A 230,686-nucleotide genomic window follows, 5' to 3' on the forward strand; every position below is an offset into this window, starting at 1 on the left:
ACGCAAGTGATTTACTATTTTCTAAGCGAGTAATTTTTTCAAGGAGTTTAATTTTATCTCTTGGCTCACATAGAAAATAAACATGTTCCACTTCTCCGGAAGAAGCCAGTTCATCCTTTTCGATGCGAAGAACTTCCGGGTCCTTCGTCATTTCCTTAGCCAATTTTTCCGTTGCCGGTTTCATGGTAGCAGAAAACAAAACAACTTGGCGATCATTCATGGTAGATTTTACAATATTTTGCACTGTATTCAGATGCTCGTGAATGAGTAGCTGGTCTCCTTCATCGAGAACAACCAATTTTACTTCATGCATTTTTACTTTTTTCTGTTTGATCAGTTCAAATAAACGCCCAGGTGTTGCAAAAATAACGTGTGGGCGCTTTTTTAATTTTTCAAGCTGGCGCTTTATGTTTGCCCCGCCAATAATTGAAGTGCCTCTGACTCCACTGCCTTCAGACCATTTTTGGAATTCTTGAAAGACCTGCATGACCAGCTCTTGGGAAGAGGCTAACACAACAGCTTGCAGGGATTGTAAACTAGGGTCGATTTTATTTAATAATGGCAGTAAATAAGCGAGCGTTTTACCGGTACCTGTCGGTGACTCGGCAATTAAATTCTTGCCTTCAAGGATCATTGGAATGGCAGCCTCTTGAATGGAAGTCGGTTGTTGAAACCCCGATTTATTCCAAGCTTCCTGCAAGAAGGGATTTAAGGTATTTAACATATTGAACTCCTTTAATTAAAAATCATTTTACTTATTATTTGTCTTTCCATATCGTATTGATACTAACTGAATTACCTTGGAGTGTCTAGTGAATGAGGGTCATAATCATGATGCAGAATTAAAATAGAGGGCAATCCAAACCAGATGATAAACCAGGATGGAGAGATAAAGAACACAGGTGGAAACCAAAAGAGTCTTAATCCACCCTTTTAATGGACGCAGGTAAAACAAACCAAGTAACAGCAGAGGCAGAAAGATTTTTATGATGTAAAAATAGGACCAACTTTTTTCAATAACAAGCTTCATCATCGGATTTCCCTCTTCTACATAACCCGATACAATCCCAAAATGGGTCAAAACGGCATCCAACAATCCGGCAAATAGCAGGAATAGACAGAGTCTCATCATTTCACCTCAAATGAATTAGTTTTATAGTTACCATTATTTCTAGTAATTCCCATGCTGATACTTATAGATTTCTTCATTCGTTCCAAAAAATGAAGCACCGAAAAGATATAAAAGAGCTGCATATGATGGCAGCTCACATTTCTTCAAAATAACTAATTAACATATTTACCACTTTCAGGCCGGCCAATTTCCTCAAAGTGATCCACCAAATATGCTAGGTTCTCGGCTAGTTCAGCGCCGCTCATTGGAAGTCCATGCCCTGTCACCGCAGTTCCAGGCTTGAGTGCCTCTAACTTTTTCACGGATTCAAAAGCAGCATTCCAATCAGTCGTGTAATATTTTGGCGGACCGCTTATCTCTTGTGTTTGCGTTATAACTTTATAAAGCGATTCTTGTTTTACCGTAACAAATGCATCCCCGGCAATCAGAGCCCGGTCCTGTTCTCGGAATAAGGAGATATGTCCGGGGGTATGACCCGGTGTATGTAGCCACTTCCAGCCAGGCATATTTGGAACCGTTCCATCCTCAGGCAGCACATGAACATGAGCACTAATATCAATCCCATGATTTGGGAACAGCGGCGACAACTTTGCCACCAATCCACTAGCAACATTCGGGTCACCTGGCGGATAATCGCGCTCCCCTGTTAAATAGGGAAGTTCCAGTTCATGTGCATATACTGGAATATCCCACTCCTCTAACAATTCAGCCACTGAGCCGACATGGTCAAAATGCCCATGCGTTAATATGATCGCTTTAGGCATGACCCCCTCGCCAAATCGTTCTTCCACCATATCCCTTATTTCTAATGCAGATTTCGGCATACCCGTATCAATTAGCACAAATTCCTCCGACTCGATCGGATTGCCTATGAGGACTAGGTTCACTATTTGGTCGGTGTAACAATAAATATCCGGTAAGACCGCTATTCCAACGCCACTGCCCATCGAGGTCATTGGCAAAAATGTATCGTCAAATTTGCTATCCTGATTACGCTCCAAAACTATCCCTCCCTTTTAGCTTATTATTTAACTGAAAGGGGAATTTATTACACCTGCTCATCGCAGGTTTGTTTTTACAACAGGATACATAATATTATAACGAATCATCCGTTCTTAATAAAGGTTTTTATTTCCAAAAAAAAACTGCCCTCAATGAGCAGTATATTAATCAAAAGTTCTAAGTGTCATTTTATAAAGGTTCCGATTGATTTCCTCCGATTGAATAAGATTCTCGTTAAAGTTTATTTTAATTTTCCCACTACCTGATAGAATCTTTACTTTTTCAATCCCATTCGTCCTTTGCATCTCTCGTTTAATCTTCCCAATGCACCCTGAGCAAGCCACCTCATTTAAAGCTAATTCAATCATACTCATTAGAGCAGAACCCCTTTCATTTTAGAAATGATTTTTCTACAAATAACTTTCCAAATACACTACATTGTTCTATTTCTGCAGTAGTGGGTACGAGATCAATCTTTAAACCATCAAGAACAACATCCGCACCCAATTCCACTAATTTTTCAGTTAAAATTTCAACGGCCCTGCCCCAATGCTCATACGAAGAGTCACATGAGCCGAATGCGGCAGCTGCTTTTCCTGTTAAATTTAATGAATCCATTTCATGATAAAAATCAAGAAACTCATCTGGAAGATCGCCATCTCCCCAAGTGTAGGCTCCTAAAAGAATGGCATCATAGTTCCGAAGTTCTTCCACATCTATTTCTAAAATATCTTTAATAACCACAGTTAAACCCGCTTCTTCAATACCTTTTCCTATATGACAAGCAATTTCTTCTGTATTTCCAGTCATACTTGCATAGACAATTAAACAAGCTGCACTCATAATTCAATCACCTCTTGTTTTTCTTTTATTATATTGGGAATCATTCTCATTAACATTGATCTACATCAAGAAATGCATATTGATGTAAATCACTACAAAGCTGGATCAAAGCAGATACTATAAAATCATAAGTAATGTGGAGGAGTGACTTAATCATGTGTTGTGATCATTGCTGCGCTCGTGAAACATCATGTATTGCTACGGTACCGGTTTTTAAAGGGATGGATGAATCAGATTTACAACCATTACAAAAGGTGACCAGAAGTCGGAGTTTTGATAAAGGGGAGTTTATTTTTCGGGAAGGAGAACGTTCGGAGACATTATTCGTTGTCAATAAAGGGCTTATCAAGTTAACAAAAATGTCCTCCGAGGGGAAAGAGCAAATTGTCAGAATACTATTTCCCGGTGATTTCTTCGGCTTATTTTCATTATTAAAACAGGAAAATCACTATATGAATGCAGAAGCCGTCGGATCATCAACGGTTATTTGTTATATCGAGAAAAAGGATTTTCTAAATACCATGGAAAAAAATGCGGGATTGTCCTACCGATTCTTATTAGCTGTAAACGATCGGCTTTATGAGGCGGATGAATCTGTTGGTTTTTTAAGTTTAATGGAGGTGGAACAGCGGCTGGCAAGGGCACTTATCCTCTTTCATGATAAAATGAACGCCAATAACGGGGTATTTACTCTGCCAATCACGAAAAAGGATTTAGCCAGTTATATTGGAACAACTCCAGAATCGGTAAGTAGAAAGCTACTATCGTTCGTTTCGCAAAAATTGATTAGCATGAACGGTCGCCGACAAATACAGATTCTAGAGGTGGGCCAACTTAAAAAGATCGCAGGGATTAGTTAGTTAATTTCCTCGAGCTTTATTGCCATTAATCTAAAATGCATCGGTTCCATTTCATTGACAATTACATTCATTCCAAACGATTGTAAACTGGCAATAAGCGGCTCCCCACGATGTGGTAAGTGAATTTCAAATATAGTTCCTACCGGTGCAGCCTTTATAAAATTCATTATTTCTCGGCGTGGATGTTCACCTTTTGCAATTCGCTCCCGGATATCCATGACTGCTTTTTTATCAACGATTTCAAACATTATTCCCGTCCCCTTTTATTAAGAATTTCAGATTATTATTAGTTTATCACCCTAGGATTCTAATGAAATTGATTTATATCAAGTTTAGATTGGGCTATTCCTTACACTGAAGGTCCATATTTTGGCTTATATCAGGATTATTTTCAAGAAAATCATAATTTCGAAAGCTTTGTGAACATTACCTTCAATTTGATATCTCCCCAAGGAAACGGTGATAGAATGACAACAGTGAGATTTCATTATAGTGGAGTTGGTAATGATGTTTAATAAGATTTCTCTTATCGCATCACTGTTGTTATTTTTATTAGGAACAAATGTCTTTGCCGATTCTCAATCAGAGGTACCTTCCCCTCAAAATAATCCAGGATTAAGCCAAACAACTCAAATAGTTACCTTAAATTCAGATAGACATAAAATTGTAGCAGCAAATAAAAAGGCCACAACACAAAAGGAGCATGCCACATCCACTCTTTTTCAAGAGAAAGATGATCAGCCCTCCTGGAAGAATTACGTTATTCCTGTTTTAGTTGGTTTATTTTTTATCTTCGGATTTGGGAGTTACTGGTTGATTATTCGCAGGAAACATATTAAAAACGATGAAGCGTGAATCGAGTTTAAGATTCACGCTTCTGTTTTAATCCATGATCATTATCCATCATCCATTTTGGTGCCTGACAACAAATCTACTACTTACGTAGAACTGCGCGAACGGGGCTGCCATCTCCTTCTACTAGTGGGAGTGGCAGGGCAATGAGTTCGTAATCACCAGGTTCGATTTCATCTAACATGAGTGATTCAAGAATGTGAATGCCATGTTCATTTAAGCTATGATGGGCAGGCAGCTCTTTGCTGTCAATTGGATCGACGGATGGAACATCCAAACCTATCAGTTTAATCCCTTTGCTTTCTAAAAAAGGGGCTAAATTCGGCTCAATATGTGGAATCCTTTCAGGGAATTCATTGGGATTTTCCCACGCAAGGGTCCGAAACAACACCCGTTTGCAGCCATCAAGATCAGCTCCTATTAAATCAACCGCACCAATGCTTTCTTTACCAATCACATTTATCACTTTAGCAGGACCGATGTAAAGATTAAGGTCCAGATCAATGATTTTTTTCCCTTCATTATCAAAATGAAACGGAGCATCCACATGTGTTCCCGTATGGGTACTTAATTCGATCCTGCCCACATTAACAGAACCGCTTTCCTCCATTGGCCACGAGACCTCATATTGAAATGCCGTATCACCCGGCCAAACGGGCATTCCATTGATTAATATTCTAGAAACATCAAAAATCTTCATCTCACACACTCCTTAGACAATATCTTGCGTTTGTCACCATTATTTCATATTTCCGTTTCTATTTTCATTAATTTTCATGAAAAAAGGCAGGACTAGTTCCTGCCTCCTCAATGAAACGTATTCCAAAATTCGCTGTTGGTATTAATGATATCTACTAGGTCGTCAAACCGGATGGTAAAGGTAGGAAAACCTGCGGCAAATGCTGCGATTTCATATGGAAGAAAGTAGATATTCAGTCCTGCCTCACTAATAAAAAATGGTTGATCTGCCTTTATGCCATGGTATTCTTCAGGAAATAGGTAGGAGGCATATTTCTCATTATTTTTAATTTGATCGCCAATCCTATCGCTGATTATTTTCACATAAGAACTTCCAGGCTTAAAAAGGTCTTTTAATTGGTACATGGAACCAGTCTTCAGGTTCATGTGAACATATCTTTCCACTGGCATACCATGTGCCGCACAAAACGGATAGTCATACCCTGTAATTTTGATGACCAGTAGATTTTTCTTGTAAAAAGGAATCTCATAATCACCCGTATAATTCGATTCCAACTGTGCGTGTGCGGAAACAGGTTTTACACCCGCTAGTTCTTTTAAAGCTCGATTTACACGTTCAGGATTCTCCATTCCTTCAATCTGTGGATAGTAGACTAAATAGTCCTTATTCGGTTTGTATTTATGCTCGACCACAGAATACTGGTTATTTAGGGGCAAGATCGTTGCTTGTTTCCAGAGTAAATCACCTGTTCGATTAAAATAGAGGAGGCGGTCGTCAATATGACCCTTAATTAGAGTTTTCTCAAAGCGAAGCAAGCCGCTGCCACTGACCATCGGTAGATGTTCGTTTCTTTTTCCATGCTTGTCGATAAAGTAAGTATTCTGATCATCGGAGACAGAGGCAAGACCGTCCTGAAATTTATTAATCACAGTAAATATAAACCCTGTGAGGATTTGCCCTCCTGAATCTGCTAAGGCGTAAATGGACCTCATACAAGGCTGTTTCGGATCGATCTCTTTTCCGATGGCAAAGCGTCCCTCGTCAAGATATAAGATTTGATTATAGTTTGGCTTAATCACAAAATGACCTGTTCGATCAATTACACCATATCGGTCGTTATTATTCTCCGCCAAACTGACAATCGCCCGCCCTTCAACAAATGCCTCCCCATTTGAAAATTGCGGTTCTATGACTATTTTCCCCTGCTCATTGGTATATCCAATCTTTCCTTCATTACTTTTCTTATATGGGAGCAGACCTTCACCATAATTCCCTACATATGGAAAAGAGTACGTTTGAATAACCGTCCCGGTAAGGTTGATTAATTGGAACCTGCCTTCTTTTGTTTTTACAACCGCTTTCCCCTGGACAAAATCACTGGCCGTTTCATAGATGATCGGAATAACCTCTTTCCCGCGTTTATTCAAATAACCATATAAATACTGTCCATGCTCATCTAATTTGACCGCTCGGACACGTCCTTCCTTATACTCCCCAACAATGATCGAATACGCCTTTTCCGTGATTTCTTTGCCACTCTCATCTATCACCTTAAATCCACGAAGATCATTGACAACGGCCCGTCCTTCGGAAAATGGGTCAATCGTGTCGTATATAGGTTTTACTATAAAATACCCATTATCATTGATCACTCCTGATTTATCCATTAAACCAACAATAGCTAAACCATTCTCTTGAAAATCCTCGGCACGATTGAAGTTTTCAGGAAGAACCATTTTCCCTTTGGCATCCATATAGCCCCACTTGTTTCCACCTATTACCTTCCTAACAAAAGGGAAAAGATAAACGGCCCTAGTCTCTCTATAATCGTAAAGCGCTATGACTGCTTTTCTCTTCATTTCTGGAGGTATAGGATAATAATATATTAATTGACCATAGTAATTTTTAAGCACAAATAAATAGGGCTTTGTATTAAGACGATACACCCCAAAGATTTCAGGTAATCCATCACGATCGATATCCATATATTGAAGGGTTGCTTGTTGATCTCGATATTCCAGTTCTGCTCCAATTGGGAGATATGGCAATATCCAATTGATTAATTCTCTGTTCGTTCCAAGCATCATAACTCACTCATTTTAGTTTTCTATATTTATATGATAAATTGTGGGCGATGTGTTTAGAGCAGAGTTAAAGTCCGAATTTCTGAATCCTTTTGTAAAAAGTACTTCTTGGGATATCAAGTAGTTTGGCAGCGGCTGTAACATTTCCTTTGGTCTTTTGCAACGCATCAAGTATTAGATCTCTTTGAATTTTTTCACGGGCTTTCAGTTTTCTTTCCTGGCCATCAATTGGAACCTGTTCAGTAGACTTTGATTGTTCCTGTATAACCTCAAAATAATCTATTAATGTATCTTGGTTTGCCAATCCACTCGAGAACATAATATGTAACCTTTCTAATACATTCAGTAATTCTCTGACATTGCCCGGCCATTCATAGTTACTTAATTTATATAAAAATCGGTTCGTATCCGGCAGATTCCAGTTATGATTTTGACAAAAATATCGAACAAGATACGGGATATCCTCTTTCCTTCTCCGCAATGCAGGCACTTCAACAGGGTAGACATTGAGGCGATAATATAAGTCCTGACGAAATGTTCCTTCATTAATAAGCTCATTCATATCACGGTGAGTAGCGGTAATGATACGAATGTCTAATGGAATTTCCTTCGACCCGCCAATCGGAACAACCTTCCTTTCCTGAAGCAGGCGCAATAACGCTACCTGCATCGCCTCCGGTATTTCTCCTATCTCATCAAGAAAAATGGTTCCCTTATGGGCCAGTTCAAATTTCCCTTTATTTCCTTGGCGCTTCGCTCCTGTAAAGGCACCTTCTACATAACCAAAAAGCTCACTGCTCATTAAATCTTTAGGAATGGCCCCGCAGTTTAATGAAATAAAAGGCCCATTTTTGCGAAGGCTGTTGTCATGGATAGCTCGTGCAATCAGTTCTTTTCCTGTTCCCGTTTCACCCGTGATAAAAACAGTCGCATCCGTGGAAGCAACTAACTCTACTTGTTTTAAAGTATTTTGAAATACCTCACTTGTTCCTCGTACTCCTTTAAATAAAAATGATTGTGAAGGGGTTGCAGCAGCAAACAAGGAGTGTTGATTATAGCTCACCACTTCTGACAAAAATACAGATATCCCCAATATCCTATTATCTTCTTTTGAAAGGATTGGTGTTTCTCTATCAATTTGATAACCCTTTTTTATAAAATCGCGAAGTTCCATGCCATTTGCGTGGGGATGTTTTTCCCTGACTGCTTTACTAACGGAAATAATTCTGTGCCCATGATCACATACCACAAATGGGCGATGTCGATATGTATCTACTAATTCAACTGCGTGTTGGACAAGATCAATTTCATTTCTCCTATAGACCCTGCTAATATCGCGTTCAATTGCATAGGCAATCGAGGTGACCATGCCTATCATAAAAGGATGCGAACGTTCAACAGGGCATGAAACATCAATAACCCCCATTAAATTTCCTTTTTCATTTAGAATGGGAGTGGCCGTGCAGCTCCATTGGTGGGAAGCGACTGAGTAGTGTTCTGCACCATTGATGATGACTGATTCTGCCGTCTTTAATGCAGTCCCAATTGCATTTGTTCCAACCTCATTCTCTGTCCAGCAAACTCCCTCAATAAAATTGATATTCCGTGCATCCTTGAGAGTTTGTTCATTGCCGGTTAAAGACAGGACATATCCATCCGGGTCTACTAAAAGTGCCATCATTCCTGATTCAATAATTGCCTGGTTCATCCTACTTAAATGGGGCAGTGCCGTTTCCATCAGAAGTGAATGCTTGTCCTTTTGAAGGGAGAGGAGATCACTAGTTAATACACGGAGTCCTTTATTTAGGTAGGGATTTACCTCATCTTTCCTGCAGCGGTACCATGATTCAATAATTCGTTTGTTCAAACGTGCCGGGTCTAGCACTCCTTGTTTAATAAACCGTTTCCATGTATCTAAATAAAATGTAGTTGTAGTCACTCGAATCCTCCTCTAACCATTTGTTCATGAATTTCCAAATTGATTTGAGATAGACTTCTTGTTGTTTCCAGCGGAGAGCGTTATGTACGTGGATATTGAATGGCTTTATTCCTGAGGTTAATGCCCATCTATAATTATATTAGATAATGTTTACGCTTTCAATCATCATCGAAAACTTATTAGAAGATTCAAAATAAAAAAAAGCCTCGCGGATGTTTTCGCGCAGCTTCAATTTTCTTTTATGATTGTATTTTTATCAAATAATAGGCTCTTATTTAACAGACATGCCGTCCTTAAACATGAACGGCATGTCCTACAGCACTTAGCAACGCTTCATGAAGCGCTTCAGATAAAGTAGGATGAGCGGCAATTAAATCCACCATTAAATCAGTTGTTAATTCGGCTTGCAGCATAACCGTACCTTGGCCAATTAACTCCGTGGCATGCGGACCCACAATTGAAATACCTAGGATTTCACCAAATTCCGGTTCTATTGTTACCTTTACTTTGCCTATTTGTTCATTAGTAATTAGCGCCTTCCCGTTGGCGGAAAATGGAAATTCCCCGACCCTTATATCCCCATATTGCTCGCGCGCTGGTTTTTCCGTTAATCCAACACTTGCGATCTCAGGCGATGTATAAATACAGCGCGGAACAGCACGATAATTCACTTGTGTTTCTAACCCACAGGCATTAAGTGCAGCAACTTTTCCTTCATGAAAAGCAACATGGGCTAACTGGATACCACCTATAACATCACCACAGGCATAGATATTGGGTATATTTGTTTGCATTCGCTCATCGATATGAATCCCTTGCCGGGAGTACTGAACTCCAATATTCCCTAAACCTAACGCTTGAATTCTTGGCCTCCTGCCAATGGAAACTAGGACGAATTCAGCTTCCACTTCATGAATAGCCCCATCGTTCTCTAAAATGGCTTTCTTTTGAACGGCATTCAAATCGATAACCGTAGTGAAAGTATGAATCTTCACTTGGTCCTTCTTCAACTGCTTATGCAGGATCGATGCAATATCATCATCTTCACCCGGGAGCAGCTGCTCAGCCATCTCAACTATCGTCACTTTCGTTCCTAGCCTGCTAAAGATACTAGCAAACTCACAGCCTATTACACCTCCGCCAATAATCAGCAGCGAGGATGGGATCTTCGTAAGCGACATCGCTTGACTGCTATCGATGATCCACTCCTTATTAAACGGAGCAAATGGCAATGAGACTGGTTCTGAGCCTGAAGCTATGATAATTTTGTCTGAAGTCAATTCTTCTTGTTTGTCTTCAGAATCAATTCGTAAAACCCTGCTTGATAAAAATGAGGCCGTACCATTTATTACCTTAATTCTATTTTTCTTCATTAAATATTGGATTCCTTGAACAAGGCTTGAGACAACGGTATTTTTACGCTGCTGGACTGTGTCCCAGTCAACTTCGATTTGATTAGATGCTATCCGAATTCCAAACTTATTAGCTTGTTTAACAAGACTATAAACGCCTGCACTTTCTAGTAATGATTTAGTAGGCATACAGCCTTCGTTTAAACAAGTCCCTCCCAATGGTCCTTTGTCAATCAGCGTTACTTGCTGACCATGCTGGGCTGCAGTAATTGCCGCTACATACCCAGCAGGTCCACCACCTATAATTGCGATAGATGCCAATTATCTCACTTCTTTCTATATAAGCATGGTAATAGGCTCTTCTAAGTACTTTTTCACAGTTTGTAAAAATCCAGCCGCCGGAGCTCCATCAAGGACTCGATGGTCAAAAGTCAGACTAAGTGGCAGGATACTTCTTCTTTCTATCTTTTCACCTTTATAGACTGGAATATCATTAACTGCACCCACTCCAAGAATCCCTGTTTCAGGTGAATTTAAGATAGGTGTAAAGTGATCAATACCGTAAGCGCCAAGATTACTAATTGTAAAAGTGGAACCTAGCATTTCTTCATTCGAAATTTGACCTTGCCTAGCGCGCGCAGCACAATCTTTAATATTTCCGGAAAGTTCGATTAACGAACACTTATCCGCATCTCTAATTACCGGAACGACTAAACCTTTCTCCAGGGCGACCGCCATCCCAAGGTGGACGGATTTATGGAGATGAATTTTACCATCTAGATATGCACTATTCATTTGCCCATGCTCCTGAAGGGAGAGTACCACTGCACGAGCAATAAAATCAGTCACGGTTAATTTGTTCTGATAACGACTTTGTACGGTTTCAGCTGTTTGCTTTTGTAACGTAATTAAATCTGTTACATCCACCTTCATATTCATTGTCAGTTGGGCGCTATTTCGAAGACTATTATACATTCGTTCTGCAATCACTTTACGTATTCCACTTACAGGAATCTGCTTAGACTCTATAATTGGCTGCGCTTGAACCACAATATTTACTGGCTCCGGCCTAGGGGGAGTATCGAGTTCACGAGAATTCTTTATTGCCTCCTGAACATCTTCTTTTGTAATTCTTCCTCCAGGACCCGTTCCTGAGATCTTTTCAATATCCAGTTTTGCTGCTTCTGCCATTTTCTTGGCAACCGGTGAGATTTTGACTCTTCCCGGAAAGGTTTTGGTAGTTACACTTGACTCTGATTGTGGTATTGGAATTGCTTTGTTTTCTTTTACAGGCTCTGAAATTTCTTCAACAATGGTAGCATCTATATCTTCCCCTGGGGTTCCGATATAACAGATGACTGTACCAGGTGGGACACCTTCACCCTCTGGTACGGTAATTTTTAAGACGGTTCCTTCAGATGGGGACTCAACATCTATTTCAATTTTTTCAGAATTGACACTAGCAATCGGTTCCCCCTTGCCAACGCTATCACCAACTTCCTTATTCCAAATAGAAACAGTACCTTCCTTCATAGCCATTCCCAACTTTGGCATAACTACTTCTACTGCCATGAATATCTCTCCCTCCGTCTTTCTTCCTTATACTTCAAGAGCTGCTGCTTCACCTAATAGCTCTAGTGTTACTTCAATAACCTTTTCAGGAGTTGGTAGATAGATATCCTCCAAAGCAGGTGAGAATGGCACAGGCGTGTGTGGTGCAGTGATTCGTTTAATTGGTGCATCCAGGGTGTCAAAGCCTTTGTCTGCCACAAGTGCTGCAATATCGGTGGCGATACTGCATCTTGGATTTGCTTCATCTATTACAATTAGTCGATTCGTTTTTGCCACAGATTCAAGAATGGTATCTTCATCCAGAGGCGATAAGCTTCGAGGATCGACGATTTCTACTTCGATCCCTTTTGCCGCAAGCTCTTCAGCAGCTTGCAGTGCTGTATGAACCTGTTTTCCAATCGCAACAATAGTTAGGTCAGAGCCTACCCGCTTAATATCGGCCTTACCCAATGGGATGGTGTAGTATTCTTCTGGGACATCTCCAATCATATTGTAAAGTGTCTTATCCTCAAAGAAGACAACGGGATCATTATCTTCTATTGCTGCAAGCAGTAGTCCTTTTGCTTCATATGGGGTAGACGGTACGACCACTTTCAATCCCGGAATTGCAGTAAATAGAGCATACAGGCTCTGTGAGTGTTGGGCAGCCGCTCTGAATCCCGCACCATGCATTGTCCGGATGGTAACAGGTACCTGTGCTTTGCCTCCGAACATATATCGGAACTTAGCCCCTTGATTTAAAACTTCATCTAAACAACTGCCAATAAAATCATTAAACATTAACTCCGCAATTGGTCTTAAACCTGTCGATGCCGCAGCCATTGCCGCTCCCATATAACCCGCTTCTGTAATCGGAGTATCTAATATACGGTCACGGCCAAACTCCTGTACCAATCCTTTCGTAACACCAAGAACTCCTCCCCAGGCATCCTCATCCTGCAAATGGTCAACTTCAGCTCCACCGGCTACATCCTCACCCATTAAAATGACATTTTCATCTTTTCTCATTGCTAGTTTCATTGCTTCATTAATAGCTGCTGACATACTCAATTTTCTTGTCATGATTTGTTCCTCCTTATTATTTGCTGCAGGAATTTATCCTTATAAACTCTGAAATTATTTCAAACTACACCCTATCCTGCACACTATAGGAATGCTTGTAGAATCAGATCTTATTTATAGGAAACATAAACATCGGTTAACAGCTCAGAAGCATCCGGAAAAGGACTTTCTTCACTAAATTTAACGGCTTGATCAACTGCTCTATCAACGGATTCTTCTAGAGATACGATAGTTTCTTCAGACAAAATCTGTTCGTTCAACAAATATTGTCTAAAGAAAATAATCGCATCTTTCTCTACTTTATGTTCAAGCTTTTCTTGTTCTGTTTTATATTTTTGCGCATCTCCCTCAAAGTGGCCATAATTCCGATATGTAACACATTCAATTAGGGTTGGCCCTTCTCCTCGGCGTGCTCTTTGTACTGCTTCTTCAGCAGCTTGATAGACTGCCAGGACATCTTTCCCATCCACCTTAATCGCAGGGATATTATATCCAACTGCACGATCGACAATTGATTTACAGCTAGAAGCGTATGTGAATGGTGTAGCCTCTGCGTATCCATTATTTTCTGCAATGAAAACCACAGGAAGCTTCCAAATAGCTGCTAAATTCACTCCTTCATGGAATGTCCCATGGTTTTGAGCACCATCCCCAAAGAAGCAAATGCTTACATTATCAGTCTTTTTATACTTTGCTGTTAAGGCTGCCCCTGCAGCTAATGGAAAACCTCCACCTACAATTCCATTTGCACCAAGCATTCCTTTGTCGAGGTCAGCAATATGCATGGAACCGCCTTTCCCCTTGCAGAGACCTGTAACTTTTCCATATATTTCTGCCATCATTCCATTTAAATCACAGCCTTTTGCAATACAGTGACCATGGCCGCGATGGGTGCTTGTAATGCTGTCACTATCTGTTAAATGAGCGCATACTCCGACAGCAACGGCTTCCTCTCCTGCATATAAATGAACAAAACCTGGCAGGATTCCTGTTGCAAATAACTCATGGACCCTGTCTTCGAACTTACGGATTTCGAGCATTTTTTGGTACATCCACCGGGCCTTTTCAATCGTTAATAATACCTCTTTGCTTTCAACTGTTTTCATCATTTCAGCCTCCTATCAAAAATTTCATTCATCTATTTATAATGCAAGTATCGTACCAAAAAAGAATGGTGAGATTTCCACCTGTTTGCGATCTGAACCAACAAAAAAAGAGACAAAATGAGACGAGAGTCTCGTTTTGTCTCTTTTTGAACATATCTGTCCATTATATTTATGTATTAGCTCTTACAAAACACTTTTTATATTGTATTTCTTCACAATGCTTTCAATTTTAAAGCCTGTGCTAATATCTCCTTTAACCTTGACTTTTCCTGTCAATAAAGCCACCGAACCGTTTAGTTTACCCAATAAGGATTTTTTGAAATTATCAAATGACATCTGCATGGTAACGACTGGAGTAGTTTCTATTCCTTCCTTAATCGTTAATTTTCCATCATGAAAAAAGTGTTGATAGGTTCCTTCGGCATCCCCGTGAATATCGTATTGAACAATGGATTCAAAGCCTTGAATCGGGCCGGGATTTTCATTAAATATTTCTTCGATTCTGCACATGAGTTCAGTTAAAGAATATTCATTAATTGCTTTTGCCATTTACAAGTCCTCCCTAAGGTACCAAAAATTTCTTCTATTTTCATGATACTAATACGAATCCATGTCGTACAATGAAAACTTTTCGAACCTTTTTGACTTTTCCATACTTATTGCTTTTTAACATCTTCCCAGAAAAAAATAGCAACTGATATCAGCTGCTATGAATCAATTATTTTATGTTTTTTGCTTCCGGGATTAGTTGTTTCCATTCTTCATAGGAGATAATTGAATCCCAGTGACCGGTTATTTTTGCAAAAGTAATAATTACAAAAAACAATACGAAAAAGGTGACTGGAACAAACCATTTATTTACCTTTTTGCGAGCAACCGTCAAATTGAGTGTGTCTTTGACGGGACATGCTTCCACACAGGACATACAAGCGGAACAGTTAAGAGAATTTACCTTTTCAACTTTGTGGACCTTTAATCTTTGCGGACATACCTTTGTGCACATTTCGCAGTTCGTACAAGTATCTTCATTACGTTCAATTTTGGTAATTCTAAAGATGCTGCCTAGACCAATCAATGCACCATACGGGCACAAGAATCGACACCAAAAGTTTCTAAAGAATAACGACAAGATGAAGATTACAATGATAAACTTCAAGGCAAAGCCGCCAAGATTGACGAACATTAGAAGCATCTTTACATCCGAAATCTTATTATATGGCTCCTCAAGAAAGTTTTTCGCTGTAAAGACATCCATTTGAACCACCATAAGTACAAAAAATAGCATTAATAAGTATTTAATAGGAGTTAATAGCCAGGTTAACCATTGTGGAAGTTCAAAATTCCTTTTAAAAATCTTCCTGCCAACCCACGCAAGCAATTCATTTGCAGTACCAACAGGACAAATCCAGCTGCAAAACGATTTACGAAGGATAAGCCCCGCACCTACGAAAAATGCGATGAGGACAAGCCCAGCTGGATGAATAACATCAAAATCACCACTCACCAGCCAAACTTTCAAAGCGACTAGCCCGCTAATAGGCAAAAAACCTTCAACCGCAGATGGCCGTTCAACAAATGGAGTTTTTCCGAGCGTTTCAAAATGTAAATAAAATTGATAGAACTGTAGTCCAACATATAATAAAAACAATAAAAACAAGCCCTGAACGGTATATCTAGTAATCTGGACAGGCTTACGTTTCAACTGTTTTTGATACCATGCTTTTGATTTCATTACGTTTCCTCCAATCTTACTAATTCAACTATAATGAACTAACAAATCATGGCATGTGATAAAAGTCATTGAGAATATTGAATTCATAAATAGTTCACATTACCTGTTTCAATATTGACAAATACGTATTGGAGGAACTTAAACTCTCTTCAAAAACAGAGCAAAATTATAGAACTTCAGAAAACACGGACCACTTATCGGTTGGGAGATCAGGTTAAGATCCCGGGCTGATAAATAGACGGAAAAACTCCGCTTAATTGGTAATTATTATTAAAAAAGGCCTAAATAGACGGAGAGATTCCGCCTATTGACTCGAAAAATTCGAAAATGGGAGACTTTGCTTTGCATAGACGGAAAAACTCCGCTTATTTACCCCGAAACGAGCTTCATTCTGCAATTAACCGGAAAATCTCCGCTTATTTTACTTTTGCTGGTTACTCGATTAAGGACAAAACATCTTATTTATAAAGGAATGAGTTTTATCTCAAAAACCCAAGAGAACCTCATTTTGTCGCATTACGGTGAGGTATTATATAAATAAGGTATTTGTATTCCTACTAAAGAAACTCGCCAATTTACTATGGCGAGTTTTACTTTTATCCAAGTCATAACGATGCCAATACGACTGTCATTTCGGCACGAATTTTAAGAACAGTACCTATCATAAAATCAAGACTAAAATAATTAAAATGTAAGGAAATAAAAGGCTCTCACGTTGTGTATATGTACACAACGTGAGAGCCTTTCTTCAAATTTTCGTAATAAAGTTGTCTCCTAAAAGTTTTCATATAGCTTACCGTTAACTCTTTTAATTTCCTCTTTTAATTGCTTGTTTTCCTTTTCTAATTCTCGAATGCGTTCGCGAAAGACTTGAATTAAGCTATCTTTATTCTCAACATTCATATTCTTCTTTATATTCTTTGGAGATGCCACTTCTCGTTGTTGCTGACGAAGGGTTTCAATCCTTTCCCTTAGTTCAGTTTGGTTGTATAAATAAGACTTAGAAACTCCTGCTGCGATTGTAACAGTATTGAAATTTATTTTTTCATTCTGCTGGATCAATTGTTTAATCGTTTGTTCAACCTTATCAACTGTTTCTTCTTTTTTCTTTTTTGCATATGCAACGACTGCCTCAGTATTTCTTTTGTGTTTCATTATTTCACCACACTATCTTTTCTTTCCTGAGCTTGTAGTAATATTCTTTTGGCACTAGAACCACGGTGAGCTTTACCCTCGGTAAGTTGATCCCTAACTCTTGTTAGATTGTTCAATTGTTCTAGCGTTTTTTCGTTGTATATTGGGTAATGCCTCGTCATTTCTATATGTTCTTCAACCTTTTTGATTTCTCTGTTAAAATCGGGAAGATTTTCGGGGGTTCTACAAAAATTAGGACATGTTAAACAAGGTGTAATTACATATGGACAACCCTCTTTTTTAGAAGCCAAACAATAGCCTAAAGGAACACGTACTGCCTCAATATTACTTTGAATATATTCCCAATGGATAAGGTCCTCATCCAAATTCATTTCTGATACTCTCGCCATACCAAGGTCAACTCGTAAGAGTGGACCCTTTTTTTCTTGTGCCTTTAACCATTCTTTTCTAAGGGTATCATCGGCAATTTTGGCATACCTCATTGTCATTTCAGGTGAAGAATGGGCAAACCATTTCATAATGTGAGTTAAATTCATTCCAAGGTTGATTAATTCTACACCTTTTGTATGCCGGAATGCATGGTTTCCAAAGTGATAGACAGTTCCGTTTTGATCTACAATGGAATATCTTTCAGCCCAACGATTTAATGCATCGCGAATACTTTGGTCAGTGAAAGGTTTTCCCTTCCGTTTTCCTTTTGTTCGAACAAATAAATACCCTTCGGGATTGTTCTTATGTGTTGTTTTGTCTTTTGTTTGCTCTATAATGACTTGTAAAACTTTAGCTAGTTCCTTATCAATAGGCACTCGGTGTTGTTTCACATCTGTTTTTGGAATATCTCCTTGTAAATAATAACCATTGTTTGTGGGTATCAAACAATTTTGGAACCGGAGGTTCAAAATATCACTTATTCTCCATCCGGTAGCTATAAGTAATATCACAATTGGTACATATTCTTTTTCATTATCCTTCATAGGTGGATTAACGTCTTCTGGATTCAGGTTTATAAGAAGCTCCAACTGATTCATGACGGTTTCAGGAATATATTTAATTTGATTTTCATTTTGCTTCGGTTGCTTCAAAAAATCCTCCCTAAAAAATAATGTGCCGATATGCTTTAACGGAGCTTCAGATCGTTCAGAACGTTGAAGATACTCTAAAAAGTATTTAACAGATGAAATCAAAAAATTCCTATAATATGGGCTATAAGAGGAGTTACTCTGATTAAAATAAATTAAATACTTTTCAATGTCTTCTCTTTTTAATTGGCTAAAATCTTTCCAATCTGGATGTTGTCCCTTAACGTAGTTTAAATAACTACTGATCCCTATAATATGACCAGCTAATTTACCCTGACTTAAATAGGTTAATGCATAAGCACAATATTCCTTTACTATTTTTCGAAATGGTGTAGGGATTTTCTCAAAAGAAAGGAGATAATGGGTTCCGTTTATTGTATACCTTGCATTCGGTATCTTTCTCAAATCCCATACATCCTTCTCAAGCTCTTCCCGTGTATCATAGAAGTGAGATAAATATTTAATAATTGAATTAAAAACTGTAATATGTGAGGAGTTATTGCCACTCTTTGTTATTATTCTGATACCTGTATTGGTCAAAAAAGTTTTGTATTTCATTAAGCCCTGATTAAAAGGTATATCTACCAAACTCTCAATCTTAGAATAATATTTCTCCAAGAAATGACTTAAGTGTACAAGTGAAAATGAATACAACACTAATGTACTAAGGGATAAACTCTCATTCACCAATTTATTAGCGAAGAAAAATTTAATTTCATGTCTAATTGAATTAGATAAGAATGTAAAATCTATTTTTGTTTTCGAGGCGGACCAAGAACTACCACCACCGTATACCTTAAAAAAGGAGTTTGTTAAATCCCATACATCATTTTCAAAATACCCACACAATTGCTCTTGAATCACTGCCGTTTTCTCGGATGTTACGCAGGGTTGATAAGCAACAGTGTTACTCTTCATTTTTCTCCTCCCTTAATTGTTTTTGCATCATAGCTTTCTCCCAATCATTCCGTATATCATCTTCAGAAGGGTGAATATACATTTGAATTGTTGTTTGCACATGGGCATGTCCTGCTCGCTTTTGAAGAGTTTCAGGACGCATTTCACCTGTTTTCCATAACTCCGTTATATTTGTATGACGTAACATATGGGGTGTCGCATCTATTCCAGTTTTTGCTTTAAGACGATTAAAAAGTGCTTGAATGCAATGATAATCGAGGGGGCTCCCTTTTTGTTCCCCGCGAAGTTTTATAAAAACAAAATTTGTATCAATCTCGTCTGTATGAATATCTATGATATAAGCCCGGTAAAGGTTAGCTAATTCATTTGATATATCAAGCGTGCGGGGGCTACATATTGTCTTAATCTCTGCACCATTAATAAGTTCTCCACGATCTCGTATTGTGATCTTTTTTGCTGCTGGAACAATATCAGAAAGGTGAAGTGATAGGGCTTCACCAATCCTAATGCCTGTCTCATAAAGAAGTGCCAATAAAAATTTATCCCTGACGTTCCGACATGCATCAACTAATTTTTGTACCTGTTCTGATGTCAAAACTTTTAACTTTTCCCTTGGTTCCTTAAGTTTCAAAATCATAATATTTTTTGATTTATTTTTAAGTGTGTGGTGGAGAAAGCCCTTGAAACTACCCCTAGAGGCGAGTATCTGACTTTTCAGACGCTCAGATAAATCCAAAGCGTAGTCTTCATGCCTCATCAAATAATCATAAAATGAGTAGACCTTGTCAAGATAGATATTAATTGTACAAGCCTTTCTCGTTTTAACATCTGTTTGTTTTATATTAATTACCTTTAAATCCCGATAGGGATTCTGAAGCCACCTAACAAACTCCGCCATATTGTCAATTCCGATATCCCTGTAATCTGCCTGCTTTTGCTCCAGAAACTCAAAAAATAATTTCAATGCAAAGCAATAAGAACGGAGTGTATTTCTGGAAGATCCAGTGTTGTCCATATACTTGAGGAATTTTACTACTGGTTTTACAAATTCCCCATGGTTATCTTGAAGTAAATATCTCTTTCTATTACCTGAGACAATGATCTCTTGGACTTTCATAACCAACCATCCTCTTTTACTTATTTAATGGGGAATTTACTCCATTAGTAAATTTCAATCATATTGGACTTATCCTAATTTCAACAAAACAGAATGTACCTTCGTAGTATACTTTGACTACTATAATTATGAAATAGGGTTTTACTGTCAATAAAGTACAATAAAAAGGGATAAACCCCACGTAGAATACGTTAAGGTCTATCCCTAATTATAGTTGTGTTTTAAAAACGGAACCCTTTATTAGATCCCCCCCTGGCCCTGTGTTTATTTTTCTTGATCAAATATAATGTTATTTTGTTTCCTTGCCTCTTCTGTGATTCGGAGAACTATTTCACTCCAGCTTTTTAATTGCTGATATTCTTGATCATTTTTCGTTTCAATAATCCTGACTATATTCGTACATTCATAAACCATGTTTTGTTCTTCAAGTTCAACACCCAAGATTTCGCGCTCTAATCCACGGTTGTCAACGAAGGTGATGTTTGAAATCGGGGCCGCGTCATCAAGGACAAAGGTTCCCTTTTCCCCGTGGATTTCACATGGTAATTCCGAATGAGATATTTTCGAACAAAGGATTGTACAAACAAACTCGTCATACGTTAAGACAAGCGTCCCGCTTCCATCTACACCGCTGCGAAGGAGAATCGGATGGTAGGTTACCTGCTTCGGTTCCCCAAATAATCCGACCGCTAAATAAAGCGGATAGACACCCAAATCTACAAGCGCACCACCGGAATACTTAGCAGAGAAAATATTCGGATCTTCCCCTTGTAAAAATAAATCATAGCGGGAGGAATACTTCATGTAAGGTAACATCGTGCTCCGAAGCTCTCCGACCAGATGGAGATTGTCCTTTAAGATGTTGAAATTTGGGGTATGAATATTACGAATTGCTTCAAATAAATAAACGCCATTTTCCTCCGCGGTCTGGTAGGCCTTCGACAACTCTGCGCTAGTTGAAAAAATCGGTTTTTCACAGATGACATGTTTTTTATTTTTCAAAAATGTTAGGGTTTGTTCAAAGTGGACAGAATTGGGTGATGCTATGTATACAGCTTCTATTTCTGAACTTCTCGCCATCTCCTCGAGGTCTGTATATAAATAGGATGCATTATATGTATCAGCTAATTGTTTTGCTTTATCCTCAGTTCTAGAATAGACACTTGTTAATTGTAACTGCCCGCTAAGCTGTGCTGCTTGGATAAAGGATTCTGTAATCCATCCTGTTCCAACTGTACCAAAGTTAATCATTAAATTTCCCCTCTCATATAGATCTTCAAGAAACCATTGTAGTCTTTTTCCACTATACTTTCCAATTCAAACAACCAAAAAATGAGTAAATATTCCTTTTCATCTGTGTTTTTCAGTTGATTTGTTGGGAACAATGGAAAAATATCAGTATTTATGTTATTTATAATGTAGGAAGAAAGATGAAATGCATAAGGCGCCTGCTTATCGGCGACAAGCATAAGACGAGCCGGCAGGAAGGTTGTTCTTTAACCTTCATGACGGATTGGCTTGTGCCTCGAGCCGATGGCGCCTGGAGCTAGACAGGATGAAAGAGGTTGAAAAGGGTGGACAATCACAATTCAAATTTTATTAAAGATATTATGATAAAAGATTTAGAATCCGGTAAGCACAGCAAAATCGTTACTCGGTTCCCGCCGGAGCCAAACGGTTATTTACATATTGGACATGCAAAATCGATCTTAATCAATTTCGGCTTAGCCGATGAGTTTAACGGACTGACCAATTTACGTTTTGATGATACCAATCCGTTAAAAGAAGATATCGAGTATGTTAACTCGATCAAAGAGGATGTAAAATGGTTAGGTTTTGAATGGGATAACTTATTATTTGCTTCCAATTATTTTGAAGAGATGTATAAACGCGCGGTTTTATTAATCAATAAAGGATTGGCCTATGTTGATGACCTATCAGCAGACGAAATTCGCGAATACCGTGGAACACTTACTGCGCCTGGGAAGAATAGCCCCTATCGCGATCGCTCCATTGAAGAAAACTTAGAATTATTTGAAAAAATGAGAAGTGGAATGTACGATAACGGTCAAAAAGTCTTGCGGGCAAAGATTGATATGTCCTCACCAAATATCAATTTACGTGATCCCGTTATTTACCGAATTGCACATGCAACCCATCATAATACGGGAGATAAATGGTGCATTTATCCGATGTATGCCTTTGCTCATCCACTCGAGGATGCGATTGAAGGGGTGACCCATTCGATCTGTACGATTGAGTTTGAGGACCAACGTCCCCTTTATAATTGGATTGTTGAAAACTGTGAAATGGAGAGTGTCCCACAACAAATAGAATTTGGCCGCTTAAATGTAACCAATACTGTAATGAGCAAACGAAAGCTCAAACAGCTGGTTGACGAGGGCTTTGTTGATGGCTGGGATGATCCGCGTATGCCGACCATTTCCGGAATGAGACGAAAAGGATTCACACCAGAATCGATCCGTGCGTTTGTTAGTGAAACCGGAGTTCATAAGGGTTCAGGCGCAGTTGATTCGCAAATGCTTGAACATTTTGTCCGGGAGGATTTGAAATTAAAAGCACCAAGGACGATGGGAGTCATCAACCCATTAAAGGTTGTGATTACGAATTATCCAGAAGGCCAAATTGAATTGCTGGATGCGGAAGTCAACCCAGAAAATCCTGAAATGGGCTCAAGGAAAATTCCATTCTCCCGTGAGATTTATATTGAACAAGATGACTTTATGGAAGAACCACCGAAAAAGTACTTCCGTCTGTTCCCTGGCAATGAGGTTCGCCTTAAAAATGCCTATTTCATTAAATGTGAAGAAGTAGTCAAAGACCCAAATGGTAATGTCGTTGAACTACGCTGTACCTATGACCCTGAAACAAAAAGCGGTACAGGTTTTACGGGAAGAAAAGTAAAGGGCACGATCCATTGGGTCGAAGCTGCCCATGCAGTTCCTGCAGAATTCAGACTATATGAACCACTAATTTTGGATACAGCAGAAGATGCTGACGGAGTTGAAAAGTCCTTCCTTGAAAATGTTAATCCGAATTCACTTGAGGTGCTACAAGGCTTCGTGGAGCCAAACATGAAGGAAAGCAGGCCACAGGAAAAATTCCAATTCTTTAGACACGGCTACTTCAATGTCGATCCAAAACATACAACCGTCGATAAACTTGTATTTAATCGGATTGTTTCGTTAAAGAGTTCATTTAAAATATAAAGTGAAAGAACCAAGCGCATGAAAACGCTTGGTTCTTTTTTATTCAGAAATTGAATCGGGTACTTCTAAGATAAGTTTGGTTCCTTGACCTGGTGAGGAGTTTATTAATAGTTCTCCGCCGACAGAACGAGCACGCTCATCCATACTGAACAAACCTACACCAAGGGATTGATTTTTAAAATCAAAACCTCTCCCTTTATCTTCAATCATTACTCTGACTACATCATCCAACTCTCTAATCGTGACAGTTGCTTCAGTGACTTCTGCGTATTTCCGGATATTTGTTAGTGCCTCCTGAATGATTCGGTAAATCGTCAGCTCAATGCGGATGTTTAAGCGACGATTTAACACACACTCAAAATAGACATCAATATGATAATGATCAGAATAACGGGAAAGAAATGAGCGGATCGCCGGAACTAAACCTAGATCATCTAGCACGGACGGCCTCAGCTCCCATGAGATTTCGCGGATTTCTTCGATTAATTGGGTTGCTTCCAATTGCATCTGCTGCAAAAGCGGATGGTCCATTTCAGCTAGAAGGCGATTGATGGTAATCAAATGGCTATAAAGATTTTGACCGATGCCATCGTGTAAGTTTCTGGACAAGCGCTTCCGTTCGTCTTCTTGAACATTGATGATGGTAGTCATCATTTTTTGAAGTTCTCGTTCGACTCGCTTTCGCTCAGTAATTTCATAGCGAATCGCTAAGTATTGGTACGGTTTTCCTCTTTCATTTAAAAAAGGAACAATTGTGGTATCCATCCAATAAAAGGTACCATCCTTAGCCTTGTTACAGATTTCACCCTTCCAAACTTCACCAGTTCCAATGGTTTTCCACATCTTATTAAAAAACGCCTTTGGATGGTAACTGGAATTTACAATTCGATGATCTTGTCCCAGTAGCTCTTCTCTTGAATATTTAGAGATATGACAAAATTGATCATTCACATATGTAATGATGCCCCGCGAATCTGTGATAGCAACGATAGATGATTCATCGAGGGCAAACTTTATGTCTACCAATTCTTGCAATGACCTTTTTAATTCTAACTCAAGGTTTGCGTGATTGTTTGCAGGCTGGTCCATTTCCTTTTCCATTAGTATCCCCCTGCGCCTTTCATAGTTTCTGAGCCTTTAATATCTGTTCCAAGGATTGAGCGGCTTCACTTACCTGCTGCTGATCCTCTTCAGAAAACAAAGTGGTTTTTCTATTCCCAATGAGCAAAACTCCTTTGGGAACATCATTGAAAAATAATGGGACGGCATAGGTAGAAACAAGTTTTTCAGCAAGCATAATTGGATGGTCAGTTACTTTACCGATAACATCTTTTGGGAAATCCTTCATCAACATTGGACTTCCGCTTGAAATGATTTTCCCGGCAATCCCTTTTCCGAAACGGACCGTTATTCGTTTGTATTTATCATTCAAGTTGCCGCTTGCATAATGCCACCTAACATCCGGGCCCACTTCATTTTGCATGGCTAGCGCAACAAAGTCACACCCAACATTCGCCATCAGCCGGTCGCACATCAGGGTAACCGCTTGGAGTTCCTTAATCTCTTTCATCCCATATAATTCTCCTTAGATACCATAACCTAATAGGCCTTTTCTAACGGCATATTCCACTAACTCAGGTCTGGTTTTCATTTGAAGTTTTTCCATCAAGTTTCCTTTATGGGTCTCAACCGTTTTAACACTTATAACCAGTTGTTCTGCTATTTCTTTATTAGAATAGCCCTTTGCAATCAATGTGAGAACTTCTTTCTCCCGGTCTGATAATAGATTGTACGTATCATTTCCATCATTTTTAACGCTGCCCAAATATTCCTCCATTAACCGTTTCGTTGCTGATGGATGAAGATAGGCATCCCCATTTGCAACTGATTCAATCGCTGACATTAGTTCATCATGTGGGGCACTTTTTAAAATGCAACCTGAAGCTCCCCCTTGAATGGCTCGAAAAAGGTATTCCTCATCGTCATGCATCGTGAGAATCAAGATGTTTATTTCTGGCTTTAGCTTTTTTAATTCGGTTGTTGCGGATAATCCATCTTTTCCATGTGGCATACTTAAATCCATAACAACCACATCAGGTTTTAACTTTAATGCCTTTTTGATTCCTTCATTACCTTCTGACGCTTCACCAATTACTTCCATTTCGGGATTTGTATTCAACAGCATTTTCAAACCCATTCTAACTACGGCATGATCATCAACCAACAGGATCTTTATCACTCTTAACTCCCCTTTACTCCCTACTTACTAACGGAAGGGATAGCACTATCGATGTTCCTTCTCCTATTTTAGATGAAATGTGACACTGTCCGCCAGTTAGAAGCATTCGTTCTTTCATGGCCGCAAGACCGTAAGAGGGATTTATATTGTCTTGTCCATCAGGGTGGAAACCTTTGCCGAAATCATCAATAGTAATTTTCAAATCTTTCTCAGACCAGAAAAAGTTAATATTAACATTGGATGTATCTGCATACTTGGCAATATTAGCAAGGGCTTCCTGGCATACTCGAAATACCGTGATCCTATTTTTTTCTGATATCCACTTTTCTTCTCCGATAGAATCTAAATCCACAAGGATCCCAAACGTAGATGTATATAACTTAATATAGCTCTTGATGGCCGGCAGTAAACCAAGTGTTGTCAGTGTAGGAGGATGCAATTCAACCGAGAGCAGCCTAATTTCTTGGATGGTCTTTTCAATCAACTGAGACATTTCGCGGACATAATTTTTCATAGGCAGCTCTTTTGCACCAGATTCGATAAACTGTAAACCGGTAAAAATACTGTATAAATTTTGTCCGACACCTTCGTGAAGTTCTAAGGCAATCCGCTTTATTTCTTCCTCTTGGGAATGAATAATATAAGAACTTATATGTTGTTTTGAATTTAATGAATCCATCCCGCACCTCCAATTATAAAAAAAGGCAGGTTCTTGTTAGAAGACCTGGACCTTTTTTACAGTATATGTTAAGCCGCTCTCCGAATCAAAAGCCGACCAATATCCTTCCGACTGACTGAGACTGACTCGACTATTTAGCGGTACAGCAAGAAAATAAAAATCATCAAAATATAAGCGAATATGGGTTTTATCTGGACAAAACTGTACCTTCTTGATGGTTTTCTGTACAATAGGGGCCTGGTCTCCACCATCCCCATCTTGAATAGCAATCGCAACAGGTTCACCAACAAAAGTATTCAAGTCTTCTAATTTAATGAGTTCCACAGCTGTTACATCCTCTCTTCACCGGATAGATGAACATCTTATAGCCCTGCAAATATTCCCAAAACTTCTCGCCGGCGTTTTCCTCGATGAATTGAATCGTTTCTTCTTCCGAACTCCAGTCACTCATTCCCTTCACTTCCGCAATGACCATTTCCGCACCATCAATTGACTTCTTTTCAAGAAACCAATTTAACCGTTTTTTTGCAAAGGTATTCTTCAATAACTCATCAATTTCTGCGGAAAAATCACCAGCCTCTGGGCGGACAAAACAAAAGTCAATATAGGTCTCACTAGTCATGGACATTCACACCTTTTTTATAGATAAGGAATGCGACTGGAAATAAAATAACATTGATGACCGCAGCGATGATGGTATTTGAGTAATTTTCATAGAAATATTGATGTACCATATATTGAGTGAAAATAATATTTAACATCAACACCACAAGTAGTAACGCAACAGGCAGATAACTACGCTTCATAACGTTTCACCCCTACTGCATATACTGCATCATTTTCAACCTTTACATAAATTTCAGGAAGCGGACGGCGCGGTGGTCCAGCAATTGGTGCACCAGTTTCCACATCGAATTTCCCGTGATGGCAAGGACACAGCATTTCACCTTCATCCTTTTTCCAAAACACAGGGCATCTTAGGTGGGTACAGGCATTTTGGTATGCAACGTATTTCGTTTCCGATAATCTAATTAAAATCGCACTGTCATGCTCACCCGGAAAGGCAAAGTCAACGGCGTCTCCGATTGGTAGCGCTTTGACATCGGTAATTTTATGCTTTGGATATTTTTTATCTCCCAATCCCGATAATTCTTTCGCAGCCAAGGCTCCCCAGGGAAGTGAGGAAACAGCAAATACTCCTGCCGCACCCACCAGTGTTTTCATAAAGCCGCGACGGTCAAGCTTTCTTTCATTATTTCGGTTTATATTATGTGTGTAATTATCTTCATTGAATGGGATTTTATTATTTTTATCGGTCATGCGAATCCCTCCTAAAACAATTTAGTGACGCCCTGCAGGATACCAGGAAGATTCACTTTTACATTGGTTTCGCCTTCTAAGTAAGGCATACTTGTTACCCATTTACCGTTATCTAGGTTAAATTGCTTTTGTTTGGCTTCAATTTCTTCATCTGTCAACCATTGCAAGGTATTAGACGGGCACACACTCGCACACATTGGCGGGATGCCATCCTTGGTACGGTCAATACATAGGTCGCACTTGTACATTAAATTTTGCTCAGTATCAAACTTCGGTATTCCATATGGGCAAGCAATCGTACAGTTTTGGCAGCCAATACATTTTTCAACAAGCGCCGAAAGCACCGCTCCTGTTTCGTGAATTTGGATCGCCTGTGCTGGACAGCTTCTCGCACAAGCTGGGTTCACACAATGAAGGCACATAAGAGGCATGGTTTGACGGTTAACAAGCGGGTTAACGTCGTAAACATAGTTACGGTTACGTTCCTCATGCCCACCGCACTGTGTACAAGCCGCTAAACAAGAACGGCACCCTATACAGTTTTCAAGTTCAAGATATAGCCTCTTTTTCATTTACTGCACCTTCTTCATTTCTAGTTTTTCTATCTGTGCGGCACACGCTTTGAATTCCGGCATCCGTGACATCGGGTCAAGCGCGGCAATTGTTAATAGATTAATAGATTTATCGTGGCCAAAATGGTAGGGAACGAATACAGTATCTTTTCGAATCGCTTCCGTGATTTTGACTTTATATTCAGCCTCACCTCTACGGGTAAACAGGCGCACAAACTCTTCATGTTCAATGTTATATTTTGCAGCCGTTTCTGGATGCACTTCTACATACGGCTCTGGGCACATATCTCGTAAAAACTGAATCCGGCGAGTTTGATTCCCAGAAAGATAATGGTAGACGACACGTCCGGTGGTTAAGCGCAATGGATATTCTTGATCCGGTTCTTCAGCGGGTGGACGGTATGGAAGTGCACATATTTTAGCTTTCCCATCTGGATGATAGAACTTTTTATCTAAGAACATATGTGGTGTTCCTTCGTCGGCTTCATCTTTACAAGGCCAAAACACACCATCTTGTTTGTCGATTTTATCCCAAGTGGCCCCGTAATAATCAGCGTAGCCACCCTTAGAAGCTAAACGGAATTCGTCTGCCACGTCTCTTGCTGTTTTCAAATGAGAGAAATATTTCCCTCTTCCAAGGTATTCTGCAAGCTCTGCTTGAATCTGCCAATCAGGTTTTGATTCACCAAGCGGCTCTTGAGCTTTATTGATTTTTATGATCCGTCCTTCTAGGTTTGTAACTGTTCCTTCATCTTCTGACCACGTAACTGTTGGAAGTATAACATCGGCAAATTCAGCTGATTCAGAAAGATAGAAGTCTGCACAAACCATGAAATCTAAACCCTTCATAGCTTTGCGGACAAAGTTTAAGTTTGGTGCAGATACTGCTGGATTTGAACAGAGCAAATACATAGCTCGGATTGTTTTTTGTTCCATTAATTCAAACATTTCGTAAGCAGACACACCTGGCTGAGGCATTTCTTCTGGAGTAATTCCCCAAACCTGACATACTTCTTCAACGTGTTTCGGATTCGTAAGTTTACGGTAGCCCGGAAGTAAGTCTGACTTTTGACCATGTTCACGGCCGCCTTGACCGTTTCCTTGACCTGTAAAAGTAGCAACCCCTGATTTTGGACGGCCAATTTTCCCAGTTACTAATGCCATGTTTGTGTAAGCCGATACGTTGTCGACCCCTTTATGCTGCTGCTCGATCCCGCGGGCAAACATTACAACAGCATTTGGTGCTTTTCCGTAAATTTCAGCGGCACGAATGATCTTTTCAGGTGCAACGCCAGTAATTTCACTTGTATATTCTGGTGTAAATTCCTTTACTAATTCTTTGGTTTCTTCAAAGCCATTTGTATGATTATTTACAAATTCTTCATCGGCATAGCCGTTTTGAATTAGTAAATTTAATATTCCGTTTGCAAGTGCAAGGTCTGTTCCTGGTCTTAAATCTAAGTGAACATCTGCCCTTCTGGCAATTGGTGTTTCACGAGGGTCTGCTACAATTAAGTAACCTCCCCTTTCCTGGACGGCCCACACTCGGAACATCGAAGTTGGGTGACACTCTGCTGTATTGCTTCCTGCAATAAACAAACAATCTGTTTCATGAAGATCTGTCCAAGGTAATGTTGAACCGCGGTCAACTCCAAAAGAACGGAGGAAGCCACCAGCTGCACTCGACATACAGAAACGGCCGTTATAGTCGATATAGCGAGTTTGCATCGCAACCCTTGCAAACTTCCCAGTTAAATAACATTTTTCATTGGTCATTGATACACCACTGAAGACCGATAAACTATCTTTTCCGTATTTGCTCTGAAGTTCAGCAAACTTTTTCGCAATTAGGCTGTAAGCTTCATCCCAGGTTGCTTCACGGAATCCTTCTTTTGTACCCTTTAGTGAGGCATCATCCCGGATTAATGGTTTCAAGATTCGATCATCATGGTTTGTTTGCTGGTACGCAGTAACCCCTTTCGGACACATTTTTCCGACGGTAACTGGCCAATCATAACGAGGCTCTACCCCGATTATTTTATTTGTTTTTGTATTTACACGTAAATTCATCCCGCATTGCATTCCACAATAGCTGCAGTGCGTTTTAACGAGTGTTTCATTTGGATGACGTAGATTCTCTATCTCCTTGAAAAACTTATCCCTTTGCATTCTGGTTTGCCTCCTTGACTTTAACTTGATGTGTTGCGAAGCCTGAGAATCTAGAGATTCTATATTTTCTGCGACATGGCAGGCATAGCTCTGCAAGATTAAAACCATCCTGCATGTTGAATTCCATTTCATTAACACCCAATACTTGGATGACATCGTTTGACTGTTCTACAGAGACAAAATGATCTCCGCACACTTTACATTCTTTCATGTGCTGCTCACCATAATGTTCACGGTAGTTTCTAGCAAATACGCTCATTGGACGGAATGGAATATGCGCTAGCTTTCCAAATGGTAAATAAATTAATGTTACGATCACAGAAAATTGGTGAATCAGTGACATTTGCGGCTGCATCCAGCCATGCAGGACAATATTTTGGAAAGTTAATAATAGTCCAGTAATCGAAATAAATAACAATAAGTATAGCGGTAAAAAATCATACATGAATTTTTGTTCTGCTCTCGCCTGCATATTACTTAAGCGGCGGTAAAGCGCCATGCACACACCCGCAGTCACCATAATTGCTGCGATATTTAGTGCATTATAGGAGAACCAGGCAATAATTCCTTCGGCTTTGACATTCATTACGTTCATTCCGAATAACACAATTGTATAGTATCCATTATCCTCCATCGTAAAATACATCCAGCTGAACACAAGCGGGAAAGTTACCAAGCAAGCGAGGACACAGCCCCAGCCGATTAGAATATGCTGTACCCACCGGTAAAGCCCGCGATTTCGAATAAAATCGTAAATAGCTAAATGATTAACAGCTGTTTTCGGTGTACTTTTTCGAAATAAAAGCTTTAAGCCCTTTTTGATCATAATTTTGGTTGGCGGTCTCTCCCCCAAGCAATAAAGCGGTAGAAAAATCCGCCAATAAATACGATTGTTCCGACCATGTATCCGTATAGATTTAAGTCAATGTGCGTGAACATTCGTGTGCCAATAAACATTAAAATCGCGATTCCGACAACCGTTAGAAACATTGATTTAGCAAAATGTGAAGCAAAAGCTTGATTGACCGATCTTCCTAACTTTTTATTCGTTGCAATATTTGCTTGCATCCTAAGTCCCTCCTAAAAAAATAACACCACCGTTTTTCTTACTCTAATTGTAAGAAAAATGGTGGTGTTATATATATCAGGGAGTTCCCCTATCATGGGGGAGAAAAACCCTTAGAAATGTTATTTTAGACAAATGTCTGTCACATTTAGTATTGGCACCTATTTTTGCGTGTATTTTTTGCGCCATGAATAGAATAGAAGCATGAACCCAATTAGTATTTGCAAGGTAAATAGGATGGCATCCCAAAACGGAAGAGAGGTCGGTCCTTCCAAGTAGCCTGGAATAACTTTTTTCACTGCAAACAATACTTGCGGGATATAAAAAATGGTATATAGGCTAACAGTCAAAGCTACACCTACGAAATAGAATATGGAATAAGCGAGAACGGTTTTTCTTTCCCCTGCAAAAACCATATCTTCTGTTGAGAGGGTTTTTAAAAATGGAAACCACTTTCTAATCACCTGCTGAGCATTTTCCATCAAGTTATAGCAACCAGAAACATTTTCAAACAAGTAATATAAATCGGTCTTCATATAAATGCAGCATTGGTAAACGAAACGAATAAATATATCTAAGACCACTACTGCCATGATACTCCGGAAAATCCCTGACCCATTAGCAAAAATTAATTGACTAATTAATGCAAATGAAAGAATAACGGTATCAAAACAAAGACCTGCTAAATATAAAACATTTCGATCTTTAGAGGGCAATTTCCATATCGATGACATATCCGTCTCAAGAACAACCAAGAATAAACGATGGCCTAGCTCCAATTTAGTTGGTAGATTCAGGGCTCTCATTGCTAAAATATGGCCAAACTCATGGATTAGAACAAGAAGGATTGTTATTCCCATCCATGCTGGGATATTCAAAACCATTAAATTAAAGATAAACATATCCTTATATTGAGGAAACAATGATGGATAATTAATAAAAAGTATAATATCGATGATTAATAATACCAGATAGATAAGTAACATGATTCTATTAAAAAAGAATTTTCCTAGCTGAGTCGGAATAAATAAAAAGCCTAAGTTTTCTCTTTCCTTAACCTGAGCATCTACTCTTACGCCATTCATTTCAGCAATCAACTGCAGTTCAAGTAACTGTTCTGAAAAACTAAGCAAATCCACTTCTTCTTTTGGGTATTTCACTTTAAGAATCTGCTCAATTACCCCTAATGTTTGTCCTTTATTAATTAAATTGATTGCGTCAATACAAACCTCTGGCATCTCATAGAACTCCCCTGAAGTTTTATCTTCAACAATGAAATGTTTTTTTTCTTTGCGAATCTTGATTGGAACTAACAATAGCGTCGAATTAAATGTCAGGCTCATTTTAACACCCTTTAACTTTTAATAAAAATAAGAAGGATGCCAGCTTTTCGCTAACATCCCACCTCCATATGGTTACAATCCTACCCAAGGACACCACCAGCAAGTTGTCTTTACTTTCTTCAGCTTACGAATTTTCATAATTCCACCTCCTTTGTTAATTCCCTTTCATTTGTCCACGGATATTTTTCATGAAATTCAACCCAAGCAGGGAATACTTTCTTAAATTCTTCCACTAACATTGGATCAAATTGGGAACCCTTACCATCAATAATACGTTGATAGGCTTCTTCAACTGGCATTGCTGCTCGATAGGACCTTGAAGATGTCATGGCATCAAAAGCATCTGCAATGGAAGTAACTCTGGCGAGCAATGGAATCTCTTCTTCCTTTAATTGATCAGGATATCCTTTACCATCCCAACGTTCATGATGGGAACGAATAACACAAATACAATCCTTGATTCCCTCAACATTTTTGACAGCTTCAGCACCTACACTAGGATGTGATTTAATAATTTCAAATTCTTCTACATTCAGTCTCTCAGGTTTCATTAATATTTGATCAGGAATATGTACTTTCCCGATATCATGTAATAAACAAGCATAATAAAATGACTTTTGTTCCTCTTTTGAAAACTTATCAATTTCTTTCGCTAAAAATAAAGCATAGCTGGCAACCCGTTCACTATGTCCTCTAGTATAAGGATCCTTCAACTCTAGGGTAGCAATTACCCCTTTCACAATGCCTTCCAACTGATTATCGTAAGAAATCTTAATTGCTCGAACATAGCCTTGAAAACGAACTAACAAGAAGAATGACATAATAGATATTATTGTAAATATTATAATTGGAAGAATAAGGTAGGTGTTATTCAAAATAATAGCAGTTAAAATGTATTTTGCAATAACTCCTAAACTCACTAACCAAAAGTATCTTGTATTTAGGAAAATAGGTAATGTAAAAACCAAAAACACTTCTACCACATTCCCACTTGTATAGGTTCTCCCGCTTCCATAAAAGGATAAAATATCAACAGTAAAAGCAGTCAGTAAATAACTAATAAAAAAAACATATTTGATCCAAAACTGCTTATTCATCTTATTTAAATAAATGATAACTGGAATCAATATTGCAAGTACGATATAGTTGAGATACCAAAAATTGCTAGGTAACCCGCTATTCTCATTCTTTACATGGACTGGCAAAAAATAATAATAGAAAAAGTCATAGCCCACCAGAATAATATAAAAAAATATAAGAAACCATTTGATGGTTCGTTGCTCTTCATGTCGTAACATATAAACCTCCAAGTGTGTCTAACACACTTACCTAATAAAAATTTAGACTAACTTTTATTAAAAATGTCATTTTATCACAAAATCTACTAATGTTCCGTATTACTCTACATTATATATTATTAAGATATCTCTTGAAACAATATATTTTGTTGAATTTTGTATAATTATAGAACTAATTATTGGCGACTGTTTTTCTGTGAAAGTGGTAAAGTTACATTAACCCCCGTCCCTTTTCCAATCTCACTTTCTATTTTTACAACACCATTGTGATCCTTAATGATTTGACTCGAGACCATTAAACCAAGACCTGTCCCATCCTTTTTCGTTGTAAAAAACGGTTCTCCAAGATTAAGGATGTTCTCATCAGCAATACCGCCACCTTCATCCTGAATAGAAACGGACATTTTGTTCTTTTCTAGGATTTTAACACGGATCTCAATCCTTCCACCCTCTGGCATGGCTTCAATAGCATTTTTTATTAAATTTATAAACACTTGCTTCAATTGTTTTTCATCACAATCAATAGGTGGTAATGGTCCTGCCATTATTGTTTCAACAGTGACTTCTTGTCTCTCAGCTTGTTGTTGGGTAATAGATAATGTATAAGCAATTATTTCTTCCATACTAGCTTTTTCAAATTGGATGACTCTTGGTTTACCAATATACATCAAATCATTAACAATAGAATTAATCCGGTCGATTTCTTGAATCATTATTGGATAAAATTCATTTGTATTTGGGAATCGTTCCTGCTGCAGTTGTGTAAATCCCCTTAAAGACGATAAGGGATTACGGATTTCATGACCGATACCGGCAGCCATTTGACCAATAATAGCAAGCTTTTCTTTTTGACGAAGTTCTTCGTGGACAGTAGTTATTGAATTAATATATGAATTAAAACGCAAAACTAAAATATAGGCTATCACAGTTAAGATAATGTATATAACTGTGGGGATTAATACGTTTAAATCTTGTAAAATTATCCCTAATAATACTTCCTTTCCTATCATCCCTAGTGAAACAACCCAAAAATACTTTTTATTTACAAAAATCGGGCTGAATAGGATAAATAATACCTCCACGATATTACCTGCACCATACGGTATCGATGTTCCCCAAAGTTTCAAAAGATTATCAATAATATCAATACCTAAATAACCAACAATGTAGATATATTTTACAATATAAGGATTTCCCTTTTTTATAAAATAAACCCCAATAGGTAATAATACAAATACTAGAATATACAACCATATTCCTAAACCAGTCTCGTTTGTATCAAAACGATTTTGTCCATTGGTTAATTTAGGCTTAATAAATAGACCATAGTATTCAAAAGAATAGTACATTAAATTAAATAGCCATAAAAATAATATTATTGCCTTTCTCTCTTCAAAAATAAGCTTTGGATTCTTGATGCCTTCTTTCATTTATGTTCTCCTCAATCTGATAATCTGGAAAAATATTAATTATAAAACCTGCTCCTATTTTACCATCATTCTTTCAATTAAATGACTTTATTTTTGTAAAAATGATGAATTTCGACATTTTTCGATAAAACCCAACAAAAAGGAGCTTACGCTAGGTAAGCTCCTTCACTGTTTATCATTTAGCTAACTTTTTCCAATGGATCCACTGTTTTATTCAAGGATGAATGTTTACGGCCATATCCGAAATAGACAAATAGTCCGATCACAAGCCAAACTCCGAAGCTAATCCACGTTGTTTTTGGTAACTGAATAATTAAATACCCACAGAACACAAAAGCAAGAATTGGAATATAAGGTACAAATGGAACCCGGAAGCCTGTTTTCGGTGCTTGTTTATTTTTGCGAAGATATAAAATCCCCACTGAAACCGTCATAAAGGCAAAAAGAGTTCCGATATTTGTTAGTTCTGCAAGTTTGTTTAAAGGAACTAAACCTGCAAAAATCGATACTAGTAAACAAATAATCCATGAATTTGTCATTGGTGTCTGCTTGTTCTTATCTACTTTTGAAAATACTTTTGGTAATAGGCCATCACGGCTAATCGCATAAAATAAACGAGATTGTCCATATAGTAGAACTAATAATACTGTGGTGATTCCTGCAATTGCACCAAGCGAGATAAAGCCGGCCACCCAATCCTGATGGATATAGTTAAGAGCAAATGCCACTGGGTTTTTTACGCCTAGCTCTTGGTAAGGAACGATTCCTGTTAGAATGGCCGAGACAGCAATATATAACACCGTACATACTAGTAATGAAACGATAATACCAATTGGCATATTCTTTTGCGGATTTTTCACTTCTTCCGCTGCAGTTGATACGGCATCAAAGCCAATATAAGCAAAGAATACCGTCGCCGCACCGGCAGTTACACCTGAAAATCCAAACGGCATAAATGGCGTCCAGTTGGAAGGCTTTACATACCAAGCACCTACACCGATAAACAACAAAACAATAGCTAACTTAATAATTACCATAATCGTGTTAAAGCGAGCAGACTTCTTCACACCCTGCGTTAAGAGTAAAGTGATAATTACTATGATAAGGACAGCCGGAACATCCACAAATGTTCCGTTTGCCGGATCATACGCACTTGTTAATGCCTTAGGAAAATGAATACCAAAGCCAGCAAGTAGTCCTTGTAAATACCCGGACCAGCCACTAGCAACAGCAGAGGATGCGAACCCGTATTCGAGGATTAAATCCCAACCCAATATCCAGGCAATTAACTCCCCAAAGGTCGCGTAACTATACGTATACGCACTACCTGATACTGGAACAGTGGAAGCAAATTCCGCATAACAAAGGGCTGCGAATGCACATGCGAATCCTGATAAAATGAAGGATAAAATAAGTGCTGGTCCTGCATGCTCTGCAGCTGCAACCCCTGTTAATACAAATATTCCCGTTCCTATAATAGCGCCAATTCCCAGCATGGATAAATCAAAGGCTCCTAAGTCTTTCTTTAAGACTACATCTTTTTGACCAGCCTCTTGAATGAGTTCCTGGATTGACTTTTTTCTAAATAAATTCATTATACTTACCTCCATAAATTCATGTCGGAATGTTCTGAAAAAATAACCCACATAAAATTGTATATCGAAATAATATAACCATTTTACTAAAAAAGCAATATATTTTGAAATTTTTAATTATTTGAAGATTATTCCATGGAAAATATAGTTTTTTCATCTTTATTCTTTCTGGCGAGTATCAGTAATGCTATTTAAATATAATAAAATTATATTCCAAGTTAACTTTATTCATGCACAAAAAAACCGATGGCTCCAAAATACTTTGAAGTCATCGGTTTCTATTTGTTATCATATTTTTCTCACCTTTAAAACGAAAATAGCACACGCATGTGTGCTATTTCCGCTTTAACGAGATTTCCCCGTATAACTCCCATAATAAACATAACATTTTCGATCTTCGTCAATTTCCCTCGAATCTAGGGTGAATTCCAGAAACCTACCATCATTCTGAATGTAAATGAAATCGGAGTGCAGAACAGCCAGTACTTCTTCATGGTTCCAAACTTCTTTTCTCTCGATAAGAACAGAGCTGTTTCTCTGAAGCTCTCTCACTTCAAAACCTATATGAGAATACTTATCATCCGTTTCCTCAGTAAATGACTTTTCTTTTTTTACATACAAGACAGTCGTGCCATCAGGGTCAATAGCAGTTGCCGTTACCACATACGTTTCAGCCTCTTTGACGAAGTATTCACAAGTCATTCTTGCTACTGCCTCACTAACTGTTAAATTTAAATAGCTCCAAAGGGCAGGAAACTTTTGATATTCATCATCCAGACGGTATTCCAACCTCAAATTTCATCCCTCTTTCATTTTTCTTTTATTTTACCATTGTTTTCCTATGGTTTAATTTTATAATAAAAATATAAATTCAATTAGGAGCGTGAAATGGTGAAGAAAACCCAATGGTTAGTGACTGGTGTTCTTACTTCCCTTATAGCTGGAACACTTTCTGGTTGTTCAGACGATCGTCCTCCCAAACCCAATGACACGAGCTGCCGAGATTGGGACTGGGATGATGATCAAGGGGTATGGCAATGTGACGATACCCGTTCAACTCATTATGGTCACTTTTTTTATGGAGGAAGCTATTTTCGAAGTAAATCATCTCTCTTGAAATCCTCGGCTTACAAGTCATACAAATCCTCCTCAAGCTATAAGAGTGGATTTGGCAGTGGCTCTAAGGGTGGATTTGGAGGGTAATATGTCGCTTTATTCTAAAAAACGAAAGATTTTTTATTCGCAATTTCCAACCTTTTGGTCAGATTTATACGATAGCGAGTATAGCCTTTATCATGTTTATTTGATTTCGAAGCATACCTCCTTACTTTTAAAGGAAGCAACGGAACGATTAGGCAGCATTTTTTTCAAAACTGCCCGACTGTTACGGAATCTGACTGATGAGCAACTCCTAGAACTTGGGTTCCCAACGGTTTGCCTTCCATTTTTAAGGCTGAAAAACTTTTCCCCTGAAAGCATTATCGCCCGGTTTGATTTTGCGTTAACCGCAGATGGTTTAAAATTGCTGGAATTCAATAGTGATACACCGACGTTTATTGTGGAGTGTTTTCATATCAATGGAAAGGTTTGCTCAGAATTGGGATACCTTGACCCCACTGAAGGAGGGGAACGTCTGCTTTCTTCCGGAATCACTCGAGCAGTAAAAGAAGCATCAAATGGGAAATTGGAGCCTAATATTGTGTTCACTGCCCACGCTGACCATAGTGAGGATTGGAATACGATTCAGTACCTAAGCAGGCTTTGTCAGGTTAACAATCGGACGGTTCCCTTGTCTGCACTGCGAATGATTGACGGTATTCTTGTCGACGATGAGGGTATCCCTATTGATGTGTTATACCGACAAACCTATCCTCTTGAACACCTAGTTGACGATTTAGATCCACTATCAGGTGACCCGGTTGGAATCGAGTTGTTGCAGCTGGTCAAAGACGGCAAACTGTCGATCCTAAATCCAGTCTCTGCCTTTTTGCTGCAGCCGAAGTCTATCCAATGTTTAATTTGGGGATTAGCGGAACAAGGGGCTTTTTATACAAAAGAAGAGCAGGGCTGGATTAAGGAATATATGCTGCCTACATACCTGGAAGCCGATTTATTCAAGGGACATCTTGCCTATGTTCAAAAACCGACTTTCGGCAGAGAAGGAGACACGGTAACCATATGGGATTTACACTCCAATGTTACCGACCAAAATTCTTTTCAAACCTATAAAGAGGAGCTTTCAGTCTATCAACAATACGTACCTCTCCCTACAGTTTCATTGGAAACTGAAAAGGGAATCGAGGAGCTTTCATTAGTGTTCGGCTCTTTTCTTATTGCGGGAAAGGCCGGAAGTATCGGCATTCGGGCAGGCGGAAAAATCACCGGAAACGAATCTTATTTCTTACCGGTGGGTATTAAAAACAAGGGGGAATGTAAATGACAAGTTTTTTATTATATTTATTGGTTTCACTGGTCCTTTTATTCGTTGGTCTGATTCTTATGGAAGTAACAACCAAGGTCAAGGAGTTTTCCTTAATGGCCCAAGGGAATAAAGCAGCAAGTTATGTCCTTGGCGGCAGACTTCTGGGGCTTGCGATCGTGTTATATTCTTCTGCAGCGAATTCGATTTCTCTTACTGATATGGCCATATGGGGTGGAATCGGAATTGTCGCACAGATTGTGGTGTTTTATCTTGCTGAGTGGCTTACACCTCGTTTTAATGTCAGTCAAGCAATCGAGAAAGATAACCAGGCAGTCGGACTTTTCCTATTGTTACTATCAGTCTCTATAGGAATCGTCATTGCCGGGTGTTTAACCTATTAAAAAAGCGCATCCTCGAGATGCGTTTTTTTACTTCATAGCGATTGGTATGTATTCTTATCGCAAATCACAAATAAGCGAGCTTCTTTTGGTATGGTTTCATCCCATTTTTTCAATATATTTAAATCACTTCGGTCCGCAATGAGCTGGGCCCCTTTTTGCTTTAAGTACTCATGCGCATCTCCGTATGTTTCCCAGTCGGAACGTAGGTCAACTTCCCATAAGTCACTACCCGCATCCCCATCCTTACGGCTTAATAATTGCGTAAATAAATGGCTTGCCCCATTTGTCTGTGCTGATTTCGCCATCAGGTTTGACACGGATTCATAGGAAAGGATAAATTCATCTATTTTGACATGCTTGAAATTGCTAACATGCTTTTCATTTAAAATTTCTGCAATGGTATAAATATTTTTTTCCGTTCCTTCATCATATCGCTCGATCGAGGACGCGGTTAATAATGTTTTTCCATCAGCTAAATCCGGGTTATCTATTCCATCAGGTGCAAAAAGCAAAACTGCTTTTGAACTTTCAATTTTTGCTCTTCTTAATGTGTCATCATCAGTTGGACTTCCCTGGATAAATAAAAACCGCTCATGTTCATAGGGTGACTTCTCTAATTCATCAATTAACACGATTTCTGTTTTTTCGTCGCCAATAAAAAGCTCTTTTATTGTATTTTTACTTTTGGAAGTCCAGCCAATTATGACGTAATGGTTTTCTCCTTTAAAAGTCATTTTTCCTTCCTCCTTCATCCGTTTGTACTGTGACACAGCATCGACAATCATCCCAATTACCACACCAAAAAGTCCAATCCCTGCTGTATAGACGATGACCATTGCCCAAATTCTGCCCAGTTGTGTGGTCGGGTACACATCCCCGTAGCCTACAGTAGTCATTGTTGTAAGAATCCACCAAACGGCATGAAAGGTATTTTCAAATGTTTTCGGCTCTAGTACTCTCATAACCCCTGCATTTATAAAAATATAAATGGTCGTAACAAATAAAACAGTCCGAAACCGATATTTCGCAGCGGTAAGGAACAACCTTCGAAAAAATATCATCGATTGACCTCCATTCCAATTTATTCTTAGAGTTAATTTTACAACCACTTCCATTCGAATCATCTATAAATATATTTCTGCTATATCTTTAGTTATTCCTTTAAGGAAGAAAGTTTTATTATTTTTATTGACAAACATCATATAGTCCTGTAGTATTAGTCTTTGTGCTTCACATTTAATTGTAACTTGTAAAAGAGAAAATAACGCAAAGTAAGAATTTTTCTGGCATTCTGCTTATGTTTTAAAATTAAAAACTTATTCACACTGGATCGGCTTCGGAGCCGTTAGGATGTAAGAGAGGTAGGGCTTACGTCGTTTAGGTATAAAACCTTCAGGTGGAAAAATAACCGCGGCAAACTTGTTTTTACAAACAATGATTATAATATAAGTTTTTACCTTGCGATGGCTGATTACACAGACAACCGTTCACAAGTTACGATATATGAATTCATAATATGAATAAAAGCTAAGAAGGCAGAGGGATATTTCATTCCTCTGCCTTCGCCCATTTTAGAGCATATTTTACGAAACTTACAATATTTGTTGGATATTAACTGGAAATCCCACAATTTAAAAGGCCTGATTCCTGATCAGCCTTTTCGTTTTTACTTTTTGATAACAATCGCTTGCTTCCCCATTTGCTCCCAAGCTTTAATAAAACTAGCCCGATTTAACTTCTGATTTTTTTCACCGTATGGATTATTAATATAGATATTCTTTTCATCGTACCCCGTGATCACAACACTATGTTCACTAAAGGTAATATTAATTTTTCCCTGCGGAGTATTCCACGTTTGAAACACAGAGACAGGTGCAAAACTTGATGTCGTAATAATCCAGACAGGAAGCCCTTGCCCTACTTGTTCTAAAACTTCATCAAACGAATGATTGGTTAAATTAACCGCTCGGTCACCAACGTATTTTTGCGCAAGCTCCAAAACGGGACCATTATAAACTCCTAATCCTGGTCCATTGGCCATATCACCGACAAACCCAGCATTTGGATTACCTTTTTTTCCGTTATTATAGGTTAACGGAACGGTTTTCACCTTTTTTGCTAACTCATTTTTCGTTACTTTTAGACCGTGAAAATTAAGAATCATCGCTAGGCTCGTTATTTCACAGCCGTTGTAGAGTTTTGGAGCGTCCATTTGATTAATTAACGGAACATCTAACTTGATACTATCAGGCAATTTCGGTGCCTCTTTTGAAAAAAGAGCCAAGGTCCGTGTTTTTAACGATGCAGCTTCAGTGACTTTTTCAACGGTTTGACGGTCAAACTTTCCCTCATAAATTGTTTGAGCACTGATACCTAGAATGAAAACAACAGTAATTGCAATTAATATTTTATTCATATATAAACGTACCATTCCTTGTTATAGACTTTGTTGAATGATAATTAGTACTAGTAATATACTACTATACTACCTTACTAAAAAACAATAAAGGAAACCAATTACCAATTCATGATACTATTTAAAACTTAAATTTTCCTTAAAAAAAATTCCCTTTAGTAGTTTGAACTAAAGGGAGTAGGTTAAATTCGTACCTTATTATGGTTAATTTTTCGAATGACTTGATTGATTACCTCTGAAAAGACTAACCCAAAGGCAATTGAGCCTGCCAGCATCAGAACTTTTGCAGCTAAGGCAAGTGCCAAATTATAATCGTTCTCAACAAAATTTCGCATCGCATCATAGGCAAGACCTCCAGGAACAAGTGGAATAATTCCAGCGACACTATAAATAATGACAGGGGTTTTATAGAACTTTGCTAATTGTTGACTGAGAACAGCGATAAAAACAGTCGCTGCAAGTGTGGCTAAAATCGCATTATTTGAGTAATCCTCCAGTAGATAATAAATTAACCAACCGCCCATTCCAATCAGCCCGCACCTCACTAAAGTTTCTTTCGGTGCATTAAATAGAATTCCAAAGGCTCCCGTTGCCAAAAAGCTTGTTATTGCCTGAGCAAGAACTGCCATCATAAATACACCACCCCCTTATAAAAATGATAAGACGACTGCAATTCCTGCTCCAATCGCAAATGCGGTCAGAAACGCTTCCGCCCCCTTCGATAACCCTGAAACTAAGTGTCCGGCCATTAAATCACGAATCGCATTGGTCAATAAGAGTCCGGGAACCAATGTCATCACCGACCCGATTATAATTTTATCTAATTGCTGACCGACTCCCATTTTCACAAACAAAAAAGACAGCAATCCAATCACAAACGATGCCAAGAATTCCGAGAAAAACTTGATGGGGACAAAGCGATGGAAGTATACAAAGCTTAGATACCCCATTCCCCCTGAAATCATTGCTGGAATAAAATCATTCCAGCCTCCCTCAAACATAATCATAAAACAACCGCTCGCGAGCGATGCTGCTGCCACTTGGACACGAAAAGGGAACGTTACATCTAAAGAATCTATTTCTTTTAGATGCTCCATTGCTTCTTCAAGGGTCACATCTCCACTCGTAATTCTTCTCGAGATGCTATTGACCATTGAAACTTTTTTCAAGTCGGTTGATCGCTCCGATATTCTAATCAGCTTCGTCTTTGTTGGCTCTGTACCTTCTGCTGAAAAGATAATGCCGGTCGGAGTTACATAGCTATGTGTCCGTTCTATCCCAAAGGCTGCAGCAATTCGCATCATCGTATCTTCGACCCGGTAAGTCTCCCCGCCGCTTTGGAGCATGATTTTGCCCGCGAGCAGGCAGACCTCCATAATTTCATAAGTTCGTTCTACTGGTTTTTCCATTATCTCACCACACACAATTCTGCACATTTTTTTCTTAGTTTAAATTAAAACTCAGGTTTAATCAAAATTGATATACTATAAAGCAAAATATGCATGCACAATTTAAAAATCCAATATTTTATAATTATGATAAATATTATCAAGTATTTCTATACAGTATAAGTAAACTTGTTATATAATATTATATAATGACTTATTGTTCGAAAGGAAATTTTATCATGAAATTAAACAATTCAATTTCCACTCCCTTATATGACCAGTTAAAACAAATTTTAAAAGAAGCTATTGACCAAGGGGTTTATAAATCGGGTGAAAGGCTGCCGAATGAAACCGAATTATGCGAGTTATATGGCGTTAGCCGAATAACCGTAAGAAGAGCCATTCAAGATTTAGCCGATGAAGGGTTTTTAGAGCGAAAACAAGGGAAGGGAACATTCGTCACAAGAACCAAAATTGCACGGGAACTGGTTTCCATTGATGGATTCACCGACTTTAGTAAGCAAATAGGAAAAAATCCTTCCAAGCGAATTCTCGCCTGTGAAGAAATGAAAGCGGCTCCCGATATTGCTGAAGCACTTCAAATCGCTATTGATTCACCAGTATTAAAGTTGGTCAGGATCATGTCGATCGACCAACAGCCGTTTGTTCTAGATGTAGCCCATTACTCGTTAGAACGTTTCCCAAATTTAATGTCACACTTTACCGAACATGAATCTACTTATGAAGTCTTGAAAAATATTTACCAAATCAATATTAAATCTGGCTCAAGTAAAAAAATTATCACTGTCATACCAGCTTCCACATTAGAGGCAGAATATTTGGATTGCGAAATAGGCGCGACACTATTTAATATTGATAAAACCGTCTACGACGAAACAGGAGTACCCATTCATATTTCAAACTTCAAGACACAAACCCAACTGATTGCACTTACGATAACAACGTAAAAAAATAAAAGGAATGAATATGGGTATCCATATCATTCCTTTTATTTTTATGTTGTTAATTGTTTACCATGACCGAATGCACCATTCACTTCACAAGTTCTTGCCGCAATTTGTGCCGCTGCTTTCAATGATTCTTCAATAGTTAACCCATTAAAATGATGGGTTAAAAACCCTGCAATAAAAGAATCACCCGCTCCTAGTGTATCAATCACATTTGCTTCAACTATTCCCTGTTCGTATCGTTTGTTATTATGAGACATAACTACGCCCTTTGAACCTCTCGTGATAATGATAAACGGCGTTCCAAGTCCATGTATTTTAAGGAATAACTCTTCTAATTCAACTTCAGTCAAATCACTTCCTGAAATAAACGCAAACTGGATATGTGGACAAACCCTTTCTAAAAGTACCACCGAAAAATGATTTGAAAAATCATAGGATACCGGTAAGTATTGTTTTAGCAATGGTAATTCTTCATCTAAATGACTATATAGACTGGTATGTACCACATCATTCGATTTGATGTATTCATAGTCATCCACTGTTAGATTAAGCTTGAGTTTAGCCTGTACTCCGCCCTTATTTGATTTAACAAAGATTCGGTCTCCTTCCTTATTTAGATCGACAAAGGCCTTTCCGCTATCCCCAACTGCTCTTCGTACATGACTCGCATCTACTAAGTTCTTGCTTAAAGAATCTAGAATATGATCTCCTTCAATATCCGTACCCACAATCCCTATATAAGCCGCGGACTCCGCTCCACTTTGTTTGGCTAATACCGCAACATTTAAGGCATTTCCACCTGGAAACATTTCGTTACGATCCTGGTAAATATCAACAACACTATCACCTATTCCAATAATTCTCATAATTTCCCACTCCTTTTTTATCCTTTAACACTTCCTGAGGATAAACCTCGAATAAAATACTTCTGCATGAACATAAATAAGAGAATAATCGGTAAAGCTGAAATCATTAGCCCGGCCATAAGAACCCCCCAATTGGTTTGCAAGGCATCCCTAAATTGCATCAATCCGGCAGGTATTGTTTTTAACGCATCTGAATCAACAAAGATTAACGCAAACATAAATTCATTCCAAGTATAATAAGCAGTTAACACAACAGCTGTTAGTAATATCGGCCTATTTAAAGGAATAAATATTTTCGTAAAAATGGTCCACGTATTACAGCCATCCAAAAAGGCAGATTCCTCTAATTCTCTTGGAACCTCTAGAAAAGCTGCTCTTATCAAAAGAATTGTGATTGGAATTCGGTAGGCTACATATGGAAAGATCATCGCAAAGTAGGTATCATGAATTCCTAATAATTGAATCAGTTTATATAGCGGAACTAAGCTGACTTGTGGGGAGAGCATCATTCCGCCCATACAGAAAACTAGCAGGATATTCTTCCCCTTAAATTCAAATCTGGATAAACTATAAGCGCCAAGTGCACTTATTAATACTGTGATGAAGCAGGTCGTAGCTGTAACAATTAAACTATTAACAAAATATCCAGAGATTCCAGTGTTCCAAGCCTCCGTATAATTGGAAAACAACCACTCCTTCGGTAATGCCCAGCTGCTGGAGAATATTTCTGAAGTGGACTTAAATGAGTTAATCACCATCCAAAATAGAGGATAAGCAATTACCACAAAATACAAGATTAGGATAGTAAAGATGGGCAAACCTTTAACAATTTTCGTCTGCTTCCTATATTTCGTTGTGATTGGAATCGAATGATGATAGTCCATTACTTTGCTTGTCTCCACTCTAAACATCCTTTCCTGTTTTAAATACTTTCAGCTGAACCAAGGAAACAATTAAGGTAATCATTAAAATTACGGTCGCCACAGCAGAGGCATAGCCCATTTGGTCTTTCCCAAAAGCGGAATGGTAGAGTAATGTTCCTAAAACTTCACTTGAGTTACCTGGTCCTCCGCCAGTCAATATATACGGTTCATTAAAAACGGTAAAGGCACCGGTTAAGGTGATAAGTGTTGTAACGAAGAACATCTCTTTTACTTGAGGAACAGTAATGGAAAAGAATTTACGAATTTTCCCTGCCCCATCAATCTCGGCAGCCTCATACAACTCTTGGGGGATATTTTGAATCGCAACAATAAATAACATCATAATGTAACCAATACTTTGCCACTGCGAGACTGCAATAACAGCGAAAATAGCTGTTTCAGATTCTCCCAGCCAAGCCCTGGTCAAATTTTCAAGTCCTAATATATTTAGGAGTCCATTTAAAATTCCGATATCCGGGTTATAAACAAAAGTAAATAGTAAAGCGATAACCGTCATTGATATCACAACCGGAAGGAAAAACACGGTTCTGAATATCCCACTAACGAGTCGAATCAATTTATCTTCAAGGATAGCTGCTAAAATAAGTCCGCCAAATACCTGAAAGATAATCGAGATTACTGCATACCAGAGATTATTTTTTAAAGCTATATAAAAAACATCATCTTTAAAAAGATTCAGGAAATTTTCGAAGCCAACAAATGTTTTTTCTACTGAAAACGCAGAGAAATCATAGAAACTATAAAAAAAGTTTTCAACGATTGGATAATAAACAAAAAGGGCCAAAAAGATTAAGCAAGGTGCAATATATAGGTATGGTAACCATTTGTTTGTATTTTGCATAATAACTCCCCTTTTTTTAAAAGGCGTATCTTTGGAAAAAAGGTGGTCAACTTACAACCACCTTTCTGGCTTCCTATTTTTTTGTTGACGCCTTCACTTCTTTTGCTGCTGCTCTGACATCCTTCATCACATCTTCAGGACTTTTCTTTCCGTCTAACATTAGCTGCGTCCCATTTAAATAAGCATCAACGATTTTAATATCAACTGCCGTATCAAACCATAAGTACGTTTGCTCGGCATTAACAATTAAATTGATGGCATCCTGTTGAAGCTTAGACGCATTCGCTTCTGTTGTTGTCCCTTTAACTGCACTATACTCACTAACTTCTTTTAATTGTTCTGTTCCTTTTTCCTTAGAGGTTAAGAATTTAACAAATTCCATTGCTTCTTTCGGATGCTTTGTTTTCGAAGAAATCATGATTCCTTCTGGGGCTGCTGTGATGGAGTTAGCATTTCCTTCTCCACCTTCTACTCCCGGTACATTAAATACACCTAAATCTTCTTTTAAAGATGGTTCAATCAGTCCGATTTCTGCAAGCTGGAAGAAGCCGATTGCTGCTTTACCGCTGTTAAATAACTCACGCGAATACTCATGGTCTACAGAGTTAACGCCTTTATTAAAGTACGGCTTAAGCTCCATGAATTTCTCTAATGCCTTTACGTAACCTGGGTGCGAGAAATCACCTTCTGAATTTTTAGGATCATAATCTTTATCAAGAACGTCCTGCGGTACCATCAATTGATTTAATGTTCCAATATAATGGGAAATCGTCCAAGGTGCTTTACTTCCAAATGCAATTGGTGTAAGTCCTGCGGCCTTTACCTTTTTAGAGACCTCAATAAGCCCAGACCATGTAGTTGGAACCTCAAGATTTAAATCCCTGAAAATTTTCTTATTATAAAAGAAGGCCTTACCGTCAGTGGACCACGGAATCCCATAAATTTTACTATCTAATGTGAAGGCATTGAACTGGGAAGCAATAATTTGATCCGACCATGCCTTATCTTCCTTAACATAGTTAGTTAAATCAAGCGATTGTCCTTGACGTGCGAAGTTATAAGCAAATTCTCCACTCCAAGAAAAGAATACATCTGGAGGGGTACTTGAGCCTAAGACAACACGAATCTTTTCCTTATAAGAGTCGTTCAAGACCGCTTCTGTTTTAATTTTAATATTGGGATGCGTCTTCTCAAACTCTTTTACTGCTTTTTCAAAATACTGCTTTTTAGGTTGATTCGGCCAGCGATGGAAAAACTTGAGTTCAACGATATCTTTTCCGTTCGTCGAACTAGAACTCTTAGAACAGCCAGCAAACAAAGATAGAAAAAGAATAGAAATAATACTTAAAATCAATAACTTCTTCATTAAGCTTCCCCTCCAGAAAGGAATACGTTTCTATAATTTAGCAGTCTAATGGTTATTTTATCTTGTATTAGTATTCAACTGTCCACATATATCTTCTTTTTGATAGCGGATGATTTCGAGCTTCCGCCAACTGATCCGCATATTTTCTTAATACGTAATTTAAGACTAATGGAGCAATGTATCCCTGTACTTCTTCTGCTACCCCAGTGAAATCGAAGTCTTTTGCGTCAAGGACAACCAATTTCTTGCCGTAACGCTTAGAGAATTCTAGTGCTCTTTCTTCTAATGGTCTGGTTTCATCTAAACCAAGCAAGATTATGAAAGGTGTTTCTTCATCAATAATTTCAAATGGACCATGGAAGTATTCTCCTGCATGGATGGCATGGGAATGAACCCATTGCATTTCCATTAGGATACAAATCGCATAGGAGTAGGCAACACCATAATTTACTCCGCTTGCCATTGTGTAAATGATTTTTTCATCTTTATAATCTTGTCCAAATACTGCTGCTTTTGATTGGTAAAGCGCTGCTGCTTTTTCGTAAACATTTTGTAAATTCTCAAGACTTTCTTCTACTATACTAGCTTTTTTGTTATTTTCAACAACTTTCAGTACACCAAATACTAGTTGATATAAAACAGAATAGTTAGTAGTGAAAGCGTTTGCTCCTTCACCCCATTGGTACTTCAACACGACATCAGAAGCTAGTGCTAGTGGTGATCCTTCCACATTTGTTAAAGAAACGGCCAATGCCCCTTTTGATCTAGCAAATTTTGCTGCTTCTACTGTTTCAGGTGTGGTTCCTGAATGGGAGCACAGGATAACCAAGGAACCGCTTCCAAGTTTTGCATGATTACGATAGATAAATTCATTTGCACTAAAAAGATGGGCATCAAGAACCTTTGCTTCACGGTCAATTACATACTTACTTGGATACATAATGGCAGAAGATCCTCCACATGCTACAAAGAAAACATTTGAAATATTTCTTTTTTCTACCTCTGCTAAAGCATGTTGCACTTGATTTTTAACGTCAACTACTAATTCAGTCGTCATTTTTGTTGCCTCCCTGATTTAATATTTTAGTGAATGAACACCAGTAATCCACCTAAACAACATACAACTTCATATAACGTTATATGTTGTTATATATAAATTACTATATTCTAAGACTACAGTCAATGTAATTGTCAGAAAAATGAAACGACATTTCTCGACAAAGAAACACCTTCCTCGTTGGAAGGTGTTTAAAAATTAGTAGATATTCGTAGTTAATAAACCATTATTGAATAATCCTGCTTATGCTACTTCAATATTCTGGTTTTCAGCTTAGTAAAATCAACATCAGGATAATAGTTGTTTTTCACAAGGATATTAGGTCCTAAACAAGCAACAGCCGGGCAATGACAGCTTAATTCTTTTGCTAAGGCTGATGACTGCCAGGTTTCATATGCATGTAACAGATTTGTACTCTGAATATTTCCAAGTGGTGGTGTATCACCGAAATCTGTCACAATAATATCTCCGTTAAAAATATTTACATTTAGTCGCGAACGACCATCAGGGTCATTTCTGACGGTGACATTTTTACTTGTATACAAGCGTTGAAGGAGAGTTAAATCCTCCTGTTCACTGCTGCATGCATAAAATGGGAGCGTGCCAAACAGCATCCACACCTTTTCATCTCTGATATCTAGTAAGTGATGGATCGCTTCTCTTATTTCATTAAGTGATAAGGTTTCGAGATTGCTAGCAAAATCGCTTGGGTACATAGGGTGTATTTCATGTCTCTGGCATAGCATTTCATCAACAATTTGGCGGTGGATTTTCTCTAAATACGGTAGGGTCCGCCTGTTTAACATCGTTTCAGCAGATACCATCACTCCTGCTTTCACCAGTTCACGGCTATTTTCTATCATTCTTTTAAAATATTTTTCGCGTTGAGCATAATCCGGCTTTCGTTCCATTCTCGCAAAGCCGCCCTCGACAAAATCATCAACGGTGCCCCAGTTATGCGAGATATGTAACACATCTAAGTAAGGAACGATTAATCCATACCGATCTAGATCAAGTGTTAAATTGGAATTAATCTGTGTCCGTACACCGCGCTCATGGGCATATTTTAAAAGGGGTACAACATAATCTTTTACCGAGGATAAGGATAACATCGGTTCTCCTCCGGTAATGCTAAGTGACCTGAGTGTCGGAATTTCCTCTAATTTTTGGATGAGCAAATCAAGAGGAAGCGCCAGTGGATCCTTTGTTTGGAGTGTATAGCCTACAGCACAATGCTCACAACGCATATTACAAAGGGTCGTTGTGGTAAATTCAATATTGGTTAACTGAGGCTTTCCATATTGCTCAATATCTAAATAGGCCTCCCATGGGTCATGTGAAGGGGTAATTTTTTTCAATTTCAACATAATGACTCCTTAAAATCAGAATTCAAAAAACTTCTACATTATAACTGAATTACGGGTGTTATTGCTATTTTTAACCATTACAAATGTTTATGTTTTAAAAAATGTAATTATTCTAAGCTTGTTTAATGAAAAATTTACCTACTAATACATAACCACCGCACTTTGGATAAAAAATAAAAGGATAATATCTAATTACGAATGGTGGGTGGGATTGACATGGAAATGCAGCCTTTAGGAGAAGCCGAGAAACTCGCCCTCAAAAAGATGAAAATCTTTCGGCAAAGCATCCTTCGTTATATTTTACGAGCGGCGCTTGCCAGTATGTTTATTGGCTTCGGGGTCATTGTAGCATTTAAAACAGGGAATTTCTTTTATGTTAAGGATAACCCGCTTGCCTATCCGATGGCAGCACTTACCTTCGGGGCAGCCATTATTTTAATTGCCTATGGCGGTGGTGATTTGTTTACCGGTAATACGTTTTATTACACCTATGCCGCCCTGCGTAAGAAAATGACCTGGATAGACGTTGTAAAACTTTGGATTTGCAGTTACGCGGGAAACATTCTCGGTGCAGCGGTTTTTGCCTTTATTATTTTTACTACGGGACTTTATGAAAGTTCCGAGGTTAACGGCTTTTTACTCCATGTTGTGGAAATAAAGATGCAAGTGCCAATAACACAGTTATTTTTCCGAGCTATTCTCTGTAATTGGCTTGTCTGCATGGCCTTTTTTCTTCCGATGGGGTTAAAAGGAGACGGACCGAAAATGTTTGCGATGATGCTATTTGTCTTTTGTTTCTTTATTTCCGGATATGAACACAGCATCGCTAATATGTGTACGTTTGCCATCGCCTTAGTTTTAAATCATCCGGGCACGATTTCGTGGGGTGGGGTCATTCACAATTTAGTCCCAGTGACAATCGGCAACCTGATTGGCGGCGCTGTTTTCATGGCGATGATGTACTATTATGCCAATAAGCCATTTTTAGATGAATATGATAAAGAACAGGGCAGCTAAGTTTATTCGCTGCCCTGTTCTTTAATAAAGTGTGATATCGACAAATTCCCGGGGAAATATCAACAATATAACAGGGATATCGACAACAATTATGAATATTCTAAAAATACAATTAAATGTAATATTTCTCAGATATGTGCCTTTTCTTTAGCAAAACCTATTTCTTTTTACTGATAAAATAAACATAGGCTTTGATCATAAAATAACTTACTTCCTCTGGAAGCAGTTCCTTGATAGGTTTGAGACGGTCTCTTCCTGCTTCTACCAAAGCATTTTCTAAAAGCGGCATATATTCTGCTGGAATATATTTGCTAAAATCGACGGCTAAACCTTGTTGCGCACATTGAAGTAGGTGGGTCTCAACCGTGCTAACCGCTAAATCCCGCTGCTCGGCAATCTCCGCAATTGAGAAATTCCCCTGATGTAGTTTTAATGTCTCCAAATGAGAGTCAGTTACCCCGGCTTTTTTTGCAGGTTTCTTTGGAGCTTTCTCAACAGGAACCAACTCACTTTGATAATCTACATTAGTTTCACAAAAGGTACGAATGGCTTGAATAAATTCAAGACCATATTTTTTAAGCTTCAGTTCTCCTACACCGCTGACGTGTAAAAATTCTTCTGTCGACTTCGGCAGTTTCGCACACATATCCTTTAGGGAAGCATCAGAGAAAATCACAAACGGAGGTACCTTTTCTGTTTCAGCAATCTGCCTCCGCACCTCTCTTAATACTTCAAACAATGGGTCATCCTTCGATACTTGTTTAACCTGTACCGTTTCACGGCGATGAACCTGCTCCTTACCTAACAAGATATCTTTCCCTTTTGGTGAAACGAATAGGGTTGGAAATTGCCCTTGTTCAATCGCAATTAACTCCTGTGATATCAGAAATTCAATAAAGTCACTAACCTCCTTTGAACTTCTATCCTTCATGATTCCATAGGTCGGAAGCCTGTCGAAGCCCATTTCTGTGACTTTTTTATTTTTCGATCCGGTTAACACTTGTGCCGTGATCGTTTTTCCAAACCGCTGCCCCATCCGGATCACGCAAGACATCACCATTTGTGCTTCTTTTGTTACATCGATGCTTGTCCTCGTGTCCAAGCAGTTGCCGCATCTGCCGCACGGTTCAGTCTCAGTTTCGCCAAAGTATTTTAAAATAAATTCCTGGAGACAGTTTTCCGTATGGCAATAATCAACCATTTGCTGGAGCTTTGCTAACTCTTGTGTTATTCGGCTCCGGTCACTAGACTGATCAATGAGGAAGCGCTGAATTTGCACATCCTGTGAGGAATGAAGAAGTATACATTCACTTTCGAGTCCATCCCTGCCTGCACGACCCGCTTCCTGATAATAGCTCTCCATGTTTTTGGGCTGCTGATAGTGGACTACAAAACGGATATTGGATTTATCAATTCCCATCCCAAAGGCAGAAGTGGCGACCATAACCGTTGCTTTATCCTCTAAAAATCGTTCTTGTTCCCTGTTCCGCTCGACATCCCCCATCCCGGCATGATAACGAGCCGCCTTAATGTTGGCTTTGAGTAATTTTTCGTATATTTGGTCAACATTTTTCCTAGTTGCTGCATAAATAATGCCTGCTTCTTTTTCATTCTTTTTTAGATAGTCTTTTAGATACTTATCCCGGTCCTGTCCCTTGATAACGGTAAAAGATAGATTTTCCCGCTCAAATCCGGTAATTATCGTATTTTCTTCATTAATGTCTAAGAGATTGCAAATATCCTCACGAACCTTTGGTGTCGCGGTCGCAGTTAGGGCTAAGACTATTGGCCTTTGCGGCAGGCTGTTAATTAATTGTTGAATATGGCGATAGCTTGGCCGAAAATCATGGCCCCATTGCGATATACAGTGGGCCTCGTCCACAGCTACAAGCGGGATGTCCATGCTGTAAAGGTCTTCCATAAATTCTCGTGATTCCAATCGTTCAGGGGCAATATATAGTAGCTTGTAATTTCCCTGAATGGCTTCATGCATCCGCTTATTTGCTTCACTGTAACTTAACGAACTGTTGATAAATGTGGCGGGAATACCGACTTGAATGAGGGCATCTACCTGGTCCTTCATTAAAGAAATCAGTGGGGAAATGACAATCGTGGTACCTGACAAAACAAGTGCAGGAATTTGATAACAAATGGATTTCCCTCCGCCCGTTGGCATGACAGTAATAGTGTTTTCGCCGGACAAAACGGAACGAATGGCCTGCTCTTGGCCTGTCCTGAAGGAGCTATAACCAAAGTGGGATTCTAGTAAGGGCAGTGCTTTTTCAAACAACATTTTTCCTCCTTTCGAAACATAAATAACCTATCAAACTTTTGATTAACTTACTCTATTATACTGCTTGTTCTTGAATTTTCAAAAGGCATTTATGATCCTAGGATGGTCATTATATAAAAGAAAAAACGTTTAACAAAGAAAAGACTGCCAAATTTTTTTGGCAGTCTAGTTTCTCTTTTTAAATCAAAATATTATTTAGTATTTCATCCCTGTGCTCATTTTTTTGAGGCGGCGGGGCAACTGACTCCAACTCAAGGTCACTGTGCATTTTCACCTGATAGTCTCCCCATGAAGAAGCAAAGATAAGCTCTTTTTCTCGAAAGTAGGGATTCGTGCGTAATTCCCCAATCTCCAATACTGGTGCCATACAGCAATCTACCTTTTGGGCAAATTCAATCCATTCATAAAAGGTTTTACTTTTAAAAAGTACCGTGAGTTCCTGAAAAACAGGGTTGGCATCATCTGTAGCGGAAAAATGTGCACTGTTCCAATCCTCATGTCCGTGAGCCTGGCAAAAATTAGCCCAAAATTTGGGCTCAAGTGCGCCAAGGCTCATGTAGCGTCCATCCCTTGTTTCATAAAGGGCGTAGGAAACGATGCTGCCGTTAAGAACCTTAATGCCAGTTCCCTCACCGTCTTCTTTTTCAACCATAATATGGTTGCCTAATAATGACACCAGTTGGTCAGTGATGGAAATGGAATGATAGCTTCCTTTTCCTGTTAGGACTCTTGAAACGAGCCCTGCTAGAATCCGTTCATTAGCAGCAAAACCACCTATATAATCGCCAAGCGTAATCGAAGGATGGACCGGTTTGCAGGTTCTATCCTTGAATTGGGTTAAAACTCCGCTTAATGCCATATAATTGAGGTCATGGTTCCCCAGTTTACTTAACGACCCCTTTTGTCCATATCCTGATATCGAGCAGTAGATGATATCAGGCTTTACAGTTCGAACGGCCTCATATCCTAAACCAAGCTTTTCCATGACACCTGGTCTAAAGCTTTCAAGAACGACATCTGCATTTGCAATTAATTTAAGCGCGGTGTCATAACCTTCCTTCTCCTTTAAGTTAAGGCTGATGCTTTTTTTCTGACGATTGTTTGCAATAAAAACTAGGCCATTCCCCTGTCCGGAAATTCCCATATGCCGGGCGGGATCCCCTTCAGGCGGCTCCACTTTAATAATTTCTGCACCTAGTTCTGCAAGTCGTAAGGTTGCGAAAGGACCAGGCAAATAGTTGGTAAAATCAATGACTTTTATACCTTTTAACATAGTCAGGACCCTCTTTTACGAATTTGTAGTGCCTGGGGTAAATAGCTCCTCCAATTGTTTTCTCAAGACAAACTTCATGATTTTTCCACTGGCATTCCGAGGCAGCGCATCACAGAAAATGTATTTCCGCGGGCGTTTGTAATTGGCAAGCTGATTGCTGTTTATGCAGTATATATCCAGTTCTTCATCAGTTACCTTCGAATCCTTTTTCACTACAAAGGCAGTTACAGTCTCGCCCCAGCGGTCATTTGGCTGGCCAACGACTGCCACATCAAGGACTGCTGGGTGAGCATGCAAGAGGTCTTCGACTTCCCTCGGATAGATATTCTCCCCGCCACTGATAATCATGTCATCAACACGGTCATTGACATAAAGATAGCCCTCGTCATCGAGATAACCGATATCTCCCGAATGGTACCAACCTTTATATAATGCTTTTTCCGTCGCTTCTTCACGGTTGAAATAACCAACCATCATACATGGTCCTTGAACAATAATCTCACCGGTTTCACCGACAGGAACGACATCATCAGGATCCGATGGACCGTCCTCCCTCGTGCGGACGACCCGAATATCGTGACTTAGGGCAGCCTGCCCTGCAGAACCTGCCTTCCTTAGTTGATCCATCTCCGATAAGAAGGTTATCGCCGGACCCATTTCGGTCATTCCATAGGCTTGAACGAGCGAAATTCCCAGGTTGTCATGGAGCGCATGAACAAGTGATGGGGCCATAGGAGCAGCGCCATATAAACCAAGCTGTATGCTGGATAAGTCATACTTGCTTAGGTCTTCTTGGAGGAGCATGTTCCACATCGTTGGTGCCGCAAAGAATTTTGAAATTTTCTCTTGTTCAATTAATTGAAGGATCGATTTTGGATTAAATTGATGCAGTATGACATTACTTGCCCCTGCATGAATCCGTGGCAGAAAGGCGCAATGGAGTTCCGCGCAATGGAACATAGGCGCAGTAACAAGTCCCACGTCCTCCGCACGAAGCTTGCACGAAGAAATACAGAAGACACTTTGATCCACCATATTGCGGTGGGTATGCATGACCCCCTTCGGCCTTCCCGTTGTCCCGCTGGTATAGATGAATGCATATAGATCGGTTTCCTTTACGTCCGCCTGGACATCCTCGGTTGATGAAGCGGTTAGTTTTTCCTGATAGCTAGCCGCATACGCGGGTGCTCCCGAATCAATGAACCAGAAGGTGGTCTTGTCGAAACGATTGGCAATTGCTGAAATAACAGGTTCTAAAGCTTGTTCAAAAAGAACAACCTTTGGGGTGGCATCCGAAAGAATATAGGCAACTTCTTCAGGTGTTAACCTAAAATTAATTGGATTGAATATCGCACCGATTTTCGCACAGGCGAAAAAGGTTGTCCCTAATTCTTCGGTGTTAAACATGAAGGTGGAAACACGGTCGCCTTTTTGTACACCCTCTTTCAGGAGGGCGTTGGCAAGACGATTCACCTGCTCGCTCCATTCCTTATAGGTGTAGCGGACATTTTTTCTGACATCGTAAATCGCTTGTTTGTTCGGATACTTTTTTACCGTTAAATCAAAGATTTTTCCAATTGTTGTCGTCATTGAATCGCCTCCATTACTGAAACTTTTATTGTCCTTCGTAAGTTTTGCTGGTTTATCAGCGAATCTAAATAACTCTCTTATTCTAAACGCTCAATGATTGTTGCATTTGCCATACCATGACCTTCGCACATCGTTTGTAAGCCGTAGCGTCCGCCGGTCCGCTCCAACTCATGCATCATCGTCACCATTAGACGCGCACCACTGCCGCCTAACGGATGACCAAGGGCAATCGCTCCGCCATTTGGATTTAGTTTTGCAGGGTCAGCACCTGTCTCTTTCAGCCAAGCAAGCGGGACAGAGGCGAAGGCTTCATTAACTTCAAACACATCAATTTCATCAATCGACAAGCCAGACCTTTCCAGTGCCTTTTGTGTAGCCGGTATCGGTCCTGTCAACATCAAAGTTGGGTCCGATCCTACCACCACCCGGGTGTGAACACGGAAGCGCGGTTTCAAACCAAGCTCTTCAGCTTTTTCGCGGGACATAAGTAATAAGGCAGCCGACCCGTCACTTATTTGACTGGAATTTCCGGCATGAATCACTCCATCTTCTTTAAAGGAAGTGCGGAGGCCGGCCAAGGCTTCTAAAGATGTTCCTTTTCTTGGACCGGAATCATCCTTGACGATAGTCGTTGTCCCGTCTGGAAGCTTTACCTCAAGTGGGAAAATTTCTTTTGAAAAATAACCTTCCTCCTGTGCCTTTAGTGCTTTTTGATGACTTTCAAGGGAAAATCGATCAAGTTCTTCACGGGTAAATCCATAGTTTTCAGCAATCCGCTCGGCCGACAATCCCTGATGAATCATTTCATACTTCGACCGTAAATTAGGACTAAATGGTTCCTCGACACCTTTGTAGTTGGACCCCATCGGAACACGGGACATGCTTTCGATACCGCCGGCAATCACCACATCCATATCACCAGCAAGAATGGCTTGAGCAGCGAAATGCACGGCTTGCTGACTTGAACCACATTGACGGTCAATCGTTGTACCCGGCACTTCGATTGGAAATCCGGCAATTAGCGCAGCCACTCTGGCTATATCGCCTGCTTGTTCCCCCGCTTGGGTAACACACCCCCAAATGACATCCTCCACGATCGCCGGGTCGATCCCCGCTCGATTGACTAGTTCCTTTAATGTGAGCGCTGACAAATCATCGGGACGGATATCTTTCAACACGCCATTTCTTCTTCCTACCGGTGTACGTACAGCTTCAACAATGACTACTTCACGCATCAATTTCATCCTCTCTATAATCCTAGATTTTTCGCAATGATTGTTTTCATTATTTCGTTAGTGCCGGCGTAAATGCTGGAAACTGGAATATCACGGAATCTTCTCGCAATCTCGTATTCTTCCATATATCCATAGCCGCCATGAAGCTGCATACATTCTGCGGCAATCTTCTTCGCGATATCGGTCAGCTTCCATTTTGCCATCGAGACCTTCGTTACGACGTTTTTCCCTTCAATATGCTCAGCAATTAGCTGATCTAAAAAAACTCTGCCCATTTCAATATCTGTAGCCATTTCCACAATTTTAAATTGTGTGTTTTGGAACTGGCTGACTGGTTTTCCGAACGCTTCTCTTGATTTTACATAGTCCATTGTCATTTTGAGCATCACTTCTGAGGCTGTTTGAGCTCCAATCGCAACAAGAAGCCGTTCCTGTTGGAGTTTTTCCATTAAATAAAGAAACCCTTTGCCTTCCTCCCCAAGCAGGTTCTCCTTCGGAACTCGGCAATCTTCAAAAACCAATTCCGCCGTATCCTGGCAATGGAGGCCAACTTTGTTTAACTTTCTCCCCCGTGAAAATCCGGGTGCATCTCTTTCAATAACGAGAAGGCTTACCCCTTTATGCTTTGGAACGGCATTTAGATCCGTTTTTACCGCGACAACGATGAGGTCGGACTGAATCCCATTCGTAATGAACGTCTTTTGTCCATTAACGATATAGTGGTCACCATCCAACTTTGCCGTTGTTTTAATATTGGCAAGGTCTGAACCTGTACCCGGTTCCGTCATCGCAATTGCAGTAATGATTTCTCCTGTAACGCACTTTGGCAGCCAGCGCTGTTTTTGCTTTTCCGTTCCATAGGCGGTGATGTAAGGGACAACAATATCATTGTGGAGACCAATTCCGATTAGCCCTGAGCCCACTCGTTCCAGTTCCTCATTAATGACGACCGCAAATCCCCAATCAACCTCGCTCCCACCGTATTCCTCATCGATATCTGGACAGAGGAAACCCTGTTCGCCCATCTTTTTCCAGAAGGAGCGCGGAATCATTCGGTCCTCCTCCCACTGCTCATAAAAGGGATATGCTTCTTTGTCCAAAAACTTGCGTAATGACTTACGAAAAATTTCATGATCTTCATTTAAATAGGGATGTTTCATTCAAATGTGCCTCTCTTTCGATTTGATAACGGTTACATTTTTTTAAAGTACGTGGAGCTTTTCCACAAAAATATGATTTTTCTACGTAATATTGGGGCTTTTTTACAAGTTTCCGTATTTTTAGACGTAAACTTGGGCCTTTTTTACAAAATTATGTTTTTTTACACATAAAATCGGATTTATTTTACAAATCACCACTGTTTTTATACAATTATTGTAAAAATATCCCAATTACACCTCTAAATGGTTACATTTCTCATCTTCTCACGAAGTTGATATTTCAGTACTTTCCCGGAGGCGTTCCTCGGCAGCTGCTCTTCGAAAAAAATCCGCCTTGGAACCTTATAGCCCGCTAGCTTCTCCCTACAGAAGTTCTTCAATTCCAACTCATCAATCACCGCACCTTCCTTTGGCACAATGATCGCACAGACCGCCTCTCCCCAGACCTCATCGGGTAAGCCTATAATGGCCGCATCGAGGACATTCGGATGTTCAAAAAGAACACCTTCAACCTCAACGGAGTATACATTTTCTCCACCCGAGATAATCATGTCTTTTTTTCGATCGACTAGCGTGATATAACCTTCTTCATCAATCATCGCTAAGTCACCGGTATAGAGCCAGCCATTTTTCAAGGTGTTCCTCGTTTCCTCCGGTTTTTTATAATATTCCTTCATCACCATGTCACTGCGGACAATAAATTCACCAATCACTCCAGGTAACACTTCATTGCCTTCTTCATTGACCACCCTTGTTTCCGTCAAGAAAATAGGTTTCCCCCCCTTGCCGAGATGACGTTTATGCCCTTCTGGATCAAGGAGAATTCCGCCTGGACCTGCTTCGGTTAGGCCGCAAAGGTTATAGAATTGATCTGTTTTAAAGAGCTGAATACTCTTTTTGACAAGCTCGGGTGCCATTGGGGCTGCCCCGTATCCGACTCTTTTAATAGAAGATAAATCATAATCGGCCGCATTAGGAACTTGGAGTAAAAAGTTATACATGGCTGGAACTGCAAAAAGGTGGGTAATTTTATGTTCTTGAATCGCTTGGAGCGTTTTAACCGGATGAAAGTCGCGATGAATGATATGGGTCGCACCTAGTGCAACTCCAGAAATAAGAAAAAGGTTCAATTGAGCTGAGTGAAACAGCGGTGCAAGGTGGAGAATTCGTTCATGCTGCCGAATCTCCATATTAATAACGACAGCAATCCCTACCTTAAAAATTTGACTATGGTCAAACAGCGCACCCTTCGGACGTCCTGTTGTCCCCGAGGTGTAGAGAATTTCTAAATCATCCCGCTCGGAAACCTCCACATTCGGTTCCGCCAGGTTATCCGATAAAATACCTTCATATGAGTAGTATCCCGTTGTGTCAGGTTCCCCAATGGTAATGACGAAGCGAACATCCGTACCTAGCTTTGCAGCAGGAATAGTTGGCTCGAATTCCTTATCACACACAACCAAGACCGTATCAGATTGGTCTAAAATATAGTGAACCTCTGAAGCAGTGAGGCGGAAGTTAACCGGTACAGCAATCGCACCAATTTTAGCAGCGGCAAAAAAGGTAAAGACAAAGTGATCCGAGTTTTTCATCATCAATGCCAGCTTGTCACCTTTATTTATCCCAAGCATCAACAGACCGTTTGCGAGCTTGTTAACTTCTTCATTAAATTGCCGATACGTAAAGCCTCGTCCTTCGCATTCAATAGCTAGTAATTCAGGGAACTTTCGAGCACTTTGCACTAATAGACTTCCAATATTCATAGAAGGCATCCTCCTCCAAAACAAGACTTCCCCAATTTTAATGCAATTTTTATGCCAATATACGGGAAGTCATAATGTAGTCCATCATCCCTGAAAATACATCTGTTTAAAATAACAAACTGTATTCCCTCCAAACAAAGAAGACACTAACGTGTCCAATTTCTGGACACTCTTCTCCTTAGGTTGGCAGTTTATATTTTTTGATTTTTTCATATAAACCTGAGCGGCTGATTCCTAGTAATCTAGCTGCTTTAACCTTATTTCCCTTCACTTGGACCAGCGCCTTTTTGATCGCCTCAAGTTCAGCATTTTCGACTAGTGATACATGAAGCGAAGGATCTTTCATAGAAACCTGCTTCACCATATATTCGGGAAGATCCTCAAATCTAATTTTTCCATTTTCAGCAAAAGTCATTGCACGCTCCATGACATTCCGCAGTTCGCGGACATTTCCGGGCCAAGCATAATCTAGTATCACTTCTCTTGCTCTATCTTCCATTCCAGTGATGCTGGTTCCTAAAATTTGATTCAACTCAATCATGAATTGACTAATCAAATGATCCGTATCATATAGCCGTTCGCGCAGTGGAGGGACGTTTAATGAAATCACATTGAGTCGATAATATAAATCCTCTCTAAAAAGGCCCTCTTTGACCATTTCTTCAAGGTTACGATTGGTAGCTGCAATGATTCTGACATCGACTTGAATTCTTACCGTTCCTCCGACTCGGTAGAATTCTCTTTCTTGAAGCACACGCAGCAGTTTGGCTTGTAATGAGAGGGACATATCTCCTATCTCATCAAGGAAAAGGGTTCCACCATTAGCTAAATCGAATTTTCCCAGTTTTCCTTTTTGCCTCGCACCCGTAAAGGCCCCTTCGTCATAGCCAAAAAACTCTGATTCTAACAAATCCTCCGGGATTGCTGCACAATTCACGACAATAAATTTCCCGGTACTTCTTGCACTGCTATTATGAATGGCTTGGGCAAACAATTCTTTACCCGTCCCGCTTTCACCGCGGATAAGAATGGTTGACCTGCCTTTTGCAGCTTTGGCTCCACTTTTTTTCAATTTTTCCATATATGGGTCAACTGTAAATAGATGCTCCCAAGTAAACTTGGCAGACGCTGAATTTTGGAATTGCTGGTGATAAAAGCTCGCCTTATTCTCTGCCTTCTGGAGTTTTTTAAATAACTCACTGACCTCGTTTAATTGCCGGAACACTATTTTCCCAATCGCTCCGATGACTTTTCCATCCTCTAAGATAGGAATTCGGTGGACTATGTATTTAATCCCATTAATTTCAAGGAAACCGCTAATCTCGGCTGTTGCTGATTGATACACGTTGTCTAGATGAAGGTGCGGCAATACTTTCATAACCGGTTTGGAAAGAACGGATTCTGGTTGAAGATTAAATAATTCGAGCAGGGGAGGACTGACCATCTGGATGTTTTTCTTTTCATCTGTCATAACAATTCCGTCATAGGCATGATCTAATGCCGTTTCTAAAGTTCTTTTTAAGATCTTTACTGTTTTTAATTCTTGTGATGTTTGTAGGAGGGACATGACCATATCTGTTTTCGTGAGGATTCCAACGACATGGTGGTGCTCATCAATGACCACACCGGTACCCACCGGACTGTTTTTCACAATCGTTTCAATATTTTCATAGGGAGTGTCAATTGGCAGCGTTTCAACATGTTCTTTAATATATGATTTGATTGGGGTGATTAAGGGCTTTCTATCCATGATCATTTGAAATAAACTGCTCCGCGTAAAAACGCCAACCAGTTTTCTGTTTGTATCTGTAACCGGGAGCAGGTTCCACTTCCTACTGTTCATCAGACTGATTGCTTCAGATAATCTCGTCTCCTCGGTGACGATGCAGTCGACTGGCGTAATCAACTCGTTAAATTGGCTCATTTCATCCCCCCTTTTCTATATATCTATATTGTAACAAAAGTAAGGGATATTTTAACAATATCTATTTCGACTTATTCTTCGGAGGATAATGAGCTGAGGGGATTCTGAATTCCCCTCAGCTCCAACTTTTACTGTTTCCTAAGTTTATTTCGGCTGCATTCGAATGGCTCCGTCGAGTCGGATGGTTTCTCCATTTAGCATCGGATTTTCGACGATACTTTGGACAAGTTGTGCGTACTCACTCGGGTATCCAAGCCTTGATGGGAATGGCACCATTTTTCCAAGCGAATCTTTCGCCTCTTGCGGAAGTGTATTAAACATCGGTGTGTGGAACAGCCCAGGTGCAATCGTCATTACGCGGATTCCGTAACGGGCTAACTCTCTTGCGATTGGCAGGGTCATTCCAACAATTCCACCCTTTGAAGCACTATAGGCAGCCTGGCCGATTTGTCCGTCAAAAGCGGCAATTGAAGCGGTATTAATAATTACACCTCTTTCACCTTGTTCATTCACTTCATTACGGGTCATCTTCTCCGCAGCAATCCGAGTTACATTAAAGGAACCGATTAAATTCACTTGAATGACTTTTGAAAAATGGGATAGATTATGTATGCCATTACTGCCAATCACTTTCTCCGCAATACCAATCCCCGCACAGTTTACAACAACATTTATACTACCCATATATGCCGCTGCTTTATTTATTGCCTCTAGAACGTCCTCTTCTTTCGTGACATCTGTCTTTATAAACAAAACTGCGTCGCCTAATTCGGTTTGGATTCGCACACCATTTTCTTCAGATTGGTCAAAAATTACCGCTTTTCCTCCATTTCTTATAATATTACGAACCGTTGCTTCTCCCAAACCCGAAGCCCCTCCTGTAATAACTGCACGACATGCCTTTATTTGCATACAATAGCCCCCTCTATCAGAATTCTAAATTCTTATTTTGCAAGTATTATGCCAAAGATATTTTCTTTAAAAATAAGTTACTGATAACGAGGCTTACTATACTAATGTATAGTGTTTGGACAAAAAATGGAGAAAAGTGACCAGATATTGAACAGTTACTGAAAGGAAAAGCCTTATCATTTCCTAAAAATTCAGTTATCATTATTAATAGTAAAAATTGTTAGACGGAGGAATACTCACCTATGAAAAAAATGGTTATTACCCGCAATATCGAACCACATTATCGTGAACAAATCCAGGCGATTATTCCTGATTGGGAATTGATTGCCGGCAAAGATAAACATATTTGGCAGGACCATGCTAAGGATGCCGAAATCATCGCCGGTTGGAAGAACGGGTTAGAAGAATATTGCCTCACGCCGGAATCAAAACTAAAGTGGTTCCAATCTTGGAGTGCCGGTATTGATTACTTGCCTCTTCAAGAAATGAATTCCAGAGACCTTTACCTGACAAGTGCTAACGGCGTTCATGCCTACCCAATTTCTGAGACTATTTTTGGATTGATGCTCGCCTTAACACGAAAGATTCATACCTACGTCAAAAATCAGCAAAAGAAAACTTGGCATCATGCCCATATGGGACTAGAAATACATGAAAAAACGATTGGAATTATCGGTGTTGGAACAATTGGGAAAGAAACAGCGAAAATCGCAAAAGCATTTGGCATGCGCGTACTTGGTGTCAGGCACTCCGGACAGCCTGTTGACTATGTCGATGAAATGTATACTCCGGACCAATTAGACCAGTTGCTGCCAAACTGTGATTATGTGGTCGTTACTTTACCACTTACAAAGGAAACCAATCGATTGTTTGGTGCAGAACAATTTAAGCAAATGAAGGCTTCCGCATTCTTTATTAATATCGGCCGGGGTGAGATCTTAGTAGAAACTGACCTTATCCAGGCACTAATGGAAGGCGCGATTGCCGGGGCAGGACTCGATGTATTTGAAACAGAACCGTTAAGTCCAGAGAGCCCGTTCTGGGAGATGGAAAATGTGATTGTCACCCCACACACCTCCGGATCAACCGAAAACTATAATCAGCGGGTGATTGAAAATATCTTGATTCCTAACTTAAAAGCCTATCTTTCAGGTGAGGTTCCACCGATTAATCTTGTTAATTTTTCAAAAGGTTATTAACATAAACTAGGGTACCTCGAACATGAGGCACCCTAGTCTGGTTATTTTTTATATTTTCCAGGTGTATACTTTTCACTAGCTTTAAAGTTATAAACCGGTTTAATGAATTCAGCAATCCTAACGGTTTCTTCTACTTTTTCTACAATTTCTTTCATGGACTTATAGGCCATTGGCGCCTCATCTAAGGTTTCTTCTGAAACAGATGTCGTCCACACACCCTCCATTGTTTTATGAAAATCGTCCATATTGAGAGTTTTCATCGCTTTCGTACGGCTCAAGACGCGCCCCGCTCCATGAGGGGCCGAGTAATTCCACTCCTCGTTTCCTTTACCGACTGCTAAAATCGACCCGTCTTTCATATTTATTGGAATAATAAGTCGTTCGCCCCTTTGCGCGGAAACGGCCCCTTTTCGTAAAATCAGGTTATCGGTGTCGATATAATTGTGGACCGTATCGAAGCGGTCATCCTCCTCAAATCCCATATTTTCCGTAATTGCTCTAGCTATCTCTTCACGGTTTGCTTTTGCAAAAGCTTGAGCTAATTTCATATCATGTATATAGTGATTAAAATCTTCGCCTTCTAAATAGGCAAGATCATTCGGAATGACCGGATTTTTTTCTTTATAGCTTTGGATAGTTGCTTGGATTTCCTTTTGGCGTCCTTCAACCTTTAATTGGTCAATAATACCCGTTAAATCTTGCTGACGAAGGTTTGAGATTGCTACCTTTTGATAGTAGGTGGCAATCTTCGCTCCAACATAGCGGCTGCCCGTGTGTATAGTTAAATAGTGATAGCCATTGGAATCAACAGAAACCTCAATAAAATGATTGCCGCCGCCGAGTGTCCCTAAGCTATAACGGCTTCGATTCTCACTCAATATATGCTCTGCTTTAAATTCTTGAATGGCAGGAAAATTTGTGTGAATAAACCCGACTGTCTCATCTGTATGAATCTCCTGCCCACTCGGGACATGGGTTCGGATCACTTGATCCAACTTATTAAAATCGACTTTTTTATCCTGCAGCTTGACGGTTAATACGCCGCAGCCAACGTCCACTCCGACAAGGTTGGGAACAACCTTATCTTGAAGCTGAATGGTGGTTCCTATCACACAACCTTTTCCAGCATGATAGTCTGGCATAATACTAATCTTTGTATCCTTCAAAAAAGCTTGATTGCATAGCTCTTTAATTTGCTCCAGCGCCGTTTCCTGCGGATAGTTGGAAAATACTTTAGCCACTGTTTGAGTACCCGTTACCTTAATCACTCATTTCCCCTCCTTTAAAGCAGATTATGACTAGGCTACCATTTTATTGGAATTTGGGCAAAGGATTTTCAACGACAATTTTTTCTAAAATGAAGAGAAGGAGGATGTATGTGGACATCCTCCTTCTTCTGGACATTAGTATATGGTTTGCATGCCTTTGCCTGCTACGGTCATCCATTCAAACTGACGCAGCCTAACTTCAAACAGCGTTAAAGGATCGCGGAACATTTCAGGATTGGTATTCATATTCGTCAGCATTTCCTGGTTCGTCTGAATTCCTGAACGAGCTTCTTCCGCTGAACGATTTAACAAATTCAATGGTTTCTTAAAAAATAGGATAACATCTCGCTCCAATGATTTTTCAAACAGCTCAAATTGCTGGAAGAACTGGTGATTGACTGCTAAAATAGCCTCAATATAATCCTCATTTTCTACAAAAGCTTTGTATTTATTAAAGAGGAGTGCCTTATTTTGTGACAGGGCACCAAACAACTTCCCGGCGCTCTTTAGTAAAAATTGCGACGGTGTTCTGCGCAGTAGAATATTGATCGTTTCCAATTGGAAGCGACTTGTCATTCGATCGGTATCACGGTGCCAATCATCGAGCACCTTGAAATCACAATCAAGGACGAGGCGCTCTTCCCCATACATATGATTAAAACTTTCACCGATTTCATTCAAAAATTCCTGACTCTGCACAAACTCCTCTTTACATCCCTCAATCCAATCTTGGAGCAAGCGGTAATATTTAGGCAGTACCGTCTGATCTAGGTACTTCTCTAGTCTTTTGTTCATATCATCATTAAGTTCTAAGTGAATCTTGCTAAAATTGCTATCTTCCTTTATGAATGTAGAACACTCTTGAAGCATTTTTGGAACGGTCTCTGAAATATCCTTTTCGATTGTCTCTTTGATGGCACGGTATGACTGTATAACGTCTTTTGTTTTTTGTGTCTCCGTATCCTTCAATTGATTAACTGCACCTGTTAACTTCTGTAGCATTTCCTCGTTCCAGCGCACCGATTCTACTAATTGATTTTCAACATCCAGCCGTTTTTGCATAAGACCGGCGATTGTGGTGCGGATAAAGAATAATAGCTTTGCCAGACGTTTGTCTTCGATGTTTCTTGTATTTTTAATCGATTGGATAAACTCTTTTAAGTCCTTTAACTGTTGGCTGCTTTCATATTGTGAAGAAAAAGCAAACACTTCCGCATCAGGTAAATAGGATTGAATCCTCGTCCTGGTTTCATCAAAAACTCTTATCGCTTCTTGCTCATTGACTAGCGTATCCGTCTTACTGAGCAGAAAATGGACTGGAATATCAGGTGCTAACTCTTGGATTTTCGCAAGGACTGTCCGTTCCTTATCTGTAAACGGGGCATTGGCATCGAGCACAAACAAAACGGTATCGGCCAATTGCAGATTCTTCAATACTTCATAGGAGTCATTATAGTTTCCTTTTAATCCGGGAGTATCAATGAGCGCGATCTTATTTTCCTGCAAAAAGGTATTTGGACGCTTAAATTCAATCATCGACTCCAAGGCATTACGGCGGCGGTCCATCCGTTCCTGAAAATCAGAGAAACCGGATAAACTGGTAATCTCTCGGTCTGTAATTTCCAAGATTTCTTCTTCCGTTGAATCTTTAAACATCACTAACGAAGAGGTTGGACTGTCCTGTAAATCTTCTCCAAGCACCAAGTTAACAAACGTCGATTTCCCACTTCCGCCTAACCCGGTAATAAGGAGATGCTGCGTGTCAAAATCAACTAACTGCCGGACAATCCATTTTACACGATGATTCTCACCCATCTCATTGGCTTGTGCCCAATTCGTTATCGCATGAAAGAGTGTCAGGCACTCTTCTAATTCGTCCATATCAGATTCCGTCATGCTAATTAGTTTTTCAGCCTCACTTACGATTGACATGCTTATGCTAGCCGGAAAAAGCTCATTCCAGGAGAGAACGGCCGCAGCTGCAAGCACGGTATCTTTACGATCCGCTAGTCGTAACCAGTTGGTCAGGAAGTCGGGAATAAAATCCTGCAGACTTTTAATGAAAAACCTTCCATCAATTATGTTAAAAAAGGCTTCCTTATGAAGGCCCGAAAGGACAGATAAGTTTCCTGATTGGTTGATATCCAGATTTAATAACAGTTGGTTCATTTCTCTAATCCATGTAAAATACGATTCATCATTCTTATAACTGTCCCAAAGTGCAGAAACAAGTCTTTCAAATATTGGTTTATTCAGGCTGAACAATTCAAATAATGCTTGGGAAAAATAACTCGGCGCATGATTTCTTGTCACACCCTTTTCCACATAAGAAATGAGCATTTCATACCAGTCGAACGATTCCGTTCGTTTTGCTTCGTTAATTGCCAGTTCAACTGCATGATTCCAGTCCTGCTGTTCCTCAAAAAAGTTCCGCGCGATTTCCGTTACATTCGGATAATCCGGGTTTGTGCTGATTGTTTTTTTAATCACGGCTAAGGCCAAGTCGAGCTTTCCACGTTCGATATACAACGAAAATAATTGTAAGGCTACTTCTGTATTTAAAGTGAGATTATTAGTCGCAATCGCACAATAGAGATCTTCGGCCGTTGATAATAGACCTAACTCATAATAAGCATCGGCTGTATTTTTCTTCGCCCACGGCTCCAGTTCATTGATAATATTCTCCCATTTAAAAATGGCAGCCTCATAATCTTTATGATGGAAATACACTTCACCCTGCGCGTAGCGAATCGTGGATAAATCAGGTAGGTCTTTTACTGCTTCTTCCTGAAACAATTCACCAAGCACCTGAATCGGATGAATATTTTCATGTTCATTAATGAACATTTCATAATAGGTTTTCTGTTTTAATTGTGTCTCTAACGTCATATCTTTCCCTCCAATTACAACCACTCTCTGTCATTCTTATGGAAAAGAGGCCTAATTATTCTATATACTATTCGACCGATTATCTGATTATAAGTCCCAATTATACGATTCTAACAGAGCAATTTTTAAAAAAGATGTCAGTAGTATTTCATTTTGGAGACATATTACATATTTTTATTGAACTTATTACATATTCTCGGACTCTTATTACATATTTTTCGGAACTTACGACATTCACTGGATAATAATTGAAAATCGAATCAATTATTAGTCAAAAAATAAGCCTGCCATCATAATGGCAAGCCTAACTTGCGTTCATTTATCTTGCAGTCACTGGTTTCTCACTCTTTGCATCCAAAACAATTTCATCAAAATAATTGACAGTTCTCATTTCTTCATTGAATAAGTAAGCAGACTTCCAGGTTTCCTCTAAAAATACCTCCATTACCTTGATGGCACGACGTTCGCCGCTTGCTGCCTGTTCCAGCGCGCCAATGCTCTCAAAAATCTTCACCATAAGTTCGGATGCTTTTTTCGAGTGAAAGGTTTTATGGTCAGTCGATGCCGTACGTAATGATTTCGATAGGTTTTGTAATTGAATTAATTTATTTTCTACCAAGTTAGTCCACTCAGAAGGCAAATGAGCAACTCCCCGTAGGCGTTGAGTCATCTCTTCTAAAAACAGTTCATCTGCTTTATACTTCTCGATTAACCTTAGAACCTCTAACCCTAGAATATTGGCGGTTCCTTCCCAGACAGTCAGGACCTGGGCGTCCCGTAATAGTCTCGGCGTAACGAAGTCTTCGATATAACCATTCCCACCGTGAATCTCAATCGCTTCATGCGAAAAGTGAATTGCTTGTTCAGCTGTTTCTTTTTTCAAAAGGGCGATATAGAGACGATTAAGAATGGTCTCTTTCTGATTTGCCTGATTGTTCATGACCCGCTCAAATAATGGCAAATAGGTAAAAACGGTCCGGGTTTCCATTTCCAATTTTACGGCCAGACGGGTTAGCGTGTCCTTGACCATTGGATAGTCAGCAAGCTTACTTCCAAACGCATCCCTTCTAAAGGCATATTCTTTCGCTTCATGATAGGCCCGTCTCATAATTCCTAACGAGGCAACGGCATTGCAGACTCTTGATAGATTAAGAGCTTCCATCATATAATAAAATCCCTTCGTAGGATCGCCAACTACAAAAGCATCTGCACCATCAAATTCTACCTCCGCAGAAGGGACGGCCCTGACACCGAGCTTATCCTTTAAGCGGCGAATCCGAATTCCATTTAACGAGCCATCCTGGTTCCGCCATGGTACGGCAAATAAAGTCAGCCCCTTCGTTCCGGACGGTGCCCCTTCGTTCCGTGCTAAAACCATTGCCACCCCGCACATACCAGCGTTTGAGGCGAAATATTTTTCACCATAAAGTTTGAAATGGCCGCCTTCTTCCACAGCCTTTGTCTCATTTGCACCGACATCGGAGCCGCCTTGGCGCTCTGTTAAAAATGTCGCCCCCTCATAGAGTGGTACTTCACCTGTTGAAAGAACATGTGGCAAAAAGCGCTCCTTCATTTCGTCTGAAGCATATTGGGTAAGTAAATAAGCTGTTGCCATTGACAAAGTTACAGGGCAATAGAAACCAGGTTCTGTTTGTGAGAGGAGATAGCCTTGCGCATAAGAGTAAATGTAATTTCCCTTTTCCCCGAGCGCTGGAATTTCTTTATGAACATATCCGACAATTCCGGTATTGTAAGTTTCCTCAACCGTTCTCCTATAGCCTTCGTTCACCCAAACTTCAGAAATATCTTCACCGTACGCATCGTATTTGTTTAAGCGCGGCTGTCCTTCCCGGTCCGTAAACCTGGCTCGCGAATCAATGTCAGTGGCGCATTTCTCCCCAAAGATTGTCAGTTCCTGGTTTGCAAATTCGAAAAAGGCTGGATCGAGTAACTCTTTAAGCAATTCTTGAAAATGTACATCCTCTTTATAAAAATTCATCCTGAAGAACCTCCCTTTAGTTAATTTTTCAGAATAGTCAATAAATATATTATATCACTTTCTATTGCAGTTAAAAATAAGTTTACGGTAAATTGGGACATTCTTTTCTTTTTAATCAACTTTCAAAGTATAATTGGTCCAAAGACATAAAGGGGATATCAAAGTTGGAAAAGGACCAAGCTATTTTTTTAGCAAACTGTATCGAGACCTCTAATCCATCGCACTTTGGGATTAAAAAACTTGAAATTATTAATGGCAGCTTGCCGAAGTTCCATCAATGGACAAACGGGAAACCCACATTAGCAGCATATGAGGTAACCCGGCCAGATAACGATACGGGCTATTACTTTGTATTCATTGATTGGCATCGTAATGACAACTATTATTTAGTCATTTATGCGCATGATCGGTCCACGACTTGTGCAGAGATACGACAAACTCAGGAAATTGACGGAGTTCCACATATTATCTGGGCATACAAGCCATTTAAACGTGATGGAAAAAATGACCAAAGAAAAGCCTATTTTAAGCAAATGTTCGGTTCAACAACCGTTCAAATCCAACTGCCTTCTTCATCACTTGATGTGGAGGTATTTTTATCACAAATGTTTAAGCTCTGCCAGAACCGGATAAAAGCAGACCGAATCGTAGAAGTGTTTGACTAAGAATAAAGATTGGAGTGTTTTGAAGATGACTACATACAAAAGCTGTCAAAGCTGCGGAATGCCGTTGGCAAAAGATGAACTTGGGGGCGGAACGGAAAAGAACGGAACGAAAAGCGCCAAGTATTGCAGCCACTGCTATATAAACGGAGAATTCACTTTACCGAATATTACAGCTGATGAAATGAAAGATAGAGTAAAACAAAAGATTGTTGAATTTGGGATGCCGAAGTTTATCGCGGGGGTGTTTACAAGGAATATACCGAAGCTAGAAAGGTGGAAAATAGGGAAGTAGGAAAAAGGAGGCACCTGCGCCTCCTTTTAGTTATAAAACTTTACTTAAAAACGCCTTCGTTCGCTCTTCTTTTGGGTGATCAAATAATTCAACTGGAACATTTTCTTCGACAATCAATCCGCCATCCATAAAAATCACGCGATCGCCCACTTCTTTTGCAAAGCCCATTTCATGGGTGACGACTACCATTGTCATGCCTTCTTTAGCCAAATCCTTCATAACCTCCAATACTTCACCAACCATTTCTGGGTCGAGTGCTGAAGTTGGTTCATCAAAAAGCATGATTTTTGGCTCCATGGCTAGCGCTCTTGCTATTGCAACACGCTGCTTTTGCCCTCCGGATAAAGAGTCGGGATAAGCATCTGCCTTATCCTCTAAGCCCACTTTTCGTAAAAGCTCCAAACCCTTAGCTCTTGCTTTTTCTTTGGGAGTATTTCTTACTTTCATGGGTGCGAGCATAATATTTTCAATGACGTTTTTATGCGGAAAAAGATTGAATTGCTGAAACACCATGCCCACTTCTGTTCTTACTTTATTGATGTCGGTATTTTTATCAGTTAAATCGATGCCTTCAATTAAGACATGACCACCGGTAATCGTTTCCAGCATATTTATGCAGCGAAGGAAAGTCGACTTTCCGGAACCGGATGGTCCGATTACTACGACTACCTCTTGATTCTTGACCGTCACGTTGATGTCCTTGAGGACCTCGTTTTTACCAAAGGATTTTTTTAAATTCTTCACCTGGATCATTCGGTTGCCAACCTTCTTTCTAGGCGGGATAACAAGTAGCTTAGGGAAAGCGTTAACACTAGATATATGAGAGCTGTGGTAAGATACGGCTCCCACACACGGTAGTACTGTCCTTGCATCGCTCGGCCCCAATACATTAGTTCTGGTGCTGCAATAAGAGCTGCAAGGGAGGATTCCTTAATTAGAACAATAAATTCATTACCCAAAGGCGGGATCATTCTTTTGAAAGCTTGTGGCAGAATGATGTATCTCATAGCTTGTACATGATTCATGCCGAGTGAACGTGCAGCTTCCATCTGGCCCTTCTCAATCGATTGGATCCCTGCTCGTAATATTTCTGCTATATAGGCTGCTGCATTTAAGGACAGAGTTAAAATCGCTGCTGTTATCGCATTTGTTTCACCTAGAAATAGTGGTACAACCGCAAAATGAATTAACAATATTTGGACCATAAAGGGTGTACCGCGGAAAAATGTAATATACCATCTAAAAGGTAAGGCATAAACCTTTTTTTTCAACATTTTTCCTAATCCTATAAACAACCCAAGAATGGTTCCTAGTAAAATACCAGCAAGTGAAAGCCCAATCGTCAGTAACGTTCCTTTAACGAAAAATGAGCTATATTCAGCTAAAAGATCCCAACGAAAATCCATGAATCAATCCTCCTCATCAAAAACTATTACTTTTCTGTTAATAGGTTTAAATCAGGATTTACCTTGAACCACTCATTGTAAATTTTCGTATATGTTCCGTTTTCAATTACCTTTTTGATTGCTTTATCAAATTCTTCTTTTAGCTTGCTCCCCTTTGGGTACATAAGACCATAGAGTTCCTTTTCAAAGTTTACTTCGTCTTTAATTAGAACCACGTTCTCTTTCGGATTATTTTTCACATACTCCTCTACTACGGTGTTATCTGCGACAACTGCATCGGCACCGCCGCCTTTCATCTCCATAATAGCTAAGTTTGTGCTTTCAAATTTTTTAAGATTAGAGCTGTTTTTCCCAAGAATTGCTTCAACCACTTCTTGACCAGTAGTTCCATTTTGAACGCCGACTACTTTATCCTTCAAATCCATAGCATCTTTAATATTACTGCCTTTTGGCACTAGAATTTCATTCATAGAAATAAAGTACGGAATAGAAAAATCATATGTTTGTTGACGTTCTTCATTAATAGTAATGGCAGAAATCCCTAGGTCTGCAGTTTTCCCTTTAATTTCGACAAATAAAGGATCCCAGCCCACGTGCACAATCTTAATCTTATAACCTGCTTCCTTTGCAATCGCCTCCATCAAGTCAATATCGAACCCTTTTATCTTCCCTTTATCCAGATACTCAAACGGAGCATATTCGGCATTAGATACAACTTTCAGAGTCTTCTTTTCACTAGTATTTCCACTATTAGTTTCACTGCCATTCGTCTTACTTGTCCCACATGCGGATAGAATAACCATCAAAGAAAAAACCATAACAATAGATAATAATTTAAGCGCTTTCATAATTAACCCCCTCGTTTCTAGTAGAATGGTAGAAAGAATCATTAGTCCATCAAAACAAGTGACTAGAATTATTCTTATTGTGGAGCTGCCCTAAGCTTATTTTGGCAATGGGGCAGGTCTCCGCAGTTTGTCTAATTTAATACATTTTCACGCAAAATATATTGTGCAAGTTCCTCCATTTCATCTGAGATTGCTCTATCTCCTTCAAGCGGCGGACAAATTTCACGGATTTTCTCTAGGTATCCCCTTGTCGCTGGTGCTAATTCCTTTTCTGCTTTTTCCAAGTAAATCGCTTGCGAGGCACAGATCATCTCAATGGCAATTACTCGGGCTGAGTTGTGAATGATCTCCCGTGCTTGACGTGAGGCAATGGTACCCATGCTGACATGGTCTTCCTGATTGGCAGAGGTCGGAATAGAATCAACACTTGCTGGATGCGCAAGCACTTTATTCTCAGAAACGAGTGAGGCGGCTGCATACTGTGCAACCATCAAGCCGCATTCTAACCCTGGGTCCACTGCTAAGAATGGTGAAAGTCCACTTAATTGAGGGTTAACGAGCCGTTCCGTTCTTCGCTCAGAAATATTCGCCCATTCCGCTGCAGCAACCTTCAGAAAGTCCATTGACAGTGCAATCGGCTGACCGTGGAAGTGCCCCCCTGAGATGACCTCTCCGCTTTCTAAAACAATTGGATTGTCTGTTGCTGAGTTCATTTCAACTAGCAGTCTTTCATCTACATAATTAAATGCTTGCCATGATGCACCATGTACTTGTGGGATACAGCGGATGGAGTACGAATCTTGAACACGGATTTCGCCTTGATGCGTGATTCGTTTACTGCCTTCAAGCCATTTTCTCATTCGTGATGCCACGAATTCCAACTCTGGATGCGGGCGGACGGCTAATAATTCGCTGTCAAAAGCAGAAATAATCCCTTTTAGTGCCTCCATTGTTAAGCACGCAGCCATATCAGCAGCGAGGCCCACACGCTCTGCTTCGTTAAGGGCGATTACACCCACACCTGACATACACTGTGTTCCATTAATTAGGGCTAGCCCTTCCTTTGCCTCCAGCACAACTGGTCGAAGCCCTGCTCGTTTAAGCGCTTCGCCCCCAGGAAGGATTTGTCCTTTGTATTCTGCCTTCCCTTCCCCAACTAATACGATTGCGATATGTGAAAGTGGAGCTAAATCACCACTTGCACCAACGGAACCCTTACTAGGAACAACTGGATGAACACCTTCATTAATCATATCAACTAGAAGCTTTAGTGTTTCTTCTCTAATTCCTGAGAATCCTTTCGCCAGTGAGTTTGCCCTTAATGTCATCATTGCCCTCACCACTGGAGTTGGGAGCGGGTCACCTACACCTACCGCATCTGCCCGTAATAAATTCAGCTGCAACTTTCCTATATCTTCTCTATCTATCTCGATATCACTTAGTTTACCGAAACCAGTATTAACACCGTATACTACTTTCCCATCATTGATTTGTTTTTCAATTCGACTACGACTGGCCCGTACTCTCACAAGGCTTTTCTCCGGTATGGCGACCTTCGCATTTCCTTTAGAAACGTTTTCTACCTTGTGACGATCAAGCGTAAGACCATCTAACTCTATCAATTTTAATCCGACTAATTCGCTTTTACTCATCCTATGTCCAACTCCCTTGAAGAATAATTATCTGACTTTATAAAATGTTTTGAAGATACCGTTATAATAGCATAAAGAATATATTAGGATAGCGAGCACAAAAATTTTCATAGTTTACTATCAGTATCTAATCCAGGAACCCGGTTAAAATGTTCTAGATGACACCCTAAGTTCCAAATCCTTAAGAGTTTTTATGGTTGGCATACCACTGTTCAATTAAAGCCGCTGTCAATTTCCCTGTGTTAACAAGGTTTTCAATGCTTATACACTCTCTAAATGAATGGATATTTTGAAAACCTAGACCGAGTGTTATGCAGGTTAATCCATTTTCATTTAGTACATTTGTATCTGCACCACCCAATGTTTCTGTTAAATAGGAATTCACCTTAATACTTTTCGCCGCTTCTTCTACTGTTTTCACTAAAATGTCATCCTTAGGAATATCAAACCCAAGATATTTCTTCTCAATTCTGACCTGCACCTTCCCACCGTTCTTTTCAGCCACTTGCTCCATCACTTCTTCCATCTGTTTCAGTTGAGCATCTAACTTCTCTTTTGAAAAACTACGCACTTCCCCGGCAATGGTTACACTACCTGGAATAATCGATGTAAGTTCTCCACCCCTGATAATCCCGATATTTGCGAGCGTCTCATCATCAATTTCACCAAGTCTCATTTTTGCCAATCCTTCGGCTGCAATCAGAATTGCACTATTCCCTTCCTCCGCATTTAGGGCAATATGAGCGGCCTTCCCTTGAACTTCCATCCAGATCCGGCTGCTGTAAGGTCCCTTTAGAATGATTTGGCCGACATCGCCGCTGCTGTCGAAAATATATCCAGTTTTACTTTTTGCTTTGCTGTAATCCATATAGGTTGCCCCGACAAGACCAGGCTGTTCATTGACGGTTAGGATAAATTCGATCGGACCATGTGGAACCCCGCTGTCGATGATTGCCTGAATCGCTTCTAAATAAGCGGCCAATGCGGCACGATCATCGGCACCCAAAATCGTCGTTCCGTCCGAATAAATGATGCCATCTTTAATAACTGGCTTTAAGCCTTCGGTTGGGAGAACGGTATCCATATGTGTTGAAAAAAATAACGGTGGGATTGTTAGATCTGTTCCTTCACGCCAGGCAATCAGGTTACCAACTTCTCCATCAAATTTTTCATGTGCGTTATCAAATTCCAGGGTAAAACCGAGTTTTGGCAGTGCGTCTTTTAGATACTCTGCCACAAGTTGTTCCTTTGTGCTTGGTGCATTTATTTTTGCTAATTCTAAAAATAGCTCCTGTAATCGTTCTGCATTTACATATTCAGCAGCACTGGTTACTTGATTCATTTTCATTTATATTCCCTCCTATGAATCTATTAACTTACTGGCCGACGACGACTTTCCCGTTTTTGATAACAGTCTCAACGATATTTGTTCCAAGTTCGTAAGCGATGTGCTTATAAGTTGGTACATCCCAAATTTGCAGGTCAGCTATTTTTCCTGCTTGGACTACACCTCTATCATCGAGATCAAGTGCCTTTGCTCCTCCATACGTCGCTGCCTTTATCGCTTCCTCGACTGAGAATTTATATAATTTGCACGCTAAATTTATAACAAACTGCATAGATTCTGTGTAGCATGCGGGACAGAGATCTGTTGCCAGTGCGATATTCATGCCCAAATCGAGCATCTCCCTAGCGTCAAATGGGCGCTTATGCCCCACTGCGAAATCTAATGCCGGCATTAATACTCCCGTTACATTTGCCTCTGCCAGTTTTTTCATTACTTCTACTGGTGTATAGTTTAAATGGTCTACTGATACCATTTTCATTTTTGCTGCTAAATCTGTTCCACCAATATAAGAGTAGGCATCGGCATGAATTTTTGGTTTCATCCCGTATTCCAAACCAGCTTTCAAGATGATTTCAGATTCTTCAGCTGTAAAATAGCCATCATCACACCAAACATCACAAAATTCCGCTAATCTCCGCTCGCCTACTTGCGGGATCATCTCGTTAATGATTACTCCAAGGTATTCACTTTTTGTTAAATTCTCAGGAAAACCATGCGCTCCTAAAAATGTATTTAATACATCAAGAGGTGTTTCTTCATTCAGTCTCCTACTTACCTCTAGGATTTTAATCTCACTTTCAGTCGTTAATCCGTATCCGCTTTTGCTTTCAACAGTGGTTATCCCATATTCAAGCATTTTCAGTACGCGCTTCTTTGATTGATTAAATAACTCATTTTCCGGGGTATTTCGTGTGAGTTCAACCGTTCTATTCGGACCGGTTGTGATCCCTAGTTTCGCCAACTTTTCGGGGGTATCTCCGGCTAGTTTTGCTGCATACTCTTCAACACGTGTGCCAAAGAAAACTAAATGTGTGTGGGCATCAACAAATCCGGGGGCAACAACTTTTCCTGAGGCGTCAATGATAATTGATTGCCCTAAATCAAACTCTCTTTTAATCTCTGTTTCGGATCCAACACCAGCAATTTTGCCATCGTTAATGGCAATCCAGGCATTTTCAATGAGTCCGAGATCGCCCATGCCTGCCCCAGTACATGTAACGAGTTCCGCAGCATTGGTTATTAGTAAATCAATCTTTGTCTTCAACATAGTTTCCACGATCCAACACTCCTCTCTTTTCAAAGTATTCTATGTAGATTTGTCCTTTAGCCATATGGCCTAAGGGTCCAGAATACATAGATAGAGATCCTACTTTTTTAGAATCTCTACCTATATTTTTAAAAGTATTAAGACTTTATGTTTTCAGGCTTTAAATCTTTCGGTCCAAACGTCGCCTTTGGTGACCACCATAATGGAATTTTGATGCTTTCCTTCGTAAGTTTCCCTTTTCCATTAGCAACATCTTGAGCCGTTTCATAACCGGCTTGGGCATGGCGGACAACACCAATTCCAGAGTCCACAGTCATCGCCACTTCCAACCTCATGTCCGATTCTGCTGTTCCATCTGCAACCATCGTTACCCCCGTATGGACCGCTTCACCCATTGAATAGTTCGCTTGCAGTGCAATAAGATCACACATACCTACGGCGTTCAATAAACCATTCAATACCGGCCAGTCAGAGATGAGGTCCCCGCCATCTTTCATATTTTCAGACTCAAACGTCGGATTCACAATGGAACCGGAATCTAAGTTATCTCGTGAGAATGCTACAGGACCGGCAAGCTCGCCGCGTCTGATCATATCATTTACTTCCAATGCAAATTCCTTGCGCTGACCAAAGCCCATGTAACAAATACGTGCAGGTAATGCTTCAATTGGAATATGCTCCTTAGCAAGCTTAATCCAACGGGTAACAAGTAGATCATCATTAAACTTTTCTAAGATCATATCGTCAATTTTTCTTAAATCCTCTGCTTCACCAGAGAGACAGATCCAGCGGAAAGGTCCACGGCCTTCACAGAAGAGCGGACGAATATATTCTGCTACGAATCCTGGAAGACGCTTGGCTTCCTTCGCATCCATACCTGCGTCCATACACTCTTTGCGATGACTAGTTCCATATTCAAATGAGTGGACACCTAAATCCATAAATTTGATCAATGCTTTCAACTCACGGACCATCGTTTCCCGCGCTTTTTCTAAGTAAAGGGTACGATTAGTATCACGAAGTTCATCTGCTTCCTGAACAGTGTAACCAGAAGGTAAGTAGGAAATTGGATCATGACCAGGAGTCATCGATGTGGAAATATCCGGCAGGAATCCTTTTTGAATGACTTCTTCAAAAATATCAGCTGCGTTACCAACGACTGCAATGCCTAGCGGCTTTCCTGCAGCAGCATATTCCTTGGCCAATACAATTGCTTCGTCCAATGAATCTACTAAAACATCAATAAATTTCTTTTCAATACGGCGCTTTATAATTTCCACATTCGAATCACATAGAATAGCCACACCGCCGTGCATGGTCATTGCTCTTGTCTGATTTCCGCCCATTCCGCCAGCGCCAGCTGTTAGAAGAATTTTCCCAACTAGCGAGTCATCATAATGAAGGCGTGCAATTGCGGACAAAGTCTCAAATGTTCCTTGGATAACACCTTGTGTTCCGATATACTCCCAAGGGGCAGCTGTATAGTTCGCATACATTGTTAAGTTTTTATCTTGAAGATCGTAGAAAGTCGGCCAGTCTGCTTTCATAATATTTGTCGTTGCCATTACAACCGTTGGGGCATATTTATGAGTTTTGAAGATTGCTACAGGCATACCTGATTGAACAACAAGTGTTTCGTTATCTTCAAGTTCTTTTAAAGATTTCACAATCGCATGGTAGGACTCCCAGTTACGTGCCGCTTTACCAATCCCGCCATAAATGACAAGCTCTTCTGGTTTTTCAGCATTCTCCATATTGTTTTCAAGCATTCTTAAAATCGCTTCTTGTCTCCAACCCTTACAACGAAGTACAGGACCTCTTTGCGCTTTAACTGAATATAAGATTTCCGGATTTGACATGAGTGATTCCTCCTAAGATAAATGTTGTTTTGTTGTACTCACATTTATATTTTGCAAGTACCGTGCCAATTTGGCCGAATTGGCTAAATTCCTCTTAATAAACACGCTACTAGCTGATTAGACAGTCTATTTGATTCTTCCTATCTATTAAAAGAAGATTTGTTTTCCAAAACAAGCGCAGATACTTTTTGCATGGGTTATATTCATATCTTTCGACTTTGGATTTTTATATATAAACAGTTACAACTTTATAAGTGCAGATAGATTTTGCATGCAGGCTATTTATAATTTTTAAAATAAATGATATATTCTGAATATAGTGTTGTGAACTATTTATAGGGGGGCTGATAGACTTGGTTGAAGAATCAATAGGGTCGATAATTAGAGGATTTGTAGATGGAGTCATTGTATTAAACGATACCTACGAAATTTTATGGTATGACATCAATGCCGACATCCAATTAGACATTGAACTTGGCCTAAATTTCATAGATCTGTTTCCTTGCAGCCACGAACAAATAATAACGAATGGGAAATTTCTGCTTACAGTTACCGAGAAAAAACTTATGGTGGAAGTTAAAAAGTTCACCATGGATCATGATTATTTCATTCTCTGTGTTGAAGAAACTACGAATCTAACAGCAAATCTGAAAAATAGATTATATTGCCTTGAAAAAATTGTTGATACGCTTAATGAAGGCGTTATGATGAGTGATCATGAAGGTAAGATTATCCTTTACAATGATGCCCAGGAAAAACTAGAGGGGTTAGAAAGCCGTGAAATTATTGGCAAGCATCTATGGTCAGTCTATAATTATAATCCGCAATATTCCGAGCATAAACATACATTTAAAACGGGAAAACCAATTTTCTCAAGGTATCGGGCTCACTCCACTATAAATGGCGTTCCTAAGTATGTTAATTACAGTACGTTTCCTATCAAGAAGGATGGAGAAACGATTGCTGTTTTTTCACTAAGCACGAACGAATCAAACCTCAAGGATCGGTTGCACCAAACCATTGAGCTTAAAAGGCAAAACGTTCATTCGGAATCAAATAATCGTCCAAATAAAAATGGCACCTCTTTTACCTTTGATCATATTAAAGGCACTAGCCTTGCCTTAAAAAATTTAATCCATGAAGCGGAAAATATTTCAGTACATAATACAGACGTATTAATTGTCGGAGAAACTGGAACAGGGAAAGAGCTATTTGCCCAGAGCATGCACAATCACAGTCCCAGAGCAGCAAATCCCTTTGTTGCCATTAACTGTGCAGCCATTCCGGAAACCCTCTTGGAAAGCACCCTGTTCGGAACAGTGAAAGGAGCTTTTACGGGGGCGGCAAATCAAATAGGTCTGTTTGAATTTGCCAAGAATGGTACACTTTTTCTAGATGAAATTAACTCGATGCCCGTGACATTACAATCCAAGCTAATGAGAGTTCTGCAGGAACGTTTGGTTCGCAGGGTCGGTTCCAATGGAGTGACACCTGTGGAGTGTACAGTGATTAGCGCATCCAACGAAGATCCGGAGAAACTGATTGAGGAAGGAAGGATGCGCCTTGACTTATTCTATAGAATTGCGCCCACAAGCCTATATATAACTCCCTTAAGGGAACGAACGGAGGATATACTATTTTTCATTGATTACTTTCTTCATACATTCCAGAAGAAGTTCAATAAACAAGTCCCAGCTCTATCTAAGACATTACTTTCCATGTTACTGCAATATCATTGGCCAGGGAACACACGTGAATTAGAGCATTTAATTGAGAATTTAATTATTAGGTTTGGCGATACGGAGCAGGAAATTGACGTTGAACATCTCCCTGCATATATAAGGGGAAAAATCATTACCGATCGACCAAATAAAAATAAACAAAAGGAAATGAAAAAGCATCCATTTAAATCTATCTTTTCTACTTCCCAAGAACACTATATCCAGAAGGTTTTAGATGAAACAGAAGGGAACATCTCAAAAGCAGCCAAAAAGCTAGGAATCACCCGGCAAAGCTTGCAATATCATATTAAAAAACATGGTCTTAAAAAACAATAACTTGGAGGAAATTGGTAAGGTACGAATTTTCTACTTATTTTTGACTTATGGGTCGTTAATAAGTAAAAAAATACCCGGATTTCGAACACTTTTTACGGTGTGTGCAAAATCCGGATTTTTTTACATGTTTACAACACCTTGCTTAAGAAGGCTTTTGTTCTGTCTTCTTTTGGGTGATCAAATAATTCGACTGGAACATTTTCTTCGACAATCAAACCGCCATCCATAAAAATCACGCGATCGCCCACTTCTTTGGCAAAGCCCATTTCATGGGTGACGACTACCATTGTCATGCCTTCTTTAGCCAAGTCCTTCATAACCTCCAGTACCTCACCGACCATTTCTGGATCGAGTGCTGAAGTTGGTTCATCAAAAAGCATGATTTTTGGCTCCATGGCTAGCGCCCTTGCTATTGCAACACGCTGCTTTTGCCCTCCGGATAAAGAGTCGGGATAGGCATCTGCCTTATCCTCTAAGCCGACTTTACGTAAAAGCTCCAAACCCTTAGCTCTTGCTTTTTCTTTGGGAATATTTCTTACTATCGTGGGTGCGAGCATAATATTTTCAATGACGTTTTTATGCGGAAAAAGATTGAATTGCTGAAACACCATGCCCACTTCTGTTCTTACTTTATTGATGTCGGTATTTTTATCAGTTAAATCGATGCCTTCAATTAAGACATGACCACCGGTAATCGTTTCCAGCATATTTATGCAGCGAAGGAAAGTCGACTTTCCGGAACCGGATGGTCCGATTACTACGACTACCTCTTGATTCTTGACCGTCACGTTGATGTCCTTGAGGACCTCGTTTTTACCAAAGGATTTTTTTAAATTCTTCACCTGAATCATTCGGTTGCCAACCTCCTTTCAAGACGGGATAACAAGTAGCTTAGGGAAAGCGTTAACACAAGATAAATTACTGCTGCCGCAATATACGGTTCCCAGACACGGAAATACTGTCCTTGCATCGCTCGTCCCCAATACATAAGTTCAGGAGCTGCAATTAAAGCTGCCAGCGATGACTCTTTGATTAAGACAATAAATTCATTTCCAAGTGGTGGAATCATCCGTTTAAAGGCTTGAGGAAGGATAATAAACCGCATAGCTTGTACATGATTCAACCCTAAAGAACGAGCTGCCTCCATCTGCCCCCGATCAATCGATTGAATTCCTGCGCGGAAGATTTCAGCAATATATGCCGCCGCATTTAAAGATAAAGTAAGTATAGCAGCTAAAATGGGATTTGTTTTTCCTAGAAAAAGAGGTACAACGGCAAAATGGATTAATAATATTTGAACAAGTAACGGTGTGCCTCGAAAAAAGGTAATGTAAATGGTAAAAGGCCAAGCGAGGAGCTTATTTTTCATAATTTTCCCTAATCCGACTAATAAGCCAAGAATGGTACCAATCAAAATACTGGCGATTGAAAGCCCAATGGTTAGTATCGTTCCCTTAAGAAAAAAAGGAGCGTATTCGACTAAAATATCCCAACGAAAATCCATACGTAAATCCCCCTATTAACAACAAGCTACTTATATGAATCTTACTAGCAAAAATTGCGTAACTGCTATAATAAGAGTTACGCAATTTATTCACCAATGATTATTGTTGATCCTTCAAATTTTGTGTATCTGGCTCAACTTTAAACCACTTCTTGTAAACTTCTGCATAGGTTCCGTTATCAATAACTGCTTTCACAGCCTTATCAAAGTCTGCTTTAATCTTGCTGTCTTTTGGAAACATGAGTCCGTAAAACTCCTTAGCAAAAGCAGATGAATCCTCAATTACCACGAAATTATCTTTCGGGTTATTTTTTACATATTCCTCGATAACCGTGTTATCCGCAACGACCGCATCTGCTCCGCCGCCTTTAAGTTCTAAGATTGCTAGATTATTATTTTCAAACTTTTTAATTTTATCGCTATTTTTACCTAAAAGTCCTTCAACCGCTTCTTGTCCAGTTGTCGCATTTTGAACAGCTATCGTTTTATTATTTTTTAAATCTGCTGCACTCTTAATATCGCTATCTTTTGGAACGAGAATTTTGTTGGTCGATAAAAAGTATGGCACTGAAAAATCATAGCTTTGTTTTCTTTCATCATTAATCGTGATAGCGGAAATTCCAATGTCGGCGATTTTCTTATCTAATTCAACGAAGATTGGATCCCAGCCAACATGCTCTATATTAATTTTATAGCCGGCTTCCTTTGCTACTGCATTAAGAAAGTCGATATCAAACCCGACAACTTCCCCTTTATCCTGGTATTCAAACGGTGCATAGGCAGCATCTGTTACAACGCGTAATGTTTTCTTTTCTGCATCCCCACCCGTTGTTTTAGTACCACTTGTGCTTGTACTTTTACTCGTTCCACAGGCTGAAAGTACTAAGAGAAGTGCCACCACCAATACAGTCGAAACTAATTTTAATTGCTTCATTTTCCTACCTCCAATACTTTTTTTAAAAAGTAATTTTTTAAAAGATTGATAATATTTTGAATATAAATGATTATAACTTGTTTCGACTAAATATTCAATAAATTTAATATTTCACTATATTAATACTGTAATTAACTAAAGTGCCGTACATTTTAGAATAATAAAAATAGGGTGATTTCCAATTTTAAGAAATGGATGAATTTATTCCAAGTTAACGGGAATGATATTGGTTAGAATTTCCTACACAGGGAGTTCTATAGAAGCTAAATAAATCAGGAAAATAAATTCGGAGGTGTATGCATGCGTTATACAAGATTGTGGATTAGCTTAGCAATCGTATTTATTGTTTCTTTTGCAATTCTTGGATATTACGGAGGCAGACTTTATCAAACTATGCCGCCGATTCCAGATCGAGTTGTTTCTTCTGACGGTACTGTCCTATATACAAAACAAGATATTCAAGATGGACAAAATGTTTGGCAGTCCATTGGAGGACAGGAACTGGGAAGTATTTGGGGGCACGGTGCCTATGTGGCCCCGGACTGGAATGCGGATTGGCTCCATCGGGAATCGATGTGGCTGTTAAATTACTGGGCCCAGAAAGAACGCGGGAAACAGTATTCAGCCCTTGATGATGAAACAAAGGCCGCACTAAGAGCTAGGTTAAAAAATGAAATTAGACCTAACACTTATAATAAAGAAACAAAGGAAATTACCTTATCCCCTTTAAGGATTCAAGCGATTCAACAAGTGAGTAATCATTACGCTGCATTATTTACAGATGATACTTCAGTTGATAAATTGCGAGATGCCTATGCGATGCCAAAGAATGTCATCAAGGATGATACCCGCTTAGGTGCGTTTATCAGCTATATTTGGTGGACAACCTGGGCTACTGAAACCAATCGACCAGGCGATAATGTTACTTACACAAATAACTGGCCAAATGAGGACCTTATTGAAAATAAAGCGACTGGTGAAATGCTTGTCTGGTCGGTTGTCAGCTTTGTACTTCTGCTTGCAGGAGTTGGCGCTCTAGCGTGGTACCACGCCACTCAAAATCATCATGATGAGGAGGAGTCCTTTCCGAAAAAAGATCCGCTATTAGCTCTGGCTGCTACCCCATCGATGAAAGCAACACAGAAATACTTCTGGGTAGTTGCTGCTTTATGGCTAGTCCAAGTGTTACTAGGTGCCGTTACCGGTCATTATCAGGTCGAAGGAAGTGCCTTTTATGGCATCCCCATAGCTGATTATATTCCCTATTCTTTGACTAGGTCTTGGCATACTCAATTAGGTATTTTGTGGATTGCGACAGCCTGGCTAGCCACCGGATTGTTTATTGGACCTGCCGTCTCTGGCTATGAACCAAAATTCCAGCGTTTTGGCGTGAACTTCTTATTTATTTGTTTATTAATTATTGTTGTTGGCTCGATGATTGGACAATGGATGGCTGTTCAGCAAAAACTCGGGCATGTAACCAACTTTTGGTTTGGACATCAAGGCTATGAATATACCGACACCGGTCGCTTTTGGCAAATATTTCTAACCGTCGGATTATTTCTCTGGTTATTCCTGATGGTCCGGTCCATCTGGCCTGCTTTTAAAAATTTAAAAGAAAGCCGCCATTTACTGGCCCTATTTTTAATTGCTTCTACGGCCATTCCAGTATTCTATATACCGGCCTTATTATGGGGGCAGCATAGTAACCTGGCTATTGCTGAATACTGGCGCTGGTGGGTTGTCCACCTTTGGGTTGAGGGCTTCTTTGAAGTTTTCGCTACCGTGGTCATGGCCTTCCTGTTCACAAGAATGGGCTTACTGGGACTTCGGACTGCCACTACCTCTGTCCTATTTTCAACAATTATCTTCCTATTTGGGGGTATTATCGGTACGTTCCACCATTTATATTTTAGTGGTACACCTACCGGAGTCATCGCTTTCGGCGCAACATTTAGTGCACTTGAAGTCGTTCCACTCGTGTTAATTGGATTTGAAGCGTACGAAAACCTGACCCGGAGTCGCGCGCGGAAGTGGGTTTCGGCCTATAAATGGCCCATCTATTTCTTTATTTCTGTTGCATTTTGGAATTTAGTCGGGGCTGGATTATTCGGGTTCTTTATCAATCCGCCAATTTCCCTTTATTATATGCAGGGTCTTAATACGACAGCTGTTCACGGTCACACGGCCTTATTTGGTGTATACGGTATGCTCGGTATTGGTTTAATGCTCTTCTGCCTCCGTGGTTTGACTGTCAAGAAAGAATGGAGAACAGGGCCGCTTAAACTTGCCTTTTGGGCTATAAATATCGGGTTGGCCTTAATGGTCTTGATTAGCCTGATACCAATTGGATTAATGCAAACATGGGCAAGCGTCCAACATGGCATGTGGTATGCTCGATCTGCTGAGTTCATGTCACGGGATATTGTTCACTTCTTTGTCTGGATGCGCATCATCGGCGATACAATCTTTTCAATTGGGGCACTTGCCCTTGTATGGTTTATCATCGGTCTCAAAACAGGCTGGTCACTTACCAAGGACAGACTTGATTACGCTGAAACGGATAACAAAAACGTATAGAAATAGCCCGCCCGCCTTTAGGGATTTAACTCTGAAGGCGGCTTTTTTTATGTTATGACAAACGTCAGCCTTATACTTGTCATCTCCTTGTCATTGAATAGTTGGAGGTGTTTAGATATATTAAACTAATTGAGATTTCTTTGGAGGTTAAAAAATGAACGAATCATTTAAGGCATTTGTAGTCGACAAAACAGATAGTGACTTCACTGTAAACATAAAAGAATTAACCCTTCAAGACCTTCCGGCGGGTGACGTCCTAATCAAGGTCAGTTATTCAAGTATCAACTATAAGGATGGATTGGCTAGCACCCCTGATGGGAAAATTGTCAGAGCCTATCCCTTCATTCCGGGAATCGACCTGGCGGGTGTGGTGGTCCGTTCGAATGATACCCGTTTTAAAGAAGGCGATGAAGTGATTGCTACTAGTTATGAGATTGGTGTTTCCCATTTTGGCGGCTATAGTGAATATGCCCAGATCCCTGCTGATTGGGTTGTACCATTGCCTGAGGGTTTATCGTTAAAAGAAGCGATGGTTTATGGTACCGCTGGGTTTACAGCAGCATTATCGGTTCAACGCTTAGAGGAAAATGGAGTAACACCTGATAAAGGAAGTGTTCTTGTTACTGGGGCTACAGGCGGGGTTGGCAGTATTGCTGTGGCCATACTTGCGAAACGCGGTTATCATGTAGTTGCAAGTACCGGTAAACAATCCGAACATGATTTCCTTATTGACTTAGGAGCAAGCGAGATTCTTTCCCGTGAAGATGTGACTGGTGAAAAAATAAGAGCGTTAGATAAGCAGCTTTGGGCGGCCGCAGTCGATCCAGTTGGCGGCAAAACACTTGCCTCCATCCTTAGCAAAATATCTTACAACGGCTCGGTGGCAGTTAGCGGTCTTACCGGTGGCGGCGATGTCCCTACCACGGTATTCCCTTTCATCCTAAGAGGAATCAATTTACTCGGTATCGATTCTGTTTATTGTCCAATGGAAACAAGAATTGCCTTGTGGAAGCGGATGGGTTCTGACTTTAAACCAGATCATTTATTAAACGTTATGACAAAGGAAGTAACCCTTGAAGAATTGCCAAATTATTTATCAGCAATTCTTAAAGGTGAAGCACGGGGCAGAACCATCGTAAAATTATAAAAATTCGATTCTGAGATGACTTTGATCATCTCTTTTCTATTCTTTTAGGACAATCAGACATGGGCAGTCTATAGGCATTCGCCGTTACTCCTTTCAAACACCTACATAATCTATATGGTATTTACCACATAAGGAGAGATGCCTAAATGAATCCGTATGGTTATTATCAAATGCCTCAAATGCCGATTGATCAAAATGTCTATGTCCAACCAGAACAAATGAATTACTATGGTCAACCGGAACATGTAAATTACTACGAGCAACCAGAATCATTTAATCACTTTGTACAGACTGAGCAATTTAATCCCTATTTACCGGAACAATACGATCCTGCAAGACAGCCACAGCAGATTGAACGCAGGCTGAATCAACTGGAGAGGGCTAATGAACGCCAAGAACGGGAGATCAATCAACTACAACGCCAAGTAGCCCAACTTGACCGCCGGCTTCAACGGGTGAATCAACGCCTGCGTGCCGTTGAAAGAAGATTTAACTTCCCATTCACACCATTTGACGGAGATTATTAAGAAAAGCTTGAAGAACCGGACACGCGCCTAACGGGATCCGTTAACTATCGTAAACATTAAAAATGTAATGCAAAAAGACCTTCAAATTGAATGGTAATTTGGAGGTCTATTTTTGTTTTCGATAATTATTTTGGGGGGATTTGTAGTGCGATTTGTATTTTAAAATGTGGGGGTACAATAGCCAGTGTACCTCAGCAAAATACACTACATTTTTACTTACAAATTGATATACAGAAAATATTGGTTAGGCTCTGCTCTAACTGAATGTTGATTTCACTGTGTTTGAAAAATAAACGGAGAAAATCCGGCTAAATTGGGAAATACCCATATTTCCTTAAAAATAAGGGGAGTTTTTCCGCTTATATGATCCAAATCTTTAGATTTTGTCTTAGTTAGAGGAGTTAACAGGAATATCTCCGCTTATATCTGCTTCTTTAGCTTCCTCTCTAAACATTAGACGGAAATTTTCCGCCTATGATTTCTCATACCTAGGAAAAATCGATACGATAAGGCGGAAATGGTTTGCATTTCCCTGTGCAAATTGACATTTTACGATAGGAAACGGAACCCTTTAACACGCGTCCCGGTTCTTATTACGTTCCTTAACCTACATTGTCAGATTCTTTTCGTATTCTCAACCTACATCGTCAGATTTTTTCCCCACCCCAAGTTAAGAAATCAAATATCCTGTCAGTTTATCTAACAATACCCCTGACAGGATGTGAAAATTCAGTTAATTTCTTATTATAAACCTCATGAAAGAAAGGAAGATTTCAAATGTATCGAAGAAACGATATAAAACTCGCTGAAAGAATCCTTCAATTAGATAAATTAAGAGATGAGCTGTATGAAGAACTTATGAAAACAATGGGCTCGCAAGCGAACGAACTTTTAAGGAGATTACAAAATTATTAATTTCCGTTTGAAAATACTAGTCCCATGTAAGGAAATCTAACATATAATATAATAAAGAGAAAAATATGTAAAAATTAGGGTGTGGTGAGCAAATAAAATGGGAAAAGATATGTCTTATAAAGATAAAAAGGTTATTACCATCGGAATCGTCAGGGACCTCACTGGTCTCTCCGAACGACAAATACGGTATTACGAAGAACGGAAGCTTATTTTTCCTGAAAGGTCTGCTGGAGGAAGCCGCAAATTCTCCTTTTCAGATGTGGAATTACTGATGGACATCGCCAATAAGATTGAAGACGGAGTTCAAACACATGATATTAGGAAAGAGATGCTTCGCGAACAAAAGAAGCATAATCAAGAAGATGTCCGCAGAAAGATGATTCAAGGACAGCTAAACGCCCAATTTGGTTTACGGAAAAAGTAAAGAACTCATCTTTCTTCCCATTCCTTCTATAAAAAGGGATGGGCTTTTTCATTCCTTCCTCTCCAGCAACGAACAAGATGGTATTATCCCCCTCTTTTAAAAACCATGTTAGATTTCCTTCCAAACTTATAGAAACCATCACAGAATCATGTAAGAATACTAACATACCGAATGTTAAGAAAATTAACATCATTTATAAGGGGGAGAATAAATGGATACTTTATTCTTAATGAACAGTCTTTGGGTAATGCTAGGTGCGATACTTGTCATTTTAATGATCGGCGGGTTCATCCTATTAGAAACAGGTTCCACCCGCATGAAAAACGCAGGACATATTGCCGGTAAAACTATTCTCACATTTAGTATAAGCTCGATCGTATTTTGGGCAGTTGGATTCGGATTAATATTCGGTAAAGGAAATACACTCATAGGATTTTCGGATTTCTTATACTCCGGCTATGATATCGATACTTTATCACTCTCTGGGTCAGTTTTCTTTTTATTCCAATTAGCTTTTGCAGGGATTTCCTTAACGATTGCTTTTGGCGGTTTTGCTGAACGAGCAAAATTAGGAGTTTATCTCGTATTCGCAGTGTTATTTTCTGTCATTGTCTATCCTCCAATTGCCCACTGGATTTGGGGCGGCGGCTGGTTAGCTGGGATGGGCCAACAAGACTTTGCCGGTTCAACAGTTGTTCACTTAACTGGTGCCATGGCGGCATTGGCAGCGACGATTCTATTAAAACCACGGATTGGAAAATTTAATAAAGATGGTTCCGCCAATAATTTAGCGGGGCATAACCAAGTATTTACGGCATTAAGTGTTTTACTTTTATGGGTTGGCTGGTTCGGATTTAACGCAGGCAGTACATTATCCGTTGACAAAGGCTTCTTCGGTTTCGTCGCACTAAACACAAACCTTGGTGCTGCTGCTGGTACTGTTGCAGCCATGATTATTTCTTGGATCGTATTGGGTAAGGCTGATGTTCCAATGATGTTAAACGGGGCATTAGCAGGGCTTGTAGCCATTACAGCATCCTGTGCGTTTGTTGATACCTGGGCCGCTGTGCTGATTGGTTTTATCTCTGGAATTCTTGTATTTTACAGCATTATCTTCTTTGAGAAAAAAGGAATTGACGATCCGATTGCGGCCCTCTCTGTCCACGGTACAGCTGGTGTCTGGGGAACATTATCCACTGGTTTCTTTGCAACCAAGGAATTAGCCACAGTTGGAAAACCCGGATTATTTTATGGTGGCGGCTTCCACCAATTAGGGGTTCAAGCATTAGGCGTTATTGCCTCCGGTGCCTTCGCTCTCATTGCATCCTTTATCCTACTTGCTATTATTAAAAAAGCAATGAATGGCTTGCGTGTCACAGAGGAAGAAGAGATTATCGGCTTAGATATGAGCGAGCATGGAAGCTATGGTTACCCAGAGTTACTTAAAGCAGAACAAACAAATGCTCTTTAAATAATTCAAAAAGTGTGCAAGACCCATTTAGGGCTTGTACACTTTCTAGACTTTTTTAAGCGGAGGTGAACAATATGACCTATTCAGGAATTACTGATTATAAAAAGAATCATATGAAGGACGCTGCCAAGGATCATTTTAAACTAAACAAACTCCATGACATTTTAATCAAACAAGTTTTGGATATTTCCCTAAAAGAAGTGATCGCCAGATATGGTCCCCCGCCTGCAGCCTTTTCCTTTTTTGTAATGGGGAGTGCAGGACGTTTCGAACAATCCATATGGAGCGACCAGGACCACGGCATCATTTATCTCGATTCAACTACGGAAGCAAAGACTTACTTTTTATCATTAGGCAAGGAAATTTCAAGAGGCCTCTATCAGGTTGGTTATCCTTATTGCGACGGGGGTGTCATGGCCGGGAATCCGTTCTGGTGTAAATCAAATACCGAATGGCAGAAACAAGTAAAAAGCTGGGCACTAGACGCGTCTTGGGAATCGTTACGCTATCTACTTATTTTAATTGATGGACGTTCAATATATGGGCAGCATCAGCTCTTGGAACAACTAAAGAGCTTGGTTTATCAAACCGTTCAAAAAGAACAGCTTTTACCTAGACTGACAACCAATACGCTTCATATCAAAAAAGGAATTGGCGTATTAGGTCAGCTTTTAGTAGAGACACACGGGGCACATACCGGATCTCTCAATATTAAAGAGACTGCCCTCTTTCCATATGTGAATGCTGCTCGTTTAATGGCGGTGAAGGAGAATCTACAGGAGACCTCTACTCTATCAAGGCTCGACAAACTACAAATAGATAACAGGGGCTTATATAAAGCGATGTTTTTAAAATTATTAAACTATCGTCTTCTTCATGCCAGCCAGACAGACTATGACTCTGGTCACTATTTACCGATAGACATCCTAGCAAAAGAGCAAAAAAATGAACTAAAAGACATCATAAAGCACGGGGTGACTCTTCATCAACTCGTAAGAAAATTAGTCGAAAAGGAGGGATAACATGAGAATGAATGATTTGGCACAATATTTCAGGCAAATCTCCGGCAAAGTTAGTTCTAGTATTTATGCCGGGATTCAAGGGCAAGGCAATCTACAACATCGCTCATTCATCCGGCAGCTTCAGAAAGAAATGAAAGAAAAAAATAACTTAGATACCCCGCTTAACGAATTAGAAGTCGTCATATTTGATTTAGAAACGACTGGTTTTTACCCAGAAAAAGGAGATCGGGTCCTATCAATTGGAGCGGTTAAAATGATTGGTCAGCATATTGAAGAGGATGACACATTCTATTCTCTCGTAAAGTCAGACCTCCCCTTATCCGAAGAAATCATAAATTTAACCAATATTGATGAGAAGCATTTATGTGAGGCCCCGGAAGCCAAGGATGTTTTAATTCAATTTTTCAACTATGCAGAAAGCCATATTCTGGTCGCGCACCACTCAAAACACGAAAAGTCCTTTATGCAAAAAATGACATGGGATTTATTAAAGACTCGGTTTGAACATCGAATCATCGATACGTCTTTCTTAATTCGTCTATCAGATCCTGCCATGAAGTCATTGTCACTTGAGGAAGTTTGCAATAACTGCGGAATTACCATTAAAGACCGCCACCATGCACTTGGCGATGCGATCATGACAGCCCAAATTTGGGCAAACTATTTAAACATAGCTCAAAAAAGCGGATATAGTAATTTACGAGAAGTGTATGAACATCTTGCAAAGCTTTGAGCCTCAAAAAACTATCTTAAACTAGTTTTTTCTTGTAATGGAACGCACATTTTAGTGGTGAAATTCAAAAGGGTTTCTAACACGTTTATCTTACTTATCTCTGAATATTTCCCCCGTTTCAATCTATCCCATTGACAAAATAACCTCAAAATAAAAAAATTTCAAAAAAATTATTTTTGCTGTTTTCCTTATCACAACAATGATGTAAACGCTATCAATATTTTTAATTTATTTGAATTGTCAGATTTTTATGTTGACCATGTTTTCGATTGGTTGTATGATTATCGAAAATAATCATCTATTCAATCACTGCTATAACACCTCACCATTGGTGTTGGTATAGCAATTAATTTTAAAAATTTGGTTTAGACACTTAAAGCGTTCTATCACAAAAGAGGAGTGGTTAGGTTGGGGAGTCAATGGATTTTCCTTGGCGGCGAATTCGTCAAGAAAGAAGATGCTGTAGTCTCAGTTTTTGATCATGGTTTTTTATATGGTGATGGTGTGTTTGAAGGCATACGCGTTTATAGCGGAAACGTCTTCAGGCTCGATGCTCACCTGAAAAGACTATTTGAATCAGCACAATCCATTATGCTGAATATTCCATACACACAGGAGGAAATGACACAGTTAATCGTCGATACAATAACAAAAAATCAGCTGGATAGCGCCTATATTCGTGTCGTTGTTTCTCGTGGAAAAGGGAATCTCGGCTTAGACCCATCATCCTGCGCGAAGCCAAGTGTCATCATTATTGCTGAAGAATTAAGAATGTATCCTAAAGAGTATTACGATCGTGGAATTAAAATTGCATCTGTTCCGAGTCGAAGGAATCGTCCAGATGTGCTAAGCCCACAGATTAAATCGTTAAACTACTTAAATAATATTCTTGTTAAATTAGAGGCTAATCAAGCTGGGGTTGAGGAAGCATTAATGCTCAATGATCAAGGTTATGTTACCGAAGGCTCCGCTGACAATATCTTTATTGTAAAAAATGGTGTCATCTATACCCCTCCTGTTTATTTAGGGGCATTAGAGGGAATTACCCGGAACGCCATCCTTGATGTCGCAAGAGTCAAGGGATATGACGTAAAAGAATCACCGTTCACAAGACATGATGTGTATGTGGCTGATGAGGTGTTCTTAACAGGAACAGCCGTAGAAGTTATTGCTGTCATTGATGTGGATGGACGGAAAATTAAGGATGGAAAACCAGGCGTAGTTACGAAAGATTTATTAGAAGAATTCAGAAAAATTGTAACAACAGACGGTGTGGCTTGTTACCCAACAGGTACGAACCATGCAATTGTCAGTTAGGAGCTAAATAAATGCGTAGCGATATGATTAAAAAGGGAATTGACCGTGCACCCCACCGCAGCCTTTTATATGCAACAGGGGTAAAAACGAGTGACCTTGAAAAGCCATTTATTGGTGTCTGTAACTCGTTTATTGAAATTATTCCAGGACACAAACACCTTAATCATTTCGGTGAGATTGTAAAGGAAGCCATTCGTGAAGCTGGCGGAATTCCATTCGAGTTTAATACGATTGGGGTCGATGACGGCATAGCGATGGGACATATTGGAATGCGCTATTCCCTTCCAAGCCGTGAGCTGATTGCCGACTGTGCTGAAACTGTAATTAATGCTCATTGGTTCGATGGTGTGTTTTACATTCCAAACTGTGACAAGATTACACCGGGAATGCTAATGGCAGCGGCAAGAACCAACGTCCCTTCTGTATTTGTATCAGGCGGACCGATGGAAGCCGGCGTTTCACCTTCAACTGGAAAGAACCTTTCACTAACTTCTGTATTTGAAGGGGTCGGCGCTTACCACAACGGAACTATCAGCCAACAAGAGCTGCTGGAAATTGAAAACAATGCCTGCCCTACTTGCGGATCTTGTTCAGGAATGTTTACAGCCAACTCCATGAACTGTCTAATGGAAGTATTAGGTATGACCATTCCAGGAAATGGAACAATTATTGCAACTTCTGATGAAAGACATGAATTAATTCGTCAAGCTGCAAGGCACTTAATCGAACTAGTGAAAAAGGATATTCGCCCACGAGACATTATTACAAGAGAATCCATCAATAATGCTTTTGCCTTAGATATGGCGATGGGTGGTTCAACGAATACCGTACTTCATACATTGGCAATTGCCCATGAAGCCGGGATTGATTATGATTTACGCGAGATTAACAAAATTGCTGAAAGAGTTCCATATCTGGCAAAAATTATGCCGGCATCCGATTATTCAATGGAAGACATTCATCATGCGGGCGGAGTTAGTGCCATTATTAATGAACTTTATAAAGTAGAAGGCGCCTTACATGATAATTGCTTAACCATTACCGGGAAAACTCTTTCTGAAAATGTGAAGGAAGCAACAATTACGAATGAAAATGTCATCCGGACCAAAGACAATCCATATAGCCCAGTTGGTGGACTATCCATCCTTTACGGAAACATTGCTCCAGATGGCAGTGTAATCAAGGTTGGTGCCGTTGACCCTTCAATCAAAACCTTCCTAGGTGACGCTATCGTTTTTGAAAATCAGGATGACGCACAAGAAAACATCAATAACGGTACTGTTCAAGCAGGACACGTGGTGGTTATCCGCTATGAAGGACCAAAAGGCGGGCCAGGAATGCCTGAGATGCTTGCTCCTACTTCCGCCATTATGGGGCGTGGATTAGGGAAAGAAGTTGCCTTGATAACAGATGGACGTTTCTCAGGAGCAAGTCGCGGAATTTCCATCGGTCATATTTCACCGGAAGCAGCCGAAGGCGGTCCAATCGCCCTAGTTGAAAATGGTGATAAAATCTTAATCGATCTGGAAGCACGCTCAATTGAGCTTCTTGTAGATGACAAAGTTTTAGAAGAAAGACGGAAGGCATGGGTAAAACCAGAGCCAAAAATCAAAACTGGTTACCTTGCAAGATATGCAGCACTCGTTACATCTGCTAATACAGGCGGGGTCTTAAAAATTTAAAATCGTAATACCACTGGGAATCAGTAGTACTCCTCCCCTTCCCAAGGAAGCTAAGGTACTAGCGTTAAATGATAGTCATTTGACAAAAAAATATTCATAAATCGATGACGGGAATAAAGGAATAAGATTTCGTATTTTCAGAGAGCTGGGGTTGCTGGAAGCCCAGTAATACAACTTATTCCGACATCATCCCTGAGTGTTGAGCCGAACAGTCCCGACTTTAGTAGGCTCAACCGGGTGTCCAAATACTTTTAGGCACCTGTTACAAAAAGAAGCGTTCTTACCTTTAGTAGTTCGCTTCATAAGGCAGTATTCGTAAGGATACTGTAAAAACGGGTGGTACCGAGAAAAAAGAAAGGCCTTTTCTCCCCGATTATTCTGCTTTTGAGGTTCTTGACTGCAGTTTATTAGGGAGATTGGGCCTTTTTACTATGTATTAGCTGAATCTTTAATATATTCATAACCCTAAGGAGGGATTACGACGTGAAAGTAGAAGCAAAAAAGCTTGAGGTCCAAACTAGTACCGAGCCAAAGACCGGTGCAGACCTTCTCATCGATTTATTGAAAAAAGAAGGTGTGGAAACACTGTTTGGATATCCCGGTGGTGCCGTCCTTCCAATATACGATGCCATTTATCGCGCCCAGGGTACAATCGAGCATATTCTCTTCCGACATGAACAAGGAATGATCCATGCTGCTGAAGGGTATGCCCGAGTTACCGGAAAACCTGGTGTTGTCATTGCTACCTCAGGACCCGGAGCAACCAACCTTGTAACTGGGATCACGGATGCAATGATGGATTCCCTGCCTCTCGTTATATTTACCGGGCAGGTTGCACGAAGCGTGATTGGAACAGATGCCTTCCAAGAAGCGGATGTTATGGCGATTACCACACCAATCACCAAACATAATTATCAGGTACAATCGATCGAGGACTTACCACGCATCGTCAAGGAAGCATTCCATATCGCTTCTACCGGACGACCTGGACCAGTCTTAGTCGATGTTCCTAAAGATATTTCTGCAGGGTTTTTAACTGCAGAACCTGAAGAAGCGAGCATTAATTTACCTGGATACCAGCCAACAACAAAGCCAAATCCATTACAAATTAAAAAGCTTGCCGATTCGATTTCAAAGGCGATCAAGCCTGTCATTCTTTCAGGCGCAGGAGTTCTCCATGGGAAAGCGTCTGCTGAACTAACTGCTTTGGCAGAAAAATACCAAATTCCAGTGGTCACAACATTACTTGGACTAGGTACTTTTCCGGCAGATCATCCCCTTTCGTTAGGAATGGGTGGAATGCACGGAACCTATGCAGCGAACATGGCTATTTATGAATGTGACCTGCTTATCAACTTTGGAGCCCGCTTCGATGACAGACTAACAGGTAACCTTAAACACTTTGCACCTTTTGCGAAGGTTGCCCATATTGACATCGATCCAGCCGAAATTGGTAAAAATGTTCCAACAAGTCTCCCAATTGTTTCTGATACAAAAGAGGCGCTTACTGAATTGCTTGATCAAGAAATTGAATCACCCAATTCCGCTGAATGGCTGGTAAAACTGGGCCAAAACAAGCAGGAGTATCCACTTTGGTATAAACATGATCCAAACGGAATGTGTCCGCAATGGGTCATTGAAGCAGTCCATAAAGTAACAAACGGTGACGCCATCGTTGCAACCGATGTTGGCCAGCACCAAATGTGGGCAGCACAGTATTACACCTTTAAAGAGCCGCACCGTTGGATTACTTCTGGCGGACTTGGAACAATGGGCTTTGGCTTCCCTGCTGCGATTGGGGCACAAATTGCTGAACCAGACAGCACGGTCGTTGCGATTGTTGGGGATGGCGGTTTCCAAATGACACTTCAAGAATTATCGATTGTTTATGAAAGAAATCTTCCAGTAAAAATCATCATCGTCAACAATGGTGCACTCGGAATGGTTCGCCAGTGGCAAGAGCTATTGCATGGTAACCGCATATCTGAATCGATTCTTCACACTCAACCGAATTTTGTTAAATTGGCAGAAAGTTATTCCATTCGTGGCTATCAGGTGAACAATCAAGAGGAACTGATCACGATTCTTCCTGAAGTATTCGCCCATAATGGTCCTGTCCTAGTGGATGCACGTGTTCTTCAACAGGAAAAAGTCTTTCCAATGATTGCCCCTGGCAAAGGGATTCATGAAATGATAGGGGTGAAACCATGAAACGCATTATAACTGCAACCGTTCAGGACCGAGCAGGTGTACTCAACCGCGTAACAGGACTATTGCAAAGGCGTCAATTCAATATTGAAAGTATCTCCGTTGGTCCAACAGAAACGGAAGGTGTTTCAAGAATGACCCTGGTTGTCGAGATTGAAGATGAACAGCGTCTCGAACAAGTAACAAAGCAGCTTAATAAACAGATTGATGTTTTAAAAGTTTCTGATATTACGGATAAAGCAGTCGTTGTCCGCGAATTGGCCTTGATTAAAGTAGCCAGCAGCAGCCAGCTTCGCAGTGAGATTAACGGAATTATCGACCCATTCCGTGCCATCGTTATTGATGTAAGCAAGGAAAGCTTAGCTATTCAAATTACCGGCAAACCTGAAAAAATCGATGCTTTACTAGAATTGCTTCGCCCTTATGGAATTAAAGAGATTGCCAGAACAGGGTTGACCGCGCTATTGCGTGGGCACCAACCGCAAGTAAACGAACTAGCTCAACACACCCTATTAAAATAATAACTTACCTTGAAAGGATGATCGATAATGGCAAAAGTACTATATAACGGAGATATTCAAGAAGAGGTTTTAAAAGGAAAGAAAATCGCAGTAATTGGCTATGGTTCCCAAGGTCATGCACATGCTCTAAATTTAAAAGAAAGCGGCTTTGATGTTGTTGTTGGCTTGCGTGGAGGAAAATCATGGGATAAAGCAGTTGAAGATGGTGTTGATGTTCGCACTGTTGCTGAAGCAACCGCTGAAGCTGATGTAGTAATGGTTCTTCTTCCTGATGAAATGCAGCCAAAAGTTTACAAAGAAAGCATTGAACCAAACCTTGAAGCAGGTAATTCTCTTGTTTTTGCGCACGGCTTCAATGTTCATTTTAACCAAATTGTCCCTCCTGCTGATGTAGATGTATTCCTTGTAGCACCAAAAGGACCAGGGCATTTAGTACGTCGTACGTATACTGAAGGTGCTGGTGTTCCTGCCCTTTATGCAGTGTATCAAGATGCTACTGGTCAAGCACGTGACCTTGCCCTTGCCTACGCAAAAGGAATTGGTGCTGCTCGTGCGGGAGTTCTAGAAACTTCCTTCCAAGAAGAAACAGAAACAGATCTTTTCGGAGAACAAGCTGTCCTTTGCGGTGGTACGACAGCCCTTATCAAAGCAGGATTTGAAACTCTTGTTGAAGCTGGTTATCAGCCTGAAGTTGCCTACTTTGAGTGTTTACATGAATTAAAACTAATCGTAGACCTTTTATATGAAGGTGGCTTTGAAAATATGCGTTATTCCATTTCCGATACTGCACAATGGGGAGATTTCGTTTCAGGACCACGTGTCGTAAATGCGGATACAAAAGCTCGTATGAAAGACGTATTAACAGATATCCAAACTGGAGTGTTTGCAAAAGGCTGGATCCTTGAAAACCAAGCAAACCGCCCACAATTTAACGCCATTAATCGTGCTGAAAACAATCACCAAATTGAACAAGTTGGCCGTGAGCTTCGTGCATTAATGCCGTTTATTAAAAACAAACCAGTAAATGCAAAGAAGGAAGTGGTGGTAAATGGTTCACGTTAACATCTTCGATACGACATTACGCGATGGCGAACAGTCCCCTGGTGTGAATTTAAACCAGCTTGAAAAATTAGAAATCGCAAGACAACTTGAACGGTTTGGTGTTGATATTATGGAGGCCGGTTTCCCGGCTTCCTCCCAAGGTGATTTTGAAGCAGTAAGAGCAATCGCCCGGAATATTAAAAATGTATCAGTCACAGGCCTGGCAAGAGCGACGAAATCGGACATTGACATTGCGTGGGATGCGTTAAAAGATGCTGCAGAACCAAGGTTGCATGTTTTCCTTGCAACCTCCCCTATCCATATGCAGTATAAACTAATGAAAACACCTGAGGAAGTCACACAAATTGCCGTAGATATGGTTTCCTACGCAAAACGAAACTTCCCTCATATTGAATGGTCAGCTGAAGATGCATCTCGCTCGGACCTTGATTTCCTTGTTCAAATTATTACCAAGGTCATCGATGCCGGTGCGACAGTCATTAATCTGCCTGATACGGTCGGGTATACCACACCGGAAGAATATGGACGCATGTTCCGCTATATCCGAGAAAACGTGCCTAATATACACAAAGCTGCCCTATCTTGCCACTGTCATGATGACTTAGGGATGGCTGTTGCCAATTCACTAGCTGCCATCGAAAACGGCGTAACCCAAGTCGAAGGTACCATTAACGGAATTGGAGAACGTGCCGGTAATGCTTCCTTAGAGGAAATAGCTGTTGCCTTAAATATTCGCAAGGATAAGTACCCATATACTACCAATCTCGTGTTGAAAGAAATTAAGCGTACCAGTGACCTTGTCAGCCGCTTTACTGGCATGCTCGTTCCTCCTAATAAAGCAGTCGTTGGAAAAAACGCCTTCGCGCATGAATCAGGGATCCATCAGGATGGCGTCTTAAAAAATACGTTAACCTATGAAATTATTACCCCTGAATTAGTCGGGGTCAAATCCAATGATTTAGTTCTCGGCAAACATTCCGGCCGCCATGCTTTCAAAGATAAAATTGAGCAAATGGGCTTTGAACTTTCGGATGAAAAACTGGCTGAAGCGTTCACTGCTTTTAAACAATTAACCGACCGGAAGAAAGAAGTTACCGATGAGGATCTCTTTGCTATCTTAACCGATATTCAAACGACAGCCGTTGATATTAAAAAATATGAACTGGTTGCCTTTCAAGTCCACTACGGATCAGCGAACTTGCCAACAGCCACTGTGGCATTAACGACACCGGAAGGTATTCGAGTAGAAACCGCCCGTACTGGTTCTGGTAGTGTAGAAGCCTTGATGAACACCTTAGAAGCATTGATTAAAGAAGAAATCCATCTTACCGATTTTAGATTAAGTTCGATCGGTCAAGGACGAGATGCACTGGCAGAGGTCCATGTGAAAATGACCGTGAACGGCACACCTGTAACCGGTCGCGGCTCAGCTCAGGATGTACTGGAAGCTTCCGCAAAGTCATTCTTGAACGCTGTGAATCGTGTATTTTTTAATCAAAATACCGCAGTCAAAGAAACTGCAGCATTATAAAAAACAAACAAAAAATGAGGAGGTTGCTTCTAATGAAAAAACGTATTGTCTTACTTCCCGGTGATGGTATTGGCAAGGAAGTTATTAATTCTGCGAAAGACGTGTTAAATGCAATTGCTGAAGAATACAATCATACATTTAGTTTTGAAAGCCATGAAATCGGAGGAGCAGCCATTGACCTTTATGGCACACCACTTCCTGAAACAACCGTAGATGCATGTAAGCAAGCGGATGCGGTATTGCTGGGTGCTGTTGGCGGGCCAAAATGGGATAACAATCCCTCCCACATACGTCCTGAACGTGGCTTGCTTGGAATCCGAAAGGCACTTGATCTATATGCAAATTTAAGGCCAATCAAAGGATTTAAAAACCTTCTCCATGCATCACCCTTAAAGGAAGAAGTAGTTTCTGGCAGCGACCTCCTTATTGTACGTGAATTAACGGGCGGCCTCTATTTCGGAACACCTAGTGAACGCCGTGATAACGGAAACTCCGTTGTTGACACACTTGTGTATTCCCGTCAAGAGATCGAGAGAATTGTTGATAAAGGCTTTCAAGCAGCTCAGCAACGGCGCGGTCTTCTAACTTCGGTTGATAAAGCGAATGTGCTTGAATCTAGTAAGCTATGGCGAGAAATTGTCGAAGAGAAAAAGGCTCAGTATCCAGACGTATCGGTTGAACATGTATTAGTCGATGCTGCAGCAATGAAATTAATCACGAACCCAACCCAATTCGACGTAATCGTTACCGAGAATTTATTCGGCGACATCTTAAGCGATGAAGCTTCTGTTATTACAGGATCACTTGGTATGCTCCCTTCTGCCAGCTTAAATGAGAATGGGGTCGGCCTTTATGAACCGGTTCACGGTTCTGCCCCAGACATCGCCGGTAAAGGTGTGGCTAATCCTGTTGCAATGATTTTATCAGCAGCACTGATGCTTCGCTATTCCTTTCAACTGAATGACGAAGCAAAAGTGATTGAGGATGCGGTTCAAGCAGTTTTAGATGCTGGTTTCCATACAGGCGACATTCAAGTTCCAGAAGGCCGTCTAGTTGGAACAGCTGAAATGACAAAACTGATTGCAGATTATATCAAATCACAAAACGCCTCAAAATGTATCGCCAGTTGTTATTTTTAAAATGATTGATTGATTCGGTGGGTAAATCGTCAATTGGGCGGTTTACCCCTAAATTTATCTAAAATAGGTAAAACTCTATTAATAAATTCATTATGTGAGGAAGGACGCTATGCATACACCAAAAAATATTATCCAAAAAATTTGGGAAAAGCATGTTGTACATCAAGAAGAAGGAAAGCCCGATTTATTATATATTGATTTACACCTTGTTCACGAAGTAACCTCTCCTCAGGCATTTGAGGGCTTACGAATGAATGGGCGTAAAGTGCGGCGCCCGGATTTAACTTATGCAACAATGGATCATAATGTTCCAACCCGCCAGCGTCTAGTGATCAATGACCCAATTTCCAAAAAACAAATCGATACTTTACAAGTGAATTGTCAGGAATTCGGGGTTACACTCGCTGACATTCATCATCCGGATAACGGAATTGTCCATGTAATCGGACCTGAACTCGGGCTTACCCAGCCAGGTAAAACCATTGTGTGCGGTGATAGTCATACTTCGACACATGGTGCATTCGGTTCACTAGCTTTTGGGATTGGTACAAGCGAGGTCGAGCATGTTCTTGCAACCCAAACCCTTTGGCAGGCACCGCCAAAAACGTTAAATGTCAAAGTCAATGGAAAGCTTGGTACGGGTGTAACAGCGAAAGACTTAATCCTTGCCATCATTGGAAAATTTGGTGTCCAATTTGGAACAGGTTATGTGATGGAGTACACAGGTGAAGCCATCCGTTCCCTTTCAATGGAAGAGCGGATGACCGTTTGTAACATGTCGATTGAAGCAGGTGCAAGAGCCGGGCTTATCACTCCAGATGAAACGACTTTTGAATACCTGCGTGGCAGACGCCATGTCCCTCAAGGGGAAGCATTTGAAGAAGCGATTGCGGAGTGGAAAGCTCTTGCTACCGATGAAGGTGCCGCCTATGACCATGTCGTTGAAATTGAAGCAGCAGAAGTGGAACCACAGGTAACCTGGGGAACAAATCCTGGAATGTGTATTCCAATTACGGCTAATGTTCCAAATCCAGACGAAACTGAGAAACCTAGTGAAAAGGACGAAATTAAACGTGCGCTTGAATACATGGGCCTTGAAGCAGATCAGCCGATCTCAAGTGTGAAAATTGACCATGTTTTCATCGGTTCTTGTACTAATTCTCGTTTAAGTGATCTACGAAGTGCAGCTGAGGTTGTCCGCGGGAAAAAGGTCAGCCCTACGGTTACAGCAATCGTTGTTCCGGGTTCATTTAGCGTGAAGCTTGCGGCAGAAAAAGAAGGACTTGATAAGGTCTTTACCGAAGCAGGATTTGAATGGCGTGAAGCGGGATGCAGTATGTGCCTAGCGATGAATGATGATATCGTCCCTTCTGGTGAACGTTGTGCATCTACTTCCAATCGGAATTTTGAAGGACGTCAAGGGAACGGGGCTAGAACCCATCTTGTTAGTCCTGAAATGGCAGCCGCTGCTGCTGTGGCGGGTCACTTCGTCGATGTTCGCCAATTCTCTGCAACACAGGAGGTTAGATAGTTTATGGAACCGTTAAAAATTCATCAAGGCCTTGTTTACCCATTAAATCGGTCGAACATTGATACGGACCAAATTATCCCCAAGCAGTTTTTAAAGCGGATTGAACGCAGTGGTTTCGGACAATTCCTGTTTTATCACTGGCGTTTTGATGATGAAGGAAATCTTCGTCCTGATTTTTCGCTGAATAATCCAAAATATAGAGGCGCCTCCATTTTAGTTGCCGGTGAAAACTTTGGCTGCGGCTCCTCACGTGAGCACGCTCCATGGGCCGTTCAAGATTTTGGCTTTAAAATTGTCATTGCCCCAAGTTATGCAGATATTTTTAAAAACAATTGCGTAAAAAATGGGATTCTCCCGATTCAGATAAGTGAGGACCAAGTTCAGTACATCATTAGAAAAGCTGAATCCGAAGAGTATCAATTAACCGTCGACCTTGAAAATCAAGTGATTTATGATAACGAGGGCTTCAAAGTTTCATTCGACATTGCCCCCTACCCGAAAGTCATGCTGATAAATGGCTGGGATGAGATTGGGGTTACCTTAACCTACGTGGATAAGATTTCACAATATGAACTAAGTAAATAACAAAAAATGAGCTTGGATATCCAGGCTCATTTTTTATTACGGTTAAAATTCAGGTAAGTGGTCTAGATTATTCTCTTTGATACCATCCGGTTCGCTTCGGATAATGTCACGGCCATATTTGTGGAAAACATCCACATGAGCAATCCTGCCTGCCTTAGCTTCATTTAAAGCCATAACATAATCCAACTCGCGTCCTGTACTCGTTTTAAAAGCAATAAGGTCTCCGTCTTGGTTCTTCCTAACCGACACGAACTCCTCTTTTCCATCAGGGTTGCTCTGAGCTGCTTCCACTTGGGCCTGCTGTTGACTTTCTTGCTTATATTCTTCATATATTTTTTGATAATCTTTGTCTTCCATCGCTTCCACCTCCGAACATTTGTTAGTATTTTTCTTTTTTTTAAAATTATCCCCACTTAGAAAAGTGTCGAAAATTCTTCAAATTTGATCAATATTGGAAAAAACTTCAAATATTCTTACGTGGTATAATTTACCTAATTGAGGGGGCGATCAATTGGAACCAATGGTGGGAAATGCATGGTTTTATATTCGAGATCATCATCAACAGGGGCCTGTGGGGTTGTTTGAACTGAAGAAAATGTTTGAACAAGGCGTTTTGTCAGGGGAAACATTTATTTGGTCAAAAGAAATGAAATGCTGGCAAATGGCGAAGAGCCATCCTTATTTTTCAGAAGACTTCTTTTTGTTGGATTATGCAGAACAACCACAAGAAAATTTAGCGGATCGATGGAAGGAACAACAAAAGGAAACATTTCCGAATGGAAGACCCTTTGTTCGTTACATTGCCAGACTGTTCGATCTTTCCTTATTTTCCTTATTTCTTATCACACTAGTATCCATCTTCTCACCAAAATTTGTGGTAAAATCATCACCCATCTTTATTTTTATCCTAAGCTTAATCCTCTATATTTTAGTAGAGGCTATTATCCTCTCCATCTTTGGGAACACCTTAGGGAAATCAATCCTCAATGCACGATTAAGAACGATGACTGGAGAGCCAATCAATTTTATCATGGCACTTAAACGAAGTATTTTAGTGACGGCATTTGGGATGGGATTTGGGATCCCATTGGTTAACTTCATTTGCTCTTATTTTTCTTATTTTGATCTTAGAAAGAATGGAAAATCAACTTGGGATCGACAAATCGGGACAGTTGTCTTATATGGTCAAGTTCATGTATCACGGATTCTTTTCGTAAGTATTTTTCCGATTGCGCTATCCATTGCAGGGATATTTATCTAGTCTTGATTATGTGAAAAAATGAACATAGGCAGCTTCCTCCTTCTTTTTTATAAAAACTGGCCCTTCCTGAAATAAATTGGAAGGGCTTCCAACTGACTTTATACTCTAATTTACATCTCATAAGATATTGCGGTGCCTGACACCTCTTTTACGTTTTTCAAGATTAAAAACATAAGATATATAACAATGGTATTTAGGAGCAGAACGAAAGCCATAACTATAGAACTTACTTCAACGCCCGCCTGAATTTGGAGGAAAATCATTGCTGATAGGGCTGTTAACAAGGTGATGTCTTTGATGATGATCACGGATGCGAGTAGATAGCCAAATGGCATGCGTCTAATGAGCAGTATTCCCGCGACAATGCCGACAGGAACAACAAAACCGAGGTCTAAGGCTTGGATGACGAGTGTAGTATAGTGCTCGATTCCTTCAGTTGGGCTGTGATTAATGAATGGCTGCACAATTTTTGCAAGCCACATCATTCCAAATACAAACGAAGCAAACAATAGGAAGCCTCCAATTAACTTCACAGGTAATTTTTCTTTGAAAAATAGCGGTAATTTTGCGATTTCAAATGACATCATTGCCAACGTAAAAGCAAAAAAGCTAGCTGACATTAGGATTACGTACACGAGGAACATGGAGTTATACATAGATAGAAATGAATACGAGACGTAGGTATATAAGAAATATCCCAACGTGCCTGTGAGAAGCAAATACCCCTTTAACCACCCTTTTCTAGACAGATACAGAGAAAACACTAGTAATGGGACACCTAGAAACAATGTCACATAATCCTGGGCGATTGCCTGCGCTGCCATTGATACCGAGTCATGTTTGTAGAGCCCCTTCCCGTAAATTGAAACGGTTTCTCCGAAAATAGATTGATATTCATACTCCCCCGGTCCTTGACTGGAAAAGATGGCGAAGGACGTCGCAATAATCGATAAAATGGTTATAATAAGGACCAGTATACTTATAGATTTTTGGTTCTTCATGGGTGAAATCCTCCCTTCTTAAATAAAAAATTTTACTCACAATTATCCTAATTACATCCTAAACTAAATAATTCTATTATACGAACCACTACCAGTTAGTTCACAAAAGATTCAGAACTTACCGTTCGCAAATCATTGAAAAGGGCCAAAATTAAGGTAACAGGTTCCGTTTTAAGGTGCAAGAAGACTAATTATCATATCAATACGCATTTGATTACTAAGGTCAAAACACATTAAAAATCATACTCAAAAACACCGTGCTTAGAAATAAAATCAGAAAATCTTCGGACATCGGGAAGCTAAATTAACACAGGTGTGTCCGAAGTCGGGTCTGCTTCGGACATCGGGAAGCTAAATAGACACAGGTGTGTCCGAAGGTTCATCTTCATTTCCATACCCTAATTCACAGGTAGCACATAATTTCACACGCGTATTCTACTGTAAAATTAAAGCGTGAATTCCGATGTGAATTCACGCTAAAGACTTATTATAATTTACCTTTTTACCCCCAACCCCGTATCGGAACCCGTTAGAATTAAGGTTGTTCCTTTTTTAATCATGTATTTTTTTAAGCTGTCCACTATGAAACGAATTAAAATTTTTGCGGGAACTGTTTGATGATTCCATCGGATATGACATCTGCTATTCTTATAAGGTGGATTTCCCCTTCATCAAAAGCACGAATTTCTCTGTTCCAATCCTTTTTCAATCTTGAAACCACACTATCTGTCACAATTTTTAAATGTGCATGTAGTAGCTGCTTCAATACATTTTTATTCCAATTTGGATTTATACTGCTCAGAAATGCTGCAATATCATCCGCATTTTTGTACCATGCACTATTGTACTTTTGCAACTGGGCTTGATTATTGGCCTTAGCTGCTTCGACCACTTGTCCTGCAAGAAGGATATGCTCTCTTAGCAAGTGGGCAAGCTTTGTTCCTGCCGCGTTCCCGTAAAATGGTTTGATTGCATTTCCGACTTCATCTTGGTTTTTCAAAAGTCTTGCAAGGACAATTTTTTGGTCTGGAAGATTTGCTTCCACACTAACAATATAACTTCTTGTCCAAATGGCGTGTTCTATCCATAATCTTCTGAAGTTAAACTTTAACTGGTGGGCAGACTCGCTCAGTGCCGGTTCCTCATGGACAGGTGGCGGCGGGGTTGCCTTTACGCTAATAGCAGGTAAAATTAAGGCAATAGACATAAGCAATACGATGAATTTCTTAGTTAATTTTTTCAATTAATATCTCCTTTTATCAAAGTAATTTCAGAAAGATTTTCCCCCAAAAATGTAAATATTATTTATCGTCCAAAAGTGTCATAATACTTTTAATAAGAATGTTGATGATTGGGGTGAGAAATGATTGCTAGACAAATATCATGATCCTAGAAAAAACGGTGCCTTGCTTAAACAATTAACGGACCAGCAGGTAGACATCACAAGTGCCCTGCAGGAAACAGAAACACTATTTAAACAATTTAGAAGAAAAGAGATTCGTCTTAGCCTGCATTCTGCACCTTCAAAGTCTTTATATCAAAAAGTGACAGAGGCTTTTTTTCGACCATTATCCACTCGTTCGTTTTCCAGTGAACAAGTTCAAATCAAAGTGGGGTCGGATGAGAACATTTATCCGGATTGGAAGAGCCTATTAGATGCGGAATATACTAATTTAGTAAATAATGTGATGAAAGAGGTCAATGTTGTAGACTTTGGGGCCATTGGCGATGGAAAAACGGATAATACCCTTTCTTTTAAAAAAGCGATTGGCACTGGCCGAGTGAAAATAGTTGTACCCGCCGGAGTATTTATTACGAAGGAAATCCGGCTGCCGTCATGGACCATTCTGGTTGGAGCGGGAAAAGGTGTAACGACCATAAAACTTCATGATTCAGCTAAAAAAGGCACCAGACTGATCACAAACACGAATCATTGGAGAGGGAACCATCATTTATTTGTCGGTGCTCTAAGTTTGGAATGGAATGTAGAGAGGCTTGGCGATGCTGCGAAAACAAGTACGTGGGGAAATCATTCGAGCTGCTTAACGTATGCAAATGTGACCTTTGGCTGGGTTAAGGATGTTGAAGGGATAAATCCAGGGCTGCACTGCTTTGATATCTCATCGACTTTGTACAATTATGCAGGTGACGGCTTACGGGCTCGGGGCGGCAGCAAGTATGTCTGGCTCGATAACTTAAATGGCTATGGCTTCGGAGACGATGGGATCACCACTCATCACAGTGATTTTATTTTCATCTCCCGCTCTCATATGTGCGACCCCAGTGGACGTGCACACCGAAAGGGCTTTTCGAATTCGAACGGGATTGAGATTGATGACGGTTCGAGGAATGTTTTGCTTGTCAATAATTCTTCAGCTCGGTGTTTTGGCGGGGTGGAAATTAAAGGGCACGAAAATTCCTCAGCCGCCTCCAATGTACAAATTGTCGGACATATTTCTGTCACCGATAACCGTTCGTTTAACTTCCGTCATATCGGACATCACAAGAGTACAGACCCTGAATCACGAACGGCCTACAATATTTGCGCCACCCATCTGGTAGCCCTCGCTCCGGTTTTTACTGAGTTATATAAAGACTCTACACCGCGTGGAATGGTGATCTCCGCTTATAAAAATGTTGTGATTAACCATTTTACTTTAATTGGTGATTCAGATTATGACTACAAAGGCTACCCAGTAATTGCTGTACAATATCGGGCCAGAAATATTGTTTTGGATAATATTTCTTTTCGCGATTTTAGAAAGGCTGGAAGTGATATTAAAATTTTCGGAGGCGAAAATCGAGCGGATTCTATTCAAATTAATGATGTGATAAGCCGAAATTCCGCGCCAAAACAGATTGATATCGGCTTAGGAGTCGAAGATATTTCCATTAAAAATACGAAAAGCGTCAATAATTATTTGTGACGCTTTCCTTCTTTTTCTACAGTCATGTCATCAACCAACTTTTCGGCGACTTTCCGATATAAATTACTCATATGAACAAGTGAGGAAATCATTAACACCTGTTCAAGATCGGCTGAGTTTCCTTTTTCAACCTCAGTAATCTCTTCATTCACATCCTTTACCCTTTCCGAAATGTCGGCTTTAAAATCCTCGACATTTTGTCGTGTTAAATTCAGATAACTAGAATAAAAGGACTCTAACTCCATCTCCTCTTGGATAATTTTTTGATTTATCCCTTGAAGTGTCACTTTAATATCATTGATGGAAAGTGCCCCTTTTAATTGGTAAATCAAGCTCATTAGGATGAGGTGCCTTTTTGAATACTTCTTATTCTGGATTGGAAAAATGAGTTTGCCTTTTGCATAGTTGTTAATCATTGTTTTGGTGAGAACCTTGTCGTCTTCATTCCGCTTCGTTTCGTTGAATTTGTTTTCAAACAACTGAATCACTTGGTCCATGTATAAATCTATTTGTGGAATCTCATCTAAAGTTAAGCCTACATCTAAGCCGAGTTTCTCAATAATTTGTTGGATATTTTCCATTCGTTTAACCCCGTTCATTGTCGTTATTTTTTTATTATACCTTAAGATATATGCATTGACTAGATGATGATATATAGGTATTATTATAAGTAGTTATCAAAACTACATGCAATGCTGGGAGGCAATTAAAATGAACAATTATATTCGCGAACCAATCAATGGACTAACCCATTTAGCCGGTGCCGTTTTAGCTTTTGTCGGGCTTCTTGCGATGGTTATCAAGGCGGCATCTACGACTCATTCACCGACTGCCATTACTGCAGTGATTATTTTCGGGGTTAGCATGATTCTGCTTTATTCGGCATCGGCTACCTATCACATGGTGATTGCTCAGGATCGAGTCATTGCGTTTTTACGAAGGCTGGACCATTCGATGATTTTCATTTTAATTGCCGGTACGTACACACCCTTTTGTTTTATAAGCCTGAACGGAAAAATAGGCGCCATTCTATTTTCGATTATCTCGGGGATTGCGATTAGCGGGGTTGTCTTTAAAATGGTCTGGTTTAATTGCCCGCGCTGGATTTCTACTGCCCTGTATTTAGCCATGGGCTGGATGATTGTGTTTGTTTTCTCGCCGCTAACTAGCAGTTTAAACCCGATTGGATTATTTTTACTCATTCTTGGGGGAATTTTTTATACCATTGGCGGGGTCATTTACGGTGCAAAGCCTAAGTTTTTAAAGTCAAAATATATGGGATTCCATGAGATTTTTCATATCTTTATATTACTTGGGAGTTTGGCTCATTTTTTAACCGTTTTCCTTTATGTTATTTAATTTTTAAAACGCCTTATTTGAAGGGCGTTTTTTTTTGAAAATAAACTACCTGCCCTTCGGACAAAATAACACCATGAAAGCACCACAATATAATCGAGGTGTTATTATTGTTGCGATTGTTTTTTCAAATGATTGTCATTGGACTTTGTTCTATGTTATTCGGATTTGCCTTTAACACCTTCCTTATTCCTCATCAGCTAACATCTGGTGGTGTCACAGGCATCGCCTTCTTTATTCACCATTTTTTAGATGTCAATACAGGGTCGATTATTTTGCTTATCAATATTCCTTTATTTCTATTAGGAGTAAAATACTTAGGTAAAAAGTTCATTTTGCTGACAGGCTATGCTGTTTTTGTTTTATCAATGAGTATGAAATTTATTCCCATTCACGCCATTAGCAAAGACATTCTTCTTTCTTCCATCATTGGAGGGGCTCTTTATGGTATTGCAGTTGGCCTTATCATTCGGATTGGAGGCTCGACTGGCGGAACGGATATTGTTAGTCTCACCCTCGCGAAAAAAAGGAACCTGCAGGTGGGCTTTTTAAATATTTGTATGAATTTTTTGGTGGTGGGGACTTCCGGACTGATTTTTGGATGGGGGATCACTCTTTATACAATCATTACGATTTATGTGTCCGGCCGTGCCGTAGATATGGTGTACACGAATCAAAATAAGCTAACGCTAACGATTGTGACGGAAAAGTTTGAGGAGCTGACGGATGCACTAATTCATTTGCACGCTCGTGGCGTTACGGTAACGGATGCAGAAGGTGCATACACCCATAAGCCCAAAAAGGTGTTAACTACGGTGATCACCAAATACGAATTAAATGAAACAAAACATGCGATTAGAACGGTAGATCCGAAAGCTTTTGTAAACATAATGCAGACGATGGAAGTAATGGGCCGTTTCCGCAGAGATTAATAGAGGACTGAAGCCCGTTTGGTTTATTTTTATGGTTGGTGGGCATTAGTCGCGTGGACTAGTTACCGTGGAGGCGATTTTTTATGCTTCACGGGCACTAGTCGCATTGACTAGTTACCGTGGAGGCGATTTTTTGCGCTTCACGGGCATTAGTCGTGTGGACTAGTTACCATGGAGGTTATTTTTTATGCTTCACGGGCATTAGTCGCATTGACAAGTTACCGTGGAGGGGATTTTTTGCGCTTAACGGGCACCATCCACTTCCTATGGTTACCGTTTATCCATTTTTTTCAGCCTTCGCGGGCACCGTACGCCGGACATCACTCCTATTTCATCGTTCCATCTCAGCTAATCTGCCTAGTTCCTCCATCAATACCAATGCGTGATTATGTACTGGGTCCTTTGCTCCATATAAGAGCGTTACTGGGCCCTGCACTGCCGTTTCAAAGATTTGCCGTATATATTCTTGCTTCTGTTCTTCCGTTCGAAGTTCATCAAGATATCTGTGACGAAATTCTTCGAATAACTCAGGTTTATGACAAAACCACTTCCGCAGTTCGTTGCTAGGAGCTAGGTCTTTATGCCAAAACGAAAGCTTCGCCGCTTCTTTCGAAATCCCCCTCGGCCACAAGCGGTCAATTAAAATACGGCATCCATCCGATTCGTCGTAGGGCTCATAGACCCTTTTCATAAAAATATTTTCCATACTTAACCTCCAATTGGTGTAAGGCACCACATCACCACTACGTCCACCCCGTATGGACAAATCCACGGATTTGTCCACGAATGGTGTCAGGCACCATTTAAGTGGCACCAACTTCTAAATATTAATCCTCATCCTTTACGTCGATGCTTTCTGGGATAGGTTCGTTTAGGATTTCTTCGATGAGTTGTTTGTATTTTTCCATTTGTTTTAGGTGGGTGCTGAATTGTTCTTTGTAGATTAGGTACTCTTCCCCATCAAATAGGGCGCGAATTTTCTTTTGTTGGATTAGACTTTTTACGGTAGCCTCTGGAACCGATAAATATTCTGCTGTCTCTTTTACTGTAATGTACAATTTATATACTCCTCTTTAAAAAATCGTTTTTCTTTACTGTCGGCAATTTTCCAAAGCTCATTCCCTTTTCTCAAACCTTCATCGTCCAACCCCTGGTCGATGGTCCAAGAAGTTTTGATAGGCAAAGCCGCGGACAACATCTTCACTGTAATATTTTAATAGCTCATTAATAAGATTTTGGCTTTTCGAGGCATCTTCCAAATTAGTAATAAAGGTTGCAATCCCATCCAAATCTGAGCCGAATCCAATCTGTTTGACCCCGCCTAATGCGCAAAAGTGATCAATATGTTTCACAAGGTCCGGAATCGTTACTTCGCCCGATTCTTTTACAAAAGGTGGATGGTAGACAACATGAATCAACCCGCCTTTAGCAAACATCGCCTGCGCCTGTTCATCTGTTAAGTTACGCAAATGGTTGCAGAGTGCTCGTGCATTCGAGTGACTCGCAATCGGATACTTGGCTAATTCAATGACTTCCCAAATCCCCTTGTCGCTTAAATGGGAAACATCGGTCAAGATTTGATGCTCGTTATTAAACTCCACAATTTCTTTACCGAAAAGGGTCAACCCAGCGCCGCGCGGTTCACCAGCACCATCTGCGGCAAGATTGGCTTGATTCCATGTCAAACCAACAGAACGTACCCCGAGTTGGTAAAGAATATGGAGCTTAGCTATATCATTGCCAATCGGGTCCACCCCTTCAAGCGTCAGCATGGCCCCAATTTGACCAATTTTTAAATCATCAAAATCCGCCCAGTCCTTGATATGGACCATATCCGGATTTTTACCAAGCACTTCCTTGTAAAAATAATCAACTTGCTCGAGCGCAACCTGAAATTTCTGATCCCCTTTAATATCCGGTTCGATAAAAATCGCAAAGCACTGCACCTTGATTTGGCCCAGTTGTAATCGAGTCTTATTTGTTTGTAATTCAGGTGCGTCAGCGTATCGCAACGCCCCCTTAGCTTCTTGAAGTTTCATTAGAGCATCACAATGTAGGTCAATTATCTTCATATCCAGCGGACTCCTTTTTAACAAAAGTTTACCATAACAAAGAGAGCTAGGGTGATAAGTTTCCTAGCCCAATAAGAATATAAGTTTTACGGAAAAACTAATTAGCTGCTTCCGCCATTTTTTTGATACTAGGTAGCACCTTGTCCCAAATCTCCGCACTTAAATCGCGATATTTCTTCCCTTCCGGTATCACAGAGAAATCTCCTTGTAAAATATGCAGAGTCGTTTTTCCATTTTTCTCAGACAAGTGGAAGGTAATCCCGTCTTCTTCGGTAACAAGTGCCTTTTCCGCGCTCCGAACGTCAAATACTGTAAAGCGGAGGATCTTATTTTGTTCGTTAGCTGTCACGTTCCCTTCAACTATGACCGTCCCATCCTCGCCTTTCCATAGAACAGGACTGCCAAGCTCCCAAGTGGAGTCGAGATGAAACTGTGGTCCACCGCTTGAAAATTCAGTCGCCCAATGGTTATTGTACTCACTGACCGTAAGAACCTCCCATACCTTTGAAGCCGAAGCATTGATTTCAATCGTTTGGTCGACAAATAGTTTATTCATAAATACCTCCTAGAGATGATATAACCATTATAATTCACCCGATATCCCTCATACAATTATAGACCAATAAAGTAAAGGAAACCCGCCGTTTGATTGGCGAGTCTCATGTTGTTTTAACAAATCTTTTGATGGGCTTATTTATTCACTTGGCTGCTATTTATATAACCGTTCCCTTATTTGGAAGTTATTTTACATTTATCGGAAAATTAATTCTCCTTTTCGTAGAATAATTTCGTTTTTTGTAAAATTCACTCCCCTTTTCGTAAAATCTACTCCCTTTTCCATAAAATTAACTTACTACTATTAGTTAACCCTTCCCTCCCCAAGCAAATCATAAAGTGTACAAGCAATTATTTTGGTGGCATCGATTAAATCCTCTAAACGAATATTTTCATCAGCCCGGTGCCCATTGGCATCTTCAAGCCTTTTTGGGCCGACACCAAACATAATCGTCGGTATGCCTTTTTCATAAAAATGGCGGGCATCGGCATAGATTGGGACTCCGTTAATGGCTAATTCACCCTTGCCCTTCATAATGGACTGCCAATTCGACGATAATGCGGCAATTAGTGGGGAATTTTCCGGAACAGGTCCGAAGCTTTCTGCATGAAGGATTTTTCGAATTTCTAGTTTAATTCCTTCGGTTGCCTGAACTGCTTCCTCAACGACTTTTCTAAATTCCGCTTCCGCTTGTGCTCCATCTTCACCTGGAATTAATCTTCGGTCGACCCTTATCGTACATTGATCGGGCACGACATTCGTGTTAATTCCACCTGAAATTAGTCCGATAACCAAGGTTGGATGGTCAATCCCGGGCACAGAAGATTTTTTAGCCGCGAGAGTCTGACGATATTCATATAGGCCATTTAATATCTTTGTCGTCGCCTCAAGCGCATCGATTCCTGTATGTGGCAGGGCGGCATGGGCAGACTTCCCAGTTGTTCTCACTTCAAAATGTAAACAGCCATTGTGAGCATTAACCGCTGAATAGGTAAAGCCAGCCGCAATCGCCATATCAGGACTTATAGATCCTTGTTCAAGCAGTCGCCTAGGGCCTAATTCTCCGCCTGTTTCTTCATCAAACGTAAACGCAAGGTCGATTTTCCCTTGCAACTGTTGACTAATTCCCGCAGCTTTCAAGGCTAAAACGGCGTAGGAATAGGCAGCAATATCTGATTTGGAAACAGCCACACCACGCCCATACATCTTTCCATTAATAATTTCCCCGCCGTATGGGTCGACACTCCAGCCTAGCCCCGGTGGCACCACATCACCATGTGCATTTAAGGCGACGCACGTTCCTTCTCCGTTCCCAAACTCGGTCCTACTAAGGACGTTAGCCAAACTAATCATTCCAGCGGCATTTACTTCTTCCTGGTCTACCTCTAATAACGAAACCTCCTCAAAGCCGAGTTCTTGAAGCTGTTCCTGTAAAAATGCAGCAATCGGGTAACAGTCACCTGCCGGGTTATCCGACGGAACTTGCACGATCCTTTTTAAAAAATCAATCATTTCAATTTGGTGTTCTTCAATCCACCGGACCAACCTTTCCTTATCCTGATTCATAATGCTCCTCCTTTTTGCTGTGGATACGCTAGTTGATGTAATAATTGGATTAGTACTTCAAGACCCTTATCTAAGTCGGCGGGGGATGTATATTCCAATGGTGAATGGCTGATTCCTCCCTGGCTTGGGACAAAAATCAAAGTAGTTGGACAAATTTGAGCAAACAACTGAGCATCATGCCCCGCCCCGCTGTTCATCACATGATAGGTGACCTTTTCCTTTACGCAAATCGTCTCTATCCTTTCATTTAGGCTTGGATCCATTTGAACTGGAAGAACCTCATGCCATTTTTCCATCTCCATCTCTAGCCCCGCTGATGCGGCAATCTCAAGAAATCGACTGGTAAATCGTTCACAAAAGGAGCTTAAAACAGACTCGACTGGATGCCTGGCATCGACTGTAAAAACGATTTGACCAGGTATGACATTTGAAACATTCGGCTCTACAAACAGCTGACCCACCGTCGTGACCAAATCTTCATCATATTCTTGAACCAGTTCATATAATTCATGAATCATTAACACCCCGCCACGCAAGGCATCTTTTCGCCATTTCATTAGTGTTGTACCAGCATGATTGGGTTCGCCTTTTACTGTGATTCGAAAGCGTTTTTGACCAATAATGGTTTGAACAATGCCAATCGACTTCGCTAGTTTTTCAAGGCTGGGTCCTTGTTCGATATGTAATTCAATGAATGCATGAATATCGTTACGGACCGTGTAATTATCAGCTTCAAGCCCAAAACCTGCCTCTTTCATCGCAGTTTCAAAGCCCATTCCATCCGAATCCCTCACACCGATTAAATCGGTAAAAGAATAGGTTCCTGTCACCAGCCCTGACCCCGAGCAGGCAATCGGAAAACGGCTACCCTCCTCTTCACAAAACGAAACCACTTCGAGATTTAGCAACGGCTGGCCATACTCTTTTTTTAGATGGCTTAAAGCTAGGACGGCAGCAATAATTCCATAGGCACCATCGTACTTACCCCCGGAAGCCACTGTATCAACATGAGACCCAACAAGGATTGTTGGAGCCTCTGGACTTACAGTCGGCAGTCGTCCAAATAGGTTTCCAATGGAATCGAACTTTGTCTCAAGCCCGAGCAGCTCCATCCATTCCCGTAATGCTTGCTGCGCTTCTTTCCAAGGTTTGGAATAGAGGAGCCGAGTCACTCCGCCTTTACTTACTGCGCCAATCGAACTGAGCCACTCAATGGCTTCAGCCAAATTATTAGGGAACTGCTTCATCACTCGCCCTCCCTTGCTTAAAGGCAGACACCTAATTTCTCCTTCATCACCCCGAATTGATCATCATAAATGACCTTTCCTCGTAAAATAGTTTTTTTTATCCTGAGCAAAAACTCCTTATTTTCATAGGGTGAGTATGCATTTCGAAAAGCCAATGACTGTTTATCAGCAACCGTTGATTCATCTAAGCGTATCAACACTAAGTCCGCATCTAAGCCTGGACGGATTTGACCTTTTCGATTAGCAATACCAAACCGTTCAGCTACATTTGATGTCCCTAATTGTAAAATTTCACCTAGGTCTATTCCCCGCTTAAGGGCTTCATCAAGAAGCGAAAGCCACGTATATTGAACGCCTTGAATCCCACCCCAGGCATCCCATATCGAATCGGTTGTTTTCATAGAATAAAGACACGGGGAATGATCAGAGCCAATCGTATCAATCCACCCTTTTTGAATACAGTCCCAGAGCCCTTCGACCTCTTCGCGCGGTCTTAATGGCGGTGCACATTTGAGAATGGCACCTTTTTCTAAAAAATCCTTTTCATCAAAAATTAAATAATGCGGGCAGGTTTCAACCGTAACATCTACTCCGCTTTTTTTAGCTTGTTCGATAAGTCCGACTACTTTCGCTGAACTGATATGAACAAAATGCAAGGCTGTTCCATAGTTTGCAGCAAGCTCTAGGGCATAACATACTGCTTTCTCTTCTGTCGATATAGGCCTGCTCGCGAGAAAGGCCTTTCGTTCATTCATCTCTGCCCTATTTTTATATAAAGCAGTCAATTTATTAATCTCCTCATCCCATTCCGCATGGAGGGCAAGAATTTTCCCATGCTCCTTTGCAGCCTTCATCGCTTGTTTCAACCCATCCGGCGATACAAACTTGAAATCCTCAATCCCGCTTTCACTCATGAACGCCTTCCAGCCAATGATGCCCTCACTCATTTGCGAGAGATCATGGCGGTTCTTGATGTTCGTGTCTGTCATTCCTCCCCAAAGCGCATAATCGATAGATGACATGGTTGTTAAATACTTCTTTTTATCTTGCAAACTCTTAAAATTAGTAACTGAGGGAGCACAATTCAGCGGCATGTCAAAAATAGTTGTAGTCCCGCCAATAGCCGCAGCACGGCTTCCTGTCTCGATTCCTTCCCAATCGGTTCTGCCCGGGTCATTGAAATGGACATGGGCATCAATAAAGCCAGGAACCACCAGGCAGCCGCTTGCATCAATCATCGTATCTGATTCCTCTTTCCACGGCTCTCCTTCATTTTTCACAAGAGAGTCTATACGCTCTTCAATGACTCGAATGTTTACCTCTCGAAAGCCCTCGTCGGTAAAAACTAGCCCATTCTTCACCCAAAGTTCATTCAATTTCATGACCCTCCTTAACTCCCGCGATACGTACTGTACCCACCAGGGGAAATCAACAATGGAACATGATAGTGGGAGGCGGGTTCTGAAATGCCGAAGCGAACGGGAACACAATCCAGGAATGAAGGCTCCTCGAGGAAAGTGCCGTTTCTCCGAAAATAATCTCCAACATGAAAACGAATTTCATAGATTCCTTTATTCATATTGCACTCCTCAAGGAGAGGGTGATTGACGCGGCCATCTTCATTCGTATAGGTAGTTAGAAGGACTTCGAACTTATTGTCTGAACCTACCCGCCACAATTCCACTAACACACCACTAGCCGGTTTTCCCAAACTTAAATCAAGGACATGGGTAGTTACTTTTCCAGTCATATCGGTGTTTCCCGGGATTTTCTAAATCCTCACGTGTCATGGAGAAACATTGAAACCCAAACGGAGGACGCGGTTCGGTAAAAACTTTTCCTTCTTGTGAGGCAGGAATATCATCTAAAATGGTTTCCCAGGTACGGTTATTGGATTCAAAACGAACTTCCACTAACTGCGGAAAGCGCTTTAATATCCGAAGACCAATCCGGTAGATTAAATTTTGAATGGAAGGAGAGTTCTCTTCATGAAAAACGGTATAAGCAATATCCCTGACTTGCTCTGCTGCAACATACCCATCTTTTGTACTTCCTCGAGCTCCTTCGAAATCGTTATAGCGCCACCCGATATTTAAAAAAATAAACAGCGGCCGGTCGTAAGATTCAGGTAATGTTGTATATTCATCCTTTACAAAGCCGAAAAATGAGCTGCCTCGTACTTTTAGAAGCTTTAGTCCTTTCAAACTGCTGAGATGATCGGCTGTAATGATCTCTTTTCCGGAGCGCTTCACTTCAACGGAAGCAACAGACTGTTCATTTAATGAATAGCGAAACACCAATGGACTCGGTTCAAAACGACCTTTCGTCGGCACTGGAAGCTCGTCAAAGGGGATTTGTTCGCCGGAAATATCAATAGCACTCATATGTGGATAGGTCTCAAGAAAACGGCGGGCGACGAATTCTAGGAACCCTTCTTGTGTCGAACCTTCATAATCGCCAGCGTGCTTAAGAATGAAATTTTTCATTGAATCGGTTGCTACCACTAAGGTATTATCTCCATCTTTAAAGGATGTTAAGAAGGCATCCCCTTCCACTGCTACCTTCACTTTCATTCCAAAAAGAATATTGTGTCGGCCCGTAAAGGCTGATTCAGGAATCGAACGGACTCCTGTAAGCGGGGCTGCATAGGTACGGTAAACCCAAACATCATCCTTTCCATAGCGCATCGTTCTCTTCATCTCATCATCTCCTTTATTGAATAACATCATTTATGCGGAACCTGGCAATTTTATAAACCTCATTTAAAGCTGTCTGAAATTCTTGTTCATAGGTATTGCCCACTCGTTCTTTCATTGCAGCTAAAATTGCTTCCTTGTTTTGTCCTTTAACAGCCATAATAAAAGGAAACTCAAATTGCTCAACATATCTTTGATTGAGTGAAACAAACTCCCCATAATCCTTTGTCGAGAGCTTATCAAGACCTACACCAGCTTGCTCCTTTTGCGATACCTCTGATATTTTTAATCTAGTACCGAGATCAGGATGGGCACGAAGCAGGGCCAATTGCAAGGTACGATCGGCATTTCCAACCATCGTCACCATAGATTGTAAGAGGTCCTCGCGGGATTTAAAGGGCAGACTCCCCCACGACATCGCGGCCACCCATGGGGAGTGCTCAAACACCCAGCCTAGTTTACTCACAAACTCTTCTTTATTCATTTGATTTAATTCCTCGATGGAAGTCCCCTGACGATTCACCACCCGTGCCCACAACCTTTCAGCCATTGATAGTCATATTTTGTATCGACATCAAAAAAGTCCGCTTCGTTTTCATAATCAACCAGCATCCCGGTTAATTCCTTTTTTTAAAAAGCTGTCGTGCGCCTGCGTCGCCCTCTAATTTCAGTAATTCAGGAACCATTTGTGGTGAAAAAATGATCGGTGGTCTTGGAATCCCCTGAAAACTGGCGGCTAGGAATGGTACATGATCTTGCTGTAGGTATCGGGATACCAACTCATTGATGATTCCTAAAGGTAGGAGAGGTTGATCAGCGAGAAGGACCATGATTCCCTTTGGTTCCATTTCCATCGCAGCCAGCAACCCAGATTGCAAGGAATGGGCTTGCCCTTTATCTGCTTCTCGGCAAATAACAGTTTTCCACCGTTCCCGGAAGGGTGGGGCAAAAAGGGTGTCGTCAATCCAATCGAGCTCATCCTCTTCCCTTTTCACAACTATCGTATAATCCAGTTTAGAATTCACTGCCTTTTCTAATACTGAATGACCAATTGTTTTCTTGCCAAAAGGGAGTGCCAGCTTGTTAACCCCCATCCGGCGGCTCTTGCCCGCCGCTAGATAGACTGCGATGACCCCGCATTTATCCCTCAAAAGAAACTACCCTTTCATACCGAGCTCGTAACATCTCAACCTGTGTCCTTTCCATTTAAGACCCCCTATTCTTTTCAAGCTATTTATCACTATATATATTGATAGACCCATCAAAATACACCTAAGTTCTTTTTCAATTTTCTAATGACCGGGTTGATTTATAGAAGTTAGTCGAACAATATTAGCGAGGCCCCTGTCATTTTTTTTCATTGTGAAAAATAGACTAATTGAAAAATAGAATGGAGAGGTTCTATGTCAGATTTGCACTTTATGGAAAAAGCGATTGAACTGGCCTTAACTAATGTGTTAACGAAACAAGGCGGACCTTTTGGAGCAATTGTCGTCAAAGATGGAAAAATAATTGGTATGGGTAAAAATGAAGTAACTGCAACAAACGATCCAACTGCACACGCCGAAGTGCAAGCCATTCGGGATGCGTGCCGATTTTTAAACGACTTTCAGCTTACCGACTGTGAAATATATACCAGCTGTGAACCTTGTCCGATGTGTATTGGCGCTATTTATTGGGCACGCCCTAAAGCTGTTTATTATGCTTGCACGAAGCAAGATGCGGCAAAGATCGGGTTCGATGACCAATTTATTTATGACCAACTCTCCCTTCCCGTTGAAAATCGTAAAATACAAATGCAAAAATTTTTTCCAACGAATGGAGATTTGCCGTTTAGAACCTGGGAGAATGCAAATGATAAAGTGGAGTATTAAATTGACAAAAGAGGATGTTGTTCTATGGAGGAAAACCAATTAAAAAAAAGAATCTCTGTAGCATCTAAACGAGAACCAGCAGATACTGTCATTAAAAACGGCAAAATTATCGACGTCTTTAATGGAGAAATAATCGAAGGTGATCTAGCGATTGTGGATGGATACTTTGCGGGTATCGGAGACTATGAGGGAAATAGGGTGATTGATGCAAAAGGCCGTTATATCTCCCCTGCTTTCATCGAAGGTCATGTTCATATTGAATCCTCAATGGTCACACCTAACGAATTTGCCAAGGTCCTTCTTCCGCACGGCGTAACCACCGCCATTGCAGACCCTCATGAAATCGCCAACGTATTAGGAGCTGACGGGATCCAATATATGCTTGATTCCTCTAAAAACTTACCGTTTGACTTTTTCTTCATGCTTCCTTCATGTGTCCCTGCGACCGAATTTGAAAATTCGGGGGCAACATTACATTCAGCAGATTTAAAGCCATTTTATCAGCAGCCACGGGTACTAGGATTAGCTGAGGTCATGAATTTCCCAGCTGTCCTAAAGGCCGAGGAAGATATGCTCAATAAAATCTTAACAGCAAAACAATTTAGCAAAAAAATTGACGGTCATGCGGCAGGGTTGTCTCCCAATGATTTGAATGTATATATGGCAGCAGGTATTCGAACAGATCATGAAAGCACAACGGCTGCTGAAGCAAAAGAGCGTCTCAGTAGAGGTATGTACTTAATGATCCGCGAGGGTACGGTTGCAAAAGACCTAAAGCAATTAATTCCGGTCGTCAATGAGCGCAATGCAAGAAGATGTTTATTTGTAACGGATGATAAGCATTTAGATGACCTCATCCAAGATGGCAGTATTGATCATAACGTTAGGCTTGCGATTGCTTCAGGTTTATCTTCAATCATTGCGATACAAGTGGCAACGATCAATGCTGCCGAATGCTTTGGGCTCGAGTCTAAGGGGGCGATTGCACCTGGATACAAAGCAGATTTCTTCCTATTCGATGATCTGGAGAAAATAAAGATAACAACCGTTTTTAAAGATGGCAGGGCAGTAGTTGAGAATGGAAGGCTAGTTATTGAATCACAGAATCCTACTTTGGTTGAAACTGAAAGGTTAAGACATTCCGTTCGTTACCGTTCGCTTACGGAAAATGATTTTCAAATGCCATTAAAAACAAACCACGCAAATATAATTGAAATTACTCCCAATAGCTTGGTAACGCGTCATGTAATTGAAAAAGTTGATAGGAGTGATTTGGGGTTATTTCAACCTTCCATTACCAATGACCAATTAAAGTTGGTAGTGATTGAGCGCCATCATCTGAAAAATCAAATCGGTTTAGGGATCGTCAAAGGTTTAGGTTTAAAATCAGGAGCCATCGCCACAACCATTGCCCATGATTCCCATAATCTTATTATGGCCGGAACGACTGATTTCGATATGGTAGTTGCTGCCAAGGCAATTAAAAATATCCAAGGGGGTCTCGTGGTTGTCAATCATGGGGAAGTGATCGCCTCATTGGAACTTCGCATTGCAGGTTTGATGTCTGATCGCCCGTATCAGGTGGTTTATGAAGGTTTAAATGAGATCAATCTTGCTCTCAAAGAGCTAGGTGCAAACAACCACTTTAACCCCTTTCTAACGATTTCTTTTTTATCACTGCCTGTCATACCGGAACTAAAGCTAACAGATAAGGGTCTGTTCCAAGTAAGCAAATTTCAGCATATAGATCTTGATGCATAGGAAATAATAAAATAGCCAGCATAGATGCTGGCAAGAAGAACAGATTATGTCCCCTTAACTTTCAATTAACCCTGGTTTGAAAGGATGAAACAATGAAGAAATGCATGTTTAATGATGGCGATGAAGTTCATATCCGTTCTTCGGGTGAATCAGTAACCATCCATAAATCTCAATATGTAAAAAACATGAAACGATACTCTTACATTGTCAATGAACATCCCAATACCTTTTTCTTTGAGGAAGAACTAACAAAAGAGTAGTTTATTTTGATGGAGACTTAATATTTGTTTAATTTCAAAGGAGAAAAGCCCCTTTCCGTCGAAGTTATAGTAAAGGGGTTGTTTAATGAATAAATCTGAATTATTAAAAGATCTACACTCTTCCAGTCGGAGTAATTTATTTTCAATTGAGATTCCAAAGGCTGCAAAAGAAGATGAAACACTTATTGATGGCTTGGTTAGTGAGTTAGTAAAAGATGGCAAAATAAAATTAAGAGAAGTTGTGCAAAGAGACTGCTCCATTTATTTATCCGGAATTATCAAGTATGCAACCAAGTAATCTCTACTTGTGAGGGTGTTCCCTCAAAAAACATCCCCTCGCAAATGATTCCGAGGGGATTTCTTCGTTTAAAACACAATTTTATAACGCAATAGATTCTTGCCTTTCGACTTTTTTATTATAGTATCGATTAAGAAAATACCCATTTAACGAGGCAAGGATTTGCTGAAACAACATACCGACAACTACCGGTACCGCAACTGCAGCCGGGAAGTAAGTAATGGCAATCACTGCACCTGCACTGATATTCCTCATTCCGCCAGTGAATGTTAGCGAAATGACAGTATCTCGCCCACCATTTATAAATCTCCCAATAATAAATGAAAACAAATAACCAGTCAGCGCAATCATAAAGACAGTTAGGGTAATCCCCACTAGTTTAAGGTCTATATGTTTTAAATAGGGTGCGACAACCGCCCCATTAAGCATGACTACAAATCCAATGCTGATTTTCGAAAAGGGAGCAAGCCGAGTCCCTAATTGGTCTTTAATTCTCCCCTTTGTCACTTGGTTTAGGTACATCCCAATGAGGGAAGGAACCACGACCATCCCCAATAGACCCTTCATGATATTAAAAAAGTCCATTTCAATTTTTCCACCTATAAATAACGAAAGTGAAAATGGAACAATAATTGGTGAAAGCAACGTATCAATCAAAATAATCGATAAGACCAATGGAATGTTTCCTTTGTAAATGGCCACCCACATGAAGCTAGTTACTCCTGTTGGAATGACCATGCCCAAAACAAGTCCGGTTATCGTAAAAATATCGCCGGAAAAGGCAATATGACCCACACCCCAGGCCCAAATTGGCATCAGGACGTGGAGAATAGCCATGGCAATAATAATTGGAAACGGATGAACAATTACTTCTTTTAATGAACGGAAATTAGAACCTAAACTGCCAGCAAAGGTCATAAATGCAAAAATCCATGGAATTAAATAGGAAAATTCCTTTAAGTGAACACTGAACAATACCCCAGTCAACACACCCACCGGAGTGATTAATGGCATAATTCTTTCTAGTTGTTTATTTAACTTTTGCAACAAAAACTCTCACCCCATTACACTTTAATTGGGTAAACTCCATTATCAAGAATACCACATTTATTTAGCTGGGGGCTTAAGAAATTTCGAGAACCTAATAAATACAATTACGCGTTGATTGGTTTGGGATTTTATTCAAGGGAACCAAATCCGCAAAAATTTCATATTTTATTCTGCCTTGTGTTTTAAATATGGAAGGAGAGTACCCATGCATTATTACCCTTATCACTACCCAATCTATCCTCCATTGCCCGTTTATCCGCCTCAATTAGTGGGGCAGACGTTCCCCAGGAGTTATCCGCCAGTAGATGTGAAAATATTTGAGAAGTCTGTTAAATCCTTTCGGCTATTAATGGAGCAAGGAAGTATTTTGCTTGATCGACTAGGAGATTCAGACTTTGCTCGCAAAATGATGACTGCAGCCCAGCAAGGAAAAACGGCGAATGTTGATCATTTAATTAGTAGCATCGGTTTAAAAGTCCCTGTTACCACAAAATTTACCCCAACTGGTATCGACTTCGAACTATTCACTCAACCAAACCCAAACACGCCTGGTAGCTGCTGTACCTTAAAGGTATTCATGAAGTGGGGAAATTAATTTATTGGGAAAAAATTCCTTCCAAAAAGACGAATGAAATGGAGCCAAAAAAGTGGTACCCCAATCAAATTGGGATACCACCATTATTTTCATTTCCTGATAATAGATATTCAACCATCTCATCCGCAGGAATGGGCTTACTAAAGAAATAACCTTGACCAATTTTGCATTCATTTTCCTTTAAAAAATGGAGTTGTTCATTTGTCTCAATTCCTTCAGCAATCACAGAAAAGTTTAAATTTAAACCCATATCTATAATCGTTTTCACCATTTTCCCTTGATTGGAATGGTAAATGATATCATCGACAAATGATTTATCAATCTTTATTTTATCAATTGGAAGATGCTTTAAATAACTTAAAGAAGAATAGCCTGTTCCGAAATCATCGATTGAGAGAAGGACACCTAGTTCCTTTAATTCATTCAATATTATCGTTGAGTTCTCTAGGTTTTGCATAATACTTTCCGTTATTTCTAACTCTAAATGAATGCCCTTCAGATCAAATTCGTCCAATAAAGCGGAAATATATTCGATGAGATGGTCATCCTCAAATTGGCGAACCGAGACATTTACTGCGATAGGAAAGTCGTGGAAACCGAGAGTTTCCCATACTTTTCGTTGCCTGCACGCTTCCCGTAAAACCCATTTACCAATCGGAACAATCAAGCCCGTTTCCTCCGCCAGTGGGATAAATTCTAACGGTGCGATCAGGCCATGTTTAGGATGCTGCCAACGGATTAATGCTTCAATTCCCACTAATTCTCCTGTTATCAAGGACATTTGCGGTTGATAATGAAGCATTAATTGATTCTGTTCCAGTGCTTTTCTTAATCCATTCTCCATCTCCATTTTCCGAATGGAAATTCCATTTAAATTGGAGGAATAAAATTGAAAATTATTTTTACCACGTTCCTTGGCTTGATACATGGCAGTGTCTGCATTTTTTATTAAGGTCTCCACATCTACCCCATCGGCAGGGTAAAGGCTAATCCCGATACTTGGTGTGACAAAAAACTCTTGATCATTAACTTCGAGCGGATTTGTGAATTCAGATAGGATTTGCTGCGCTACAAGTTTGGCACGTTCTTTATCAATGCCCTCTAATAGGATAATAAACTCATCTCCGCCTTGCCTTGAAACAACCCCTTCATTTTTCACCGTGGCTGCTAAACGGGCGGCAACCTTTTGTAGAATGAAATCACCGACTGTATGACCCTTTGTATCATTAATAATCTTAAACCGGTCTAAATCTAAAAATAAAACTGCCAGCATTTTGTCATCTTGTTTAGCTAAGATTTCGTTTAGATGGTTTCTGAACTGATTTCGATTAGGCAAACCTGTCAATGAATCGTAGAAGGCCATATACTGAATTGTTTTCTCCGTTTTCTTTCTCTCCGTAATATCCCTTCCGACCACTTGCACAGCGGATCTACCTTCATAAAAGATGGAAGTTGCTGCCATTTCAACATCAATGGTCTGACCATCTAAGCGATTCACCTGGAATTCAAATCTTAATTTCTCTTGATTATGGCGCCCCAAACTGCCTACTTTTTGTCTTATCGAATCAACGATATTTGAAGAAGCAAATTTCAGGGCCGATTCACCAATTACTTCTTCTGGACTGGATGCCCCGACTAACATCCGACCCGCTTCATTCATATATTCAATTTTTTCCCTGCTGACCACAGCGATAATATCAGGTGACATTTCTACTAAACTACGATAACGATCTTCGCTTTCTTTCCGATCTGTAATATCAAACAGGACACTATTAAAATCTACAAAATTACCTTTACCATCAAGTGTTGGAAATCCTCTATCCGAAATCCAACGAACCTCACCATCCGGTCGGACAATCCGATATTCACTTGTGACAGCTTCTCCTCTTGCTAATTTTTGCGCTCTCTCATCTAAAACGGCTAAGTCATCCGGATAAATTACCCTTTTCCAAAGATCTAGGTCCTTATAAAAATCGATATAAGAATACCCATATAATTTTTCAATCCCAGGTGTAATTAATAAAGTGTCTGACTTTAAATCATGTGACCAAATAGCTATATCTAACGTATCAAAAATATTCTTAAGTTTTAGTTTATTTATACGAAGTTCATCTTCCTTCCTGCTCAATCCTTTTAAAAATTGAATGAGGAAGGGAAGGATGCCTATCAGAATAAAAATCGAAGTAAATTTGATAATACTCACGGATGGAAAAAATAAATCTAAAAACTCCGACAAGACAATCAGACTAAATACGAGCATCCAAATGAATATATAGTTTGTCTTTTTGATCCTCATTCTGGTTTCTCCCTTTTCTGCATCAGCTTTCAGTGCTTTTCGAGACCCACTAAACATAGCGTTATCTTTAAAATAACAAAAAATGATATACATAACAATCAAATCAAAACGATTACAACATTTACATAATTTTTATTAAATAATTACGTTGTTCAAACCTTCGTCAAAACATTTCAAACAAAATGTGAACTTATCACTATACCCATATTGCTAAACAAAAAAAGGGAATATAGTGGAATCATAAAGAACAAACAAAATTTGAAAGGCGGAATGAATTATGTTTAACAAATTTTTAAGAGAAAATAAAATTGCAGCGGCTATTCTTACTGTCTTACGTTTATATCTTGGCTATTCTTGGATTACAGCAGGTTATGAAAAATTATCTAGCGGCGGCTTCGATGCGGCAGGCTTCTTAAAAGGAGCAATCGCAAATCCAGTCAAAGGTCCAGATGGTGCCGTTGTTTTTGGCTGGTATGTTGACTTCTTGAAACACTTTGCACTGCCAAACGTTGATATCTTCAACGTAATCGTACCTTGGGGCGAAACTTTAATCGGCTTAGGTTTAATTCTAGGTTGCTTAACAACTACTGCGATGTTCTTTGGTTTAGTAATGAACTTCAGCTTCTTCTTAGCAGGAACAGTATCTCATAACCCTAGAGACATCTTCTTAGGATTTATCATCTTAACAGCTGGTTACAATGCAGGAAGAATCGGTTTAGACCGTTGGGTGGTTCCATTTGTTAGAAAAATAAGCAGAAAAGAAACTGGTCATGAAAATCATAAGTCAGTAGCATAACAGACGTAAAGAAAGGACGATTCAACTCATGAATCGTCCCTTCTTTATTTTTTTGCAAAAAAAATAAAGGGCTAGCAGCCCTCTATGAATTACCTTATCATATATACCCTTGTTTCATAAGGTCTTAAGGTGAAGTTTTTCGGTAATTTCTTTCCTACCAGCTCATAATTGGTAAGGACAAGCTCAGAGCTGGAATACGATAAACTCCCTGGGACACGAACCCTCGTTGATTTCCCACTAAAATTGTTAATAACAAGCGCCCTTTGCTTTCCCAAACTGCGAAGATACACAAACAGTTTGGGATGATTCGCTACTAATAGATCGTAAGTACCATAAACAAACACTGGGTTTTCTTTTCTTAAGTGAATCAAATTTTTATAGAAAGATAAAATCGAGTTTGGATCATCTATTTGTGCCTCAACATTAATCTCAGTATAATTCGGATTTACTCCCAGCCATGTGTGTTTTGCGGTTGTAAATCCTCCCATGTTAGATGCATCCCATTGCATCGGTGTCCGGGCATTATCCCGGCCCTTTTCCCAAATAACCTTCATAATTTCGTCATGGGAACGGCCTTTGGCTGTTTCAACATGATAGTAGTTAATCATGCCAACGTCGTTGTAATCTTCAATAGATGGGAATTGGACGTTTGTCATCCCAATTTCCTGACCTTGGTAAATAAATGGAGTACCTTTCATTAGGAAATATAGCGCTCCAAGCATTTTGGCACTCTCTTTCCAATACTCCTTGTCATTTCCCCAGTTAGATACCCGACGAGGCTGATCATGGTTTTCGATAAATAAGGCATTCCAGCCTTTGCCTTCCAAACCTGTCTGCCATTTGGTTAGAACCTTTTTCAACTTACGAACGTCAATAGATTCATCTGCATCCTTATCCCACAAATCTAAAAATTCGAACTGAAATATCATATTAAAATAGCCGTTTTCTTCACCCACCCATTGATCTGCTTCTTTTAGGCCGACACCATTCGCTTCTCCAACAGTCATGATGTCATAGTTCTTAATCGTTTTTTGCGAAAACTCTGTAAGAAACTCATCAATCCCATCCACATTCATCATTTTAGGAAAGCATGGAACATACTCTAATTGATCAGGGTTAGGCATATCTGGAAACCCTGGTTCCTTTTTAATATGTGAGATGGCATCTACTCGGAAGCCGTCAATCCCTTTTTCCAGCCACCAGTTCACCATATCGTATAAAGCTTCCCTTACCTCAGGGTTTTCCCAATTCAAATCAGGCTGCCGTGCAGAGAAGATGTGCATGAAATACTGTTCTGTTTCTTTATCAAATCCCCAAGCAGGGCCACTGAAAATCGACTCCCAATTGTTCGGTGCTTTTCCATCTTTCCCCTCCCTCCAAATGTACCAGTCACGTTTTGGGCTGTCTTTAGAGGAACGAGACTCGATAAACCATGGGTGTTCGTCGCTCGTATGATTGATGACCAAATCGAGGATTATTTTCATTCCACGCTGATGAACGCCTTCAAGCAGTTCGTTAAAGTCAGCCATCGTCCCGAAATCTTCCATAATATCTTGGTAATCGGAAATATCATAGCCATTGTCGTCATTGGGTGATTTGTACATTGGAGAGAGCCAAATGACATCTATTCCTAACTCTTTTAGGTAATCTAATTTTGCTGTGACACCAATTAAATCACCAATCCCGTCCCCATTGCTATCCATGAAACTGCGGGGATAGACTTGATAGGCGACACTCTCTTTCCACCACTTTTTGTTCACTTGTACACCTCATTTCTTAAAGCCTTCCATCCATTTTACACCCACCACATTTGCGAGACTGATTCTTCAATTAAGACCGATTTTAAGTTCGTTACTGCGCGATTGAACCCTTCGTTAATAGACATAATTGGATCCTCATGTTCGATACTGACCACATAATCATAGCCATAGGTTCTTAAGGCACTCATCATGTCAGACCATTCTTTCAGACTATGTCCGCACCCGACCGAACGGAAAGACCAAGCTCGTGATTTCACTTCCCCGTAGGGCTGCATATCCGTTAATCCATACATATTCACATTTTCCTGATCAATGTACGTGTCCTTGGCATGAAAATGATGAATTGCATTTTCTTTGGCTAAAATTTTAATCGCCGCAACAGGGTCAATCCCCTGCCACCATAAGTGACTTGGATCTAGGTTGGCACCAATGGCATCGCAGGTTTCTGCGCGTAGTTTTAAGAGTGTATAAGGTGTATGCACTAAAAAGCCGCCATGAAGTTCAAGGCCAATCTTGACGTTATGATCCTTAGCAAATTGGCCGACTTCTTTCCAATAAGGAATCAGTTTTTCTTCCCATTGCCACTTTAACACGTCGCCATATTCATTCGGCCATGGAGTAACAGGCCAATTAGGATATTTTGCTCCCTCATGGTCCCCTGCTGTACCTGAAAAACAGTTCACAACCGGCACTTCAAGAAGTGAGGCTAGTTTAATCGTCTTTAGGAGTGTTTCATGCGAGTTTTTCGCAAATTCCTTTTCAGGAGAAATCGGGTTTCCATGACAACTAAATGCGCTGATTGTTAAATTGCGCTCCTCGATTTTTTGGAGATATTGTTTCCGAGCTTCCTCGTTTTCCAATAACCCATCTAAATCGCAATGATTGTTACCAGGATAGCAGCCGGTTCCGATTTCCACTGCGTGCAGTCCTGCTCCTTTCACTGTATCAAGCATTTCCTCGAATGACTTTTCAGCAAATAATACCGTAAAAACGCCCAGTTTCATATGAAATTCCCCTCTCTTTATTGAAAAATTAATCTAGCTCGCTAACTTTAACAATTTGTTTAGTTTCATTTGATTGTAAAGCCGCTAAAATCACCGCTAGTGATTTTAGGCCTTCTTCACCAGGCACAGGTGGCTCTTGATTATGTATAACAGCATCGACAAAATGGTTGATCACATGTGTGGTCCGTTGTCCACCAGCATCATTGGACTGGATTTTTCCAAGTTGATAATTAACCACATCACCGTTGACATACTGAACAACAAGAGAATTATTAGGATCATCCTCTAATCGAAGAATCGCCTTCTCCCCATAAATAATCGTCGAGTTATCCTCCTTACTGACATAAGCCCAACTTGCTGCAAGTGTGCCAATAATCCCGGATTCAGTTTTTAAAACACATACTGCATTATCATCGACATCCGCGAAGACTTTAGCACTTGTTTCAACAAAGGAACCCACCTCGGTAATTTCCTCACCTAGAACATATCTTAGTAAATCCGTCTTATGGACGCCTAAATCACCCATTGCCCCAACGAAGGCTTTATCCTTTTCAAAAAACCAGCTTTCTTTCCCATCTACACTCCATCCCTCTGGGCCGCCATGCCCGAATGCTGTGCGGAAGCTATAAATTTTGCCAATTTCCCCGCTAGCAATCAACTGACGTGCTCGTTGATGAGAAGCTACAAAACGCTGATTATGAGCAATCATTAGCTTTTTCCCACTTTCTTTGGCTGCGGCAATCATGGCTTCTGCTTCCTGTTTAGAAGTGGACATTGGTTTTTCACAAAGGACATGTAATCCTGCATTTAGGGCAGCTATCGAGATTGGAGCATGAAGATAATTTGGTGTACAAACACTGACTGCGTCAACGGTGCCGCTGCTTAATAAATCTTCATAATTTGTGTAGGCTTCGACTTCATACTTTTCAGCAATTTGGTTAGCCCGTTCTTCATTACTATCACATACTGCGACTAGTTCTACGTTTTTATTGGCTTGATATTCAGGTAAATGGCGATGCTGGGCAATACTGCCGCAACCGATGACTCCGACTCTTAACTTTTTCATTATTTTTTGCCCCCCTTTGATTTGTTCTAGCGATTTCGCATTTCCATAAACAGGCCGTTCCCTTTTGACTGGAGCTGCCCATTTTACTGCATTGATAATGACACGTTGAATCTGTTCAACGACTCCTTTTCATGATTACTTTATAGTTAATTTTAGAGATTGATAGAATTAATGAAACGGCTTACATTGACTGATAGGGTGGAAAATATTGAACTCCACTCGTTGTTGTGCAATTTCATTTACCGTGGAGACTCTATTTTCCCCTTATCGGTCAATGGAACGCTTTTTCATTTACCACGGCGACTCTATTTTTCCCTTTTCGGTCAATGGAACGCTTTTTCATTTACCTTATCGACAATTTTTAACCCTTTTCGGTAAATGCAGTCTTTTAAATGGGATCAACCTTGTACGCATCGAAATCCCTTATCACTTCGTTCGCTTCTGCTGCTTTAAAAATCGTTTCAATTAATCGTAAGACACGGAGCACTTCCGCATTTTTAACAATCGGTTCAGCTCTTCCTTCAATTACCGAAACCACGTTATCGTAGAAACTTTCCATCGTTGGTGCTACTCCCGGTAAATTAGATGTGCTGACGGCGGCTTCTGAAGGAGGGGCCATTGTTTTCGTTAAGCCCTGCCCGGCTTGGATTGGTTTCGGGGCCTCAAAATCAACACCGAAATTTTGTGTCACCATTCTGCCCTCCATGCTCCAGTCCTTAATCACCGCTGTTCCGGCAGTCCCTTTGACATACCACCTAGGTAATTGGATAAAATTCGTTGTCCCCACTTCAATTAAGGCGGTGGAGCCATTTTCAAAGGTGATGATTGTCTGGAAACCATCATCCACTTCATCTCCTAAAACATAGCTTAAATTGGCATAGACACTGGTAATCTTACTATCTACCATAAACAGCAGTTGATCGAGTAAATGGACACCCCAGTCTAAGAGCATTCCCCCGCCTGGCGCTTTCAGATGACGCCAATCTCCCGGAATCCCATTGGCTCCTTGGACACGTGATTCTATGTGAAAGATGTTGCCGATCATCGTTTTATCGTATATCTCTTTTATAGTAAGAAAGTCTTTATCCCAGCGGCGATTTTGATGGACGATAAAGTTACGCTCAGTCGCTTCTGCAACCTTCATAATTTCTTCTAAATCCTCGCTATAAATCGTGACTGGTTTTTCACAAATAACATGTTTCTTAGCGTTCAATGCAGCAATCGCTATTTCTTTATGGACATCGTTTGGCGTTGCAATCAGAACAATATCAACATCGTGATCGGCTAGCACAGCGAAGTAGCTTTCATACGATTTATATCCATCGACCGTTGATGCTGTACGTCTTTCTTCTAAATTATCAAAGGTTCCAACCACACATAGGGTTGGGTTTTCCTTTAATAACTTCGCGTGATAACTTCCCATCCCGCCATAACCAACTATTACTAAATTATAAGGTTTATTTGTCATTTTCATTACTCCTTCTCAGTCCGATTACGCCTTACTTATTTGATTCCATGTTAAACTTTTTCTATACAAAGAAACATAGATGATATAATTGAAACATCGACTATTTTGCTATTTTATTTTTCCAGAAGGTGAGCATATGACAACAAATATATTATTTTGCGGCTATTCCTTTCACACTAATGGCTATCATTCGCAACATAAATCTGGATATCCCTCTTATCTATTTCGCCTGCAAGCAGAAGGACATTGTGAAGTTATCGTAAAGGGGAGAAAAGTAAATTTAGAGAAAGGTGACCTCCTGCTTATTAAACCAGGTGATCACTATGAATTATTGGTTAAGGATGGACAAATCAGCGGGGACTATCATTTAGTCTGCGATGGTACTTGGCTGGACGATTGGTGGAGCCGTTCTACCAAGCCGGATATCTCGCGAATCGATTTGGATGAAAAACTGCTCGCCCTATGGCGTCATATCATGATGGAAAAACGCCGCCCGGCATCGATTGAAAACGAAGAACTCACTGGCTATTTGCTACGTGCACTTTGTTTAACGCTGGAACGGACAGTCCAAGAGACAGTAACAACCATCAATCACCCCTACTCGGTAACTCGGATGATGCGCTATATCGAAGAGCATGCAACGTCCAATTTTAAAGTAGAAGAGGTGGCTCTTCATGCTGGACTCAGCGTCTCTCGATCCGTCCATTTATTTAAAAACAGCATCGGTAAAACGATGATGGAATATGCACTGGAAATTCGTATGTCTGCAGCAATTGAGAGGATGAAATATAGTTCGATGACACTCGAGCAGATTGCAGATGAATGCGGATTTGGGGCTTATTCTTATTTTCATCGAGTATTTAAAAAGAAGTACGGGGTCGCACCTGGGGAATACAGAAGAAGAGAATGTGAAAAGCCCTCCTTTAATTAAGAAAGGGCTGTACCTAATTTACTAACCTATTTCTATTATCTCAATCCTTTAAGTTCCAGTGATAAGATTGATTTCATCTCTTCCAGAACGGTATCTTCATAGGCATGTTTTTTCCCATTAAGTATATCTTGTACTTTAACGGGCTGGCCGATTGTTGCAGATTCAAGAGCAGCAAATACAACTCCTAATGCTTCCAGGCCTCTCATCGCACTCGAAATAGGTGTTTTATTTTCAGCAATGGCTTCCCATAATTCTACATAGGAATGAGCGAATGGATGTTCAACGATATTCGGGGCAAACCGCTCAATCAATTCCGGGATCAGAATTTTTTTCCCATCTTCAAGAGTTGCATGAAGCCCAGGGCGAAGGCATCCCTTACTTCCATAAATCCACACACCTCCGGTCCCTTCACCATGGGCTGATGTAGCACACATCCAATGACCGAGTCCTCCATTTGTAAACTTGAAGACCGTAACGGCCGTGTCTTCTCCCGTAGGTTTGACCGTTACATTCCCATTACTTAATTCTTTTTCAAAAATTTCCGTATAGGCAAAAACTTCATCAATCGAACCATTAATCTCAGTAAAAAAGTGAGTTCTATGAACTCCATGATCATTGATCCAGCCCGCCCCTGCTTGCCCTTTCATATGACGCCATGGCGTCCCGGCGAAAAATCCGCGATTTAGTGTAACAGTTGCATAATCAATTATGAAAGATACTCGACCAATCAGACCTTCTTTTACTGCCTCAGCAATTGCAACATTTTCTGCCCCTAATACGCTGGGTTCGGATAATGTTAAGACTCTATTATACTTTTTTGCATCAGCGATCATTTTCCGGCCGAAAGACGGGGAAATGGAAAGCGGCTTTTGCATTTGTACATGAAGCCCTGCTGCAAAGCAATCTTCTGCTACTGTATGATGCAAATCATGATTGATCGGGATGGATACGGCATTTAATTGTTCTTTTTCCAACATCAAACGATATTCCGTATAGACTGCAGGACGGTTGCCTAACCGCTTTTCCACCTCTGAAGCAAACTGCTCAGCCCTTTCCTGCTGAATATCACAAACCGCTGACAATTCAAATGTTTCGATCCCGTTTCTTTTTAACTCTTTCAATCCTTCAACATGTGCCATCGCAATAACACCACAACCAATAAAACCTAGTTTCATTACATACTCTCCCTTAAACTTATTAAACGGGCCTGACTTAAAGGCTTTTAATCAGTGTATCTTTAAAACTGTTTATTTCCACTTGGGTCGGCAGGGCAGAAATGGCCCCTACTTTCGTGCAGACCATCGCTCCCACTTTATTACTAAAGGAAATGATTTGTTTTAGGTGTGCGAAGTCTTCTAAAACACTTTTCGGCTCTTCTGCTTTCGCCAGCTGGTAAAGCGTTGCTCCTACGAAAGCATCCCCCGCACCGGTAGAATCGATTGCATCAACTACAATACTAGGGATGGTTTCGATGTGATGATTATTTGAAATCAATGTCCCTTCTTTCCCTAACGTAACGGCTACTGCTATTGCCCCTATTTGATGAAGGGCAGCGATTCCTTCTGTTAAATTATCTACTCCCGAGATAATCTTTAATTCATCATCACTGACTTTGACAAAATCAGCGATTGCGATTCCCTTTCTTACCAACTTTACAAATTGTTCTCTTCTTCCCTTCCAAAGGTCATGTCTAAAGTTAGGGTCAAATGAGATAAATTTCCCCTTATTTTTAGCATCCTGCATTAAATTTAAATAAGTGGTTTGAAATGGATCATCCAATAAAGCAGTCGCTGAGCCAAAATGTAGAATACTAGATTCCATTATTCTTTCTTTATCCAGATCGTTCTCCGTTAAGAAAGCATCTGCGCCACGGTTAAAAACAAAATCCCTTTCCCCATTTATTTTTAACGAAACAAATGCTAATGTTGTTGGATGCTCATCATCGAGCACAAGCATGGAGGTATCAACATTCACTTCATCTAATGCATTTTTTAAAAAATGCCCAAACGGATCATTGCCAACTTTTCCACTGAATAAGGCATTGCCCCCCAGTTTCACAATCGATGCACACACATTCGCAGGGGCTCCCCCAGCCTGTTTTTCAAAATTACGTCCTTTAACTAAGTCAATGTCCACATCTGTACAGAAAAAATCAATTAGTAATTCTCCGATACAAATGACTGATGAATTCGTTTTCATTCCCCTCAACCTTTCTTTGTTTAAAAATCATTCTTACTGCAAAAACAAAGCCCTAACTCGAGATATTCGATTAGAGCTTTGCTGTAAAATGCAATTACTTCACCCAAATGGAATCTAGCTCGGTTAATTTTAATGAGGATACTAGGATCTTTCCTTCATCCGAAAATAAAACAAGCTGTTCATATGGTTTTTTTGGAAAGATTAAGCTAGTGAAAGCGACTTTACCATCTTCAGCAAATACCTCTATAGATGAAGCATCGATAAAGATTTGTAGATTGATTTTATTATTCTCCATCTTTAAAAAAGCTTCTTGTACGGCCGCGAATGATTCTGAAAAACTATTATCCCCAGCTTCTGTACGGTCAACAAATAACTTTTCCATTTCCACATCGTAACGAATTACTGTCTTTTCATCGTCGGAACTTTGTAATACGATACCAAAGGAATTAGAAGTTTGTTTTTTTAATTCTATATTTACTTCCATTAGTGGACTGAACAGATTAAATATAGCAGGTTGGTTTTTTCCAATTGTTAGATCTTGAAAAACTTCTGTACCTTTTCGAATCGAATTAATTTCCGGTACCACTCGCTGTACCAAGCGAACTCCCTCCTTACTAGAAGTTAACGATAATTCTCTTGGCAAGGTCATCGCACTCCGCCATTCTTCCGTTGGTACTTGATTTGCGTAACGCCAGTTACTCATCCAGCCAATATAAATTCTTTTTCCATCTTCAGCTGGGATATCAGACCAACTTACGCCTGCATAATTATCCCTGCCATGATCCATCCAAAGTATTGTTTCATCTGAATTATCATTTACAAAGGTTGTTCCATCAAACTGACCTACAAAATACTGGGTCCTTGACCCTTCTTTGAAATCATGGTTATCACCAATGCTGACAAACATGACCCACTTTTGCTTGTTTTTGTCACCATCTACTGGCAAACGAAACAGGTCGGGACATTCCCAAACGCCTTCATGTGAACCAGCTTTATTTCCAAATTCACTAGCAAACTCCCAATCTTTTAGGTTAGCCGATGTATAAATGGTAACGGATTGTCCAGTAGCTAATACCATCACCCATTTATTCGTTTCATCATGCCAAAAAACCTTGGGATCGCGATAATCGGTTATATTGACATCAGAGAGGATTGGATTTCCCTCGTATTTAATCCACGTTCTTCCGTTATCATTGCTATAAGCAAGACTTTGGCGCTGGCGTGGTCTGTCGGAATCTGGATAGTTATCAGCACTAGTATAAATGGCCACTAACCCAGGTCCATCCTGAAAAAAACCTGATGTGTTATTCCAATCCACAATGGCACTACCAGAAAAAATCGCTCCATGCTCATCTGGATACAGCCCAATCGGTAGCTGTTTCCAATGAATTAAATCTTTACTAACCGCATGGCCCCAGTGCATCGGTCCCCATGTCGTACCAAATGGGTGGTATTGATAAAAAAGATGATATTCATCATTAAAAAAGACCATTCCGTTTGGATCGTTCATCCATTTTTCTTCTGGTGAGAAATGAAATTGCGGACGATGCTTTTCTTTATATAATTGTTCCATTATTTGTCGCTCCTTTTAATATTTTGATAGATGGAATTATCCTACTAAATTGGAACAAGGCTGTACGTATGCTTGTACTGTACAGCCTCAGCCAAATCTTTAATCTATTATTTTGTCGCTCTATCATATCCTGCTTGTTTGATTTTTATCCAATCTTGTAAACCTAAACGGTCTAATTCTTTCAAATATCCATCCCACTCTTTTTCCACTTTTCCATTTTGAATCCATTCCGCACGTTTTCTCATCACATAAGCAAACATATCTGTTTCAATGGTAGTCAGCTTGTCGCTATCTTCTAAGGAGAAGAATACCCTTGGATATATATTTTCTGCAGTCATATGAGGAACCATTACGTCCTTCATTAGCCCTAATCTCCATGCTGCATCATCTGGTTTGGTGGTAACCTTTCCATAGTACTCATCTAAAATCGCTAATGGTCCGCCGATATTTGTTTTTTGTCTTAATTCCACTGGTGCTGTACCTGATAAAGGTAAATGTTTTAACATTCCTGCTGCTTCATCTAATTCAAAAATATTTTGTTGAGTTTTATCACCATACGTACCCCAGTTATCTTGAACAGATTGTTTTGGTTCATATAATTGATCAATCCATTTTGCAGTCAGTTCAATGTTCTTATCCGAACTTGTGATAACCATTCTGCCTCTATCAAATCCCATTCCATTCGTTCTGGCTACATTCACTTGGCCATCTGGACCAGCTAGCGGTTTCATTAGGTCATATTTGTCATTCATACCAGTAATATTTGCTTTATCCCAAGTGAAATATAAACCATAACGATTATCTTTACCTTTAGATAAATAGGTGTTCCAATCTTGTTCAAATGCTTCCACATCGATTAGACCTTCTTTATATAACTCATTGAGAAATTTAATACCCTCTTTATATCCTTCATCTGATGCTGTAAACGTAACTTTACCATCATTGCTTACAACCGTATGATCCCAGTTTTCTCCTAGACCAAATGAGCCAAATAAGAATGCCAGGTCTTCCCCGCCTGCTTGCTTCCCAATAAACGACATCGGGATTTCATCCGCTTTGCCGTTGCCATTTGGATCTTTTGTTTTAAAGGCAATCAATACTTGCTTTAATTCTTCGGTTGTTGTCGGCATTTTTAAACCTAGTTTGTTTAACCATTCCACATTGATCCATGGGAAATCATCAACCGAGTGAATACTTTCTTTTCCTGAACCTAACTCCTCAATCCATGGGAAGGAATAAATATGTCCATCAGGTGCCGTCATCATTGCTTTATATTCAGGGGCAGCCTCTAGAACCTTTTGCAGGTTAGGCATATACTTCTCAATTAAATCTTCAACAGGAATAATTGCCCCATCTTTTGCTAGTTTCAATAGATCATGGTCATTAAACCCGGCATCCAGGATGGCATCCGGCAAATCGCCGCTCGCCATTGCTAAGTTTCTTTTCTCAATAAAAGCATCTGAGGTGTAGTTTTTCCATTTAATATGAACACCTGACTGCTTTTCTAATCGCTTATAAATTAACTTTTTATTAGGGTCAGCTGGAGCTAATGGCGAGCTTTGTGTCATAAAATTCAATGTCACTTTTTCCTTTAAAGGAAATGATACATTCTTTAGTTTATATTCTTTTGATGATGCTGTTTCACTTTTACTAGCGTTATTGCAGCCTGAAACTAGTAATACTGATGCAAGTGATACAGCTAGTACTCTTTTTACATTTTTCATTAAATAGCCTCCTAAGTGTTGTTGTAAGTATTTACATGTTTCTATACTAGCGGCTCATTATTTCAATGAACCTGCCATGACACCTTTTTCGAAGTACTTTTGGAAGAATGGATACATGACCATTAGTGGCAGACTGGAAATGACAATCGATGAGTATTTAATCATTTCAGAGAGCTTTTTAAGTTCAGCCATTGCCTGCTGATCACTAATCATTCCAGGACCAGCCTGGTTTTGAATCAATATCGATCTTAAAACTAATTGTAATGGGTGCAATTTTGGATCTTCGAGATAAATCATCGCATCAAAATAGGAGTTCCATTGACCAACAAATGCATACATCGCTAAAACGAAGATGATTGGTTTCGAGAGCGGCAGTACGATTTTAAAAAAGATTAATAGATCTGAGGCTCCATCAACCTTTGCTGCTTCATGCAATTCATAAGGAATGCTTTTAAAATAAGTCCTTGCCAGGATAATATTCCATACATTCACGGCTCCCGGTATTAAAATAGCCCAAGGGGTGTTTAACATTCCTAGGTCTTTCACTACTAGGTAAGTTGGGATAAGCCCACCGCCAAAGAACATCGTTATAATAAATAATGTCATGAAGAAATTTTTCCCGACAAAACCATTTACCGATAACGGATAGGCAGCGAAAATACAGACGACAACAGTAATAACGGCAAATCCTACCGAGTAAAGAATGGAATTGATAAAGCCGCGCACCATTGCATCATTGGATAAAATTAACTGATATCCTTTAAAACTCCAATCTGAAAAATTGAATGAAATCCCTTTGTTTAATAGAACGGTAGGATCCATAAATGATGCAAGAACTACATAAACCAAGGGAACTAACACGACTAATACAGCGATGCATAGAAAGATATTATTAAAGCCTAATATGATTCGGTCTATGCGGGTGTGCTTAATATTCATATCAAGACTCCTTTTTTGTTAATATAAACCTTCTCCTTCGTTTAATTTCTTGACAATTTTATTTACAACAATTAATAGAATTACGTTTATGACTGAATTAAATAGGCCAACTGCTGTTGAATAAGCATAGTCACCTGACTGCAAGCCTACCTTATATACATAAGTTGGCAGGATTTCAGATGAAGGTAAATTCATGGAGGTTTGCATTAAATAAGCTTTTTCAAATCCAATTGACATGATCCCTCCAGCAGCCAAAATAAATGTTACTGCCATTAATGGTTTCAGTGTCGGTAAATCGATATGGATCATTCTTTGGAGAATATTTGCTCCATCAATCGTTGCTGCATTGTGTAATTCAGGGTCAACATTCGCTAAAGCGGCAACGTAGATAATCGATGACCACCCTGCTGCCTGCCATATACCAGAGATAATATAGATCGATCGGAAGTAATCTGGATTTGACATAAACATAAGCGGCTTTCCTGTTATAAAGCTAACCAGTTGATTGATAGGACCTGTTGGTGATAAGAAAATAAATACCATACCAACGATAACAACTACCGAAATAAAATTTGGTGCATAGAGCACAAGTTGAATATTTTTTTTAATGGCTGCTCTGCGTAATTGATTCAGCATAAGCTGAAAGGATGATTGGGACTGGAAACCCTACGATTAATCCAAAAAAACTAAGTTTAAGCGTATTCATAAAGATGTCTGCAAAGTTCGGTGAAGATAAGAATTTAGTGAAATTATCAAAACCGACCCAATCACTTCCTAAAATACCTTTGATGGTACTAAAATCTTTAAAAGCAATAATCGCTCCATACATCGGTATATATTTAAAAATGATTGTTAGAATAACCGCTGGCGCAACAAGTAAATAAAGATGGTAATTTTTCTTGATATATTCGAGATTGTTTTTAAGTTTCGATGCTGCTTTCTTTTCCGCATGGATCTTTATAGCTGGTTCTTTTTGGACATTTACTATTTCTTGCAAGCTCTTAACCTCCTATCAATTGGCTTTGATTTTATTGCTTTATCTGGTTTTAACTTTAACAAATTTAGAATAGGGGAGAGTTTAATATCTTTGGAAAACGAGGTTTAAAATTTTCGGCAGTTGAAAACGGTTCCATTTTATAAGGACAATTAGACTCTCGATTTAATAAACATCTCAGGAGAATCAAAAAAATCTCCTCTAGTACCAGAACTAGAGGAGCTGCTATCATAAAATATTATTTTTTTACCGAACGGGTAATTTACATATAGAGAGGCATATTTTTCTAAATTGATGCTCCCTATTTATTTGATTTCTTTAAGACCTGTATTGATTTTTTCTACCGCTTCTTTCGCCGCAGTCTTTACATCCTTTCCGCCGATTCCTACATCCTCAAATAATCTCCTAATTGCATCACTGACAACGGGATATGCAGGAGTAACCGGACGGTTCTTTGAAAATTTTTGAGTTTGCTGTAAAAATATGTTCTTGGGATATTCATTCAGCTCCGGGAAATCTTTTGCTACAGAGTACCTTGCAGGAACATCACCTGTTATCGTTACATACCTTTTCATTCCTTCATAACCAGTCACATATTTAATAAACTCCCATGCTTCCTTAGGGTGTTTTGATTTTGACGTGATTCCAAGCGCCCATCCTCCATTTGGAACAAACTGATACTTCTCCTTTGGCAGTGGGGTCACTCCAAAATCTTCTCCCAGCTTGAATTCAGGGTGATTTTTTTCCAAATCTGCCAGTGTCCAAGAACCAAGCACAGTCATCGCAAGTTTGCCTGACTCAAACACAGCTGGGGGTAATTCAAATGCGGCAACACCATTTTTATGGTATAGATCTTGATAAAATTGAAGGGCCTCTAATGCTTCTTTTGAATCTAAATATCCACTTGCAGTAGTTCCATCCGGGCTTAAAATATTAGCACCAAACTGCCAAAGAAGCGGTGTTTTAAAATAAGCAGGAGATTCTCCATCATTAAATCCCTGTGCCGGGTCAATTCCGATCACGCCTTTTGCAGGATTATTTACTTTTTTTGCTATCTCTAATACTTCATCCCACGTTAAGGGGTTATTGGGGTTTTCTGAAGGAAGAGGTATTCCGGCATCTTGCAATAAATGTTTATTGTAGTATAAAGCAATACTTGACTCAACAATCGGTGCAAGGTAAATCTGCCCCTTATAACTAAGTCCTTTTAAAGTAGAAGCAGGAATATCATCAATCTTCCCCTCTTTTCTCATAAATGGATCAATAGATAATAGCGATCCGGTATTTGCGTATAGAGCCAGTGTAGGGCTGTCAATTGTCAAAATATCCGGAGGGTTTCCTGCAGCTAGTTCTGTTCGCAGCCTTATTTCATAATTACTATAGGGAATTGACTTCATATTCACCGAAATATTGGGGTGTTCTTTTTCAAAAGCAGAAACTAATTCTTCAAATGCTTTATTTTCTGCGACGTTCCCGCCATTGCGCCAGAAATTAAGGTGGATTCTGCCTCGAGCATTCGTTTTATCCACTTTATCTTTTTGGCTGCCAGAGAATGTATCAAAAAAGGACAAAGAATACACTAAAATACTCAAAAGTATAATTGCAAAAACAGTGAACCATTTTTTCATCTTCATTCCCTTTCTTTCTTTGAAACTTAGGAATCTAAGGAATTACGAAATTCAACCGGTGTTTGTCCCACGTGTTTTTTAAAAACCGTACTGAAATAGCCGGAGTTTGAAAAGCCAACTAAGTTTGCTACATCAATGATTTTAAGCTGTCGATCTCTCAGAAATTGCCGGGCCTTGTCCATACGTACCTTCACCAAATAATCACTAAAATTCTGCCCCACATAATTTTTAAAGGTTTCCGATAAATGAGCACTATTAATATGAAACAGTTCTGATAAAAGGGTCAAAGAAATTTCACTGGCATAGTGCTGGTCCAGGTAATGCCGAACACTATCCACAATTAATTTTCCATTTGAAAATCGGGCTAAACGTACTTTCTCAATAATTAACTGTGCTAATTGCAGTAGGTGTTCAAGCACTTTTCTTTGAGAGTTGAGCTCCCAGATACTTTGTTGGCAATTCCAAATCGTCTTTTGATTATCTAACGTTTCGATATCATATTTTCTTGCCAGCGACCCTAACAAAAATAACACTCGATTGGCAGCAAACGAAAACGATAAAATCGATTGATTCCTGTTCCCTCGCAATAAAGTGTGCATATATTCTCTAAACGCATCGAAATTAGCATTTTCAATGGCATTGGTTAACTTTCTTTCAAAATCAGGTGAAAACTCAAATGCTTCCTCTTTTGTGATTGCTTCATCAACCACCTGAGAATAAGAGCCTAGTTGACTTTGACTCCAAGCAAGCAAACTAGAAATATAACCTGTCTTAAAATTAGCTAGACCAGTGACCACATTGCCAATTCCGATCACCGTTTCTAAATTCAGCAATTCCTTCACATTCCGCTGCAAGGAATCCACTAAACGTGACGAATTATTAACACTTCTTAAATCAATCCTCTGTAAAAAATGAATCATATTGGCATAGCTTGGGTCGTAAAAGGAATAAGTTCCTACATGCTCCTTAGAGATCTCCTTGCATAACATTTGAAAAGGAAGCCAGAGCTCTTTTAATCGATTGGGATTACCAAAACTCTCTCTAATTTCGACGGTGATAAATTGTACGACTGCGTTCTCATTGACAAGTTCCTCTAGTTGAAGTTGACGGAGTCTTTCAATGACCAAATTAAGCTGTAACCATTCCTCTTTTACTAAATAGAGCAAGTATTGTTCTTGTACTTCTTGCAATTGGGTAAGAACAAGCTGACGCATCTGGGCCGTTTCAACTTGTTTTCTCCTCTCTTCCTCTATTACTTTTCGGACTTTTTGTAAGGCTTCTACTAATTCATCAGGGGCCACCGGTTTTAACAGATAGTCTTTAACCCCTTCCTTCATGGAACCACGGACCAATTCAAAATCGGAATACCCCGATAATACGATTACTTTTACTGTTGGGAATTCCTGCTGACATTGTTTAGCCAATTCAATTCCATCCATAATCGGCATTCTCATATCTGTAATGACCAAATCAATTTCCATAGTACGGAGTAATTCCAGTGCTTCTTTCCCATTGGAGGCCTCTCCTGCGATTTGGAATCCTTCCTCTTCCCAATCCACTTTCATCCGCAAGCCTTTACGAATTTGAATTTCATCATCCGTTATGATGACCTTCATCATGTATATCACCTCGATTAAAATTTATACACAATGTAATCCTCGTGCCAACATTCTTTTCAGATTCAATCTTATAGGTAAAGTTTTGACCGTAGTAAAGTTTTAATCGGCCAAGGACATTCCTGAGACCAATGCTATTACCTTCGCTCGCTAAGACACTAATCGTTTCATTCTTTGTTTCTTCACTCAATAAGTCTGCAATCACTTCTTCAGACATGCCGATCCCTTTATCTTCTAGAACTATCAATATTTGATTATTAACTTTTTTCGTTTTAATAAAAATTTCAGCCGTATTTTTTTCTATAAAACTATATTTGACAGCATTTTCAACAAGGGGCTGGAGAATGAATTTTATCATAGGAAGATTTTTTGTTTCCTGATCCTCCACAATATCTATCGTAATAGCATCCTCATATCTCACCTTTAAAATATCCGTATAACTGCGGATATAGCTGACCTCTTCACCCAATCTCACCACATCATTTTGCGTATTCAAGGAATACCTCATCATCCGGCCTAAGTAGATGCTTACATTCATGACCTCTTTATTTTTCCCTTGAACAGCTAATCCCCCAATGATTTCAAGTGTATTGTTTAAAAAGTGAGGATTGATTTGAAGTAATAGGGCTTTGTATTCTGCATCTTTTCGACGGATGTTGGCCTCATATTCTGTTTCAATTAAATTCTTCAATTGATCGACAGTATGGTCAAATACCCTTACAACGTAACCAACCTCATCGTTAGAAGATTTTATGGTTGGTAAAAAGCGTTTGGCACCAGAAAAATCCCCACGTTCAATAAATTTCATTGCTTTTGCTAGTTTTCCTAACGGGCTAACGATTTTAGATGAAAGCACGAAAGAAGCAACAATGGTTAATAAAAAAACGAGAGCACTGATTAATAGTAGGTTGCGTTGCAGAATATTCACTTTTGAGAATAAATCAGACTTGGTGACTTCACTAACTAGAATCCAATCACCAACGGCTAACTTTTGAAAAAAAACAAAATATTTTTCTCCGTGATAATCCGTTTCTAATAAACCTTTTTGCTTTTGATTGTTTTTTATTTTAGATAAACTATTTTTTAATACCCATTTCGGGGTATCGATCTTCCCCTCTAACACATTTGCTCCCTGCTGGTCCAATAAATATGCATTTCCTTTTTTTCCAATCGAGATTTTTCCTAAGGCTGTTTCCAGCAAGGTTGAAGGGAAATTCACCTTTATAAATCCGTAGGAAACTACCGTATTCAAATCAACGAGGGGCAAAATAAAACTATTACTATTTCCTTGTCCTGGCATATAAGGATCAATATGTGACTTTACAAATCGTTGTTCATGGATTGTAAAGTCTTGAAACCAATCTAGGTTGTGTAAATTAGGATTATTGCCCCATGCCCCTTCCCCATTATTCAGAACGACGGAGATAGACATCCCATTTGAATTGTTCACCATCATCGAGGATAGCAGCATTTTCAGTTGATTCTTCTGTAATAAGCTCTGTTCTCTTGATATTTCTTCATCTTTTTTTTCTAACCTTAACCACTCCTGTGTGGTTTGATTTACCAGAACCTGTTTTCCTAAATCCTCCGCCTGCGTGGTAATCGAGTCAATATAAAGCGAGTACTGATCCATCGCTTCTATCGTTAAATCCTGCGTCTGCTCTTCTATAATAGATGTAAACCAGCGTGGGATAATAATCGACAAAATCATTAATGGAATCGTCAATAAACAAGTAAAAATGATAAATAAGCGATTCCGTAAGGAAAAAAACATGGTATCCCTCCATAACAAAAAAGAAAACCCTTACATTCAATTTCTGAATCTATATATTTTGACTATTATTATCTATTCAATTTAACATATCCCTTTGGAACTTACCACGGGATGGACACCAATCTGTACTTTCGGCAGCAGGCTATGTGTTATTTTCATACCTTTTCCTTTTGCCAAAGTAAAAACGAGCAGAAACCCAGTGGCTCTGCTCATTTTAACTTCATATGTACTTCACGATATTCATTCGGGGTAATCCCCTCGACCTTTTTAAAGACTTTTCGAAAATATTTATCGTCTTGATAGCCTATTATATTGGCAATTTCATAGATTTTTAATTGACTGTTTTTTAGTAAGGATTTTGCCTTCTTCAACCGGAATTTAACGATATAATCTGAGATATTCACATTAAGTTCTTGTTTAAATTTTCTCGATATGTATTCTCTGCTGATATAAAAATGCTCGGAAATCTCTTGCAGTTTTACATCGCGGTCGAAGTTTGCTTGCAAGTACTTTTCGATTTCATAAATGATGTTACTATTTTTTTGAACAGTACTTTTCTTTACCTTTTTTAAAAAGATAGCAATCTCTCGTCTTTTTCTCTGAATGTACTCCTCCAGCTTAAAGGTACCATTTTCATCAAAGAATTGATCCATTCGTTTTTCGATTTCTTCTGTTGCTAAAACGGGAAGATGATAATGTTTAAACCAGCTATTGCTAATGACCAAATATTCATTTTCTAAATGTAGCAGCTGTTTTAATGTTAGAAAGTGGTCTGCTGCAAAATCAAACTCGATTTGGTGGATCACTTCAACAAAGGCCCCCATTTCCCCAGCATGTACTGCCATTTCTATATGAGCTGTGTAGTCCATAAGATTTCTTAATGAATGACTTGGCAGTTTATCCTCAGCATAGACGCGACATTCTTCAGCAGCCAAGATATTACGATTGAAATATAGCTGCTTGGCATAATGATAGGAATCCATTAAACTGTTGTTCTTATGTACCGGTTTTCCTAAAACGATCGGGCAAGAAATATTCATCGCTTCTCTTAGCAGCTGATAAATTTGTTTTAATAGTTTCTCGATTTGCTCAAATTTGTTCCAAAAGATAATGACTACTTCACCTTTATTGGATAAATAACGAAATCCAATTCCACACTCATTTTCCATCATAATTTCATTAATGACATTCAGAATTGTAAAATAGGCTAAATCTCGATCGTCATGAAATGCCTCAATTGTCTTTCCATAAATCCGAACAAGGGCTACTTGATATTGATCAGACGGATGAATTCCGAAACCCTCATATAAATCTTCCGTTATATGATCACGATTCATCAGCTTGGTAAGCTTTCGGTCCCGATAAATCGGTTTCATTTCATTAATCAATTGCGAGCTATTTTCTTTTCTTTCCCTGTCTAATTCCTCTTTTTTCCATTCCCCCACAGCTGATTCCAGGGTATGATTTAAGATTTCGGGGTCAATCGGCTTTAAGAGATAGTCAGAGCTGCCAAAATGAATGGCTTTACGCATGTAGTGGTAATCATCATAACCGGTTACAACGATTGTTTTGCCGGTCGGGTGATTTCCTTTGATCCATTCTAGAAGTGAAACGCCATCCATTTTTGGCATTTTCATATCTGAAAAAATAATCTCCGGCTTATACTCTTGAATAAGTTGAATGGCATCTTCGCCATTTCCAGCTTCATAAATTTCGTCAATTCCGTTTTGTTCCCAAGCACCTAGTATCTTAATTCCTTCACGAACGTGCTTTTCATCATCAACGATTAATGCTTTCATGAATGCTTCACCTCTTTTTGGATAACATTAGGGAACTGAACAATCACAGTAAATCCACTTCCTTCATTACTGTCAATCGACATATGCGCTTGATTGGCGTAATAGATCTGCAAACGGTCATATATATTTTTTAAACCAATGGTTTCTCTTTGTTTTTCTTGTTTGGATATCCCTGTAAATAATTCCTGTCTGATACAATTTAGCTGTTCCTCATTTACGCCCATTCCATTATCACTTACAGAAATTGATGCCATTCCATCCTCTTGCAGCTTCGCGTCAATGTGAATGGTTGCTTTTTTAATCTGCTGATCAAACCCATGTTTAAAACAATTTTCCACAATTGGCTGCAAAATCATCTTCGGTATAAGAATTTCTTGGACTTCTTTGGAGGCATTTATTTCAAATTCAAACTGCTCATCAAAGCGCTGTTTTTGTAATAATAAATAGGATTTCACATGCATCAGCTCTGAGATAAACGGGACAATGTCCTCTTTCATATTCATGCTGTATCGCATGATTTTGGATAAAGAAGTGAGTAAGGAATACACAGGAACCGCTTTCGATTTCAACGCTAAGGTACCAATTGATTGGAGGGCATTATATAAAAAATGCGGGTTAATTTGCGACCGCAAGACTCGCAGCTGTGATTCTTTATTTTCGATATCCAATTTATATTCTCGCTCAATTAAATCGTTGATTTTCGCAATCATTAATTTGAAATGTCTTCCCAACATTCCTATTTCATCCTTACCTAAGGAATCAAAATCTGCCTTAAATTCACCATTTTCTACTTTTTTCATGTTATCAATTAATACCTTTATCGGGGCCGTAATCTTAAAGGAAACAAACATGGTAGCTATTAAGACGATAACAAGCGTCACGATACCGATTAAAATATTGATAAATGCGGTTTCTCTAGCGCCTTGATAGAGTACATTGTAAGGAATTCGTTTAACAATATACCAATTCTTGTAGGGGGCAGAAAACTTATTATGAACAATCACACCCGAGAATTGTTGATCCTTCCATTCCATACTCTTACTAAAAGAAGACTTTTTCTTCAGTTGAACGAACCACTTCTCTTTATTTTCCTTACCAATAACGTTTTCATTTGAGGAGTAGATAATAACTCCTTTTTCATCCATAATATACAAGTCTTCCAAACCCTTTGTATATAAGCGGTCGGCCATCGCACTTATTTTTGAAAGATTGATATCAATTGACAAAAAACCTAATAGATTGTCAGATGGAACGTCTCGAAGAATGTTATGAAAGCTTAATACATTTTTCTTTTCCGAGTTTGGTATGACAGAAATATTGTTATAGCTGTAGATTTCATGTGGCGGTTCAATCAGTGAAAAGCCGTCATATCGAGTTAATTTGGAATAATAGGGATGCGACAAAATACTCTCATATTTTCCCCTCCCGCTTATTCTTGAATGATAATTCGTATACGAATCTTTTCCAATATCAATATATAAATGCATTTGTTCGATCTCTGGCCTTGTATTAAATAAATAGGCAAGTGCGCGGCGAACTTCTTCCTGATTCGCACCTAAATTCTGTGCTAGTCCATCCCTCATTACATTCATAAAAGGTGTGTAACGATATAGAACGGAGGACATTTGGGCCACATCTTCCAAATAAACTATTAGTTCTTCTTCTCCTTTTACAATAAGATCATGGTTGGTCGAAACAAAGCGATTATTAAGTGACTTGGTGGTTTGGTAATAAGTAATTGCAATTGAACTCCCGAAAGGTAGAACCGTTACCAGCAATAAAAATATAATTAACTTTTTTCGAATCCCCCACTGCATATATCAACTTAGTCAGTTCAGAATGAACTAACCTTCCTCCAATTAATGAATTTTCTCCATTGTAACAACATTCCTTTTTCATTGAAATGGCATATATTGACTTGTCTATCATGTTGACTGTTCAATATTTTCCACCCTAGTGGTCAATGTAAGCCGTTTCATAGTTTTCATTATTCTCTAAAATGAAAGTATGGAGGTGCAGGTAATGAATAGCCATAGTAAGTTGCAAAAAGTAGGAACCTCAGCATTAGAACTTCAAAAGAATACGAAAGCGTTAAAGTCAGTTTCCATAAATAATAAGAAGAAACTGAAGGATGCAGGATTATTTGCTCTATTCGTCGGACCCGTATTGTTAGCCTTTACGCTCATTGTTCTGATCCCTTTCTTTACAGGTATTTATTATGCCTTTACAGACTGGAACGGGATCACGGGGGCAGTCAAATGGGTGGGCTTGGACAATTTCAAGTACATCTTTACGGAGGACATGCAATTCCTGGATTCCTTCAAACTTACAACGAAATACACTTTAGTTGCCATTATCTTAACGAATGCGATTGGGTTTGGATTAGCATTACTTGTCACCCAAATGCTGAAGACGAGAAATATTTTACGAACAATTTTCTTTATGCCTAATTTGATTGGCGGTCTTTTATTAGGTTTTATCTGGCAGTTTATTTTTGTCAAAGGCTTTGCATCGATTGGTGAGTTAACCAAGATTCCTCTTTTTGAGTTAGCCTGGTTAGGTGATGCCAATACCGCTTTCTGGGGAATCGTGATTGTCAGTGTTTGGCAAGGTGCAGGCTACATTATGATTATTTATATCGCTGCCCTGCAAAACGTCCCTCAAGAATTAATTGAAGCAGCCAAAATTGACGGGGCCAATCGCTGGCAGATTCTTCGACACATCACAATGCCACTCGTAGCACCAGCCGTAACCATTTGTTTATTTTTAACAACGGCATCATCATTTAAGGTCTTTGATGCGAATCTTTCCCTGACAAATGGAGGTCCATTCAAGTCAACCGAAATGTTAGCACTTAACATTTATACAGAAGCATTTGTTAATAACCGCTATGGAATTGGTGAAGCAAAAGCACTTATTTTCTTCCTTGTCGTTGCTGCAATATCAGTTATTCAAGTAACATATTCGAAGAAAAAGGAGGTTGAGTCCTAATGGGAAGCAGGTATACAGGAAAAACCTTTATTGTTGAAATCCTTGCCATCGTGCTCGGTATCTCCTTTTTGGTTCCCTTCTATTATGTGATCTCAAACTCCTTGAAACCATTCGCTGATATATTATCGAACACATCGGCTTTGCCGCAGGTTCTGGAGTTTCAAAACTATGTGAGCGCCTTTGAAAAATTGAACTATTTAAAGGTATTTACAAACTCTCTAATTGTTACTATAGCAAGCAATGTTGTTCTAGTGATCTTTTGTTCGATGGCTGCGTACATGCTGGTTCGAACAAAAAGGAAGATCAGCCATGTAATTTTCATGACCTTTGTTGCGGCAATGATTATTCCCTTTCAATCGATTATGATTCCGCTCATCAAAACAGCCAGTACATTTAGACTATTAAACAGCATCTTGGGCCTAGTCATCATGTACTTAGGGTTTGGCTCAGGGATGACAATATTCTTATATCACGGTTTTATCAAAGGAATACCTGTCGAGCTTGAAGAGGCAGCAATTATTGATGGCTGTACAAGGTTTGGCGTATTCTGGAGGATCGTTTTTCCACTATTAAAACCGATTACAGTTACCATCGTTATTTTAAACAGCTTATGGATTTGGAATGACTTCTTATTACCATCACTCGTTCTTCAGGATCCGGAATTAAAAACGATTCCGTTAGCAACGTTCTCCTTCTTTGGACAGTATACAAAGCAGTGGGATTTAGCACTTGCCGCATTGGTCATGGGCATCATTCCGTTGTTAATCTTCTTCTTTGCGATGCAAAAACACATTATTAAAGGGATTACATCTGGTTCCATTAAATAAGGTACAACCTCAGCTATCTGCATGACAGATAGCTTAGACAACTATAAAATAGATTTAACTACCAGGAGGGAAAATGAAATGGGGATCAAAAAGTATTCTTTACTTGCAGGTGTATTATCCGCTTCACTTCTATTAGCTACAGCTTGTTCTAGTGACAGCACGTCAGGAAATAAAAAAAGTGGTGAAAAAGACGGTAAAGTAGTGGTCGATCTTTTTAATGGAAAGGTTGAAATCGCTGATCAATTGAAATCGTTAACAGACCAGTATACAAAGGAGCATCCGGACGTTACTTTTAATATTGAAACTGTAGGCGGCGGCGCTGATGGTGCTGCAGCACTGAAGGCGAAGTTTGCTTCCAATAAAGCTCCTGATATCTTTGGGAATGGCGGTTATCAAGAGGCTCAAACATGGAAGGATAAATTCGAAGATTTATCTGACCAGCCTTGGGTAAAGGATGCCTATGAGAGCGCGTTACTACCTATGACTATCGACGGAAAAATTTATGGCCAGCCTGTTAATATGGAAGGCTATGGTTTTGCTTATAATAAAAAGTTATTTGCAAAGGCCGGGATTACAGAACTGCCAAAAACCTACTCAGAGTTAGAAGCTGCCTCGAAAAAACTGAAAGCCGCCGGGATTACTCCTTTCTCAGTAGGCTATGCTGAATGGTGGGTGTTAGCAAACCATGGTCTTAATGTTCCGTTTGCTTACCAACAATCAGATGATGAGAACTTCATTAAAGGTTTAAACGAAGGTACAAATAAAATGGAAGGCAACAAATACTTCAATGACTACTTTAAGCTTGTCGACTTAACCATAAAATATGGTAATAAAAATCCATTAACAACTGATTACAATACAGAAGTAACTCAATTTGCCAACGGTGAAACGGCAATGATTCAGCAAGGGAACTGGATTCAGCCGATGTTGGATAAATTAACTCCAGGCATGGAGGTTGGTTTCATTCCATTGGCACTTACGGATGATGCCTCTCAAGCAGATAAATTAATGGTTGACGTTCCTACGAACTGGGTTGTTCATAACAAAGCACCTGAAGCTGATAAAAAGGCAGCAAAAGATTTCTTAAACTGGATGGTAACATCTGAAGAAGGAAAAACAGCCTTAGTCAAGGAGTTTAAATACATTCCTGCATTTAAAACCATTGAAGCAAAAGCAGAAGATATTGGACCACTAGGTGCAGATCTTCAAAAATATTCACAAGAAGGCAAAACTTACTCTTGGCAGTTCATGAAGTATCCTGATGGTGCCGGTCAAGAATTTGGTGCCTCCCTACAGGCATATGTTGGCGGCCAAAAATCTAAAGCGGAAACAGAAAAAGCACTCGATGCAACTTGGGCAAAATTAAAGAAGTAGGATTTACAGTAAAGGCTCCTCTCACTATGAGAAGAGCCTTTTTTATTATTCACGATCCGGGCTATTGACCATAATTCCAGCCACTTGCGTTAGGCGGTCATAAAATGCATGTCCAGCTGGTTGCTGATCAAGGCCAATTTCTTCAAATGCTTCTTTCATGCAGCGAAGCCAGCATACAGCTCTTCTCGGTGTTACTTCAAAGGGCATATGCCTGTGTTGCATGGCGGGCGGGCCAAATTCCTGACTGTAAAGGGCCGGACCTCCTAAAAATTGCGGCAAAAACATTCTCTGCTTGCGCTTTATTTCTTCCATATCCCCTTCAAACAATGGTCTTAATTCCGGGTCAGCATATACGCGCGGATAAAAAGCATTGACCAATTGATCAATCGTTTCCTGCCCGCCTATTTCCTCATAAAGCGAATTAAGTTTATATTCCATTTCGTCACCATCCACTTATAGTTTTTCCCCTATTTTTGATAATTATAAAGGTAAAGCCACCTTGTTTTTGTGATTTATATCACAGGAAATATAGAAACAGAAAATTTTCCATGCTTTGGAAAGGTGTTTAAAACAACTTTCTAAAAGATTGTGGTATCCTAATATAATATGCTGGGACTTCATTAAGATGGAACCAGCGTTCTTTTAAGAGGTGTAAGAAATGAATAAGGCATGGATTTACGTAGGTTTAACCTGTTTATTTGAATTAATTTGGGTATATGGATTTAATGAGGCACAAACGTGGTGGCAATGGGCCATCGTTGTTGGCGTTATTTTTTTAGATTATCATATTTTACCTAAAGCATGTGAGACTCTCCCTACCGGTACCGTTTATGCAATATTTGCCGGGATAGGTACCATTGGTACAGTGTTAATGGATATCTATCTTTTTGGGGAAAGCTTTAGTTTTGGGAAGGCCTTTTTTATCATGATGATTGTTCTAGGCGTGATTGGATTAAATCTCTCGGACAAAGAAGAAGCCGATGAAAAAGACGCCATGAAGGGAGCTGCCTAATATGGGCTGGTTGCTCGTCTTTTTAGCAGCTGCAAGTGAGGTCGCCGGTGCAGCAGGGCTTAAATTATATAGTCAGAAAAAAACATTCCGAAATGGAGTTCTCTATATTGGCGGATTCGGTGCATCGTTGATATTTTTATATATCTCATTTCAGTTTCTTCAACTAAGTATTGCCTATTCTGTATGGGTCGGAATTGGGACGGCCGGTGCTGTTTTTATTAATATGTTTCTATTTGGAGAGTCCAAAAACCTTGGGCGCATTATTAGTGTTCTAGTGATTATCGTTGGTGTTGTTGGATTGAGGATACTTTCTTAAAAGGAGACTGCCCCTAGATTCGTTAACGATTTAACTCATCGGGAGGCATTCTCCTCATTATTTCAGTGCCACAACCTCCACAATTTCTAAATGGTGCAGCAAAGTTTTAATCTCCTATCGGCTCACCTAATTTTTCCAAGCTCTTCTATAAGCGCTGGTCGGCGTTTATATTTTTCTCTTAATTCTCCAATTAGCTTATGTGAATGGATGGTTCCACAAGCTTTTTTGTAGGTTTTTATGATAGAACAAACCGTTCGATATTTTTTCCGATCGGTAGCCTCCTCAGCTGAGTACTCAATATACTTAATAAAAAGCTCATTCACTTCTTCTAAATAATCTTTAATTATATAGGGATACAGATCGATAATAGACCGAATATTACTCTGACAATAGGTTAAAAGCTCTGCCGTTAAATTTTCCTCTTTTAAAATTGACAGGTACACGGAGGGCTGGTAATCCATCTTGTTAAAATCATCGACAATCTTATTCAAAACAACATCCCATTCGTTTACAGGATATAATTCTTTGAGTTTTAAGTAATAGCTAAATTCATTTTTGAATAACAATTCTCTTGCTAACTGCTTTTGTTGTTCGATTTCTCCAAGCAATTCATAGGCTTGATATCGGTATTCCTTCCACTTATGAATAAGGCCTCGATACTCCTTGTCCGCTTCTTCCCCATCCAAACAAAGTTGAATCGCTTTCTTGTAGTCGCCTTTTTCCATTTCAAGAGCGATTGCCTTTTCACGAAACTCACTTTCATGGATATTTACATAAATAAATTTCTCCGCCAGGTCTGCCCCATCACATCGTTCAATGATTTCGAGTTGAAGCAATTTTATCTGTGTTCTTTCATATCTAACACTCCAGGAGGTATCTGCCTTCGACAGGAGGGATTCCAGCTGTTTTTCTAACTTTATTCTCAAATCCTTCGCAGGAGAATAATTGGTACAAGTTTTTAAGAGAGCATAGCGCCAATCGCTCCAGCCATCATAATGTGCTTTTAATGCTTCTTTTATAATTGCGTCAAAAAGCCCCTTATTTTCTTTGTCATTTAAATTAGGAGGACTATTAGTAACAGCATCGTCAATTGTTCTTATCGCCCAATTCATAACGTCACCGATCGACCCATTTGAGTCATCAGAAAAATTGAGCATTTTTACAACCGGCGGCATGACAGCAAGTGCTAATAAAACAGCACTCTCCCATTCACCTTTCTCAACTTTTTCCTGTGCTTTTTGGAGAGTTAATTCTGCTCCTTGTAGTGCTTGGCCAACGTGACGCCAATCGATAAATCCTTTTCTTTTTGCCCCATTTATAGATGCCGTAATAAGCTTTTTCGCAGATGAAATTTCGTCTTTTTGAGGAGTGTATTTGAAAAGCAGCTGTTTTTCAATATCGGGGTTATCTTCGGACAGGTCAAGAATAATCTTTATTAATTCTTCTTTATTTTGATACGACAAGATTGTATGTAAATCAATTTCGCTTGATCGTGAAGTTGGATTCGGATTAGATGGATTCATGTTTTTTCACCCCATTTGGATAATCTATACTATATTTTAGCAGTTTACATAGATTTGGGGCAGAAAATTAGACGCTAATTATATTTAAAAATTGTTTTTTTTAGATTCGCTCATTGGAGTTAAAGATTCGCTCATTGGAGCTAAAAATTCGCTCATTGGAGCTAAAAATTCGCTCATTGGAGCTTAAAATTCGCTCATTGGAGCTTAAAATTCGCTCATTGGAGCCAAAAATTCGCTCATTGGAGCCAAAAAACGTCGATAACCGCAGTGGTTATCGACGTTTATCTAATTACAGTTGTTCCCCATTAGTTGCGATGACATCTTTGTACCAGAAAAATGACTTTTTCTTCTTCCGGTCTAATGTCCCATTCCCATAATCATCTTGGTCCACATAAATAAATCCATAACGTTTCGACATTTCTGAGGTACTCGCACTAATTAAATCAATACAGCCCCAGCTAGTGTAACCCATAACTTCTACTCCGTCTTTAATAGCTTCTCCCATTTGTTCGATATGGGCGCGTAAATAGTCAATACGATAATCATCATTAATCGAGCCATCTTCTTCTAGTTGATCGTATGCACCCAATCCATTTTCTACAATAAATAACGGCACTTGGTAACGATCGTACATTTTCTTTAATGTAATCCGCAGCCCTTTAGGATCAATTTGCCAACCCCAATCAGAGGCTTCTAAATAAGGGTTTTTGATGCCACTGAAAAAGTTCCCTTTTTCTTTTAATCGATCAGGATTACCACTCGTCACCATCGTCATATAGTAACTAAATGATAGAAAGTCTACTGGATGCTGTAACAAAATTTCTTCGTCACCTGGTAACATATCGAGTTGAATATTATTTTTTTCAAAATAACTTAACATATAGCTTGGATAATACCCGCGTACTTGAACATCCGTGAAGAATAGATTCTTTTGATCTTCCTCTAAGGCAGCGAGAACATCATCAGGACTGCACGTCTCTGGATAAACTTCCATTCGAGCCAGCATACAACCGATCATGGCCCCTGGAATGATTTCATGACACGCTTTTACAGCCCGTGAACTTGCCACAAATTGATGATGGAGCGCTTGATATACGGCTTGTTCCTTATGCTCGACACGGTCAACAAGAATCCCACTGCCAATGTACGGAGATATGGTCGATACATTAATTTCATTAAATGTTAGCCAGTATTTTACTTTCTCTTTATAACGTTTAAATACGGTTTCAGCATAATGAACAAAGTACTCAACTACGCGGCGATCTGTCCACCCATTGTGTTTTTGTACCAAGTGAAGCGGCATTTCATAGTGCGATAAAGTTACTAAAGGCTCAATTCCATACTTTAATAATTCATCAAACACTTTATCGTAGAATGCTAGTCCTTCTTCATTTGGCTCCAACTCATCACCATTTGGAAAAATACGTGGCCATGAAATAGACATACGGAATGTTTTAAAGCCCATTTCAGCAAACAAGGCAATATCTTCTTTATAGCGGTGGTAAAAGTCGATGCCACGGCGTTTTGGGAAGTTTTCTCCTTCTTTCCCTGCTAATAACGCTTCTAATTCTTCTACACTTCTTACATCCATCTCAATATCATTTCGTTCTTCTTTAGGTACAAACGTAATCATATCAAAAATAGATAATCCTTTGCCACCTTCATTATAGGCACCTTCTAATTGGTTTGCAGCGGTTGCTCCTCCCCAGAGAAAACCCTCTGGAAATGATGTTCGTTTATCTATAGTCACAACAAATTCCTCCAGCCGTTTTTAAAGATTCCCAATGTTATTCAGAAATCTATTACTTTTAATGAAAAATACACCTTATTTTAAGTCTTCTCCATTAGTCGCAATGACGTCTTTATACCAGAAAAATGACTTTTTCTTCTTACGTTCTAATGTCCCACTGCCATCATCATGCTTATCGACGTAAATGTAACCATAGCGCTTTGACATCTCACCTGATGATGCACTAACCAAGTCAATACAGCCCCAGCTTGTATAACCCATAAGCTCGACACCATCTTCGATTGCTTCACCCATCGCCTTGATGTGTTCACGTAAATAGTCAATCCGATAGTCATCATTGATGGAACCGTCTTCCTCCACTTTGTCATACGCACCAAGACCATTTTCCACGATGAACAATGGAACCTGATATCTGTCATATAATTTGTTCAAGCTAACCCGTAAACCAGTTGGGTCGATTTCCCATCCCCAGTCACTTGCTTTAAGGAATGGATTTTTCACCCCGCCGATGATATTTCCTTGTGAGGCTTCTAGTTCTGACTTTACTTTTTTCTCAGTACGTGACATGTAATAGCTAAAACCAATATAGTCGACCGTGCCTTCTTTAATAATCTCTAAATCGCCTTCTTGAATTTCTAATTCAATATTATGCTCTTTAAAGTAGCGCTTGATGAACGCTGGATACTCGCCGCGCACTTGTACATCAGCGCAGAAATTGTTAAACAAACGCTCTTCCTGAAGGGCATACATAACGTTTTCTGGATTTGAATCGAAAGAGTAAACTGGCGCAAAGATAATCATACAGCCAATTTTCGCATCAGGAATGATTTTTTTACAGGCTTTTACAGCAATCGCACTAGCCACAAATTGATGATGGTATGCTTGGAATGTTGGCTGATATTTGTCTTCTTCTTTTTGGATTGAGAAACCAAGTCCCATTATTGGCATGACCAAGCCACTATTAATCTCATTGAATGTCATCCAATTTTTCACTTTATCCTTATAACGATTGAAAATAGCATTCACATATCTATCAAAGAAAGTAACAACTTTACGATTTCTCCAACCGCCATATTCTTTTACAAGGGTTACTGGCATTTCATAATGAGAGATCGTTACAACAGGTTCAATTCCATACTTGTGTAATTCATCGAAGACACGGTCATAGAATGCTAAACCTTCTTCATTTGCCTCAAGTTCATCACCGTTTGGAAATATACGTGTCCAGGCAATTGACAAACGAAATGCTTTGAAACCCATTTCCGCAAATAACGCGATATCTTCTTGGTAACGATGGTAGAAGTCAATGCCTTCATGATTCGGGTAGCTGTACTTTTTTTTATCGATTTCAAAATTAAAGCCGGGAGTCTGTAGAATGGAAAGTCGTTCTTTTCCACCAGGAAGAACATCTGCAATGTTCAATCCTTTATCTCCTTCATGAAATCCACCTTCCATTTGGTTAGCAGCAGTAGCACCGCCCCATAAAAATCCTTTTGGAAATCTAGTTTCATTTGTAGTCATTTTATTTTCACCTCATAAGTTTTTTATTTCAGTCTATATATAACAGAATATGTAAGGAGGGGAAATCCCCCCCTTATGAACCTACACTAGTAATGCTATGAAAGCTTCCCTGCTATTTATCTTGCCTTCTTTTACAGGGTTAATCGATTGATAGCGGTCTGGATTTGTGATGATAACCGGTGTAATTAAGTCAAAACCCTCAGCTTTAATCGCATGGATATCAAAGGTTACAAGGGTATCTCCCATCTCAACAAAATCACCGTCTTTCACATGAGATGTAAAGTGCTTACCGTTTAGTTTCACTGTATCGATCCCAACATGGATAAGAATTTCTGCCCCATTATCACTTGTGATGCCAATGGCATGCTTTGTTTTAAAAATAGTTGTGATTTTTCCAGCAACAGGAGAGACTACTTTCCCTTCTTCTGGTTGAATAGCGAACCCTTTACCCATAATACCGCTAGAGAATGTGGAATCATTAACCTCAGTTAATGGTTTTACTACACCTTTAATAGGGCTGTATACCTGCTCTGCAGCGACCACTAAATCGGATTGATTATTTGGTACTTTCTCATCTGTTACTGAAGAATTTTCTTCTTCACTTTCAACATCTTCAAATCCCATAATTAATGCTGCAATCGCACCTGCTGCAAATGCAATTGGAAATCCTAAAATGGCTAATACAAATGTTTCTCCAATAAATGAAGGTATACCTGGTAAACCTGCACTACCACCAAGAATAAAATATTTCACTCCAACGGCGCTATAATAGGCTCCACCGACGGCACCGCCTATTAATCCAGCGATAAACGGTTTCTTCAATCGCATGTTAACCCCGTACATGGCTGGTTCGGTTATCCCCATAACTGCCGTTATACTTGTTGTCATCGCTAATGATTTAAAAGACTTGTTTTTTGAACGTAAGGATACACCAAAGGTTGCACCAGCTTGCCCCATATTTGCCATGAACATGGAAGGCATGATCACATCGTAACCTTTTGTAGCAAGATTGTTCATTGCAATTGGTAAAAACGCATAGTGCATACCTGTCATAATAATCAATGACCATGTACCGCCTAAAATTAACCCTGCAACAATACCTGCATGATCAAATAATGCGCCAACTCCTAAAGAAAGCCAGTTTCCAATAAATGATCCAAGTGGTCCCACGGCAATTAATGTGACAGGGACAACAATTAATATCGTAAGTGTGGGAACAAGAATCAGTTTAAACATACTTGGAATAATACGGTCGACCCATTTTTCAACTTTGGCTGCAATCCAAATGGCTAACAGAATAGGGATAACAGTTGAGGAATACGTAACAGCTGTAACAGGTAGGCCTAGAAATTCGACTGGTTTACCTGCACTCAATAATGCTGTTAAGGTTGGGTGTAAAAGTGCCGCTGCTATGGTTGCTGCTACATAAACGTTGCTGCCAAATTTCCTTGCTGCGCTGACTGCTAGTAAAATAGGCAAGAAATAGAATGCACCATCACCAATAGCATTTAAGATGGTATATATTTGGCTCTTGTCAGAAAGCCAGCCGAATGCTAGGGCAGCCGCTAGGAGCCCTTTGATCATCCCGGCACCAGCGATCGCTGGCAGGATTGGTGTGAACACACCAGAGATCACATCAAAGATGGAATTGATGACATTTTTCTTTTTCCCTGATTTCTTGCCTTGGCTATCTGCTTTAATGGAACTGTTTCCTAAAATGGCATTATATACTTTTGGTACGTCATTTCCGATGATAATCTGGAATTGATCACCGCTGATATTAGTCCCCATAACCCCTTCAACTTTTTCTAACTTTTTACGATCTACTTTACTATTATCATGTAAGTTAAAACGAAGTCTTGTCATACAGTGGATAACATGTTGAATATTTACTTCCCCACCAACAAGCTCTAATATTTCTTTAGCAGATTTATTGTAATCCATGAGAAGTTCCTCCTTATTTGTGTAAAAAAATAACCTGAGCAGCAGGAGTCCATAAAAGTTCGAACTCGATCTACTCAGGTTTTGCCTGCCTTACCAGTAACAATCCTGTTTTGATAGTATTAAGTTTTGATGAGCCTACGATACATTTGAATGTGTTGGCCAGCACTTTCGCATGTTCTTTCATAAGGAATAAAAAAAACCTAAATTGCCCGCCATAATTGTATGACATCACAATTTAGGTTTTGCCTGCATAATCAGTAACAATCCTAATCAATTAATATTAATTTATAAGTTAATAATAGCATGCGTTTTCATTCCATGTCAACGCTTTCCTTTTTGAAAATTTTGACTAGCTTCGGTTAACAACACGTTCAATATGAATTGTGAGGTAGGCCATTTCTTCCTTCGTAATATTATAATTATGGGTCTTCTCAATAAATCCCTTTATTTTACCCGTACATACAAAGGCATCTGGATACTTTATTTTCACCATGTCATATAGATAGTCGTCTGGACTTTCCAAGTTTTTTTCACTAAAAAGGCGTTGTGCAAAAAACTTTAAATGGGTAAGAAAACGAAAATAATTCAACGATTCTTCATCCAATTCGATTTTGAAATGATATTTAACAATGTTTAATATATCTTGAATTAATTTTGTCATACTAACAACATTGGGCATTTCTTCATTGAGCTCTGCATTGACAATATGCATGGCAATAAATCCCGCTTCATCCTCTGGAAGAGTAATGCCAAGCATCTCTTCGATCTTTTTTATCGCCTTTAAACCAATGGCAAATTCATCACTATAAATTCTTTTGATCTCCCATTGTAACGCATTGGAAATTAGTAAACCCTTCTTGTTTCTCTCAATCGCAAAAGTAATATGATCCGTTAAAGATACATAAATACTCTCATTTAACTTTTTCCCTAGCTTTTCCTTGGCATAGGAAATGATTCTTTCTGAAACATCCATGTATTCTAGAGGGACTTCGTATAACAAGGTTTTAAACTTTTCGGACACATCTTTATTGTCCAATTTAAAGGTCTTCTCGATTTTACTTTCATCTACAACATCACCAGGTCTCTTTTGAAAAGCAATTCCCCTGCCCATTATCACTAATTCTTTATTCTGAGCATTTAAAACACTGATAACATTATTATTAATTACCTTCGAGATTTTCATATAAATCACCTTTTTATGGAAGTTTTTATAAAAAAAAACCTAAAACTAATAAAGAGTCTTATTAGTTTTAGGTTTTGCCTGATTTAACAGTAACAATCCTATTATTTTAAAAAGTTAATACAAATATTATCATTTTTTGAAAGAGCTTGCAATGGTTTAAATCCAAAGTTTATATCCTTCTATTTTTCATGAGTGTTGATTTAAGAAAATAACTTTTGAAAAAGAGACTTCGGTTTTTTCGTTAGTTTATTCGCTAAACTCTGAACCCCGTACATAATCACTGATTTACCCATAAATAATAGAACCATTTGGTAAGGTCTTAGTCTAATCAGCGAGGCAATTCCTAGTCTTTTTAAAATAAACATCCCTGGATAAGCAAAAAGAGTATCAAAAATTAAATTTAAAAAAAGGTATCTCATAAAATTACCTACTGTAAATTTTAAAATCCATAATGAACCGACAAAAAATGGACCTAGCATGAATGGCAATTCGCCTATTATTTTAGGACTAAGCTTTTCATAAATCCTCCACCACACTCTTTTTTTGGCGAGAATACTTTCAACTCCTACCCAGACAAACATAAATAGAGCCCCTGGATATAAACGCTTGATTGTTCGTTTCCCCAAGAAAGGCATCGACAACCAAGGAAGTATCAGGATAACTAGCAAAATCATTTTATTCTTTCTCATCTATATGCCATTCCTTTTTTTCTTTTAGAATGCACAAGATAAGAAAATTTTATTACTATTTTTGAAAAAATTTCCTTATTCCCAAAAAAGGTGTCATTGACTGATACAATTTTTTATAATATTATAATAGATTGCGAGTGGTTCGAGATCCTCCCACTAAAAAAAACTAAGGAGAAATGAAGTTGAAGAATAATACATTATCACAAGCACTAGGTAGCACCTCCAATGGGAATCCCACAACTGGCAAAGCACACAACAATGTGCAAGCAATTGTCATAAATGGGATTATCGCCGCATTGTACATTGCTGTCTCGGCGTTAATCCAACCCTTCGGATTTACCCAAGTCCAGTATCGAGTTTCAGAGATGTTCAATCATCTGATTGTTTTTAACAAAAAATATATTTATGGAATTATTTTAGGTGTATTTTTAACCAACCTTTTCTTCTCACCTATGAAGGCTTATGACCTTATTTTTGGTGTCGGTCAATCCGTACTTGCCTTGTTAATTACAATTGCGTGTGCACGCTTGATCAAAAATATTTGGACTCGTATGATTGTTAACACACTTGTTTTTACCTTCACGATGTTCTTGATTGCCCTTGAACTTCATTTGGCATTTGATTTGCCATTCATGTTCACCTGGCTCACAACAGCGGTTGGGGAATTTGTTGTAATGATCGTCGGTATGCCCGTCATGTATGCAATTAACAAGCGAGTTCATTTTGAAAAAATGGTTTAATCATATAAAGGTTGCTGTTATTAATGAATACAGCAGCCCTTTTTTTGTTCCATGTAGAAGATCTTTTTAACTATTACAAGGGGGAAAATGCAATTAAATCGATTCGATTATTATGAAGATTATGGTAGGATTGAAGTTGTTAGCGTCAGAAATTCTGAGAGTAGAGGGGAGAAAATCATATGCCGCAACGTCCTTTAGCAAGTGAATACCCAGAGTATTACAAACCGTATGTAAACTTAGTTCAGGAAGATGATTTAATTACACTTTTGAAAGAGACTTTGGTAAAGACAATTGAGCTTTTTGAGTCGCTATCGGAAGACGATGTCCTATTTCGTTATGCTGAAAATAAATGGAGTATCAAAGAGGTCCTTGGTCATATGGCAGATACTGAAAGAATTATGAGCTACCGCCTACTCCGAGTTGGCCGTGGTGACCAGACAGCTTTGGCTGGTTTTGACGAAAATGATTATGTTCAAGGTTCGCAAGTTAATATACTGCCAATTAAAAATATTCTCGAAGACTTCATTGCAACGAGAAAGGCTACCCTTACGTTAATTCAAAATTTGCCGGATGAGGCCTGGGCAAATATTGGCATTGCCAATAACACGGAAGTCACTGCCCGTGCCATTGCCTACATTATCGCTGGCCACGCTCTCCACCATTTTAATATTATTACTGAAAAATACCTTCCATTATTAAAATAAACATAAGTGAGCTCGGAGGAGATATTTCCCTTGGGCTCATTTTTCTTGTTGCGAACATTAGTTCCCCGTTTTATAATAGGAATATCGGTAATAATAAGAAGTGGGGCATATTGAACTGCCTGCCCAAGCTTATATCCAACCGAGGATATCAAAAAAACTTTAAAACTGAGGAGAGATTTTTGATGACATTACGTTTGATTCCCTATTTTGTGATGGATGGAAATGCAAAGGAAGCCATTCAATTTTACGAAAAGGCTTTAGATGCACAAGTTCTTTTTTCTCAATCTTTCGGAGAAATGCCAGAAAATCCGGATTTCCCACTACCTGCCGAAGCAAAAGATCGTATAAGTCATGCGACCATTAAAGTGGGCGAAACTGAATTAATGTTTTCTGATACCTTCCCTGGCCAACCACATCAAAGTGGAAATCAAGTGACCATCTGTATTTCAACGAACGACGCAGACCAAGCACATAAATTCTTTGAGGCCTTACAAGAAGGCGGGCAAGTGACTATGCCACTTCAAGAAACGTTTTTCAGCCCTGCATATGGCAGCGTTATAGATAAATTTGGGGTAAACTTCCAGATCTTCACTGAAGGCAGACAATAGAATTTTTATATACGAGATGCTTGCAATTTAGCCCGAGCCATATGTGACCGGGCTTTTTTCTATCCATAAAAAAAACTAATCAAACGTTTGATTAGTTTTTCAACCCATTTTTGTACGTGAAACAGTTGGTTGGTATTTTCTCATGGGTGACTTTTCTAGCACTTCCTGAAGATAAAAATTACCATTCGGACTTGTTTTCTTAAGCAATTCCAATAAGTATGTAATATCATCTAGTGCTCTATGTGTTTGATAGTCTGTAATGTTGTGCGCTTGTAAAAGGGTTAATAATTTTCCATTGGGAAAGCCGTAATTTTTCCACGGGATGTTTCTCATCGTGCAATACCACTTCAAATCGTTAACTTCCGGGTACATGTGATAAAGAAAGCTGCGGTCGAAGGAGGCGTTGTGAGCGAAGACCGAATCAGCGCGATGGAAATACGTTTTAATTTTTACATCATAGAAGCTTTTCCCTTGGACCAACTCATATGGGATGCCATGAACTCGGTAGGCTGTATCATAATTGTTCCTTGCTGAACGGGAAATTGGCTCACGTAAAAAGGAGTCTTCCTCGATAATATCGATAATTTCACCGGTATCTTCTCGATAGGAAAATAATTTTAAGGCTAGCTCGATTACTTCGTCCTTAGTAGGTCCTAAACCGGTTGTCTCCACATCTAATACCAAACCCAATTTTTCTGATCTCATCTTGATCATTCCTTAACACTAAACTTTATCCCATTATACCAAAGCAAGACATCAGTCTCTATCTCCAAAATGTACCTTAATATGAATTTAAAGAAGCGGATAGTGCCCACGGTTGCTATTTTTCCATGCGAAAGGGCACTGCGCACCTCTCAGAATGCCCGCGGCCAGGATTTTCCCTTGCGAACGGGCACTCTGCTCCTTCCACATTAGCAGCTACTAACCTTCCATTCATCTATCGATCTGCCCAATCCCAGCAAGAAATGCCTTAAGAATAATCAGCAAACTTTCATTCAAATCCAATGCCATCTTAAAGCCGCCTTTTTGCTCTAAAGCAGAAAATCCATGTAAAATACTGCGCAGACCCCTGACCGCATGGAGGGCTTGCTCCCCTTCCAAATGATATGCCTGCAAAACGCGGACAGAAAGAACAACGATTTTCGCCCCTGCCCTCTGCACATCCTCATCTTCTGGGTCCGGGGCGAGTAACGTCGCCTCATAAATCCCTGGATGCCTACGGGCAAAGTTCACATAAGCCTGACTTACCGCAATCACAGCTTCGGTGCCTGACACCCCAATTGCTGCATCTGCCATTACCTCATAAAGTTTATCGATTCCGTAAATAGCTAATTTCTTCCTTAAACCAGTGAGTCCATCAAAATGATTATATAAAGATGGCGGGCGAATCCCTAGTTTCTTTGCTAAGCTGGCTAAGGTAACTTCCTGCACCCCATATTGGTCGGCTATTTCTCCCGCTGCTTCTATTATAAATGAGATATCGAGACCGATTTTTGGTCTTGGTGACATATAAATTACTCCCTATCCTATTTTTCGTTCCAGATTTTTGATTGCCTGTTCCATTGCGTTTACTGGATTTATCATGATTTCCCCGTGACCAACCGCAAGTAATTCGGGTTGATAATTCACTAATTTCCGTGCACTCGTCCATGCGGTTTCCTTACTCCATGTGCCAAAGGAAGGGAATGGAAACAACGGCTTCATATCCCCTGCAACTGCGATTCCACCTCGTGTTTGAAAGGCATCCCCGGCAATCAATGCATTGGTGCGCAGATCCAAAAATGACATGGATCCTGGTGTGTGCCCCGGTGTTTCGATGGCAGTTATCGAACCAATCAAGTCGCCTTCCTTTAATAATATATTGGCCCGGGTTATTAACTTTTTCGGTACACCGCCTTTAATCGGGGTTTGTGCCTCATGAGGATCCAGGGATCGGTCACCATTCATTAATCTGTGGTCTCGATTCGAAATATACACCGGTACTCCCGGCAGCAATTCTTTAATTGAATCCAATGCGCCCACATGATCTTCATGAGCATGCGTTAATACAATTTTGGTAATCGGCTTTCCAATCGTAGCAGCAGCCTTCATTATCCCCTTTGTACAAAAACCAAGTGCTGCATCAATTAGCGTTAATCCATCCTCTTCCTCCACCAAATAACAGTTAACCGGGAAAATATTTGGCATGAAAGTAACTTGATACAAGTACCCCTGTTTAATCATCCTCACAGTTCCCATCTCCTTTTAACTAATACTGTTAGTTTAACATTAACTAGTGACATTAGTTTTATCAAGTCTTTTTTGTAAAAAATGTAATTTTATCCTATAAATGTATATTCATCACTCTTTCCAAAAGTAGCGAATGGAGCCTAAAGCCCCGTTAATAAAATGTTCACATCTTTATTACAAATATGTGAAATGGTGAACAATTTACCCTGATTTCAAAATAAGTTTGATATAGTAAGTAATGTAGTTAACGAACATACAAAAAAAACTAATTAACAAGGAGTGTTTCACATGGTAGTAAATTGGTTAAGAGAAAATAAAGTTGCTGCAGGGATTTTAACAGTTCTTCGCTTATATATCGGTTATTCTTGGATAACAGCTGGGTTCGGTAAATTAACAGGCGGGTTTGATGCTTCCGGGTTTTTGAAAGGGGTCATTGCTAATCCAGTAAAAGGGCCAGATGGCAGCGTTGTTTATGGCTGGTATGTAGATTTCTTACAGCATTTTGCGTTACCAAACGTTGATATTTTTAATACGATTGTTCCTTTAGGTGAATTTTTAGTAGGACTTGGACTTATTCTTGGATGCTTAACAACAGCTGCAATGTTCTTTGGTCTTGTGATGAACTTCTCGTTCTTCTTAGCAGGAACGGTATCTCATATTCCAACAGACCTTTTTATCGGAGCAATTATCCTATTCTCTGGTTATAACGCAGGTCGCATTGGTCTTGACCGTTGGGTAATCCCATTCATTCGCAAAACTGTATTCAATGGTAATAAAACGGTAAAACAAAACGGTTAATCTAAACAAAAAGCGACGCCATTCGGGTCTTCATCCCAGATGGCGTCGTTTTATTTATGTTATGAGTAATTTTTAAAAGCTCTTATCTTCTTTTAAACTTTCCTTGTTCTCGTACCAATTGGTTACCTGTGTAAGGATGGCAAATACGAAAAAGAAGTTCATAGCCCAGACATTTATAAACGGAGTTAAACCGCCATATTCAATTGTTTCTAGACCTTTTAGGTTCATTACAATCATTGATTCCACAAAAATAAGCACAAAACCAACAACACCAGCAATAGCCGCTCTAATCATATCGATTCCCCCCATAGATATTTATTTTTAATTTATGTACGTTAAGAACGTTGTATTTTTGACAATTTCGTGAACATCTTCCTCTATTATATTGCAAAAAAAGGATGAACAACACCCTGAAAACTAAAAAAAGTGCCTGACACCACATAAAATTTCATGTGGGTGTCAGGCACCGTTCTCATTTCATCTTTTTAATAAATACGACCTTTAAATAGTTGCCTTCTGGGAAGTTTTTGCTGGTCTTGAAATCTTCGGGTAGTGAAAATTGCTCCAAGAGTTTGTATCTGCTCCCAGATTCCTTAAAAGCAATATCAATAAAGCTCTTAAATTTTTCCATCCCAAAAGCACTGCTATTCGTGGATGCAACAATGGTTCCGTTGTTCTCTGTAATTGAAATGGCTTCTTTTAGAAGATCCTTGTAGTCCTTTTCTGCACTAAAGACAAATTTCTTTGACCGTGCAAAGCTTGGTGGATCAAGGATGACCACATCAAACTTCACCTGTTTTTTGACGGCATATTTAAAATACTTGAATACATCCTCAACCATAATGGCCTGCGTTTCAGGATCAATACCATTAATAGTAAACTGCTCACTCGTCTTACTTCTGCTTCGATTGGCTAGGTCGACACTTGTTGTTTTCGAGGCTCCGCCTAAAGCGGCAAACACGGAAAAAGCTCCTGTGTAGGAGAAGGTATTTAATACTGACTTCCCCTTTGCATATTCGTCTCGAATCGTTCGTCTTACATCCCGTTGGTCTAGAAACACCCCGACCATGGCACTTTCATTCAAATATACAGCAAAATTGACGCCGTTTTCTTTGACGATCAGCGGAAACTGCCCTCTTTCACCTGCAACAAAATCATCTTCCTCGATATATTGGCCTTTTTCATCAAAGCGCTTTTTCTGATAAATTCCTTTGAAATCAACCAGTTCCTTTAAAGCTTGAATGATTCTATCCCGAAAATGATAAATCCCCTTACTGTACCAAGTTAACAAATAATACCCGGCAAAATAATCGATTGTTAATCCACCGATGCCATCGCCTTCACCATTAAACACTCGAAACGCAGTCGTTTCTGAACTTTGGTAATAAAATTTCCGCTGCTCGATAGCCTCTTTTAGGCTTTTCTCAAAAAACTCTTGGTCAAAAGAGACATTTTCTTTGCTGCTCAGTACCCAGCCAATGCCCTTATTTTGCTTACCAAAATAGCCTTTGGCAATAAACTGGTTCCTTTCGTCGACTAATTTAACAATGGAACCCTCTTCTACGGAGTCGTCTACATTTATGACGGCTTCCTTAGAAATAAGCGGATAGCCGCTTTTTAATTTATTTACAAACTTTGATTTCACCTTTAGGTAGACTTCTTTATTCATCTTTTCATCCCATCAATTTTAATAATCCTACTCCTATTGTAGACAATTTCTCACCTGACAAATCAACAGGATAGCAACAACTTATCATATCATGATTTATCTATTGAAATCATAAAACTTTTTAGGCAGTTTTTTTTAAAATCTGATATTTTATTAGTATAGAAAAAAAGGTGGGGAGCAATTTGCTGGTAAATTTCCAGGAATACAATCATCAATCTTTAATGGAGGAAGCATTAAAAGAAGCAGAGGAGGCAGGAAAGCGCGGGGACCGGCCAATTGGTGCAGTTATCGTCCACAACGGCACCATTATATCGCGCGGATCCAATCGAATAAATACGGTGGATAGCGAGCTGGCACATGCGGAAATCAATGCGATGAATCAATGTGCTTCTTATTTACGAAAACATGCCCGGGAATGTGTTCTTTATACCACAGTTGAACCGTGCATGATGTGCCTATCAACGATTACACTTGCAAATATTCAGAGTGTTGTCTTTGCAGTGGAGGATAAATACATGGATATGGCACATTTTATAGAGTCAAATCCCTATATTAAAAAGCGGCTCCATCACTATCTGGGCGGAGTGTTAAGCGCAGAATCAACAAGAATATTGAAGACATACTCACCTTTTATGGCGGAGGTTGTTTTAAACGGACGTAGACCATCATAAAATAAACCGGTGCAATTTAAATCTTCACAACTTCCACACAACTTCACTATAAGTTCTACATATGTTTTTCTTATGATAAAGATAAGTTAATACGGAAATGGTTCAAAGAGCTCATTTCTTAAAACTTCCCATAATTTTGATTGGTGCTGACACCAATCTATTTTTTTGCCTTCAAATCAATCCCTACAAGAATCTTCACAACTTCCACACAACTTCACTATAAGTTCTACACATGTTTTTCTTATGATAAAGACAAGTTAATACGGAAATGGTTCAAAGAACTCATTTCTTACAACTTCCCATAATTTTGATTGGTGCTGACACCAATCTATTTTTTTTGCCTTCAAACCGATCCACCTCAATAACCTTCACAACTTCCACACAACTTCACTATAAGTTCTACATATGTTTTTCTTAATATAAAGGTAACTTAATTAGGAAATGGTTCGAAGAGCTCATTTCTTAAAACTTCCCATTTTGGATTGGTGCCTGACACCAATCTATTTTTTTTGGCCTTTTTATGGAAATCTATTTAAAAAAATGCCAGCCACCACATCATGTGATGGCTGACATCGGTCACTGTCTAGTTTACACCCACTTGTGTCCAAGCAGATTTAACGGCATTGTACTGTGTGCTCGTTGATCCATACAGATCTGCTGCGGCTGCAAGAAGAGCGGCACGTGCACCACTAAAGTTACTTGTAGGAGTTAGATAAACAGTTAGCGCTCGATAGTAGATTTTTTCAGCGACAGCTGTCCCCAGGCTTGAAATCGTTAAATAGGCTGCTTTGTTCGGAATTCCACTGTTCGTGTGAACTCCGCCATTATCAGAGGTTGTATTAACATAGCCGCTCATAGTCGATGGCTGTCCATAAAGTTCAGGGTTTGAAAGACTCCGAAGAGCATCGCCGGCTTGATTTGGTGTGTACACATCCTCACCTATTAAGTAATCCCCATTATCAAGGAATACTCCAAACGTATCGGAAATGGACTCATTTAAGGCACCGGATTGATATTGGTATTGCAACCCTGCTGTTCTTTCAGTAACCGCATGTGTTAATTCATGTGCCACAACATCAAGCGCACCAGACAATGAACGGAATGTTGTTCCATCGCCATCTCCATACACCATTTGCGATCCGTTCCAGAACGCATTGTTGTAATTTCTGCCATAGTGAACAGTGGAGCGAAGAGTAGCCCCATTATTATCAAAACTATTTCTATTAAACGTATTCTTATAATAATCATAGACGGCACCCGCATAGTAGTGCGCGTCTACATCAGCTCGCTGTGACGTTGCGTTAAAATTATTATCGGGGTCAACAGAATAATTACCAGGTAACCGGGTTCTATTTACTGCCGTTAAGGTTTCAATAACTCCTGTCATCGGTTTGGTCGTGTCATATAAATAGTACGTACCACTCGAATAATAGGTATTAAGCATTTTCGTATCGCCTAGAACACCGACTCCTGTTCCATCAGCGACTGCATTATAGGAGTTTAAGATATTCCCATTTACGGCATCCACATAAACGACCCAGTTTGCCGGGTATGGCTGAATAAATTGGAGATTAGTTTTGTATGCCAAACTAAATTGATTACCATTCTTATAAACAACTAATTCCGCCTTTTCAACTGTATCTTCTACCCTTTTACCAGTTGGGCCCGCTTCGGCATTGGTTAAAGTTTCTGCTTTGGTCAGCTTAATAGATTTCCAAGATTGACTAAGTGCAGCATCCTTGGATAGCTGTGCTTTCAATGCTCCTTTGAAATAGGAAGATGCTTCTGGGAACACATCTCCATTGACGGCAGTAACAATACCATCTTTATCGGTATGTACCTTAAACTTCGCCCCATCCAATGGTATCCCTTGAATGGATTGTACAAAGTTATAGTGGGTGCTGCCAAGCTCGTCTGTCTGAACATCAAGCAGTGTTAAATCTTTATCGGTATCGAGTTGATAAAGTGATTTATTTTCTTTTAAGAATTGCTTAATCGCATCTTTGTCTTTATAAACTTTGGTTGAAAGCTTCCCATGAACGAAGGATGGTACTATTTGTCCTTTTTTCCAGTTAACCTTTGCATCCTTACCGAACAGGGCCGCGTCTTTCTTTACGGTTACATTGTAGGGTACTATTTTTGCTGCAGCCGTAATCGGCAGCACAGACCCCATCGTTAATCCCAATGCTAGTACCAATGACGTTCTCTTTTTCAACTCCAACCGCCTCCTAATGATAACTATTTTTGAATTTTCTAAATAATCATAACATGGCGAAGCGATTAGGATAATTGGGAAAAAGTGAGGACATGGTGTCAGGCACCAACAAAAACCACAATCGAAAAGTATTCTTTACAATTAAAAATCCCAACACCAGGTTCCTTTTTGGTGTTGGGAAAATTTAATTGTTTACAGTTTAGGATAAATGGAAAAAACCATCATTTAAAAATGACGGCTTACAAAAAAATGATTTGATTATGTAACTTTAACGAGTTCCTAGCCCTGAATAATTTCATTACGATCATCTGCTTGTGGAGGTTTCTCCATCCACCCATGCTTAATCATAATCTTCGCTCCCGTCTCCGCATACATAGATATTTCCGGAACCAGCGCCGCATACTTTAGTGCAATATCCCTTCTTGGACTTGCAGCCATGGCCATCCCGTAATTTCCAATCCCTGCGGCAACCATTGATGAAACATTAAACATCATTAATTTATCTGAAAAAACAGGTGTGGTTGAATCAGTAACGGCTGAATCCCAGATCATTGGTGCAGGAAGATCCTCGCTTTTTAAAATCTCACTAAATAGATCGACATGTTGTTGCGCAATTTGTATACCTCTTACCATATAGTCTTTCACTTCTTTATCCTGCGCAATCTGTGCATATCCTGTGATTAATGCCTTACCAATTGTATTTGTTTGGATATTTAAAAATAAATGCGTGACTTCTACTGAAGTAATCGGCCGCTTATGACCGAAAAAGCCAGCCAAAAAATGCTCCCGCTTCACAAAATCAACCTTGTCGGGCATAGAAATGTAAGGAGGTCTGACGTATGTACCTTGCTTCAACATAAGATCCCTTGTTAAATCCTGCAACTTGATGGCAGCATTAGAGATACGTTTAAAAAAGGCAACTAAATCCGGTCGTGTGACCAATCCTAATGCCGCACCGCTAGCAGCCATAGCAAGAATAGACAGATTGCGATAAAACATTAAAACAAAAGTGTCTGAGAATAGTTTTGGGGCTTTTGGATTTACATCTTGTTCCGTAAAGCCATTTGGGACAGGAAAATTCTCTTTCTCAAACAGTTCCTGCATAATCTTAAGGTTGCCATTGGCCACATCTAGCGTAAATTCAATAATGGGGCGTACTTCCTCATCTTCCACCTTCTCTAAAAAGTAACGTCCCACACACAACGATAACGTGTCACTCAAATATTGGGTCCATAATCCAGACATTTCGGCGGCCGTTAATCGAATTTTTGTTTTATCTTCCATCGGATCACCTCTGTTCTTTAATATAAGATCGGATGATAAATTCCAGTTAGTATTAGAATCCACCAAAAAAGAATATTTATTATCTAAAATCAAGAATTCATACAACTTTTTCCCTTTGTATAACCCCAAATGTGAAAATACCACAACATTTTTTTTAAAAATGAAGCATCTTAAAACAATTGGATGCATTTTACAACAAAAGGTATATTCCAGCACCAAAAAAAATAGTAGAATAATGATAAACACATTTAGAGGAGTAGATTCAACTTGGTTGTCATTCGCATTCTTTCATCGATCCTGAAGAATAAGTTTCTAATATATCTACTTCTTACATTGATCCCAACGATAGCAATCAGTACGGACTTAGCGGAACACCAAGTAATATCTTTGGAAGATCAAAATCGAATGAAAGCACAAGAGTATGCCAACTTTCATACGAAGAACATTGAAAATTTACTAGGCGAAACGGTTGGTAGATTAGAAATGCTCGCTACCTCTATTAAATATCAAAAAAGCAACCTAAATGATGTGGAAAATTTACTTAAAGAAACAACAGGAAAGGATCCTCGTCTTTCAGGTTTTTTTTGGGCAAATGCAAATGGAGACTTATTACTTAGCACGAATACAAATTCAAAAAATATCAATGTAAGTGACCAACCCTATTTTCAACAAGCAATCAAAACATTGAATACAAGTTTTTCAAATGTACATTATGGCAGGGTCACAGGAAGGCAAATTATTTCCATCGCTACTCCCATTGTCGACCATCGTCAAGTACATGGGGTTCTGGTAGCCAGTTTACGAATAGATGGAATTGAAGCAGCAATTAAATCCAATGTTAAGGATGAGATGGTCATCGTCACAGATAGCGATGAACATATTTTAATAACAGCAGGATCTGTTCCTGAAGAAAGTTATATAAAATCCAGTATGCAGATAGCCAAAATACCTTTAACGATTTCTGTCTTAGTCAGGTCTGAAAAGACAATCGCTTTTTGGAAACCCTTTTTAAAATTCGTAATCATCTTTCTTACGATTTCTAATATTCTATTTATCTGGGCCCAGTACTTCCTTTTAAAAAGGAAAGTAAAACGGGAAAATGAACAAACTGAACATCATAAACTAGAATTAATCGGGAACTTGGCTGCTAGTACGGCCCATGAGATACGAAATCCATTAACTGGGATTAAAGGCTTAATCAAACTTTTAAGTGAGGAATATCATGATAAAAAGGCTCAATCTTATTTTGAAGTGATTCAAAAGGAGATTGATCGAATCAATGTAATCGTTAGTGAATTGCTTGTTCTCGGAAAACCGACAGCCTATACTCTTAGAACATATAATGCCAATACTATAATGACCGAGATTGAGCCGATTATCCTTTCCGAAGCCAATTTTATGAATGTGGAATTATTCGTTGATTATCATACCAAAGAATTGCCTATTTCTTGTGTCAAAGATCAGTTAAAGCAAGTCATTCTTAATTTAACAAAAAACTCCTTGCAAGCGATGCCGTATGGTGGGAAACTTTCTATTTCACTTGATAATCAATCAGATAAATGTTTGATTACAGTGACTGATAACGGTGTTGGCATGCAGAAAGATCAACTGAACCAAGCATTTAAACCCTTCTTTACGTTAAAAAAAGATGGCTCCGGGCTAGGATTAACGGTTTGCAAGCGAATCATCGATTCCTATGGAGGGAAAATTTCAATCAAGAGCACTCCAAATGTGGGAACTGAGGTAATCATTACACTGCCATTAGTGATTACGGAAATATAGTACGAAACGTAAAAAAGCTGCTCTATAAACAGAGCAGCTTTTAAATCTATACTTCTTCACTCTTATTCAGCATATTAACGGAATGCTTGAAAAGAGGAATGAGGATAATGACACCAATGATAAAAAGCAGGGCCGAAAATTCGTACATCGTTACTAAGGAAGTTGTTTTCTTCAGCCATCCGCTTGCGCTCATCGTAATGACCATTGTCCCCATAAACATCGGGTTTAATATACCATTGACTCGCCCAATAAAAGCTTCTTCGGTATTTTTCAAAATCATCGTATTAATTCCGATGTGGATACAAGGCATAAACAAACCGCTAATAAATTGGGCGGTCAATGTCAGCCATAACTGTTCTGATAGTCCCATCACAAAAAATCCTAGGGCACTAGCGCTCATTCCAATCGCAAGTAAGATTTGCGGGGGAGTCTTCTTAGCTAAGCCCATCGTGAGGCCCCCACCCAAAATCATTCCCGCTCCAAACGCGGCCATCAACCATTGAAGATCTTCTTTTGGTAAACCTAGTCTTTCCGTAATAAGGAAAACAGAAAGTGGCTGGGTTAGCCCTAGTCCCAGACCTGCTGCAGCAAAACAGCCCCCCAGCAAAGTGAGAGCCCGGCTGTTCCAAACATAACGGAACCCAGCTTTCATTTCCTCCATGAGTGTTGTTTTCACAGGTCCTTCCTCTAATTCACGGTCAGGAGGAAGCATAAATAGTATCGCTGCCGAAAGCAAAAAGGCAATCCCCATAATGGTTATCGCTGCACTGATGCCATAATGCTGATACACAAAAGTACCGATGATCGGCCCTAAAATCATAAACAAAGCAAACACCGTTTGGTACATCGACATCCCCATCTGGATCAGTTCTTCTTTTACATGAAGTTTAAAAAGTTTCATTCCGGATGGTTGTGAAAACTGTGAAAGAATCGATGACACCAGTGTGGCGAAGAAAATCACCTTCCAGCCCCCAAATACCAGTGTTAACAAGACAATAAAGATGGACACAGCACTAAGAAAATCACACCAAATCATCGTCCGCTTCGGCTTCCACCTATCTGCGAAGGTGCCTCCAATAAAGGAAAAGAGAAAGATAGGTGCGAATTCTGCCACAGAAATCAGTGAGACTGCAACAGGATCTTCATTTGTCTTTTCAATCACAAATAATAAAATCGAGTAATTCCGCACCCAAATACCGATTTGTAAAAATAACGTCGAGAATAGGATGGTACGTATGACTCGATTTCTAAATAAATCCCCCATCGTAATGTTTGTTTTTGTTTCATCCATAAAAAAACCTCCTCATCCATCATCTGGATAGGAGGTAGAGGTACTTAAGCAACAAACGGGCACAGTACACCAAGTACCTTCTTCTCCCCCTTGTCTAAAAAAGCCCACACTAATCCTATCCAGAAATATGTTCGTTTGCTTATCCGAATTTTTTTCTTTTAATAGGTTTAGTGAATCATTGGCTTTTTGGTCACCCTTTCAATTATCGTAGTTTCCATACTACTGGATTCATCTTATAGAATCAATAGCGAAGTTTGTCGTAAGATGATACCAATGAAAATCAGCTAAACCTAAAGCTTAAAAATCTTTTCTACTGTCTTCAGGGACTCTGGACCGCATATCTTAGCAAAGTGGTTTTTCAGATTGTCTCTTTATTTACTTCCCTATTAGTTTAGGTAAATCCTCCACATTCTAAACTCATATAAACCAGAACCAGACTTTTCTTGACCTTACCGGTCGTGTTTATCAGATATTGAGCGAAAAAATAACTGACCTTCACTTCCAGCTTGTCGAGGATGCAGAACACTCCTATCGTTTCTTTAGAAAAAGAATACCAAAAGTACTCTCCTATTTATATTCAGATAGATAGACGAATTCAAAAAGGTGTCAGGCACCATGATGGTGCCTAACACCTTTTTTGTAACACCAGATTAGAACGGTTTTAAGGTCATTAAGGCGATGATGATGAGAAAAATCACATTTTCAAGGTTTTCAAATCGAAAAAGGACCCTTGATAATTCCCAATATTCTTCGGGGATTTCTTCACCTTTTTGAGAATCTAGCAGTTCTTTCACTGGTTTGGACCTTGGTGATAATACGAGTGGTCCAATGGCTAGTGCAGCTAAGAAGAGAACGAGACTAGTTACATACCAGCCCATTCGAAACAGGCTTGGATTGATGATACCCATACTCACCCCTGTGATTAATAATAGCGTGCCGCCAACCATTACAAATATATGTAGCTTATGTCTAATCCTATATGAATGTCTTAATTCAGTCATGTTTTTACCGGATTTGACCACTGTCGTTAATATGAAGCCCGGTCCCATCCCCAAGATGGCTGAAAAAATATGTAGAGTTACAAGGATTTTATAGAAAGTAATCAATTGCTGCCAACCTCCATTCCTTCCAATTTCCATTTTATCATATTCTTAATTAATATATTAAAGGGAATTATAGTAGTTTTTGTGGCTGTATTTTTCTATGAATAAACATCATTTTAAAGTTAACCCTATATATATATGATGGATACAAAGGAGCTTATCTGTGAAACCTTATGAAATCGTTAATATGATCATTGATGAAGATGCCTATGACCAAGAAGAAGTAACAGCTGATTTTACCTACCAAAATCAAGATTATAGTATCACCTTTAAGAAAGAGGACCTCGAACTCGTTAATGCCTGGGTTTTTAAAAATGACACATCCCTGCCTGCAAATTTAGCTGAGAATATCATTGAACAAATCAGAGAAGATGTTAAAAATAGAATATAGTCGTAGCTTACAAACAGTTAAGGTCATCAGAAGTCTTCTGATGACCTTAACTGTTGTTTTATTTTGAAGGAATACGGAGTATCAGCGGGTTTCTTGGTTACTTTTTAATTGTGCAAATATCTTTTGATAGGCGGAAGCCTCTTTTACCAGCCCTTTAGATTGATACATTTTACTAATTTTCCGTACAGGTGATGGATTCTCTGGCTGCATTTCCATTTCCCAGAAGAAGCAATCGATGGCCTGGTCGAATTGCTTAAACTCTGCATAGTAATCGCCCAATTCCATCATCCGATCAGGATCATCTAATAATTTTACCATTTCCCTAATCTTTCTAATCACTTCTAAATTAGGGATTATTTTTGTAATCGGAAGAAGTTTTTCATAAACGGTTTTAAGGTCAAACTCTTTAAGGAGAATTTCAGCCAATTGAAACACCTTTTGTTCAAATTGCTTTGTTTTTTCTGAGTTTGGCAGATGCTGCAGCAATTTAATAAATTCGTCAAAATGATCCAGGACAAATTTCGGGTTGGAATGCTCCCATATTGTAAGGAGAATGGGATTATAGGAGGCTGGCAGGTCATCAATAAAATTCAATAAGCATAACGCCGCTTGCTCATATTTACCGGTTTGAAGCATTTTTTTGATCATCGATTTTGAATCAGGAAGGGCCTGAAATGGATTGATGTTGACCTTCCCTAGGATGAGCATCCATTCTTCCATCGTCACAAAACGTAAAGCAATACCAGTATATTTTTCAATAGAATTATTAGCCGTTTGAAGCTTATCTGAAGTTTCTAACCAAAGCAATAGCCCATCTACAGTGTCGTCTTTACTTAAGATTTCTTCTAAAACTATTCGTTCATTTGCTTTCGAGCGATTTTTGAAACAATGTAACTCCACAAAAAAGGGATCCTTTGCTTGGATTTCAGGTAAACTGGAGGAATGGTAAAAATGGTGGTATGAACTAAATTCTTGGGAGACCAAACGTTCTTGTGCTGATTTCCAGTCTGGTGCGAAAGCAGCTAACATTTGAAGGACCTGAAAGGATTTCATAAACTTTCCGTTTCGTCTAAAGTGGAAGAAAATCTTATCAATCGTCTTGATCAGTAGTTCTTTTTCAAAAAAAGAATCTAGTGTGGTGAGTATAAAGACCATTTCATAGGGTGAATAATGAAGTTCAAGATGAGAAAAAAGGTTACTTTTATTCGGAATTGTTACGTGTACGTGGGGGATTAAAGCACTTAAGATGGGATGCGTGGATTCAATTAGAATTCCTTCATGAATAGCTTTATGGATAAATGTCCCTTCTTCGACATGATCAAGTTTCCCGCCAAAAATGAGGGATTGTTTGTAGTAAATGAGATAATAGCTTTCGTGGTCTTCCGTTATGACCTCCATTACTTTACTACGTGAAAATACGGCTACCCTGATTACCTCACCTTTTAGCATATGTTTTTTATCTTTTATCGAAATTTTGGTTGGCATCATTTCTTTATTTTCCATTCACTTTTGCCCCCAATCATAATATAAGCATATTAAAACTATTTACTTCCTTGAATTCATTATACCATAAAATTCGCACCCTAATATGTACTGTAAAATGCATAGAAAAAGGCACCGCTTCATCTTGCGGTGCTAGTTGACATTGCTTCTGATTTACTGTTTTTTTACATAAGGATCGAATCCCCCCTACCCTATTTCAAATGAAGTACCATATGTTCATCATGATAAGAAACACCTTTCACCTTAAAGGCATTTTCCTCAAATCCATACACTTTAAAACCTAATTTTGTATAAAGATTTTTTGCCTTAACATTACTTGCCATCACTGATAAATTAATTTTTTCAATCTCCTCAATCGTTTTAGCTTTATTAATTGCCTCCAGCATCAAGGCTTTTCCTACGCCTAGTCCCTGTTTCTTAGGCGTGACATACATCGCAAAAATATTGGCACGATGCCGTACTTTCTCGGCACTTTCTTGCAGAAGGGTGACAACTCCGATTAATTCATCATGATCAAACGCACCAAACGTAAAGTTTCTCTCTGTGGTAAAATTTCGAGCAACCATTTCAATGGGATTTTCTCTTTTTATGGCATCCTGATAACTTGTTAAAAATGCCTCTGGATTCTGTTTAAGTGCTTCTAGTCTTAACTTCCAATAACGCTCTGCATCGGAAACTTCTAGTAATTTAATTTCCATCATAATCCCCTCCTCTTTCATTAATTCTACGATAGATGGAAGATTACCTACATAAGTTATTGCTTGAAATGAAATGATAAAAGCAAAAACAAAGAGGGTAATTACGTGAAAAAGGTCATGATTGGTTTTTATATAGCCTTACTTTTTTTCTCTGTAAGTGTACATCCACTCACTTCTATTCATACAGCCAATGCACAACATAAACCGATTCCCCCCTATGCCAAGTGGGGTACCTTAGCATTAAAGAAAACACATGAAAAATATCCACATGCTAAAATCATTGATTATCTCCATATTGGAAGAACGAGCGGGCCCCAAACCTCTACCGAAAAGTTCAAGCTTTGGTTAAAAGAAAACAATAAGGAATTCGGTGTTTTCATCAATATTGAATTTAACAATGAGACGGAAAAAGTCGTCAAGGTCACCTTTGAGGAGACAGCAAGGTAATTCACTATTCCAATTCATTTGGTCCAAATACACGACTTCGGATATTCGGGGTTTCCTTCAGCTCTACCCTTTTTGCTAACGTCGCTCTCATGCCCGGTGCAAGGAATTCACACTGGGAAAGCTCGTGTATTTCGTCAAAGTCCTGTGGCTTAGCATGAATTACTTGATTGCACTTTTGGATTGTCCACTGAGGAGATGGCCGGTCAACCAATGTAAAGGTCTGCCCTTCCTCAACAACCCCCTCTTGTAACACTCGAAAGTACCAGCCGGTCCTGCCGGTAGTTTGTAATAAAAGCGCCAAGTTTTTTACTTTAAAACGGCGTGCCGGTTTCCAGCATGGCTGCCTTGGCTGCGAAACTTGGATGACCGCGCCGCCGATCTGGAAGGTGTCACCAATAGAAATCGTATCCTCGGTAATGGGATCCATGACGAGATTTTCACCCATAGCGCCGGATGTGAGTTCAGTTATTCCTAGTTCCTTTTGCCAGTAGGAATAATTTTCAAATCCGTAGGCAAAAACAGCTTTTTCCGGTCCGCCATGATGTTCCAAATCCCATTGTCCATCACCTGCTAAACCCGTTTTTCCCATCCAAACAGAACCTTGTACCGGCTTTTTAAAAATAGCACTTGTCCATTCTCGCTCCATCGGAATTGTTGCCCCTTTATTACCAACCGTTTTCGGCAAACCTATAAAAACTTGCTTTAGAAAAATACTCATTATCATTTCCTCCTGAAAAAAATCCCAATATTTACATCATATGTTTTCATTCATGCATCAGCAATGTTGACTCTTCTTCATAATACCTATATTTAATAGATCTATATCAGACTATTTTTATTAAATTCGTTAAGAATAATTAATACACCTTCCCGGTCTGAGATGGGATATTAAAATAGCGCTTGCATTTTTTAAAATATATCCTATAATACTTGTATACAAGTATACTTGATTTACAAAGAGGTGAGTTTATGTCCGAATCAAGAGGATTTCTATTTCCTGCAAAAATGCTTTCAAAGGCTGGAGCGGGTGAGCGTATTGCATGCGAACTTAGAATGCGGATTATTTCAGGGGCAGTTGAAAGCGGTGCCATCTTATCTGAAAATAAATTAGCTGCCGATTTTGCTGTAAGCAGGTCACCGATTCGTGAAGCTTTAAAAGTACTAGCATCCGAAAAAATTATTCGATTAGAAAGAATGGGTGCAGTTGTCGTTGGTTTAACAGAAAAGGAAATACAAGAGCTATATGATGTTCGTCTGCTAATCGAAACGTTTGTGTTTGAACGCCTTGTAAGAATGGAAACAGATCAACTCTCAAGGGAACTTAGTAAAATACTAGAGATGATGAAAATTGCGATAAAATATCGTGATGCTGACGAATTTGCCCTTCAGGACGTTTTATTCCATGAAACGATTATCGGTTCCATTAATCATTCCTACATCCTGATAATTTGGGATAATATAAAGCCTGTTATGGAATGCTTAATCCTTTTATCGATGCGTATGCGCATAGAAGAAGAGTATGAGGACTTTACAAGGATTATTAAAAATCATGAAATTTATATTGAAGCGATAGAATCAAAAGATAGAGCCCTCATGATTGAATCTCTACATTTAAACTTTGATGATGTTCAAGTTCAAGAAAAAGTAGAAGACCTTTGGAGATCTCAACAAATCCTATCTAAAGGAGCAGTGGAATAAAATGACTAGCTACATGTTAGGTATAGACATCGGTACGACAAGCACCAAAGCAGTATTATTTACTGAAAAAGGTGAAGTTATCCAAACTGAGAATATTGATTACCCTCTTCACACACCGGATATGTCCACAGCGGAACAAAATCCAGAAGAGATTTTTCAAGCAGTATTGCAAGCGATTACGAATATCACAAAACATCATTCTGATAAAAAACCAGCTTTTATTTCATTTAGCAGTGCTATGCATAGTGTCATTGCCATGGATGTAAATGACCAGCCGCTGACACCTTGTATCACCTGGGCTGATAATCGCAGTGAAGCATGGGCACATAAAATAAAAGATGAGTTGAATGGCCATGAAGTTTATAAACGAACAGGCACACCCATTCACCCCATGTCACCATTAAGCAAAATTACCTGGATTGTGAATGACCGTCCTGAAGTCGCAGTTAAAACGAAAAAATATATCGGTATCAAAGAATATATCTTTAAAAAGTTCTTTGATCAATATGTTGTCGATCATTCACTCGCTTCATGTATGGGTATGATGAATCTCAAAACACTGGATTGGGATGAAGAAGCATTAAAAATAGCTGGTGTAACACCTGCTCAATTATCTGATCTAGTACCAACAACTAAGATATTTAGCAACTGTAATCCAAATTTAGCCAAACAGATTGGGATTGATCCACAAACCCCATTTGTCATTGGAGCAAGTGATGGAGTGCTTTCTAATCTAGGGGTTAATGCAATTAGTAAAGGTGAGATCGCTGTCACTATTGGCACAAGCGGTGCAATTCGAACTATTATTGACAAACCGCAGACAGACGAAAAAGGAAGAATCTTTTGCTATGCCTTAACGGAAAAGCATTGGGTCATTGGCGGACCGGTCAACAATGGCGGAATGGTCCTTCGTTGGATTCGTGATGAACTTGCATCATCTGAAGTGGAAACGGCGAAAAGACTTGGAATTGATCCTTACGATGTATTAACCAAGATTGCTAAACGTGTGAGACCTGGTGCAGACGGATTGTTATTCCATCCATATCTCGCAGGTGAACGCGCGCCATTATGGAATCCGGATGTCCGTGGCTCATTCTTTGGTTTAACGATGTCACATAAGAAAGAACATATGATTCGCGCAGCCTTAGAAGGAGTTATTTATAATTTATACACCGTATTTTTAGCGTTAACCGAATGCATGGATGGTCCTGTGACCCGCATTCAAGCAACCGGAGGCTTCGCAAGATCAGATGTTTGGCGGCAAATGATGTCCGATATCTTCGCATCTGAAGTAGTTGTTCCTGAAAGCTACGAAAGTTCATGCCTAGGCGCTTGTATTTTAGGTCTCTATTCATTAGGAAAAATCGATTCTTTTGAAATCGTTTCCGATATGATTGGCAGCACCTACAAACACACACCGAAAGAGGAAGCAACAAAAGAATACAGAAAATTATTGCCGATCTTTATTAGCTTATCGAGAGTATTAGAAGAAGATTATACAAGAATAGCCAATTATCAACGAGGCTTAATAAATAAAACTAGATAAACATTCGGAGGAAATAAAAATGCCATTAGTTATCGTCGCAATAGGAATTGTAGCTTTACTCATCTTAATCATGGGTTTTAAATTAAATACGTTTGTCTCACTCATCATTGTCTCATTCGGAGTTGCATTAGCACTTGGAATGAAACTAGATGATATTGTCACAACCATTGAAGCTGGATTAGGCGGAACACTTGGTCATTTAGCCTTAATCTTCGGATTAGGTGCGATGCTAGGTAAGTTAATCGCAGATTCCGGGGGCGCACAACGAATTGCCATGACCCTCGTCGACAAATTTGGCGAAAAGAATATTCAATGGGCTGTCGTTGTATCTTCGTTCATCATTGGTATTGCTTTATTCTTTGAAGTAGGACTAGTGTTATTGATTCCAATCGTATTTGCTATTTCAAAACAATTAAAAGTTTCTATTTTATATTTAGGTATTCCAATGGCTACCGCATTATCGGTAACACACGGTTTCTTACCACCACACCCGGGACCAACAGTTATCGCTGGTGAATATGGTGCCAATCTTGGTGAAGTACTACTTTATGGAATAATTATTTCGATTCCAACTGCCATTATCGCCGGTCCTGTTTTTACAAAGCTTGCAAAAAAATTAGTCCCTGCTTCATTCACTAAAACCGGTAGTATTGCCTCTCTCGGCGAACAAAAAACATTTAAACTAGAAGACACACCAGGTTTTGGTATCAGCGTATTTACAGCCATGCTTCCCGTTATTTTAATGTCAATTGCTACCATTATTACATTGCTTCAAAAAACAATGGGCTTTGAAGATAATTCCGTACTCGCTCTTATCCGTTTTATTGGCGGGGCCTCTACAGCGATGTTGATTTCTTTATTAGTCGCTATCTATACGATGGGCTTGGCAAGAAAAATTCCAATCAAAGAAGTAATGGATTCTTGTTCAACAGCAATTTTGCATATTGGTATGATGCTCTTAATCATTGGAGGCGGCGGTGCCTTCAAACAAGTATTAATTAATGGCGGTGTAGGTGACTACGTAGCCGAGTTATTCAAAGGAACTTCATTATCACCAATTATTCTGGCATGGTCCATTGCAGCCATTTTACGTATTGCCTTAGGATCTGCAACGGTTGCCGCGTTAACCACTGCCGGTTTAGTGATCCCAATGTTAGGCCAATCAGACGTGAACCTTGCCTTAGTCGTCCTTGCGACCGGAGCGGGTAGTTTAATTGCTTCCCATGTTAACGATGCCGGTTTCTGGATGTTTAAAGAGTATTTTGGTTTAAGCATGAAAGAAACATTCGCAACTTGGACATTACTTGAGACAATTATCTCCGTTTGTGGATTAGGATTTATTTTAATACTAAGTTTATTCGTTTAAGGTTAATAACCGGCAGTGGGAGATAGGATTTATCCTCCACAGTCGGCAGTTAGGTTAAGGCAGTATCCCCCTTCTTTTACTTAGAATCTATTAAGTATGAAAAGCGGTGGATTTACTGCCCTTTCATTTTTTTTAAAAGGAGAAGAAAGTTCAATGGACAATACAATTGGAGTTATTGGTTTAGGTGTAATGGGCAGCAACATTGCCTTAAATATGGCAAACAAAGGTGAAAAGGTAGCTGTCTATAATTACACGAGAGATTTAACAGATATACTTTTACAAAGAATTGAAAATCAATCGATTGACCCCTATTATGAAGTTCAAAGTTTTGTTCAATCCTTAGAAACCCCTAGAAAGATCTTCCTGATGGTGACAGCAGGCGCAGCGATTGATTCAGTGATTGGTTCATTAGTTCCCTTTCTTGAGCGGGGAGATATTATTATGGACGGCGGGAACTCCCATTACGAAGATACGGCCCGACGATATGATAATCTGAAGTCTAAAGGAATTGATTATTTAGGAATTGGTATTTCCGGTGGTGAAGTCGGCGCTTTACATGGTCCTTCGATCATGCCTGGAGGAGATAGAGAAGCTTATGATAAGGTAGCGCCGATTCTCACAAAAATAGCTGCCCAAGTGGATGAAACCCCTTGTTGTACGTATATTGGTCCAAAGGGAGCAGGACATTTTGTGAAAATGGTCCATAACGGGATTGAGTATGCCGATATGCAGTTGATTGCCGAAGCCTATACATTTTTAAGGGAAAGGTTACAGTTATCAGTTAGTGAAATTGCCGATATCTTTGAAACATGGAATCAGGGTGAGTTGAAAAGTTATTTAATTGAAATTACGGCGGATATTCTAAAGAAAAGGGATGAAAAGACAGGTTTGCCACTGATTGATGTAATCCTTGATAAAGCAGGGAATAAAGGGACGGGAAAATGGACAAGCATTCAAGCCATTGATAACGGTGTCCCTTTATCCATCATTACCGAGTCTGTGTTCGCTCGTTATGAATCCTCTTTAAAAGAGGAACGAGTTCTTGCTGAAGAAATATTAACAGGTCCAGTTGTTGATCAGCAGGTTTTAGATAAGGATCTGTGGATAGAGTACATTAGACAGGCATTGTATATGGGCAAAGTTTGCGCCTACGCTCAAGGCTTTTCACAATATAAATCGACTTCAGACCTCTATAACTGGAACTTGCCTTTAGAAGAAATTGCACTTATATTCCGCGGCGGCTGCATCATTCGTGCCGAGTTTTTAAACGTCATAAGTGAGGCCTATCAAACACAAGCAAATCTGAAGAATTTATTAATCGCTCCATTCTTTGCTAAAAAAATTAAAGACTATCAAATGGGACTGAGAAAAGTAATAGGCGAGGGAATAAACTCCGGGATTGCCTTTCCATGTTTAAGTACCTCCCTATCCTATTTCGACAGTTATCGGAAGGGGAATTCTAATGCCAGTCTCCTGCAAGCACAACGTGATTATTTCGGTGCTCATACGTATGAACGCAACGATATGGAAGGCATCTTTCACACAGACTGGAACTGAAGATTAAGGGTTCCATCTACTATTGTTTAAATAATAGAATAGGAAAGACGAGCTTGAAATCAAGCTCGTCTTTTAAGTGTGGTTTCCAATGGTGTCAGGCACCATTTGCTTTTAAATTGAGTAATCCTCGGGAATAAAAACCTTTAGTTGTTTAGGTTTTACAAACACTTCTTCGCCTGTTTTTAGTTTAAGGTTTCGATATTGTTCTTTGGTTAATTCTACTTCCAGATACTCGTTATTGTCTCTGCGAATCAGTTCGAGCTGTACGGCGGCTCCAACTAAATGAATATAGTTAATTTTTGCAGATACGGAATCTACGCTCCTTTTTCTTTCGATGTTTATATCATGCGGCCGAACGTAACCTACCGCCTCCTTATTATCTGCACCCAAGTATTCAGGAGCATCGACTACAAAATCACCCTGACGTAATTTCCCGCCATGAAGGCGCCCCTTAAACAAATTAACATTTCCTAAAAAGTGATAAACAAACGGACTATTTGGGTTTTCATAGACTTCCTCCGGGGTACCGATTTGCTCAATCTTTCCTTCATTCATCACAACCACTCGGTCGGCAACATCGAGCGCCTCCTCCTGGTCGTGTGTCACAAAAATACTTGTAATCTCATAATCATCATGGAGCTTTCTTAGCCATCGGCGAAGATCTTTCCGAACTTTGGCATCTAATGCACCAAACGGTTCATCTAACAAGAGAACCTTTGGCTCAACTGCTAGTGCTCTTGCTAATGCCACGCGCTGCCGCTGCCCCCCGGACAAATGGGATGGGTATCGATCAGCAAAGGACTCTAGTTTTACTAGATTCAGTAATTCCATGACCTTTTCTTTTATTTCATTTTTGGAAGGACGCGTTTTTCTTGGTCGGACTTTTAATCCATACGCTACATTTTCAAAAACAGTCATATGACGGAACAACGCATAATGCTGAAACACAAATCCTACTTTCCGTTCCTTTGTGCTGATATGTGTGATATCTTCTTTCCCAAACAGAATGGCTCCCTGATTAGCCTTTTCTAAGCCTGCGATGATTCTTAGCAGCGATGTTTTCCCGGAACCGGACGGACCAAGCAGCGCGATGAGCTCCCCTGTTTGAATTTCGAAATGAATATCATCAAGGGCCTGGAAGTTTCCAAATGATTTTGAGATATTTTGAATTTGAATGCTCATTTTAGTGTGCTCCTTCTTCAGGTTCAAATGACTTTTTGGCTTTCCATTCAATGATATTTTTAACAACCAAAGTGATGATAGCGAATAATGACATTAAGGAAGCAACCGCAAAGGCTGCGGAGAATTGATATTCATTGTATAAAATTTCAATATGGAGCGGCATTGTATTGGTCATACCCCGGATATGTCCCGACACAACCGAAACGGCTCCAAACTCCCCAATCGCTCGAGCACTACAGAGAATAATTCCATATAATAATCCCCATTTAATATTCGGCAAGGTCACCAAAAGGAAGGTCTTCCAACCGCTCGCCCCTAACGTCAAGGATGCTTCCTCATCAGCCGTCCCCTGGGTCTGCATTAACGGGATTAGTTCCCGGGCAACAAAGGGCAGCGTCACCAAAAGGGTCGCCAGTGCGATCCCGGGTACCGCGAAAATAATTTTTATATTCTGTTCGATTAACCATTCTCCAAATAATCCATGTGCACTAAATAATAGGACAAATACCAATCCCGCGATAACCGGCGAGATCGCAAACGGAAGATCAATAATCGTAATCAACAGACTTTTTCCTTTAAAATTGAACTTAGTAACGGCCCAGGCCGCAGCAATACCAAAAATGGCATTGAGTGGCACAGTGATTAGGGTAATGATTAAAGTTAGCTTGATTGCAGATAAAGCATCTGGATTGCTAATCGCTTCAAGAAAAACGGCGCTCCCCTTATCAAACGCTTTTATAAAAATAGCAGCCAAGGGTAGCACCAAAAACAAACCTAGAAATGCTAGAGCGAGTGTGATTAGTATCCAGCGCACGAGTCGCGGCTCAGAATTGCTGGCTGTCGTCTGAAGTGGTGGATTTGTAAATTGCAATGGAACATTTCCGGCCATAGGTACCTCCTCCTGAACCAAATAGTTGAACTTTATCTTTTCGATCTTTTCTAAAAAAATGTTGCTTGGGTTAATTCGCTCATTGGAGTGCGGAATTCGCTCATTGGAGCATGGGATTCGCTCATTGGAGCACGGGATTCGCTCATTGAACTCTATAATTCGCTCATTGGAGGGTTAAATCGACTAATATTTCAGGAACTTTCCAATTTGTTTGCGAACTGAACCAGTTTGTTTTGCGAAACTACTCGATTTGTTTGCGAAACGGCCTCTTAATCTACTAAAAACTAAATAAATTTCCGATTTGTCCACCATTGCAAGAGGTTAATAAAAAGCAGGATCGTGAAGGAAAAAATCAGCATGACTGCGGCAATGGCGGTCGCCCCCGCATAATCATATTGTTCTAACTTAGTCATGATTAACAGCGGGGTAATTTCCGTCTTCATCGGCATATTTCCGGCAATAAAGACCACCGACCCATATTCCCCAAGCGCACGAGCAAATGCAAGGGCGAAACCAGTAAGTGCAGCCGGTAATAATTCAGGAAAAATAACTCTTATAAATGTTTGTAAACGGTTCGCCCCCAAGCTAGCAGAAGCTTCTTCCATTTCTTTTTCCAAGCTTTGCAAAACGGGCTGCACGGTCCGGACTACAAAAGGCAGACCGATAAATGTTAAGGCTAGTGTAATCCCAAGCGGAGTAAACGCCACCTTAAAGCTTAAAAACTGCCCAATCCAGCCATTTTCCGTATACAAAGTGGTTAAAGCAATCCCGGCAATCGCTGTTGGTAAGGCAAACGGCAAATCCACCAACCCATCAATAATTCGTCTGCCGGGAAACGGATAACGTACCAGCACCCATGCAATGAGTACACCAAAAGTCACATTAATAGAGCCCGCTAAAAAGGCGGCACCAAAACTCAGTTTATAGGAGGCAACCACCCTTGGGTCAGAGATCGTCCCCCAGATTTTCGACCACTCAACAGTTACCGAATTAATAAAGATCATCGATAACGGAAGAATGACAAGGAGGCTTATATAAAACATCGTAAACCCTAGCGAAAGACCGAAGCCCGGCAGCACACTATTTCTTTTCATATTCAAACCTGCTAAACGAGCCATGAGGTTGACCCCTTCCGGATGAGATACATGGAGGGCATCCCAAATTCCTTACAGTTCAGGACACCCATTACGAACATTACCGCTTATTAAGGCTGGTAAATTTGATCAAACGTTCCGCCATCATTAAAGTGCGTCTCTTGTGCTTTTTTCCATCCGCCAAAGTCTTTGTCAATTGTCACTAGATTAATTTTTGGAAAGACATCCGCATACTTATCAAGAATCGCTTGATTCCGAGGACGATAGTAATTTTTCGCGATAATCTCCTGACCTACATCACTATATAAATAGTTCAAATAGGCCTCAGCTACCTCTCTGGTTCCCTTTTTATCCACGTTCTTATCCACCACGGCAACCGGTGGTTCGGCCAGAATACTAATGGATGGTACAACAATCTCAAACTTATCTTTGCCTAATTCATTAAGGGTCAAGAAGGCCTCGTTCTCCCAAGCGATCAAGACATCCCCAATGCCCCGTTCCACAAACGTTGTGGTTGCCCCGCGTGCGCCTGAGTCCAGAACTTCCACATTTTTATAAAGTTGGCTCATAAACTTCTTAATTTTCGTTTCATCACCATTATATTTATCCTTCGCATACGCCCATGCTGCTAAGTAATTCCATCTTGCCCCGCCAGACGTCTTCGGGTTCGGGGTAATAACGGAAGTGCCCTTTTTCGTTAAATCATCCCAATCCTTAATACCCTTTGGATTGCCCTTTTTAACTAGAAATACAATCGTCGACGTATAGGGTGTCGAGTTATCCTTCAGGTTCTTTTGCCAATCCTTCGAAAGTAAACCGCCAAGATTGGCAATCTCATCAATGTCATAGGCCAATGCCAGCGTCACAACATCTGCCTCAAGCCCATCAATAACTGCCCTGCCTTGTTTCCCTGAGCCGCCATGGGACTGTTGAATGGTTACCTTTTGGCCGTTTTCCTTTTCCCAATACTTAGTGAATTCTCCGTTAAACTCTTCATAAAGCTCCCGCGTAGGGTCATAGGAAACATTTAACAATTGAACAGGTTCCTTTGTTTTTGCCGCTTCTTGTTTGGTTCCCCCATCCTTTTTCTCAGTTACTTGATTACTAGACTGACTGCTGCACCCCGCTAGAATTAGGGCGATGAGCATAAGTACCGTTGTAAATTTATAAGCTAAATTCATTTGTCAGTTCCTCCTTTTTTTAAAAAAATTACTTATTCTTAGCATTATCTTTAGAAGTACTTTTTTTTAGTGCAAATCTAGTCTTCTCTGTTTTATCAATTTGGGTGATGGTGCCATCATGAATAGTAATAACTACAGAACCATACTCCAAACCCTTTAGTATCGATAGAATATAGTTTGCTTTTGCTTGATCCACGATTGCCATAATATCATCCTCTCTTAATCTCCTAATATCACATAAGATTACTTGGTTTTATTGTAAAAAAGAACTTATATTCCTACACTTGAAGATACAACAATACGGACTATACTTACTTATCGGAAAATTCATGATTAGTCCCCTTTCTATAAAAAAAAGGCTTATACCCTTGAAAAAGAGTATAAGCCTTTGGTTTTCCAATCGGCTTAATATTAAATTAATTGTTTTCTTTGAATTATTTACATTTTATTCTGACTTTTCCCACCTGTCAAGTGGGGTTTTTGAAATTATTTTTAGTAGCTATTTTCAAAAACAATGAGATACGTCGGCCGGCGTTGATGATGCTGCAGTCATTTAGAGGTTGAAAAACAATGAAAAGGACATCTCCATTTCGAAGATGCCCTTTTTTCTACAAATTAAGCTACCTTTTGTTCCTGATAATCTTTAAGCTCATGGCCTTCCCATTTGGTAATAACAATGGCAGCCAAAGAGTTTCCGACAATGTTTACACAAGTACGTGCCATATCAAGAATCCGGTCAATACCAGCAATAAATGCTAGTCCTTCTACAGGGATTCCCACGCTTCCTAATGTAGCAAGCAATACAACAAACGATACACCCGGTACACCGGCGATTCCTTTAGAAGTTAACATCAGTACAAGAACTAATGTGATTTGATGTCCAATACTCATATGAATTCCATACATTTGCGCAATAAACAATGCGGCAATCGCTTGGTAAAGTGTCGAACCATCTAGATTAAAGGAATATCCAGTTGGAATAACGAAGGATGTAATCGATTTTGGACAGCCCAGTTTCTCCATTTTTTCCATGATTTTTGGAAGAACTGTTTCAGAACTTGCTGTCGTGTAACCTAATATTAATTCATCTTTTAAATATTTAATGAGATTAAAAATGTTAAATCCTACAATTTTTGCAACTAATCCTAGGATAACTAGAATGAAGAAAAACATTGATCCGTATACAACAAGGACTAGTTTTCCTAGTGGAATTAATGAGGTGATACCAAACTTCGAAACCGTCACACCAATTAACGCAAACACACCGAAAGGCGCTAGTTTCATGATTTGATTCGTGACATAGAACATCGCATCGGCCGTTCCTCGGAAGAAATTGATTATTGGTAACCCTTTCTCTCCAATCGCTGCTAATCCAAGTCCAAACATAACGGAAAAGAAAATAATCGGAAGCATTTCCCCGTTTGCCAAAGACTGAATGATATTCGTAGGAACAATATTCACAACCGTGTCAATCATAGAATGGGACTCTGTATGTTGCGCTGTCTCAACATAACTGTTTATATCTGTTTTGGTAAGTTTCGATTTATCTACGCCATCACCTGGCTGGAACACGTTAGCTGCCAGTAATCCGACAACAATCGCAATTGTGGTAATGATTTCAAAATAGAGCAGCGTTTTTCCGCCCAATTTCCCCAAAGACTTCATATCACCTGCGCCTGCAACACCCACAATCAGGCTGGAGATAACGATAGGAACAACGATCATTTTAATTAAGCGAATAAATATATCGCCAATTGGCTGGAGATAAGTTGCCACATGCGGATTACCGTAAAAAACCGCTCCAACAATAATACCAAGTGCCAAACCAATGAATATCTGCCATGCTAAACTAATCTTCTTCATTTGCATTTCCCCTTTTTTAATATAATAAATGTTGATTACATTGAGGTACTAACTAGGAAGTACAATTCTCTTATTGTCCAGCTCCAGACTAAACTCCGCTGAACAAAGCGCCTTTGCTTTTTCAATAAAATGATGTTTACTCTTTTACAATAATGATTAGCTTATTTAAGTTTAATTTGTTTTCGCTCTCTTAACAATCATTTTTTATTTGGGAATTACTCTCATTCCAACCTTCTAAATTTTCAGAATCCATATCTACCAATGCTTCAACCTCATTATTCCTATGTAATTTGAGGATTTAATTCAAATATTTTCCTTCACAAAATGTACACATTTATCCAAAAGAATAGAGTGTCAGGCACCATACGTGGACAAATGTCCTCGTGTGGTGCCTGACACTCTTCATTGTTGTCGCTTACAAAGAATAATTATTAAATAACTTTTAATTATTCTGCTATTTCAATTTCGATTTTTTTTGCTGTAAAGTAATTCTTTATGTCTTCTGAAACATCCTCATCTGTAATAATTTGATATTTATTTTTTTACTAAGAAAACTGGAGTAATTGGTTCATTCCCCTTTAACACATTTATCATGTTATCAGCCGCTAGATGAGCCATTCGCATTCTTGTTTTAACACTAGCACTACCAATATGAGGAATGGTTACAACATTTGGCAGGGTGAGTAATGGATGATCCACAGGCACCGGTTCTTGTTCAAATACATCTAAACCGGCCCCCCAAATCTCACCATCCTTCAATGCATGAAATAAAGCATCCTCATCAACAAGCCCTCCTCGACCCGAATTAATAAGAATAGCATCGTTTTTCATAAGGGATAACTCTTCTTTACCAATTAAGTGATGTACCTCTGGACTATACGGAAGAAGCAAGCAAACATAATCCGATTGCTCTAGCAAATCCTTTAGCTCAACATAGTGGATTTCCAGTTCTTGTTCTTTCTCGAGTTTTCGTGTCCGATTATGATAAAGAACCTTCATATCAAAGCCCTTCGCCCGCTTGACCAGTGCTTCGCCAATTCTTCCTAATCCAATAATCCCCATGGTTGCACCATAAATATCCTGTCCAGTTAGCTGCATCATGGACCAAGAACCCCATTCGCCACGACGCAAGTAATCTGAAGCTTCCACAACTCTTCTTGCAGTTGCCATTAAAAGAGCAAATGTTAAATCAGCCGTCGTTTCAGTTAAAACACCCGGCGTGTTGGTAACAATAATCCCTCTCTTTGCTGCCGCTTCAATATCGATATTATTATAGCCCACAGCTACATTACTAATCACCTTTAACTTTTCCGCCTTCTTTATAACCTCTTCATCAATCGATTCTGTAAAAAGACAGATGAGGCCGTCTACATCTTCTATTTCTTTTAAAAAAACATCCTTCGGAACCGGGATGTCTTCCTCTTCCCACATTCTTACATAAAATTCACCTGAAAGTTTATCCGTAATTTCTTTAGGAAGCATTCTTGTAATATAAATTTTCGGTTTCAATTCATTCTCCGCCCTTTGTCAATATAATGTAGTTAGCTCTATCTCATTCCTGTTTCCTGGAAGAATATTAATATTTTTATTATAACTTCCAACCATTTTATTGGGAAAAAGATTGACTTCTTCCGTAAAAAATAGAGTAGGAATCTCGAATCCCTACTCTAACGTTTATACTACTCAAAAAACTCCAAGACCTTCTTAACCGCAGCTTCCCCTTGGTCAATGCAGTCCGGGATACCCACACCTTCATAAGAACCTCCGGCTAAAAATACTCCTGGCAGCTCCTTGGTAAGTGATTCCTTGACGCTTTTCATCCGTTCAATATGACCGACATTGTATTGTGGCATCGCCTTTTTCCATCGTGTAACCACATGAAACAGCGGCTTTTCGGTTATGTTCATCGTTTTATTTAAATCACGTAATGCAATGTTAATAATTTCTTCATCCGATAAATCAACGGCTGCTTGATCATTTGGCTTACCAACATAACTGCGTAATAATGCCATGTCCTTTGGAGTCGTCCCCGGCCATTTTTTATGCGTCCATGTGCAGGCAGTAATTCTAAAGTCACTGTTTCTTGAAACTAAAAAGCCTGTTCCCTCAATATCCTGTTTAATTGCCGACTTTGGAAAGGCCATCGCAACGTTGGCTACAGAAAAAGAAGACATATCTTCGAATTTTTTCATGAACGAATACTCAGAAAGTATTTTTTGGGCATGAAAATGTTCTGTTGCGATGACTACACTGTCCGCCTGTTCAACTGTTCCATTGGCTAGAGTAATCGTATAGCGGTTTTGTTCCTTCACTATTTTTTCAATCGGTGTTCCTTTGCTGACAGTTCCTTCGTCTAGCCTCTTAACGATTTCATCAATTAACGATTCCAATCCAGTTGATAAGGAAATAAACATTCCTTTTTTGGAAGGCTCTTTTTTTGCCGATTTAGGTGGGTTTGGCATGGTTTTCTTCAAGCCGAGCACAAGGCTTCGATGTTTTTGCTCCATGTGATAGAACATTGGAAACAATGACATTAAGCTTAAGCGGTCAATGTCCCCGGCATAAATGCCCGACAATAAAGGGTCGATTAAGTTATCGACTATTTCATCACCAAGCCGTCTTCGGAAAAACTCACCTAGCGATTGATCTGCCTTTTCTTTTCCTTTTGGTAAAATAAAATCACCAGCCGCCCGTAGTTTACCGAGTGGAGAAAAAAGCCCGGAAAGCGCAAACGGTGTAACCTGGGTTGGGATTCCCATAAAAGCTCCTTCCGGCATCGAGTGAATCTTGCCTCTGGCATAAATATAGGATTTTCCGGCTGTATTGGCGACTACCTTGTCTTCAAGACCCACTTCTTTAATTAATTTGAGCGCACTCGCTTTTCGAGCCAAAATGGAATCTGGACCCTTTTCAATAATAAAGCCGTCCTTTTTAACTGTGTTGATGACACCGCCAAAACGATTACTCGCTTCAAATAACTTTACTTCTACTGGCAGAGCTTTCTCTTTGATTTCCTTTTGCAGGTAGTAAGCTGTAGCTAAACCTGTGATTCCTCCACCTATAATGACGACTTTCTTTTTCTCCATTTCCGTAACCAGCTCCAGTTAATAATTTTAGGAAAATACATATATAAATTGAATGCTTATTATTAATTTTACTAATCGATCATTCTTTAAGGGGTAAGCTTTCCTTATACCTACATTCATCATTTTAAACTATTAAAGCAAGAAATTGTGGTTATATGAAAGTTGTCCGAAAATGTTCATTAATGTATTAGCCTAGCTATCCATGAATAGCTTTATTGTATATGGACCTTTCCATACCTTTAGAAAGGGGGGATAGCAATTGGGTTATTATATTAAAGTGGCACCTGAAGTGAATATATATGTTGAGGATATTAATCGCAAGAGTAGTAGGACCATTCTCTTTGTCCATGGATGGCCTGCAAACCATAAATTATTTGAATATCAGTTTAATATCCTTCCTGCCATGGGGTATCGGTGTATTGGAATTGACTTAAGGGGATTTGGAAAGTCAGATAAACCGTGGGAGGGTTATTCCTACAACAGACTCGCTGACGATATTCGACAAATCGTTAAAGCACTTCGATTACAGAATTTCACACTTGCTGGTCATTCTGTTGGCGGCGCGATTGCCATCAGGTATATGGGGCGTCATAATGGCTACGGGGTCTCGAAATTAGCTCTTTTTGGTGCAGCGGCTCCTAGCTTTATCAAGCGGCCAGGTTTTCCTTTTGGTATAGAAGCGAAGGATGTTAATGCCCTTCTGGTGCAAATTTATAATGACCGTCCGAAAATGCTGACAGACTTAACTAATATGTTCTTCCATCAGGCTCTCACTAAACCTTTCTCAGACTGGTTCTTTCAATTAGGTCTTGAAGCCGCGGGACATTCGACAGCAGGCTTGCTGACTTCCTTAAGAGATGAGACCTTATTCGCTGATATAAAAAAAATCCGAGTGCCTACCTTGATTCTTCAAGGTCAACATGATCAGATTTGTTTGCCTCCATTGGCTTCCGTCCTTCGTCAGGGAATCACAAACTCTAAGCTTGTCTGGTTCGAACACAGCGGCCATGGCTTGTTCTGGGAAGAACAGAAGAAATTCACAAATGAATTAGCTCATTTTATTGGGTAAAATACTGCTTCCCAACCGCTGCTTTCTTACTCACTGCTTTTCGAATTTGGATATTTTTTTTGCAAAAGTTCGACTGATTGGGTAATTAGCTCTATTAGTACATTGACATCTATATCTGCTATCTTATTGATGTAGACACAACCTTTTCCAGTGGTGTGTTTCCCAAAGTCTTTTAGCAATTCGTCACGCTTGGTTTCTCCTGGTGCAAAGTATAAACTAATTTTTGCTTTTCGGGGCGAAAAGCCAACCAAAGGGGCATCCCCTTCATGACCTGATTCATACTTATAATGATAGGAACCGAATCCAATAATACTTGGCCCCCACATCTTTGCCTCATAGCCAGTCGTTTCAGTAAAAACATCGATTAATTTATAGGCATCTTCACGTTTTTTCGGATTATCAACATTTTCAACAAACTCAATCACACTATGATCCGTTTCTTTTGTTTTTTGCTGATAGCTCATTAAATCCCCCCTATTCTTTAAATTAGACGCTTAAATTCATTATAGGCAAAATGACCAAATTATTTACAAAAACCACTAGTTTTCATAGAAAAAGCATAAATAAAGGAGAGTATCATTACTCTCCTTCGTTTACCACAACTTTATAACCGTTTTGTTGTGGTCCATCCTTATACACTTCCCTGCTGACTATGTAATAATTTTCCCCAGTTTGGTCTGTAATGACCATTTCACTCGGACTTTTGTCCACTGCGGCTGCTTCTAAGCTAAAATATGGTAACCCGAGTACAGAGTTATCAAATGACATGGTTATCCCCCATTTCTATCCTTTAACATGTGCATTACTTAAGAAAAGTATAACAAATTTCAACCATCGATGGGAACTTTGGTTTCTTTTTCATATCATCTTGTGGTAATCTCATTAAATATAAAATCATACTGTTATGAAAAGAGGGATTATTATTTACATACTTTGGGATTTCGATGGAACACTATTTGATACCTATCCGGCACTTGTCGAGGGATTCATCAAATTAAGTCAGCAAGACCTTGATCGGACAGAGGTCCTAAGCTGGCTAAAAAAGGATTCCAAAACCGCCTTTAAGCATTATGGAATTGAAGAAAAACGAAGAGAAGAATACCAAACCTTACATAACTACTATTCAAAAACCGAAAGCAAGCCCTTTGAGTATCTAGAGGAGGCGTTATCTTCTGTTGAAAACAATATTATTGTGACACATCGCGATAAAGAATCCACTATATTTCTACTTGAAAAATACAACTTAGCAAAATACTTTCGAGATATTGTTTCGGTTGAGGAACAAGGATTTACTAGAAAACCTCATAGTTCTTCCTATGAATATGTTTTAAAAAGTTACCCGATTGATTTGGTCGTCGGTGACCGTGACCTAGATTTAATTCCCGCTCGTAAATTAAATATTAAAACGGTAGCCTTTCAAAATAGAAATATTGACGCTGATTTTCATATCGATAGTTATGCAGATTTTATCCCCGTAGTCCTTAACCCGCTACAACAAAAATAAGACCACACAAGTTGTAGGAAAAAATTTAGCGCATCTATTGAAACCTTTTTGGATATTAATCGTATGAATACATAGGTATAATAGTAATTAAGTTAAAAAAATTTCAAATAGAATGGAAGATCATATTGGGTTCTACTATTTTTCAAATTGGACAGTACGCTTTTGATGCATATTATTGGTTAATTTTAATATCAATTTTCGGTTCTTGGTTTCCTCAATTTCAATCATCTAAGGTTGGTTTATGGATTTCCAAGGTTGTCGAACCTTATTTAGGATTGTTCAGACGGTTTATCCCGCCTCTTGGTCCGATTGATTTTTCACCGATAATCGCATTATTTGCCTTTAAGTTTATTCGTCAATTTGCGTTACTAGGTCTCAGCCAATCGTTGACTGTCATCGGAGCTTAAGAAAAGCGCAAGCACCCTGTTCAGCCGTATGTGTTGAAATCTTTATTAAAAAAGGAGCTGACATACAGCCAAGGGGTTCCGTTAACTATGGGAAACATTAAAAATGTAATGCAAAAAGACCTTCAAATTGTATGGTAATTTGGAGGTCTTTTTTTGTTGATATAAAGGGATTTCAATAATTATTTAGGGAGAATTTGTAGTGCAATTCGAATATTAAAAAGGGGGTACAATAGCCAGTGTACCTCAGCAAAATTCACTACATTTTTACTTACAAATTCATATACAGAAAAAATTGGTTAGGCTCTGCTCTAACTGAATATCGATTTCAATGTGTTTGAAAAATAAACGGAGAAACTCCGGCTAAATTGGGAAATACCCATATTTCCTTAAAAATAAGGGGAGTTTTTCCGCTTATATGATCCAAATCTTTAGATATTGTCTTATTTAGAGGAGTTAAGCGGAATATCTCCGCCTATATCAGCTGCTTTAGCTTCCTCTATAAACAATAGACGGAAATTTTCCGCCTATGAATTCTCATACCTACGCAAAAATCGATACGAGAAGGCGGAAATGGTTTGCAAACGTCTTCGTCATACGCAATCCGAAGAATTAGCAATGAAAAGCAATATGGCAAGGGTAGAAACCCTTGCTATTTCAATGTTTTTCTAATCCCTCTAGCTTCACAAATCGCCCGACATTTTATTGAGCAAAAAGTATTACATTTTGGTTTGCTTTTCCTGTGCAAATTGATGTCTTGTGATAGTAAACGGAATCCGTTATGACATGCAGCTCCTTTTATTTATATCATCAAAATCTCTCGAATATCTTCTTCCGTAAGGGTCGATAGGACTTTCTCATCAGAATCAATGATTTCTTCGATGAGGTGTCGCTTTTTATCTTGCAGTTCATTCATTTTTTCCTCTATCGTCCCACGGGCAACCAGCTTGATCACCTGGACGACATTTTGCTGACCCATCCGGTGGGCGCGATCGGCTGCCTGCTCCTCGACAGCTGGATTCCACCATGTGTCATATAAAATGACGGTATCTGCACTCATCAAATTAAGACCTGTCCCCCCGGCTTTCAAAGAAATGAGGAAAAAATCCCGTTCACCACGATTATACCGATTGCAGATTTCAACGCGTTCTTCTGATGGAGTCTGACCATCCAGGTAGAAAAAAGGCAGACCTCTCGCAGTTAACGCACGGCCAATCAGTTCAAGCATTTTTGTAAACTGTGAAAAAATTAACACCCTTCTACCAGAAAGCTTTGATTCTTCGATAATATGTAAAAGTTGTTCAAATTTCGCCGATTTCCCTTGATAACCATCAACAAACAAGCCTGGATGACAGCAAATCTGCCGAAGACGAGTCAAACCTGCAAGAATTTTGATTCGATTTTTCCGAATCGTATCCTTGTCCAAATTCTTAAACGTGTCATGTCTCAACTTCGCCAAATAGGCAGCATACAGCTTCTTTTGTTCAGGAAGCAGCTCCACCGATTCCAATGATTCCATTTTCTCCGGAAGCTCAACAAGTACATCCTCCTTCAACCTGCGCAGTAAAAAGGGACGAATTCTCCGAACAATATTTTTCCTTGAAAGTTTACTGAATTCCTTCAACCCAAGGAAAAGTTCAGGAAAGACAACGTGGAAAATTGACCATAGTTCCTCCAAAGTATTTTCCACCGGTGTACCCGTAAGAGCAAAGCGATGATCGGCCTGTAATTTCTTTACCGCACGAGCGGTTTGAGTCAACGGATTTTTAAAAGCTTGCGCTTCATCAAAAAACACCGTATGAAACGTTTCCTTTTCAAACCAGCTAATCTCACGGCGTAATAATGGATAAGAGATAAGCAAAACATCGGCATCCATCTGTTTTTTCAGCAGGGTGGTCCGCTCTGCTTTCGTTCCATCAATGACAATCGCCTTTAACTGGGGCGCAAATTTCCTGATTTCACTCAACCAATTATAGGTCAAGGAAGACGGGCAAACCACAAGGACCGGCTGGTTATTTTTACGGACATCAGACTGTACTGATACGATGAAGGCGATGCTTTGAATGGTTTTTCCGAGTCCCATATCATCAGCTAATATTCCACCGAAACCATAGTAGGCCAATGTTTTCATCCATTTAAACCCATGCTTTTGATAGTCTTTTAACGTCGCGTCTAAACTGGCTGGCACCTCGAACTCCAACATGCCGGGATCTTTAAGATGATCTAGGAACTGCCGAAAGGATTCTTCTAGCTTGAACGCATCACTAATCTCAACGGTATCAAGAAGTTGCAAGCTTTGTTCAATTGGTAAATCCAAACCGCTGGAGAGATCCTTATTCTTAGCGAGTGGGGAGTAAAGAAAACGCTGGATTTCATTAAACTCTCTGGTCTGAAGCGAGAGGAGCGACCCATTCGGCAAACGATAATATTTCCGTTTTTCCTCTAATGCCGCCAACACTTCACGGATTTGTCTTTCAGGGATGCCATCCATTTCAAATTTGAATTCGAGCCAGTTCGTACGCTCCTTTTTGACCCGAACCCTCACCTGCGGCCGAAAATTATCCCTCGAAATTCGATTTCGGACAGCACTTGTTGCATAGATTCGAACTAGCTTTTGGAGCTTTGGCACGATGTAAGATAAAAACTCATATTCCAGTTCTTCATTGTGGAGGTAATATCCTCCGTCCGTCTTAGCAAATGAGCTATCTTCAAAGAGTTGCAGGATCTCCTCTTCCTTCACCACATCCCGAATCACTAGTGATCCCGCCGGAAAATCTCTATTTTCCAATGGATTAATGACCCAATTGTCGTAGTGAAATTCGAGCCCTGCAAGCAAGCGGTTTTTCACACGATCCAGGTAAAGCTTGGCCACTAGTGGGGTATTCAGCAATTGCTTCGAGATTTCTTCAGCTATGTTCACTTGCCCTAGCTTTTTCAGGCCTGGCGCTACTTTTTCCAGAAAAAAGCGGATTTGTTCATGTGGAATGGGAATTTGCTTTGTTCCTGAAGTATCCAACATCTTTTTGAGATCGGAAAGACGTTTATAGTCCTGATCTTCCAGCTGCTTTAATTCCCCTTCATATAAAACGGTATGATAGGCCTCAAGGAAAATCATCCGATCGAGGTTTGTAACCTTCAGTTGATAGCTGTTCTCTTCCGCTTTTGTAAAATCAAACTTTAGTGGCAGTGACTCAGTCGATAAATGAAGTCCGGAAAAGGATTGTCCCTCATACTCCAACATCGCCAATGGTACCCTTATCAGCAGCGGAAGCAGGCGCTCCCAAGAGGAGGATGGAATGAACAGCAGCTGCTGTTGATTGGTGTCAGGCACCACATCCACATCCACATCCCGATAAACCTTTTCATCCCGAAGGACTTGGATGAGTTGCTCGATTACGCTGTTGGTTTCTTTTTGAAAACAATGCAGCTTGGGGTCGTATGTGAATGAACTGGATATTGCGTATGTCTGTCCTAGACTAACTCGCTCCAAAAATATACGGATGTTTTGGACAGGAGTTGACGCGAGTGTCATGGTGATAGCGAAAAGGTATCTGCCCATGCCGACATCCACAGGTTTACAGGTAAACCCGATTTCAAGGACTTTTCTTTTTTCAAAGTGAAGTTGATGACCGCTTGATTGGATTGGCTGATCAGAAAAGAGGTGGAGCAGCCCTTCGGTCAGTTCTTGATTGGCTGAATTTGAAAGGGCAGGGCTGCTGCCTTGCTTTTGATGCTCGCAAACGGCTATTAATACAGCGGCTATATGCTGACAATCCTTTGAAAAAGAAGCAAGCTTTGGGCAGGAGCATTCCGTTCGAATCTGATGATTGGCACCTGCTTCGATCGAGACATGAAAGTCTTCTTCTCCTATGACGGTTGCTTGACAACGATGAGGAAGATATTGCTCAAAAGTTACTTTATTTGTTTGATAAAAATAATCTCCTCGTTTGAAGGAGACCGTGCCACACATTTCTTGGATGAGCTTATGATTTAACTTGATGTTCACGGGGCTTTCTCCTTCCTGATGAAAATTAGTTTATCGCTACTGTTAAATTAAGATATAGAACATTATAGCATAATTCCTATTTTACTTTTCCACGGAAAAGCGTCTGCCCTAGACCTGCAGGCAGACGCTTGATATTTGAAAACTATTCCACAAAGCCGACACTCATTGTATCCGGATGGGATCCGGCACGGCTGTCTTGATTTAATCCATCGATTTTATCCATATCTTCAGCAGACAATTCAAAATCAAAGATATTTGCATTTTCAATAATGCGATGCTCTTTGATTGATTTAGGAATCGTAACCACTCCATGTTGCAGATCCCAGCGCAGGATTACTTGAGCAACCGATTTATTATATTTATGCGCCAAATCCTCAAGAACTGGTTCACTTAGAAGTTGACCTTGTTTTAAAGGCGACCATGCTTCCAGTTGAATGCCTTCATTTTTACAAAAAGCAAGCAGCTCTTTTTGAGTTAAATGTGGATGGAATTCCACCTGGTTGACCATAGGTTTAATCTCTGCAGAACTGAGTAAATCTTCTAAATGGTGAACCAAGAAATTACTTACACCAATCGCGCGCACGCGTCCGTCTTTGTATAGCTTTTCGAATGCTTTCCATGTATCTTTATATTTATCTTTACCCGGCCAGTGAATTAAATAAAGGTCCAAGTAATCCAGTCCTAGCTTGTTCATGCTTGTTTCGAATGCTGCTAAGGTTGATTCATATCCTTGCTCGGAGTTCCAAAGCTTTGTCGTAATAAATAATTCTTCACGGGGAACACCAGATTCTTTTATGGCTTGACCAACGCCTTCTTCATTACCATAAATAGCCGCTGTATCAATGCTTATGTATCCATTTTTTATGGCTGCCTTTACAGACTGGATAACCTCTTCACCCTCAGTTACTTTAAAAACGCCTAACCCCATCCATGGCATTTTTACTCCATTACTTAATGTAGTCGTATCTTTTAAATTTGTTGGCATCCGTAATTCCTCCTTATTATATTACTCTTACCAAGGTAAGGTACTTGAAACCAGCTTAAACTTGAGTAAAGCTTATCTTCCTCGAGCGGCTTTGACCTTTTCGACATATTGTTTCGCATAGGCGGTAATTTGGTCAAATTCTCCAGTTTTAGCCGGCGCTACTAGATTACCACCTACCCCAACAGCCACACAACCATTTTTAATCCATTGTTCAATATTATCCAAATCAACACCGCCAGTTGGCATAATATTTACTTGCGGAAGTGGAGCTTTTACTGCTTTGATAAAATCCGGACCAAATGCACTTCCAGGGAACAACTTCACGATATCAACTCCAGCCTCTAAGGCACGTTTCATTTCGGTGATTGTCATGCAGCCTGGCATATAAGGTATTTGATAAAGGTTACAAAGTGTTGCTGTATCTTGGTCAAAGGTTGGACTCACAACAAACTGCGCACCCGCCAAAATCGCAATTCGAGCTGTAGTTGCATCCAGAACTGTTCCTGCTCCAATAACCACCTCGTTATTATTTTGATAAAGGTTGGCTAATTCTTTTATGACTTCATCCGCGCCATTTACCGTGAAAGTCACTTCAATCCCTTGAATACCGCCTTTTACACAGGCCTCCGAAATGTTTATTGCCTCTTCCTTAGAGTCTGCCCTTACAACGGCAACTACTCCACATTCTGTAATCTTCGTTAACGTATTTATCTTTTTCATCATATTGGTCACTTCTTTCTTTTAATTTTGAAAAATTATTTTTAAATAGTTTTGTTTTGTAGTATTTAAATTTACAAAAGATTCCTCATACCGTATCATATAGTAGAACAGTGTTCTAAAATGTAAAATGAAAACCACTAAAAAGAGGTAGAAAAACGATGTCTAATGTTCAATCACTGGAAAGAGCTTTAACAATATTAAACAAGCTATCTGAATATCCAGATGGCATCCAAATAACACGGCTATCAGAGCAGATTGGACTAACCAAAGGTACCCTTCATAGACTGTTAGCTACGTTATCCAATATGAATTATGTTACGAAAGATGAAGAAACCGACAAGTATAAACTTGGATTACAAGTCCTCTTTCTTTCTAGAAATCTTTTAAATAACACGGATGTTGTAACCGTTTCAAAACCCTTTTTAGAAAAATTATCACGAGAAGTCAACGAAACCATTCATTTATGCACCGAGGACCATGGCGAAGTGGTCTATATCGATAAAATTGAAAGTTCGCAAACCATTCGCATGTATTCCCGCATTGGCAGCCGTGCTCCCATGTATTGTACCGGAGTAGGGAAAATATTACTTTCTGGTATGACCCCAGAAGCAAGAGATACAATCATTTCAAATATGACCTTCATTCCAAAGACACCATCCACGATCACTTCTAAAGAAGAATTATTAGAAGAAATTGAACGAGTTAAGAGCCAAGGCTATGCATTAGATGACGCCGAGAATGAAGAAATTTTAAGATGTATTGCCGCTCCAATTTTTGATCACAAAGGTAAGATTATTGCTAGTTTTAGTATTTCCGGCCCAAGAAATCGAATAACGATGGAAGTAATCAACGATACATTAATTGAAAAAATGAAACAGTATAGTTTGGTCATCTCAAGAAATCTTGGTTACACTGGTTCACTTGAAATACAAAAGTAAAGAAAACCATTAAACGGTTTTTCTTTACTTTTTTTATTTCACCTTATGTTAAAGCTTGACCAAAGAGTCTACTATAAAAGTATTCAAACGGTCTCTATCTGGTAATCCGTCATTATCCCCTGGCGACATAACGGCAAGTGCACCAATGGCTGCTCCTCGTTTGACTGCCTCTTTAATCGCTAGACCTTCCAATATTCCGCTAACTACTCCAACAGCAAACCCATCACCCGCACCGACTGTGTCAACCACTTTATCTACATGAAAACCCTCTGTGTAGAACTGCTCGCCTTCAGAGCTTGTGAACGCACCCTTTGCCCCGAGCTTGATTACGACCGTTTTAACCCCAGCCGCATGATAATAAGCAGCGATTTCTTGAACGTCCTGTTTACCTGTTAACAACTTTCCTTCTTCAATGCCCGGAAGAACGATGTCCGCACGACAAGCCAGGTCGTTAATGACTTGAGTCATCTCTTGCTTGTCAGTCCAAAGACCCGGACGCAAGTTAGGATCATAAGAGATTTGTACACCTCTCACACGTGCCTCTTTCAACAGTTCATAGACCATCTCTCGGCATCCAGCAGATAAGGCAGGTGGAATTCCTGTCAAATGAATATGGTCAAAGCATTCCCAATTAAGGTTAGCAATAGTTTCCAAATCCATATGGGAAGCAGCTGAATTTTTTCTTGCCGAAAATACTTCCGGATCACCGCTTACGACCTTTTCCTTCCACTGCATGCCGGTTAAATAGTTGGCATCATAGGTCACATACGAGGTATCGATTGCATTTTGCTGAAGAAATTTTTCAATATTTTTTCCAAATGGATCCAATCCCAATTTGGTTATATACGTAACTTGATGTCCTAAACGGGACATACCGATGGAGAAGTTGACCTCGGCACCTGCCACAAAACGGTCAAAACGATCAACATTTTCTAAGGAACCTTCTTGCTCCGCTACAAACAGCGCCATAGGTTCTCCTACAGTAATTATTCTACTCATACGGATCCTCCTATAATTGAAAGAGAGACATACATGAATATGTCTCCCTTGATTTAATTATCAAGCAGTTGCTTTATTTCCTTCAGTTACAACGGGGCCCTTGTTTTTCTTTTTCATATATTGGGACCAATAGGCAGTTAATATCGGTACTAAAATGGATGTTATAATTACCGATGCTGCACATAAAGCCGTAGCTGACTGCGCAATTGGGAGAAACTCAGGCTTCATTGTAGCAATGATCATCGGATTGGCCACCGCTGCTCCAGCTGTACTAGAAGCTGCAAGTCCTGCTGTACCGTTTCCGCCGCCGATAAATTTATCAGCTAACATTAATGGAACACCTGTGATAACGATTACAAGGAGACCTAATAAAATTCCAGCAAGACCTGTTTTCACAATCACTGTCAGATCAATCGAGTTCCCTAGAGCAAAACCAAAGAACGGAATCATTGTAGTTGTAGCTTTACTAAAGAATTCACGGAAATCTTTATCTAGGTTACCAAGAACGAACCCTACTAAAAATGGTAAGACAGCGCCTACAAATGCATGTGGTTGGAAAGCTGCAATGCCTGTAGAACCAAGAATTAACATCGTTACTAGTGGACCAGATTCAAGTGACATTAAGACGAATGCACCAGCTTCTTCTTTTGAACCATATTGCTGCATAATGGAAGCGTAAAGTCCACCGTTTGTCATATCCATACATGCAATTAATGCAAGAACAGAGAATCCAGCGAAAAAGCCTGTTTGAATTCCGCCATCTGGAATAAACATAGAGGCAACGATCGCAACAACCCATGCAACCGCTATCTTTGTTACCACTAGTGTTCCTGACTTTCTTAATACCGTACCTGTTGCTTTAATATTAATACCAGCACCCATACAGAAGAACCATACTGCTAAAATTGGAACCGTACCAGTCATTAGACCATTTGTAAATGAACCGAAATACTCACCAGATTTTGGAGCTAGTGTGTGAAGAATTGCACCTAAGAATAGCGGAACCAGCATCAGACCCCCAGGGATCTTTTCAATTGACTTCATAATTTTCATAATTTGCATACCTTACCTTTCGGTTAAAATGGGTAATTTTTAGCAAAAAATTGAGATGGTTGATTTAGTTAGTTCATGCTGTGTTGGAGTTCCTGAATCAATATGGAAGCCAAAGGCGGCCTTCATATAAATTGTTTCTGCATAAACCGCCTTTGACTTTTGACCTCAACTTTTTACAATTTAAACATTTAGATTTTTACTTTGAGGACAACTTTTCTAACCTTTTGTTTTTTCTCGGCTATAATACCAGCCATATGTGAATCTTCAGGAAAACAGATCATGACGTCACCAGGGTTCATGGTCATCATAGAATGTACATCACCTTCAAAAAAGATAGCATCCTTCTCTTCGTTGTAGGTCTCTATGATTCTCTGATTCTCAAAATGGTCAACTGCAATGTTTTCTTCACCTTCTAAAATATAGTGAAAGTCTAGATACTTTTGGTGAGCTTCCCAAAAGCAATCCTCTGATTCTTTGGTTTCATATTCATTTAAGAAAAAGAACAAATCTTCACTAATCTCATGACGTCCTGCAGGAGCTTGAGAAAAATCAGCTTCTTTTAAGAATAGTAATTTGGATTGTAATTTTTCAGTGAAGGCCTTGCTTTCGACTAAGTCATTTAATCTGCCAATAATCAACGAGATCAAATCCTTCCGGGTGAAATGATATTAGCGCGCTAACCAGCCGCCATCAACTGCAAGAATATGACCATTCATATAGTCGGAAGCTTGACTAGATAGGAAGACAACTACTCCCATTAGGTCTGCAGGATTTGCCCATCGTCCGGCAGGGATTCGGGAAAGAATTTCTTCACTCCGTCCTTCATCGGCACGAATTGGAGCTGTATTTGCTGTTGCTACATAGCCCGGTGCAATCGCATTGATTTGAACATTATATTGACCTAATTCATTCGCAAAAGCTTTGGTAAGGCCTGCTACTGCACTTTTACTTGCTGTGTACGGAGGAACAAATTTACCACCTTGGAAAGATAGCATCGAACAGATATTGATGATTTTTCCGCTTTCTTGCTCAACCATTACTCTTGCAACGGCTTGGCTCAGAAGATAAACAGCGTTTAAGTTAATTTCCATAACCGCATTCCAATCTTCCTCTTTATATTCGAGTAACGGGCTGCGGCGGATCGTTCCTGCATTATTAACTAGAATATCAATTTTCCCATAAACACTTAGACAAGTATCAACAATTGTTTGCAGGCTTTCTCTATTTGTTAAGTCTGCTTGGTGGAAATATACTTTTCTTCCTGTTTCTTCGATTAACTCTTTTGTTTCATCCCAATTGCTATCATAAGAAACAATAAATAGATCGGCTCCTGCTTTCGCTAACGCAACTGCATATCCTTGGCCAAGACCCGTATTTCCTCCTGTCACGATTGCAACCTTATCTGTTAACTTGAAAAAATCTAATGAAAAATCTCTTAAACTCATTTTTAATAGCACCTCTTCTTTTATTTTTATCCTAAACTTGCATTTAGGAAATTTATCGCAATTGATCCATGGTGACTTGATCCATGTCATTATAGGTTTTGTTTTCCCCTGCCATCGCCCAGATAAAGGTGTAATTGCTGGTTGCACCTCCGCAATGAATCGACCATGGCGGTGAAATAACTGCTTGTTCATTCTTCATTACAAGATGACGAGTCTCCGTTGGTTCCCCCATCATATGGAACATTCTTGCATTTTCATCTAAATCAATGTAGAGGTAAACTTCCATTCGACGGTTGTGCGTATGTGTTGGCATTGAGTTCCAAACGCTTCCCGTATTTAATTGAGTCAGACCCATGACCACTTGACAGCTTTGGATACCTTCATTATGAATCATGCGGCGAATCACTCGATCATTTGCATTTTCAAGAGAACCTAATCGGTCACCTTCAATATCCTTAAACGCAACGTGTTGAACCGGATACTCTTTATGCGCAGGTGCTGAGAATAGATAGAATTTTGCTGGATTTACGGTTGATTCACTTGTGAAAAGCAATTCTCTTTTTCCTAAACCAACATACAAGCAATCTTTGTTTTCCATATCATAGGACTCACCATCGACCGTGATTTTCCCGGTTCCACCTACATTGAAAATCCCCACTTCTCTTCGCTCTAGGAAGTAATCGGCTTTAATTTCATCATAGCCCTTTAATGAAACTGCCTCTCCCATTGGGGTGATGCCGCCCACAATAGCACGGTCTTCCATTGTATAAACGAGCCTAATTTCACCTGGTACGAATAACTCTTCGATTAGATAGTGCTTACGAAGTTCTTCTGTTGTAAATGTCTTTGCATGCTCCGGGTGTGTTGAGTACCTAGTTTCCACAATCTACATCTCCTTATATTTAACTGCTATCCGTTTGTTTTTTTGTTCCACATCGTGGTACGGTGTTTCATAATTTAATTATAGCGGTTTCATTATAGAAATGTCCACTCATATTTGACAAAAAAGTGAATCTTATTTTTAGAAGAGCTTCTTCCCTTTTGAAGCCTCAAGTGGAAAATATAGCGGGCATTCGTTCAATTTGGTAAAATTGTGTAAAAGTGGTTTACGTTCTAAGGACAAACTCAAATTAGGAGGATTACATGTTTTTATCCTATCCCATTTTAGCCGCCCTTTTAGGTATGTTGATTGCCCAATTCGTAAAAATCCCGATACACTATTTTGCTTCAGGGGAATTAAGATGGAACTTGATGTTTAGCACTGGTGGCATGCCTAGTTCTCATACCGCTACAATTATTTCATTAACTACGGCGATTGGATTAACTTCAGGACTCCATTCGAATGAATTTGCGATTTCTGTGATTGTTTCACTAATTGTCATGCATGATGCGACTGGAGTTCGAAGACACGCAGGGTATCATGCAGAGGTTTTAAATACATTATTAGCTGATTTCAATCTTTTAATTGATACTTTAAAAAATCCGAAGTTGAAAAAAACGGAGTCCAGAGAAAAGCTGAAAGAACTGTTAGGGCATCAACCTGCAGAAGTATTTTTTGGATTGATCACAGGAATCATTGTTGGGATTCTAACTTTTCAGGTCTACCCATTTTAAATATTTGTGTTGGACTGATTATTGACATGGAGAGGAGCAGTACCGATGAAATACAAAATTACCGAAAGAGAAAGTTTTCAAGTGGTTGGGATCAAGCGTGAGATATCATGTGTCAATGGGGCAAACTTAATTGAGATCCCAAAAATGTGGGCGGATGTTCACGCAGACGGAACCAACGACATGTTATTTAAGTTGAATAACGATAGAATTAATGGCGTCCTTGGGGTATGTGTCGTTAAACAAGACCCACAGTCGGAATTAATGGATTACTGGATTGCAACGGAATATAACGGTGATACTCCGGAAGGTTTATTGAATCTCGAGATACCAGCTTCCAAATGGGGCGTATTTGAAGTTCACGGCCCCATGCCTGATTCTATCCAGAATGTATGGAAACAAATCTACTCTGAATGGTTTCCATCGAACGATTACAAGCATGCAGGCACACCTGATTTAGAAGTCTATTTTGCTGGAGAGCCTTGGGGTCCTGATTACTACTCAGAAATTTGGATACCTTTAACATAAGAGGATGTTTACTTAATCAAATCAAAAATTAACTAATATTAATATCCAGTTCATAGTTTATTAATATTTGACTGTTATAGTACATATTAGTGGGGATAGCACGCGTGGCTATCATGGTATTAGGCGTAGGCGGAGCCGATACCTTAGGAAGAGCACCCGTTAAACAGATGCTTCCTTAAATATATAGATCTATTACTTACTAGTTTATACATAGGAAAACTAACTAGGAGTGCACCTCTTTAAGAAAGAGGTGCACTCCTTTTATTGCTATTACCCATATAAAATTACGGTTTATAATAAGGCGGAATACGCAGCCACTCATGATGATCTAAATACTGCTTAACGATTAAGCCAGCACTGGTCTTCTTCAAGATGATTTTTGAAAAAATTAAACCAACATCTGCCCGGATGGATTCTGTAAGGCCCTTGGCAGCATAATTAACCCCCATAGCTAGGTTATAAGACATTAAATTAGCCATTTCTTCATCATTTAATTTAGCACCTTCGGGGATACTTTTAAAATCTCCCACCGGTTTTTCCGGTGTCGATTGAGGAAAGGGGACACCCTCTTTCATAAGAAATTCTTTTAAATCATCTCTGATCGGAATATGGACGGTTTCTCTTATATCCTTTAAAATTTGTTTTAATTCCGGATCTAGGGCAAGGTTGTAACCGATTTCTTCATTACGCATGGTCGTTTCCGTTCCTAAAAGAAAAAACCAAAGATTGGATACCTCCATCACATTTAATGGTCTTTTCTCTCCGTCCATAAATGGTTCAAATACATCTTGAACTAAGTCAAATATTTTCATGTTTTCATGCCCCCACCAAACTTTGTATGATGGTAGGATTTCCAAGCATGCTAATTAAAATACTTATTGAATAGTTTTTCTGCTGTACGGGTAGCTAAAGCCTGCGTTGTAAGAGTAGGATTCACTCCTCCCAAACTGTTATAATGGACACTATTGTCTGCGATATATAACCGCTTCACTTGGAATGCTTCACAATTCTCATCCACGACGAAGCCTATTCGCATCGTACTTTCCAGATGAATCATCATTCCAGCCGGCCAATTTGACCAAATAATTTTTTTGGCCCCCGCTTTTCGTAATAAATCCGCTCCTATCTGCATCAGCTCACTACGCTTCCTCCTGGATAGTTTGGTCGGCTGATATGTCACAATAGGAACAGGTCCATTTTCATCACTAACGACAGGGTCGAGAGTAATTCCGTTTTGCTGATCAACTTCATCATCAGTAGTAACTAAAATATTTAAGGTTCGACGGTAGGAGTCCATTGTTTCTTTTAAATCATAACCGAAAAGTCGCCCTTTGATATCCCAGGGATCACCCTTACTAGGCTTATTTAAGAAAGAGTACCCAGACTCACTCACCCCATAAAAAGAAGCAGTTAATCCCGGACTCATCCCAACCGTCTGCAGTGCCCCAAGTCCAGGATAGTCCATCCTTGCCCCGCACGTATTACCTACAAAGGGATTAATTTCTGACGTTCCCAAGATAGGAATCAAATCCTTCTCATCAAATATTCCGGATAACCAGTCCATATAATGATTTACCAAGCCTCTTCCTACCCATGGATTGTCAGGCAGTTGCGAATTTAACCAGAGGCGTGGACTTTCAATGCCCCCGGACGCCATCACCACGATTTCTGCTCTCAGTTCTTCCTGCTCCCCTGTCCAGGTGTTCCTTATTTTTACTCCCACGGCATGGAGCCCTTTGGCAGGATTATTTTCTGTTAATATTTTTATCGCAAAGGTATTTGGTCTAATACAGACATTGCCTGTTTTTAAAGCATGCGGAATATAACTGATATTTGTGGAACGCTTTGCCATTTTATCTACAGATGGTCCATGCGGACAACCGTTGATACAATGGCCCGAAAGAGTGCAGCCTTCCATCCAGGATAGTTGCTCTAAGGAGAGGTTAGGATTTGTGATGTTCTCATTTGGGGGCAAAATGGCATTAGGCTGCGGCCTATATCCAGGAACGGTCACATCCAGTGTAGGAATCAAATTCCACCCAGACTTCCTCGCACCATAATAAAATAATTCTTCCTTTGCCGTAGTTACGGCAAAGTTCACCGGTAATATCGCTTCAACCTTTTCATAATAAGGAATAAGGTCTCGATAAGAAAGAGGCCAGACATTATCTATTGCAGCTGGATATGCCCGGGGGCAATTAGCCGTATAGGTTTGGGTGGTTCCACCAACACCCGCACATTGCCAAATGACCCCCTTTTGATTCGCATTCCGAAACCATTGGGGACGACTGCGATCCGCCGGACCCCACCGATACCTCCCTGAAACTAAATCATTCATATTCATTTCATGCTTGTTCAACAATTGTTTATAAAGCATGATATCCAAATCAGCAGGTGTCGAACTGGATTCGGCGCCGGGCTGCAGATTGGGATTGGGCCACTTTTGGTTGCCGTACCAGGGGCCTGCTTCTAATACCAATACCTTTAATCCCATTTCTCCCAACTCTTTGGCGATAACTGCTCCTCCGCCGCCTGCCCCAATGACAATCACGTCCTGATTGGCCATTAGTTATTCACCTTCTTGTGTTGAATGATTGCTAAGAATCCACGAAAATCACGATATCCAAAAGCGGGACCCGGATATTGGGTCTGGAACCATCCTGTCGAAAAAAATTCCACTCTTCTGTACTCAGGAGGAAATAATCGTGTGGTTCCGTATGCTGTCCATTCCGAATACTGGCCAAACATAGGGAGTTCATTTAATACATCCATCATATTTCGAACAAGTTCCGGATGATTTTTGTAAGGAATACTCAAGGTTTCAAGATTAATTTCAAGCAGCTCTATAAGGGTGATAGCCCTTAACCTGTCTAGCGGCGAAAGCGCTGCGAAGAGACCTCCGCCAGGAAATGCATTTACAGTAAGAGGATATAGAATCTGTCCCGTCTGAATTAACCGAGCAGCACCTGCGTCCAACAATTCAGCGGTAGCTTTCGCCATGGACTTGTAATCGATTAAATTTTGTTGCGCTTTTACCGGGAGAGCGACCGAATGCTCCAATATCCAAATGATATATTCATACACTTGTAATTCCAGTGCCCCGGCTACATGAACAGTTCCTATTGAATCTTTCTCTCTAAAATGGGGTGGAATAATAGCCTGGACCAGTGCTTGAAAAGTAGACTTGATAAAACGATTTATGGTTCGCTCATTCCCACTTTGTGCCGTCATTTCCTCCCCCCTTATAGGTTTGCAAAATGATTACTTACCCTTCCTAATAATATTTAGCTGGTCATTTTTCTATGTCAGGTAGTATCGATATTATTTCTACAAGTTGAAAATTTGCATGTAAACTACAAAAAAAGCAGACTCAAAATTTTAAAGGGTTCCGTTGGTCGATAAAAAGCTACTAATTCCTGCATCTAGCATCCGAGGGTCCGCACTTATCGGTTGGGTATCGGGTTAAGCTCCCGAGCTGATAAATAGGCGGAAAAATTCCGCTTAATTAGTAATTTTTAATAAAAAAGGCTCAAATAGACGGAGAGATTCCGCCTATTGTGTCGATGAATTCGAAAATGGGAGACTTTGCTTTGCTTAACCGGAAAACCTCCGCTTATATACACCGAAACGAGCTCCATTCTGCATTTAACCGGAAAATCTCCGCTTATTTTACTTATGCTGGTTTACTCGATTAAGGACAAGACATCTTATTAAAAAGGAGTGAGCTTTATCTCAAAATCCAAGAGAACCTCATTTTGATGCTTTACGGTGAGGTTTTATATAAATAAGGTATTTGTATTCCTACTAAAAAAACTCGCCAATGACTATGGCGAGTTTTACCTTTTAATATACCAATAACGATGCCAATACGACTGTCATTTCGGCACGTATTTTAAGAAAAGCACCACATAGCAAAACACAACTATAATTAGGGATAGACCTTAACGTATTCTACGTGGGGTTTATCCCTTTTTATTGTACTTTATTGACAGTAAAACCCTATTTCATAATTATAGTAGTCAAAGTATACTACGAAGGTACATTCTGTTTTGTTGAAATTAGGATAAGTCCAATATGATTGAAATTTACTAATGGAGTAAATTCCCCATTAAATAAGTAAAAGAGGATGGTTGGTTATGAAAGTCCAAGAGATCATTGTCTCAGGTAATAGAAAGAGATATTTACTTCAAGATAACCATGGGGAATTTGTAAAACCAGTAGTAAAATTCCTCAAGTATATGGACAACACTGGATCTTCCAGAAATACACTCCGTTCTTATTGCTTTGCATTGAAATTATTTTTTGAGTTTCTGGAGCAAAAGCAGGCAGATTACAGGGATATCGGAATTGACAATATGGCGGAGTTTGTTAGGTGGCTTCAGAATCCCTATCGGGATTTAAAGGTAATTAATATAAAACAAACAGATGTTAAAACGAGAAAGGCTTGTACAATTAATATCTATCTTGACAAGGTCTACTCATTTTATGATTATTTGATGAGGCATGAAGACTACGCTTTGGATTTATCTGAGCGTCTGAAAAGTCAGATACTCGCCTCTAGGGGTAGTTTCAAGGGCTTTCTCCACCACACACTTAAAAATAAATCAAAAAATATTATGATTTTGAAACTTAAGGAACCAAGGGAAAAGTTAAAAGTTTTGACATCAGAACAGGTACAAAAATTAGTTGATGCATGTCGGAACGTCAGGGATAAATTTTTATTGGCACTTCTTTATGAGACAGGCATTAGGATTGGTGAAGCCCTATCACTTCACCTTTCTGATATTGTTCCAGCAGCAAAAAAGATCACAATACGAGATCGTGGAGAACTTATTAATGGTGCAGAGATTAAGACAATATGTAGCCCCCGCACGCTTGATATATCAAATGAATTAGCTAACCTTTACCGGGCTTATATCATAGATATTCATACAGACGAGATTGATACAAATTTTGTTTTTATAAAACTTCGCGGGGAACAAAAAGGGAGCCCCCTCGATTATCATTGCATTCAAGCACTTTTTAATCGTCTTAAAGCAAAAACTGGAATAGATGCGACACCCCATATGTTACGTCATACAAATATAACGGAGTTATGGAAAACAGGTGAAATGCGTCCTGAAACTCTTCAAAAGCGAGCAGGACATGCCCATGTGCAAACAACAATTCAAATGTATATTCACCCTTCTGAAGATGATATACGGAATGATTGGGAGAAAGCTATGATGCAAAAACAATTAAGGGAGGAGAAAAATGAAGAGTAACACTGTTGCTTATCAACCCTGCGTAACATCCGAGAAAACGGCAGTGATTCAAGAGCAATTGTGTGGGTATTTTGAAAATGATGTATGGGATTTAACAAACTCCTTTTTTAAGGTATACGGTGGTGGTAGTTCTTGGTCCGCCTCGAAAACAAAAATAGATTTTACATTCTTATCTAATTCAATTAGACATGAAATTAAATTTTTCTTCGCTAATAAATTGGTGAATGAGAGTTTATCCCTTAGTACATTAGTGTTGTATTCATTTTCACTTGTACACTTAAGTCATTTCTTGGAGAAATATTATTCTAAGATTGAGAGTTTGGTAGATATACCTTTTAATCAGGGCTTAATGAAATACAAAACTTTTTTGACCAATACAGGTATCAGAATAATAACAAAGAGTGGCAATAACTCCTCACATATTACAGTTTTTAATTCAATTATTAAATATTTATCTCACTTCTATGATACACGGGAAGAGCTTGAGAAGGATGTATGGGATTTGAGAAAGATACCGAATGCAAGGTATACAATAAACGGAACCCATTATCTCCTTTCTTTTGAGAAAATCCCTACACCATTTCGAAAAATAGTAAAGGAATATTGTGCTTATGCATTAACCTATTTAAGTCAGGGTAAATTAGCTGGTCATATTATAGGGATCAGTAGTTATTTAAACTACGTTAAGGGACAACATCCAGATTGGAAAGATTTTAGCCAATTAAAAAGAGAAGACATTGAAAAGTATTTAATTTATTTTAATCAGAGTAACTCCTCTTATAGCCCATATTATAGGAATTTTTTGATTTCATCTGTTAAATACTTTTTAGAGTATCTTCAACGTTCTGAACGATCTGAAGCTCCGTTAAAGCATATCGGCACATTATTTTTTAGGGAGGATTTTTTGAAGCAACCGAAGCAAAATGAAAATCAAATTAAATATATTCCTGAAACCGTCATGAATCAGTTGGAGCTTCTTATAAACCTGAATCCAGAAGACGTTAATCCACCTATGAAGGATAATGAAAAAGAATATGTACCAATTGTGATATTACTTATAGCTACCGGATGGAGAATAAGTGATATTTTGAACCTCCGGTTCCAAAATTGTTTGATACCCACAAACAATGGTTATTATTTACAAGGAGATATTCCAAAAACAGATGTGAAACAACACCGAGTGCCTATTGATAAGGAACTAGCTAAAGTTTTACAAGTCATTATAGAGCAAACAAAAGACAAAACAACACATAAGAACAATCCCGAAGGGTATTTATTTGTTCGAACAAAAGGAAAACGGAAGGGAAAACCTTTCACTGACCAAAGTATTCGCGATGCATTAAATCGTTGGGCTGAAAGATATTCCATTGTAGATCAAAACGGAACTGTCTATCACTTTGGAAACCATGCATTCCGGCATACAAAAGGTGTAGAATTAATCAACCTTGGAATGAATTTAACTCACATTATGAAATGGTTTGCCCATTCTTCACCTGAAATGACAATGAGGTATGCCAAAATTGCCGATGATACCCTTAGAAAAGAATGGTTAAAGGCACAAGAAAAAAAGGGTCCACTCTTACGAGTTGACCTTGGTATGGCGAGAGTATCAGAAATGAATTTGGATGAGGACCTTATCCATTGGGAATATATTCAAAGTAATATTGAGGCAGTACGTGTTCCTTTAGGCTATTGTTTGGCTTCTAAAAAAGAGGGTTGTCCATATGTAATTACACCTTGTTTAACATGTCCTAATTTTTGTACAACCCCCGAAAATCTTCCCGATTTTAACAGAGAAATCAAAAAGGTTGAAGAACATATAGAAATGACGAGGCATTACCCAATATACAACGAAAAAACGCTAGAACAATTGAACAATCTAACAAGAGTTAGGGATCAACTTACCGAGGGTAAAGCTCACCGTGGTTCTAGTGCCAAAAGAATATTACTACAAGCTCAGGAAAGAAAAGATAGTGTGGTGAAATAATGAAACACAAAAGAAATACTGAGGCAGTCGTTGCATATGCAAAAAAGAAAAAAGAAGAAACAGTTGATAAGGTTGAACAAACGATTAAACAATTGATCCAGCAGAATGAAAAAATAAATTTCAATACTGTTACAATCGCAGCAGGAGTTTCTAAGTCTTATTTATACAACCAAACTGAACTAAGGGAAAGGATTGAAACCCTTCGTCAGCAACAACGAGAAGTGGCATCTCCAAAGAATATAAAGAAGAATATGAATGTTGAGAATAAAGATAGCTTAATTCAAGTCTTTCGCGAACGCATTCGAGAATTAGAAAAGGAAAACAAGCAATTAAAAGAGGAAATTAAAAGAGTTAACGGTAAGCTATATGAAAACTTTTAGGAGACAACTTTATTACGAAAATTTGAAGAAAGGCTCTCACGTTGTGTACATATACACAACGTGAGAGCCTTTTATTTCCTTACATTTTAATTATTTTAGTCTTGATTTTGCGTCGGAACCCTTTATCAAAATTTAAGTCACCTTTTTACGCGGTAAACTTCTCTAAGAATTGTTCAATAACAATCGAGGATGTGCCTAAGGCGGGAGCATTTTTTCCTAAGGAAGACAGTAATAACTCATGACTGTTAGTAAATTTTTCATTACTCCTTGATGAGATCGAATTTCTAATCGAGTTCAGAACCATTGGCACAGCTTCAACAATGTCATTTCGGATAATGACCGCTTGTGGGTTAAATGTATTTAAGATACTTGTTAATCCAATCCCAAGGTAAAAGCCAAAGTTTTGTAAGGCCATTAATATTTCAGGATCATTTTGGTTGGCCAGATTAATAATTTCCTGATAGGAGGAGATGTTGCCGTTGATTTGATAAGGAGTTAGCAATGCTTTTTCAGAGGCGTATAATTCCCAGCACCCCCGGTTTCCACAACTGCATTTGAGTCCGTTAAAATCGATTGTTACATGACCCATCTCTCCGGCAAAACCATCAACACCTCGATACAAATCATTATTAATAACAATTCCAATCCCGATTCCCGTACCTACGCTAACGTATATGATGTTTTCAAAATTTTTAGCAGCCCCAAATACTCTTTCACCATATGCACCGGCATTGGCTTCATTTTCAATAAAAACAGGCACCTTAAATTCCTGTTCGATGAGTGATTTTAAGTCTAGATTATAATTCCAGTCGATGTTTGGCGTGAATATGACCTGTTGTTCTGTATTGACAAGACCCGGAACACATAAACCAATGCCAATCAATCCGTACGGGGAATCTGGCATTTGCTTGATGAGATCCTCAATCATTGAAAATAAAACATCTTTGTTCTTATCAAGTGAAGGCTTTTCTAGCTGTTGATATTGATCCAGGACAATGTTTCCTTTTAAATCCGTTAAAATGCCATTGATAGAATCAACACCGATATCCAACCCGATGGAATAACCGGCATTCTTATTAAATACGAGCATGACAGGCTTCCTTCCACCGCTAGATTGCCCCTGTCCGATTTCAAAAATAAGGTTCTTTTCAATTAAGGTATTCACTTGGGAAGAAACAGTCGATTTATTTAAACCTGTTATTTCAGATAACTTTGCCCGTGAGATAGGTGAATTCGAAACGATTTCATTCAGTAGTACCTTTTGATTCATTTTTTTGACTAACATTTGATCCGCAATAATCACAAATTCGCACCCCGTTTGTATATTCAATAAACTAAGTTCCATTAACTTTATAGTAGTATATTCCCATTATAAATCAATATTCAGCGAAAATATACATAAAATATTCAAATAAAACTATTGATTAAAGCGTTTTATTTTTGTAAGATGTAAATAGATTAATGTTAGTTTATCCGAACAACAAACTAACTTGAATAAACATCTACTGAGGCTACATAGTTGTAAATAACATTTAATTTATTTCAGGAGGGAAAAGACATGGTTCAGACAATGACGAATACTTATTTTGGAAGCGTAAACAAGGTGGTTTATGAAGGAAAGGATTCTACAAACCCATTAGCATTCAAGTATTATAACCCCGAGGAAGTAATTGGCGGCAAAACCATGAAAGACATTCTCCGTTTCTCCGTTGCCTATTGGCATACCTTTACCGCAGATGGAAGCGACCCATTTGGTGCTGCGACTATGGAAAGACCGTGGAACCAATTCACTGGTATGGATTTGGCAAAAGCTAGAGTAGAAGCTTCCTTTGAACTTTTTGAAAAACTTGGTGTTCCATTCTTTGCTTTCCACGATCGTGACGTTGCTCCTGAAGGCCGAACTTTAAGTGAAACCAATAAAAATTTAGATATCATTGTCGAGATGATTAAAGATTACATGAAAACAAGTAATACAAAACTATTATGGAACACAGCGAACATGTTCACCAACCCTCGCTTTGTTCATGGTGCAGCTACATCTTGCAATGCGGACGTATTTGCCTATGCTGCGGCACAAGTGAAAAAAGGTTTAGAAACAGCTAAACTGCTTGGCGCAGAAAACTATGTTTTCTGGGGCGGTCGTGAAGGATACGAAACCTTATTAAATACCGATCTAAAACTAGAGCTTGATAACTTAGCAAGATTTATGCATATGGCGGTTGATTATGCGAAGGAAATCGGCTTTACGGGTCAATTCTTAATTGAGCCAAAACCAAAAGAGCCAACCACTCACCAATATGATACAGATGCAGCGACAACCATTGCCTTCTTAAGACAATACGGTTTAGAGGATTACTTTAAATTAAATCTTGAAGCAAATCATGCAACACTTGCCGGACATACATTTGAGCATGAATTACGTGTGGCAAGAACGAGCGGCCTGCTTGGTTCCGTTGATGCCAACCAAGGAAATCCTTTACTCGGCTGGGATACCGATGAATTCCCAACGGATTTATATTCTACTACCCTAGCAATGTATGAAATTCTCCAGAACGGTGGTCTTGGCCGCGGCGGGCTAAACTTTGATGCCAAGGTGAGAAGGACTTCTTTTGAAGCGGAAGATCTTGTCCATGCACATGTAGCTGGAATGGATGCCTTTGCCCGAGGCTTGAAAGTGGCTCATAAATTAATCGAAGACCGTGCTTTTGAAAATGTGATTGCCGAACGTTACAGCAGCTTTACGAAAGGAATTGGCCTCGATATCGTTCAAGGCAGAGCCAACTTCCACACCCTTGAAACCTATGCACTTAACAATGACACCATTAAAAATGTTTCAGGTAAAACGGAACGTTTGAAAGCTTTATTAAACCAATACCTTTTAGAAGTCTAATATAAGTCAATAAGCCTTGTCCTACTCAATGGGCCCGCCAACTGAAGATAGCCAAATTTTGTTGCGGGTCCATTTTTTGAATTTTAATTTCATCCATATAAAAGGAGGATAAAGACAGCCTTTAGGATATCGACTAGTACCATACTTCATTTTTTCGACAAAATGACAACGCTTTTATACATACTATAGTTGAAGTATAGTTTCCTAAAATGTAACCTGTCTTTAAACAATACGATGGAGCAAAAAAAGAACTCACTTTATCTATTTGGAATTACACTGGTGGCTGCCATTGGCGGCCTGCTTTTTGGATATGATACTGCTGTTATATCGGGTGCGGAGGAGTCATTACAAATCTATCTAATTGATAGTCTCCATTTAGGTGCATTCATTCATGGCGCAACCATCTCTAGTGCACTAATTGGTTGTATCATCGGTGGTTTCATTTCCGGTGTTTTTGCTTCAAAATTCGGTCGGAAGAACTCACTCATTATTGCATCAATCTTTTTCTTAGTATCCTCCCTGGGTGCCGCTTATCCGGAGTTTCTATTTTTCGAAAAAGGTGAACCAACGATTGGTTTGTTAATCGCATTCAACCTTTATCGAATCTTAGGTGGGATTGGCGTTGGTTTAGCTTCTGCTGTTTGCCCAATGTATATTGGAGAAGTGGCTCCAGCAAACGTCCGCGGTAGATTAGTATCCTTTAACCAGTTTATGATTATTCTAGGAATGCTCGTTGCCTATTTCGTTAACTTTTCAATTTCGAGCGGTGAAAGTCAAGCATGGGTCAATGATATTGGCTGGAGATATATGTTTGCATCCTGTGGTGTTCCGGCTCTCTTGTTTGGGTTATTTTTACTAATGGTACCTGAAACACCCCGCTATTTATCTTTGAAAAATCAAGATGATAAGGCCCTTGCTATTCTTACAAAAATTAATGGCTCTGCGGCAGCAAAATCAATTTTACAACAAATCAAGCAAACAGTAGATGCTTCTTCTGAGAAACTATTTACTTACGGAAAAACAGTGATCGTGATTGGAATCTTGCTTTCTGTATTTCAACAGTTTGTTGGAATTAATGTTGCTTTGTATTATGCACCAAGGATCTTTGAAAGCATGGGTGCTGGAAAAGATGCTTCAATGTTACAGACAACCGTTATGGGATTAATCAACGTGGTTTTCACCCTGGTAGCGATTATGACTGTCGATAAATGGGGCCGTAAACCATTATTAATTATTGGCTCTATCGGAATGGCAATTGGAATGTTTGGGGTTTCTAGTCTGGCCTATTTCGATGTAATCGGAGTAAGTACTTTAATTTTCATTATTGTGTACACAGCTTCCTTTATGATGTCATGGGGTCCGATCTGCTGGGTTCTGATTTCTGAAATCTTCCCCAATAATATCCGTGGACGTGCAGTTGCGATTGCAGTAGCAGCGCAGTGGGCCGCTAACTATCTTATTTCCTCAACGTATCCAATGATGATGGAATATAGCGGTACTGTAACCTATGGTTTTTACGGAATAATGAGTGTTCTTTCTGCCATATTTGTTTGGAAGTTCGTGCCTGAAACAAAAGGAAAAACTCTCGAGGAAATGGAAGGAACTTGGAAAAAGTCAGCTTAATAAGAATAGGACGCTATCCTTTGGTCATACAGGAGGGATGGCGTTCATTTATCACCTGTTGAAAAACTTAAGTGGGGGAATTCAATATGAAATATGTAATTGGAGTAGATTTAGGGACTAGCTCCGTTAAAGTGCTACTCGTTGACCAAGAAGGCATCGTTAATTATTCAGTTTCAAAGGACTATCCATTAATCCAGCAGCACCCCGGGTATAGCGAACAAGATCCCGAAGATTGGGTTGAAAAAACTATCGCTGCCTTACAACAGTTGGTAACTGAATCAAATATAACCCCTGATGCTATTGAGGGACTTAGTTTTTCCGGCCAAATGCATGGATTAGTCCTCCTCGATGAAAATAACCAAGTAATCAGAAATGCGATTCTATGGAACGACACCCGAACCACACCACAATGTAAAAAAATAGATCAGCAACTAGGCGGCAAATTGCTTGAAATCACCAAAAACCCAGCTCTAGAAGGCTTTACTTTTCCTAAGATTCTCTGGGTAAAAGAGAATGAACCTGAAAATCTAGAAAAAACAAGCGTATTTTTACTTCCAAAGGATTATCTCCGCTTCCGTTTAACGGGAAAAATAAACATGGATTACTCGGATGCTGCGGGTACGCTGATGTTAGATATCGTAAACAAGTCATGGAGCGCTGATATCCTCCGGACGTTTGAAATTCCTTCCACCATTTGCCCTCCATTAGTGGAAACTGAAGACTACGTCGGAACGCTTTTACCAGAGATCGCGGAACTTACTGGTTTATTTTCAGCAACTAAAGTATTTGCAGGTGGAGCGGACAATGCCTGCGGTGCGATTGGAGCAGGTATTTTATCTGAAGGAACAGCCCTTTGCAGTATCGGAACATCCGGTGTATTCCTTTCCTATGAGAATGATAAAAACAAAAACTACGGCGGGAAGGTTCATCTTTTCAATCATGGACAAAAAGACTCCTACTATACGATGGGTGTCACCCTTGCAGCAGGCTATAGCCTAACTTGGTTTAAGGACACCTTCGCCAAGGATCAATCATTCGACAGTCTGCTAGATGATGCTGCACAATCGACAATCGGTGCAAATGGACTGATTTTCACTCCCTTCTTAGTTGGTGAGCGCACTCCTTATGCGGATGCTAAAATAAGAGGAACATTTACTGGAATTGATAGCTCTCACCAAAAAGGTGACTTTACTCGGGCGGTCATAGAAGGAATTGTTTTCTCGATTAATGAGAGTGTCGAAATCTTCCGCAACTATGGCAAGACCATCGACACCGTCATTTCGATTGGCGGTGGTGCGAAGAGTGAATTATGGCTTCAAATACAAGCGGATGTCTTTAATACACGAGTCGTAAAGCTGCAAAATGAACAAGGGCCGGGTATGGGGGCCGCAATGATTGCTGCAGCCGGATTGAATTGGTTCTCCTCTCTTCAAGAATGTGCAGAGGTGTTCATAAAAGTCGATAAGGTCTACGAACCAAAACCAGAAAACGTTCAGCGCTATAAAGAATTCTATCAGGTGTACAAAGATGTCTATCCGCATACCGTTGCGATCAATCATCAGCTATTTGATCTTCGAAATGGGGAAAGTTAACTAATTTTAATATCTAGTTAATAATTTATTAATAATCAAGCGTTATAGTACATGTTAGAGGGGATAGCACGCGTGGCTATCATGGTATTAGGCGTAGGCGGAGCCGATACCTTAGGAAGAGCACCCGTTAAACAGATGCTCCCTTAAATAGAGCTATTACTTACAATCAGCGGATTGCGAACGGTGCCTGACACCGTTCGCAATTTATAATATCGAGAAGAAAGGCAGGATGATTATACATAGGGTGAGGAATAAAACGGCCACTGCACTCATCTTTTGTTTGCCCTTCCATAAGGAGACAGCAAATCCGAAAGTATATACAGTAATACTAAATAGACTAACATAAACAAAAAGACCCATCCTTCTACCCTACCTTTTCAGTAGTTTAGCTTGTTTCCCATAATCAATTATTTGAATACTGGGGTGCACACGTATATCAGCATTATCCTTTGTATTGGACTGTTCTTGAAATTGTGGTTCTGTATTGAATTTCTTAAAAAGCGTCTTGACGATTCTTTTCTTCAATATAAACCACCCCCAATTTTTTTATAGTTTTCCAGTTTTAGGAGTCTTTATGTATATCTGCACATTATTTGTTTTGAAGCTATTTTCATTGACATTCAATTTCAATTGTTTTAAAGTAACAAAGTTAAATTAAATATCAAAATTTATTTGTTCGTGGACTTTTCTAGAGGTATCTCTATTTTCGCCACACAGCTTTCAATGAGAGCTGTGTGGCTTTTTTTATGGACTGAAAGGAGTAGAAAAAATGAAAACTTGGCAATACGCACTCATTGTTTTTTTAGGGGGATGCAGTTACGGAGTATTATCGACCTTTGTTAAGCTTGCCTACTCGGCTGGTTTTACCGTGACACAGGTAACAGGATCTCAATACTTACTTGGGACCTTGCTCATCTGGGGAGTCGCTCTTTTTTCGAAAAAGAAAAAACTTACGCTGTCTAAAATAGGAAAATTACTATTATCAGGAATTCCACTTGGTTTAACAGGAGTATTTTATTATCAGTCCCTGCAAACCCTTGATGCTTCGCTTGCAATCATCTTTTTATTTCAATTTGTATGGATTGGTACTTTTTTTGAGTGGATTGTTTATAAAAAAATACCAAGTAACGGGAAAATGGTTTCGATTGGTATTCTAATCATCGGCTCCATTCTAGCAGCGGGCATTATTGCTGAAGGCGGCGTCGAAATATCATGGCAAGGGACAGTTTGGGGACTGCTTTCTGCTATAACGTATACCGCTCTCATCTTTGTTAGCGGATCGGTGGAAAAAGATACACCACCTGTTCAGAAAAGTGCACTGCTCTCCACTGGCGGATTGATCACTGTTTTCTTGTTTTTCACGCCAACGGATTTAATCCATTTACCCGTTTTACTGGGCGTAGCACCGTATGGATTGTTTCTTGGATTATTTGGAGTAGCCTTACCGCCGCTCTTATTTTCAATTGGAATGAAGCATATCGGCCCAGGGCTTGGAACGATATTAACAGCCTCAGAACTCCCGGTTGCTGTTATCTTGTCATCACTCGTTTTAGCCGAAAACGTAAGTTTGTCACAATGGCTTGGAGTTGTCCTTATATTAGGTGGAATTGCAGCGGGGAATGTTCAAATGCCTAAAACAAAAGTGGAGTCAATCTCTTTAGAAAGTAAAAACATTGGGATCTAACTCCCAATGTTTTTTTAGTTTTTAAA

209 protein-coding genes, 2 pseudogenes and 1 riboswitch (2 of these 212 only partly in view) are annotated in these 230,686 nt (G+C 39.6%); of the genes and pseudogenes, 70 read left to right on the forward strand and 141 right to left on the reverse strand.

Annotated features, from left to right (window positions below; all coding sequences use genetic code 11):
- From RCG22_RS11195 to RCG22_RS11215, 5 genes are all read right to left on the reverse strand, one after another.
- Window positions 1–724 carry the 5' portion of a DEAD/DEAH box helicase gene (locus RCG22_RS11195; RefSeq protein WP_308106859.1) on the reverse strand. Its footprint begins 422 nt before the window's first position, so 724 of the gene's 1,146 nt are visible here — the first part of the coding sequence; the start codon lies at window positions 722–724; its stop codon lies off the left edge, out of view.
- Between the two features lie 105 nt (window positions 725–829).
- Window positions 830–1,129, reverse strand: coding sequence for a DUF5658 family protein (locus tag RCG22_RS11200; RefSeq protein ID WP_308106860.1), 300 nt, complete (start codon window positions 1,127–1,129; stop codon window positions 830–832).
- A 155-nt stretch (window positions 1,130–1,284) separates the two neighbouring features.
- Window positions 1,285–2,133, reverse strand: coding sequence for an MBL fold metallo-hydrolase (locus RCG22_RS11205; protein ID WP_374049445.1), 849 nt, complete (start codon window positions 2,131–2,133; stop codon window positions 1,285–1,287).
- Between the two features lie 165 nt (window positions 2,134–2,298).
- The gene (locus tag RCG22_RS11210) at window positions 2,299–2,508 is read right to left on the reverse strand and encodes a heavy-metal-associated domain-containing protein (RefSeq protein ID WP_098263589.1); all 210 of its coding nucleotides are present in this window, start codon (window positions 2,506–2,508) and stop codon (window positions 2,299–2,301) included.
- 16 nt (window positions 2,509–2,524) lie between these two features.
- The gene (locus tag RCG22_RS11215) at window positions 2,525–2,977 is read right to left on the reverse strand and encodes a flavodoxin (RefSeq protein WP_308106861.1); all 453 of its coding nucleotides are present in this window, start codon (window positions 2,975–2,977) and stop codon (window positions 2,525–2,527) included.
- Between the two features lie 155 nt (window positions 2,978–3,132).
- On the opposite strand from RCG22_RS11215, the gene RCG22_RS11220 reads away from it, so the two are divergent.
- The gene (locus tag RCG22_RS11220) at window positions 3,133–3,837 is read left to right on the forward strand and encodes a Crp/Fnr family transcriptional regulator (protein ID WP_308106862.1); all 705 of its coding nucleotides are present in this window, start codon (window positions 3,133–3,135) and stop codon (window positions 3,835–3,837) included.
- On the opposite strand, the gene RCG22_RS11225 is transcribed toward RCG22_RS11220, so the two are convergent.
- Window positions 3,834–4,085 (reverse strand): amino acid decarboxylase, encoded by a 252-nt coding sequence (locus RCG22_RS11225; protein ID WP_098263592.1) that lies wholly within the window; start codon window positions 4,083–4,085, stop codon window positions 3,834–3,836. The two genes, RCG22_RS11220 and RCG22_RS11225, sit on opposite strands and share 4 nt — an antisense overlap.
- A gap of 259 nt (window positions 4,086–4,344) precedes the next feature.
- Here RCG22_RS11225 and RCG22_RS11230 point away from each other — a divergent pair, with 259 nt between their 5' ends.
- Complete coding sequence (locus RCG22_RS11230; protein ID WP_308106863.1) at window positions 4,345–4,692, forward strand: hypothetical protein; 348 nt, start codon at window positions 4,345–4,347, stop codon at window positions 4,690–4,692.
- 79 nt (window positions 4,693–4,771) lie between these two features.
- Here RCG22_RS11230 and kynB read toward each other — a convergent pair whose 3' ends face one another.
- The 13 genes from kynB to RCG22_RS11295 all read right to left on the reverse strand — a co-directional run bounded on the left by kynB (window position 4,772) and on the right by RCG22_RS11295 (window position 21,753).
- Complete coding sequence (gene kynB / locus RCG22_RS11235) at window positions 4,772–5,389, reverse strand: arylformamidase (RefSeq protein WP_308106864.1); 618 nt, start codon at window positions 5,387–5,389, stop codon at window positions 4,772–4,774.
- A 107-nt stretch (window positions 5,390–5,496) separates the two neighbouring features.
- Window positions 5,497–7,476: a WG repeat-containing protein gene (locus RCG22_RS11240; protein ID WP_308106865.1), complete on the reverse strand. Its 1,980-nt coding sequence runs from the start codon at window positions 7,474–7,476 to the stop codon at window positions 5,497–5,499.
- Between the two features lie 64 nt (window positions 7,477–7,540).
- Window positions 7,541–9,412, reverse strand: coding sequence for a sigma-54-dependent Fis family transcriptional regulator (locus RCG22_RS11245; RefSeq protein WP_308106866.1), 1,872 nt, complete (start codon window positions 9,410–9,412; stop codon window positions 7,541–7,543).
- 293 nt (window positions 9,413–9,705) lie between these two features.
- The gene (lpdA, locus tag RCG22_RS11250; RefSeq protein WP_308106867.1) at window positions 9,706–11,085 is read right to left on the reverse strand and encodes a dihydrolipoyl dehydrogenase; all 1,380 of its coding nucleotides are present in this window, start codon (window positions 11,083–11,085) and stop codon (window positions 9,706–9,708) included.
- A 15-nt stretch (window positions 11,086–11,100) separates the two neighbouring features.
- Window positions 11,101–12,336 carry a dihydrolipoamide acetyltransferase family protein gene (locus RCG22_RS11255; RefSeq protein WP_308106868.1) on the reverse strand — a complete coding sequence of 412 codons (1,236 nt, stop codon included), beginning with the start codon at window positions 12,334–12,336 and terminating at the stop codon, window positions 11,101–11,103.
- 27 nt (window positions 12,337–12,363) lie between these two features.
- On the reverse strand, window positions 12,364–13,398 hold the full coding sequence (locus RCG22_RS11260; protein WP_308106869.1) for an alpha-ketoacid dehydrogenase subunit beta: 1,035 nt from the start codon (window positions 13,396–13,398) through the stop codon (window positions 12,364–12,366).
- 110 nt (window positions 13,399–13,508) lie between these two features.
- A complete protein-coding gene (locus RCG22_RS11265; RefSeq protein WP_308106870.1) occupies window positions 13,509–14,507 on the reverse strand; it encodes a thiamine pyrophosphate-dependent dehydrogenase E1 component subunit alpha in 999 nt (332 codons plus the stop codon).
- Window positions 14,508–14,687: 180 nt separating this feature from the next.
- Complete coding sequence (locus tag RCG22_RS11270) at window positions 14,688–15,053, reverse strand: SCP2 sterol-binding domain-containing protein (RefSeq protein WP_308106871.1); 366 nt, start codon at window positions 15,051–15,053, stop codon at window positions 14,688–14,690.
- Between the two features lie 169 nt (window positions 15,054–15,222).
- A complete protein-coding gene (locus RCG22_RS11275; protein WP_308106872.1) occupies window positions 15,223–16,236 on the reverse strand; it encodes a 4Fe-4S binding protein in 1,014 nt (337 codons plus the stop codon).
- A 774-nt stretch (window positions 16,237–17,010) separates the two neighbouring features.
- A complete protein-coding gene (locus tag RCG22_RS11280) occupies window positions 17,011–17,391 on the reverse strand; it encodes a DUF6262 family protein (RefSeq protein ID WP_308103758.1) in 381 nt (126 codons plus the stop codon).
- Window positions 17,391–19,388 carry a tyrosine-type recombinase/integrase gene (locus RCG22_RS11285; RefSeq protein WP_308103759.1) on the reverse strand — a complete coding sequence of 666 codons (1,998 nt, stop codon included), beginning with the start codon at window positions 19,386–19,388 and terminating at the stop codon, window positions 17,391–17,393. The genes RCG22_RS11280 and RCG22_RS11285 overlap by 1 nt, the downstream gene beginning before the upstream one ends.
- On the reverse strand, window positions 19,378–20,505 hold the full coding sequence (locus tag RCG22_RS11290) for a tyrosine-type recombinase/integrase (protein ID WP_308104587.1): 1,128 nt from the start codon (window positions 20,503–20,505) through the stop codon (window positions 19,378–19,380). The genes RCG22_RS11285 and RCG22_RS11290 overlap by 11 nt, the downstream gene beginning before the upstream one ends.
- Window positions 20,506–20,769: 264 nt before the next feature.
- Window positions 20,770–21,753 (reverse strand): Gfo/Idh/MocA family protein, encoded by a 984-nt coding sequence (locus tag RCG22_RS11295; RefSeq protein WP_308107136.1) that lies wholly within the window; start codon window positions 21,751–21,753, stop codon window positions 20,770–20,772.
- Window positions 21,754–22,079: 326 nt separating this feature from the next.
- Here RCG22_RS11295 and RCG22_RS11300 point away from each other — a divergent pair, with 326 nt between their 5' ends.
- Window positions 22,080–23,735, forward strand: coding sequence for a glutamine--tRNA ligase/YqeY domain fusion protein (locus tag RCG22_RS11300; protein WP_308106873.1), 1,656 nt, complete (start codon window positions 22,080–22,082; stop codon window positions 23,733–23,735).
- Between the two features lie 39 nt (window positions 23,736–23,774).
- Here the strand turns inward: RCG22_RS11300 and RCG22_RS11305 are convergent, their stop codons facing one another.
- From RCG22_RS11305 to RCG22_RS11380, 16 genes and pseudogenes are all read right to left on the reverse strand, one after another.
- A complete protein-coding gene (locus RCG22_RS11305) occupies window positions 23,775–24,836 on the reverse strand; it encodes a PAS domain-containing sensor histidine kinase (RefSeq protein WP_308106874.1) in 1,062 nt (353 codons plus the stop codon).
- A 19-nt stretch (window positions 24,837–24,855) separates the two neighbouring features.
- Window positions 24,856–25,305: a GAF domain-containing protein gene (locus RCG22_RS11310; protein ID WP_308106875.1), complete on the reverse strand. Its 450-nt coding sequence runs from the start codon at window positions 25,303–25,305 to the stop codon at window positions 24,856–24,858.
- A gap of 15 nt (window positions 25,306–25,320) precedes the next feature.
- Window positions 25,321–25,974, reverse strand: a complete 654-nt coding sequence (locus RCG22_RS11315) for a response regulator (protein ID WP_098263605.1) — start codon at window positions 25,972–25,974, stop codon at window positions 25,321–25,323.
- Between the two features lie 13 nt (window positions 25,975–25,987).
- On the reverse strand, window positions 25,988–26,653 hold the full coding sequence (locus RCG22_RS11320) for a sensor histidine kinase (protein ID WP_308106876.1): 666 nt from the start codon (window positions 26,651–26,653) through the stop codon (window positions 25,988–25,990).
- Between the two features lie 36 nt (window positions 26,654–26,689).
- On the reverse strand, window positions 26,690–26,977 hold the full coding sequence (locus RCG22_RS11325) for a hypothetical protein (RefSeq protein ID WP_308106877.1): 288 nt from the start codon (window positions 26,975–26,977) through the stop codon (window positions 26,690–26,692).
- Window positions 26,964–27,275 (reverse strand): hypothetical protein, encoded by a 312-nt coding sequence (locus RCG22_RS11330; RefSeq protein WP_098263608.1) that lies wholly within the window; start codon window positions 27,273–27,275, stop codon window positions 26,964–26,966. Before RCG22_RS11330 ends, RCG22_RS11325 begins: the two co-directional genes overlap by 14 nt.
- Entirely contained in the window at window positions 27,268–27,459 is a 192-nt protein-coding gene (locus RCG22_RS11335; protein ID WP_308106878.1) for a hypothetical protein, read from the reverse strand. Before RCG22_RS11335 ends, RCG22_RS11330 begins: the two co-directional genes overlap by 8 nt.
- Window positions 27,449–27,973, reverse strand: coding sequence for a QcrA and Rieske domain-containing protein (locus RCG22_RS11340; RefSeq protein ID WP_308106879.1), 525 nt, complete (start codon window positions 27,971–27,973; stop codon window positions 27,449–27,451). The genes RCG22_RS11335 and RCG22_RS11340 overlap by 11 nt, the downstream gene beginning before the upstream one ends.
- Window positions 27,974–27,984: 11 nt before the next feature.
- Window positions 27,985–28,545, reverse strand: coding sequence for a 4Fe-4S dicluster domain-containing protein (locus RCG22_RS11345; protein WP_007086371.1), 561 nt, complete (start codon window positions 28,543–28,545; stop codon window positions 27,985–27,987).
- A complete protein-coding gene (locus RCG22_RS11350) occupies window positions 28,546–30,714 on the reverse strand; it encodes a molybdopterin oxidoreductase family protein (RefSeq protein ID WP_098263611.1) in 2,169 nt (722 codons plus the stop codon).
- A pseudogene (locus RCG22_RS11355) lies at window positions 30,701–31,782 on the reverse strand (hypothetical protein). The gene RCG22_RS11350 and the pseudogene RCG22_RS11355 overlap by 14 nt, the downstream one beginning before the upstream one ends.
- A gap of 159 nt (window positions 31,783–31,941) precedes the next feature.
- The gene (locus RCG22_RS11360; protein WP_308106880.1) at window positions 31,942–33,123 is read right to left on the reverse strand and encodes a hypothetical protein; all 1,182 of its coding nucleotides are present in this window, start codon (window positions 33,121–33,123) and stop codon (window positions 31,942–31,944) included.
- Window positions 33,124–33,257: 134 nt separating this feature from the next.
- Entirely contained in the window at window positions 33,258–34,421 is a 1,164-nt protein-coding gene (locus tag RCG22_RS11365) for an HD-GYP domain-containing protein (RefSeq protein WP_308106881.1), read from the reverse strand.
- Between the two features lie 176 nt (window positions 34,422–34,597).
- Window positions 34,598–35,851: an ATP-binding protein gene (locus tag RCG22_RS11370; RefSeq protein ID WP_308106882.1), complete on the reverse strand. Its 1,254-nt coding sequence runs from the start codon at window positions 35,849–35,851 to the stop codon at window positions 34,598–34,600.
- Between the two features lie 179 nt (window positions 35,852–36,030).
- Complete coding sequence (gene bcaP, locus RCG22_RS11375; RefSeq protein WP_308106883.1) at window positions 36,031–37,446, reverse strand: branched-chain amino acid transporter BcaP; 1,416 nt, start codon at window positions 37,444–37,446, stop codon at window positions 36,031–36,033.
- Between the two features lie 345 nt (window positions 37,447–37,791).
- Window positions 37,792–38,241 carry a hypothetical protein gene (locus RCG22_RS11380; RefSeq protein ID WP_308106884.1) on the reverse strand — a complete coding sequence of 150 codons (450 nt, stop codon included), beginning with the start codon at window positions 38,239–38,241 and terminating at the stop codon, window positions 37,792–37,794.
- 93 nt (window positions 38,242–38,334) lie between these two features.
- On the opposite strand from RCG22_RS11380, the gene RCG22_RS11385 reads away from it, so the two are divergent.
- Genes RCG22_RS11385 through RCG22_RS11395 form a run of 3 tightly spaced genes read left to right on the forward strand, consistent with a single transcriptional unit; the run spans window position 38,335 to window position 40,269 of the window.
- Complete coding sequence (locus tag RCG22_RS11385) at window positions 38,335–38,649, forward strand: hypothetical protein (protein ID WP_374049446.1); 315 nt, start codon at window positions 38,335–38,337, stop codon at window positions 38,647–38,649.
- A 1-nt stretch (window position 38,650) separates the two neighbouring features.
- Complete coding sequence (locus RCG22_RS11390) at window positions 38,651–39,886, forward strand: glutathionylspermidine synthase family protein (RefSeq protein ID WP_308106885.1); 1,236 nt, start codon at window positions 38,651–38,653, stop codon at window positions 39,884–39,886.
- Window positions 39,883–40,269 carry a DUF350 domain-containing protein gene (locus RCG22_RS11395; protein ID WP_308106886.1) on the forward strand — a complete coding sequence of 129 codons (387 nt, stop codon included), beginning with the start codon at window positions 39,883–39,885 and terminating at the stop codon, window positions 40,267–40,269. Before RCG22_RS11390 ends, RCG22_RS11395 begins: the two co-directional genes overlap by 4 nt.
- A gap of 32 nt (window positions 40,270–40,301) precedes the next feature.
- On the opposite strand, the gene RCG22_RS11400 is transcribed toward RCG22_RS11395, so the two are convergent.
- The 4 genes from RCG22_RS11400 to RCG22_RS11415 form a co-directional block, all read right to left on the reverse strand.
- The gene (locus RCG22_RS11400; protein WP_308106887.1) at window positions 40,302–41,330 is read right to left on the reverse strand and encodes a potassium channel family protein; all 1,029 of its coding nucleotides are present in this window, start codon (window positions 41,328–41,330) and stop codon (window positions 40,302–40,304) included.
- Between the two features lie 605 nt (window positions 41,331–41,935).
- Window positions 41,936–42,685 (reverse strand): C39 family peptidase, encoded by a 750-nt coding sequence (locus RCG22_RS11405; protein WP_308106888.1) that lies wholly within the window; start codon window positions 42,683–42,685, stop codon window positions 41,936–41,938.
- Between the two features lie 182 nt (window positions 42,686–42,867).
- Window positions 42,868–43,314, reverse strand: coding sequence for a threonine/serine exporter family protein (locus RCG22_RS11410; protein WP_098263668.1), 447 nt, complete (start codon window positions 43,312–43,314; stop codon window positions 42,868–42,870).
- 18 nt (window positions 43,315–43,332) lie between these two features.
- Entirely contained in the window at window positions 43,333–44,094 is a 762-nt protein-coding gene (locus RCG22_RS11415; protein ID WP_098263623.1) for a threonine/serine exporter family protein, read from the reverse strand.
- A gap of 218 nt (window positions 44,095–44,312) precedes the next feature.
- Here RCG22_RS11415 and RCG22_RS11420 point away from each other — a divergent pair, with 218 nt between their 5' ends.
- Window positions 44,313–45,041: a UTRA domain-containing protein gene (locus RCG22_RS11420; protein WP_176525643.1), complete on the forward strand. Its 729-nt coding sequence runs from the start codon at window positions 44,313–44,315 to the stop codon at window positions 45,039–45,041.
- A gap of 47 nt (window positions 45,042–45,088) precedes the next feature.
- Here the strand turns inward: RCG22_RS11420 and RCG22_RS11425 are convergent, their stop codons facing one another.
- The 6 genes from RCG22_RS11425 to yfkAB all read right to left on the reverse strand — a co-directional run bounded on the left by RCG22_RS11425 (window position 45,089) and on the right by yfkAB (window position 51,485).
- Window positions 45,089–45,910, reverse strand: a complete 822-nt coding sequence (locus RCG22_RS11425; RefSeq protein WP_308106889.1) for a PfkB family carbohydrate kinase — start codon at window positions 45,908–45,910, stop codon at window positions 45,089–45,091.
- Between the two features lie 17 nt (window positions 45,911–45,927).
- Window positions 45,928–46,821: a carbohydrate ABC transporter permease gene (locus RCG22_RS11430; protein ID WP_374049447.1), complete on the reverse strand. Its 894-nt coding sequence runs from the start codon at window positions 46,819–46,821 to the stop codon at window positions 45,928–45,930.
- Window positions 46,814–47,695, reverse strand: a complete 882-nt coding sequence (locus tag RCG22_RS11435; protein WP_308106891.1) for a carbohydrate ABC transporter permease — start codon at window positions 47,693–47,695, stop codon at window positions 46,814–46,816. The genes RCG22_RS11430 and RCG22_RS11435 overlap by 8 nt, the downstream gene beginning before the upstream one ends.
- A 73-nt stretch (window positions 47,696–47,768) precedes the next feature.
- A complete protein-coding gene (locus RCG22_RS11440; RefSeq protein WP_308106892.1) occupies window positions 47,769–49,061 on the reverse strand; it encodes an ABC transporter substrate-binding protein in 1,293 nt (430 codons plus the stop codon).
- 67 nt (window positions 49,062–49,128) lie between these two features.
- Window positions 49,129–50,118, reverse strand: coding sequence for an SIS domain-containing protein (locus RCG22_RS11445; protein ID WP_308106893.1), 990 nt, complete (start codon window positions 50,116–50,118; stop codon window positions 49,129–49,131).
- A 248-nt stretch (window positions 50,119–50,366) separates the two neighbouring features.
- Window positions 50,367–51,485 (reverse strand): radical SAM/CxCxxxxC motif protein YfkAB, encoded by a 1,119-nt coding sequence (yfkAB, locus tag RCG22_RS11450; protein WP_308106894.1) that lies wholly within the window; start codon window positions 51,483–51,485, stop codon window positions 50,367–50,369.
- A gap of 216 nt (window positions 51,486–51,701) precedes the next feature.
- On the opposite strand from yfkAB, the gene RCG22_RS11455 reads away from it, so the two are divergent.
- Entirely contained in the window at window positions 51,702–52,502 is an 801-nt protein-coding gene (locus tag RCG22_RS11455) for a formate/nitrite transporter family protein (RefSeq protein ID WP_166256282.1), read from the forward strand.
- Window positions 52,503–52,659: 157 nt separating this feature from the next.
- On the opposite strand, the gene recQ is transcribed toward RCG22_RS11455, so the two are convergent.
- The 8 genes from recQ to RCG22_RS11495 form a co-directional block, all read right to left on the reverse strand.
- Window positions 52,660–54,792, reverse strand: coding sequence for a DNA helicase RecQ (recQ, locus tag RCG22_RS11460; protein ID WP_308107138.1), 2,133 nt, complete (start codon window positions 54,790–54,792; stop codon window positions 52,660–52,662).
- Window positions 54,793–54,973: 181 nt separating this feature from the next.
- Window positions 54,974–56,068, reverse strand: a complete 1,095-nt coding sequence (locus RCG22_RS11465) for a CaiB/BaiF CoA transferase family protein (RefSeq protein ID WP_308106895.1) — start codon at window positions 56,066–56,068, stop codon at window positions 54,974–54,976.
- Window positions 56,069–56,083: 15 nt separating this feature from the next.
- Window positions 56,084–57,658 (reverse strand): fatty acid--CoA ligase, encoded by a 1,575-nt coding sequence (locus tag RCG22_RS11470; protein ID WP_308106896.1) that lies wholly within the window; start codon window positions 57,656–57,658, stop codon window positions 56,084–56,086.
- Window positions 57,659–57,735: 77 nt separating this feature from the next.
- The gene (locus RCG22_RS11475) at window positions 57,736–58,893 is read right to left on the reverse strand and encodes a thiolase family protein (protein ID WP_308107139.1); all 1,158 of its coding nucleotides are present in this window, start codon (window positions 58,891–58,893) and stop codon (window positions 57,736–57,738) included.
- A gap of 14 nt (window positions 58,894–58,907) precedes the next feature.
- A complete protein-coding gene (locus RCG22_RS11480; RefSeq protein WP_308106897.1) occupies window positions 58,908–60,053 on the reverse strand; it encodes an acyl-CoA dehydrogenase family protein in 1,146 nt (381 codons plus the stop codon).
- 239 nt (window positions 60,054–60,292) lie between these two features.
- On the reverse strand, window positions 60,293–61,816 hold the full coding sequence (locus RCG22_RS11485; RefSeq protein WP_308106898.1) for a long-chain-fatty-acid--CoA ligase: 1,524 nt from the start codon (window positions 61,814–61,816) through the stop codon (window positions 60,293–60,295).
- Between the two features lie 178 nt (window positions 61,817–61,994).
- Window positions 61,995–63,740, reverse strand: a complete 1,746-nt coding sequence (locus tag RCG22_RS11490) for a sigma 54-interacting transcriptional regulator (RefSeq protein WP_308106899.1) — start codon at window positions 63,738–63,740, stop codon at window positions 61,995–61,997.
- Between the two features lie 144 nt (window positions 63,741–63,884).
- Window positions 63,885–64,652, reverse strand: coding sequence for a 3-hydroxyacyl-CoA dehydrogenase (locus RCG22_RS11495; RefSeq protein WP_308106900.1), 768 nt, complete (start codon window positions 64,650–64,652; stop codon window positions 63,885–63,887).
- A 242-nt stretch (window positions 64,653–64,894) separates the two neighbouring features.
- Between RCG22_RS11495 and RCG22_RS11500 the strand changes: the two genes are divergently transcribed.
- Complete coding sequence (locus RCG22_RS11500; RefSeq protein WP_308106901.1) at window positions 64,895–65,851, forward strand: D-2-hydroxyacid dehydrogenase; 957 nt, start codon at window positions 64,895–64,897, stop codon at window positions 65,849–65,851.
- A 41-nt stretch (window positions 65,852–65,892) separates the two neighbouring features.
- On the opposite strand, the gene RCG22_RS11505 is transcribed toward RCG22_RS11500, so the two are convergent.
- From RCG22_RS11505 to RCG22_RS11515, 3 genes are all read right to left on the reverse strand, one after another.
- Window positions 65,893–67,119 (reverse strand): RtcB family protein, encoded by a 1,227-nt coding sequence (locus RCG22_RS11505; protein ID WP_308106902.1) that lies wholly within the window; start codon window positions 67,117–67,119, stop codon window positions 65,893–65,895.
- A 135-nt stretch (window positions 67,120–67,254) separates the two neighbouring features.
- A complete protein-coding gene (locus tag RCG22_RS11510) occupies window positions 67,255–70,008 on the reverse strand; it encodes a dynamin family protein (protein WP_308106903.1) in 2,754 nt (917 codons plus the stop codon).
- Between the two features lie 319 nt (window positions 70,009–70,327).
- Complete coding sequence (locus RCG22_RS11515) at window positions 70,328–72,007, reverse strand: acyl-CoA dehydrogenase family protein (RefSeq protein WP_308106904.1); 1,680 nt, start codon at window positions 72,005–72,007, stop codon at window positions 70,328–70,330.
- Window positions 72,008–72,171: 164 nt separating this feature from the next.
- Here RCG22_RS11515 and RCG22_RS11520 point away from each other — a divergent pair, with 164 nt between their 5' ends.
- Window positions 72,172–72,672, forward strand: a complete 501-nt coding sequence (locus RCG22_RS11520; RefSeq protein ID WP_308106905.1) for a hypothetical protein — start codon at window positions 72,172–72,174, stop codon at window positions 72,670–72,672.
- A 25-nt stretch (window positions 72,673–72,697) separates the two neighbouring features.
- Window positions 72,698–72,964, forward strand: coding sequence for a zinc ribbon domain-containing protein (locus RCG22_RS11525; protein ID WP_308106906.1), 267 nt, complete (start codon window positions 72,698–72,700; stop codon window positions 72,962–72,964).
- Between the two features lie 30 nt (window positions 72,965–72,994).
- Here the strand turns inward: RCG22_RS11525 and RCG22_RS11530 are convergent, their stop codons facing one another.
- The 7 genes from RCG22_RS11530 to RCG22_RS11560 all read right to left on the reverse strand — a co-directional run bounded on the left by RCG22_RS11530 (window position 72,995) and on the right by RCG22_RS11560 (window position 81,344).
- A complete protein-coding gene (locus tag RCG22_RS11530; RefSeq protein WP_308106907.1) occupies window positions 72,995–73,717 on the reverse strand; it encodes an amino acid ABC transporter ATP-binding protein in 723 nt (240 codons plus the stop codon).
- On the reverse strand, window positions 73,714–74,370 hold the full coding sequence (locus tag RCG22_RS11535) for an amino acid ABC transporter permease (RefSeq protein ID WP_098263647.1): 657 nt from the start codon (window positions 74,368–74,370) through the stop codon (window positions 73,714–73,716). The genes RCG22_RS11530 and RCG22_RS11535 overlap by 4 nt, the downstream gene beginning before the upstream one ends.
- Window positions 74,371–74,396: 26 nt before the next feature.
- Window positions 74,397–75,218, reverse strand: coding sequence for a basic amino acid ABC transporter substrate-binding protein (locus RCG22_RS11540; protein WP_308106908.1), 822 nt, complete (start codon window positions 75,216–75,218; stop codon window positions 74,397–74,399).
- 131 nt (window positions 75,219–75,349) lie between these two features.
- Window positions 75,350–76,870, reverse strand: a complete 1,521-nt coding sequence (hutH, locus tag RCG22_RS11545) for a histidine ammonia-lyase (RefSeq protein WP_308106909.1) — start codon at window positions 76,868–76,870, stop codon at window positions 75,350–75,352.
- 181 nt (window positions 76,871–77,051) lie between these two features.
- Window positions 77,052–78,218 (reverse strand): M20/M25/M40 family metallo-hydrolase, encoded by a 1,167-nt coding sequence (locus RCG22_RS11550; protein ID WP_308106910.1) that lies wholly within the window; start codon window positions 78,216–78,218, stop codon window positions 77,052–77,054.
- A 28-nt stretch (window positions 78,219–78,246) separates the two neighbouring features.
- Window positions 78,247–79,485 (reverse strand): imidazolonepropionase, encoded by a 1,239-nt coding sequence (gene hutI / locus RCG22_RS11555; RefSeq protein ID WP_308107140.1) that lies wholly within the window; start codon window positions 79,483–79,485, stop codon window positions 78,247–78,249.
- A gap of 137 nt (window positions 79,486–79,622) precedes the next feature.
- On the reverse strand, window positions 79,623–81,344 hold the full coding sequence (locus RCG22_RS11560; protein ID WP_308106911.1) for an N-tau-methylurocanate hydratase: 1,722 nt from the start codon (window positions 81,342–81,344) through the stop codon (window positions 79,623–79,625).
- Window positions 81,345–81,697: 353 nt separating this feature from the next.
- Here RCG22_RS11560 and RCG22_RS11565 point away from each other — a divergent pair, with 353 nt between their 5' ends.
- Complete coding sequence (locus RCG22_RS11565; protein WP_308106912.1) at window positions 81,698–83,401, forward strand: sigma-54 interaction domain-containing protein; 1,704 nt, start codon at window positions 81,698–81,700, stop codon at window positions 83,399–83,401.
- A 128-nt stretch (window positions 83,402–83,529) separates the two neighbouring features.
- Here RCG22_RS11565 and RCG22_RS11570 read toward each other — a convergent pair whose 3' ends face one another.
- From RCG22_RS11570 to RCG22_RS11580, 3 genes are all read right to left on the reverse strand, one after another.
- Window positions 83,530–84,252 (reverse strand): amino acid ABC transporter ATP-binding protein, encoded by a 723-nt coding sequence (locus tag RCG22_RS11570; protein WP_308106913.1) that lies wholly within the window; start codon window positions 84,250–84,252, stop codon window positions 83,530–83,532.
- A complete protein-coding gene (locus tag RCG22_RS11575; protein WP_308106914.1) occupies window positions 84,249–84,905 on the reverse strand; it encodes an amino acid ABC transporter permease in 657 nt (218 codons plus the stop codon). Before RCG22_RS11575 ends, RCG22_RS11570 begins: the two co-directional genes overlap by 4 nt.
- A gap of 100 nt (window positions 84,906–85,005) precedes the next feature.
- The gene (locus tag RCG22_RS11580) at window positions 85,006–85,839 is read right to left on the reverse strand and encodes a basic amino acid ABC transporter substrate-binding protein (protein WP_308106915.1); all 834 of its coding nucleotides are present in this window, start codon (window positions 85,837–85,839) and stop codon (window positions 85,006–85,008) included.
- Between the two features lie 300 nt (window positions 85,840–86,139).
- Here RCG22_RS11580 and RCG22_RS11585 point away from each other — a divergent pair, with 300 nt between their 5' ends.
- The 17 genes from RCG22_RS11585 (at window position 86,140) to leuD (ending at window position 106,234) form a co-directional block, all read left to right on the forward strand.
- The gene (locus tag RCG22_RS11585) at window positions 86,140–88,419 is read left to right on the forward strand and encodes a nitric-oxide reductase large subunit (RefSeq protein WP_308106916.1); all 2,280 of its coding nucleotides are present in this window, start codon (window positions 86,140–86,142) and stop codon (window positions 88,417–88,419) included.
- A gap of 154 nt (window positions 88,420–88,573) precedes the next feature.
- Complete coding sequence (locus RCG22_RS11590) at window positions 88,574–89,566, forward strand: NADPH:quinone oxidoreductase family protein (protein WP_308106917.1); 993 nt, start codon at window positions 88,574–88,576, stop codon at window positions 89,564–89,566.
- A gap of 146 nt (window positions 89,567–89,712) precedes the next feature.
- On the forward strand, window positions 89,713–90,093 hold the full coding sequence (locus RCG22_RS11595) for a hypothetical protein (RefSeq protein ID WP_308106918.1): 381 nt from the start codon (window positions 89,713–89,715) through the stop codon (window positions 90,091–90,093).
- Between the two features lie 777 nt (window positions 90,094–90,870).
- A complete protein-coding gene (locus RCG22_RS11600; RefSeq protein ID WP_166256179.1) occupies window positions 90,871–91,008 on the forward strand; it encodes a hypothetical protein in 138 nt (45 codons plus the stop codon).
- 97 nt (window positions 91,009–91,105) lie between these two features.
- A complete protein-coding gene (locus RCG22_RS11605) occupies window positions 91,106–91,432 on the forward strand; it encodes a MerR family transcriptional regulator (RefSeq protein ID WP_308106919.1) in 327 nt (108 codons plus the stop codon).
- A gap of 211 nt (window positions 91,433–91,643) precedes the next feature.
- Window positions 91,644–92,903, forward strand: a complete 1,260-nt coding sequence (locus tag RCG22_RS11610; RefSeq protein ID WP_308106920.1) for an ammonium transporter — start codon at window positions 91,644–91,646, stop codon at window positions 92,901–92,903.
- Window positions 92,904–92,977: 74 nt separating this feature from the next.
- On the forward strand, window positions 92,978–93,925 hold the full coding sequence (locus tag RCG22_RS11615) for a DUF294 nucleotidyltransferase-like domain-containing protein (protein WP_308106921.1): 948 nt from the start codon (window positions 92,978–92,980) through the stop codon (window positions 93,923–93,925).
- A gap of 1 nt (window position 93,926) precedes the next feature.
- Window positions 93,927–94,658, forward strand: coding sequence for an exonuclease domain-containing protein (locus RCG22_RS11620; RefSeq protein ID WP_308106922.1), 732 nt, complete (start codon window positions 93,927–93,929; stop codon window positions 94,656–94,658).
- 408 nt (window positions 94,659–95,066) lie between these two features.
- Window positions 95,067–95,975, forward strand: a complete 909-nt coding sequence (ilvE, locus tag RCG22_RS11625; RefSeq protein WP_308106923.1) for a branched-chain-amino-acid transaminase — start codon at window positions 95,067–95,069, stop codon at window positions 95,973–95,975.
- An 11-nt stretch (window positions 95,976–95,986) separates the two neighbouring features.
- A complete protein-coding gene (gene ilvD, locus RCG22_RS11630) occupies window positions 95,987–97,657 on the forward strand; it encodes a dihydroxy-acid dehydratase (protein ID WP_308106924.1) in 1,671 nt (556 codons plus the stop codon).
- A gap of 483 nt (window positions 97,658–98,140) precedes the next feature.
- Window positions 98,141–99,868, forward strand: a complete 1,728-nt coding sequence (gene ilvB / locus RCG22_RS11635; protein WP_308106925.1) for a biosynthetic-type acetolactate synthase large subunit — start codon at window positions 98,141–98,143, stop codon at window positions 99,866–99,868.
- Complete coding sequence (ilvN, locus tag RCG22_RS11640) at window positions 99,865–100,386, forward strand: acetolactate synthase small subunit (protein WP_308106926.1); 522 nt, start codon at window positions 99,865–99,867, stop codon at window positions 100,384–100,386. The genes ilvB and ilvN overlap by 4 nt, the downstream gene beginning before the upstream one ends.
- A gap of 27 nt (window positions 100,387–100,413) precedes the next feature.
- The gene (gene ilvC / locus RCG22_RS11645; RefSeq protein WP_098260656.1) at window positions 100,414–101,448 is read left to right on the forward strand and encodes a ketol-acid reductoisomerase; all 1,035 of its coding nucleotides are present in this window, start codon (window positions 100,414–100,416) and stop codon (window positions 101,446–101,448) included.
- A complete protein-coding gene (locus RCG22_RS11650; RefSeq protein WP_308106927.1) occupies window positions 101,435–102,979 on the forward strand; it encodes a 2-isopropylmalate synthase in 1,545 nt (514 codons plus the stop codon). The genes ilvC and RCG22_RS11650 overlap by 14 nt, the downstream gene beginning before the upstream one ends.
- A gap of 32 nt (window positions 102,980–103,011) precedes the next feature.
- Window positions 103,012–104,118 (forward strand): 3-isopropylmalate dehydrogenase, encoded by a 1,107-nt coding sequence (leuB, locus tag RCG22_RS11655; RefSeq protein ID WP_308106928.1) that lies wholly within the window; start codon window positions 103,012–103,014, stop codon window positions 104,116–104,118.
- Window positions 104,119–104,227: 109 nt separating this feature from the next.
- Window positions 104,228–105,649 (forward strand): 3-isopropylmalate dehydratase large subunit, encoded by a 1,422-nt coding sequence (gene leuC, locus RCG22_RS11660; RefSeq protein ID WP_098260659.1) that lies wholly within the window; start codon window positions 104,228–104,230, stop codon window positions 105,647–105,649.
- Window positions 105,650–105,652: 3 nt separating this feature from the next.
- Complete coding sequence (gene leuD / locus RCG22_RS11665) at window positions 105,653–106,234, forward strand: 3-isopropylmalate dehydratase small subunit (protein WP_308106929.1); 582 nt, start codon at window positions 105,653–105,655, stop codon at window positions 106,232–106,234.
- A 42-nt stretch (window positions 106,235–106,276) separates the two neighbouring features.
- On the opposite strand, the gene RCG22_RS11670 is transcribed toward leuD, so the two are convergent.
- On the reverse strand, window positions 106,277–106,591 hold the full coding sequence (locus tag RCG22_RS11670; protein WP_308106930.1) for a DUF3892 domain-containing protein: 315 nt from the start codon (window positions 106,589–106,591) through the stop codon (window positions 106,277–106,279).
- A 163-nt stretch (window positions 106,592–106,754) separates the two neighbouring features.
- Here RCG22_RS11670 and RCG22_RS11675 point away from each other — a divergent pair, with 163 nt between their 5' ends.
- Window positions 106,755–107,495, forward strand: a complete 741-nt coding sequence (locus RCG22_RS11675; protein ID WP_308107141.1) for an RDD family protein — start codon at window positions 106,755–106,757, stop codon at window positions 107,493–107,495.
- A 110-nt stretch (window positions 107,496–107,605) separates the two neighbouring features.
- On the opposite strand, the gene RCG22_RS11680 is transcribed toward RCG22_RS11675, so the two are convergent.
- Window positions 107,606–108,496 carry a hypothetical protein gene (locus tag RCG22_RS11680; RefSeq protein WP_308106931.1) on the reverse strand — a complete coding sequence of 297 codons (891 nt, stop codon included), beginning with the start codon at window positions 108,494–108,496 and terminating at the stop codon, window positions 107,606–107,608.
- Window positions 108,497–109,088: 592 nt separating this feature from the next.
- Complete coding sequence (locus RCG22_RS11685) at window positions 109,089–109,739, reverse strand: glycosyltransferase (RefSeq protein WP_308106932.1); 651 nt, start codon at window positions 109,737–109,739, stop codon at window positions 109,089–109,091.
- 124 nt (window positions 109,740–109,863) lie between these two features.
- Here RCG22_RS11685 and RCG22_RS11690 point away from each other — a divergent pair, with 124 nt between their 5' ends.
- Window positions 109,864–111,423 (forward strand): glycosyl hydrolase family 28-related protein, encoded by a 1,560-nt coding sequence (locus RCG22_RS11690; protein WP_308106933.1) that lies wholly within the window; start codon window positions 109,864–109,866, stop codon window positions 111,421–111,423.
- On the opposite strand, the gene RCG22_RS11695 is transcribed toward RCG22_RS11690, so the two are convergent.
- Entirely contained in the window at window positions 111,414–112,004 is a 591-nt protein-coding gene (locus RCG22_RS11695; RefSeq protein WP_308106934.1) for a DUF1836 domain-containing protein, read from the reverse strand. The genes RCG22_RS11690 and RCG22_RS11695 overlap by 10 nt on opposite strands.
- Window positions 112,005–112,134: 130 nt before the next feature.
- Here RCG22_RS11695 and trhA point away from each other — a divergent pair, with 130 nt between their 5' ends.
- Both trhA and RCG22_RS11705 read left to right on the forward strand, forming a co-directional pair.
- Window positions 112,135–112,782, forward strand: a complete 648-nt coding sequence (trhA, locus tag RCG22_RS11700) for a PAQR family membrane homeostasis protein TrhA (protein WP_308106935.1) — start codon at window positions 112,135–112,137, stop codon at window positions 112,780–112,782.
- A gap of 110 nt (window positions 112,783–112,892) precedes the next feature.
- Window positions 112,893–113,711, forward strand: a complete 819-nt coding sequence (locus tag RCG22_RS11705; protein WP_308106936.1) for a YitT family protein — start codon at window positions 112,893–112,895, stop codon at window positions 113,709–113,711.
- Between the two features lie 331 nt (window positions 113,712–114,042).
- Here the strand turns inward: RCG22_RS11705 and RCG22_RS11710 are convergent, their stop codons facing one another.
- The 11 genes from RCG22_RS11710 to RCG22_RS11760 form a co-directional block, all read right to left on the reverse strand.
- On the reverse strand, window positions 114,043–114,417 hold the full coding sequence (locus RCG22_RS11710; protein ID WP_308106937.1) for a DUF488 domain-containing protein: 375 nt from the start codon (window positions 114,415–114,417) through the stop codon (window positions 114,043–114,045).
- A gap of 121 nt (window positions 114,418–114,538) precedes the next feature.
- Window positions 114,539–114,769 carry an excisionase family DNA-binding protein gene (locus RCG22_RS11715; RefSeq protein ID WP_098260670.1) on the reverse strand — a complete coding sequence of 77 codons (231 nt, stop codon included), beginning with the start codon at window positions 114,767–114,769 and terminating at the stop codon, window positions 114,539–114,541.
- A 78-nt stretch (window positions 114,770–114,847) separates the two neighbouring features.
- Complete coding sequence (locus RCG22_RS11720; protein WP_308106938.1) at window positions 114,848–115,783, reverse strand: dipeptidase; 936 nt, start codon at window positions 115,781–115,783, stop codon at window positions 114,848–114,850.
- 97 nt (window positions 115,784–115,880) lie between these two features.
- Entirely contained in the window at window positions 115,881–116,339 is a 459-nt protein-coding gene (locus tag RCG22_RS11725) for an SRPBCC family protein (protein WP_308106939.1), read from the reverse strand.
- Between the two features lie 303 nt (window positions 116,340–116,642).
- Window positions 116,643–117,905: an ArgE/DapE family deacylase gene (locus RCG22_RS11730; protein ID WP_308106940.1), complete on the reverse strand. Its 1,263-nt coding sequence runs from the start codon at window positions 117,903–117,905 to the stop codon at window positions 116,643–116,645.
- Window positions 117,902–119,152, reverse strand: a complete 1,251-nt coding sequence (locus RCG22_RS11735; RefSeq protein WP_308106941.1) for a Zn-dependent hydrolase — start codon at window positions 119,150–119,152, stop codon at window positions 117,902–117,904. Before RCG22_RS11735 ends, RCG22_RS11730 begins: the two co-directional genes overlap by 4 nt.
- A 17-nt stretch (window positions 119,153–119,169) precedes the next feature.
- Entirely contained in the window at window positions 119,170–120,528 is a 1,359-nt protein-coding gene (allB, locus tag RCG22_RS11740; RefSeq protein WP_308106942.1) for an allantoinase AllB, read from the reverse strand.
- Window positions 120,529–120,542: 14 nt separating this feature from the next.
- Window positions 120,543–120,902 carry a hydroxyisourate hydrolase gene (uraH, locus tag RCG22_RS11745; protein ID WP_308106943.1) on the reverse strand — a complete coding sequence of 120 codons (360 nt, stop codon included), beginning with the start codon at window positions 120,900–120,902 and terminating at the stop codon, window positions 120,543–120,545.
- Complete coding sequence (pucL, locus tag RCG22_RS11750) at window positions 120,871–121,851, reverse strand: factor-independent urate hydroxylase (protein WP_308106944.1); 981 nt, start codon at window positions 121,849–121,851, stop codon at window positions 120,871–120,873. The genes uraH and pucL overlap by 32 nt, the downstream gene beginning before the upstream one ends.
- Window positions 121,852–121,864: 13 nt before the next feature.
- A complete protein-coding gene (gene uraD, locus RCG22_RS11755; RefSeq protein WP_308106945.1) occupies window positions 121,865–122,398 on the reverse strand; it encodes a 2-oxo-4-hydroxy-4-carboxy-5-ureidoimidazoline decarboxylase in 534 nt (177 codons plus the stop codon).
- 67 nt (window positions 122,399–122,465) lie between these two features.
- Window positions 122,466–122,999, reverse strand: a complete 534-nt coding sequence (locus RCG22_RS11760) for a nucleotidyltransferase family protein (protein WP_308106946.1) — start codon at window positions 122,997–122,999, stop codon at window positions 122,466–122,468.
- A gap of 252 nt (window positions 123,000–123,251) precedes the next feature.
- Between RCG22_RS11760 and RCG22_RS11765 the strand changes: the two genes are divergently transcribed.
- The 4 genes from RCG22_RS11765 to RCG22_RS11780 all read left to right on the forward strand — a co-directional run bounded on the left by RCG22_RS11765 (window position 123,252) and on the right by RCG22_RS11780 (window position 126,041).
- Entirely contained in the window at window positions 123,252–123,722 is a 471-nt protein-coding gene (locus tag RCG22_RS11765) for a nucleoside deaminase (RefSeq protein ID WP_308106947.1), read from the forward strand.
- Window positions 123,723–123,746: 24 nt separating this feature from the next.
- Window positions 123,747–125,483 (forward strand): adenine deaminase, encoded by a 1,737-nt coding sequence (ade, locus tag RCG22_RS11770; RefSeq protein WP_308106948.1) that lies wholly within the window; start codon window positions 123,747–123,749, stop codon window positions 125,481–125,483.
- Window positions 125,484–125,575: 92 nt separating this feature from the next.
- Window positions 125,576–125,743: a hypothetical protein gene (locus RCG22_RS11775; protein ID WP_308106949.1), complete on the forward strand. Its 168-nt coding sequence runs from the start codon at window positions 125,576–125,578 to the stop codon at window positions 125,741–125,743.
- An 85-nt stretch (window positions 125,744–125,828) separates the two neighbouring features.
- On the forward strand, window positions 125,829–126,041 hold the full coding sequence (locus tag RCG22_RS11780) for a hypothetical protein (RefSeq protein WP_308106950.1): 213 nt from the start codon (window positions 125,829–125,831) through the stop codon (window positions 126,039–126,041).
- 81 nt (window positions 126,042–126,122) lie between these two features.
- Here the strand turns inward: RCG22_RS11780 and RCG22_RS11785 are convergent, their stop codons facing one another.
- The gene (locus RCG22_RS11785; RefSeq protein ID WP_308106951.1) at window positions 126,123–127,091 is read right to left on the reverse strand and encodes a bile acid:sodium symporter family protein; all 969 of its coding nucleotides are present in this window, start codon (window positions 127,089–127,091) and stop codon (window positions 126,123–126,125) included.
- A gap of 205 nt (window positions 127,092–127,296) precedes the next feature.
- Here RCG22_RS11785 and RCG22_RS11790 point away from each other — a divergent pair, with 205 nt between their 5' ends.
- The gene (locus RCG22_RS11790; RefSeq protein ID WP_308106952.1) at window positions 127,297–127,686 is read left to right on the forward strand and encodes a YuzC family spore coat inner layer protein; all 390 of its coding nucleotides are present in this window, start codon (window positions 127,297–127,299) and stop codon (window positions 127,684–127,686) included.
- Window positions 127,687–127,750: 64 nt separating this feature from the next.
- Here the strand turns inward: RCG22_RS11790 and RCG22_RS11795 are convergent, their stop codons facing one another.
- Complete coding sequence (locus RCG22_RS11795) at window positions 127,751–129,982, reverse strand: putative bifunctional diguanylate cyclase/phosphodiesterase (protein ID WP_308106953.1); 2,232 nt, start codon at window positions 129,980–129,982, stop codon at window positions 127,751–127,753.
- Window positions 129,983–130,259: 277 nt separating this feature from the next.
- Between RCG22_RS11795 and RCG22_RS11800 the strand changes: the two genes are divergently transcribed.
- The gene (locus tag RCG22_RS11800) at window positions 130,260–130,778 is read left to right on the forward strand and encodes a DoxX family membrane protein (protein ID WP_308106954.1); all 519 of its coding nucleotides are present in this window, start codon (window positions 130,260–130,262) and stop codon (window positions 130,776–130,778) included.
- Between the two features lie 89 nt (window positions 130,779–130,867).
- On the opposite strand, the gene RCG22_RS11805 is transcribed toward RCG22_RS11800, so the two are convergent.
- The 4 genes from RCG22_RS11805 to RCG22_RS11820 form a co-directional block, all read right to left on the reverse strand.
- Window positions 130,868–132,538, reverse strand: coding sequence for a glycoside hydrolase family 13 protein (locus RCG22_RS11805; RefSeq protein WP_308106955.1), 1,671 nt, complete (start codon window positions 132,536–132,538; stop codon window positions 130,868–130,870).
- Between the two features lie 35 nt (window positions 132,539–132,573).
- Entirely contained in the window at window positions 132,574–133,542 is a 969-nt protein-coding gene (locus RCG22_RS11810; RefSeq protein ID WP_308106956.1) for a sugar phosphate isomerase/epimerase family protein, read from the reverse strand.
- A gap of 28 nt (window positions 133,543–133,570) precedes the next feature.
- Window positions 133,571–134,608, reverse strand: coding sequence for a Gfo/Idh/MocA family protein (locus RCG22_RS11815; protein ID WP_308106957.1), 1,038 nt, complete (start codon window positions 134,606–134,608; stop codon window positions 133,571–133,573).
- Window positions 134,609–134,996: 388 nt separating this feature from the next.
- Complete coding sequence (locus RCG22_RS11820) at window positions 134,997–136,076, reverse strand: Gfo/Idh/MocA family protein (RefSeq protein ID WP_308106958.1); 1,080 nt, start codon at window positions 136,074–136,076, stop codon at window positions 134,997–134,999.
- A gap of 136 nt (window positions 136,077–136,212) precedes the next feature.
- Between RCG22_RS11820 and RCG22_RS11825 the strand changes: the two genes are divergently transcribed.
- Window positions 136,213–137,007: an AraC family transcriptional regulator gene (locus RCG22_RS11825; RefSeq protein ID WP_308106959.1), complete on the forward strand. Its 795-nt coding sequence runs from the start codon at window positions 136,213–136,215 to the stop codon at window positions 137,005–137,007.
- Window positions 137,008–137,042: 35 nt separating this feature from the next.
- Here the strand turns inward: RCG22_RS11825 and RCG22_RS11830 are convergent, their stop codons facing one another.
- From RCG22_RS11830 to RCG22_RS11880, 11 genes and pseudogenes are all read right to left on the reverse strand, one after another.
- Window positions 137,043–138,182, reverse strand: coding sequence for a Gfo/Idh/MocA family protein (locus RCG22_RS11830; RefSeq protein ID WP_308106960.1), 1,140 nt, complete (start codon window positions 138,180–138,182; stop codon window positions 137,043–137,045).
- 37 nt (window positions 138,183–138,219) lie between these two features.
- Window positions 138,220–139,206, reverse strand: coding sequence for a carbohydrate kinase family protein (locus tag RCG22_RS11835; RefSeq protein WP_308106961.1), 987 nt, complete (start codon window positions 139,204–139,206; stop codon window positions 138,220–138,222).
- A gap of 94 nt (window positions 139,207–139,300) precedes the next feature.
- A complete protein-coding gene (locus RCG22_RS11840; RefSeq protein WP_308106962.1) occupies window positions 139,301–140,779 on the reverse strand; it encodes a glycoside hydrolase family 32 protein in 1,479 nt (492 codons plus the stop codon).
- A 107-nt stretch (window positions 140,780–140,886) separates the two neighbouring features.
- Window positions 140,887–142,503, reverse strand: coding sequence for an ABC transporter substrate-binding protein (locus RCG22_RS11845; protein WP_308106963.1), 1,617 nt, complete (start codon window positions 142,501–142,503; stop codon window positions 140,887–140,889).
- Window positions 142,504–142,560: 57 nt separating this feature from the next.
- Window positions 142,561–143,442 (reverse strand): carbohydrate ABC transporter permease, encoded by an 882-nt coding sequence (locus RCG22_RS11850; protein ID WP_098260695.1) that lies wholly within the window; start codon window positions 143,440–143,442, stop codon window positions 142,561–142,563.
- 18 nt (window positions 143,443–143,460) lie between these two features.
- Window positions 143,461–144,403 (reverse strand): annotated as a pseudogene (locus RCG22_RS11855) (ABC transporter permease).
- A gap of 338 nt (window positions 144,404–144,741) precedes the next feature.
- Window positions 144,742–146,064: an ABC transporter substrate-binding protein gene (locus RCG22_RS11860; RefSeq protein WP_308106964.1), complete on the reverse strand. Its 1,323-nt coding sequence runs from the start codon at window positions 146,062–146,064 to the stop codon at window positions 144,742–144,744.
- 26 nt (window positions 146,065–146,090) lie between these two features.
- Entirely contained in the window at window positions 146,091–147,683 is a 1,593-nt protein-coding gene (locus RCG22_RS11865) for a response regulator (protein ID WP_308106965.1), read from the reverse strand.
- Window positions 147,658–149,454: a histidine kinase gene (locus tag RCG22_RS11870; protein ID WP_308106966.1), complete on the reverse strand. Its 1,797-nt coding sequence runs from the start codon at window positions 149,452–149,454 to the stop codon at window positions 147,658–147,660. The genes RCG22_RS11865 and RCG22_RS11870 overlap by 26 nt, the downstream gene beginning before the upstream one ends.
- 209 nt (window positions 149,455–149,663) lie before the next feature.
- Window positions 149,664–151,253: a response regulator transcription factor gene (locus RCG22_RS11875; RefSeq protein ID WP_308106967.1), complete on the reverse strand. Its 1,590-nt coding sequence runs from the start codon at window positions 151,251–151,253 to the stop codon at window positions 149,664–149,666.
- Window positions 151,250–153,070 carry a sensor histidine kinase gene (locus tag RCG22_RS11880; protein ID WP_308106968.1) on the reverse strand — a complete coding sequence of 607 codons (1,821 nt, stop codon included), beginning with the start codon at window positions 153,068–153,070 and terminating at the stop codon, window positions 151,250–151,252. The genes RCG22_RS11875 and RCG22_RS11880 overlap by 4 nt, the downstream gene beginning before the upstream one ends.
- 205 nt (window positions 153,071–153,275) lie before the next feature.
- On the opposite strand from RCG22_RS11880, the gene RCG22_RS11885 reads away from it, so the two are divergent.
- The 3 genes from RCG22_RS11885 (at window position 153,276) to RCG22_RS11895 (ending at window position 156,445) form a co-directional block, all read left to right on the forward strand.
- Entirely contained in the window at window positions 153,276–154,244 is a 969-nt protein-coding gene (locus RCG22_RS11885; RefSeq protein WP_308106969.1) for a carbohydrate ABC transporter permease, read from the forward strand.
- Entirely contained in the window at window positions 154,244–155,071 is an 828-nt protein-coding gene (locus RCG22_RS11890; protein ID WP_308106970.1) for a carbohydrate ABC transporter permease, read from the forward strand. The genes RCG22_RS11885 and RCG22_RS11890 overlap by 1 nt, the downstream gene beginning before the upstream one ends.
- Before the next feature lie 78 nt (window positions 155,072–155,149).
- Window positions 155,150–156,445, forward strand: a complete 1,296-nt coding sequence (locus RCG22_RS11895) for an ABC transporter substrate-binding protein (protein ID WP_308106971.1) — start codon at window positions 155,150–155,152, stop codon at window positions 156,443–156,445.
- Window positions 156,446–156,490: 45 nt separating this feature from the next.
- On the opposite strand, the gene RCG22_RS11900 is transcribed toward RCG22_RS11895, so the two are convergent.
- Complete coding sequence (locus RCG22_RS11900; RefSeq protein WP_308107142.1) at window positions 156,491–156,883, reverse strand: globin domain-containing protein; 393 nt, start codon at window positions 156,881–156,883, stop codon at window positions 156,491–156,493.
- A 220-nt stretch (window positions 156,884–157,103) separates the two neighbouring features.
- Between RCG22_RS11900 and RCG22_RS11905 the strand changes: the two genes are divergently transcribed.
- Both RCG22_RS11905 and RCG22_RS11910 read left to right on the forward strand, forming a co-directional pair.
- On the forward strand, window positions 157,104–157,457 hold the full coding sequence (locus RCG22_RS11905) for a DMT family transporter (protein ID WP_098260703.1): 354 nt from the start codon (window positions 157,104–157,106) through the stop codon (window positions 157,455–157,457).
- Window position 157,458: 1 nt separating this feature from the next.
- A complete protein-coding gene (locus tag RCG22_RS11910) occupies window positions 157,459–157,773 on the forward strand; it encodes a DMT family transporter (protein WP_098260704.1) in 315 nt (104 codons plus the stop codon).
- A 122-nt stretch (window positions 157,774–157,895) separates the two neighbouring features.
- Here the strand turns inward: RCG22_RS11910 and RCG22_RS11915 are convergent, their stop codons facing one another.
- From RCG22_RS11915 to RCG22_RS11940, 6 genes are all read right to left on the reverse strand, one after another.
- Window positions 157,896–159,296 carry a hypothetical protein gene (locus RCG22_RS11915; RefSeq protein WP_308106972.1) on the reverse strand — a complete coding sequence of 467 codons (1,401 nt, stop codon included), beginning with the start codon at window positions 159,294–159,296 and terminating at the stop codon, window positions 157,896–157,898.
- 289 nt (window positions 159,297–159,585) lie between these two features.
- On the reverse strand, window positions 159,586–161,040 hold the full coding sequence (locus RCG22_RS11920; RefSeq protein ID WP_374049470.1) for a glycoside hydrolase family 1 protein: 1,455 nt from the start codon (window positions 161,038–161,040) through the stop codon (window positions 159,586–159,588).
- Between the two features lie 81 nt (window positions 161,041–161,121).
- The gene (locus RCG22_RS11925; RefSeq protein ID WP_308106974.1) at window positions 161,122–162,567 is read right to left on the reverse strand and encodes a glycoside hydrolase family 1 protein; all 1,446 of its coding nucleotides are present in this window, start codon (window positions 162,565–162,567) and stop codon (window positions 161,122–161,124) included.
- 81 nt (window positions 162,568–162,648) lie between these two features.
- Complete coding sequence (locus RCG22_RS11930) at window positions 162,649–164,511, reverse strand: beta-glucoside-specific PTS transporter subunit IIABC (protein ID WP_308106975.1); 1,863 nt, start codon at window positions 164,509–164,511, stop codon at window positions 162,649–162,651.
- Window positions 164,512–164,860: 349 nt separating this feature from the next.
- Window positions 164,861–165,694 (reverse strand): BglG family transcription antiterminator LicT, encoded by an 834-nt coding sequence (licT, locus tag RCG22_RS11935; protein ID WP_308106976.1) that lies wholly within the window; start codon window positions 165,692–165,694, stop codon window positions 164,861–164,863.
- A gap of 200 nt (window positions 165,695–165,894) precedes the next feature.
- Window positions 165,895–166,383, reverse strand: coding sequence for a hypothetical protein (locus RCG22_RS11940; RefSeq protein WP_308106977.1), 489 nt, complete (start codon window positions 166,381–166,383; stop codon window positions 165,895–165,897).
- 131 nt (window positions 166,384–166,514) lie between these two features.
- A riboswitch (PreQ1 riboswitch) is annotated at window positions 166,515–166,559 on the forward strand.
- On the opposite strand from RCG22_RS11940, the gene RCG22_RS11945 reads away from it, so the two are divergent.
- The 3 genes from RCG22_RS11945 to RCG22_RS11955 all read left to right on the forward strand — a co-directional run bounded on the left by RCG22_RS11945 (window position 166,560) and on the right by RCG22_RS11955 (window position 168,435).
- Window positions 166,560–167,123 (forward strand): QueT transporter family protein, encoded by a 564-nt coding sequence (locus RCG22_RS11945; protein WP_308106978.1) that lies wholly within the window; start codon window positions 166,560–166,562, stop codon window positions 167,121–167,123.
- A gap of 179 nt (window positions 167,124–167,302) precedes the next feature.
- Window positions 167,303–167,827: a DinB family protein gene (locus RCG22_RS11950; RefSeq protein WP_308106979.1), complete on the forward strand. Its 525-nt coding sequence runs from the start codon at window positions 167,303–167,305 to the stop codon at window positions 167,825–167,827.
- Window positions 167,828–168,009: 182 nt separating this feature from the next.
- Window positions 168,010–168,435, forward strand: coding sequence for a VOC family protein (locus RCG22_RS11955; protein ID WP_098260712.1), 426 nt, complete (start codon window positions 168,010–168,012; stop codon window positions 168,433–168,435).
- A 99-nt stretch (window positions 168,436–168,534) separates the two neighbouring features.
- Here RCG22_RS11955 and RCG22_RS11960 read toward each other — a convergent pair whose 3' ends face one another.
- From RCG22_RS11960 to RCG22_RS11970, 3 genes are all read right to left on the reverse strand, one after another.
- Complete coding sequence (locus RCG22_RS11960) at window positions 168,535–169,140, reverse strand: exonuclease domain-containing protein (RefSeq protein WP_308106980.1); 606 nt, start codon at window positions 169,138–169,140, stop codon at window positions 168,535–168,537.
- A gap of 228 nt (window positions 169,141–169,368) precedes the next feature.
- Window positions 169,369–169,944, reverse strand: coding sequence for a TetR/AcrR family transcriptional regulator (locus RCG22_RS11965; RefSeq protein ID WP_308106981.1), 576 nt, complete (start codon window positions 169,942–169,944; stop codon window positions 169,369–169,371).
- A gap of 12 nt (window positions 169,945–169,956) precedes the next feature.
- Window positions 169,957–170,664, reverse strand: coding sequence for an MBL fold metallo-hydrolase (locus RCG22_RS11970; protein WP_308106982.1), 708 nt, complete (start codon window positions 170,662–170,664; stop codon window positions 169,957–169,959).
- Between the two features lie 288 nt (window positions 170,665–170,952).
- Between RCG22_RS11970 and RCG22_RS11975 the strand changes: the two genes are divergently transcribed.
- Entirely contained in the window at window positions 170,953–171,462 is a 510-nt protein-coding gene (locus RCG22_RS11975) for a DoxX family protein (protein ID WP_308106983.1), read from the forward strand.
- Window positions 171,463–171,534: 72 nt separating this feature from the next.
- Here RCG22_RS11975 and RCG22_RS11980 read toward each other — a convergent pair whose 3' ends face one another.
- Together RCG22_RS11980 and RCG22_RS11985 are read right to left on the reverse strand one after the other, a co-directional pair.
- Window positions 171,535–171,756: a hypothetical protein gene (locus RCG22_RS11980; protein WP_308106984.1), complete on the reverse strand. Its 222-nt coding sequence runs from the start codon at window positions 171,754–171,756 to the stop codon at window positions 171,535–171,537.
- 178 nt (window positions 171,757–171,934) lie between these two features.
- A complete protein-coding gene (locus RCG22_RS11985; protein ID WP_308106985.1) occupies window positions 171,935–173,131 on the reverse strand; it encodes a class I SAM-dependent rRNA methyltransferase in 1,197 nt (398 codons plus the stop codon).
- 182 nt (window positions 173,132–173,313) lie between these two features.
- Between RCG22_RS11985 and RCG22_RS11990 the strand changes: the two genes are divergently transcribed.
- The gene (locus RCG22_RS11990) at window positions 173,314–173,802 is read left to right on the forward strand and encodes a nucleoside deaminase (RefSeq protein ID WP_308106986.1); all 489 of its coding nucleotides are present in this window, start codon (window positions 173,314–173,316) and stop codon (window positions 173,800–173,802) included.
- A gap of 583 nt (window positions 173,803–174,385) precedes the next feature.
- Here the strand turns inward: RCG22_RS11990 and RCG22_RS11995 are convergent.
- Together RCG22_RS11995 and RCG22_RS12000 are read right to left on the reverse strand one after the other, a co-directional pair.
- Entirely contained in the window at window positions 174,386–176,017 is a 1,632-nt protein-coding gene (locus RCG22_RS11995) for a M4 family metallopeptidase (protein WP_308106987.1), read from the reverse strand.
- Between the two features lie 279 nt (window positions 176,018–176,296).
- Window positions 176,297–177,301, reverse strand: a complete 1,005-nt coding sequence (locus RCG22_RS12000; RefSeq protein ID WP_308106988.1) for a DUF3231 family protein — start codon at window positions 177,299–177,301, stop codon at window positions 176,297–176,299.
- A gap of 267 nt (window positions 177,302–177,568) precedes the next feature.
- Between RCG22_RS12000 and RCG22_RS12005 the strand changes: the two genes are divergently transcribed.
- The gene (locus tag RCG22_RS12005; RefSeq protein WP_308106989.1) at window positions 177,569–179,083 is read left to right on the forward strand and encodes an ATP-binding protein; all 1,515 of its coding nucleotides are present in this window, start codon (window positions 177,569–177,571) and stop codon (window positions 179,081–179,083) included.
- A gap of 46 nt (window positions 179,084–179,129) precedes the next feature.
- On the opposite strand, the gene RCG22_RS12010 is transcribed toward RCG22_RS12005, so the two are convergent.
- Window positions 179,130–180,374: an MFS transporter gene (locus RCG22_RS12010; protein WP_308106990.1), complete on the reverse strand. Its 1,245-nt coding sequence runs from the start codon at window positions 180,372–180,374 to the stop codon at window positions 179,130–179,132.
- A 650-nt stretch (window positions 180,375–181,024) separates the two neighbouring features.
- Entirely contained in the window at window positions 181,025–181,513 is a 489-nt protein-coding gene (locus RCG22_RS12015) for a DUF2269 family protein (protein WP_308106991.1), read from the reverse strand.
- 127 nt (window positions 181,514–181,640) lie between these two features.
- On the opposite strand from RCG22_RS12015, the gene RCG22_RS12020 reads away from it, so the two are divergent.
- A complete protein-coding gene (locus RCG22_RS12020) occupies window positions 181,641–181,868 on the forward strand; it encodes a hypothetical protein (protein ID WP_308106992.1) in 228 nt (75 codons plus the stop codon).
- Window positions 181,869–181,949: 81 nt separating this feature from the next.
- Here the strand turns inward: RCG22_RS12020 and RCG22_RS12025 are convergent, their stop codons facing one another.
- Window positions 181,950–183,371, reverse strand: coding sequence for a tetratricopeptide repeat protein (locus RCG22_RS12025; protein WP_308106993.1), 1,422 nt, complete (start codon window positions 183,369–183,371; stop codon window positions 181,950–181,952).
- Between the two features lie 191 nt (window positions 183,372–183,562).
- Entirely contained in the window at window positions 183,563–184,072 is a 510-nt protein-coding gene (locus tag RCG22_RS12030) for a GNAT family N-acetyltransferase (RefSeq protein ID WP_308106994.1), read from the reverse strand.
- Between the two features lie 102 nt (window positions 184,073–184,174).
- Between RCG22_RS12030 and RCG22_RS12035 the strand changes: the two genes are divergently transcribed.
- The gene (locus RCG22_RS12035) at window positions 184,175–184,516 is read left to right on the forward strand and encodes a DUF3889 domain-containing protein (protein WP_308106995.1); all 342 of its coding nucleotides are present in this window, start codon (window positions 184,175–184,177) and stop codon (window positions 184,514–184,516) included.
- A 4-nt stretch (window positions 184,517–184,520) separates the two neighbouring features.
- On the opposite strand, the gene RCG22_RS12040 is transcribed toward RCG22_RS12035, so the two are convergent.
- Entirely contained in the window at window positions 184,521–185,234 is a 714-nt protein-coding gene (locus RCG22_RS12040; RefSeq protein ID WP_308106996.1) for an MOSC domain-containing protein, read from the reverse strand.
- A 251-nt stretch (window positions 185,235–185,485) separates the two neighbouring features.
- Here RCG22_RS12040 and RCG22_RS12045 point away from each other — a divergent pair, with 251 nt between their 5' ends.
- From RCG22_RS12045 to gnd, 4 genes are all read left to right on the forward strand, one after another.
- Window positions 185,486–186,214, forward strand: coding sequence for a GntR family transcriptional regulator (locus tag RCG22_RS12045; RefSeq protein WP_308106997.1), 729 nt, complete (start codon window positions 185,486–185,488; stop codon window positions 186,212–186,214).
- Between the two features lies 1 nt (window position 186,215).
- The gene (gene gntK, locus RCG22_RS12050; RefSeq protein ID WP_308106998.1) at window positions 186,216–187,760 is read left to right on the forward strand and encodes a gluconokinase; all 1,545 of its coding nucleotides are present in this window, start codon (window positions 186,216–186,218) and stop codon (window positions 187,758–187,760) included.
- 19 nt (window positions 187,761–187,779) lie between these two features.
- Window positions 187,780–189,126: a GntP family permease gene (locus RCG22_RS12055; protein ID WP_308106999.1), complete on the forward strand. Its 1,347-nt coding sequence runs from the start codon at window positions 187,780–187,782 to the stop codon at window positions 189,124–189,126.
- Between the two features lie 153 nt (window positions 189,127–189,279).
- Window positions 189,280–190,683 carry a decarboxylating NADP(+)-dependent phosphogluconate dehydrogenase gene (gene gnd / locus RCG22_RS12060; protein ID WP_308107000.1) on the forward strand — a complete coding sequence of 468 codons (1,404 nt, stop codon included), beginning with the start codon at window positions 189,280–189,282 and terminating at the stop codon, window positions 190,681–190,683.
- Window positions 190,684–190,794: 111 nt separating this feature from the next.
- Here gnd and RCG22_RS12065 read toward each other — a convergent pair whose 3' ends face one another.
- From RCG22_RS12065 to hemY, 8 genes are all read right to left on the reverse strand, one after another.
- The gene (locus RCG22_RS12065) at window positions 190,795–191,865 is read right to left on the reverse strand and encodes a sulfate/molybdate ABC transporter ATP-binding protein (RefSeq protein WP_308107001.1); all 1,071 of its coding nucleotides are present in this window, start codon (window positions 191,863–191,865) and stop codon (window positions 190,795–190,797) included.
- Window position 191,866: 1 nt separating this feature from the next.
- A complete protein-coding gene (gene cysW, locus RCG22_RS12070) occupies window positions 191,867–192,754 on the reverse strand; it encodes a sulfate ABC transporter permease subunit CysW (RefSeq protein ID WP_308107002.1) in 888 nt (295 codons plus the stop codon).
- Window positions 192,755–193,038: 284 nt separating this feature from the next.
- Complete coding sequence (gene cysT / locus RCG22_RS12075) at window positions 193,039–193,872, reverse strand: sulfate ABC transporter permease subunit CysT (protein WP_308107003.1); 834 nt, start codon at window positions 193,870–193,872, stop codon at window positions 193,039–193,041.
- Window positions 193,873–193,958: 86 nt separating this feature from the next.
- Window positions 193,959–195,029 (reverse strand): sulfate ABC transporter substrate-binding protein, encoded by a 1,071-nt coding sequence (locus RCG22_RS12080; RefSeq protein WP_308107004.1) that lies wholly within the window; start codon window positions 195,027–195,029, stop codon window positions 193,959–193,961.
- Between the two features lie 28 nt (window positions 195,030–195,057).
- Window positions 195,058–195,234 (reverse strand): YezD family protein, encoded by a 177-nt coding sequence (locus RCG22_RS12085; protein ID WP_308107005.1) that lies wholly within the window; start codon window positions 195,232–195,234, stop codon window positions 195,058–195,060.
- 410 nt (window positions 195,235–195,644) lie between these two features.
- Window positions 195,645–196,892: a cation:dicarboxylate symporter family transporter gene (locus RCG22_RS12090; RefSeq protein WP_098263847.1), complete on the reverse strand. Its 1,248-nt coding sequence runs from the start codon at window positions 196,890–196,892 to the stop codon at window positions 195,645–195,647.
- Window positions 196,893–197,426: 534 nt separating this feature from the next.
- Window positions 197,427–198,401, reverse strand: coding sequence for a 2-hydroxyacid dehydrogenase (locus RCG22_RS12095; RefSeq protein WP_308107006.1), 975 nt, complete (start codon window positions 198,399–198,401; stop codon window positions 197,427–197,429).
- 170 nt (window positions 198,402–198,571) lie between these two features.
- Window positions 198,572–199,978 (reverse strand): protoporphyrinogen oxidase, encoded by a 1,407-nt coding sequence (hemY, locus tag RCG22_RS12100; protein WP_308107007.1) that lies wholly within the window; start codon window positions 199,976–199,978, stop codon window positions 198,572–198,574.
- 259 nt (window positions 199,979–200,237) lie between these two features.
- On the opposite strand from hemY, the gene RCG22_RS12105 reads away from it, so the two are divergent.
- Complete coding sequence (locus tag RCG22_RS12105; protein WP_308107008.1) at window positions 200,238–201,047, forward strand: alpha/beta fold hydrolase; 810 nt, start codon at window positions 200,238–200,240, stop codon at window positions 201,045–201,047.
- A 26-nt stretch (window positions 201,048–201,073) separates the two neighbouring features.
- Here RCG22_RS12105 and RCG22_RS12110 read toward each other — a convergent pair whose 3' ends face one another.
- Complete coding sequence (locus RCG22_RS12110) at window positions 201,074–201,511, reverse strand: DUF1801 domain-containing protein (RefSeq protein ID WP_308107009.1); 438 nt, start codon at window positions 201,509–201,511, stop codon at window positions 201,074–201,076.
- 115 nt (window positions 201,512–201,626) lie between these two features.
- Window positions 201,627–201,815 (reverse strand): hypothetical protein, encoded by a 189-nt coding sequence (locus RCG22_RS12115; RefSeq protein WP_098263842.1) that lies wholly within the window; start codon window positions 201,813–201,815, stop codon window positions 201,627–201,629.
- A 136-nt stretch (window positions 201,816–201,951) separates the two neighbouring features.
- Here RCG22_RS12115 and RCG22_RS12120 point away from each other — a divergent pair, with 136 nt between their 5' ends.
- Both RCG22_RS12120 and RCG22_RS12125 read left to right on the forward strand, forming a co-directional pair.
- Window positions 201,952–202,551, forward strand: a complete 600-nt coding sequence (locus RCG22_RS12120; protein WP_308107010.1) for an HAD-IA family hydrolase — start codon at window positions 201,952–201,954, stop codon at window positions 202,549–202,551.
- Between the two features lie 125 nt (window positions 202,552–202,676).
- A complete protein-coding gene (locus RCG22_RS12125; RefSeq protein ID WP_176525662.1) occupies window positions 202,677–202,958 on the forward strand; it encodes a YggT family protein in 282 nt (93 codons plus the stop codon).
- A gap of 799 nt (window positions 202,959–203,757) precedes the next feature.
- Here RCG22_RS12125 and RCG22_RS12130 read toward each other — a convergent pair.
- The 3 genes from RCG22_RS12130 to RCG22_RS12140 form a co-directional block, all read right to left on the reverse strand.
- Complete coding sequence (locus tag RCG22_RS12130) at window positions 203,758–206,961, reverse strand: DEAD/DEAH box helicase (protein WP_308107011.1); 3,204 nt, start codon at window positions 206,959–206,961, stop codon at window positions 203,758–203,760.
- 142 nt (window positions 206,962–207,103) lie between these two features.
- Window positions 207,104–207,946 (reverse strand): aldo/keto reductase, encoded by an 843-nt coding sequence (locus RCG22_RS12135; protein ID WP_308107012.1) that lies wholly within the window; start codon window positions 207,944–207,946, stop codon window positions 207,104–207,106.
- A gap of 72 nt (window positions 207,947–208,018) precedes the next feature.
- The gene (locus RCG22_RS12140; RefSeq protein ID WP_308107143.1) at window positions 208,019–208,666 is read right to left on the reverse strand and encodes a bifunctional 4-hydroxy-2-oxoglutarate aldolase/2-dehydro-3-deoxy-phosphogluconate aldolase; all 648 of its coding nucleotides are present in this window, start codon (window positions 208,664–208,666) and stop codon (window positions 208,019–208,021) included.
- Window positions 208,667–208,824: 158 nt separating this feature from the next.
- Between RCG22_RS12140 and RCG22_RS12145 the strand changes: the two genes are divergently transcribed.
- Entirely contained in the window at window positions 208,825–209,604 is a 780-nt protein-coding gene (locus RCG22_RS12145) for an IclR family transcriptional regulator (protein ID WP_308107013.1), read from the forward strand.
- A 48-nt stretch (window positions 209,605–209,652) separates the two neighbouring features.
- Here the strand turns inward: RCG22_RS12145 and RCG22_RS12150 are convergent, their stop codons facing one another.
- The 5 genes from RCG22_RS12150 to kduI all read right to left on the reverse strand — a co-directional run bounded on the left by RCG22_RS12150 (window position 209,653) and on the right by kduI (window position 213,984).
- On the reverse strand, window positions 209,653–210,603 hold the full coding sequence (locus tag RCG22_RS12150) for a sugar kinase (RefSeq protein ID WP_308107014.1): 951 nt from the start codon (window positions 210,601–210,603) through the stop codon (window positions 209,653–209,655).
- Window positions 210,604–210,663: 60 nt separating this feature from the next.
- Window positions 210,664–211,656, reverse strand: coding sequence for a 2-keto-3-deoxygluconate transporter (gene kdgT / locus RCG22_RS12155; protein WP_308107015.1), 993 nt, complete (start codon window positions 211,654–211,656; stop codon window positions 210,664–210,666).
- Between the two features lie 188 nt (window positions 211,657–211,844).
- The gene (locus RCG22_RS12160) at window positions 211,845–212,294 is read right to left on the reverse strand and encodes a NanQ anomerase/TabA/YiaL family protein (protein WP_308107016.1); all 450 of its coding nucleotides are present in this window, start codon (window positions 212,292–212,294) and stop codon (window positions 211,845–211,847) included.
- A gap of 30 nt (window positions 212,295–212,324) precedes the next feature.
- Window positions 212,325–213,101, reverse strand: coding sequence for a 2-dehydro-3-deoxy-D-gluconate 5-dehydrogenase KduD (gene kduD, locus RCG22_RS12165; protein WP_098263020.1), 777 nt, complete (start codon window positions 213,099–213,101; stop codon window positions 212,325–212,327).
- Between the two features lie 52 nt (window positions 213,102–213,153).
- Window positions 213,154–213,984, reverse strand: coding sequence for a 5-dehydro-4-deoxy-D-glucuronate isomerase (gene kduI / locus RCG22_RS12170; RefSeq protein WP_308107017.1), 831 nt, complete (start codon window positions 213,982–213,984; stop codon window positions 213,154–213,156).
- A 260-nt stretch (window positions 213,985–214,244) separates the two neighbouring features.
- On the opposite strand from kduI, the gene RCG22_RS12175 reads away from it, so the two are divergent.
- Complete coding sequence (locus tag RCG22_RS12175) at window positions 214,245–214,715, forward strand: divergent PAP2 family protein (RefSeq protein ID WP_308107018.1); 471 nt, start codon at window positions 214,245–214,247, stop codon at window positions 214,713–214,715.
- 45 nt (window positions 214,716–214,760) lie between these two features.
- Window positions 214,761–215,240 carry a GyrI-like domain-containing protein gene (locus tag RCG22_RS12180; protein WP_308107019.1) on the forward strand — a complete coding sequence of 160 codons (480 nt, stop codon included), beginning with the start codon at window positions 214,761–214,763 and terminating at the stop codon, window positions 215,238–215,240.
- A 284-nt stretch (window positions 215,241–215,524) separates the two neighbouring features.
- Here RCG22_RS12180 and RCG22_RS12185 read toward each other — a convergent pair whose 3' ends face one another.
- The 3 genes from RCG22_RS12185 to RCG22_RS12195 are packed head-to-tail and all read right to left on the reverse strand — an operon-like array spanning window position 215,525 to window position 218,471.
- A complete protein-coding gene (locus tag RCG22_RS12185) occupies window positions 215,525–216,052 on the reverse strand; it encodes a DUF3231 family protein (protein ID WP_308107020.1) in 528 nt (175 codons plus the stop codon).
- A 50-nt stretch (window positions 216,053–216,102) separates the two neighbouring features.
- Window positions 216,103–217,806, reverse strand: coding sequence for a GMC family oxidoreductase N-terminal domain-containing protein (locus tag RCG22_RS12190; protein ID WP_308107021.1), 1,704 nt, complete (start codon window positions 217,804–217,806; stop codon window positions 216,103–216,105).
- The gene (locus RCG22_RS12195) at window positions 217,806–218,471 is read right to left on the reverse strand and encodes a hypothetical protein (protein ID WP_308107022.1); all 666 of its coding nucleotides are present in this window, start codon (window positions 218,469–218,471) and stop codon (window positions 217,806–217,808) included. The genes RCG22_RS12190 and RCG22_RS12195 overlap by 1 nt, the downstream gene beginning before the upstream one ends.
- 905 nt (window positions 218,472–219,376) lie before the next feature.
- Between RCG22_RS12195 and RCG22_RS12200 the strand changes: the two genes are divergently transcribed.
- Genes RCG22_RS12200 through RCG22_RS12210 form a run of 3 tightly spaced genes read left to right on the forward strand, consistent with a single transcriptional unit; the run spans window position 219,377 to window position 222,871 of the window.
- Window positions 219,377–220,504 carry a tyrosine-type recombinase/integrase gene (locus tag RCG22_RS12200; RefSeq protein ID WP_308104587.1) on the forward strand — a complete coding sequence of 376 codons (1,128 nt, stop codon included), beginning with the start codon at window positions 219,377–219,379 and terminating at the stop codon, window positions 220,502–220,504.
- A complete protein-coding gene (locus tag RCG22_RS12205) occupies window positions 220,494–222,491 on the forward strand; it encodes a tyrosine-type recombinase/integrase (RefSeq protein ID WP_308104352.1) in 1,998 nt (665 codons plus the stop codon). Before RCG22_RS12200 ends, RCG22_RS12205 begins: the two co-directional genes overlap by 11 nt.
- Window positions 222,491–222,871, forward strand: a complete 381-nt coding sequence (locus tag RCG22_RS12210; protein ID WP_308103758.1) for a DUF6262 family protein — start codon at window positions 222,491–222,493, stop codon at window positions 222,869–222,871. Before RCG22_RS12205 ends, RCG22_RS12210 begins: the two co-directional genes overlap by 1 nt.
- Window positions 222,872–223,016: 145 nt before the next feature.
- Here RCG22_RS12210 and xylR read toward each other — a convergent pair whose 3' ends face one another.
- The gene (gene xylR / locus RCG22_RS12215; protein ID WP_098263013.1) at window positions 223,017–224,174 is read right to left on the reverse strand and encodes a transcriptional repressor XylR; all 1,158 of its coding nucleotides are present in this window, start codon (window positions 224,172–224,174) and stop codon (window positions 223,017–223,019) included.
- Window positions 224,175–224,429: 255 nt separating this feature from the next.
- Between xylR and xylA the strand changes: the two genes are divergently transcribed.
- The 3 genes from xylA (at window position 224,430) to xylB (ending at window position 228,976) form a co-directional block, all read left to right on the forward strand.
- Complete coding sequence (gene xylA, locus RCG22_RS12220; RefSeq protein WP_308107023.1) at window positions 224,430–225,761, forward strand: xylose isomerase; 1,332 nt, start codon at window positions 224,430–224,432, stop codon at window positions 225,759–225,761.
- Between the two features lie 234 nt (window positions 225,762–225,995).
- Entirely contained in the window at window positions 225,996–227,384 is a 1,389-nt protein-coding gene (gene xylE / locus RCG22_RS12225) for a D-xylose transporter XylE (protein ID WP_308107024.1), read from the forward strand.
- Between the two features lie 86 nt (window positions 227,385–227,470).
- Window positions 227,471–228,976, forward strand: a complete 1,506-nt coding sequence (xylB, locus tag RCG22_RS12230; protein ID WP_308107025.1) for a xylulokinase — start codon at window positions 227,471–227,473, stop codon at window positions 228,974–228,976.
- Window positions 228,977–229,345: 369 nt separating this feature from the next.
- Here xylB and RCG22_RS12235 read toward each other — a convergent pair whose 3' ends face one another.
- The gene (locus tag RCG22_RS12235; protein WP_308107026.1) at window positions 229,346–229,501 is read right to left on the reverse strand and encodes a hypothetical protein; all 156 of its coding nucleotides are present in this window, start codon (window positions 229,499–229,501) and stop codon (window positions 229,346–229,348) included.
- A 244-nt stretch (window positions 229,502–229,745) separates the two neighbouring features.
- Between RCG22_RS12235 and RCG22_RS12240 the strand changes: the two genes are divergently transcribed.
- A complete protein-coding gene (locus RCG22_RS12240; RefSeq protein ID WP_308107027.1) occupies window positions 229,746–230,660 on the forward strand; it encodes an EamA family transporter in 915 nt (304 codons plus the stop codon).
- A 21-nt stretch (window positions 230,661–230,681) separates the two neighbouring features.
- Here RCG22_RS12240 and RCG22_RS12245 read toward each other — a convergent pair whose 3' ends face one another.
- Window positions 230,682–230,686, reverse strand: the 3' end of a protein-coding gene (locus RCG22_RS12245; protein WP_308107028.1) for a hypothetical protein. Its footprint extends 265 nt past the window's final position; only the last 5 of its 270 coding nucleotides appear in the window; its start codon lies beyond the right edge, outside the window; it ends in the stop codon at window positions 230,682–230,684.

This window comes from Neobacillus nitrireducens (assembly GCF_030915405.1).
GTDB lineage: Bacteria > Bacillota > Bacilli > Bacillales > Cytobacillaceae > Neobacillus.

Coding starts and splice junctions, on each gene's coding strand:
- RCG22_RS11200 (WP_308106860.1), bottom strand. CDS start 1,129: ATGAGACTCTGTCTATTCCTGCTATTTGCCGGATTGTTGGATGCCGTT.
- RCG22_RS11210 (WP_098263589.1), bottom strand. CDS start 2,508: ATGAGTATGATTGAATTAGCTTTAAATGAGGTGGCTTGCTCAGGGTGC.
- RCG22_RS11215 (WP_308106861.1), bottom strand. CDS start 2,977: ATGAGTGCAGCTTGTTTAATTGTCTATGCAAGTATGACTGGAAATACA.
- RCG22_RS11220 (WP_308106862.1), top strand. CDS start 3,133: ATGTGTTGTGATCATTGCTGCGCTCGTGAAACATCATGTATTGCTACG.
- RCG22_RS11225 (WP_098263592.1), bottom strand. CDS start 4,085: ATGTTTGAAATCGTTGATAAAAAAGCAGTCATGGATATCCGGGAGCGA.
- RCG22_RS11230 (WP_308106863.1), top strand. CDS start 4,345: ATGTTTAATAAGATTTCTCTTATCGCATCACTGTTGTTATTTTTATTA.
- kynB (WP_308106864.1), bottom strand. CDS start 5,389: ATGAAGATTTTTGATGTTTCTAGAATATTAATCAATGGAATGCCCGTT.
- RCG22_RS11240 (WP_308106865.1), bottom strand. CDS start 7,476: ATGATGCTTGGAACGAACAGAGAATTAATCAATTGGATATTGCCATAT.
- RCG22_RS11255 (WP_308106868.1), bottom strand. CDS start 12,336: ATGGCAGTAGAAGTAGTTATGCCAAAGTTGGGAATGGCTATGAAGGAA.
- RCG22_RS11260 (WP_308106869.1), bottom strand. CDS start 13,398: ATGACAAGAAAATTGAGTATGTCAGCAGCTATTAATGAAGCAATGAAA.
- RCG22_RS11265 (WP_308106870.1), bottom strand. CDS start 14,507: ATGATGAAAACAGTTGAAAGCAAAGAGGTATTATTAACGATTGAAAAG.
- RCG22_RS11270 (WP_308106871.1), bottom strand. CDS start 15,053: ATGGCAAAAGCAATTAATGAATATTCTTTAACTGAACTCATGTGCAGA.
- RCG22_RS11275 (WP_308106872.1), bottom strand. CDS start 16,236: ATGAAATCAAAAGCATGGTATCAAAAACAGTTGAAACGTAAGCCTGTC.
- RCG22_RS11280 (WP_308103758.1), bottom strand. CDS start 17,391: ATGAAACACAAAAGAAATACTGAGGCAGTCGTTGCATATGCAAAAAAG.
- RCG22_RS11285 (WP_308103759.1), bottom strand. CDS start 19,388: ATGAAGAGTAACACTGTTGCTTATCAACCCTGCGTAACATCCGAGAAA.
- RCG22_RS11290 (WP_308104587.1), bottom strand. CDS start 20,505: ATGAAAGTCCAAGAGATCATTGTCTCAGGTAATAGAAAGAGATATTTA.
- RCG22_RS11305 (WP_308106874.1), bottom strand. CDS start 24,836: ATGGAAAAGGAAATGGACCAGCCTGCAAACAATCACGCAAACCTTGAG.
- RCG22_RS11310 (WP_308106875.1), bottom strand. CDS start 25,305: ATGAAAGAGATTAAGGAACTCCAAGCGGTTACCCTGATGTGCGACCGG.
- RCG22_RS11320 (WP_308106876.1), bottom strand. CDS start 26,653: ATGGATTCATTAAATTCAAAACAACATATAAGTTCTTATATTATTCAT.
- RCG22_RS11330 (WP_098263608.1), bottom strand. CDS start 27,275: ATGACTAGTGAGACCTATATTGACTTTTGTTTTGTCCGCCCAGAGGCT.
- RCG22_RS11335 (WP_308106878.1), bottom strand. CDS start 27,459: ATGAAGCGTAGTTATCTGCCTGTTGCGTTACTACTTGTGGTGTTGATG.
- RCG22_RS11340 (WP_308106879.1), bottom strand. CDS start 27,973: ATGACCGATAAAAATAATAAAATCCCATTCAATGAAGATAATTACACA.
- RCG22_RS11345 (WP_007086371.1), bottom strand. CDS start 28,545: ATGAAAAAGAGGCTATATCTTGAACTTGAAAACTGTATAGGGTGCCGT.
- RCG22_RS11350 (WP_098263611.1), bottom strand. CDS start 30,714: ATGCAAAGGGATAAGTTTTTCAAGGAGATAGAGAATCTACGTCATCCA.
- RCG22_RS11360 (WP_308106880.1), bottom strand. CDS start 33,123: ATGAGCCTGACATTTAATTCGACGCTATTGTTAGTTCCAATCAAGATT.
- RCG22_RS11365 (WP_308106881.1), bottom strand. CDS start 34,421: ATGTTACGACATGAAGAGCAACGAACCATCAAATGGTTTCTTATATTT.
- RCG22_RS11370 (WP_308106882.1), bottom strand. CDS start 35,851: ATGAAAGAAGGCATCAAGAATCCAAAGCTTATTTTTGAAGAGAGAAAG.
- bcaP (WP_308106883.1), bottom strand. CDS start 37,446: ATGAATTTATTTAGAAAAAAGTCAATCCAGGAACTCATTCAAGAGGCT.
- RCG22_RS11385 (WP_374049446.1), top strand. CDS start 38,335: ATGGTGAAGAAAACCCAATGGTTAGTGACTGGTGTTCTTACTTCCCTT.
- RCG22_RS11390 (WP_308106885.1), top strand. CDS start 38,651: ATGTCGCTTTATTCTAAAAAACGAAAGATTTTTTATTCGCAATTTCCA.
- RCG22_RS11395 (WP_308106886.1), top strand. CDS start 39,883: ATGACAAGTTTTTTATTATATTTATTGGTTTCACTGGTCCTTTTATTC.
- RCG22_RS11400 (WP_308106887.1), bottom strand. CDS start 41,330: ATGATATTTTTTCGAAGGTTGTTCCTTACCGCTGCGAAATATCGGTTT.
- RCG22_RS11405 (WP_308106888.1), bottom strand. CDS start 42,685: ATGAATAAAATATTAATTGCAATTACTGTTGTTTTCATTCTAGGTATC.
- RCG22_RS11410 (WP_098263668.1), bottom strand. CDS start 43,314: ATGGCAGTTCTTGCTCAGGCAATAACAAGCTTTTTGGCAACGGGAGCC.
- RCG22_RS11415 (WP_098263623.1), bottom strand. CDS start 44,094: ATGGAAAAACCAGTAGAACGAACTTATGAAATTATGGAGGTCTGCCTG.
- RCG22_RS11420 (WP_176525643.1), top strand. CDS start 44,313: ATGAAATTAAACAATTCAATTTCCACTCCCTTATATGACCAGTTAAAA.
- RCG22_RS11425 (WP_308106889.1), bottom strand. CDS start 45,910: ATGAGAATTATTGGAATAGGTGATAGTGTTGTTGATATTTACCAGGAT.
- RCG22_RS11430 (WP_374049447.1), bottom strand. CDS start 46,821: ATGTTTAGAGTGGAGACAAGCAAAGTAATGGACTATCATCATTCGATT.
- RCG22_RS11435 (WP_308106891.1), bottom strand. CDS start 47,695: ATGCAAAATACAAACAAATGGTTACCATACCTATATATTGCACCTTGC.
- RCG22_RS11440 (WP_308106892.1), bottom strand. CDS start 49,061: ATGAAGAAGTTATTGATTTTAAGTATTATTTCTATTCTTTTTCTATCT.
- RCG22_RS11445 (WP_308106893.1), bottom strand. CDS start 50,118: ATGACGACTGAATTAGTAGTTGACGTTAAAAATCAAGTGCAACATGCT.
- yfkAB (WP_308106894.1), bottom strand. CDS start 51,485: ATGTTGAAATTGAAAAAAATTACCCCTTCACATGACCCATGGGAGGCC.
- RCG22_RS11455 (WP_166256282.1), top strand. CDS start 51,702: ATGGAAATGCAGCCTTTAGGAGAAGCCGAGAAACTCGCCCTCAAAAAG.
- RCG22_RS11465 (WP_308106895.1), bottom strand. CDS start 56,068: ATGTTAAAAGGTATAAAAGTCATTGATTTTACCAACTATTTGCCTGGT.
- RCG22_RS11470 (WP_308106896.1), bottom strand. CDS start 57,658: ATGACGACAACAATTGGAAAAATCTTTGATTTAACGGTAAAAAAGTAT.
- RCG22_RS11475 (WP_308107139.1), bottom strand. CDS start 58,893: ATGCGTGAAGTAGTCATTGTTGAAGCTGTACGTACACCGGTAGGAAGA.
- RCG22_RS11480 (WP_308106897.1), bottom strand. CDS start 60,053: ATGAAACATCCCTATTTAAATGAAGATCATGAAATTTTTCGTAAGTCA.
- RCG22_RS11485 (WP_308106898.1), bottom strand. CDS start 61,816: ATGAATATTGGAAGTCTATTAGTGCAAAGTGCTCGAAAGTTCCCTGAA.
- RCG22_RS11490 (WP_308106899.1), bottom strand. CDS start 63,740: ATGAGCCAATTTAACGAGTTGATTACGCCAGTCGACTGCATCGTCACC.
- RCG22_RS11495 (WP_308106900.1), bottom strand. CDS start 64,652: ATGCAAATAAAGGCATGTCGTGCAGTTATTACAGGAGGGGCTTCGGGT.
- RCG22_RS11500 (WP_308106901.1), top strand. CDS start 64,895: ATGAAAAAAATGGTTATTACCCGCAATATCGAACCACATTATCGTGAA.
- RCG22_RS11510 (WP_308106903.1), bottom strand. CDS start 70,008: ATGACGTTAGAGACACAATTAAAACAGAAAACCTATTATGAAATGTTC.
- RCG22_RS11515 (WP_308106904.1), bottom strand. CDS start 72,007: ATGAATTTTTATAAAGAGGATGTACATTTTCAAGAATTGCTTAAAGAG.
- RCG22_RS11525 (WP_308106906.1), top strand. CDS start 72,698: ATGACTACATACAAAAGCTGTCAAAGCTGCGGAATGCCGTTGGCAAAA.
- RCG22_RS11530 (WP_308106907.1), bottom strand. CDS start 73,717: ATGATCCAGGTGAAGAATTTAAAAAAATCCTTTGGTAAAAACGAGGTC.
- RCG22_RS11535 (WP_098263647.1), bottom strand. CDS start 74,370: ATGGATTTTCGTTGGGATCTTTTAGCTGAATATAGCTCATTTTTCGTT.
- RCG22_RS11540 (WP_308106908.1), bottom strand. CDS start 75,218: ATGAAAGCGCTTAAATTATTATCTATTGTTATGGTTTTTTCTTTGATG.
- hutH (WP_308106909.1), bottom strand. CDS start 76,870: ATGAGTAAAAGCGAATTAGTCGGATTAAAATTGATAGAGTTAGATGGT.
- RCG22_RS11550 (WP_308106910.1), bottom strand. CDS start 78,218: ATGAAAATGAATCAAGTAACCAGTGCTGCTGAATATGTAAATGCAGAA.
- hutI (WP_308107140.1), bottom strand. CDS start 79,485: ATGTTGAAGACAAAGATTGATTTACTAATAACCAATGCTGCGGAACTC.
- RCG22_RS11560 (WP_308106911.1), bottom strand. CDS start 81,344: ATGTCAAATCCGGAAATCTTATATTCAGTTAAAGCGCAAAGAGGTCCT.
- RCG22_RS11570 (WP_308106913.1), bottom strand. CDS start 84,252: ATGATTCAGGTGAAGAATTTAAAAAAATCCTTTGGTAAAAACGAGGTC.
- RCG22_RS11575 (WP_308106914.1), bottom strand. CDS start 84,905: ATGGATTTTCGTTGGGATATTTTAGTCGAATACGCTCCTTTTTTTCTT.
- RCG22_RS11580 (WP_308106915.1), bottom strand. CDS start 85,839: ATGAAGCAATTAAAATTAGTTTCGACTGTATTGGTGGTGGCACTTCTC.
- RCG22_RS11585 (WP_308106916.1), top strand. CDS start 86,140: ATGCGTTATACAAGATTGTGGATTAGCTTAGCAATCGTATTTATTGTT.
- RCG22_RS11590 (WP_308106917.1), top strand. CDS start 88,574: ATGAACGAATCATTTAAGGCATTTGTAGTCGACAAAACAGATAGTGAC.
- RCG22_RS11595 (WP_308106918.1), top strand. CDS start 89,713: ATGAATCCGTATGGTTATTATCAAATGCCTCAAATGCCGATTGATCAA.
- RCG22_RS11600 (WP_166256179.1), top strand. CDS start 90,871: ATGTATCGAAGAAACGATATAAAACTCGCTGAAAGAATCCTTCAATTA.
- RCG22_RS11605 (WP_308106919.1), top strand. CDS start 91,106: ATGGGAAAAGATATGTCTTATAAAGATAAAAAGGTTATTACCATCGGA.
- RCG22_RS11610 (WP_308106920.1), top strand. CDS start 91,644: ATGGATACTTTATTCTTAATGAACAGTCTTTGGGTAATGCTAGGTGCG.
- RCG22_RS11615 (WP_308106921.1), top strand. CDS start 92,978: ATGACCTATTCAGGAATTACTGATTATAAAAAGAATCATATGAAGGAC.
- RCG22_RS11620 (WP_308106922.1), top strand. CDS start 93,927: ATGAGAATGAATGATTTGGCACAATATTTCAGGCAAATCTCCGGCAAA.
- ilvD (WP_308106924.1), top strand. CDS start 95,987: ATGCGTAGCGATATGATTAAAAAGGGAATTGACCGTGCACCCCACCGC.
- ilvN (WP_308106926.1), top strand. CDS start 99,865: ATGAAACGCATTATAACTGCAACCGTTCAGGACCGAGCAGGTGTACTC.
- ilvC (WP_098260656.1), top strand. CDS start 100,414: ATGGCAAAAGTACTATATAACGGAGATATTCAAGAAGAGGTTTTAAAA.
- RCG22_RS11650 (WP_308106927.1), top strand. CDS start 101,435: ATGGTTCACGTTAACATCTTCGATACGACATTACGCGATGGCGAACAG.
- leuB (WP_308106928.1), top strand. CDS start 103,012: ATGAAAAAACGTATTGTCTTACTTCCCGGTGATGGTATTGGCAAGGAA.
- leuC (WP_098260659.1), top strand. CDS start 104,228: ATGCATACACCAAAAAATATTATCCAAAAAATTTGGGAAAAGCATGTT.
- leuD (WP_308106929.1), top strand. CDS start 105,653: ATGGAACCGTTAAAAATTCATCAAGGCCTTGTTTACCCATTAAATCGG.
- RCG22_RS11670 (WP_308106930.1), bottom strand. CDS start 106,591: ATGGAAGACAAAGATTATCAAAAAATATATGAAGAATATAAGCAAGAA.
- RCG22_RS11675 (WP_308107141.1), top strand. CDS start 106,755: ATGGTGGGAAATGCATGGTTTTATATTCGAGATCATCATCAACAGGGG.
- RCG22_RS11680 (WP_308106931.1), bottom strand. CDS start 108,496: ATGAAGAACCAAAAATCTATAAGTATACTGGTCCTTATTATAACCATT.
- RCG22_RS11695 (WP_308106934.1), bottom strand. CDS start 112,004: ATGGAAAATATCCAACAAATTATTGAGAAACTCGGCTTAGATGTAGGC.
- trhA (WP_308106935.1), top strand. CDS start 112,135: ATGAACAATTATATTCGCGAACCAATCAATGGACTAACCCATTTAGCC.
- RCG22_RS11710 (WP_308106937.1), bottom strand. CDS start 114,417: ATGGAAAATATTTTTATGAAAAGGGTCTATGAGCCCTACGACGAATCG.
- RCG22_RS11720 (WP_308106938.1), bottom strand. CDS start 115,783: ATGAAGATAATTGACCTACATTGTGATGCTCTAATGAAACTTCAAGAA.
- RCG22_RS11725 (WP_308106939.1), bottom strand. CDS start 116,339: ATGAATAAACTATTTGTCGACCAAACGATTGAAATCAATGCTTCGGCT.
- RCG22_RS11730 (WP_308106940.1), bottom strand. CDS start 117,905: ATGAATCAGGATAAGGAAAGGTTGGTCCGGTGGATTGAAGAACACCAA.
- RCG22_RS11735 (WP_308106941.1), bottom strand. CDS start 119,152: ATGAAGCAGTTCCCTAATAATTTGGCTGAAGCCATTGAGTGGCTCAGT.
- uraH (WP_308106943.1), bottom strand. CDS start 120,902: ATGACTGGAAAAGTAACTACCCATGTCCTTGATTTAAGTTTGGGAAAA.
- pucL (WP_308106944.1), bottom strand. CDS start 121,851: ATGAAGAGAACGATGCGCTATGGAAAGGATGATGTTTGGGTTTACCGT.
- uraD (WP_308106945.1), bottom strand. CDS start 122,398: ATGGCTGAAAGGTTGTGGGCACGGGTGGTGAATCGTCAGGGGACTTCC.
- RCG22_RS11765 (WP_308106947.1), top strand. CDS start 123,252: ATGTCAGATTTGCACTTTATGGAAAAAGCGATTGAACTGGCCTTAACT.
- ade (WP_308106948.1), top strand. CDS start 123,747: ATGGAGGAAAACCAATTAAAAAAAAGAATCTCTGTAGCATCTAAACGA.
- RCG22_RS11775 (WP_308106949.1), top strand. CDS start 125,576: ATGAAGAAATGCATGTTTAATGATGGCGATGAAGTTCATATCCGTTCT.
- RCG22_RS11780 (WP_308106950.1), top strand. CDS start 125,829: ATGAATAAATCTGAATTATTAAAAGATCTACACTCTTCCAGTCGGAGT.
- RCG22_RS11790 (WP_308106952.1), top strand. CDS start 127,297: ATGCATTATTACCCTTATCACTACCCAATCTATCCTCCATTGCCCGTT.
- RCG22_RS11795 (WP_308106953.1), bottom strand. CDS start 129,982: ATGAGGATCAAAAAGACAAACTATATATTCATTTGGATGCTCGTATTT.
- RCG22_RS11800 (WP_308106954.1), top strand. CDS start 130,260: ATGTTTAACAAATTTTTAAGAGAAAATAAAATTGCAGCGGCTATTCTT.
- RCG22_RS11810 (WP_308106956.1), bottom strand. CDS start 133,542: ATGAAACTGGGCGTTTTTACGGTATTATTTGCTGAAAAGTCATTCGAG.
- RCG22_RS11815 (WP_308106957.1), bottom strand. CDS start 134,608: ATGAAAAAGTTAAGAGTCGGAGTCATCGGTTGCGGCAGTATTGCCCAG.
- RCG22_RS11820 (WP_308106958.1), bottom strand. CDS start 136,076: ATGACAAATAAACCTTATAATTTAGTAATAGTTGGTTATGGCGGGATG.
- RCG22_RS11825 (WP_308106959.1), top strand. CDS start 136,213: ATGACAACAAATATATTATTTTGCGGCTATTCCTTTCACACTAATGGC.
- RCG22_RS11830 (WP_308106960.1), bottom strand. CDS start 138,182: ATGAAACTAGGTTTTATTGGTTGTGGTGTTATTGCGATGGCACATGTT.
- RCG22_RS11835 (WP_308106961.1), bottom strand. CDS start 139,206: ATGAAAACGAATTCATCAGTCATTTGTATCGGAGAATTACTAATTGAT.
- RCG22_RS11840 (WP_308106962.1), bottom strand. CDS start 140,779: ATGGAACAATTATATAAAGAAAAGCATCGTCCGCAATTTCATTTCTCA.
- RCG22_RS11845 (WP_308106963.1), bottom strand. CDS start 142,503: ATGAAAAATGTAAAAAGAGTACTAGCTGTATCACTTGCATCAGTATTA.
- RCG22_RS11850 (WP_098260695.1), bottom strand. CDS start 143,442: ATGAATATTAAGCACACCCGCATAGACCGAATCATATTAGGCTTTAAT.
- RCG22_RS11860 (WP_308106964.1), bottom strand. CDS start 146,064: ATGAAAAAATGGTTCACTGTTTTTGCAATTATACTTTTGAGTATTTTA.
- RCG22_RS11865 (WP_308106965.1), bottom strand. CDS start 147,683: ATGATGAAGGTCATCATAACGGATGATGAAATTCAAATTCGTAAAGGC.
- RCG22_RS11870 (WP_308106966.1), bottom strand. CDS start 149,454: ATGTTTTTTTCCTTACGGAATCGCTTATTTATCATTTTTACTTGTTTA.
- RCG22_RS11875 (WP_308106967.1), bottom strand. CDS start 151,253: ATGAAAGCATTAATCGTTGATGATGAAAAGCACGTTCGTGAAGGAATT.
- RCG22_RS11880 (WP_308106968.1), bottom strand. CDS start 153,070: ATGCAGTGGGGGATTCGAAAAAAGTTAATTATATTTTTATTGCTGGTA.
- RCG22_RS11885 (WP_308106969.1), top strand. CDS start 153,276: ATGAATAGCCATAGTAAGTTGCAAAAAGTAGGAACCTCAGCATTAGAA.
- RCG22_RS11890 (WP_308106970.1), top strand. CDS start 154,244: ATGGGAAGCAGGTATACAGGAAAAACCTTTATTGTTGAAATCCTTGCC.
- RCG22_RS11895 (WP_308106971.1), top strand. CDS start 155,150: ATGGGGATCAAAAAGTATTCTTTACTTGCAGGTGTATTATCCGCTTCA.
- RCG22_RS11900 (WP_308107142.1), bottom strand. CDS start 156,883: ATGGAATATAAACTTAATTCGCTTTATGAGGAAATAGGCGGGCAGGAA.
- RCG22_RS11905 (WP_098260703.1), top strand. CDS start 157,104: ATGAATAAGGCATGGATTTACGTAGGTTTAACCTGTTTATTTGAATTA.
- RCG22_RS11910 (WP_098260704.1), top strand. CDS start 157,459: ATGGGCTGGTTGCTCGTCTTTTTAGCAGCTGCAAGTGAGGTCGCCGGT.
- RCG22_RS11915 (WP_308106972.1), bottom strand. CDS start 159,296: ATGAATCCATCTAATCCGAATCCAACTTCACGATCAAGCGAAATTGAT.
- RCG22_RS11925 (WP_308106974.1), bottom strand. CDS start 162,567: ATGACTACAAATGAAACTAGATTTCCAAAAGGATTTTTATGGGGCGGT.
- RCG22_RS11930 (WP_308106975.1), bottom strand. CDS start 164,511: ATGGATTACAATAAATCTGCTAAAGAAATATTAGAGCTTGTTGGTGGG.
- licT (WP_308106976.1), bottom strand. CDS start 165,694: ATGAAAATCTCGAAGGTAATTAATAATAATGTTATCAGTGTTTTAAAT.
- RCG22_RS11940 (WP_308106977.1), bottom strand. CDS start 166,383: ATGAGAAAGAATAAAATGATTTTGCTAGTTATCCTGATACTTCCTTGG.
- RCG22_RS11945 (WP_308106978.1), top strand. CDS start 166,560: ATGAAGTTGAAGAATAATACATTATCACAAGCACTAGGTAGCACCTCC.
- RCG22_RS11950 (WP_308106979.1), top strand. CDS start 167,303: ATGCCGCAACGTCCTTTAGCAAGTGAATACCCAGAGTATTACAAACCG.
- RCG22_RS11955 (WP_098260712.1), top strand. CDS start 168,010: ATGACATTACGTTTGATTCCCTATTTTGTGATGGATGGAAATGCAAAG.
- RCG22_RS11960 (WP_308106980.1), bottom strand. CDS start 169,140: ATGAGATCAGAAAAATTGGGTTTGGTATTAGATGTGGAGACAACCGGT.
- RCG22_RS11965 (WP_308106981.1), bottom strand. CDS start 169,944: ATGTCACCAAGACCAAAAATCGGTCTCGATATCTCATTTATAATAGAA.
- RCG22_RS11975 (WP_308106983.1), top strand. CDS start 170,953: ATGGTAGTAAATTGGTTAAGAGAAAATAAAGTTGCTGCAGGGATTTTA.
- RCG22_RS11980 (WP_308106984.1), bottom strand. CDS start 171,756: ATGATTAGAGCGGCTATTGCTGGTGTTGTTGGTTTTGTGCTTATTTTT.
- RCG22_RS11985 (WP_308106985.1), bottom strand. CDS start 173,131: ATGAATAAAGAAGTCTACCTAAAGGTGAAATCAAAGTTTGTAAATAAA.
- RCG22_RS12000 (WP_308106988.1), bottom strand. CDS start 177,301: ATGGAAGATAAAACAAAAATTCGATTAACGGCCGCCGAAATGTCTGGA.
- RCG22_RS12010 (WP_308106990.1), bottom strand. CDS start 180,374: ATGGATGAAACAAAAACAAACATTACGATGGGGGATTTATTTAGAAAT.
- RCG22_RS12015 (WP_308106991.1), bottom strand. CDS start 181,513: ATGGAAATTGGAAGGAATGGAGGTTGGCAGCAATTGATTACTTTCTAT.
- RCG22_RS12025 (WP_308106993.1), bottom strand. CDS start 183,371: ATGGAAAATAAAGAAATGATGCCAACCAAAATTTCGATAAAAGATAAA.
- RCG22_RS12030 (WP_308106994.1), bottom strand. CDS start 184,072: ATGATGGAAATTAAATTACTAGAAGTTTCCGATGCAGAGCGTTATTGG.
- RCG22_RS12040 (WP_308106996.1), bottom strand. CDS start 185,234: ATGAGTATTTTTCTAAAGCAAGTTTTTATAGGTTTGCCGAAAACGGTT.
- RCG22_RS12045 (WP_308106997.1), top strand. CDS start 185,486: ATGTCCGAATCAAGAGGATTTCTATTTCCTGCAAAAATGCTTTCAAAG.
- gntK (WP_308106998.1), top strand. CDS start 186,216: ATGACTAGCTACATGTTAGGTATAGACATCGGTACGACAAGCACCAAA.
- RCG22_RS12055 (WP_308106999.1), top strand. CDS start 187,780: ATGCCATTAGTTATCGTCGCAATAGGAATTGTAGCTTTACTCATCTTA.
- gnd (WP_308107000.1), top strand. CDS start 189,280: ATGGACAATACAATTGGAGTTATTGGTTTAGGTGTAATGGGCAGCAAC.
- RCG22_RS12065 (WP_308107001.1), bottom strand. CDS start 191,865: ATGAGCATTCAAATTCAAAATATCTCAAAATCATTTGGAAACTTCCAG.
- cysW (WP_308107002.1), bottom strand. CDS start 192,754: ATGGCCGGAAATGTTCCATTGCAATTTACAAATCCACCACTTCAGACG.
- cysT (WP_308107003.1), bottom strand. CDS start 193,872: ATGGCTCGTTTAGCAGGTTTGAATATGAAAAGAAATAGTGTGCTGCCG.
- RCG22_RS12080 (WP_308107004.1), bottom strand. CDS start 195,029: ATGAATTTAGCTTATAAATTTACAACGGTACTTATGCTCATCGCCCTA.
- RCG22_RS12085 (WP_308107005.1), bottom strand. CDS start 195,234: ATGGCAATCGTGGATCAAGCAAAAGCAAACTATATTCTATCGATACTA.
- RCG22_RS12090 (WP_098263847.1), bottom strand. CDS start 196,892: ATGAAGAAGATTAGTTTAGCATGGCAGATATTCATTGGTTTGGCACTT.
- hemY (WP_308107007.1), bottom strand. CDS start 199,978: ATGGAGAAAAAGAAAGTCGTCATTATAGGTGGAGGAATCACAGGTTTA.
- RCG22_RS12110 (WP_308107009.1), bottom strand. CDS start 201,511: ATGAGCTATCAGCAAAAAACAAAAGAAACGGATCATAGTGTGATTGAG.
- RCG22_RS12115 (WP_098263842.1), bottom strand. CDS start 201,815: ATGTCATTTGATAACTCTGTACTCGGGTTACCATATTTTAGCTTAGAA.
- RCG22_RS12120 (WP_308107010.1), top strand. CDS start 201,952: ATGAAAAGAGGGATTATTATTTACATACTTTGGGATTTCGATGGAACA.
- RCG22_RS12135 (WP_308107012.1), bottom strand. CDS start 207,946: ATGCCAACAAATTTAAAAGATACGACTACATTAAGTAATGGAGTAAAA.
- RCG22_RS12140 (WP_308107143.1), bottom strand. CDS start 208,666: ATGAAAAAGATAAATACGTTAACGAAGATTACAGAATGTGGAGTAGTT.
- RCG22_RS12145 (WP_308107013.1), top strand. CDS start 208,825: ATGTCTAATGTTCAATCACTGGAAAGAGCTTTAACAATATTAAACAAG.
- RCG22_RS12150 (WP_308107014.1), bottom strand. CDS start 210,603: ATGAGTAGAATAATTACTGTAGGAGAACCTATGGCGCTGTTTGTAGCG.
- kdgT (WP_308107015.1), bottom strand. CDS start 211,656: ATGAAAATTATGAAGTCAATTGAAAAGATCCCTGGGGGTCTGATGCTG.
- kduD (WP_098263020.1), bottom strand. CDS start 213,101: ATGAGTTTAAGAGATTTTTCATTAGATTTTTTCAAGTTAACAGATAAG.
- RCG22_RS12175 (WP_308107018.1), top strand. CDS start 214,245: ATGTTTTTATCCTATCCCATTTTAGCCGCCCTTTTAGGTATGTTGATT.
- RCG22_RS12180 (WP_308107019.1), top strand. CDS start 214,761: ATGAAATACAAAATTACCGAAAGAGAAAGTTTTCAAGTGGTTGGGATC.
- RCG22_RS12185 (WP_308107020.1), bottom strand. CDS start 216,052: ATGAAAATATTTGACTTAGTTCAAGATGTATTTGAACCATTTATGGAC.
- RCG22_RS12190 (WP_308107021.1), bottom strand. CDS start 217,806: ATGGCCAATCAGGACGTGATTGTCATTGGGGCAGGCGGCGGAGGAGCA.
- RCG22_RS12195 (WP_308107022.1), bottom strand. CDS start 218,471: ATGACGGCACAAAGTGGGAATGAGCGAACCATAAATCGTTTTATCAAG.
- RCG22_RS12200 (WP_308104587.1), top strand. CDS start 219,377: ATGAAAGTCCAAGAGATCATTGTCTCAGGTAATAGAAAGAGATATTTA.
- RCG22_RS12205 (WP_308104352.1), top strand. CDS start 220,494: ATGAAGAGTAACACTGTTGCTTATCAACCCTGCGTAACATCCGAGAAA.
- RCG22_RS12210 (WP_308103758.1), top strand. CDS start 222,491: ATGAAACACAAAAGAAATACTGAGGCAGTCGTTGCATATGCAAAAAAG.
- xylA (WP_308107023.1), top strand. CDS start 224,430: ATGGTTCAGACAATGACGAATACTTATTTTGGAAGCGTAAACAAGGTG.
- xylE (WP_308107024.1), top strand. CDS start 225,996: ATGGAGCAAAAAAAGAACTCACTTTATCTATTTGGAATTACACTGGTG.
- xylB (WP_308107025.1), top strand. CDS start 227,471: ATGAAATATGTAATTGGAGTAGATTTAGGGACTAGCTCCGTTAAAGTG.
- RCG22_RS12240 (WP_308107027.1), top strand. CDS start 229,746: ATGAAAACTTGGCAATACGCACTCATTGTTTTTTTAGGGGGATGCAGT.